A 168,953-nucleotide genomic window follows, 5' to 3' on the forward strand; every position below is an offset into this window, starting at 1 on the left:
GCTGCCGCCGCGCTGCTGCCGCCGCGCTGCTGCCGCCGCGCTGCTGCCGCCGCGCTGCTGCCGCCGCGCTGCTGCCGCCGCGCTGCTGCCGCCGCGCTGCTGCCGCCGCGCTGCTGCCGCCGCGCCGCCACCGCCGCGCTGCTGCCGCCGCGCTGCTGCCGCCGCGCCGCTGCTGCCGCGCCGCTGCTGCCAGCGAGTCGCCGCGGGAGCCTCCGCCGCTGAACCGCCACCGCCGGGCCGCCGCTGAACCGCTGGCGCTGGCCAACTCGCCCGCAGCCGAACCGCCGCCGGGCCGTTGACGCCAGCCCTGCCGCGGCCGCCGGGCCGCTGCCGGGCCGCTGAATGTCGTACCCGCGTGGGAAAATGGTGTCGGGGGCCGGAGGCCGCACCCGCTACAAACGTCCGCCGCGCCGGACCTGTCGCCGCTGCCGTCGCGCCACTGCCGCTGGGCCGCCGCCGGGCCGTTGGCGCTGGCCCGCTCACGCTGTTGCCGCTGAGTTTCCGCCGCTGAGTTTCCGCCGCTGAGTTGCTGTCGCTGAGTTGCTGTCGAGATGGCCGATGCTGCGGGGTCGCCGCCGGCCCGTTGGCGCTGGCCCGCTCACGGTGTCGCCGCCGGGTTTCCGCCGCTGAGTTGCCGGCGCTGAGCTGCTGTCGAGATGGCCGATGCTGCAGGGTTGCCGCTGCCAGGCCGCTGCCGTAGGGCCGCTGCCGCGACGTCGCTGCTGGCGGGCTGCTGGTGGCGGGCTGTTGGCGCGAGGTCGCTGCCGTAGGGCTGGTGCTGGGGGCTGCTGCCGTGGGGACGCTGGCCCGAAGTCGGTGCTGCGGGGGCGCTGCCGCTGACCTGGCGTCGACATCGCCTCAGGGGGCGTAGCGGTCCACTGATTCCGGGTCGGATTCGACGCCCGCGAGGACCGAGTCGAGCAGGCCCGGGAAGCGTTGTTCCAAGTCCTCCCGGCGCAGGGACAGCAGGTGTTCGCGGCCCGACGGGCGCTGTCGGATCACGCCGCTGTCGCGCAGGACACGCCAGTGGTGGGTCAGGGTCGACTTCGCGATCTCCTTGCTCAGCACCGTCCCGCACGCCCGCTCGCCACCCCCGGCGAGTTCGCGCACGATCGCCAGCCGCATCGGGTGGCCCAGTGCGGTGAGGACGTTCTCCAGCTTGATCTGGTCCGGTTCCGGGTGGTGGCCGATCACCCTGCCCAGTGTACGTCAGTACGACTTCTGTCGTACGATCCGATCGTACGTAAATTGTCGTACTGTCGAACGAAACCAAAAGGCGAAGCCAAGAACCTAAGGATGGGTATGAGCACGTCCACCACAGCACGGCCGGGGCTGAGCCTCGCCCTGCTCGCCCTGGCGCAGTTGATCTTCGCGCTGGACCTCAACATCGTCTTCGTCGCGCTGCCCGAGATCGGCGCGGACCTCGGCTTCACCGGGCAGACCCAGCAGTGGGTGGTCAGCGCCTACGTCGTGATCGCGGGCGGGTTCCTGCTGCTCGGTGGGCGGGCGGCGGATCTGCTCGGGCGGCGGCGGGTGTTCGTGTTGGCGTTGGTCTTGTACGCGGTGTCGTCGTTGGCGGGTGGGTTGGCCACCTCGCCTGGGGTGATCGTCGTGGCGCGCGCGGTGCAGGGGTTGGGGGGTGCGTTGCTGTTGCCCTCGACGTTGTCGTTGCTGAACAACCTGTTCGAGGAAGGACCCAAGCGCAACCGGGCGTTGGCGGTGTGGGGTGGTGCGGGGGCCAGTGGGTTGACCGTCGGGGCGTTGCTCGGCGGGGTGTTGACGGAGAGCTTTGGCTGGCCCGCTGTGTTCTTCGTCAACGTGCCGCTGGCGGGGGCGGTGGCACTCGCCGCGTTGCTGGTCATCCCGGCCGACCCGCGTGGGCACGAGCGGCGGCGGTTCGATCTGCCGGGGGCGTTGAGCGTGACCGGTGGGGCGACGTTGCTCGTGTTCGTCCTGGTGCAGGGACCTGAGGTGGGGTGGCTGTCGGCGGAGATCCTCGTTGCCGCAGTGGTGGCGGTGGTGTTGTTGTGGGCCTTTGTGTTGATCGAGCGGCGGAGTGCGGATCCGTTGATGCCGTTCCGCTTGCTGCACAACCGGAGTCTCCTGGTCGGCGTCACGGTGACCGCGCTGTTCATGGGCACCTTTGGCGCTCTGCCGTACTTCCTGACCGTCCTGCTGCACACCGTCCACGGGTTCTCGCCGCTGGCCGCCGGCCTGGCGTTCCTGGTGCCGTCACTGGCGATCGCGGTCGGCACCCAGGTCGGTGAGCGGATGTCGACTCGATTTGGCACGCGGACGACCCTGCTCGCCGGGTTCGGCGTCGGGGTCGTCGGCACGGTGGTGCTGGCGTTCGGGTTCGACGCGGGCAGCACGTTCGTCGGGGCCGTGCCGGGGCTGGTCGTCTCCGGTGTCGGGCAGGGTGTGGTGTGGACGGCGATGTGGATCGCCGCCGCGTCGGGAGTCGCCCCGCACGAGCAGGGTGTGGCGTCGGGGCTGGCGTCCACGACCTTGAACCTGGGCAATGCCGTTGGTTTGGCGGTGCTCATCGCCGTGGCGAACTCCAGTGGTGGTCCGGAGAACGGCGGGTTCGTGGCGGTGTTGCTGACGGCACTGGGCATGGTGGCCGGTCTGGTCGTGGCGTTGGCGTTGCCGCGCAAGGCTTCCACCGTGGAGCGCCAGCCCGAACCGGTGTGAGTCGGGTCCTCCGAAAGTGCGACCCCCTGTGAATCCTCCGGCCGACTCGCCGACGCCGTCGCGCGGCCTACCTTCAGAGGCGATCTTCACTGGAGGGGGAACATGGGCGGTCGGATCACGGCCCTGGACGTGTTGCGGGGCGTGGCCATCCTGGGGACGCTCGGCACGAACATCTGGATCTTCACCCACCCGGACGGCCCGGGCGGCTTCCTCACCGGCGCCGACGACTGGGGCGAGGCGCTGCTGCGGATGGTCAGCAACGGCAAGTTCCTGGGACTGCTGTCGATCCTGTTCGGCATCGGGCTGGCGTTGCAGCACGCCTCCGCCGTCAAGCGCGGGCAGAAGTGGCCCGGCTGGTACCTGTGGCGGTCGGCGTTGCTGCTGTTCGAGGGGCTCCTGCACTACGTGCTCATCTTCGAGTTCGACGTGCTGATGTTCTACGCCATCGTGTCCGTGCTGGTGGCGTTCCTGGTGGGGCGCAGCGACCGGGTCGTGCGGGCGTGGCTGGGCGGCGCGCTCGTGCTGCACCTGGCGTTCGTCGGCCTGGTGACGTGGGCGATGCACCTGGGGGACGGGTCGTTGGGCGGGTCGTTGGGCGGGTCGCTGCCGGTCGACAACACGAGCTGGCTGGGGCAGGTGCAGTCGCGGATCGAGTTCCTCGACGTGTTCCGGGCCGAGATCGTGTTCGTGCTGCCGTTGAGCACGGTGCTGTTCCTGGCCGGGGTGCGGCTGGTGCGGGCCGGTGCGCTGGAGGACTCCGAACGCGGCCTGCGCATCCAGCGCCGGCTCGCGGGCTGGGGACTCGGCCTGGGTCTGCCGCTGAACGTGGTGACCACGCTGGCCGGCGGCGAGTGGTTCGCCGTGGACCGGTACGTGTCCGCGCCGATCGTGTCGTTCGGCCTGCTCGGCGCGATCACCATGCTGGTGCACCGGATGCGGTCGCCCGAGGGTTTCCTGCGGCGGGGCGTCACGTCGGTGGGGCGGTCGGCGTTGAGCTGCTACATCGCGCAGAACGTCATCGCGTCCGTGCTGTGCTACCAGTGGGGGCTCAACCTCACGGGCCGCCTCGGTCACCTGGGCGTCTGGTACACGATCGGCGCGTGGGTCGTGGTGTCGGCGCTGTTGGTGCTCGGCGCGAGCTGGTGGATGAAGCGGTTCTCCCGCGGCCCGGTCGAGGCGGCGTGGAACTGGGCGTACCGGGCGCCGCAGCGACGCCCGGTCTCCGCGTAGGTCAGGCGAGGCGGTCCGGCACGGGGGCGAGCGGGTACTTCTGCCAGAAGTACGCGTCGGCCGCGTGCTGGTCCGCCGCGAAGTTGACCGCCTCGGCGATCTTGCCGTCCTGGATGCGGAAGGCCAGCGCCCACATGATGTCCAGGCCCTCGGGGTCGGTGCTCCACCCGCGGTGCAGGTCGACCACCCAGTCGCCGTCGGTGGCGAGGAACACCGGGTCGGCCTTGAAGCCCGCCTTGGCCAGTTCGCCGAAGAAGGCGAGCACCTCGGTGGCGCCGACCTTCGTGCCGGACAGCGGGTGGTGGCCGGGGATGATCCAGCGGATGTCGTCGGCGAAGAACTCCGCGAGCGCTTGCGGGTCGTCGCCGCCGTAGGCCTGGTAGAAGCGGCGGATCAGCTCGACGTTGGGGTGCGCGGTGGTCACGCCGGCCAGCCAACCAGCGGCCTCGGGGATGGTCCAATGCCTGTGGCGATGCCCGGCGGGCATCGACGGCACTTCGTCAAGTCCGGGCGGCTACTTCGTGGCGTCCGGGCGCAGCAGGCGGCGCAGGGCGGTGGGGGTGTGGCCGACCAGGCCGCGGACCGTGCGGGTGAGGTGGGCCTGGTCGGCGAAGCCCAGTTCGGCGGCGAGCCCGGCCAGGTCGGTCTCGCCGTCCTGGATGCGGGCCATGGCGCGGCCGACGCGGACCCGGTTGCGGAAGCGGGTGAGCGAGACGCCGACGTCCTGGCTGAACGCGCGGCTCAGGCGGTAGGGGGAGACGCCGAGCAGCCGGGCCAGCGGGACCAGCCCGCGCGACTCGGGGTGGTCGGCGAGGATCGCGGCCCGCGCGGCCGACACCGTGGCGCGGTCCTCGACGCCCGGCAACGGCCGATCGCGCGTGCTCGCCACGAGCCGCACGAGCGCTTCCGCCATCCCGAACGCGATGTCCGCCACCGCCCCGCCGCTCGATAGCGCGCCGCCGCCTGACGGCGCGCCGCCGCCCGTGACCGCCCTGCGGCCCGCGACCGCACGGCCGCCTGAAACCGCACCGCCGCCTGAAACCGCACCGCCGGCCGCCAGCAGCTGTCGGTGCGCCAGCTCGACCGTCGCGTCCACGTGCAGCACCGACCGCGTCGGCCACTCCTCACCGACCACGGACCGCCACAGCGAAGGCGCGACCCACACCGCCGTGCACACGTCACCACCCGCCGGGTGCGCGAACTGCTCCTCCTCACCGGGCACGCTCACGTACCCCGCCGTCCCGTCCAACTCCGCCACCCCGTCCCGCGCCCGCCGCCGGAACGACCCGCGCCGCACCAGCACGACCCGGTGGCCGCCCGCCGCCTCGGGCGCCGACCAGGACGCGTGGTGGTCCGTGCACGTCACCGAGCTGACCGCGAAGTCGGCCGTGACGGCGAGGTCCACAGCGGTGCGCATGTCCGAGACCCTACGCGTGGGGTACGACAAGAATGTTCAATACGCCGTTCGCCCGGACAGGTGAAGCTGTGCCCCGACCACGAAGAGAGGGCACCAAGCGATGAAACTCGCCACCGTCATGCTCGACAGCGCGGACCCCGGCAAGCTCGCCGAGTTCTACCGCGTCGCGACCCGCTGGGAGGTCACCTACAGCGACGACGACTTCGTCATGCTGGGCGACGGCGGACCGATCCAGCTCGGCTTCCAGCGCGTCGAGGGCTACGAGGGCCCGGGCTGGCCGGACGACCGCAAGCACGTGCACCTGGACTTCACCGTCCAGGACGTCGCCAAGGCAGTCGAGAACCTGCTCGGCATCGGCGCGACCAAGCCGGACTTCCAGCCCGGCGACGGCAACTGGACCGTCCTGGCCGACCCGGAAGGCCACCTGTTCTGCATCTCGGCCGAGAGCTGACCGGCGAGGAGGGTGCCGCCCGCACGGACGGCACCCTCCCGGCAACTCACGGGTAGTCGACCAGGTACCGGACCTGGTTGGCGGTGTTGGCGACCCCGCCCACGCCGTTGATCACGTTGTTGATCGTCCCGACCCCGCCCAGCGACACCGTCACCAGGTCGTGGAACCGCACACCGGGCGTCTGCGGGACCTCGAACCCGTTCCGCCGTCACCACGCTGGGGTCGGCGTTGTTGAAGCAGTAGACGCCCACACCCCAGGCCTCGTGCGTGGTGACCGAGGGTGCGACCTTGTACGCCGCCCAGCCCGGGGACGAGCCGTTCATCCACGCGGCCTGGTCCGGCGGGTCGTAGGGCAGTTCGTTCTGGAAGAAGTAGGTCCGGCCGCCGTTGCCGTTCCACACCACGTTGTGCTGCTGGTAGTGCTCGACGAACAACCCGTACGCGGTGACGTCGTTGCCGTTGACCACCACGCCGTTCTGCGCCGTGTTGACCGTCCAGCCGACACCCGCGCCGTGGTCGGCCCGCCACACCCACGTGTGGTCGACGATCGTGTGGTTGCTGTTGATCTGCAACGACACCGTCGCCTTGCCCGCCTGCGACCCGCCCACGCGCAAGTACACGTCGTGCAACGAGATCGGGTTGGCCGCATGGCTGACGGACGAGCCCGGCGTCCCGATCTGGAGCAGGACGGGCGAGTTCACCACACCCGCGTCCACCAGGAACCCGGCCAGCTTGACACCGTCCACATCGGACACCGCCATCGCCGCCTTGCCCGTCTCAGGTGACAAGGTGGCCAAACCCAGACCCAGTACGACCGTGTTCGGCCGCGTCACGTTGATCGTGTCCGAGATCCGGTGCACACCGGGCGTCAACAGCAGGTGCTTGCCCGCCGCCAGGGCCGCGTTCGTCAGCGACACCGGCGTGCCCGGCTTGACGATGAAGAAGTCCGCCAACGAGATCGACGTCCCCGCCGGCGCGCCGGCCTCCCAGCTGGTGCCCCGCGCGTTCTGCCGCAGCGCGGGCACGAACACCCGGTACTCACCGTTGGCCAGGTACAGGAACGGTTTCTCCCGCACGACCGGCGTGGTGTCGACAGTCGTGTGCGACGGGTTGGGGAAGTGCTGCGGCGGCGCACCTTGCGCGCCGACGAACACCATGTTCCACACCGAACCGCCCCAGCCGCCGGCCAGGTTGCTGTTGCGCGTCAGGAACTGCTGCTGCGACCCGGATTCGGTGTACCCGTCGATCCTGCTGTCGACGATGAGCCCACCGGAAGCCCAGCCGTCACCACCGTTCCACAGCTGGACCTGCCCGCGCAGGTGCATGCGCCGGTAGGCGGCCGCCTGCGACACCGCCCACCGCTCGATCTGCCCGGCGGGCACGGTGACGGACATGTTCTCCGCGCCACGCCAGAAGTTCTGCGTCGCGTTGCCGAGGTTGTCGGGGTTGTCCCCTTGCTGGAGCCAGTCCGCCTCGACCCGCACGTGCCCGTTGAGGTTCACGTCGTCGGGCCGCAACCCGAGGCCCATGACCTGCGTGTAGAAGCGCAGGTTCACGTCGGCGTTGTACGAGCCGGGCTTGAACAGCACCGCGTAGCGCTCGGGGCCGAACTGGTTGGTCTTCATCTGGGTGGAGATGGCGTTGAGCCGGTTCTGCATCTCCACCTGGGCGGATTCGGGGCCGTAGACCAGGACGTTGGGCCCGAAGTCGGGGTTGCGCGGGTCGGTCGGCGGGATGGCAGGTGCATCCGTCACCGCGTTGATGCCGAACTCCCAGAGCGAGTGACCCCACTGCGTGCCACGGGCGGTCCCGAGCACCCGGACGTACCGCCCGGTGCCGGTCACGTCGAGGTTCTGCACGCCGCCGGTCGCCGTGGTGGTCGAGTGGACGGTGGTCCAGGTGGCGGCGTTGTCCGAGACCTGGACCTGGAAGGCGCGGCTGTAGGCGGTCTCCCAGTCGAGGTGGACGCGGCAGACCTGGTGGGACGAACCGAGGTCCACCTGGATCCACTGCGGATCGCCGAACGCGCTGGACCACCGGGTGCCGGTGTTGCCGTCCACGGCGGCGGTGGCCGGGGTGCCGGCGTTCTCGGTGGAGGAGGCGGAAACGGGCCGGTTGAGCGCGGTGTTGGTGGTGCCGCACTCGGTGGCCTGGGCGGATTGCGGGAGGACGGGTCCCAAGACGGCGACCACGCCCAGTGCCGTTGCGGAGGCGAGCAGCCGGGAACGTGTCAAGCGCATGGTCCTACCTGACGAGGTAAGGGGCAGGGAGCAGCCCGAAGAGGGGAGGAGACCCCGTGGCACCGGGGCTCAGGAGAGCGCTCTCCCGGAGGTTAACGCCGCCTCGCGCACGCCGTCAACGACACCCGACCCGTCCGGAAGTCCCGGTCCGACCGGGAAAAACGCACCCGCACCGAGTTCCCGCCACGTGCAACCACGGGCTGAGCAGCCCCTGGGATCAAGCGATGTCGGCGTGGGAAGAAGGCTTGCGAGGATCGGCGGCCCGGTCCAGCAGAGCCGCCACCGGGAGCGTCGCCGCCCCCACCGCCACCGCGTCCGGCCCCAACTGCCCCAACGCGATGGAAGTCTGCTCGTACGGATGCCGCAACGAGTGGACTCGCGTGGCCGCCACGATCTCCTCGAAGTACCGCTCTCCCAACGCCAACCCGGCCCACCCACCCAGCACTATCCGCTCCGGGTTGAACAGGTTCACCAGGTTCGCGATCCCCGCCCCCAGGTACCCCGCCGTCTCCTCCAACACCCGAGCCGCCGCCTCCGACGACCCGGCCGCCCGGATCAAAGCGTCCACACCGGACTGCTCATCCCCTCCACCGAACGCAGCACCAACCTCCTGGTACCGCGCCAAAATTCCGTCCGCCCCCACATAAGCCTCCAGACACCCCGAAGACCCGCACCGACAAGCCCGCCCCCCGTAAACGATCGTCGTGTGCCCCCACTCACCCGCCGACGACGTCGCGCCCCGGTACACCGACCCCTCGGTCACCACCGCCGCCCCAACCCCCGACCCCACCAACGCGACGACCACGTGCCGCGCCCCCCTCCCCGCCCCGAACCACATCTCCGCCTGTCCCTGCGTCTTCGCCCCGTTCTCCACGTGCAACGGCACCCCGAAGACCCCGGCCGCCCGGACCATCTCCTCCAGCGGCACCCCGTCCCACCCCAACGTCCGCGCGTGGACGATCGCCGAAGCCCCCTGCTCCACCGTCCCCGGCACCCCAACCCCCACCCCCAGCACCGATGACACCGGCACCCCGGCCGCCACCTCCGCCACCCCGGCAGCGATCAACCGCGCCACCGCACCCGGATCAGCCGGCGACATCGCGTGTTCCACCGCCGCCACCTGCGTCATCCCCAGGTCGAAGAGTTCGACCTTGATCCCGGTCTCGCCCACATCAACCCCGATGACGTGCCCGAACCCCGGATTCACCCGCAGCAGCACGCGCGGCCGACCGCCGTCCGAGCCCACCGACCCGGCCTCGACGACCAACCCGTCCTCGACCAACTCCCCGGTCACGTTCGACACCGTCGCGGCCGACAACCCGGTCCGCGCCCCCAACTCGTGGCGGCTCAACGGCCCTTCGAAGAACAACATCGACAACAGCGTCGAACGGTTCTGTCGGCGCAGGTCGCGGACGGTGGTGCGCTTGGGCGGCATGGTTCACAAGTTAGTTCGCGACTTAAAATTAGACTAATTTCGTTACTTGTTCGTTATTGACGTGACCTGGCTCACCGGGGTTGAGTCTGCTGGCGACACCAGGACACCGTCCACCCGCGATGGCACGCGCGGCCCACCACCACAGGCCCACAGCACCCGCTCCACCAGCGCTCGCCTCACCCCTGCGCTCGCCTCACCCCGGTCCCGACAAGGAGAATCCATGCGACTCAGGCGAACGTCCGCCCTCGCCGTCGCGGCAGCGCTGCTGTTCTCGGCCGCCTGCTCGGCGAGCAACGAAGGCGCCAAGAGCGGCGGCAACGGTGTGCTCAACGTGGGCATGCCGAACGGTCCCCAGACCGAGAACAACAACCCGTTCCTCAACTCGTCGGCGGCCAGCTCGCTGGGCTACCGCAGGCTCATCTTCGAGCCGCTGGCGATGGTCAACGAGGTCGAGGTGACCGAGCCGTTCAAGCCGTGGCTCGCCACCAAGTGGGAGTGGTCGGACAACTACAGCAAGTTGAAGCTGACCATCCGCGACGGCGCGACCTGGTCCGACGGCAAGCCGCTGACCGCCGAGGACGTCGCCTTCACCTTCGAGCTGCTCAAGAACAACCCCGGCCTCAACATCGAGGGCGTGCAGTACGGCGACATCTCCTTCGCCGGCAACGAGGTCACCCTGGGCTTCGCCCGCTCGCAGTTCGTCAACCAGAAGAAGATCTTCGAGCAGTTCGTCGTCCCCAAGCACATCTGGTCGACGATCTCGAACCCCTCCACCGAGACGCTGAAGAACCCGGTCGGCTCCGGCCCGTACGTGCTCAAGTCCTTCACCCCGCAGACCGTCACGCTGACCGTCCGCGACCGGTACTGGCAGGACCTGCCGCAGGTCAAGGAGGTCCGCTACACCTCCTACAGCGACAACAACGCGCAGACCACCGCCCTGGCCACCGGCGCCAGCGAGTGGAGCTTCGTGTTCATCCCGAACTACCAGGCCGTCTACACCAGCAAGGACCCGCAGCACTACAAGCTCTGGTTCCCGCCCGTGCTGGGCGTGCACGGCCTGTGGTTCAACACCAAGAGCAAGCCGTGGGACAACCCGGTCCTGCGCCGAGCCGTCAACCAGGTCGTCAACCGCGACGACATCTTCCTGCAGGGCGAGGCCGGGTACTTCTACCCCAAGGTCGACAACATCACCGGCATCCCGACCCCGGCCGGCGACTCGTTCATCGCGCCCGAGTTCAAGGACAAGATCGTCGAGGTCGACGTGGACGCGGCCAAGAAGCTGTTGACCGAGAACGGGTTCAAGTTCGACGGCGACAAGCTCAAGACGCCCGAGGGCGAGCAGGTCACGCTGGAGATGACCGTGCCGTCCGGCTGGTCGGACTACGTCACCGACCTGGAGATCATCAAGGACAACGTGGCCGAGATCGGCATCGAGGCCACCGTCGACCTCCAGAACGCCGACTCGTGGACCAAGGCGCTGGACGTCGGCGACTTCCAGGCGGCCATGCACTGGACCAACAACGGCCCGACGCTGTACGACATCTACCAGTCCATCATGGACGGTGCGCTGTACAAGCCGATCGGCACCGGCGGCATCAACGGCAACTACGGCCGTTACGAGAGCGCCGAGGCGACCAAGGCGTTGCAGGACTACGCCAACGCGCCCGACGAGAAGACCCGCACCGAGGCGCTGTACGCGCTCCAGCGGCTGCACGTCAGGGACATGCCCGTGGTGATCACGTCCGCGGCCAACGGCGGCGGCCAGTACAGCACGAAGAACTGGGTCGGCTGGCCGGAGGAGTCCAACCCCTACGGCCCCGCCCAGCCCACGCTGGAGAACGCGCTCGACGTCGTGATGCACCTGAAGCCGGCCGCATGACGACGAGCACACCGCCGACGGCCTCCGGGACCACCGACGTGGTCCTGGAGGCCGAAGGCCTGACCAAGCACTTCCCCGTCCGCAAACGGGGACGCGAACTGCTCTCGCGCACCGCCCGCTCCGTGCGCGCGGTCGAGGACGTGTCGCTGCGCCTGCGTCGCGGCCGGGTCACCGCGCTGGTCGGCGAGTCCGGCTCGGGCAAGTCCAGCGTCGCCCGGCTGCTCGCCCAGCTGCACCTCCAGACCTCCGGCACGATCAAGCTGCACGGTGAGGAGGTGAACGCCAAGGGCGGCCGGAAGTTCCGCGCGTACGGCAAGCGCGTCCAGATGATCTTCCAGGACCCGTTCGCGTCGCTGAACCCCGTGCACACCGTGCGCTACCACCTCACCCGCGCCCTGAAGATCCACGGCCGCGCCGGCAAAACCCCGCAGGACCTGGAAGAAGCCCTGCACGACCTGCTCACCCGGGTCCAGCTCACGCCCGCCGAGCGGTACGTCGACAAGTTCCCGCACGAACTGTCCGGCGGCCAACGCCAGCGCGTGGCCATCGCCCGAGCCCTGGGCGCGGACCCCGAGGCGCTGCTCGCGGACGAACCCGTTTCGATGCTCGACGTCTCCATCCGCCTGGGCGTCCTCAACCTCCTCCGCGACCTGAAAGACCGCCTCCGCCTGGCAATTCTGTACATCACCCACGACATCGCCTCGGCGCGCTACTTCGCCGACGAGACCTACGTGATGTACGCGGGACGGGTCGTCGAGGGCGGGGACAGCGAGTCCGTCACCCAGCGCCCCGCCCACCCCTACACCCAACTCCTCATCGACTCCGCCCCGGACCCCGACCGCCCGGCCGCCGAGGAGAAGGACGGCGGCGCCGGCGAACCCCCGTCGCTGATCGACCCGCCCGCCGGGTGCCGGTTCAACCCGCGCTGCCCGCACGCGATGCCGATCTGCACGGAACAGGTCCCGCCGCGCTTCGACGTCGGAGAGGGTCACTTCGCGGCCTGCTGGCTCTACAAGGAGGACGGGGCGTGAGCTACCTCCTCAAGCGGATCGCGTTCTACCTGTTCACCGCGTGGGCGGCGATCACGATCAACTTCTTCGTGCCGCGCCTGATCCCCGGCGACCCGGTCCAGGCCCTGATCACCAAGTCGCGCGGCCAGATGACCACCGAGGCCGTCCAGTCCCTCTACGTGCTGTTCGGCCTGGACAAGGACGAGAGCGTCATCGAGCAGTACTTCCGGTACTGGGGCCAGCTCCTCCGGGGCGACCTCGGCCTGTCCTTCACGTTCTTCCCCTCTCCGGTGGCGGACGTGATCGGCGACGGCCTGCCGTGGACCGTGGGCCTGGTCGGCATCACCACCGTGGTCGGCTTCCTGATCGGCACCGCCGCGGGCACGGTCGTCGGGTGGCGGCGCGGGTCGTGGGCGGACCTGTTGATCCCGGTGACCACGTTCGTCTCGTCCATCCCGTACTTCTGGCTGGGCCTGATCGCGATCACCCTGCTCACCGGGCGGGGCAGCTTCTTCCCCGCGTCGGGCGCCTACGACACCGGCCTGGTGCCGGGCTGGGACTGGGAGTTCATCGGCAGCACTCTGCGCTACGGATTGCTGCCCGCCGCCACCATCCTGATCTCGTCCATGAGCGGCTGGATCTTGAGCATGCGCAACATGATGGTGACGGTCGCCTCGGAGGACTACGTGACGGTCGCACACGCCAAGGGGTTGAGCGAACGGCGGGTCATGGTGGGCTACGCCGCGCGGAACGCGTTGCTGCCCAACGTGTCCGGGTTCGCGCTGTCGCTCGGCTTCATCGTCGGCGGCACGCTGCTGGTGGAGATCGTGTTCTCCTACCCCGGGCTGGGCCTCCAGTTGTTCCAGGCGGTAGGGGCGAAGGACTACCCGTTGATGCAGGGGATCTTCCTGATCATCACGCTGTCCGTGCTGCTGGCCAACTTCCTGGCCGACGTCGCCTACCTCGTGCTGGACCCGCGGACCCGGAGGGAGGGCTGATGGCCGTCGTACCCACCACCGCCGCCGTGACCCCGGTGAAGCGGCGCAAGCCAAGGTTCGTGGCCAACCCCAAGGCGACCACGGGCCTGGCGCTCATGGGTTTCTTCGTGCTGATGGCGGTCATCGGGCCGTGGATCGCGCCGTACGACCCGTCCGAGCGCAGCTCCGACCTGCTGCAACCGCCCTCGGGCAAGCACTGGTTCGGCACCACCCACCTCGGTCAGGACATCTTCAGCCAGGTCCTCGTCGGCACGCGAAGCGTCATGCTGGTCGGGCTGATCGCGGGTGTGGTCGCGACCGTGCTGGCGGTGCTGGTCGGCGTCACGTCCGGTTACCTCAGCGGTGCCGGCGCGGAAGGGCTTTCCGCGCTGTCCAACGTGTTCCTGGTGATCCCGGCGCTGCCGCTGATCATCATCATCACCTCGACCCTGCCCGACACCGGCAACATCACCATCGCCCTGGTCATCGGCTTCACCTCGTGGGCCTGGGGCGCCCGGGTGCTGCGCGCGCAGACGTTGTCGTTGCGGCGCAGGGACTACGTGGAGGCGGCGCGGGCGACCGGCGAGTCGACGTGGCGGATCATCCTGTTCGAGATCATGCCCAACCTGACCGCGGTCATCGCGTCCGGGTTCGTCGGCACGGTGATCTTCGCGGTGATCTCGGAGATCACGCTGGCGTTCATCGGGGTGTCCGACGCGGGCGGCTGGAACTGGGGCACCGTGCTGTTCTGGGCGCAGAGCCAGCAGGCGCTCGCGCAGGGCGCGTGGTGGTGGTTCGTGCCCGCCGGCCTCGCGATCGCGTTGCTGGGCACCGCGTTGTCGCTGGTCAACTTCGGCATCGACGAGTTCGTCAGCCCGCGCCTGCGCGGCGGCGGGAAGACCCGCGTGAAGACCGCGGACGGGCGCACGGTCCGGATGCGCGTCGGGTTCACCCCGGTGCTGGGCGAGGAGGCCAAGTGAGCGACGCCGTGTTGGAGGTCCGCGACCTCAACGTGGACTACGGGCTCGGCGATGACGCCGTGCGCGCTCTGCGGGACGTGAACCTCACGCTGCACCGGGGCGAGGTCCTGGGCCTGGCGGGGGAGAGCGGCAGCGGCAAGTCGACCCTGGCCTACGGCCTGACCCGGCTGCTGCCGCCGCCCGGCGTGGTGCGGTCCGGCGAGGTGTTCTACCACCGCGACGGCGGCGACCCGGTCGACGTGCTGCGGATGAGTCACGCCGAGCTGCGCCGGTTCCGGTGGGCGGAGACCGCGATCGTGTTCCAGGGCGCGATGAACTCGCTCAACCCGGTGCACCGGATCGCCACCCAGCTCACCGATGTGATCAAGGCGCACGACGCGCGCAGCACGCGCGCCTCCCGGCTGGACCGCGCGCGGGAACTGCTGAGCCTGGTGGGCATCTCCGCCGACCGGCTGGACAGCTACCCGCACCAGCTCTCCGGCGGGATGCGGCAGCGGGTGATGATCGGCATGGCGCTCGCGCTGGAGCCCAAGGTCGTCATCATGGACGAGCCGACCACCGCGCTGGACGTGGTGGTGCAGCGGCAGATCCTGCGCCGGCTCGTCGACCTGCGCGAACGGCTCGGGTTCTCCGTCGTGTTCATCACCCACGACCTGTCGCTGCTGATCGAGTTCTCCGACCGGATCGCGATCATGTACGGCGGGCGGATCGTCGAGGAGGCCGCGTCGGCGCGGCTGTACCGCGACCCCTTGCACCCCTACAGCCAGGGCCTGCTCAACTCGTTCCCCGCCCTGCGCGGGCCGAAGCGCGAGCTGACCGGCATCCCCGGCTCACCGCCCGACCTGCGCGCGATGCCCTCCGGCTGCGCGTTCCACCCACGCTGCCCGCGCGCAACGGAGCGCTGCGGTGTGGAGGTCCCGGTGCTCGGCGTCCCCGAAGGCCGTGTTCAACACAGCGACCACCGGGGCCGCACCGTGGCCTGCTTGCTGCATCCCGTTCACGACAACGGGTTCTGACCTCCAGAGGAGATCCATGGACACCACGGCGCCGACCGTCGGGAGCAACCCCGCGATCGACACCTTGCCCGCCACCTTCCGGTGGGGTGTGGCGACCTCCGCGTACCAGATCGAGGGGGCGGTGCACGAGGACGGTCGCGGACCGTCCATTTGGGACACCTACTGCCGGACGCCCGGCATGGTCCACGAGGGCGACAACGGGGACGTCGCGTGCGACCACTACCACCGGATGCCCGAGGACGTGGCCCTCATCGGCTCGCTGGGCGTGGACACCTACCGGTTTTCCGTGGCGTGGCCGCGGGTCCAGCCCGGCGGCAAGGGGCCGGCCAACCCGGCGGGCCTGGCGTTCTACGACCGCCTGGTGGACGAACTGCTGGGCAAGGGCGTCGACCCGTGGGTCACGCTCTACCACTGGGACCTGCCGCAGGAACTGGAGGACGCGGGTGGCTGGCCCGAGCGCGACACCGCCTACCGGTTCGCCGACTACTCGATGCTGGTGTTCGACGCCCTGTCCGACCGCGTCCGCACGTGGACCACGTTGAACGAGCCGTGGTGCTCGGCGATGCTCGGCTACTACGAGGGCCGTCAGGCCCCGGGGCGCCGGGACTTCGAGGCCGCCATCCACGCCGTGCACCACCTGCTGCTCGGCCACGGCCTTGCGACGCAACGGATGCGCGCCGCCGCGACCGCGCCCACGGAGTTCGGCATCACCCTGAACATGGCCCACGCCTCACCCGCCACCGACAGCGATGCCGACCGCGAGGCCGCCCGCCGCGCCGACGGCCTGTCCCGCCGGCTGTACCTGGACCCGTTGCTGCGCGGGCACTACCCGGCGGACGTGGTGGAGGACCTGGCGGCGCGCAGCGTGAAACTCCCGGTGAACGACGGCGATCTGGAGATCATCAACCAGCCGATCGACGTGCTGGGCGTGAATTACTACTCCAGCCACCGCTTTTCCGGCGTGGACGAGCAGGGTCGGACGACGGACGCCGAGGGCCACCCGGTCGACCGCGCGGTCCCGTTCGGCCGCCCGGTCACCGCGATGGACTGGGAGATCGTGCCCGAGGGGTTCACCGACCTGCTGGTGCAGATCAGCGAGGAGTACCCCGGCGTGCCCATGGTGATCACCGAGAACGGGGCGGCGTTCGACGACGCCCTGGCCGGCGGCGTGGTCCAGGACGACGACCGCATCGAGTACCTGGCCTCGCACATCGCGGCGGTGGCGGAGGCCCGGTCGCGGGGCGCGGACGTGCGGGGCTACTTCGCGTGGTCGCTGATGGACAACTTCGAGTGGTCCTACGGGTACGCGAAGCGCTTCGGGCTCGTGCACGTCGACTACGACACGCAGGTGCGGACCCTGAAGAGCAGCGCTTTGTGGTACCGCGACACCATCCGCCGGGTGCGCGGCCGGTGACCGCGCTGCTGGTGCTCGGGCGGCCGGTGATCGGCGGTCGGTGATCGCCCGGCCGTGATCGCCCGGCCGTGATCGCCCGGCCGTGATCGCCCGGCCGTGATCGCGTGGCCGTGATCGCGTGGACGCCCCCGTTGTGCTCGCGGCGGGGGCGTCCGCTTCCGGCGTAGCTTCGGTGTCATGAGCGAACGAGGGCGGGTGCGGGTCGAGCAGGGGCAGAAGCGGGTCAGGGCTTACCTGGCGGGTTCGCTGGTGGTGGACACCGTGCGGCCGTACCTGGTGTGGGAGAAGCCGTACTACCCGACGTACTACCTGCCGGCCGAGGACGTGCGGGCGGACCTGGTGGAGACCGGCGAGGTGAAGCAGTCACCGAGCCGGGGCGAGGGCAAGGTCTACGACGTGAAGGTGGGCACGGCCGTCGCCGAGGGGGCCGCTCTCCGGTACGAGGAGTCACCTTTCAAGGAGTTGCGTCCCCTTGTGCGTCTTGAATGGGACGCGATGGACGAATGGTTCGAGGAGGACGAACCGGTCTACACGCACCCCCGCGACCCGTACACCCGGGTGGACGCGCTGCCCAGCTCGCGGCACATCCGGGTCGAGGTGGGCGGTGTGACGGTGGCCGAGTCGTCCCGTTCGGTGATCTTGTTCGAGACCGGGTTGCCGGCGCGGTACTACCTGCCGATGACCGACGTCCGGATGGACCTGCTGCGGTCGACCGACTTGCGCACCAGCTGCCCGTACAAGGGCACTGCCGAGTACTGGTCCGTGGTCATCGGTGACGAGGTGCACGAGAACATCGTGTGGGGCTACCGGACGCCGCTGCCGGAGAGCCGGAACGTGGCCGGGCTGGTCGCGTTCTACAACGAGAAGGTCGACATCTTCATCGACGGCGTCCGCGAGGAACGCACGCGCTCGCGGTTCAGCTGAGGCCACCGGGAGCGGACCGTTGCGCTGACCGCATTTTTCGGTAGTCGGCCGGGGGTGTGGGCAGCCCCCGGTCGGCGGATGGTCGGCGGGCGGCGGTCCGTTGGACAGTCGCCTGGTGCCCACCAACGTCTTCCCCGCGGCGCCCAAGGGCCACCGCGACCCACGGCTCGTCGTGCGCAAGATGGCGCTGCTCAACGCGCCGCACATGAAGCCGCTGACCGAGTTCGCGCGCAAGATCGCCGAGGAGCGCAAGGCCGAGGTGCCGCTGTTCGACCCGGCCAGCGGCGGGATCAACGCGAAGGTTCTCCTGCTGCTGGAGTCACCCGGGCCGAAGTCCGTCGCGGGGAACGGGTCCGGGCTCATCTCGCTGGACAACGACGACCAGACCGCCGTCAACGGCTTCACCGCGATGGCCGAGGCGGGCCTGTCCCGGCAGGTGTCCCTGAACTGGAACGTCGTCCCCTGGTACCTCAGCGGCCACGCCCCGACCCCCGCCGACCTGCGCGCGGCCATCCCGTACCTGGTCGAGCTGCTGCGGATGCTCAAGAGCCTCAAGGCGGTGGTCGTCCTCGGCACCCCGGCCGGCACCGGCTGGAACCTGTCCGGCAAGGGCCACGGCCTGAAGGTCTTCAACGCGCCGCACCCGTCGCCCCAGTCCATCAACCGGGACCGGGCGACCCGGTGGCCCCAGTTGGTGGAGGCGTTCCGCCAGGCGGCGGCGGCCATCGCGTAGGCCGATCAAGCAGGCGTTTTCACAAGCGGTTCCACCGAGGTGCGAGCGGGAGTTCACGGAGTCGGAATCGGTACACCCGAAAATTCCTTCAGGCATGTCGAATCCCGGCAGGCTGCTTCGTCGAACGGGTAGAGACACCGAACCCGGCCCCGCGCCCCGGAAGGAGCACCGCCATGAACGTCACCATCACCCACCGCGACCGATCCGTCCTCCGCGCCGTCGCGGCCGGCCGCTGCGTCTACACCGCCGGAACGCTGCTGGTCGACGGCCTGGCCTGCTGCGACCAGTTCCTCGGCCCCCGCCTGGTCCGGGCCGGCCTCATCGCGCCCCAACCCGGTGGCCCGGCCCACCTGACCCGAGCGGGCCTCGCCGCCCTGGCCCCCGCCGTCCCCACCGCCGCCTGAAAGCCCGGCCCCGGCCTGAAACTCGGCCGAGCCCGGACGCGGCCCGAAGCGCGGTTACGTCAGGGCGTGACCTCGCGCCCACTGCTCGAACCCGACCGCCGGCCGGCCGAGGACCCGTGACACGTCGTCGGTGACCCGCGCACCATGCCCCGCGCGCGCCCACATCACCCCGCTCCGCCACGCCGGGTCGACCACCGCCGGATCGACCTCCACCACCTCGACCGCCGCACCCCGCACCTCGCCCAGCACCGCCGCCTGCTCGGGAACGCTCATCGCCACCGGCCCGGTCAACTCGTAGACCCGGCCCGCGTGCCCGCCGACCAGCGCCTCCACCGCCACCGCGGCGATGTCCGCAGGGTCGATCACCCCGTGCTTGGCATCCCCGGTCATGTTGAACACCGGCGTGCGCAGCATGTTCGTGGCGAACATCGACGGCCGCAGCACGGTCCACTCCACGCCGCTGTCCATCACCGCTTCGTCGGCCGCCAGGTGGTGCGGCGCCAACACCTCGTTCTCGAAGGACTCCCCGCTGCCGATCGCTGAAAGCCGCACGATCCGCTGGACCCCGGCCTGCCGGGCTGCCGCGACGAACGCGAGGTCGTGGTCGGGGACCGGTGACTCCGGCGCGGTGACCAGGTAGGCCGCCGTCACGCCGTTCAGCGCGTTGCTCAGGGACTCGGGATCGGCGAAGTCGCCGAACACGTCGTCGGCGCGGGACGGGTTGCGGGTCATGCCGCGCACGGGCACGCCCCGGTCGACGAGGAGCTGTCGGACGAGACTGCCAGTGGTGCCGGTGACCCCGGTGATCAGGAACATGCCACCAGGATCGCCGGCAGACCCTGGTTCGGGATTGGAAAAACCGGCACAAACGAGCCGCTACTTCCTGGCCCGGCTGGGCGCGACCCGTGGCGGCTCGTTGGGCATCTTCGGGTACACGGGTGGCCAAGGCGCGTCCATCAGCCCGTTCGCCATGTCCAGCCGGGACATCTCCAGCAACGGCTCGATCGACTGCGGCTTCGCGGGCATCGCCTCCCACGGGTCCGGCCGCCCCGGAACGGTCGCGATGGTCAGCTGGTCCGGCTCGACGGTCCCCAGTTCCTCCCACGCGATCGGCGTCGACACCTGCGCCCCCACGCGGGGCCGGACGCACCACGCGCCGAAGACCGTCTTGTGCGGGGCGTTCTGGTTGAAATCGACGAAGACGCGGGAGCCGCGCTCCTCCTTCCACCACTGCGCGGTGATCTGCTCGGGGTGCCGGCGTTCCAGCTCGCGTGCCAACGCCACCGCCGCCGCCCGCACCTGGTAGCCGTCCCACCTGGGTTGCAACGCCACGTAGAGGTGCAGCCCGCGTGACCCGGTCGTCTTGACGTACGCCTCGATGCCCAGTTCGGCCAGCAACGACCGGGTCAGCCGCGCGGCCTCGCGGAGCTGCGGGAAGTCGACGCCGGGGGAGGGGTCGAGGTCGACGCGGAGTTCGTCGGTCACCTCGGGGTCCTCGGCGCGGATGGGCCACACGTGGAAGCCGAGGCAGCCGAGGTTCACCGCCCACAGGACGTGCCGGATGTCGGCGGCGACCAGGGCCTCGCTGGTGGTGCCGTTGGGCGTGGACACGGTGGTCGTCTGGAGCCAGTCGGGCGGCGACTTCGGCACCCGCTTCTGGAAGAACGACTTCCCGCCCGCGCCCTCCGGGTACCGCTCCATCAGCAGCGGACGGCCGCGCATGGTGCGCATGAGCGGTTCGGCGACGGACACGTAGTAATGGACCAGGTCGAGCTTGGTCTCCCCGCGCTGGGGGAAGAACACCTTGTCCGGGCTGGTGATGACGACGCCCTCGACCTCGGTCACAGCCCGAACACCTCCGCCGGCTCGGCCCTGGTCACAGCCCGAACACCTCCGCCAGTTCGGCCGGGGGCGCCTCATCGAGCTGGTCGTAGGTGCACGACTCGGGCGTCCGGTCGGGTCGGAAGCGGTTCAGCCGGGCGGTGTGCCGGAACCGGCGACCCTCCACGTGCTCGTACCGCACCTCCGCCACCAGCTCCGGCCGCAGCGGTTCCCACGCCATGTCCTTGGTCGGCGCCCACCGGCTGGCCGCGCCCGGCGTCCGCGCGTCGATGTGCGCCCACTCGCCCCACGGGTGGCCGTCGAGGGCGTTCTCGCGGTAGGGGGCCAGCTCGTCGACCAGCTCACGGCGGCGCGCGGCGGTGAAGCTGCTGGCCACGCCCACGCTCTGCAACCGGTCCCCGTCGTAGAGGCCCAGCATGAGCGACCCGACGCCCTCGCCGTCCTTGTGCCACCGGAACCCGGCGACCACGCAGTCCGCCGTGCGTTCGTGCTTGACCTTCCACATGACCCGTTTGTCCTGCTCGTACGGCAGGTCGGTGCGCTTGGCGACGACTCCGTCGAACCCGGCGCCCTCGAAGCGGGTGAACCAGTCCTGGGCCACGTCCGGGTCGTCGGTCGCGGGGGTGAGGTGGAGTCCCTTGGCCGGTCGCAGCGCCTGTTCGAGGAGCTTGCGGCGCTCGCCGAACGGGGTGGTGGTGAGGTCGCGGTCGCCCAGTGCGAGCAGGTCGAACGCCACGAACTCGGCCGGTGTTTCGGCGGCGAGCTTCCGGACGCGGGAGGCCGCCGGGTGCAGGCGGAACTGGAGCAGACCGAAGCTCAGGCCCTCGGGCGTGACGATGACGATCTCGCCATCCATCACGCAGCGCTCGGGCAGCCCTTCGCGGAGAAGTTCGACGACCTCGGGGAAGTACCTGGTCAACGGCCGGTCGTTGCGCGACCCGAGTTCGATCTCGTCCCCGTCCCGGAACACCACGCACCGGAACCCGTCCCACTTGGGCTCGTACACCAGCCCCGGCTCGCGCGGCACCTCGCGCACGGCCTTGGCCAGCATCGGGCGGACGGGCGGCATCACGGGCAGGTCCACGTCGGCGAGCCTAAGCCGAGAACGAGATTTCCACTCGACTTCGCCTTCGAGGGGTCATTGAGGACTGATCCTGACCGCAATGGGTCGTAGCGTCGGTGCCAACGACGAGGACGAAGGACGTGCACGATGACCGCCATGACGCTCTCCGCCGAGAAGACCGACCTGCTCAGCACCCTGGCCAAGCACCGCGGCTTCCTGAAGTACACGGTCCAGGGGATCACGGACGAGCAGGCGCGCTTGACGCCGACGGCGAGCGCGTTGTCACTGGGTGGGTTGATCAAGCACGTCCGGGATGTGGAGGAGAGCTGGATCCGGTTCGCGGTCGGTGGCGCGGAGCTGATGGAGAGCGTTCAGGGGGATTGGGAGAACGGATTCCGCTTGCTGCCGGAGGAGTCGCTGGCTGATGTGTTGGCGGCTTACGAGGAGACGGCCCGGAAGACGGATGAGCTGGTTGCTTCGTTGGACCTGAACGTTGCTCATGCGTTGCCGGAGGCGCCCTGGTTCGCGAAGGAGTCGTGGACGGTTCGGCGGGTGCTGCTCCACCTGATCGCCGAGACGTCGCAGCACGCGGGCCACGCGGACATCATCCGCGAGACCCTCGACGGCCAGAAGACCATGGGCTGACGCCCGCTCCTGCTCTCAGACCGACGCGCTTCGCGCTTTCAAGATCAACGCGCTTCGCGCTCTCAAGCGGACGCGCTTCGCGCTCTCAAGCGGACGCGCTTCGCGCTCTCAAGCGGACGCGCTTCGCGCTCTCAAGATCAAAAGCTTGAAAGATCACAAGCTACAAGCGGCGCTCGCCGCGCGGCAGGCCCCCGGGGGTAAAAGGGCGTCGGTTCGTCCCCCGTACGGCCTGCCGGAGGCAACCACCCTTCGCCCTTCTTGGCAACCGGTGAAGCGTGGTTGCCAAGAAGGGCGCAGCGCGGTTGGGCTGCGCCCAGGCCGTACGGGGGACGAACCGAGGCCCTTCCTGTGGCTGATAGCCCATAGGGGCGCCTGCGGCGTAAAGCAGCCGCTGCGCGGCGAGGGGTGGGGTGGGGGGTTGGCCCCGGGCCGGTACTGCTTGGTCTCGTTAGAGTGCGACTGAGTGGTCGGGTACGGGGAGTGGAGTGGGTATGGGGTTGAAGGTCGGGTACAAGGCGTCTGCCGAGCAGTTCGGGCCTCGGGAGTTGGTCGAGTACGCGGTTCGGGCCGAGGAGGTGGGGCTGGACAGCGTCAGCGTGTCCGACCACTTCCTGCCCTGGCGGCACGAAGGCGGGCACGCGCCGTTCGCGTTGTCCTGGCTTTCGGCCGTGGGGGAGCGGACCTCGCGGGTGGTGCTCGGGACCAGTGTGTTGACGCCGACCTTCCGCTACAACCCGGCCGTGGTGGCGCAGGCGTTCGCCACGCTGGGCCTGCTCTACCCGGGGCGGGTGTTCCTGGGCGTCGGGTCCGGGGAAGCGCTCAACGAGATCGCGGTGTCCGGGCGGGAGTGGCCGGAGTTCAAGGAGCGGTTCGCGCGGTTGCGGGAAGCGGTCCGGCTCATCCGGGAGTTGTGGACGCGGGACAACGTGAACTTCGACGGCGAGTTCTACAAGCTCGTCAACGCGAACATCTACGACCGGCCCGAGCAGCCCGTGCCCATCTATGTTGCGGCCGGTGGTCCGACCGTGGCCAAGTACGCGGGGCGTGCGGGGGATGGGTTCATCTGCACGTCCGGCAAGGGGATGGAGCTGTACACCGAGCAGTTGATGCCGGCGGTCGTGGCGGGGGCGGAGGCGGCCGGGCGCGATGTCGGCGAGATCGACCGGATGATCGAGGTCAAGCTGTCCTACGACCGCGACCCCGCTAAGGCGTTGGAGAACACCCGGTTCTGGGCTCCGCTGTCGTTGACGCCGGAGCAGAAGCACAGCGTGGACAGCGCCGAGGAGATGGAGCGGCTGGCCGACGAGCTGCCCATCGAGCAGGTCGCCAAGCGCTGGATCGTGGCCTCCGACCCGGAGGACGCGGTCGCGCAGATCAAGCCGTACGTGGACGCCGGGCTCAACCACCTGGTGTTCCACGGTCCCGGGCACGACCAGGAGCGGTTCCTGACGCAGTTCGCCGAGGACGTGTTGCCCTTGCTGCGGAAGTTGGGCTGACCTGCGAGAGCGCCACCGGCGGGGAGCCGGTGGCGCTCTCGCGGGGGTCAGGACAGGAATTCGGCGGCGAAGCGGCGTAGCGGTTCGTCGTCTCGGGCGACGAAACCGATCACCAACTCCTGCACGCCGGCCTCCTCGTACCGGGCGATGCGCTCGCGGATGGTGTCGAGCGTCCCGATCAGGCCGTAGGACGCCAGGTCGCCCGGGAACGCGAAGTCCGTGCCGGGCGGCAGCATGGCGCGGGCCTCGTCGTCGGTGTCGGCGATGATGCACAGGGTCGTCGTGGTGCGCTTGATCTGCTCGTAGTCGGTGCCGAGGTCGGCGCAGTGCTTGCGCAGCACGTCGTACTTGTGGGTCAACTGCTCGGGCGACTCGATGACGTTGCACGCGTCGCCGTGCTGCGCCACGATCCGCAGCGTCACCCGCTCGCCGCCGCCGGCGATCATCAGCGGGATGCGCGGCTGGACGCCCTTGGGCTGGTTCACCGCCCCGCGCACGGAGTAGAAGCGGCCCTCGAAGGTGGCCTCGTCCTCGGTCCACATCGCGCGCACGACCTTGACGGCTTCCTCCAGCCGCCGCAGCCGTTCGCCCGCCGATCCGAACTCGTAGCCGTAGCCGGTGTAGTCCGGCTCGTACCAGCCCGCGCCGATGCCGAACGTGAACCGGCCGTGGGAGATCACGTCCACGGTCGACGCCATCTTCGCCTGGAGGGCGGGGTTGCGGTAGCTGTTGCCGGTCACCAGGTGGCCCAGGCGGATCCGGGACGTCTCGCGGGCCATCGCGGTGAGCGTGGTCCACGCCTCGAAGAGGTAGTCCTGCGACGACGTGACGGTGTGCAGGTGGTCGGGTGCCCACAGGGTGTGGTAGCCGCTTTCGTCGGCGGTCTTCGCCAGGCGGACCAGGGAGTCGAAGGCCGCGACCGGGTCGGTGGCGCCGGCGAAGTCGAGGGCGAAGCCGGTGGGTAAGAAGACGGAGTACTCCATGAAGTGCAGACCTCGCCCGCACCGGAAAGGAGTCGGTTCAGAAGCGGCAGAAGCGGCGGACCCGCTCGGCGTGCGAGGGGTACTGCTCCGCGACCTCGTCCGCCTTGGCGAAGCTGACCACTTCGTCGGTGTACGGCGGCACCACGACCGTTCCCACGAGGGACCACTCGCCCGCCGGTTCGCTGGCCTGCCACACCCCGGCGGGGACGATCACCTGGGGCCGCTGGCCCGCCGCCAGGTCCGGACCGAGCACCGGTTCCTCGACGCGCCCGCCCGGGTGCAGCAGCAGCATCCGCAGCGGTGAGCCGGCGTGGTAGGCGTAGACCTCCAAGTGGGTCAGGACGTGCAGGCCGGAGAACTCGGGCGCGCGCAGCAGGTAGTAGATCGCCGACGCCTCCGCCGACCGCCAGGACTGGCCGAAGTGCCCGCCCTCCACCGGCAGCTCTTCCAGCCCCAGCAGGGAGATCGCCTCGTCGGGGGTCATGTCAGCCCCGCCTCCACCGATCCGTGCACCACGACCATGCCCTTCCCCAGTCGTTTCGCCGTGTACATGGCCGCGTCCGCGCTGCCCAGCAGGTCGTCCGCGGTGAGCGCCGGGTCGTGGGTGTCCCGGTGCGAGATGCCGATGCTGGCCCGGATCAGGTGCTCACCGCCCGCGGTGCGGTGCGGTGACGCCATCGCGGCCAGCACCCGGTTGCCGATCTCCTCCGGCTGGGCCGGGTAGCCGTCGACCAGGATGCCGAACTCGTCGCCGCCCAGCCGCGCCACCGTGTCCTGCGGGCGCACGCAGTGCTGGAGGCGTTCGGCGACGATCCGCAGGACGGCGTCACCCTCGGCGTGGCCGTAGTTGTCGTTGACGTCCTTGAACCCGTCCACGTCGATGAACAGCACCACCAGCGGGTCGGGCCGGTCCAGCGCCGCGTTCAGGCGTTCGCGGAACAGCACGCGGTTGGCCACCCCGGTCAACGGGTCGTGGTAGGCCTGGTGGCGCAGGCGTTCGCGGCTGTCCCGGAGCTGTTCGAGCAGCTTGACGTTGTCGATCAGGGTGAACAGCTGCCGCGCGATCACCAGCAGCACCACGCCGAGGCCCACGTAGATCTCGAACGGGTTGAGCCGGACGCCCGTCGCCGTCCCCACGACGATGAACAGGCCGGTGACCAGCATCGGCAGGTACGGCACGAGGATGTGCAGCATCTCGCCCGCGCGGAGCCGCCCGGTCCCGGACCGCTCCCGGCGCGGGCTGCTCGGCGCGATGGAGGACAGGAAGAACATCGCCGGGCAGATCATGAACCCGATGTCCGCGGCCGTGGGGATCGCCGTCGCGCCCTTGCTCACGAGGAACGCGAACACCCACCCCGACGACGACTGCGCCAGCCCGGCGATCGCGACGAACATCATCGGGAGTTGGCGCACGGAGCGGTGGGACCAGGAGGACACCAGCAGGACCACGAGCATCACCAGGTAGGCGGCCGGGTGCGCCACGACGGTCGCGAAACCCGGGCCGGAGGTGGCCCAGGCCCGGACCATCGACTCCAGCAGCGAGACCCAGGTCAGGACGAACAGCGAGCCGACGACGATCAGGCCGTCGAGGACGATGACGACCTTGCTGCGGTGGTTGGGCAGCGAGCCTGGGCCGCCGTGTCCCAGGACGAGTACGGCGAAGAGGACCAGGACCGGGACGAGGATGAAACCCAGTGGGGCCACGGTGGTCGAGGGGAGTGAAACGCCGAGGAACACCTGTCCCCAGATCCACGCGCACAGGCCGACCGAAAGGCTCGCCATCGCCGCGGCCATCCAGAGCCGCCACCGCCGTGCGGTGCCCTGCCTGCGCAAACCGGCGCGCCAGTAGCAGACCATCGCGGCGATCGCGCCCACGAGCTGCACGAACTTGTCGATGGCGACGGAGGTTTGCCGGTCCAGGACCCCCGAGACGCTGAGAGAGACGACCGCGACCAGAAGAAGGCAGACGGCAGCCGTGATGAGGCCGAACCGTCTCAGGGTCATGGCACCCCGCCTATGCCGCGACTGGAGTCGATCAGGTGACCGAGCCACTGTAGTGACACCGTAACGCTCCGTGGACGCCGGGGTGTCCGGTTGTGACCGAACGCGTGTCGAACAGGGGTGGGCACCACCCAACCGGTACGGTTCGAACTGGTGTTCGTGGCGGCGTTTCTGAGAGGACCAGCGTGCGCGTGTTCGGTGTCGACCCAGGCCTGACCCGATGTGGTTTCGGCGTGGTCGACGGAGGTCCCGGGCGTACGGTTCGGCCCGTTGCGGTGGATGTCCTCCGCACGCCCGTGGACGCCGATTTGGCGATGCGGCTGCTCGAATTGTCGAATGCCGTCGAACACTGGCTGGACGAGTACAAGCCCGATGTGGTCGCCGTGGAACGGGTCTTCAGCCAGTACAACGTCCGCACCGCGATGGGCACCGCCCAGGCCGGTGGCGTGGTCGCGCTGGCCGCCGCCCGCCGGAACCTGCCGGTCACCTTCCACACCCCCAGCGAGGTCAAGGCCGCCGTCACCGGCTCCGGTCGCGCGGACAAGAAGCAGGTCACCGCGATGGTGACGAAACTGCTCGGCCTCAAGGCCGCGCCCAAGCCCGCCGACGCCGCCGACGCGCTCGCCCTCGCCATCTGCCACCTGTGGCGCGCACCCATGCGGTCGCGCCTGGAGGAAGCCCAAGCCAGGGCGGCTGAACTCGCCCGGACGCACCGCGCGAGACTTGCCCAGGCCGCCGCCCGCACGACCGGAGGGAAGACCCAGTGATTTCGTCGCTTCGTGGACAGGTGCTGTCCATCGGACTCGATCACGCGGTCGTCGAGGTGGGGGGCGTCGGGTTCGCCGTGCAGGCCACGCCCGCCACGCTGGCGACGCTGCGCCGCGGCGAGGAGACCGCCCTGGCCACCGCCCTGGTCGTGCGCGAGGACTCGCTGACCCTGTTCGGGTTCGCCGACGCCGAGGCGCGCGAGCTGTTCGGCCTGCTCCAGACCGTGTCGGGCATCGGGCCGCGGCTCGCCCTGGCCACGCTGGCCGTGCTGGAGCCGGACAAGCTGCGGGCCGCGCTCGCCGAGGGCAACATCACCGTGCTCACCCAGGTCCCCGGCATCGGCCGCAAGGGCGCGGAGCGGCTGTGCATCGAGCTGCGGGACAAGGTCGGCCAGCTTCCCTCGGCGACCCCGGCCGCCTCGAACACCGGCCAGGTGCGCACCCAGGTCGCCGAAGCCCTCCTGGGCCTGGGCTTCCCGGCCAAGCAGGCCGAGCAGGCCGTGGACACCGTGCTGGCCGACGACAGCGCGCAGACCACCTCCGAGGTCCTCCGCAAGGCGCTGGCGATGCTGGGCCGCAAGCGATGAGCTTCGAAGAAGACGACACGCTCAACCCCCTGCCCGACCCGGCGGAGCGGGACGTCGAGTCCACCCTGCGTCCCCGCGACCTGCACGAGTTCGTCGGCCAGCCCAAGGTGCGCGAGCAGCTCGAACTGGTCCTGCGCGGGGCCATGCGGCGCGGCGCGCCACCGGACCACGTGCTGCTGTCCGGGCCGCCCGGCCTGGGCAAGACATCGCTGGCCATGATCATCGCGGCCGAGCTCGGCGCGTCGCTGCGGATCACCTCCGGCCCGGCCCTGGAACGCGCCGGCGACCTCGCCGCGATGCTGTCCAACCTGGTCGAGGGCGACGTGCTGTTCATCGACGAGATCCACCGGATGGCCCGCCCCGCCGAGGAGATGCTGTACCTGGCGATGGAGGACTTCCGGGTCGACGTGGTGGTCGGCAAGGGGCCGGGCGCGACCAGCATTCCGCTGGACATCGCGCCGTTCACGCTGGTCGGGGCCACCACGCGGTCCGGTGCGCTGACCGGTCCGCTGCGCGACCGGTTCGGCTTCACCGGGCACATGGAGTTCTACAGCCCGGACGAGCTGGAGCTGATCATCCGTCGGTCGGCCAAGATCCTCGGCGTCGACCTGCGCGAGGACGGCGCCCGGGAGATCGCGGGCCGCTCCCGGGGCACGCCCCGCATCGCCAACCGGCTGCTGCGCCGGGTCCGGGACTTCGCCGAGGTGCGCGCGGACGGCGCGGTGACCCGCGAGGTGGCCCGGGACGCGCTGGCCGTCTACGACGTGGACGAACTGGGCCTTGACCGGCTGGACCGGGCCGTCCTGGGCGCGCTGGTGCGCTCGTTCGGCGGTGGTCCGGTGGGCGTGTCCACGTTGGCCGTCGCGGTGGGGGAGGAGCCGACGACGGTGGAGGAGGTGTGCGAGCCTTATCTGGTGCGCGCGGGCATGCTGGCCCGCACGCCCCGCGGCCGGGTCGCGACCGCCGCCGCCTGGCTGCACCTGGGCCTCCAGCCCCCCGCGAAGGCCCCCGGCGACGCCGGTCGAACCCTGTTCGACGACGCCGGCGACTGAGCGGGTTCGCTCACCTGGCACAATCGGCGGCGGCACCCCAGGAAATCCGGACGTTCCGGGCAGACCAGTCCCGCCGCGCCCGGTTGAACGGAGAATGATGGGCAACCTGTCTTCCTTGATGTTCCCGCTGCTGCTCGTGCTGCTGGCCGTGCCGCTGTTCCTCAGCGCGCGCAAGCAGAAGAAGGCGGCGGCCGAGCAGCAGGCGCTCCTCAAGTCCCTCGAGCCCGGTGACCGCGTGATGACGACCTCGGGTCTCTACGCCACGGTCGCCGACGCGAGCGACGACGAGACGATCGAGCTCGAGATCGCCCCCGGCGTGGTCACCACGTGGCTGCGGCCCGCGATCCGCGAGAAGGTCAACCCCGTCACCGACGTGGACGAGACCGACGCGGTCGTGGACGACGTCGAGGACGCGCCCGTCGCGGAGACCGAGACCGCGCAGCAGGACTCCAAGAAGTGAGTCGCACGGCGAAAGGGGTTGTGCCGCACCCGCGGCGCAACCCCTTTCGCCGCCGCGCACCCATTGCCTTCACACCCGGTGAAACCGGGTCAAGTGTGAACGCCGTCCGGCCGATGTGATTGGTCCGGTTAACGCATTATGGCCGGTCGGGATAGCCGGCCGGTTGTTGCGGAACCGGTTCGGAACCGGTGACAGACAACTCACACGGTGCGGGGTACGCTGCGCAATCACCCGGCAGGGCAGTGCCGGGTGGGCAAGCGCTGCCCTGGTCCGTATCGCACGGTCGCGGCGGCGTTCGACATCTCAACGACAGTTGCAGGAGACGGACGGACCGTGGCACCCCCGGCCGGGCAAATCCGCCCCGCGAAGTACCTGGGCGCGTTTGTCCTCATCGTGGTCGCGCTGTACTCCTTGGTGTTCTTCACCGGGGACGGCAAAGCGACCCCCAAGCTCGGCATCGATCTCCAGGGCGGCACGCGGGTCACGCTGACCGCGCGCGCCCCTGACGGCCAAACGCCGACCGACCAGGCCCTCAACCAGGCCAGGGAGTTGATCGAGACCCGGGTGAACGGTCTCGGTGTCTCCGGCGCGGAGGTCGTCCGCGACGGCACCAACCTGGTGATCACGGTGCCCGGCACGGACAGCGAGGGCGCCAAGCGCCTGGGCCAGACCGCGAAGCTGAACTTCCGCAAGGTCATCGGCTCGCCGCAGCCCAACGCGCCGGAGCCCGCGCCCACGACCGCCCCGACCACGTCCGGTTCGGCCGCGCCCACCACGACGACGGCCCCGCCGGCGGGTTCGGAGACGGCGTCCGCGCCGACCACCACCGCCCAGGGCCGCCCGGCCCCGGCGCTGGAGCAGCAGCCGACCGACACGGCCACGCCGCCCGCGACGACCACCCCGTCGGCGCCGACCGAGCCGCAGGTGGACTGCCGGAAGGTGTTCAACGGCGAGTACTCGGCCAAGACCGAGGACGCCATCAAGGAGTCCCGGACCTGCCGCCAGGACCCCGCGCTGACCACGCTGGACGCGCAGACGGTGTCCCAGGCGCTCGCGGCCTTCACCTGCCCGAAGAAGGACCCGCTGCTGGGCAACGACGACCCGGCGCTGCCGCTGCTGACCTGCGACCAGAAGAACGAGTTCAAGTACGTGCTCGCGCCGGTGTTCCCGGCCAAGGACGCGCAGGTCAAGGACGACGACTTCAGCCTGTACTCGCGGCTGACCGGTGAGGACGTCGCCAACGCGATCTCCGGCACCGACCCGCAGGGCGCGGGCTTCGTCGTGGACCTCACCTTCAAGGGCGAGGGCGGCGAGAAGTGGGGCAAGTTCACCTCGGCGAACGTGTCCCAGCAGGTCGCGGTGGTCCTGGACACCCAGGTCGTGTCCGCGCCGAACATCAACGAGCCCATCCTGGGCGGCAACACCCAGATCTCCGGCCAGTTCTCGCAGAAGGACGCCGAGGGCCTGGCCAACGTGCTGAAGTACGGCTCGCTGCCGCTGTCCTTCGAGGCCTCCGAGGCCGAGACGGTGTCCGCGACGCTGGGCCTGGCCTCGCTGAAGGCCGGTCTGATCGCGGGCGGCATCGGCCTGGCGCTGGTGTTCGTGTACTGCCTGTTCTACTACCGGCTGCTGGGCGTGCTGACGATCCTGTCGCTGGCGCTGTCCGGCGTGGTGGTCTACGCGGTGCTGGTGCTGCTGGGCCGCTGGATCGGGTTCACCCTGGACCTGGCCGGCATCGCCGGTTTCATCGTGGCGATCGGTATCACCGCGGACTCGTTCGTGGTGTTCTTCGAACGCTTGAAGGACGAGATGCGCGAGGGCCGGTCGTTCCGGTCGGCGACCCCGCGCGCCTGGGTCCGGTCCCGTCGTACGATCCTGTCGGCGGACGCGGTCAGCTTCCTCGCCTCGGCCATCCTGTACGTGATCGCCGTGGGCCAGGTGAAGGGCTTCGCGTTCACCCTCGGCATGTCGACCGTGCTCGACCTGGTCGTGGTCTTCCTGGTCACGCACCCGCTGGTCGCGATGGTCTCCAAGTCGAAGTCCCTGTCCAACCCGAAGCTGTCCGGCCTGGGCGGTGCGGCTGCGGCCGGCGCCGGTTCGCGGACCGCCGTTCCGGCGGGCAAGACCGCCGCGAAGGAGGTCTGAGCCCCATGTCCAAGGGGAACGTCTTCCAGCGCCTGTACGTCGGCAACGGTGCCTTCGACATCGTCGGCAAGCGCCGGCGCTGGTACGTGCTGTTCGGCGTGATCCTGCTGGTGTGCCTGGCGTCGATCATCTTCCGCGGCTTCAACCTCGGCATCGACTTCACCGGCGGCACCCGGATCCAGATGCCGGCGCAGAGCGCGTCCGGCGCGATCAGCGTCGAGGCGGCCAAGGAGAGCTTCGCCAAGGCCGTCGGCAAGGACCCGGCCGCGGTGCAGACCGTCGGCACCGGCGACGCCACGACCATCCAGATCCGGTCCGAGACGCTGGACGCGGCCACGGTCGCCACGCTGAAGGAGGGCCTGAACAACGACCTCAAGCCCAACGGCGGGGTCCAGGCCATCAGCGACAGCGCGGTGTCGGCGTCGTGGGGCGGTGAGATCACCACCAAGGCGCTGATCGCGCTCGGCGTGTTCTTCCTCGCCGTGGCGATCTTCCTGGCGCTGTACTTCGAGTGGCAGATGGCCGTGGCCGCGCTGGTCGCGGTGGTGCACGACGTGCTGATCACGGCCGGCGTGTACTCGCTGGTCGGCTTCGAGGTCTCGCCCGCGACGGTGATCGGTCTGCTCACCATCCTCGGCTTCTCGCTGTACGACACGGTGGTCGTGTTCGACAAGGTCAAGGAGAACACCCGCGGCCTGCTCGGCCTGACCCGCCGGACCTACGGCGAGGCGGCCAACCTGGCGGTCAACCAGACCCTGATGCGGTCGATCAACACCTCGCTCATCGCGCTGCTGCCCGTGCTGGGCCTGCTCGCGATCGGCGTGGGCCTGCTCGGCGTCGGCACGCTCAAGGACCTGGCGCTGGTGCAGTTGACCGGTATGGCGATCGGCGCGCTGTCGTCGATCTTCATCGCCACCCCGGTCGCGGTCGACCTGAAGATGCGCGACCCGAAGTACCAGGCCCAGGCGGCCCGGGTGCGGGCGCGCCGGGACAACCTGGCCCGCAAGGCGTCGGGCGAGGTGCTGACCGGCGGCGACGTGGTCGAGTCGACCGACGACGAGGCCCTGAAGGCGGAACTGCGGCACGAGAAGGCCCTGGCCGCCGCGGCCGGCACCCCGTCCCGCACCGCGAAGGCGGGCGACGCCCGCCGCCGCCCGACCGGCAAGAAGCACCGTTGAAGCTGGACAAGGCCCTAGGGCTGCTGCGTGAGGTCCCGGACTTCCCCCAACCGGGGGTCGTCTTCCGGGACCTCACGCCCGTCCTGGCCGACCCCGACGCGCTGCGGGCGGTGGTCGACGCGCTGCAGGACAAGATCCACCCTGACACCCAGGTGGTCGCGGCCATCGAGTCGCGCGGGTTCCTGCTGGGCGCGGCCCTGGGCTACGGCTGGCGGTACGGGGTGGTGCCGCTGCGCAAGCCCGGCAAACTGCCGGCGGTGGCGCACCGGATCTCCTACGACCTGGAGTACGGGACGGCGACCCTGGAACTCCCGGCCGAGTCGATCACGCCTGGTCAGCAGGTCGTCGTGGTCGATGACGTGCTGGCCACGGGTGGCACGGCGGCGGCTGCCTGCGCGTTGGTGGAGCGGGCGGGCGGTGTGGTGACGGGTGTGTCGGTGGTCTTGGAGATCCCCGGCTTGGGTGGCCGGGACCGGTTGGCCGGTCGTTCGGTCAATGCCCTGCTGGCGGTCTGAACCGGCTTTACCCAGCACGCGGCCCGAATTCCGTTTGCGTGCCCGCAAGAGTGCGGTGAATTCCGTCGGACTTTGTCCGGATGCTCGGACAGGTCCGCCTGAACAGGCAAAACCCCGGCGGACTGTCCGGGACAGTCCCAACCCCTTGGCGGGCCTGCGCCACTTTGCCAAGCTGAACCGGCGTGAATCGGTCCGGGCCGGAGGGGTCCACCACGCACGACCGGGAATTCGAATTCGTCGATTCTCATGCCGGTCCACCGGTGTGGTGGCGCACCGCGGGGTTGCGCCACCACACCGGTGCCGGGTCGCCCCACCCCGCGCGACCGGTCGGGCCTAACACCGGGTGCAGCTCGTCGTGTGAACTTCGCCGCTCATCGGCTCGCCGCCGGAGCGCGGTGGCGTGCGGAGTTATCCTCGGTTCCTAGACCCGAGGAGCGTGGTTGAGCCAGGACATCGAGCCCGCCCAGACGACGCAGTCCGTGCCCGCACGGCCGCCGTCGGCCACCAGGCGCGTTCGCGCGCGCCTCGCCCGCCGCATCACCGCGCAGCGGGCCGCGCCGGTCAAGCAGGTGCTGGAGCCGCTCGCGGCCGTGCACCGGGACCTGCACCCCAAGGCGGACCTCGCCCTGCTCCAGCACGCCTACGACGTGGCCGAGGAGAAGCACCGGCCGCAGCGGCGCAAGTCCGGCGACCCCTACATCACCCACCCGCTCGCCGTGGCCACGATCCTGGCCGAGCTGGGCATGGACACGACGACCCTGGTCGCCGCGCTCCTGCACGACACGGTCGAGGACACCGACTACTCGCTGGACGCCCTGCGCGACGACTTCGGCAACGAGGTCGCCCTGCTGGTCGACGGCGTGACCAAGCTGGACAAGGTCAAGCTGGGCGCGGCGGCCGAGGCGGAGACCATCCGCAAGATGGTCATCGCGATGGCGAAGGACCCGCGCGTCCTGGTCATCAAGCTGGCCGACCGGCTGCACAACATGCGCACCATGCGGTTCCTGCCGCCGGAGAAGCAGGCCCGCAAGGCCCGCGAGACCTTGGAAGTGCTCGCCCCGCTCGCGCACCGGCTGGGCATGGCCACGGTGAAGTGGGAGCTGGAGGACCTGGCGTTCGCCATCCTCCAGCCGAAGAAGTACGACGAGATCGTGCGCCTGGTGGCCAACCGGGCGCCCTCGCGGGACACCTACCTCAGCGGCGTGATCAACGAGCTGGCCACGCAGCTGGAGTCGGCGCGGATCACGGCCAAGGTCGAGGGCCGGCCCAAGCACTACTACTCGATCCACCAGAAGATGATCGTCCGGGGCCGGGACTTCGACGACATCCACGACCTGGTGGGCGTGCGCATCCAGGTCGACGAGGTCCGCGACTGCTACGCCGCGATGGGCGTGGTGCACGCGCTGTGGCAGCCCATGCCCGGTCGGTTCAAGGACTACATCGCCCAGCCCCGGTTCGGCGTGTACCAGTCGCTGCACACCACGGTGATCGGCCCGGACGGCAAGCCGCTGGAAGTGCAGATCCGGACCTACGACATGCACCGCACCGCCGAGTACGGCATCGCGGCGCACTGGCGGTACAAGGAGACCCGGGGCACGCACAGCGGCAAGGGCGTCGAGGTCGACGAGATGGCGTGGATGCGCCAGCTGCTCGACTGGCAGCGCGAGGCGGCGGACCCGGGCGAGTTCCTGGAGTCGCTGCGCTTCGACCTGGCCGCGCGGGAGATCTTCGTCTTCACGCCCAAGGGCGACGTGGTGACCCTGCCTACCGGCTCGACCCCGGTCGACTTCGCCTACGCCGTGCACACCGAGGTCGGCCACCGCTGCATCGGCGCCCGCGTGAACGGCCGGCTCGTCGCCCTGGAGCGCAAGCTGGAGAACGGTGAGGTCGTCGAGATCTTCACCTCCAAGGCGGAGGGGGCGGGTCCTTCGCGGGACTGGCTGTCCTTCGCCGCCTCCCCGCGCGCCAAGGCCAAGATCAAGCAGTGGTTCGCGAAGGAGCGCAAGGAAGAGGCCATCGAGGTCGGCAAGGACGCCATCGCGAAGGAGGTCCGGCGGGTCGGCCTGCCGCTCCAGCGCCTGGTGTCGGCGGACTCGATGGGCGCGCTGTCCAAGGAACTGCACTACCCGGACGTGTCCGCCCTGTACGCGGCGGTCGGCGAGGGCCACACCTCGGCCCGGCACGTCGTCCAGCGGCTGGTGGCGCAGCTCGGCGGCGTCGAGCACGCCGAGGACGAGCTGGCGGAGCGCTCGACCCCGTCCACGGTGGCCCGGCGGCGGGTGACCGGTGACGCGGGCGTGATCGTCAAGGACGCGGCCGACGTGTGGGTCAAGCTCGCCCGCTGCTGCACTCCCGTGCCGGGTGACGACATCCTGGGCTTCGTGACCCGCGGCGGCGGCGTCTCGGTGCACCGGACGGACTGCACCAACGCCGATGAACTGCTCAAGACGCCGGAGCGCCTGCTGGACGTCGAGTGGGCCCCGTCGTCCTCGTCGGTGTTCCTGGTCGCGATCCAGGTGGAGGCGCTGGACCGGCACCGGCTGCTGTCGGACGTGACGAAGGTGCTGGCCGACGAGAAGGTGAACATCCTGTCCGCGTCGGTGACGACGTCCCGGGACCGGGTGGCGGTGAGCCGCTTCTCCTTCGAGATGGGCGACCCGAAGCACTTGGGGCACGTGCTCAAGGCAGTGCGGAGCGTGGAGGGCGTGTACGACGTGTACCGGGTGACGTCGGCGTCCTGATCAGGCGCGCCAGACCCGTTTGAGGACCGCCGCGGTGAGCAGGTACAGCACCGCGGCGACCATCAGCCCGAGCACGTAGGAGGGTCCCGTCCCCGCCTGCGTGGCCGGCACCACCGCCCCGGTCGCCAGCGACAGCCCGCCGGCGGCCAGCCGCCCCCGCCGCCGCTTGGTCTTCAGCGCGATGCGCCGCGCCGCCGGTGGCGGGAGGGGCTTCGAGCGGGTCCTGCGGCCCTCCCGGTCCCACACCCACACGTCCTTGCCCGCCCACCCGCCGTCGTGGGTGGTGCCGGCGAGGAACCGGCCGTCCGGGCTGAACGCCGCCGCCGCCAGGTCGGTCGGGATGCGCTGCATCACCTGCCCGAGCGCCAGGTCCCACACCTCGATGCCCTCGTCGGTGCGGTAGACCACGTCGCGCAGGTCGTCGCTGAACGCCAGCGGCTCGCTGACGTGCGGTGATCCGGAGACGCGGAAGGTGACCCGGAGGTCGACCAGCGGAGTCCAGTCCGAGGTGCGCCAGAGGACGACGTTCGTCCGGCTCGCGGCGGCGACCAGCGTGCCTTCCTCGCTCACGGCGACCAGTTCGACACCGTCCAGGTGCTCCCCACCCAGCCGCTGCCACGTCGTGGTGTCCCACAGCGAGACCTCGTTGGTGGTGGCGGCGCTGACCGCGCGCGGGCTGCCGGCGCTGAACCGGAAGCCCTTCGTGGTCTCGTGCGGGAGGGCGTTGAGCCACTGCACCCAGCCGCCGGTCCGCTTCTCGCAGATCGCGATGCGCCGTGCCCAGGTGGCGGCGAGGTGGGTTCCGTCGTGGTTGAAGCTCAGCGACCGGATGTCCTCGGTGCCGGTGAACTTGACCATGCCGACGCGGACCCAGGACGCCGTTTCGTAGACGGTGACCCTGGCCCCGGTGGCGACGGCGAACAGGCGGCCGTCGGGGCTGAAGGCCCGCGCCCCGAAGCTCCGCACGCGGCCGACCTGCTGCCAGGTCCGCGTGCTGCGGACGATCGACCCGGCGGCGAGCAGGGCCGAGTTCGGGTGGAAGGCGAGGGGCACATCGGCGCGGCCGACCGGGACGGCATACGCGAACGGCGGCCGGGCAACCGGCTCCCCGCCCGCCAACCAGGGCGGCAACACCTCGACGGTCCCTGTGGCATCCGGTTCGGCGGTCTCGGCGCCGGCGGTCTCGGCGCCGGCGGACTCGGGGGCGGAGGGGTCGGCGGCAGCTGTGGGTTCGGCGGTGGTTCCGTGTGCTGCGGGCTCGGAGCGTTGCTCGGTCGAGGTGGGCGCGGTGGCGGGTTTCGGCGCGAGGGCTCGGGCCGCCGCCGCGGCGAGGTCGGAGTTCGGGCCGGCGGCCAGGACTTCCAGGGCGGTCCGGGCGACCGCGTTGCCCTCGTCGGCGCGCGAGCCGAGGAGTCGCACGCCGATCAGCCGCAGGGCCGGGTCGGAGCTGCGGAGCAGGCGGCGCAGTTCGTCGGGCAGGTCGCGGGGCAGCGGGGTGCCGGCGTAGGCGATGCGGAGGTCGCCGTTGAGGACACCGCTGTGCGTGGGCGTCTGGTCGGGGTTCTCACGGCGCACGCGCTCGTACACGTACCCGTACAGGTCGCGGTCGGTGATCTCGCCATCCGCATCCAGGTCGGCTTCGCCGGTGCGCAGGCCTTCGATGATCGCCTTGGTGAACACCGAGGGCTCGACCTCGCCCTCGACCCGGTCCTGGCCGCTCTCGTAGGCGTACTGGATGTGCGTGGACGCCGTGATGACCACGCAGCCGCGCGCCTCGTGGAACTGCTGGACGACGTCCACCGTCCCGGTCGCCCGCGGCAGCATCCCGCTCGGGAACGCGCCGCCGTAGCAGCAGTCCAGCAGCACCACGACCTGCGCGGCGAGGCTGTGGTCGATGCTCTCGCGGACGAACTGCGCCGACACGGCGGTCGACCGGAGCCGGTTGTTGACGGTGTCGGTGGTGGCGAAGACCAGCTTCCCGGAGCGGTCCTTCACGCCGTGCCCCGACACGTACAGCAGGACCATGTCGTCCCGCCCGGCCTCGGCGAACACGCTGTCCACGCGTTCCCGCAGCAGTTGCGCGGACGGGTTGACCAGCACCTCGGTGTCGAACGCGCCGATCGACTCGTCCCGCAGCACCGCGTCCAGTTCCTCGGCGTCCCGCCGCGGCGCGCGCAACGCGCTGAACGTGGAGTCGCCGTAGGTGTCGGTGGCGATCAGCAGAGCCCGGCGCATGGACCGACAGACTACGGAAAGCACCGACCGCCGTGGATCACGTCAGCGAAACGTCAGGTGCCGCTGCGATCATCGCGACTGCCGGTCTCCTCACGGCCGGCGGGGAAGACGAAGGGGCCGGCCGCAGCACTCCTCTCCCGAGTGCGCGGCCGGCCCCTTCGGAATTCAGAACTACTCGACCGTGACGGTCTCGAACTTCACTTCCTTGTTCGGCTTGCCGCCGCCGGGGGACGGGTCGAAGGAGCCGTCGTGGCCTGCCCGCGCCACCTCGTCGACCAGCTTCAGGCCGGCCTCGTCGACGCTGCCGAAGACCGTGTAGTCCGGGGACAGCTGCGCGTCGCCGTAGACGATGAAGAACTGGCTGCCGTTCGTGCCCTTCTGGGTCTCCTGGTCGATGCCCGCGTTGGCCATCGCCAGGTAGCCGCGGCCGTAGGTCAGCTCCGGCCAGGTCTCGTTGTCGAACGCGTAGCCGGGGCCGCCGCGGCCGGTGCCGGTCGGGTCGCCGCACTGGAGCATCTGCAGGCCCTCGGTGCCGATGCGGTGGCAGGTGCTGCCGTTGAAGTAGCCCTGCTTGGCCAGGCTGATGAAGCTGTTCACCGCGCACGGCGCGAGCGCCTTGTCCAGGGTCAGCTTCAGGTCGCCGATGTTGGCCTTGATGGTGGCCGTCGCGGTGCCGGTGGCGGAGACGCCCGTCGCCTCGGGGGCCTTCGTGCCCTCCTTGGACGACGGCTCCTTCGACTGCCGGTACTCGCAGGTCGCCGGGTCCGCGATCGGGGTCGGGCGCTTGGGCAGGGCCTTGACCTCGGTCGGGATCTGGATCGGCTTGGGGGTGGTGGAGCTTGCCGCCGCGTCGTCCGACGAGCTGCCGAAGTCGGCCGTGGAGAGGAAGTAGACACCGCCCGCGACGACGACGACCGCGATGACGGTCACCACCACCGAGACGATCCGGCGCCGCTTCGCGCGCTCCGCCCGGCGGGCGAGCTGTCGTTCCAGCTTCCGCTTGGCCTGCTCGCGGCGCTGCACGTTGGTCGGCACCTGCAACCTCCCTGTTCTCGCGTCGACCGGCGACGATCGGTGTGCAGTCTAGGGGGCTCGTATATGGCTGGTGTGTGCCGGATAGGCTGGTAGCGCGGTCCACAGCGATCCGTTGCCGTTCTGTTGCCGTCGATAGCCCGTCGAGGAGTGTCCGCGTGCTGGTGATCGGGTTCCCCACCGGCGCCCTCCTGGCCAACTGCTTCGTGCTGGCCGCGGAGGCCGGCGGACCGTGCGTCGTGGTCGACCCCGGCCAGGACGCCGAGGAGCGGCTCGCCCGGGCGCTGCGCGAACACCGCCTCACGCCGGTCGCCGCCCTGCTCACGCACGGCCACTTCGACCACTGCTTCTCCGTCGCCCCCGTGTGCGACGGCAACGACATCCCGGCGTGGGTGCACCCCGACGACCGGGTTCTGCTGTCCGACCCGCTCAAGGGCATCAGCGCCGAGTCGCGCGCGGCCTTCGGCGGGAAGCTGGAGATGCGCGAACCGCGCGAGGTGCGCGAGCTGTCCGACGGGGCCGAGCTGGACCTGGCGGGCCTGCGGCTGACCGTCGACCACACACCGGGCCATACCGGCGGGTCGGTGATGTTCCGCTCCGGCACCGAGGAGGGCGGACGGCTCGTGCTGTCCGGCGACACCCTCTTCGCCGGCTCCATCGGACGCACCGACCTGCCGGGCGGCGACCACCGCGCCATGCTGGCGTCACTGCGCACGAAGGTGCTGACGCTGCACGACGACACGGTGGTCCTGCCCGGCCACGGCCCGACGACCACCATCGGCCGTGAGCGCGGGAGCAACCCGTTCCTGCTGGAACTGGGCGACGACGCGCCGGCCGCACCGCACCGAGGACTGTGAACCCCGTGACGACGTTCTCCGCCCCCAAGGGCGTGCCCGACTACTTCCCGCCGGTCTCCGCGACCTTCGCCGCGGTCCGCGACATCCTGCTGGACGCCGCCCGCCTGGCCGGCTACGGCTACATCGAGCTGCCCGTCTTCGAGGACACGGCGCTGTTCGCGCGCGGCGTCGGCGAGTCGACCGACGTGGTGACCAAGGAGATGTACACGTTCACCGACCGCGGCGGCCGGTCCATCACGCTGCGCCCCGAGGGCACCGCGGGCGTGATGCGGGCGGTCATCGAGCACGGCCTGGACAAGGGCCAGCTGCCGGTCAAGCTCGCCTACGCGGGCCAGTTCTTCCGGGCCGAGCAGCCGCAGGCCGGCCGGTACCGGCAGTTCCACCAGGTCGGCGTCGAGGCGATCGGCGTGGACGACCCGGCGCTGGACGCCGAGGTCATCGCCATCGCCGACGAGGCGTTCCGGCGGATGGGCCTGACCGGCTACCGGCTGGAGCTGACCTCGCTGGGCGACGCGTCCGACCGGCCCGCCTACCGCGAACTGCTCCAGGCGTTCCTGGCGAAGCTGCCACTGGACGAGGAGACCCGCAGGCGCGCGACCATCAACCCGCTGCGGGTGCTGGACGACAAGCGCCCCGAGGTGCGGGCGTTGGTCGAGGACGCGCCACTGATGCGCGACCACCTGTCCGACGCTTCGCGCGCGCACTACGAGCAGGTCAAGGACTACCTCAACGACCTGGGCGTGAAGTTCGTGGAGAACCCGCGGATGGTGCGCGGCCTGGACTACTACACCAAGACGTGCTTCGAGTTCGTGCACGACGGGCTGGGCGCGCAGTCCGCGATCGGCGGCGGTGGCCGCTACGACGGGCTGATGGAGCAGTTGGGCGGGCAGCCGCTGTCCGGGGTCGGTTTCGGCCTGGGTGTGGACCGGTCGCTGCTGGCGTGCCAGGTTGAAGGTGTGCAGCCGGGTGACGTGGCGCGGTGCGACGTGTACGGCGTGGCGCTGGGCGAGGCGGCGAAGTCGCGGCTGGTGGCGTTGTCGGCGGCGCTGCGCGGTGCCGGGGTGCGCTTCGACCTGGCGTACGGCGGCAAGGGCCTGAAGGGCGCCATGAAGGGCGCCGACCGGTCCGGTGCGAAGTTCGCGCTGGTGCTGGGTGAGCGGGACATCGAGGCGGGTGTCGTGCAGCTCAAGGAGCTGGCGTCCGGCGACCAGCGCGAGGTGCCGCTGGTGGACGTGGTGATCGCGGTGCGGGAGGCGTTGGGCCGGTGAGCGACGACGAGCGGATCCCGCTGGACCTGTTGGACCCGGCCGCGGTGCGCAAGCGCGCCCGGACGGTGGCGATCGGCGCCCTGATGGTCGCCGCCGCGTTCGGCGGTCTGCTGGGTCTGCTCGCCGGTCGCACGGCCGGGTTGGTGACGGCGGCGGTGTTCGCGCTGCCGCTGCTGCTGTTGGCGTGGTCGGAAGCGCGTCGGCGGGTGTGGCTGTCGGGTCACGTCCTGTCCGTGCGCGCCTTCGGTACCCGTTCCGTGGACCTGCACACCGCTGACCAGCTGGATCTGCTGGTGACGGACATGCGCGGCAGCCGCACCGTGGGGTTGTTCGTGCGGGGCGGCGGCAAGGCGATCAACCTGGCGCTGGCGATTTACGCCGGCACGGGCGGCCGGGAGCAGGGCGTGCTGGCGCTGCGCAAGCTGGCCGACGTGCTGGCGGGTCGGGGCGACGCGCCGGGATTGGTGTTCTCGGAGTTGTTGGTGGCGCAGCTGCGGGCGGAGGCCCGTGGGTTGGCCGCCGCGGACCGTCCGCTGTACCAGTTGGGCTCGCTGGCACCATCGGGCCGGCTGGCGCAGAAGCTGAACCCGGACGCGATCTCCCGCTTCGTGTCGACCCTGGACTGACCGAACAGCTCATTCGGTGGGCAGGCCCCACGTGCCCTTCGGCGGGGGTGGGGACTGGGTGGCGGTTTCGTCTGTGGTCACCGGTGTGCCGCCGATGAACCTGACCAAGGACTCATCGTGCTCCACCCGCCCCGGGAACGGGTCGCTGGCTGTGCGGCGGACCAGGTCGGACACCGGCAGTTCCACGTGCGAGCCCAGGATGACGAAGTTGCCGAAACGCCTGCCCCGGAACACCGCCGGCTCGGCCAGCACGCACACGTGCCGGAACACCGCCCGCACGGTCGCCGCCTGGGCCTTCGCGAACGCCAGCTTGCCGCCGTCGCCGATGTTCGCCGCGTACACGCCCCCGCCGCGCAGCGTCCGCTCGGCCAGCTCCACGAACTCCACCGACGTCAGGTGCGCGGGCGTGCGGGCGCCGGCGAAGACGTCCGTCACGACCAGGTCGAACGTGTCGGCGGGGGCCTTGGTCAGCACCTCGCGCGCGTCGCCGTTGCGGATCTTGATGCGCCACGCCCGGTCCAGTGGCAGCAGGCCGCGGACGAGTTCGATCAGCGCCGCGTCGACCTCCACGACCTGCTGGGTCGAGCGCGGTCGGGTCGCGGCGATGTAGCGGGGGAGGGTCAGGGCGCCGCCGCCCAGGTGCAGGGCGCGGACGGGTTCGGCGGTGGGGGCGAGCAGGTCGGCGACGTGGCCGAGCCGCCGGATGTACTCGAATTCCAGGTGGCACGGGTCGTCCAGGTCGACGTGGGACTGCGGGGTGCCGTTGAGGCGCAGCGTCCACGCGCCGCTCACGTCGTGGTCGGGGACGAGTTCCGCGATGCCCGAGTCGACCTCCCTGGTGATCGTCTCGTCGGCCTTCCGGGTTCGTCCCACGCCGGTGATTATCCCGGCAGCGCCTGGTTGCGCCGCCGCCGGTCGGGCAGTCGGTCGACCAGCCGGCCGAGGCGTTCGGTGGTGCCCTGCAACGGGCCGAGCGCGGCGGCCAGGACGCGGATCGACTCGTCCAGTTCGCCGGTGTTGCCCGCCAGCGCGGTGATCTTCGGGGCCAGCTCGACCAGTTGGGCGTGCACGGCCTCCATCTGGTGCAGCGCCTCGGGCAGTTCGTTGGCCAGGAAGGCGGCCAGCTGCTCCAGCCGTTCGAGCGTCCCGCGCAGCTCGGTGACCTGCGGCAACGCCTCGGCGAGCGGGGTCAGCCGTTCCAACGCCTCGGCGATGCGCGGCAGCGCCGGCACACCGGCCACGAGTCCGCCCGCGACACGGGTGGTCATGCTCAGCACGGTCCGCAGCATGTCGGTACGGTACCCGCCGTGCAGATCGTCGCGAACGTGCTCACCGCGCTGGTCGCGGCCATCCACGTCTACATCCTGGTGCTGGAGATGTTCCTGTGGACCACCCCCCGGGCGCGGGCCGCGTTCGGGACGACGGCCGAGTTCGCCGCCGAGACGAAGGTGCTCGCCGCCAACCAGGGGCTCTACAACGGGTTCCTCGCCGCCGGGTTGATCTTCGGCCTGGTTCGGGGCGGTGAGATCGGGTACGCGTTCGTCGTGTTCTTCCTGCTGTGCGTGTTCGTGGCCGGGCTGTACGGGGCGGCGACGGCGAGTCGGCGCATCCTGCTCGTGCAGTCGGTGCCGGCGGCGATCGCCCTGCTGTTCGCGTTCCTCGCCGGCTGAGCCTGTTCCAACCACTCGATCGTGTGACAAACGGTGGGGTGAAGGCGTCCTAGCATCGGTCCCGACCCCGGGAGCGAAGCCATGGAACCAGCCTTACGCCGCCTGCTCGTCACCGCGTCCCTGCTCGCCACGTCCCTGGTGCCGCTGTCCGCGACGGCGGCGGGTCCGATCACCGAGTACGGCCCGGTGCCGTCGTCCCTCCCGATCGGCGGTGTGTGCGAGGTCGAGTTCGACCACCACGGCAAGCTGTGGGTGGAGCAGTACCTGAGCAGCCAGGTCGCCCGCTTCGACCCGGCCACCGGGCGGTTCGAGAACTTCTCCACCCCGATGCCGCTGTCCGTGCCCGGCGGCATGGACCTCGACCTGGCGGGCGACCTGTGGATGCCGCAGGTCACCGGCAACAGCCTGCTCCGCGTGGACACCGACGACGGCAGCATGACCGAATTCCCGTTGCCGTGGGCGAACGCGTTCAGCACCGAAGCGCTGGGCATCCCCCTGCACAGCGGCCTCGGGCTGGCCAACGACCTCGCGCGGGGCGCGGACGGTGCCCTGTGGTTCACGCTGGGCGGGCTGGACTCGATCGGCCGCTACGACCCGGTGACCGGGGCGTGGGCCAAGTTCCGGGTGCCGGGGGAGATCCTGGGCCAGGTGGGTGCGCTGTTCGGGATCATCAAGCCGGGTCCGGGGCGGACGGTGGTGTTCGACCTGCCGCAGTTGAACAAGGTGGCCACGCTGGACGTGGACACGCACGTCTTCACCCAGTACACGATGCCGACGCCGAACTCCTTCCCGGTGGGCGTGCGCACGGCGGCCGACGGCACGATCTGGGTGGGCGAGTCGCTGGGCATGAAGATCGCGCGGATCAACCCGGTGACCGGCGTGATCACCGAGTACCCGCTGCTGGGCGTGAACGGCCTGCTGACGAGTGTCCTGGGTGGCCTGGCGGTGGGCAGCGTCGGCAACCCGTTGCCGATGGCCGGGCCGATCGCGGAGGCCGGTGACGGCAACATCTACTTCTCGGTCAGCTTCCCGGCGGTGTTCGGCCTGGGCAATCAGGTGGCGCGCTTCAACCCGGTCACGCACGAGGTGCGGATGTGGAGCACGCCGTCCTCGGCTTCCTACCCGTGCGACATCAACGTGCACGAGCCGGGCGCGGTGTGGTTCGGGCTGTTGACCGCGAACAAGATCGGGCGGCTGGACATCGGGTGAGCCTCAGACGCGGCGCCATGGCCCCTTGGCGGGGTCGTACCCGGTCCGCAGATCGCCCGTGACCCGCTCGAACCGCGAGGGCGGCTCTTCCTCTTCCTCTTCCTCTTCGGGCTCCTCTTCAGGCTCCTCTTCGACGGGTACGTCTTCGCGTCCGGCGACGAACGCGGCGAGGGCGGTGGTGATCGGGACCGCCGCCACCAGGCCGATGCTGCCGACCAGGGTCCGCACGACCTCTTGGGCGACCTGCTGGGCGGTGAGGATCTCGCCGAGGTTCCGGCCGGAGAGGGAGAAGGCGAGCAGGAGGGGGAGTGCGGCGCCAGCGTAGGCCATGACCAGCGTGTTCACCACGGACGAGAGGTGGTCGCGGCCGATCCGCGAGCCTGCCGCGTACAGGTCGCGGAACCCGAGCGAGGGGTTGGCGCGGCGCAGTTCCCAGACGGCGCTGGTCTGGGTTACGGTCACGTCGTCCAGCACGCCCAGCGCGCCGATGATGGTGCCCGCGAGCAGCAGGCCGCGCGTGTCGATGGCGTGGCCGAGGAGGGACACCAGGTTGGCGGTGTCCTGGTCGAGGCCGGTGAGCTTGCCGAAGGCGGTGAACGCGACGCCGAGCAGGCCGATCAGGGCGAGGCTGACGAGCGTGCCGAGGACGGCGGTGGACGTGCGCGCCGAGACGCCGTGGGTGAGGTAGAGGACGATGAACATGATCAGCCCGGCCCCGACGACCGCGACCGTCACCGGGTTCTCGCCGGCCAGCAGCGCGGGCAGCACGAACAGCACGAGCACCACGAAGCTCAACGCCAACGCACCCAACGCGGCCAACCCTTGCCACCGCCCGAGCAGCAGGACGGCCGCCGCGAACAGGACCGCCAGCAGCACCATCGGCGTGCCCCGCTGGAAGTCCGCGAGCTGGTAGGACGTGTTGGCGGTCGGGTCACCACCGCCGAACGCCAGCACCACCTCGTCGCCGACCTCGAACGTGGGCGAGGACGGCTGCTCCGGAACGGGGATTCGGACCTCCCGCCCGGCGGCGGCCCCGTCGGACATCTTGACGGCGACCAACACGCACCCGCTCGCGCCGGGCTGGTCCCCCTCCGGCCCACAGCCACCCTTGGTGACCGCCGTGACTTCGCCACGGACCGGCGTCTGCGTGATGCCGACCTCGGGGCCCGTGGGTTGCTCGCGGCCGAACGGGTAGAGCAGCAGCGCTCCGACGACGGTGGCCAGCACCAACGGGACCAGGAGGACCAGCAGCAGTCTGCGGACGGGCGCGGAGGCGGGTTCGACGTGACGGCCGTGCCCGTGGCCGTGAGCTGCGAGGAGATCCTTGACGTGCACCCGCACATACTGCCCGACGCGAGGTGCCGGTACCGCCCGAGATGATCGAACCCCCCGCCACCGGCTACCCATCCGCCACCGTCAACGCTGCTTTGGCACGCCGCGCCACCGCCGCTGCCGGCCGCCGCCGCTGCCGCCGCGCCGCTGGTGCTACCTCGCCGTTGCTGCGCCGCGACCGCAGCCGTGCCGCCGCGAGGCCGCCAGGCCGCTGTCGTGATCGCGTGATCGCCGAGCACAACGTCCGAATAACGGACACTTCGCACCGAATTTCGGGCCAACCCCTTCAACCCGCCCGACCCCGGTGCCACAGTCGAGCGCGTGACGAACTGGACCCCGATCCACGGTCGACCGTTCGAACCCGTCCCCTACCGCCCCGCCCGGATGCCGGTCGAGCAGTCCCTCAAAACCGCCGCCGACCTGCGCCGCCGGATGGACGAGCGCCGCACCGTGCGCATGTTCTCCACCGACCCCGTCCCGACCCAGGTGGTCCTCGACGCGATCGCGGTCGCCTCCACCGCCCCCAGCGGCGCGCACCAGCAGCCCTGGACGTTCGTGCGGGTGGTGGACCTCGATGTGCGCAAGGCGATCCGCGAGGCCGCCGAGAACGAGGAGCGCATCTCCTACGCCGGACGCTTGGGCGAAGAATGGCTGGACGCCCTGCGCCCCCTGGGCACCGACGACGTCAAGCCGCACCTCACCGACGCCCCCGAACTGATCGTCGTCTTCCAACAGCGCTACTACCTCGACGAGACCGGCGAGCGCCGCAAGCACTACTACGTCGACGAGTCGGTGGGCATCGCGGTCGGCATGCTGCTGACCGCGCTGCACCTGGCCGGCCTGGCCGCGCTCACGCACACGCCCTCGCCCATGAAGTTCCTCGGCGAAGTACTCAACCGGCCCCGCAACGAGAGGGCGTTCGCGGTGATCCCGGTCGGCTACCCGGCGGACGACTGCGTGGTGCCGAACCTGGTCCGCAAGTCGCTGGACCAGGTCCTGGTCACCATCTGAGCCGTTTAGCCCAACGGGTCGGCAAAGGGGAAGTGGTCCGCCAGAACGGGAGCGCATGCCGCCAGCGCCTGGCGCAACCGCGCCTCCGGCGACCCGGTCACCTTCACCCACGGCACGCCCCGCGCCGCCAACCCCTCCTCGAACAGCCCGGTCATCCACGTCCGGAGGTGCTCGCCGTCCCGCCACCCGTCCTGCTCGAACGGCACCCCCTCGTGGTCGGTCAGGACGTAAAAAGCAGGACGGCGGGCTTCCACCACAACCGGGTGCCCGAGATACCGGTGACCCCACACCGAAGCGGCCCAAGAGTCGTTGTCGCACACCAATACCGGGCGCGACACGGCCGCAGCGTCAGCCATCTCCTGCTGCCGCCGCGCCACGTCGACGAAGTCGCCGACTGTCCACACAAGACTCCCCAAAGAAGCTGAACCAGAAAAGGCCCGCGCGGCGGCCAACTTGTGCTCGGTGTGCTCGCGTCCGTACTCGGGAATCCACCCCGCGTCCAACGCCGAGGCCAACGCCCGGGACAACGTCGTGGTGCCGGTGCCCTCCGCCCCCACCACCACGACCCGCGCGCACAACCCCGCCCGCACCGCCGGAGCCAGCATGTCCCAGTTCTCCGCGACCGACGCCCGCACGGCCGTCCCGGACACCGGGAACGCCACCCGGCCCGGGTCGACGGCCACGTGCCGCGCCCCCAACCGCTTGGCCATCTCCTCGCCGTACGCCTCGCTGGAGAACACCGCGTCCACGACCGCCGACGCCGGCGACCCGTCCATGATCGCCCGCCGCGCCAGCACCGCCCGCGCCACACCCATGTGCAGCTCCCACACCGCATCGCTCTCGAAGTCGATCGGGTGGTCGTCGAGATCACCCAGGACCACGACGCCCGGCGAGTCGGTGTGCTCGGCCCGCAACCACGCCACCCGCGACTCCACCGGGATCGACTCGACGCTCGACGCCAGCACCGCCACCGTGACCCGGTCACTGCGCGCGGCGGCGGTCCGGATCAGGTGGTGGTGGCCGCGGTGCGGTGGGTAGAACTTGCCCAGGACCAGGGCGTGGTCGAACTCGCTCATGCCGGCACCGCGTCCGCGCGCAGCGCCCGCGACCAGTTGCGCAACCCCAGCACGCACAGCGCCATGAACCCCACGTACAGGATCGCCGTGAGCCACAGGTCCTTGTAGGCGTACAACGGAACGTAGATCACGTCGGCGGCGATCCACAGCCACCAGCACTCGACCTTCTTGCGGGTCTGGCCCCAGGTGGCGAGCAGGGACAGCACCGTCGTGACCGAGTCCGCCCACGGCACGGTCGAGGTGGTGAACGTCACGAGCACCCAGGCGATCAGCAGCGTCCCCGCCACACCGGCGGCCAGCAGCGACCACCACTGGCCGGCGGTGGTGCGGCTGACCGGCAGCGGTGTGTGCTCGGTGCCGCCGCGCAGCCACGCCCACCACCCGTACAGGGCAAGTGCGATGTAGACGACCTGCAACCCCGAGTCCGCGTACAGGCCGCCGGTCGCGAACAGCACGAGGAAGGCGAGGTTGTTGAGGATGCCGATGGGCCAGTTGAGCGGGTTCTGCCGGGCGACGAGCCACACGCACAGCGCGCCCGTGACGAAACCCGCCACCTCCCCCCAGCTCGTGGAAACCCCGCCGACGGTGACCGCCGGGGTGTTGAAGGGCACGAGGATGACGTCCAGTAGCGACACCAGTACTCCGTTTGACGCTCGTTCGAACACGTGTTCGAATGTGGGTATGCGATGGGACGGGCAGAAGGACGGGGCGGACCGGCAGCAGGCCCTGCCGGGGTTGCCGGGACTGGTTCGCAGCGTACGAACCCCGGACTTCGCCGACGTCGTGTTCCACGAGGTCCGCGCCAAGTCGGTGCTCAACAAGGTGCCCGGCGGGCGGCTCCCGTTCTCCTGGACGGTCAACCCCTACCGCGGCTGCACCCACGGCTGCACGTACTGCCTGGCCGGTGACACCCCGGTCCTCCTGGCCGACGGCCGCACCAAGCCGATCGCGGAGCTGTCGCCGGGGGAGGAGGTCTTCGGCACGCACGCGGGTCGTTTCGTCACGACCCGTGTCCAGGCGCACTGGACGACGGTGAAACCGGCCTACCGCGTGACCCTGGAGGACGGCACCCGGGTCGTCACCAGCGGCGACCACCGGTTCCTGTCCGAGGACGGCTGGAAGCACGTCACCCCGGGCCGGTGCGCGGACTTCGAGGAGCGGCCGTTCCTGACCAAGGGCACCCGGCTGGTCGGCACCGGCCGGTTCGCCGCGCCGCCCGCGCGCACCGACGAGTACAAGCGCGGCTACCTGTGGGGCGTGGTGCGCGGCGGGCTGCCCGCCGACCCGGACGTGCTGGCGCGGGCGCAGGAGTACTCCGGCGGTCGGGTCCCGCGCGACGGCGAGCTGATCGAGTGGCCGACCACGCCGGACGACGAGTGGTCCAAGGGGTTCCTCGCCGGGCTGTTCGACGCGCGCGGTACGGCGGCCGGCGGCGAGCTGGTGCTGTCCTCTTCGGACAGTTCGGTGTTCGAGGCGGCCGTGCTGGCGTTGACCCGCTTGAGGATCGGGCACGTGGTGGAGGTGCGCGGGGTCCGCATCACCGGCGGGCTGGCCGAGCGGCTGCGGTTCCTGCACATGGTGGGACCGGCGGTGGCGCGCGGCAAGGCCGTCGAGGGGGTGCCGGTGCCGACGTCCGCGCGGCTGCGCGTGGTGTCGGTGGAGGCGCTGGGCGTGACCCGGACGCTGTACGACATCAGCACCGGCACCGGCGACTTCGTGGCCAACGGCCTGGTCAGCCACAACTGCTTCGCCCGCAACACGCACACCTACCTGGACCTCGACGCCGGGCACGACTTCGACTCCCAGGTGGTGGTGAAGGTCAACGCGGTCGAGGTGCTGACCGCGCAACTGCGGTCCAAGCGGTGGACGCGCGAGCACGTGGCGATGGGCACGAACACCGACCCGTACCAGCGGGCCGAGGGCCGGTACGCGTTGATGCCCGGGATCATCAAGGCTTTGGCCGACTCCGGGACGCCGTTCTCCGTGCTGACCAAGGGGACCGTGCTGTCCCGCGACATCCCGTTGCTGGCCTCCGTGTCCTCGTCGGTGCCGGTGGGGTTGGGCGTGTCGATCGCGTTGCTGGACCGGGAGTTGCAGTCGGGGCTGGAGCCGGGCACGCCCAGCCCGCAGGCCCGGCTGGAGCTGGTGCGCAAGGTGCGGGAGGCCGGGCTGCCGTGCGGGGTGTTCGTCGCGCCCGTGCTGCCGGGTCTCACGGACTCCGAGGAGCAGCTGGACGGGTTGCTGGCGGAGATCGCCGCGGCGGGGGCGACCGGGGTGACCGTGCTGCCGCTGCACCTGCGGCCCGGCGCGCGCGAGTGGTTCGCGCGGTGGTTGGTCGCGAGCCGTCCCGACCTGGCCGACACCTACCGGCGGCTCTACGCGCGCGGGTCCTATGTGGACATCCGTTACCGGAAGTGGCTCGCCGACCGCATCCAGCGGCTGCTGCGCCGGCACGGGCTGGACGTGAAAGGCGGTCGCGACGCGGTCGGGGTGCCCGGCGACGACGACGGCGTGTGGCCGGAGGGCAGCCTGCCCGGCACCGTCCCGACGCCGCGCGGGGTGGACCAGGAGCAACTGGCCCTGCTCTGACTCGATGGTTGGAAAGTCCTCACCGGTTAGGGTGGTTGTCCCGCTTTGTGCGTCGCTGATCCGCGCGGGCTGTGGCCAAGCTTTCTGGTCCGCGTACTTCGGTTGTCGCCGTCCCCACCGGCAGCCCGCCGCGCTCTCGTGCGCGCGGGCCGGAGCCGACTTTGGAGGACGACGTGCGCACGACCATCACCCGGGCCTTCCAGTTGACGGCCTGCCTCCTCGCCGCCGGTGTGGTGTGGTTCGGCACCGCCACCGCCCAACCGCCGGGCCAGGACCCACCGGTGTCCGGCGACCCCCGCGCCACGGCCTACGCCGGCAACGCCACCACGTGTGCGGAGGGCATGTTGCCCGGCGAGATCATCCAGGTCACGTCGAACGACGACGGCACCTACCTGGACGTGACGGCGGTCCCGGAGGGCTACAAGCTGACCGGTGTGGTGGTGAAGGGCAGCAACGCCTTCAACACTTACGGCGACCTGGGTCCTGTGCCGTGGCTGGACCTGCACGCCCCGCTGGCCAGTTCCGGCCAACCGGCGGAGATCAGCCACTGGTTCGCCTGCGGCATCAAGTCCGTGGGCACCACCACGACCACCACGACCACCATGACCTACGACATGACGACCACCACCACGACGACCACCACGACCTACCCGACCACGACCACGACGACGTCCGACACCACCACGACGACCTCGGACACGACCACCACGACCACGACGCCGACGACGACCACCACGTCCGATACGACGTCGACCACCACGACCACCACCACGTCACCGGCGACGACGACCACGACGCCCGTGACGACCACGACGTCACCGGCTCAGACCACGACGACCAGTGCACCGGCCCAGACCACGACCACGACCGCGCCGCTGGCGGTCGACCGCCAAAAGCCGTTGGCCTCCACGGGCTCGCGGACGGCGTGGATGGTGCCGATCGGCACCCTGCTGGTCCTGCTCGGCGGCATGGGCGTCGCACTGGCGAGGCGCCGGCGCTTCCAGCGGTGAGGCGGTTTCAGCGGTGTGGCCGGCCTCCAGCGGAGAGGCCGGTTGGAGCGGTGAGTCAGCGCTGATCGGCGGCGGAGCGCCTAGGCCAGTGGCAGGAGGTCTGGGCGCTTCGCCGTTCGGCCGTCCCCCGACGACCGGCCGCGCAAGCGGCGGAGCAACCACGGAGCCAGGAAACCGGCCAGCCACCGGGCCTCGGTGAGAGCGGTGGCCCGGGCCGCCGCATCGGGGAAGGGACGGTGCCAGTTGTCGTCGGTGTCGGGTAGGCCCAGGGCGTGGGCGACGGCGTCGGCGATCAGGGCGTGGCCCAAGGCGTTGGCGTGCAGCCGGTCCGGGCTCCACAGGCGGGCGTCGCAGACCGCCGGGTACGGGTGGGTGTCGACCACGGTCACGCCGTGCCGTGCCGCCGCCGCGCGGATCTCGGCGTTGAGGGCCAGCACGCGGGGCCGCAGCGGGCGGGCCAGCGGGGTCACCGCGCCGATGTCCGGGAAGGTCACGGTGACGACGTGCGCGCCGGCTTCCGTCAGCGCCCGGAACATCGCCTCCAGGTGGCCGACCACCTCGGGAGCGGAGAACTTCGGGCGCAGGATGTCGTTCATCCCCGCCACCACACTGGCCAGGTCCGGGCGTAGCGCCACAGCGGGGGCCAACTGCTCCCCGTGCACGTCGGAGGCGAGCTTGCCGCGCACGGCGAGGTTGGCGTAGGTCAGGCCGGGGTTCAGAGTGGCCAGGCGTTCGGCCAGGCGGTCCGCCCAACCCCGGTGACCGGTCACGTCGTCGCCGTCGCCGATGCCCTCGGTCTGGCTGTCGCCCAGGGCGACGAAGCGGGAGTACGCCATGCGCCGAACCGTAATGTGCGACCAGTTGCAGTGCAACTAGTTGCATAGGACTTGAACATGTTCAAAAACCAGGCGTACGCTCGGCGACGACAAGAGTTGAACACGTTCAAAAAGGGGGAAGAGTGGACGCCCTGGTCCTCACCTACGTCCTGTACCTGCTGATCAGCATCGGCCTGACCGTCTGGGTCGGGCACACCCTCAGCCGCAACGGCAAGGTCTTCCTGGTCGACGTCTTCGGCGGCAACGACGAGCTGGCCCGGACCGTCAACCACCTGCTGGTGGTCGGCTTCTACCTGGTCAACTTCGGCTTCGTCACCTGGTACCTGCGCACCGCCGACACCGTCGGCGAGACCCGCCAGGTGTTCGAGACGCTCTCGGTCAAGGTCGGCACGGTCCTGATCGTGCTGGGCGTCCTGCACCTGGGCAACGTCTTCGTGCTCGGCCGGATGCGCCGGCGCAGCCTGCACCAGGCCGAGGACCTGCCGCCGGTCGGCCCCGACGCCTACACGAGGCCGGCATGACCGCCCTGACCGTCCTCTACGACGCGGACTGCCCGTTCTGCCGCCGGGCCAAGGGCTGGCTGGCCCGGCAGGAGCAGTTGGTGCGGCTGGAGTTCGTCCCGGCGGGCTCCGAACCGGCCCGCCGGCGGTTCCCCGACCTCGACCACGCCCACACGCTGAAGGTGATCACGGTCATCGGCGATCGGGGGGAGGTGTACCGCGGCGAACGGGCGTGGCTGGTATGTCTGTGGGCGTTGCGGGCGTGGCGGCCGACGGCCAACCGGATGACCCGGTCCGGGCACCGGGTGTTCCTGCGCGCGGCGACGGAACTGGCCGACCGGCTGCGGGCGATGACCAAGGACGAGGACTGTGGAGAAACCTGCCAAGAGTGAGCAGACGCGGGCCCTCATCGTGGACACGGCGCTGCGGCTGTTCCGCGAGCACGGCTACGACCGCACCACGATGCGGGCCATCGCGAAGGAAGCGGGGGTGTCCGTCGGCAACGCCTACTACTACTTCCCGTCCAAGGAACACCTGGTCCAGGGGTTCTACGACCAGATGGCGGAGGCCCACGCCCGGGCCTCCGCCGAGGCGTTCGACGCCGACGCCGACTTCACCTCGCGACTGACGGCGGTGCTGCTGGCGTGGCTGGAGGTCTCCGCGCCCTACCACGAGTTCGCGGTGCAGTTCTTCAAGAACGCGATCGACCCGAACAGCCCGCTCAGCCCGTTCTCCACCGAGTCCGGCAACGCCCGCGAGGCCGCGATCGCGATCCACCGGCGGCTGCTGGACGGGGTGAAGGTGGACCGGCAGTTGCGCGAGGACCTGCCGGAACTGCTGTGGCTGTTCCAGATGGGCGTGGTGCTGTACTGGGTGCACGACAAGTCCGAGGGGCAGCGCAACACGCGGACGTTGATCCGGCGCAGCGCGCCCCTGATCGGCAAGCTGCTCTCGATGTCGCGCGTGCCCGGCCTGCGTTCGGTGACCCGGGAGGCCGTGCAGTTGTTCCGCGACATCGGTTTGAGCCGGCTGGGTTGACGATCTGGCGGGTTCTCGCCATCCTGGAAGCGCGGCCGAGAGGCGCTGCGACGGACCGGGAAGGTCCGCCACGCTCGGTCCGCGATCACTCGACCCAAGGGCGCCTCCTGACCACAGGAGGTTCCGCTTCGGGCAACTCCCCGAACTGACGGCTCGTCCCGTCACACCCACCACCCGCGCCCGTTCGCGGGTGGCGTTCGGCGCGCCCGGGTGGACCCTCCACATTGGACTGAGGGACACATGAGTGACAAGCTGAGGACGGTCAACGGCATCGAGTTCGCGGTGGCGGACCTCGCCCTGGCCGAGGCGGGCCGGCACCAGATCCGGCTCGCCGAGCACGAGATGCCCGGCCTGATGGCGTTGCGCAAGGAGTACGCGGAAGCCCAGCCGCTGCGCGGGGCGCGCATCGCGGGTTCCCTGCACATGACCGTGCAGACCGCCGTGCTGATCGAGACCCTGGTGGCGCTGGGCGCGGAGGTGCGCTGGGCGTCCTGCAACATCTTCTCCACCCAGGACGAGGCCGCGGCGGCGGTCGTCGTCGGCCCGGACGGCACGGTCGACGAGCCGAAGGGCACGCCGGTGTTCGCCTGGAAGGGCGAGACGCTGGAGGAGTACTGGTGGTGCTCGGAGAAGATCTTCGGGTTCCCCGAGGGGCCGAACCTCATGGTGGACGACGGCGGCGACGCCACCTTGTTGGTGCACAAGGGAGTCGAGTTCGAGACCGCCGGCGCGGTGCCGCGCGCCACGGAAGAGGACGGCGAGGAGTACCGGATCATCCTGGCCACGCTGGCCGACAGCCTGGCCGACGACCCGACGCGGTTCACCCGGATCGCCGCCGGCATCCGGGGCGTGTCCGAGGAGACCACCAACGGGGTGAACCGGCTCTACAAGCTGGCCGAGGCCGGTGAGCTGCTGTTCCCAGGGTTCAACGTGAACGACTCGGTGACCAAGTCGAAGTTCGACAACCGCTACGGCATCCGGCACTCGCTTGCCGACGGCCTCAACCGGGCCACCGACGTGATGCTGGGCGGCAAGCTCGCCGTGGTGTGCGGGTACGGCGACGTCGGCAAGGGCGCGGCGGACTCGCTGCGCGGCCAGGGCGCGCGGGTCGTGGTGACCGAGATCGACCCGATCTGCGCGTTGCAGGCGTCGATGGACGGGCTGGAGGTGCGGCGGCTGGACGAGGTGGTGGAGCGCGGCGACATCTTCATCACCACGACCGGCAACGTCGACGTGATCGGCGTCGAGCACATGGCCCGGATGAAGCACAACGCGATCGTCGGCAACGTGGGCCACTTCGACCACGAGATCGACATGGCGGGCCTGGCGAAGGTGCCGGGCATCCGGCGGATCGAGATCAAGCCGCAGGTGCACGAGTGGGTGTTCCCGGACGGGCACTCGATCCTGGTGCTCTCCGAGGGCCGGCTGATGAACCTGGGCAACGCGACCGGGCACCCGAGCTTCGTCATGTCCAACTCGTTCACCAACCAGGTGCTGGCGCAGGTCGAGCTGTTCACCAAGCCGGGAGACTACGGGAAGTCGGTGTACCGGCTGCCGAAGCTGCTGGACGAGAAGGTGGCGCGGCTGCACCTCGACGCGCTGGACGTGCACCTGACCGAGCTGACCAAGAAGCAGGCGGAGTACGTCGGCGTGGCCGTCGAGGGGCCGTACAAGCCCGAGCACTACCGCTACTGAAAGTAGTCGTGCGATTGTCGTACACCGTACCGTACTGTGTACGGCATGAGTGCTGTGCCGGGTGGTGGTGCTGGTTTCGTGGCGTCGGACGAGGACGTGAAGGGCGTCCTCGACTGGTTCGAGCGGTGGGACGCGTTGGCCGTGGCCAAGGACGTCGAAGCGATGGCGGAGATGTCGATGTTCCCGGTCAACGCGGTCACCGACGGGTCGGCCGGGCAGTGGGACCGCGAGCGGTTCCTCCGTGACATGGCCGCCAACCTGGGGGAGGGGGACGTGCAGATGGAATCCGTGCGGACCCCCGTGTTCATCAACGCCAACCTGGTCTTCGTGATCACGGACGCGACGATCACCCTGGGTGGGCACTCGCGGGCCGTGCGGTACGGCGACCTGCTGGTGAAGACCGACGGGAAGTGGCTGTTCCAAACCATGGCCCAGGGCGGCTGGTGACTGTGTTGGATTGCGCCGCCTCCGGCGTCGCGGGCGAGGCCGCCTGAAAGTCGGCTCATCGCGTCGTCTTCCGCTCCGATCGAAGAGCGTGATCGGAGCGGAAGGCGACGCGACAAGCCGACGCGGCCTCGCTTCCGCGCCACTAACAATCAGTCTTGACTGTTTGTTAGTGGCGCGGAACACTCCGCTGCATGGTTACCGAGACCAGGCAGCGGCAGGCCGACCGCAGCCGCGAGACCCGGCGCAAGCTGATGGTGGCGACCGTCGAGTGCCTGGTCGAGCTGGGTTGGTCGGGCACGACGACGACGGTGGTCGCCGAGCGCGCGGGCGTGTCCCGGGGCGCGCAGTTGCACCACTTCAGGACCCGCGGCGAGCTGGTGGCCGCCGCGGTGGAGCACCTGGGCGCGGAGAGCGTGCAGGTGTTGAAGGAGCGCGCGGCCGGGCTGGACGGGGTCGCGCCGGGGGAGCGCATCCCGGCGGTCGTGGAGCTGATCGCCGACTTCTACGCCAGCGACCTGTTCACCGCGGCGCTGGAGCTGTGGGTCGCGTCGCGGACCGACCCCGAGCTGAAGACGGTCGTGGTCCCGCTGGAAGTCCGGTTGGGGCGGGAGACCCACCGCCTCGCCGTGGAGCTGTTGGGCGCCGACGAGACGAAGCCGGGCGTCCGCGAAGCCGTGCAGATCACCCTGGACCTGGTGCGCGGCTTGGCGTTGGCCAACCAGCTCACCGACGACCGGAAGCGGCGTGCGCGGATCGTCCGGCATTGGGCGACGATGCTGGAGGGATGCCTGGGTGGGCGGGCGGAGAAGTGACACTGTGATTTCTGAGGTCTTGGACGATCTGCGGGCCGAGAGCCAGGTTCTGGACGACCTTGTCGGGCCGTTGGACGACTGGACGATCCCCACGCCCGCGCCGGGCTGGACGATCGCGCACCAGATCAGCCACCTGCGCTGGACCGACCGCATCGCGGCACTGGCGGCGACCGACCCCGAGGCGTTCGCGGAGGCGTTGAAGACCGCCACGCCGGACATGGTGGACAAGGGCGCCGAGGAGCCGGTGACCTTGGACGAGTGGCGGGCCGGTCGGGCGGAGCTGGAGCGGGCGCTGCCGGCGGTGCCTGCGGGGGTGAAGGTGCCGTGGTTCGGCCCGCCGATGAGCCCGGCGTCGATGGCGACCGCGCGGCTGATGGAGACGTGGGCGCACGGCCAGGACGTGGCCGACGCGCTGGGCGTGACCCGCGAGCCGACCGCGCGGCTGCGGCACGTGGCGCACATCGCGGTGCGGGCCATGGGGTACGCGTTCATGGTCAACGGCCTGCCGGTGCCGGCGGAGCCGGTGCGCGTCGAACTGGTCGGGCCGAACGGCGAGCAGTGGACGTGGGGGCCGGAGGACGCGCCCGATCGCATTTCGGGACCGGCTCTGGACTTCTGCCTGCTGGCGACGCGGCGGCGGCACCGGGACGACCTGGACGTGAAGGCGGAAGGGGAAGTGGCGTCGGCCTGGTTGCCGATCGCGCAAGCGTTCGCGGGACCACCGGGACCGGGTCGTGAGAAGAGGTCGTCGTGATCCGGATCGGCAACGCGTCGGGGTTCTACGGGGACCGGTTCGCCGCCGTCCGGGAGATGCTGGAGGGCGGTGACCTCCACGTCCTCACCGGCGACTACCTGGCCGAACTGACCATGCTCATCCTCGGCCGCGACCGCATGAAGGACGCCAACCTCGGTTACGCCCGCACGTTCCTGCGCCAGCTCGAAGACGCCCTCGGCCTCGCCCTCGAACGCGGTGTCAAGATCGTCTCCAACGCCGGCGGCCTCAACCCCGCCGGACTCGCGCAAGCGATCGACAAGCTCGGGCTCCAAGCCAAAATCGCGTACGTGACCGGGGACGACCTGCGGCCCCGCTTCCCGGAGGCGCTGACCGCCAACGCCTACCTCGGCGCCTGGGGGATCGCGGAGTGCCTGAAGGCCGGTGCGGACGTCGTGGTCACCGGGAGGGTCACGGACGCGTCCCTGGTCGTCGGCCCGGCCGCCGCGCACTTCGGGTGGGATCGGGACGAGTGGGACAAGCTCGCGGGCGCGACCGTCGCCGGGCACGTCCTGGAGTGCGGCACCCAGGCCACGGGCGGCAACTACGCGTTCTTCACCGAGATCGACGCGACCCGCCCCGGCTTCCCGATCGCGGAGGTCGAGGCGGACGGCTCGGCCCTGATCACCAAGCACGACGGCACGGGCGGCGCGGTCACCGTCGACACGGTCACCGCCCAACTCCTGTACGAGATCGGCGCACCGGCCTACCTCGGCCCGGACGTCACCAGCCACTTCGACACCATCCAGCTGGAGGACCACCCCAGGGGCGTCCGGATCTCCGGCACGAAGGGCTCGCCGCCGCCGGAAACGCTCAAAGTGTGCCTCAACCACCTCGGCGGCTTCCGCAACTCCACCACCTTCGTCCTCTGTGGACTCGACGTCGACCGCAAAGCGGAGTTGGTGCGCCGCCAACTCGAAGACGCGATCGGAGCTGACGGGCTCACCTGGACGTTGGCGCGCACGGACCACGACGACGCCGACACCGAGGAGACCGCCTCCGCCCTCCTGCACGCCACGATCAAGACCGCCGACCCCAAGCGGGCCAAGGCGTTCTCGCGGGCGGGTATCGAGTTGGCGCTGGCGTCCTACCCGGGGTTCCACGTAACCGCGCCGCCGGGCGACGGGACGCCGTACGGCGTCTACAAGGCCGCGTACGTCGGCCGTCACGAGGTGCGGCACCAGGCCGTGCTGCCTGACGGGGAGGTGGTCGAGGTATGAGGGTTCCGTTGGGCGCGATCGCGGGCGCGCGGTCCGGGGACAAGGGCGGTGACGCGAACCTCGGGGTGTGGGTGCGCACCGACGCCCAGTACGCGTGGCTGGTCGGAGAGTTGACCGTCGCGCGGCTCAAGGAACTCCTGCCCGAGGCGGGCGAGGTGGACCGGCACGAGTTGCCGAACCTCCGGGCGCTGAACTTCGTGCTGCACGGCCTGCTGGGCGAGGGCGTGGCGTCCTCGACCCGGTTCGACCCGCAGGCCAAGGCGCTGGGCGAGTGGCTGCGGTCCCGGCACGTCGACCTCCCGGAGGACCTGCTGTGAACACCACCTCGGACCTGTTCGAGACACCGGAGCGCCGGGACCTGCGGGCCACCGTGCGGCGGTTCACCGAACAAGAGATCGTGCCGCACATCAACGACTGGGAGCGCGCGGGCGAAGTTCCCCGGGCGCTGCACCGGACGGCGGCGAAGATCGGTCTGCTGGGCATCGGGTTCCCCGAGCACGTGGGCGGCGCGGGTGACCTGCTCGACACCGTCGTGGTCACCGAGGAACTGATCCAGGCGGGCGGGTCGTCCGGGCTCATCGCGGCACTGCTCACGCACGGCATCGCGATCCCGCACATCGTGGACGCGGGCGGCCCCGACCTCGTCGACCGGTTCGTCCGGCCGACGTTGGAGGGCGAGCTGATCGGTGCGCTCGCGGTCACCGAGCCCGGTGGCGGGTCGGACGTGGCGGCGTTGCGCACCAGGGCGGTCCGGGACGGCGACCACTACGTCGTCAACGGGTCCAAGACGTTCATCACCTCCGGCGACCGCGCCGACTTCGTGACCACGGCCGTGCGCACCGGGGGAGAGGGCTACCAGGGCATCAGCCTGCTGGTGATCGAGAAGGGCACACCCGGCTTCACGGTCGACCGGCGGCTGGACAAGATGGGTTGGCACTGCTCGGACACCGCCGAGTTGTCCTTTGTGGACGCGCGCGTGCCGGCGGCCAACCTGGTGGGCCCGGAGAACGGTGGGTTCGGGCTGATCATGCGCCAGTTCCAGGTCGAACGGATCTCACTGGCCGTGCAGGCGTACGCGACGGCCCTGCGCTGCCTGGACCTGGCGATCGCCTACACCCGCCGGCGCGAGACGTTCGGCCGTCCGCTGATGGGCCGCCAAGTGGTGCGGCACAAGCTGGTGGAGATGGCGCAGCGCGTCGACCTCGCCCGCACCTACACCCGCGAGGTGGCGGTGAAGGTGGCGCGCGGGGAAGAGGCGGTGGCGCAGGTGTGCTTCGCCAAGAACGCGGCCGTGGAGGCGTGCTCGTTCGTCGTGGACGCGGCCGTCCAACTGCACGGCGGCGCGGGCTGCATGCGTGACAGCGAGGTCGAGCGGCACTACCGGGACGCGCGCATCCTCGGCATCGGCGGCGGGGCCACCGAGGTCATGGTGGAGCTGGCCGCGAAGCGATTGGGGTTCACGGCATGACGACGTTGGGCACGAGGCTGGACACGCGGGCGGTGGAGTACCACGAGAACCGCGAGGCGCTGCTGGCCAAGCTCGCCGACCTGGACGCCGAGCACGCCAAGGCGCTCGCGGGCGGCGGGCCGAAGTACACCGAACGGCACCACAAGCGCGGCAAGCTGCTGGCGCGCGAGCGGATCGAGCTGCTGGTGGACCAGGACAGCCCGTTCCTGGAGCTGTCCCCGTTGGCCGCGTGGGGCACCGACTACCCGGTGGGCGCGAGCGTGGTCACGGGCATCGGCGTGGTCGAGGGCGTCGAGTGCGTGATCGTCGCCAACGACCCGACCGTTCGGGGTGGCGCGAGCAACCCCTACACACTGCGCAAGACGTTCCGGGCCGACGACATCGCGTTGCAGAACCGGTTGCCGCTGATCGGCCTGGTCGAGTCGGGCGGGGCGGACCTGCCCAGCCAGAGCGAGATCTTCATCCCCGGCGGCCGGGCGTTCCGCGACCTGACCCGGTTGTCCGCCGCCGGCATCCCGACCATCAGCACGGTGTTCGGCAACGCCACCGCCGGCGGCGCGTACGTGCCGGGCATGTCCGACTACGTGGTCATGATCGACCAGCGCTCGAAGGTGTTCCTCGGCGGCCCGCCGCTGGTGAAGATGGCCACCGGCGAGGAGTCCGACGACGAGTCCCTGGGCGGCGCGCGGATGCACGGCACCACCTCGGGCCTGGCGGACTTCGTGGCGACCGACGAGGTGGACGCGATCCGCCTGACCCGCCGCGTCGTCGCCCGCCTGAACTGGCGCAAGCTCGGACCGCAGCCCAAACCCTCCGAACCACCGCTCTACGACGAGGAAGAACTGCTCGGCCTGGTCCCCACCGACCTGCGCGTCCCGTTCGACCCGCGCGAGGTCATCGCCCGGATCGTGGACGGCTCGCGGTTCGACGAGTTCAAGCCCGACTACGGCACCAGCCTGGTCACCGGCTGGGCGGACCTGCACGGCTACCCGATCGGCATCCTCGCCAACGCCCGGGGCGTGCTGTTCAGCGAAGAGGCCCAGAAGGCCACCCAGTTCATCCAACTGGCCAACAAGACCGACACCCCGCTGCTGTTCCTGCAGAACACCACCGGCTACATGGTCGGCGCCCAGTACGAGCAGGGCGGCATCATCAAGCACGGCGCGATGATGATCAACGCGGTGTCCAACAGCCGGGTGCCGCACCTGACCGTCGTCATGGGCGCGTCCTACGGCGCGGGCAACTACGGGATGTGCGGCCGGGCCTACGAGCCGCGCTTCCTGTTCACCTGGCCCAACGCCAAGTCCGCCGTGATGGGGCCGGTGCAGCTCGCGGGCGTGCTGTCGATCGTGGCGCGGCAGGCCGCCGCCGCGAAGGGCCAGGAGTACGACGAGGAGCACGACGCGGCCATGCGGCAGGTGGTCGAGGGCCAGATCGAGCAGCAGTCCCTGGCCGCGTTCCTGTCCGGCCGGCTCTACGACGACGGCGTGATCGACCCGCGCGACACCCGCACGGTGCTCGGTCTGTGCCTGTCGGCGATCCACAGTGGACAGATCAAGGGCGCCGACGGCTACGGCGTCTTCCGGATGTGAGGTCACCCGTGATCAGCAAGCTCCTGATCGCCAACCGGGGCGAGATCGCCCGCCGCGTGGCGCGCACCTGCCGCGAGGTGGGGGTGAGCCCGGTGGCGGTGTTCTCCGACCCGGACGCCGACGCGCCGCACGTCCGGGAGGCCGACGCGGCGGTGCGCCTGCCCGGCGCCGCGCCCGCCGAGACCTACCTGCGGATCGACGCGCTGGTGGCGGCGGCGAAGGCGGCCGGCGCGGACGCCGTGCACCCCGGTTACGGCTTCCTGTCCGAGAACGCCGAGTTCGCGCGGGCCGTGCGGCGGGCCGGGCTGATCTGGGTCGGTCCGGACGCGGACGTCATCGAGGCGATGGGCTCGAAGGTCGCCGCGAAGAAGCGGATGGCCGAGGCCGGCGTCCCGGTGCTGCCCGAGCTGGACCCCGAGGCCGCGACGGAGTTCCCGTTGCTGGTCAAGGCGTCCGCAGGCGGTGGCGGCCGGGGTATGCGGGTCGTGCGGACCCGGGACGAGCTAGCCGACGCGGTGGCCGCCGCCCGCCGCGAGGCAGAGTCCGCGTTCGGCGACGGCACGGTGTTCTGCGAACCGCTGCTGGAGAACGCCCGGCACGTCGAGGTGCAGATCCTGGCCGACACGCACGGCACGGTGTGGGCGTTGGGGGAGCGGGAGTGCTCCATCCAGCGGCGGCACCAGAAGATCATCGAGGAGACCCCGAGCCCGGCGGTGGGACCCGAGGCGCGCCAACGACTCTTCGACGCCGCCACAAAAGCCGCGCGCGCCATCGGGTACGTGGGCGCGGGGACGGTGGAGTTCCTCTTCACCGACGACCAGCGGTTCCACTTCCTGGAGGTCAACACCCGCCTCCAGGTGGAGCACCCGGTCACCGAGGAGGTCTTCGGCCTGGACCTGGTGGCCTGGCAACTCGCCATCGCCGAGGGCGCGCGGCTGCCCGCCGAACCGCCCAGCCCCAACGGCCACGCGATCGAGGCCCGCCTCTACGCCGAAGACCCGGCGCACGACTGGCGGCCCGCTTCCGGCACGCTGCACCGGTTCCGGGTGCCGGACGGCGTCCGGGTGGACAGCGGCGTCGAGGACGGCAGCGTCGTCGGGGTGCATTACGACCCGATGCTGGCGAAGGTCGTGGCGTGGGGGCCGACGCGGGCAGCGGCGGTGCGCAAGCTGGCCAACGCGTTGGACCGCGCGGAGGTGCACGGCCTGGTCACCAACCGCGACCTGCTGGTGCGGACGCTGCGCCATCCGGCCTTCACCGCGGGCGATACCCATACCGGGTTCCTCGACCAGCACGGCCTGACAAAGCGGCCTGACGTGGACGTTCGCCCCGCCGCCCTGGCCGCCGCCCTCGCTCTGGCCGAGATTCGCCGGACGAACCTGCCGCTGGGCTGGCGCAATGTGCCGGCACAGCCGCGGAAAGCGGACTTCGAATTCAACGGTGAAACGGTGTCGGTGACCTATCGGCACACCCGCGATGGAGTCATATGCAGTCCTGAACTCGAAGTGGTGCGCGCCGCTGAAGATTTCGTGACGCTGGAAAGTGACGGCGTGCAGGTCACATACCCCGTTGCCGTATACGGGGACCGGGTGGAGGTCGGCGGGTGGTCACTGCGCGTGTTGCCCCGCTTCCCCGAACCCGCCACCAGGGTCGCCGAGGGCGCGACCGTGGCGCCCATGCCGGGCACGGTGGTGCGCGTGTCCGTCGAAGCCGGCCAGGTGGTCGAGGCGGGCGCGGAGCTGCTGGTGCTGGAGGCCATGAAGATGGAGCACCGCGTGCTCGCCGCGACCGGTGGCACGGTCACCGAAGTCCTTGTCCAACCGGGCGACCAGGTCGATGCGGGCGACGTGCTCGCGGTTGTGGAGGCGTTGTCATGACGAACTTCGTGGAGAGCGAGGAGCGGCGGGCGCTGCGCAAGGCCGTCGCGGACCTGGCCGCCAAGTACGGGCCGGAGTACTTCGTCGCCAAGGCGCGGGCCGGGGAGAAGACCGACGAGCTGTGGGCCGAGGCCGGCAAGCTCGGCTACCTCGGGGTGGCCGTCCCGACCGAGTACGGCGGCGGTGGCGGCGGCATCGGCGACCTCGCGGCGGTGTGCGAGGAACTGGCCGCCGCGGGCTGCCCGCTGCTGCTGATGGTGGTGTCGCCGGCCATCTGCGCCACCGTCATCGCCCGCTTCGGCACCGAGGAGCAGAAGCGGCGGTGGCTGCCCGGGTTCGCCGACGGCACCACCAAGATGGCCTTCGCCATCACCGAGCCCGACGCCGGCTCCAACTCCCACAAGCTGGCCACGGCCGTGCGCCGGGACGGCGACGACTGGGTGCTGTCCGGCGGCAAGTACTACATCTCCGGCGTCGACGAGGTGGACGCGGTGCTGGTGGTCGCCAGGCACGTAGCCCCGGGTGCGGGTGCCCCGCAGGACACCGCCACCGGTCCTCAGTTGCTGTTGCCCTCTCTCATGATCGTGCCGACGGACGCGGAAGGGTTCACCTTCCAGCACATCCCGATGGAGATCGTGTCGCCGGAGAAGCAGTTCACCTGCTTCTTCGACGACGTCCGGCTGCCCGCCGACGCCCTCGTGGGCGCCGAGGACGCCGGGTTGGCCCAGCTGTTCGCCGGGCTCAACCCGGAACGCGTCATGGCGGCCTCCCTGGCCACCGGCATGGCCCGCCGCGCGCTCGACCAGGCGTCGGAGTACGCCCGCACCCGCACGGTCTGGGACAAGCCGATCGGCGCGCACCAGGGCGTCGCGCACCCGTTGGCGCAGTGCGCGATCCAGGTCGAGCTGGCTCGGCTGATGACCCAGAAGGCCGCGGCTCTCTACGACGCTGGAGAAGACCGGGCTGCGGGTGAGGCGGCCAACATGGCCAAGTACGCGGCGGGGGAGGCGGTGGCGGCGGCGGTGGACCAGGCCATCCAGGTGCACGGCGGGAACGGGTTGGCCTCCGAGTACGGCCTCGGGGCCCTGCTCGCCGCGTCCAGGCTGTCCCGGATCGCGCCGGTCAGCCGTGAGATGATCCTGAACTTCGTCGCGCAGCACACCCTGCGGCTGCCGCGCTCTTACTAGATCACGTCTCGGATCACGTCCAGTCCCAGCGCAGTCCCACGACACCCGGACCGAAGTCCAGGGCCACGGCGTACGCGTAACCCCAGGTGTCCACCGGGGTTTCGCGGACGTCGGCGGGTTCGCCGCCGGACAGGTCGGTCGTGAACTGCTCGCACCGCGCAGGCCTGCACCGGGAGTCGTACCTGACCTCCAGGACGTACTCCCGGACCGGGTGGCGGAACCGGCGCGAGTAGGTGTTGTCGTGCGTGGGGTGGTGCGGAGCCATGTGGATCAGCTCGTACTCCACCGCGGTCCGCTCACCGCGGCGCAACGGTCGTTCGAACAACAACTCGGCGATCATCAGGCCGTTGCGCGGGTCGGCGGAGACCCGCCCCAGTCTGCACGAGCGCAGCGTGCCGATCACCGGCAGCGGGTCGCCCGGCAGCCGGGTGTCGTAGCCGAGTAGGACGCGGTCCACGCCCGCCCGTTCGGCCCGCAGCACCTGCCGGGAGCGCACCCGCCGGGTGCTGCCGTCCATCGCCAGCTCCACCTGGTCCCGCAGGCTGAGCCGGGTGAGGTCCTGGTCGTTGCTCGTGTCGACGTCGGCGAGCAGCTCGGCCATGGTCTGGTAGTCGCTCCGGTGGACCCACCCCTCCGGACCGCTCAGCCGCGACCGCGGCCGTGCCTTCCCGCGCGGACGCGGCGGCCCCAGCAGCGTGCTCAGGCCACCTTCGCCGACCTCGAGGATCTCCTCCAGGTGCCCGACCGCGGCCAGCGAGTCGGGCCGCTCCGGGCGGCGCCGCCCGGACTGCCAGTAGCTCAGCGCGGCGATGCTGACCGCCACGCCGCGTGACCGCAGCTTGTGCTGGATGCGCTCCAGGCTCAGCCCCTTCGCCCGGATCGCCGATCGTAGTGCGTCCGCGAAGGGGTCTGCTCCTCCGTCGATCCGTCGGGGATCGCGAACCCGCGAATCCGGCCCGACGACTGGCGTTGGCATCTCCACTCCGTTCTCCCGAGGACAAGGCGAGCGACGTTATCGTGCGAAATCACTCGGCGGTACAGCCGATCGGGTTTCCCGCCGTGAATTTAACCGAATCGGCGGGCAAAATCCCCTGCGGCCGTGAATGCTTGAAATCTCATTAACAGCGGTGGTGTGAAGGCCCCTCCTCCGGGCGATCGTCGCACCGCTACTGGGACAACTGGTCGCTTCCCGGTACGCGAACCGCCCCATAGCCTCGGGTACGTGGGGTGATGCAGCCCACACCACGCGGTTCGCGGCCCCGCTCCTGCCGCACCACGGGCGCCGCGCACCGTTCCCTGCGAAGAACGGACAAGGTATGCGCAAGCTCAGTTGGATCGCCACGGTCGGCGTGAGCGCCGCTGTGGCGGCCGTCACCGCGACCCCCGTCCAAGCGGCCGAAGGGACCATCCTGTCGGCGGGCAGCCCGGACGCCATCCCGAACAGCTACATCGTCACGCTGAAGGATTTCTCCACGGCGGATGCCAACTCGCTCGCCGCTCGCTTCGGCGGCCGGGTCGACCGTATTTTCTCCACAGCGTTGAATGGCTTCTCGGCCACGATGTCCGAGCGCGCGGCCCGCAGGCTGGCCGCCGACCCGGCCGTCGAGCGGGTCGAGCAGGACCAGGTGGTCCGGCTAGCGGCTACGCAGAGCAACCCCCCGTCGTGGGGCCTGGACCGCGTCGACCAGCGCAACCTGCCGCTGGACCGCAGTTACACCTACAACACCACCGGGTCGGGCGTGAACGTCTACGTCATCGACACCGGCGTGCGGATCAGCCACTCGACCTTCGGCGGCCGGGCCCGCAACGGCTACGACGCCGTCGACAACGACAACGTCGCCCAGGACGGCAACGGCCACGGCACCCACGTCGCCGGGACCATCGCGGGCAGCCAGTACGGCATCGCCAAGGGCGCGACGGTCTACGCGGTCCGCGTGCTGAACAACTCGGGCAGCGGCACCACCGCCGGCGTCGTCGCGGGCATCGACTGGGTGACCCGCAACCACGTCAAGCCCGCCACGGCCAACATGAGCCTGGGCGGCGGCGCGTCCACCACGCTCGACAGCGCCGTGCGCCGGTCCATCGCGGCCGGCGTCACCTACGGCGTGGCGGCGGGCAACAGCAACGCCAACGCGTCGAACTACTCGCCGGCCCGCGTCGGCGAGGCGCTCACGGTCGGCTCCACCACCAGCAGCGACGCCCGGTCCAGCTTCTCCAACTACGGCTCGCTGGTGGACGTGTTCGCGCCCGGCTCGTCCATCACGTCGGCCTGGCACACCAGCGACACCGCGACCAACACCATCTCCGGCACCTCGATGGCGACCCCGCACGTGGTCGGCGTCGTGGCCCGCTACCTCCAGGCCAACCGGGCGGCCACGCCCGCGCAGGCGCACGCGGCGATCGTGAACGCGGCGACCACCGGCAAGGTCACCAACCCCGGCTCGGGCTCCCCGAACCGGCTCCTCTACTGGGCCCCCACGGCCTGATCCCCGCCACTGGCGGACCCCGGCGCGCGGACCCGCGCCGGGGTCCCACCCCTGCGAAGGACGACATCCATGCGCACTCTCTTACCCGGCTTGGCCGCCGCGGTGCTCACCGCCGCCGCCGTGGCCACGCCGGCCGCCGCCGAGGGCACGGTCCTGCACGCCGGTTCCCCTTCGGCCGTGCCCGGCAGTTACATAGTCAAACTGAAGGACGGCCGGTCCCTGCCCGGCATCCAGACCGACCGCACCTTCGCCGGCGGGTTCACCACCCGGCTGAGCGCCCGTGAGGCCCGTCGACTGGCCGCGCACCCGGCGGTCGCGTACGTGGAGCAGGACCAGTACGTGCACGCCAACGCGACCCAGCTCAACGCGCCCTGGGGCCTGGACCGCATCGACCAGCGCGCCCTGCCGTTGAGCACCACCTACAGCTACACCTCCACCGGCGCGTCGACCTCGGTGTACGTGGTCGACACCGGCATCCGGACCACCCACGAGGAGTTCGGCGGACGCGCCTTCCACGGCTACGACGCGGTGGACCGGGACAACATCGCCCAGGACGACAACGGGCACGGCACCCACGTGGCGGCCATCATCGCCGGCAAGACATATGGAACGGGCAAGGCCGTGGACGTCTACGGCGTCCGCGTGCTCAACGGGTCGGGCAGCGGCACGATCGCCGGCGTGATCACCGGCGTCGACTGGGTGGCCGCACACGCCCGCAAGCCCGCCGTCGCGAACTTCAGCCTGGGCGGCGGGGCGTCCACCGCCCTCGACGACGCCGTCCGCCGCTTGATCGCCTCCGGTGTCACGGTCGCGGTGTCGGCGGGCAGCAGCGGCAGCGGCACCGTGAACACCTCGCCCGCCCGGGTGGCGGAGGCGATCACGGTCGGCGCGACCACGCAGACCGACGCACGGGCCTCCTCCTCCAACTACGGCCCCGGCGTGGACCTGTTCGCGCCCGGCGTGGGCATCAAGTCCGCCTGGCACACCAGTGACACGGCGACCAACACGCTGAGCGGCACGTCGATGGCGACCGGTTTCGTCAGCGGGGTGGCCGCGCGGTACCTCCAGTTCAACCCGACCGCCACGCCCGCCCAGGCGCACGCCGAACTCGTGCGCGAGGCGACCCCGCTCCCGTGGGGCGGGAAGTTGCTCTACTGGAACCCCGCCCGCTGACCCCTTGCCCTGCAAAGGAAACCCCATGCGCAAGCTCATCCCCGGCGCAGCGGTCGCAGCCCTGGCCGCCACCGTCCTGGCCACCCCCGCACACGCGGAGGGGGCCATCCTCCACGCCGGCTCCCCGTCAGCCGTACCCGGCAGCTACATCGTAAAACTCAAGGACAACGCCACTCTGGCCACGATGGACAGACTGACCCCGGACCGCGTCTACAGTGGACCGTTCCGGGGTTTCTCGATCCACTTGAGCGCTTCGCAAGCCCGCAGGCTGGCCGCCGACCCAGCGGTCGAGTACGTAGAGCAGGACCAAGTGGTGCGGGCCAACGCCACCCAGTACAACCCACCGTGGGGCCTGGACCGCATCGACCAGCGCAACCTCCCGCTCGACGGCGAGTACAGCTACACGTCCACCGGCCTGGGCACGACGGCGTACGTGATCGACACCGGCGTCCGGGTCACGCACACGGAGTTCGGCGGTCGGGCCTGCAACGGCTGGGACGCGGTCGACAACGACGCCATCGCGCAGGACGACAACGGCCACGGCACGCACATCGCCTCGCTGATCGCCGGTCGCACCTACGGCGTGGCCAAGCAGGCACGGGTGTGCGGTGTGCGGGTGTTGAACGAATCGGGCAGCGGCACCACGGCAGGCGTCGTCGCGGGCATCGACTGGGTGGCGCGCAACGCGGTCAAGCCCGCGGTGGCGAACCTCTCGCTGGGCGGCGGGCCGTCCACGGTGCTCGACGACGCGGTGCGGCGGCTGATCGCCTCGGGCGTCAGCGCGTCGGTGACCGCGGGCGGCAGCAACGCCAACGCCGCGAACTACTCGCCGGCGCGGGTGGTGGAGGCGATCACGTCGGGTGCGTCCACCACCTCGGACACCAAGTCGACGTTCTCCAACTACGGCACCGTGGTCGACCTCTACGCGCCCGGCGTCTCCATCATGGGCGCATGGCACACCAGTGACTCGGCGACCAACACCATCTCCGGCACGTCGATGTCCACCGGGTACGTGACCGGTGTGGCGCTGCGGTACCTGCACTTCAACCGGACCGCGACGCCGGCGCAGGTGCAGGCCGAGCTGGTCCGCGAGGCGACCCCGCTGCCGTGGGGCAAGCTCCTGTACTGGTCACCCCTGCGGTGAGTGGTGCCGGGCGGGGGTGAGGTCGTGGCGCATCACGATCTCACCCTCGTCCACCTCGCCGGTCTCCTTGAACCCGAAGGCCGCGTAGAGTCCGTGCGCCACCGCGTTGCCCGGGACCAGGCTCAGCGAGAGCTGGGTGCGCCCCTCGCCGCGCGCGACGTCGGCGATGGCGGCCAGCCCCTTGCGCCCGAGCCCGCGCCCTTGCGCCCTTCGGTCGATCATGAACCGGACTATGTGGAGGTCGTGGGGCTGGTCCCGGTAGAGCAGCGTGAAGCCGACCAGCTCGTCGCCGGAGTACATGGCCAGCGGCTGCATCTTCGGGCGGTAGACCCAGGCGTCGGCGATCGACTTCAGGTTCGTGGCCACGAAGCCGCGCTGCTCCTCGTGGACCTCCAGGGCGATGACCGCGCGGTAGTTGTCCTCGGTGACGGGTTCCAGGCGCATGAGGTGGAAGGTAGCGCCGAGGCCCCTACCAGGTCTCCCGGAATTCGGGAAAGCCCACCTCGGGGGTTTTCTTCACGGAGTGTGATAACTGGCAATCTTTCACACTTCCGGCAGTACGGACGTCTTGGTTAGCGTTGGTGACTGTCAGCGAGGGCAAGGTGGCCCAGCGTCACGCCCGAGCCCCTGCGTTCGTGTCCCGCTCGGGGTGACCGGCCGGCCGCCGTCAGCGAGAAGGAAGCACTTGATGCGACAGTCACGACAGGTCCGGTTCCTGGCCGGTGTCGGCGCGACGGCGATCGTCGCGGCGGCGAGTTCCCTGTTGGCGTCCCCCGCCCAGGCGGCGGAGGGCGAGATCCTCGCGGCCGACGCGGCCGAGAAGGTGCACGGCAGCTTCATCGTCAAGCTCAAGGACGGCTCCGCCGCGACCGCCGACAAGCTGGCGGGCCAGTACGGCGGCAAGGTCGACCGCGTGTTCCGCAACGCGCTCAACGGCTTCACCGTCAGCCTGCCCGAGTCCGCCGCCAAGCGCCTGGCCGCCAACCCGGCGGTCGAGTATGTCGAGCAGGACCAGGTGCTCCACCTCCAGGCGACCCAGACCAACCCGCCGTCGTGGGGCCTGGACCGGATCGACCAGCGCAACCTGCCGCTCGACTCGTCCTACAGCTACACCTCGACCGGGTCGGGCGTGAACGTCTACGTCATCGACACCGGCGTGCGGATCAGCCACTCCACGTTCGGCGGCCGGGCGCGCAACGGCTACGACGCGGTGGACAACGACAGCGTGGCCCAGGACGGCAACGGCCACGGCACCCACGTGGCGGGCACCATCGCGGGCAGCCAGTACGGCGTGGCGAAGGGCGCCACGATCTACGGCGTCCGCGTGCTGAACAACTCCGGCAGCGGCACCACCGCCGGCGTCGTCGCGGGCATCGACTGGGTGACCGCGAACCACGTCAAGCCGGCCGTGGCCAACATGAGCCTCGGCGGCGGCGCGTCCACCACCCTCGACAACGCGGTCCGCCGTTCGATCGCGGCCGGCGTCACCTACGCCATCGCGGCCGGCAACAGCAACGCCAACGCGTCGAACTACTCCCCGGCCCGCGTGGGCGAAGCCATCACGGTCGGCGCGACCACCAGCAGCGACGCCCGTGCCAGCTACTCGAACTACGGCTCGATCCTGGACATCTTCGCCCCGGGCTCGTCCATCACGTCCGCCTGGCACACCGGTGACACCGCGACCAACACCATCTCCGGCACGTCCATGGCGACCCCGCACGTGGCCGGCGCGGCGGCGCGCTACCTCCAGAACAACCGCGCGGCGACCCCGGCCCAGGTGGCTTCCTACCTGGTCGGCCAGTCGACGCCGAGCAAGGTGACCAACCCGGGCACCGGCTCCCCGAACCGCCTCCTGTACTTGGCTCCCTCTGCCTGATCACGCTTCCCACTGGGGCCGCCTCCACTCCGGGGGCGGCCCCTGCCGCACGTTGAAGCCAAAACAAGACCCAACGCAACCGCCCGCGCCGGTGGTGTGAGGGCTGTGCTCGGGTGTGCGGGTTACTTCTCCTTGAGTGACACGAACTTGAGCGGCAGCACTGGCCGGCCGTCGGTCTCCGAGTACCCGGTGCCGGGTACGACACCGCCGGCCGCCACCTTGTCGATCACGTCCATCCCCTTGGACACCCGCCCCAGCACCGGGAAATCCGGGTCGAAGTCGCTGTCCTTGTGCACGATGAAGAACTGGCTCCCGTTGGTCCCGGCCTCCTGCCGGTTGGCCATCGCGACGATCCCCCGGTCGTACCCACCGGTCTTCGCATCCGGGTCGTCGAACTGGTACCCGGCAGTGCCGCGCCCCGTGTCCGTGGCATCTCCGCACTGCAGCACCCACAAACCATCCACCGTCAGCCGGTGGCAGGAGGTGCCCTCGAAGAACTTCTCCTTCACCAGGTGCCGGAAGTTGTGGACCGAGCAGGGCGCGCTCGCCGCGTCGAACTCGAACTCCAGCTCGCCCTGACTGGTCTCGACCTCGATCACGACCGTGCCTTCGGTCTCCGCACGGGCCGACGGCGGGTCGACGTCCTTGGCGGGGCCGTCAGCGGGCTGGTCGTAGTCGCAGGTCACGGTCGGCACCACGGGGAGTGGCCCGGCCACCGGTTTGCCCGCCACCGCCGTCGTGCAACCGGCGATCAGCACCAGGGGGACCAACGGGAGCAGCAGGCGTCTGGCCACAGCCCGGATCCTAGGCCGACCAGTTGCCCGAGATGAACATCGCGTACAGGAACCCGAAGACGAGCGTGTGCGTGAACAGCAAGCCGTACACCACCGGCCGGGCCGCGCGGCGGCGGTCGAACAGCACGGTCAACCCGACGTACACCACCACCAGCGGCAGGACGTAGCGGTGGACCGAGACCAGGTTGCTGTTCAGGCTCAGCATCACCACCGCCGCCAAGCCGAACAGCGCCAACGGCACGCCCTCGCCCCTCAGCTCGACCACCACGTACACCGACACCGCCAGCACCACGGTCAGCGCGATCAGCGGCAGGACGTGGTCCACGAGGTGCACCGCGTGTATCGGGCCGTAGCGGACCGCGCGCGTGGCGGCGGCGATCTCCCGGCCCCACGTGGCGAAGATGTTCGGGTCGAACACCTGGTACGGCCACATCCGGTGGCCGGCGAAGTTCGCGAACGGGTTGCCCGCCGTCCGCCACAGGAACAGCCAGTACCCGCCCAGGCCGGTGAACGCCGCCGGGAACCACAGCAGGTGCCACGACCACACCCGCCGCCAGTCCCGCGACCGGAGGAACTCCAGCAGGCACAGCCCGACGAACAACGCCGCGGTGATGCGGCTCGCGGTCAGCGGCATCAGCAGGAGGCCCATCGGGACCCACTGCCGGCGCAACGCGAACAGGTAGGCCCAGAAAGCGATCGCGCAGAAGAGCGCCTCGCTGTACATGACGTGCAGGAAATACGCGGACGGTGCGCTCAGCAGCAGGGCGGGCGCGAGCCAGTGGAGGGCTTTGTCGGCGACGAAATGTCGAGTGATCCTCAGCAATGCGACCACGGCCGGCCACGAGGCGAGGACGTTGACCACGAGGCCCGCGCCGAGGATGCCGAGCTGGGCGAACGTTATCTTGTGGACCACCCAGGTGGCCATCGGGAACATCGGGTAGAACGCCGCCAGCCAGGGCTTGTTCCGCAGGTCGTAGCCGTTGGCGACGATGTCGACGTAGTACAGGCCGTCGAAGCGGTACATGTGCGACAACGGCGTGGGGTCCGGGCTGATGTCCGGCGGGTACGCGTAGTTGAGGTGTTGGGAGCCCTGGAAGAGGTAGGCGATCACGCTCAGGACGACGTGCCACGCCACGACGGCGGTGAGCGCTTTGGTCCAGTCGTTCCACGGGATCGTTCTGCGCCTCGACCGGGTGAACGGTCTTCGTAATCGGGTGGAATAAGAGGGTTGCTCCAATATCGGGGTTTGCGACATGGTCAGGAGAATAGGCCGTCGCGATATTCCCGCCGAGGTGTGCGCGAGTGCATTCCCGGGTGATCGTCCGGGTGCCGGTCGGTCGGGCGGCCGGGCTGGGGAAACCTGGTGGCGTGCGGCGGGGGGCCGTTGGCTAGCCTTGACGACCAGTCGCCGTTCAGCTAGCACGAGGAGAGCAGTACCCGTGATGCGCACGCACGAGGCCGGGACGCTCCGGGCCGAGCACGCCGGGCAGTCCGTCACCCTGACCGGGTGGGTCGCCCGCCGGCGCGATCACGGGGGCGTGATCTTCATCGACTTCCGCGACGCTTCCGGGGTCGCCCAGGTGGTGTTCCGCGAGGGCGAGATGGCCGAGCGTGCCCACAAACTGCGCTCGGAGTTCGTCATCAAGGTCGTCGGCGACGTCACCCGCCGCCCCGAGGGCAGCGAGAACCCCGACCTGCCCACCGGTGACATCGAGGTCTACGCCACCGAGCTGGAGGTCCTCAACGAGGCCGCCCCGCTGCCGTTCCAGCTCGACGAGCACCTGGAGGTCGGCGAGGAGGCCCGGCTCAAGCACCGCTACCTCGACCTGCGCCGCTCCGGCCCGGCCAAGGCGATGCGGCTGCGCAGCGAGGCCAACCGGATCGCCCGCGAGGTGCTGCACGCGGAGAAGTTCGTCGAGGTCGAGACGCCGACGCTGACCCGCTCCACGCCCGAGGGCGCGCGCGACTTCCTGGTGCCCGCCCGGCTGCGGCCCGGCTCCTGGTACGCGCTGCCGCAGTCGCCGCAGCTGTTCAAGCAGCTGCTGATGGTCGGCGGCCTGGAGCGGTACTACCAGATCGCCCGCTGCTACCGCGACGAGGACTTCCGCGCCGACCGGCAGCCGGAGTTCACCCAGCTCGACATCGAGATGAGCTTCGTCGAGCAGGACGACGTCATCGAGCTGGGCGAGAAGATCATCACCGCGCTGTGGAAGGGCATCGCGGGCCAGGACATCCCGCGCCCGTTCCGCCGCATCTCCTACGCCGAGGCGATGGCCAAGTACGGCTCGGACAAGCCGGACCTGCGCTTCGACCTCGAACTGACCGAGCTGACCGAGTACTTCAAGGACACCCCGTTCCGCGTCTTCCAGGCGCCGTACGTGGGCGCGGTCGTCATGCCCGGCGGCGCCTCCCAGCCGCGCCGGACGCTGGACGCCTGGCAGGAGTGGGCCAAGCAGCGCGGCGCGAAGGGACTGGCCTACGTGCTGGTCCAGGAGGACGGCACGCTGGGCGGCCCGGTCGCCAAGAACCTGTCCGACGCCGAGCGCGACGGGCTGGCCAAGGCGGTCGGCGCGAACCCCGGCGACTGCGTGTTCTTCGGCGCGGGCGACCCGGACGGCGCGCGGGCCCTGCTCGGCGCGGCCCGGGTGGAGATCGCGCACCGGATCGGCGCGATCGAGGAGGGCTCCTGGTCCTTCGTGTGGGTCGTGGACTTCCCGATGTTCGAGGCGACCGACAAGCTGGCCGAGGGCGACGTGGCGGTGGGCGGCGGCAAGTGGACCGCGCTGCACCACGCGTTCACCTCGCCCACCCCGGAGTGGATCGACCGCTTCGAGGAGGACCCGGGCAACGCCAAGGCCTACGCCTACGACATCGTCTGCAACGGCAACGAGATCGGCGGCGGCTCGATCCGCATCCACCGCGCGGACGTGCAGCAGCGGGCGTTCAACGTGATGGGCATCGGGCCGGAGGAGGCGCAGGAGAAGTTCGGCTTCCTGCTCGACGCCTTCAAGTACGGCGCCCCGCCGCACGGCGGCATCGCGTTCGGCTGGGACCGCATCGCCATGCTGCTCGCGGGCGCGGACTCCATCCGCGAGGTCATCGCGTTCCCGAAGAGCGGCGGCGGCTACGACCCGCTGACCGCGGCCCCGGCGCCGATCACCGCGCAGCAGCGCAAGGAAGCCGGCGTCGACGCGAAGCCCCAGCAGAAGCAGTAGCCCGGCAGGGGCAGTAGGCCCAGCAGAAGCGGAAGCAGTAGCGGAACGGATCGGGCACAGTAGTGGCCATGTTGCACCTGCGTGCCGTGTGCCCGGTCGAGCACACCGACCAGGTCCTGGCCGCGCTCAAGGAACACCCCGGCGTCACGCACGTCGTGCTGTTCCGGGGCGCGGCCATCGACCCGGCCGGTGACGTCGTCGAGGCGGACGTCGCCCGGGAGGCCACCGACGAGGTGGTCGCCGCGCTGTGCGGGCTGGGCATCGACCACACCGGCGGCGTGACGCTGGAGCAGATCGACACCGCCCTGTCCGACGCGGCGGACCGGGCCGAGGAGGCCGCGCCCGGCGAGGCGGCGGACGCGGTGGTGTGGGAGGAACTGCTCTCCCGCACCGGCGAGGAGTCCCGGCTCAACGCCACCTTCCAGTCGTTCCTGACCATCGCGTGCCTGCTCGCGGCGGTCGGCGTGGTGACGAACTCGCCGGTCACCATCGTCGGGGCGATGGTCGTCGGACCCGAGTTCGGGCCGCTCGCCGCGATCGCGGTCGGGCTGGTGCTGCGGCGCTGGGACCTGGTGCGCCGGGCGTCGGCGGCGCTGGCGATCGGCTTCCCGCTGGCGATGGTGGCGACCTTCGCGGCGGCCGTCGTCGGCTCCTACGGCGGGCTGTTCGACCGGGACATGGTGCTGGCCGCCCACCAGGTGGACTTCGTGTTCCAGGTCGGCCCGTTCTCGCTGATCGTGGCCCTGCTGGCGGGCGCGGCGGGGATGCTGTCCATGACGTCGGCGAAGTCGGCCGCGCTGGTCGGGGTGTTCATCTCGGTGACCACCGTGCCCGCCGCCGGGTACGCGGCGATCGCCGCCGTGCTGGGCGAGTGGGCGATCTGCGGGTACTCGGTGCTGCAACTGGCGGTCAACCTGGTGGGCATCGTGGCCGCCGCGTCGGTGGTCCTGGCGTTGCGCAGGCGGCGCGACCGGACGGTCGCCCCCGGCCGGCCGCTGTCCAACGGGTAGGCGGTCGTTCCACCAGTTGGTCGGTTCCGTTATCGACAAGTGGTGGCTCAACCATGCATATGAGCACTACCGTCACGGTGCCCGGACGGGTTCTGTCAGGTCGGTGGCCACCGGGGTAGGGTCGGAGGGGATGAGCGTGGAGATCACCGCCGGCCCAGCGGACATCGACGACGCCGACCACTCCGACCTGCTCGCGGCGGTGGCCGCCGCCGAGTCCGTGCTCAGCGGGCGGTTCGGAGCGCAGGTCAGACTGGCCGACCCCGAACGCCTCGGGGGCGCGGGCCGGTCCGTCGTCGTGCGGGTCCGGGTCGCGTCGACCCCGTTCTCCCTGCCGCGCACGCTCGTGGTCAAGCGCTACCCGTCGGCGGTGGCCGACCGGGACCCGTTCGCGCACGAGGCCGTCAGCCACAAGCTGTTGACGGCGCTGCCCGGCGAGGACCGGTTGACGCCGGAACTGGTCGCCCAGGACTCCGCCGAGCGGCTGGTGGTCCTGGAGGACCTGGGCAAGGCGCCCCGGCTGGCCGAGAAGCTGCTGGGCTCCGACGCGCGGGCGGCGGAGCGGGGCCTGCTGTCGTGGGCGCACGCGATGGGCCGCCTGCACGCCACGACGGCGGGTCGGGACGCGGACTTCGACGCCCTGATGCGGCGGCAGGGCAGCCAGTGCTGCGCCGACCCCATCGCGGTGGACGTGCACGCGGCGCTGGCCGGGTTACCGACGTTGCTCGCGGAGGCCTGGCAGGTCGACACGCCCGGCCCCGTGCTCGAGTTCGCCGAGCAGGCGGTGCGCGCATTCGTGACGTCCCGGCGGCGGGCGTTCTCGCCGTCGACGTCCTGTCCGGACAACCACCTGGTGACCAGCAAGGGCGTGCGGTTCCTCGACTTCGAGGGCGGGTGCGTCCGGGACATCGTGTTCGACGCGGCGTGCCTGCGGGTGCCGTTCCCGTCGTGCTGGTGCCCGTACGGGCTGCCGGCGGGGATGTCGGAGGCGATGGTCGCGGCGTGGCGGGCCGAGGTCAGCGGCGTGTGGCCGGACCTGGACGACGACGCGGTGTTCCTGCCGAAGCTGCTGGAAGCGCAATTGCTGTGGGTGTGGCTGGCGACGTGGCGCGGGTTGCCGCGGTTGGACCTGGCCCTGCCTTCCGGGCACCGGCCGTTGGATTCGCCGCCGCGCAGCACGGTGCTGGCTTCGCGGTGGGTGCGGTTGCGGGCGGACGCGCTGGCGGCGGGGGCGAAGCCGGTGGCGGCCCATGCCGAGGCAGTCGTCGACGCTCTCGTTTCCCGTTATGGTTCCGAGTCGGTCGAGCTTCCCCTTTATCCCGCTTTTCGGTAGGCGTTTCGCTGAAACGCTCAAATAGCGCGGAAAGTGCGGCTCGCTGTGCGCTACCGGGGCTTCTGGAAGCGTTCTGCCCGCTGTTCCTCGGTGGACACGTCGCTGCGGGATGGTCGTCCGGTGGCCGATGTGGTGCGAAGCCTGGTGGTCCTGGGTGACTCGACTACCGTCGGGGTCGGCGACCCCGTTCGGGGTGGGTGGCGGGGTGTGGGTCCGCTGCTCGCGGCGTCCTTCCCGGAGGCGCGGTACCTCAACCCCTCGTTCCAGGGGGCGCGGGTGGCGTCGGTCCGGTTCGAGCAGTTGCCGCAGGCGCTCCGGGCGCGGCCGGACGCGGCGGTCGTGCTGGTCGGGATGAACGACACGCTCCGGTCGGACTTCAACCCCGTGCAGCTGCACGAGGACCTCGACGCGATCGTGGGGGAGCTGACGCGGGCCGGGGCGCGGGTGGTGACGGCCCGGTTCCACGACCACAGCCGGGTGTTCCGGCTGCCGGGGCCGTTGCGGCGGGCGTTGTCGGCGCGGGTCGCGGAGTTGAACGAGGTGATCGACGCCGTGGTGCGCCGGCACGGGGCCGGGTGCGTGGACCTGAACCTCGTGGAGGGCGCGTACTCGGTGGAGACCTGGGCGGTCGACCGGCTGCACCCCTCGGAGCTGGGGCACCGGAAGCTGGCCAGGGCGTTCGCGGAGCGGCTGGCGGAGCAGGGGTGCGAGGTGGTCCGGCCGGTGAGCCTGGTGTGCACGGGCGGGTTGAAGATCACGCCGTTGCACCACGCCGCCTGGTTGGTGTTCAAGGGGATCCCGTGGCTGTGGCGGCGGGGCAGGGACTTCCTGCCGTTCGCGGCCCAGATCGTCTACCGGTCCTGGGTGGGCACGGACCAGGCGGTGGCCGAGGCGCACCGCCCGGTCGAGGCCTACCGGCGGCCTAGCTGAGCTTGTAGACGGTGGTCCCGTCCACGGTGGTCGCCTCGAAGTTCGCCGCGACCCAGCTGGTGATCTCGTTGTCGCCGCGATCGCCCATCCCGCCGCCGGAGACGAAGTAGCCGATCCGGCCGTCCGCCACGTACTGCTTGAACTCCTCCAACGTGGGCGCCGGGTCGCCGCCGCTCCAGCCGCCGATGCCGATGACGGCCTTGCCGCTGGCCAAGGACAGGCTGGCGGCGGACTGCGCGCTCACCGTGGCCGCCGCCCACGTGCCGGTGGTGTTGCGCAACAGGTCGATGATCTGCTCGGACGTGCCCGGGCCGCCGCGCATCCCGCCGCCCATGTCGGAGGCGTACTCCGCGGGGCCGGACATCGGGATCGAGCCGCCGTGCGGGGTGGCGGCCGTGGCCACGCTGAACGCGGCCGACGACAGGAGTGCGGTGGCGGCGGTCAGGGCGGCGATCCGCTTGACGCCCATGACGATCGCGGTGGTGACGAGGATGGTCAGGACGAGCACGGTCCAGCGGATGGCGGGCTGCCACTCGCCGAACCGGGCGAGCAGGATGAACCCCCAGAAACCGGACGCGGCGACCATGACCGCGAGGGCGATCCGCACCGGCTGGTGGCTGCGGCCCCGCCACATCTCGCGGCCCGCGATGGCGACGATGGCGGCGACGCCCGGAGCGGCGGCGACCGTGTAGTACGGGTGCGTGATGCCGCTCATGTAGCTGAACACGACTCCGTTGCCGATGACCCACAGGCCCCACATCACCAGCGCGGCCCGGGTGCGGTCGGTGAGAGGTGCCTTGCGGGTGAACCAGAGGCCGGCGATGAGGCCGACGAGCGCGGCCGGCAGGAGCCACGAGATCTCCCCGCCCATGCTCGCGCCGAACAGCCGGCCGATGCCGGTCTCGCCGCCGAAGCCGAGGTTGGCGTTGGGCGCCCCGGCGAGCATGCCGCGTCCGGGGCCGCCGAAGATGCGGCCCAGGCCGTTGTAGCCCATGGCCAACTGCCACAGCGAGTCGTTGGTCGACCCGCCGATGTAGGGGCGCGACGCCGTGGGCCACCACTCGACGAGCGCGATGAACCAGCCTGCCGATACCGCTACTGCCACGGCCGCGCCGAGGAGGTGGAGGAAGCGCTTTCCGAGGCTGGTGGGGGCGGCGAGGAGGTAGGCGGCGGCGAAGGCGGGCAGGACAAGGAATGCCTGTCCCATCTTGGCGAGGAAAGCGAAGCCCACGGCGACGCCGGCGAGGGCGAGCCAGAGCGGGGAGGCCTTTTCCAGGGCGCGGACGGTGCAGTAGGCGCCGGCGACCATGAGGAGCACCAGCAGGGCGTCCGGGAGGTTGAACCGGAACATCAGGACGGCGACCGGGGTGATGGCGAGCGCGGTGCCGGCGAGCAGGCCGGCGACGGGGCCGGACGTGCGCTTGACCGTGGCGTACAGCAGCCAGACGGTGAGCACGCCTTCGATCGCCTGGGGTGCGAGGACCGTCCAGCTGGAGAACCCGAAGATCCGGGCGAAGAGCCCGCTGACCCAGAGAGACGCGGGTGGTTTGTCGACGGTGATGACGCCGCCCGCGTCGAGGCCGCCGAACAGCCACGCCGTCCAGCTCTGGCTGCCGGCCTGGGTGGCGGCGGCGTAGTACTGGTTGCCCCAGCCGGAGTCGGTGAGGTTCCACAGGTAGAGCACCGCCGTGCCGGCGAGCAGGACGACCAGCGCCGGGGTGGTCCACTTCGCGCCGGGACGGGCCGGCGCGGGCGTGGGGGAGGGGGCGGTGAGGGTGGCGGTCATGAGGTGGACTCCTGGGGACGGTTGCGGAAGACCCAGTTGCGCAGCAGCAGGAAGCGCAGGACGGTGGCGAGCAGGTTCGCGCCGACGACGGCGGCCAGCTCGGCCCCGCCGCCGGGGTCGGTGAGGTGGTGCAGGAGGGCCAGCGCGCCGCTGGTCAGGGCCAGGCACAGGCCGAAGACGATCAGTCCTTCGAACTGGTGGCGGCCCGCGCCGTGCCGGCCGCGCACGCCGAAGGTGAAGCGGCGGTTGGCGGCCGTGTTGGCGATGGCGGTGGCGAGGAGTGCCACCAGGTTCGCGCCCTGTGCGCCGAGACCGCCGCGCAGCAGCACGAAGAGCAGGAGGTACGCCAGGGTGCTGGCCACGCCGACCGCGGCGAAGCGGACCAGTTGGCGGAACAGGCCTTCGGGGACGCCCGGGGTGCTGGGTTCGAGCGGTTCGCGGCCGAGTTGGGCGCGGAGTTCGCCGATCGGGATGCGGCCGGTGAGCAGGCCACGCCCGACCCGGGCGATGCCCTTGAGGTCGGCGATGGCGGTGGAGACGATGTCGACCCGGCTGTCCGGGTCGTCCACCCAGTCCACCGGCACCTCGTGGATGCGCGCGCCGGCGCGTTCGGCCAGCACGAGCAGTTCGGTGTCGAAGAACCAGCCGGTGTCCTCGACGTGCGGCAGCAGCCGCCGGGCCACGTCCGCCCGGATCGCCTTGAAGCCGCACTGGGCGTCGGAGAACCGGGTCGCCAGCGCGCCGCGGAGGATGAGGTTGTAGCAGCGGGAGATGAACTCGCGCTTGGGGCCGCGCACGACCCGCGCGCCGCGCGCGAGCCGGCTGCCGATCGCGATGTCGGAGTGCCCGGAGATCAGCGGCGCGACCAGCGGGGCGAGGGCGGCGAGGTCCGTCGACAGGTCGACGTCCATGTACGCCAGCACTTTCGCGTCCGACGCCGACCACACGGCGTTGAGCGCGCGGCCCCGGCCCTTCTGCTCCAGGTGGACGGCCTCGACCTGCTCGATCTCCGCGGCCAGCGCGTCGGCGACCGCGCGGGTGCCGTCGGTGCTGGCGTTGTTGGCGATGGTGATGCGGAACCGGTAGGGGAAGGTCTGGGTCAGGTCCGCGTGCAGCTTGCGCACGCACGGCGCGAGGTCGCGTTCCTCGTTGTACACGGGGACCACCACGTCGAGCACGGGGGTCGTCGTGAGCGTCGCGAGTGTCATGGGATCACCTTCGGGCGCGGGGCTGGGTGGCCGGTGTGTCATCCCTGTGCCCCGGCTGTGAGGTCGTAGACGGTGACGTCGTCGACGGTGGTGGCGGGGAAGGTGTCCGCGACCCATTCGGCGATGTGCTCGGAGGCGTCGCTGCCGGTCTCGGCGGGCATTCCCGCGCCGCCGAGGAAGTAGTGGATCTGTCCACTGTGGACCAGTCGTTGGAACTCTTCGAGGGTGGGCGCGGGGTCGGTGCCGTTGAAACCGCCGACCGCCATGACCGGCACGCCGCTGCCGAGTTGGTAGCCGGCCGCGTTGTTCGACCCGACCGCGGCGGCGGCCCACGTGTACTTGCCGCTGTTGCCGCGCAGGAGTTCGACCAGTTGCGGGCCGGGCGTGGGCGCGTGGAGCAGCCCGCCGATCCCGCCCCCGGTGCGGGTGCCGCCGTTGAGGACGATCATCCCGCCGCTGGGGGAGATCGCCGGTCCGGCCATGGGGATCGCGCCGGAGTGCGGGGTGGCGGCGGTGGCGACCGAGTACGCGCCGGGGCCGAGCAGGGCGGCCACCACGGCGACCGGCACGACGAGGGCGGGTGGGGCGGCGGCGGAGAGGAACAGTCCCACTGCTCCCAGGAGGCCGAGGACGAGGACGGCGGTGGCGAGGGCTGGTGACCAGCCGAGCAGCAGCAGGTAGCACTGGAGCGCCGTCACCGCGAGCGCACCCGAAAGCGCTGCCGCCGCACCGGGTTCGTGCCGTCTGCGCCAGAGCACGACCGCGCCGGTGCCGATGATCGCGCCGATCGCCGGGGCGAGGGCCACGGTGTAGTACGCGTGGATGATCCCGTTCATGAAGCTGAAGACGGCGGCCGTGATCACGAGCCAGCCGCCCCACAGCCCCAGACCCACGCGTTCTCGCCGCTTTCCGGCCCAGATGCCGGCGATCAGCAGCACCAGTGCGGTCGGCAGCAACCAGGCGATCTGGCTGCCCATCTCCGCGCCCAGCAGGCGGCTCCAGCCCGTGGAGCCCCAGCCCCGACCCCCGCCGACACTGCCGATCTCCTCGCCGGTGAGGCGGCCGAGGCCGTTGTAGCCGAGGGTGAGTTCGAGGACGCTGTTGTGCTGCGACCCGCCGATGTAGGGCCGGTTGGGGACGAGTTCGACGACCAGCACCCACCAGCCGCCGGCGACCACCATGCTTGTCAGGGCGCTCAGAAGGTGGACTGCCTTGCGTTTCCAGGTCGTGGGCGCGGCCAGCAGGTACACCGCCCCGAAGGCGGGCAGGACCAGGAACGCCTGCAACATCTTCGTCAGGAACCCGAACCCGACCGCGACCCCGGCCAACGCCAGCCACCGCCAGGACGCCACTTCGGTCGCCCGGACGGTGCAGTACGCGCCCGCGATGAGCAGTAGGACCAGCAGGGCATCCGGGTTGTTGAACCGGAACATCAACACCGCGACCGGCGTGAGCGCCAGCACCGCTCCCGCGATCAACCCGGCCGCTTCGCCCGCTGTCCTTTTGACCGTCGCGTACAGCAGGCCGACGCTCGCGACGCCCATCAGGGCTTGTGGCACCAGGATGCTCCAGGCGTTCACACCGAAGAGCCGCGCGGACAGCCCCATGACCCAGACCGAGGCCGGTGTCTTGTCGACCGTGATCGACCCCGCCGGATCAGTGGCCGCGAAGAACCAGGCCCGCCAACTCTCAGCGCCCGCTTGGGCGGCGGCCGAGTAGTAGGCGTTGGCCCAACCGGAGTCACCGAGTCTCCAGAGGTACAAGACGGCCGTTCCGGCCAGCAACAACAACAGGGGAGGTCGCGCTCGCATGCCCCCACCCTGTCCACCAACCCTGGGCCGCCCTTGTGCCCACCCTGTGAACCCGCTGTGTGGGGCGAGGTCAGTCGGGGAGGGTGACGGTGAAGCGGGTTTGGCCTGGGCGGGAGTTCACCGTGACAGAGCCGGAGTGGGCGGCCACCACGGCGGCGACGATGGAGAGGCCCAGGCCGGTGCTGCCGGCGGCGCGCGAGCGGGAGGTGTCGCCGCGGGAGAAGCGTTCGAAGACTTCGGGTTGCAGTTCGCGGGGGATGCCGGGGCCGTCGTCGGTGACGGTGAGGGTGGCGCCGGTCTTGGTCGCGGCCAGGGCTGTGGTGACGGTGGTGCCGGGTGGGGTGTGGGTCCGGGCGTTGGAGAGGAGGTTGACCAGGACCTGCTGGAGCTTGTGGGGATCGCCGGTGACGACGACCGGGGACGCGGGCAGGGTGAGGCGCCAGTCGTGGTCGGGGCCGGCGATCCGGGCGTCGCTGACGGCGTCCACCACCAGGCGGGACAGGTCCACCTGTTCGCGGGCCAAGGGACGGCCGGCGTCCAAGCGGGCCAACAAAAGCAGGTCTTCCACCAACGACGTCATGCGGACGGCCTCGGATTCGACGCGGCGCATGGCGTGGGCGATCTGGTCGGGGACCTCGTCCCGGGTTCGGCGGGTGAGTTCCGCATAACCCCGGATCGCGGCCAGCGGGGTGCGGAGTTCGTGGCTGGCGTCGGCGACGAACTGGCGGACCCGGGTTTCGCTCTCGTGGCGGGCTTCCAGGGCGTTGCCGACGTGGCCGAGCATCTTGTTCAACGCCAAGCCCACCTGGCCGACTTCGGTGTCCGGGTTGGCGTCCTCGGCGGGCACGCGTTCGGCCAGCGCCACTTTTCCTTCGTGCAAAGGGAGTTCGGCGACTCGGGAGGCAGTGGCGGCTACTCGTTCCAACGGGCGCAAGGTCTTGCGGATGATCAAAGCACCGGCGATGCTCACCGCCACCAGGCCGGCCAGGGCCACGCCGCCGAGGATCAGGGCCATGCGGAAGACGATGTCGTCCACTTGGGCCATGGGCAGTGCGGTCACGATCCGGGCGCCGTCGCGGGTGCGGAACGACAGGACGCGGTAGTCGCCGGACTCGCCGAGGGTGGTGGTGTGCGGCTGGGCGTCGGCGGGGACGTTGAGCAGGGTGGCCTGTTCGTCGGTCGGGACGGCGCTGGTTTCCCGGCCCTGCAACCGGTCCGCGTCCTGGACCATGTCGCCGTACGTGATCAGCACGACGGTGCCCTGCGAGAAACCCGGTCCCTCCAAAGGGTTCTTCGGCGGACCGGGCAAGGGCGCGGGGACGGGGAAGGCGTGCACGCGTTCGACGCGGCCGGCGGCGTCGCGCAGGTCGTCGTCCAGCTTGCCGATCAGGAAGTCGCGCAACGCGAAACCGGTCACCAGGCCGATGCCTGCGCACACGATGGCGATCAGCACCACCTGCTCGACGATGAGCCGGGTGCGCAGCGGCCACCGCCTAGGGTGCAGGCTTGAGGACATACCCGGCACCCCGCATCGTGTGGATCATCGGCGTGCGCCCCGCGTCGATCTTCTTGCGCAGGTACGAGATGTACAGCTCGACGATGTTCGCCTGCCCGCCGAAGTCGTAGCTCCACACCCGGTCCAGGATCTGCGCCTTGCTCAGCACCCGCTTCGGGTTGCGCATCAGGAACCGCAGCAGCTCGAACTCGGTCGCGGTCAGCTCCACGGCCTGCCCGCCGCGCCGCACCTCGCGGGTCTCCTCGTCCAGCACCAGGTCGCCCACGACCAGTTCCGACCCGGCCGACGCCTCCGCCACCCCGGTCCGCCGCAGCAGCCCGCGCAGCCGCAGCACGACCTCCTCCAGGCTGAACGGCTTGGTCACGTAGTCGTCGCCGCCCGCGGTCAGGCCCGCGATCCGGTCCTCGACGGCGTCCTTCGCGGTCAGGAACAGCACGGGCAGCGCGGGCGCGTCGGCGCGCATCCGGCGCAGCACCTCCAGGCCGTCGAAGTCGGGCAGCATGACGTCCAGCACGACCACGTCCGGCCGGAACTCGCGCGCGGTCCGCACCGCGGTGGTCCCGTCCAGCGCGGTGCGCACCTCCCACTTCTCCATGCGCAGGGCCATCGACATCAGCTCGGCCAGCGTCGACTCGTCGTCGACCACCAGCACCCGCACCGGACTGCCGTCGGGCCGACGGATCTCGGGGGAAGTCACCGCACGCATGCTCTTCATCGTCCGCCGGCTGGTTGAGCCCACCCTGTGCCGATCCTGTGTACCACCTGTGAACCCGCGCCGCACAAGCCACAGCCGCCACCCAACGCGCGCACAGCCCACGCACAGACTCCGCCGACACGGTGGTCGCCATGACTACCGAAACCGAGAACCCCACCTGGGGCGAGGACCCGCCGCCCCGGGCCGATGCTCCCGGACCGCGCTGGTCCGGCCGCAAGACCCTGGTCGCGGTCGCGATCGCGGTCGGCATCGCGGCCGTGGGCGGCGGGGTCATCTACGCGGCGAGCAACTCCGAGGCGGCCCAGATGATGGGCGGACCGCGCTACGGCGGCCCCGGCGGCGGGCTGCGGATCGCGGGTCCGGGCCCGTTCGGCGACGCCGCGCACGGCGAGTTCCAGAACGGCGAGGTCACCGCGGTCTCCGGCGACTCCGTCACGGTCAAGAGCAGCGACGGGTTCAGCCAGACCTACAAGATCGACGACAACACCGAGGTCAACGGGGCCAAGGGCGGTGCGGGCAGCCTGGCCACCGGCGACAAGGTGATGGTGATCGCCCAGGACGACGTGGCCAAGACGGTCATCGAGGGCGACTTCCAGCGCGGCGGCGGCAAACCCGGTGACGGGCAGGGGCAACCGGGTCAGCGCCCGGGCGACGGGCAGCAGGCGCCGCCGACCCGGTAGAACTAGCGGGCATGAAGCGACTGGCGCTCTCGGCACTCGTGGCACTGGGTCTGCTCGCCGCGGCACCCTCGGCCTGGGCCCACACCGAACTGATCGGCAGCGACCCGGCCGAAGGGGCGACCCTGGCCCAGCCACCGTCCCGGCTGACGTTGACGTTCAGCCAACCGGTGCCCGCCGAGAGCGCCACCGTCACCGTGACCGCACCCGACGGCACCGGGTGGACGGTGGGGGAGCTGTCCGTGTCCGGTGCGACGCTGACCGCGCCGGTGACGCCCGGCGCGTCACCGGCCGGTCAGTACGTGGTGAGCTGGCAGGTGGAGAGCCTCGACGGCGACTTCGTCAGCGGCAAGACCACCTTCTCGCTGGCCACCGCGGCCCCGCCGGCCGTTGGCACCACCACTGCACCCTCCGTGACTTCCGAGCCGCCGGCCATCACCTCCTCGGTCACCCCGACCGAGACGATCACGCTGGTGGCCACCGCGCCGCCGACGATCCAGTCCGGGCAGCCCGCCGAGGGGGACGGGTTCCCGGTCTGGGGGTGGGTCGTGGGCGCGCTGGTGGTGGTCGCGGCCGGGGTGGCGGTGGCGCTGCGGTTGCGCGGCCGGTCGGGGTGAACCTGCCGGACCTCGTGCGGCCCGGGCTGGACGTGCTGTTCTGCGGGATCAACCCGGGCCTGCTGTCGGCGGCCACCGGCCACCACTTCGCCCGTCCCGGCAACCGCTTCTGGCCCGCGCTGCACCTGTCCGGGTTCACGCCGCGCCGGTTGTCGCCCGCGGAGCAGGGGGAGCTGCTGGAGTTCGGGCTGGGCATCACGAACCTGTCCGACCGGGCGACGGCGAAGGCGGAGGAGTTGACCGCCGACGAGTTGCGGGCGGGTGCGGTGCGGCTGACGTCGTTGGCGGCGGAGTTCGAGCCGCGGGTGGTGGCGGTCGTCGGGATCACGGCGTACCGGACGGCGTTCGGTCGACCGCGGGCGGTGGTGGGGCCGCAGCCTTTCGCGATCGCGTCGTCGCGGTTGTGGGTGTTGCCGAACCCGTCGGGGTTGAACGCGCACTACCAGTTGGACGACTTGGTCGAGGTGTTCCGGCGGTTGCGGTCAGAGGTTGCGGAGGCCTTGTAGGACGCGTTCCATCAGCCTGAGGTCGGGACCGCCGGGGGCGGCGGTGCTGATGGCGACGACGCCCATGTCGATCAGGTCGCCGAGCAGGACGCGGACGACGCCCAGGGGGAGGGCGAGCAGGGCGGACACCTCGGCCACCGAGCGGGTGTTGGCGCACAGTTCGACGATGGCGCGTTGCTCCGGGGTGGTGTCGCGCATGGCTATGGCGATGCCGTGCTCTTCGAGGGAGACCAGGGTTTCGATGCGCAGGTCGTGCTGGGAGGCGGTGCGGCCGCGGGTCCAGGCGTAGGGGCGGACGAGGGGGCCGCTCCACTCCAGCGCCGGGTCTTCCGGCTCTTCCTTGAGGTCGGTGTCCTCGAAGTGGCCGCTGAAGGGCGCGGTGTCCTCTATGTCCGTTTCCGTGGGGGCCGGTTCCGGTTCCGCGGCGTCGAGGCTCTTGCGGAGGGCGGCCGACCCGAACCGCGCCCCGGTGGCCCCGACCTCTCCGCGCAGCGACCGGCGTTTCCTGGGTGGTTTGGGCGGTTCGGCCGGTTGCTCCTCTTCGAGGCTCTTGCGGAGGGCGGGGGATCCGAACCGCGCTCCGGTCATGCCGACTTCGCCACGCAGGGACCGGCGGCGCTTGGGGGCCGCGTCCGGGTACTCAGAGCCGGCGGTGCTCACACCTCGGGAACCGTAGACCTCACGGCGGCCGGCTCGTGTCGTTCGTGTTTCAACCTTGTGCAATCCTGGTTACCGGATGCACGTGCAGCCGCTCTGCGCGGGTTGGGCGATGATGGCACGATGCGCATCCGCGAGGTGGAGATCTCCGACGACATGATCAGGCTGGGCCAGTTCCTCAAGCTCGCGGGCCTGGCGGAGAACGGCGCCCACGCGCGTGAGCTGGTGGAGGACGGCGAGGTGACCGTCAACGGGCGGGTCGAGGTGCAGCGGGGGAAGCAGCTGCGCGGCGGCGACGTGGTGGCGGTGGGGGCGGAGAAGGTCCGGCTGGTCGCGAACGCGTGATCGCGGCTGTGCCGACGACGGCTGTGCATCGCGGCTGTGCATCGCGGCTGTGCCGGCGACGGTTGCGGGCGGGCCGCGGGGCGGTGGCCGCGAGCGCGCTGGGCGGCGGCTTCGGTTGCTGGTTGGCTCGGCCTTGCGTTGCGGCCGTTGGCGGCGTGACCGTGGCGGCGGCCTCCGGCCCCCGTCTCCATTGTCCCACGGGGGTACGACAATCCCGGCTGAAGCGCCCCGGGGCTCATTGTCCCACCGGGGTACGACAAAACGGGCGATCCGAAGAGGCCGCTCAGGCCGGCGGGGTGCCTTGCACGCGGTAGGCCCATTCCTCGTGCCAGCAGTGGGGGTAGACGCCGCGTTGGAAGTACGCGGCCACGCTGTCGATCGGGGCGCGACGCCGGTCGTGGTACAGGAGCCAGTACGGCAGGACCGTCGCCACCACCCAGTTCGCGACCACCAGCGGCAGGTACAACGGCCCCAGCAGCCTGGCCTGGAGGACGTGTACGGCCTCGTGGTCGTCCACGCCCAGGGCCACGCCCGCCTGAACCGGACCGACCGTCGTCGCGAAACCCTTGATGACGCCGTCCCGCAAGCCCAGGACACCGCGGTGGCGGCTGAACTCGCGGTCGACCGCGTTGCCCCGGCCCAGGGCGTAGGCCAAGAACAGCACGCCCGCCACGGTGTTCGGCAGGCTCCACGTGAAGTCGATCACGGCCACGATCAACCCGCGCGCCGACCGCGGGTACAGCCGGACGCGCCACGCCCAGCCGCCGTGCGGCGCAGCCAACGCCGCGGCGGCCACCAACGCGACCTCCACGTCCCACATTGTGACGCCACCGGTGAACTGCGTCACTCCCGATCGGCCGGCCGGGCGTTGAATTCCGCCTCCGGTGACGGGAAGTGGCCGGATCGTTGCGCCGAATAGCTGCTTCCGCTCTGTGAATGGGTGACCGCGCGCCGCCACCGGAGGGGTCGGGCGGGTAGGGTCTTTCGGCCCTTTTTGGACTCTCCGCCGTCCGCTTCGACCGAAGTCGAAAACGTGCTGTAACGCCGACCGCCCCCACATCGATGGATCTGCCCGCGAGCCCGCTACCAGGCCAGATGCCGGGAGTGGTCCTGCTCGACCGGCCACAGTGGACGCATTTTCGGGAGCGCTCCGAGGGTTTCCACAAGAGACGGCGGTGACCGCACGTCACCCGGTGGACCCGGCCCGTGCCCGGTCCGGTCAGTGCCAACCGGAAACGGGCCGAAAGTCCCTCACCGTCCGTGTAACGCGCCGCCCCGGCCGGACGAATGACGGTTTGGCGAGGCGTGGAAAGCGCCGGAGCCACATTTGCGAACACACCACACGCGGGTTCGTCGGGGATGCCCAGCGATGTTGCACGTGTCGAACCGGACCGACCGGGGAGCGAGAGCGATGAGCGAGCAGGCCCGATCCACGCGCCGCAGACCGGCGGCGGGGTTGGCCGCGAGGGATCAGGCGACCAACCGCACCACCCACCCCACCGTCGGCAGCTGGGAGCCCGCCTACCGGTACGGCGTGATCGCCGCCGACACCGTCTGCACCGTCCTGGTCGTGGTGCTGGCGGGTGTGCTGCTCTCCCCCAAAGCGTTCGGACCCCTCCCGCTGGTCGCCCTGGAAGCGGTGACGGTCGCCGTCGTCCTGGGCTCGCTCTACGTCAACCGCGTCTGGAACGCGTCGGTGCTCGGCCAGGGCGCCGAGGAGTTCCGCCGGCTGGGCCGCGGCCTGTTCGCCTCGGTCGTCGCCCTGGGCCTGGGGGCGCTGGCCGCCGGGTTGCCGGGGGCGCGGCTGTGGGTGTTCGTGGTGGGGCCGGCGATCGCGCTGGTCGCCTTCCCCGCCCGCTACCTGCTGCGCCGCCCGCTGCACCGGGCCCGCGGCGAGGGCAAGTGCCTGCTGCCGGTGCTCGCCGCCGGCAACGTCGACACCGTCAAAGACCTGATCAGCCGCACCCGCCGCGCGCCGCACCTCGGGTGGCGGGTGGACGCGGTGTGCACTGTGGACGGTCGCGCGGACCTCGGCGGCGAGTTGGACGGCATCGCCGTCGTCGGCCGGTTCGCCGAGGTCGCCGAGCAGGTGCGGCGCGGGGGCTACCGGATCGTCGCGGTCACCCCGGACGCCTACTGGACCCCGCGCAGGCTCCAGCAACTGGCCTGGGACCTGGAGGGCACCGGCACCGAGATGGTCGTCGCGCCCGCCCTGATGGACTTCGCCGGACCCCGGCTGCACGTCACCGGCGTGCTGGGGATGCCGCTGCTGCGGGTCAGCGAACCGTCGTTCACCGGCATCCGCCGCGTGGTCAAGGCGACCGTGGACCGGGTCGGGTCGCTCGTCCTGATCGGGCTGTTCGCGCCGGTCCTGCTGGCCTGCGCGGTCGCCGTCATGATCGACACCCGCGGCCCGGTGCTCTACAAGCAGCGCCGCGTCGGCAAGGACGGCGCGCACTTCACGATCATCAAGTTCCGCACCATGGTCACCAACGCCGACGCGCTGCGCGACCAGCTCCAGCAGGTCAACGAGGGCGCGGGCGTGCTGTTCAAGATGCGCCGCGACCCGCGGGTGACCACCGTGGGCCGGTTCCTGCGCCGCTACTCCCTGGACGAACTGCCCCAGCTGTTCAACGTGCTCGCGGGCTCGATGTCGCTGGTCGGGCCGCGCCCGCCGCTGCCGGAGGAAAGCGCGAAGTACGGGCCCGCGATGCGGCGGCGCCTGCTGGTCAAGCCGGGCCTGACCGGCCTGTGGCAGGTGTCCGGCCGCAGCGACCTGAGCTGGGAGGAGTCGGTCCGGCTCGACCTGCGCTACGTCGAGGACTGGTCGCTCGCCCTCGACGCGCTGATCTTGTGGAAGACCTTCCGGGCCGTCTTCGGCGGCCACGGGGCCTACTGATGAGGAGCGAGATGGACCAGCCGATCGGCATCGCCGTCATCGGCGCCGGGTACTGGGGGCCGAACCTCGTGCGCAACGCACAGGCGACCCCCGGGCTGAAGCTGCGGTACCTGTGCGACTTGGACACCGAGAAAGCCCGCCGAGTGCTCGGCGACTACTCGACGGTGCGGGTGTCCGGCTCCCTGGACGACGTGCTGTCCGACCCGGCGGTGGACGCCGTCGCGATCGCCACCCCGGCCGCCACGCACCTCCCGGTCGCGCTGGCCGCGCTGCGGGCGGGCAAGCACGTGCTGGTGGAGAAGCCCCTCGCGGCCGGGTACGCGGCCGGGCTGGAGCTGGTCGAGGAGGCCGAGGCCCGCGGCCTCACCCTCATGCTCGACCACACCTTCGTCTACACGCCGACCGTGCAGCACCTGCGCCACCTGGTGCGCACCGGCGAGATCGGCACCGTCCAGTACCTGGACTCCGTGCGGGTCAACCTGGGCCTCGTGCAGCCGGACGTGGACGTGTTCTGGGACCTCGCCCCGCACGACCTCTCGATCTTCGACGCGATCCTGCCCGACGGGGTCGTCGTCCGCCGCGTCTCGGCGCACGGCTCCGACCCGATCGGCGCCGGCCGCGCGTGCGTCGGCCACCTCACCCTGGAGCTGTCGGACGGCGTGCTGGCCCACGTCCACGTGAACTGGCTGTCCCCGACCAAGATCCGCACCATGATCGTCGGCGGCTCGCGGCGCACGGTCGTCTGGGACGACCTGAACGTGGTGCAGCGGATCTCGGTGCACGACCGGGGCGCGGACGTCATCGACGGTGACGAGGAGCGCACCCAGGCCATCATCTCCTACCGGCGCGGCGACACCGTCGCGCCCGCCCTGCCCGAGCGGGAGGCGCTGCGCGGCGTGATGTCCGAGTTCGTCTCGGCGATCACCGAGAAGCGCGCGCCGCTCACCGACGGCTGGTCGGGCCTGCGGGTGCTGGCGATCCTGGAGGCGACGTCGGCGAGCCTGGCGGCCGGCGGCGAGTTCGTGACCGTGCGGGACGTGGGTCGTCCCGCCGAACTGGAAGAGGCGGTGGCATGACTGGGGTAGCGGCCCCGAAGCAGGGCATGGACATGACGGTGACCCCCACCGAGCTAGAGGGCGTCTTCGTCATCCAGCCCGAGTGGTTCGAGGACGAGCGGGGCTTCTTCTTCGAGTCCTACAGCAAGCGCCGCTGGGAGCAGCACGGCCTGTCGCTGGACTTCGTGCAGGACAACCACTCCCGTTCCACCAAGGGCGTGCTGCGCGGCTTCCACTTCCAGAACGCGCTCGCCCCGCAGCACCGCCTGGTCCGCTGCACGGTCGGCGCGATCTTCGACGTCGTGGTGGACCTGCGGGTCGGCTCGCCGACGTTCGGCCAGTGGTACGGCATCGAGCTGACCGCGCAGAACCGCACCCAGTTGCTCATCGGCCCGGAGTTCGCGCACGCCTTCGCGGTGCTGTCGGACGTGGCCGAGGTGCAGTACAAGACCACCGGTTTCCACAACCCGCTGGCCGAGGGCCTGCTGGCGTGGGACGACCCGGACGTGGGCGTGGCCTGGCCGGTGGACGACCCGATCCTGTCGGCCAAGGACAGCAACAACCCCTCGCTCGCCGAGTACCTGGAACACCCGGCCTTCACCATGGGAGCCCACGCGTGAACCTGCGTGACGCACGTGTCCTGATCACCGGCGGGGCGGGCCTGATCGGCTCGACCATCGCCGACCACCTGCTCGACGAGGGCGTCGCCGAGATCGTCGTGCTGGACAACCTGGTGCGCGGCCGGCTGGAGAACCTCGCCGGCCCGCTGCAGGCCGGCGCGGTGAAGTTCGTGGAGGGCGACCTCCGCGACACCGACACCGTCCGGTCCACAATGGACGGTGTCGACCTGGTGTTCCACCAAGCGGCCATCCGCATCACGCAGTGCGCTGAGGAGCCCCGGCTGGCGCACGACGTGCTGGCCACCGGCACGTTCAACGTGCTGGAGGCGGCGGTGCAGGCGAACGTCACCAAGGTCGTCGCCGCGTCCTCGGCGTCGGTCTACGGCCTGGCGGAGCTGTTCCCCACGCGGGAGAACCACCACGCCTACGGCAACCGCACCCTCTACGGCGCGGCGAAGGTCTACAACGAGGGCCTGCTGCGCAGCTTCAACGAGATGTACGGCCTGGACTACGTGGCCCTGCGCTACTTCAACGTCTACGGGCCGCGCATGGACGTCTTCGGCGTCTACACCGAGGTCCTGGTGCGCTGGATGGAGCGCATCGCCGCGGGCACCCCGCCGCTGATCCTCGGCGACGGCAGCCAGACCATGGACTTCGTCTACAGCACCGACATCGCGCGCGCCAACGTGCTGGCGGCCAAGAGCGACGTCTCCGACGAGGTGTTCAACGTGGCCTCCGGCGTGGAGACCAGCCTCGCCCAGCTCGCCGACGCGCTGCTGGAGGTCATGGGACGCACCGACCTGCGCCCCGAGCACGGCCCCGAGCGCAAGGTCAACGCGGTGCCGCGCCGGCTCGCGAGCACCGAGGCCGCCCGCGAGAAGCTCGGCTTCGAGGCGAGCGTGTCCCTCCACGAAGGACTGACCAAGCTGGTGTCGTGGTGGCAGAGCGAACTCCAGGGAGCGAAGGCATGATCCCCATCACCCGCCTGTACGTCGGCCAGGAAGAGGCCGACGCCGCCGCGGAAGCGGTGCTGTCCGGGTGGCTGTCGGTCGGCCCGCGCGCGGCGAAGTTCGAGGAGCTGGTGGCCGAGCAGGTCGGCGCGAAGCACGCGGTGGCCGTCAACAGCGCCACGACCGGTCTGCACCTGGCGCTGGCGGCGCTGGGCATCGGGCCGGGCGACGAGGTGATCTGCCCGTCGTTCACGTTCATCGCGACGCCGAACTCCATCCGCTACACCGGCGCCACGCCGGTGTTCGCCGACATCGACGAGCGCACCTACAACATCGACCCCGCGCACGTCGAAACCCTGATCACGCCGCGGACCAGGGCGATCATGCCCGCGAGCCAGATCGGCCTGCCCGCGGACCTGCACGCGCTCAAGGAGATCGCGCGCAAGCACGGTCTCCACCTGGTCGAGGACGCCGCGCCGGCCTACGGCGCGACCATCGACGGTGTCCGCCTGGGCACCATCAGCGACATCACCGTGTTCTCCTTCGACGCCCGCAAGATCCTCACCACCGGTGAGGGCGGCGTGGTCACCACGGACGACGCCGAGGTGGCGGCGAAGCTCAAGGCGCTGCGCGCGCACGCGGCTTCGATCTCCACGCTGGCCCGGCACACGTCGACCGCGGTGATCGCGGAGAGCTACGACGAGGTCGGCTTCAACTACAAGATGACCGACATCCAGGCCGCGGTGGGCGTGGTGCAGCTGGGCAAGCTGGACCACGTGGTGAAGGTGCGCCGCGCCCTGGCGGCCCGCTACGACGAGTTGTTGGCGGGCAACGGGTCCCTGGTCCTGCCGCACGAACCGGCGGGCTTCGGGCACGTCTACCAGTCGTACCTGGTCCGGCTGAAGAACCACACCCGCATCGACGTCATGAACTCGATGGCCCAACGCGGTGTCGCGACCAGGCGCATCACCGCGTGCCACCTGGAACCCGTCTACCACGCGGGCGACGCCACGCCGTCCCTCCCGGTGACGGAAAGGGTTGCGGCGGACCACATCCTGTTGCCGCACTTCGTCGGGCTGACCGACGAGGAGCAGGACGAGGTCGTCGCCGCGCTGAACGCCGCCACCGCCTAGCGCGCCGGCGGTCGTTCGCGCCAACCCGGCGGCCGGGGGCAGGGCCCGGCCGCCGGGTCCCGCCGTGCCCGAGGCGACTACGCAGCGTTACTACGGGATCCGGCTTCGAGTTGTTTTCCAAATGAGATCTCCACCCTAGTAACGGATCTGTGGAATAGGGCGACCTTTGGAGCAACAAGGTTGCACTACGGGGAGTAGTGACTGCCGCGCTACGGAGTGCGTTCGAGGAGATGAGTGGTCGATGGCGTCGCCGGTGAGACGTCTTGCAAGGACCCTGTGCGCTGTGCTCATGGTGACCGGATGTGTCACGCCCCTTGTCCTCCTCAACGCCACGGTCGCGAACGCCGCGCCCTGTGACGTGCCGGTGGTCAACAAAGTCGCGTGCGAGAACACCAAACCGGGTACGCCCGACTGGCAGGTGACCTCGCGGGACGACTCGATCCTGGGTTACACCACCGACATCAGCACCACGCCGGGTGGCCAGGTCGCGTTCAAGATGCTGACCAACGCCTCGTCGTACACCATCGACATCTTCCGGCTGGGCTGGTACGGCGGCGTCGGCGCGCGCCAGGTCGACTCGGTCTCGCGCAACACCCCGCAGAACCAGCCGCCGTGCCTGCGCGACACCCCCAGCGCGCTCATCGACTGCGGCAACTGGGCCGTGTCGGTCACCTGGAACGTCCCCGTCGACGCGGTGTCGGGCATCTACTACGCCCGCGTCACCCGCAACGACAACCAGCTCAAGAACGAGATCGTGTTCGTCGTCCGCGACGACACCAGCACGTCCAAGATCCTGTTCCAGACCTCGGACTCCACCTGGGTGGCCTACAACCGCTACGGCGGCAACTCGCTGTACTTCGGCGACGGCCCCGGCCAGGGCGGCCAGGCCTACAAGGTCAGCTACAACCGCCCGTACACGGGCGGCGACGGCGACGAGAACTTCATCTTCAACGCCGAGTACCCGATGCTGCGGTTCCTGGAGCGCAACGGCTACGACCTGAGCTACACCACCGACGTCGACAGCGCGCGCCGCGGCCACCTCATCAAGAACCACAAGGTGTTCATGGCCGTCGGCCACGACGAGTACTGGTCCAACGAGCAGCGCGCCAACGTCGAGGCGGCCCGGGACGCGGGCGTGCACCTGGCGTTCCTCACCGGCAACGAGATCTTCTGGAAGACCCGCTGGGAGAAGAGCATCGACTCCTCCCAGACCGACTGGCGCACCATCGCGTGCTACAAGGAGACCAAGGGCACCCAGAACGACGGCCTCAACGACTGGACCGGCACGTGGCGCGACCCGCGCTACAGCCCGCCGCAGGACGGCGGCCGGCCGGAGAACGCCCTGCTGGGCAACATCTTCACCGTCAACGGCCGGCGCGACGACTCGCTGCAGGTCCCGGCCGAGTACGGCCGGATGCGGCTGTGGCGGCACACCTCGCTGCAGAACATGAGCAGCGGCAGCACCTACACGTTCCAGCCCGGCACGCTGGGCTACGAGTGGAACACCGTGGAGGACAACGGCTACCAGCCGCCGGGCGTCGGCCAGTTCTCCCGCACCACGGTCGCCATGCTCGACGGCCCGTACGTGCTGCAGAACCACGGCGACTACTACACGCCGGACACCAAGACCCACGCCATCACCTACTACAAGCACTCCTCCGGCGCGTTGGTGTTCGGCGCGGGCACGGTGCAGTGGGCGTGGGGCGTGGACGACGAGCACGCGTTCCTCACCAACACGCCGACCTCCGACATCCGGATGCAGCAGGCGACGGTGAACTTCCTGGCCGACATGGGCGTGCAGGCCACGACCCTGATGCCGGGCCTGGTGCAGGCCACCGCGTCCACCGACACGGCGCCGCCGGTCGTCGCCTACACCACCGTCCCGCCGACCTCCACGGTCGGCCAGCCGTACACGTTCGCCGGCACCGTCGTCGACGTCGCGGGCCAGGTGACCGGCGTCGAGGTGTCCACCGACGGCGGCGTGCGTTGGCACCCGGCGGTGTGGCAGGCCGGGCAGAGCGCCTGGACCTACACCTACACGCCGTCCGCGTCCGGCCCCGCCCAGCTGCGGGTCCGCGCGGTGGACGACTCGCTGAACCTGTCCTCGCCCGCCACGGCCTCGCCCGGCGTCAACGCCCGGACCTGCCCGTGCGGCCTGTGGACGAACAACGACACCCCGAAGACGCCCGACATCCTCGACGGCTCCGCCCTCGAACTGGGTGTGAAGTGGCGCGCCAACACCGACGGGTACGTCCGCGGCGTCCGTTTCTACAAGGGGCCGAACAACACCGGCACGCACACCGGCACCCTGTGGACCGCCGGCGGCCAGCAGCTCGCGACCGGCACGTTCACCAACGAGACCGCGTCGGGCTGGCAGACCATGCTGTTCCCGGTGCCCGTCGCGGTCACCGGCAACACCACCTACATCGTGTCGTACCTGTCGCCGACCGGGCACTTCTCGGTCGACACGGAGTACTTCAGCCGCTCCAGCCGCTACCTGGAGCCGCTGACCGCGCCGCAGACCGGCGTGGACGGCCCGAACGGCGTGTTCCGCTCCGGCCCGGGCTTCCCGGACCGGAGCGCGCAGGACAGCAACTACTGGGTCGACGTGGTGTGGGCGCCGGACCCCGGCCCCGACACCCGCGCGCCCGAGCTGGTCGGCACCAACCCGTTGGCCAACGCGAACAGCGTCAGCCTCAACCCGACGCTGACCGCGACGTACGACGAGGCGGTCAACCCGAGCACGCTCCAGTTCACCCTGACCGGCCCCGGCGGCGCGATCGCCGGCACGTCCTCGGTCACCGGCAACGGCAAGACCGCCCAGTTCACCCCGGACGCGGCCCTGGCCGCCGGCACCACCTACACCGCCTCGGTGAAGGTCAAGGACGCCGCCGGCAACGAGACCGTGCAGCACAACTGGTCCTTCACCACCGGCTACAACCGCCCCGCCACGTGCCCGTGCACGGTGTGGGACGACTTCGCCACGCCCGCGATCAACAGCGCCGACGACAGCAACCCGGTCGAGCTGGGCGTGAAGGTCCGGTTCGACGGCAAGGGCGAGGTGCTGGGCGTCCGCTTCTACAAGGGCGCGGGCAACACCGGAACCCACAAGGGTTCCCTGTGGTCCTCCACGGGACTCCTGCTGGCCACCGGCACGTTCAGCAACGAGACTTCCTCGGGCTGGCAGACGCTCAACTTCACCACTCCGGTGGTCGTGCAGGCCAACACCACCTACATCGTGTCGTACTACGCGCCCAACGGCCGGTACTCCGTGACGCCCGGCTACTTCAACGGGCAAAGCGCGAGCTACGGCGCGATGCGGGCGCTGTCCAACGGCACCGATGGCCCCAACGGCGTCTACAAGTACGGCACCGGCGGCGGGTTCCCGACCTCGTCGTACAACGCGGCCAACTACTGGGTCGACGTCATCTACAAGAACGGCCTCAACGGCGACACCACGCCTCCGACGCTCGACACCCGCACGCCGGGACCGGACGCGACCGGCGTGGGCCTGAACTCGTCGCTCACGCTCGGCTTCTCCGAGGCGATGGACCCGGCCTCGACCCAGATCTGGCTGTCCGACCCGGGCGGCGCGAAGCTCTACGGCTCGGTCGCGCTCTCGGGTGACCAGAAGACCGTGACCTGGACGCCGAACGGCGCCCTGAAGCCCAACACCCGTTACACGGCAAGCGTTCTGCTCGCCGACGTCAACGGCAACGCGATGACGTCCACGGCGGTGTGGTCGTTCACCACGTCCACCACCGCGACCTGCCCGTGCTCGCTGTTCAGCACGGCGACCGTGCCGACCACCACGTCGGCCGACGACAGCGGGTCCTACGAGCTGGGCGTGCGGTTCAGCCCGACGCAGAGCGGCCAGATCACCGGGGTCCGCTTCTACAAGGGCGAGGGCAACACCGGCACCCACACCGGTTCCCTGTGGTCCTCCGCGGGCGTCCGGTTGGCGACCGGCACGTTCAGCGGCGAAAGCGCCTCCGGTTGGCAGACCCTGACCTTCTCCACACCGGTCACGGTCGCGCCGGGCCTGGTCTACACGGCGTCGTACTACGCGCCGAACGGCCACTACTCGATCGACCAGGGCTACTTCCAGGCGACCGGGGTCAACGCGCCGCCGCTGACCGCGCCGCAGACCGGCGACGGCAACCCCAACGGCGTGTTCATGCCGGGCGGCGGGTTCCCGACGATGTCCTACCAGGGCAACAACTACTGGGTCGACGTCGTCTACACGCCCAACAGCGACACCACCCCGCCCGCGCACTCCGGCCACACGCCGTTGACCGACGCGGTGGACGTCTCCCGGACCAGCCAGGTGACCGCGTCCTTCGACGAGCCGGTCGACACGACCAACTCGCAGTTCACGGTCAGCGACCCGGGCGGCGCCAAGCTGGACGGCACGGTGACCCTTTCGGGCGACCAGCGGACGCTCCTGTGGACCCCCGCCGCGCCCATGGCGGCCGGCACCCGGTACACCGCGAGCGTCCGGGCGGCCGACACCGGCGGCAACATCATGGCCACGCCGGTCACCTGGTCGTTCACCGTCACCACGACGCAGACGTGCCCGTGCTCGCTGTTCAGCTCGGCGACCGTGCCGACCACCACGTCGGCCGACGACACCGGGGCCTACGAGATGGGCGTCCGGTTCACACCTTCGGTCAACGGCCAGATCACCGGCGTGAAGTTCTACAAGGGCGCCGGCAACACCGGCACCCACACCGGCACCATCTGGTCGGCGGACGGCGTGGCGCTCAAGACCGGCACGTTCACCAACGAGACCGCGACCGGTTGGCAGACGCTGACGTTCGACACCCCGCTGGCCGTCACGGCGGGCACCACGTACGTGGCCTCCTACACCGTGCCCAACGGCCGCTACTCGGTGAACCACGGCTACTTCGCGGGCTACACCGCGACCTCGCCACCGCTGTCCGCTCCGGCCACCGCCGAGGGCGCGCCCAACGGCCTGTACCGCGTGGGCAGCGGGTTCCCGACGAACAGCTACCAGGGCAACCACTACTGGGTCGACGTCGTCTTCACGACGAGCTGAGACCGCCGGCCGGGTCCACACCGGACCCGGCCGGCTCTGCACCGAGGGGGACGAGATGACGCCACGGCCACTGCTACTGGTCGGCGGGGGAGGACTGGCCCGCGAGGTGCTGGCCACGGTCCGCCTCTTCCCCGACGAGTGGAAACCCGTAGGCGCACTGGACGACGACCCAACCCGCCACGGCGCCGACCTGGACGGCCTCCCCGTGCTGGGCGGGTCGGAAATCGTGCACGACGTGCCCGACGCGGCCGTCCTGGTGTGCATCGCCAGCGCCCGCCGCCCGTTGGGCCGGATGAATGTCGTCCGACGCATGGACTTGCCACAAGACCGCTACGCCACCATCGTGCACCCGGCCGCGTCCGTACCCGAGGGCGCGGCGCTCGGCCCCGGCACCGTGCTCCTAGCCGGAACAGTCGTGACGACTCCGCTGCGCTTGGGGGCGCATGTCGTCGCGATGCCGCACGTGCTGGTCACCCACGACGACGAGGTGGCGGACGGCGTGACGTTCGCCGGTCGGGCGGCCCTGGGCGGTGCCGTGCGGGTCGGTGAGAGCGCCTACCTGGGGCAGGGCTCCTGCGTGCGGGAGGGCGTGACGATCGGCGCGGGCGCGGTCGTGGGCATGGGCTCGGTGGTGCTCACGGACGTGCCCGCGGGTGAGGTCTGGGTGGGGAACCCCGCCCGGAGACTGCGAGAGGGGAACGGTTCGTGATCGACATCCCGCTGGTGGACCTGCGTGCCCAGCACGAGCAGGTCGCCGACGAGGTCGCCGAGGGCTGGGCGCGGGTGCTGAAGAACACCGCGTTCATCGGCGGTCCACAGGTCGCCGAGTTCGAGGCGGAATTCGCCGCCTACCAGGAGGTCCCGCACTGCGTGGGCGTCGGCAACGGCACCGACGCCATCGAGCTGGCACTGCGCGCGCTGGAGATCGGCCCGGGCGACGAGGTGGTCCTACCCGCGAACACCTTCATCGCCACCGCCGAGGCCGTAGTCCGCGCCGGCGCAACCCCCGCCCTCGTGGACTGCGTAGCCGCCACCGGCCTGATCGACCCAACCCTGATCGCCGACGCCCTGACCCCACGCACCAAGGCGATCATCCCCGTACACCTCTACGGCCAGGCGGCGCCCGTAGAGCAACTGCACACCTTCGGCCTCCCCATCATCGAAGACGCCGCCCAGGCCCAGGGCGCACGCCGCTTCGACAAGCCCGTAGGCGGCCTCGGCGACATCGCCGCGACGAGCTTCTACCCCGGCAAGAACCTGGGCGCATACGGCGACGGCGGCGCAGTCCTGACAACCTCGGACACCCTCGCCACCACAGTCCGCCTGCTCCGCGAACACGGCTCCCCTCGCAAGTACGAACACACCGTCCTGGGCTTCAACAGCCGCTTGGACACCCTCCAGGCCGTCGTCCTGTCCGCAAAACTCCGCCACCTGGAGGCCTGGAACACCCAACGCCGCGCAGCAGCCGACCGCTACTCGAGCCTGCTGTCTGACGTACCCGGCGTCGTCCTCCCAGAGGTCCTGGAGGGCAACCTCCCGGTCTGGCACCTGTACGTCGTGCGGGTAGCCGACCGCGATCGCGTCCTGAAGTCTTTGCAGGAGGCCGGCATCGGCGCAGGCATCCACTACCCCACGCCCGTCCACCTGACCGGCGCGTTCGACTGCCTGGGCCACACCGTCGGCGACTTCCCGGTCAGCGAGGCCATCGCAGGCGAAATCCTGTCCCTCCCGCTGTTCCCCGAGATCACCCCGGCGCAACAGGAGCGGGTCGTCGAGGCGCTGGCGGAGGCGGTCCGATGAGCGTCTACGTCCACCCCAAGGGCTTGTGCGAGAGCGACCAGGTCGGCGAGGGCACCCGGGTGTGGGCTTTCGCGCACGTCCTCCCAGGCGCCCGAATCGGTCGTGACTGCAACATCTGCGACGGCGCTTTCGTCGAGGGCCGGGCAGTCCTGGGCGACCGCGTGACCGTCAAGAACGGGACCCTGGTCTTCGACGGCGTGATCTGCGAGGACGAGGTCTTCCTGGGCCCGAACGTCCTGTTCACCAACGACCTCCGCCCCCGCGCCGCAATCCGCAAAACCGGCGACGAATTGCTCTCCACCGCCGTCCGTCGCGGCGCTTCCCTCGGCGCCGGCACGGTCGTCGTGTGCGGTGTGGAAATCGGCGAATACGCCTTCGCCGCCGCAGGCGCAGTAGTGACCCGAGACGTCCCCGCACACTCCTTCGTAGCCGGCAACCCCGCCACCCACAAGGGCTGGGTCTGCGCCTGCGGCCACCGCTTGGACAACTCGCTGACCTGCCCGGACTGCGGCAACCACTACACCGAGGGCGACAAGGGCCTGGTCCGAACCTGACCAACCCGGTCGCAGTCGCCGAGCGGGCAGTCGCCGAGCGGGCAGTCGCCGAGCGGGCAGTCCGCCCGAGCGGACACACCTCAACTTGGGCTTCTTGCTTGTGTCATCCCCGTATGGCCCGCCCGAAGGGCTACCACAGATTTCCCGGGTGCAGCCGAAATTTTTTGTGAGGAGCGAGCAAAAAATTTTAGCGGCACCCGGGAAATCTGCGGTTGGCTTTGCCGGGTCATGTGGGGATGGCACAAGCAAGAAGCCCTCGCAGTTGTAGTTGTGTCATCCTTGGCGGCTCGCCCGCCGGCGAGGCTCTTTTGATCTTTAAGAGTCACGCTGTCGCTCTCAAGCCCACGCTTCGCGTGTGTGGACGCAACGCGCTCCGCTTCCGCAAGCTCGAACGCGCTTCGCGCTCTTGAACGCGCTGACGCGCTCTCAAGCTCCAACGCGCTGCGCGCTCTCAAGATCAAAAGCGGCGCTCGCCGCGCGGCAGGCCCCCCGGGGGGTGGAAGGGCGTCGGTTCGTCCCCCGTACGGCCTGCCGGAGGCAACCACCCTTCGCCCTTCTTGGCAACCGGTGAAGCGTGGTTGCCAAGAAGGGCGAAGCGCGGTTGGGCTGCGCCCAGGCCGTACGGGGGACGAACCGAGGCCCTTCCTGTGGCTTGGCAAGCCCGGGCAAAAGCAGCGCCTGCGGCGCAAAAGCAGCCGCTACGGGGCAAAAGCGCGGGTCGGTGTGCGGCCGAAGCGGCTAGGCCGCTGGACCCGGCTCTGCCGACGACCTCTCCTCCCGGGCGATCCGCAGCATCGCTCCCGCCAACCCGATGTACGCGAACACCAGCCCGGTCGCCACCCCGAACCCCAGCAAGTCGAACGTGATCGACGCGATCCCACCCGCCAGCACGGCCGACAGCACGCACGCCGCCAACCCCCGCAGGTGCTCGTCCTTGCTGATCATCCGCACCCGCACCACCGCGTACGCCGCCGCCAGGAACATCCCGATCAGCGCGAACAGCCCCAGGTACCCGTTCTCGATCAGCGTCAACAGGAACTGGTTGTCCAGGATCGTGTACTTCGTCGGCAGGAAGGTGCCGAAACCCCGGCCCAGCCACGGGTTCAGGTCGATCTGCTCGGCCGCCGCCGCGTAGTCCGCCGTCCTCGCTTTCACGCTCGGGTCGTCCTCGATGTTGGAGAACATGCCGCGCAGCGTGCCGAACAGGCCCGGCACCGCGACCGCCGCGCCGAGGAAGAAACCGCCGCCCACGACCGCCGCCGTGATGCGCTGCCGGCGCGGCAGGGTGATCACCATGATGACCCCGGCGACCGTCATGCCGAGGATCGCGGTCCGGGACAGGGCGGTCATCGCGCCCAACCCCACCAAGGCCAAGCACAGCAGCCAACGCACGTACGGCGTGCCCTCGTCCCGCGCTCGGAACACGTAATGCGCGCCCAACGGCACGGCCATCGCGCAGATCAGGCCGTACTCGATGGGGTGGTTGGTGGTGCCGGTCGGCCGGCGGAAGATCGAGCGCGACTCCATGACCGCGTAGCCGTTCTCCTGCGTCCGCAGGCCGGGGACGCTCACGTAGCTCGCCAGGTCCACGCCCAGCCCGAACTGGACCAGCCCGACGAACGCGATCAGCGCCGCGCAGCCGAGGATGAGCTTGAGCACCTTGTCCAGGCGTTCCTTGGTGCGGACGGCGTCGCAGATGAAGACCGCGAGCGCGATGGTGGCGGTGATGCGGACGATGCTGGAGTCCGCCACGGTCAGCTCGTCGGTCGGCAACCACCGCCGCGTCGCCACGGCGTAGGTCGCCAGGTGGGCGGCCAGGTAGAGCCCGATCGCGAACCGGACGACGTTGCGGCCCTTGCCCATGCCGAGGGTGTCCACCATCTGCGCGGACAGCCACAGCACGCCCAGCATCAGCGCCACGACGAGCGCGGGCGGCAGGGTCATCGGGACGAACGACAGGACCAGCCGGGCGGGGATGATCAGCAGGGCGAGGAGGTAGACGCAGACGAGCGTGGCCCCGTCCGCACGCTGCCGGACGTGCGCGCGCTGCGTGGTCAAGAGCCGTCGTCGTTGGTCGGCCATGCCGGTGTGGGCGGCGGCACGGCGATCTTCACCGTCTTCTCGCTGGCGGTGGGCTGCGCCTTGGGCGCTTGGACCTTCACCGTCTGCTCACTGGCCGTGGGGCGGCGCGCGGGCGGTCCCGGAGGACGGCGCTGGGCAGCGTTCGGCACGGGCTGACCGGCGGTGGGCGCGCCCTGCTGTTGCCCGTTCACAGACCGTTGCTGCCCGCCGGTCGGCGCGGGACCCGGAGCTGCCGGCCCGGTCGCCCCGGGAGCCGGGACCGGACCTGCCTGCCCGGCCGAACCAGCCGGGGCTGGTTGTGCGGGCGGGGCTGCCGGGCCTGCCGGGGCCACCGGCGCGGGCACGCCACCCGACTGGCCGCCCTTGCCGCCTGAGGAGTCGGCAGGCGGGGCGTCGTCCCCATCGTCCCCACCCGCGGCCCTGGCTGCGGCCTCACGCCGCCGGCGGAGGTGGTTCAGGACGCTGTCCGAGCCGAAGGTCGCCGCCGTGGTCAACAGCATCAGCAACACGAACGCCGCGCCGCCGTACCGGACCTTCCCGCCGATCTGCGCCTCCGCCTCGGTCGGGTTCACGATCACCTGCGAGGTGATGAACGTCGACTCCGGCGCCTTCAGCTTCCGCTGCTGGTCCTCCAGCTCCTTGGTCGCGAACTCCAACACCGTGCTGACCATCTTCTCGGCCGCCTCGGGCGTGTCGCTGTCCGCCGTGACGAACAGGAACGGCCCGTTCTGGCCGCCTCCCGTCGCCGTGTAGTTCAGCGGCGAGCCCTTGACGATGCCGAGCTTCTCGCGGGTCTTCGGGTCGGCCAGGATCTGGGACAGGATCTGCGAGGTGGTGGCGAGGCTGCCGTCGAACGCCAGCAGCGGGTTGATCTTGACCGCTTCCTCGGGCGTGACCTTCTGCGAGAACGTGCCGCCGGCGGCCGGCGTGGTCAGCACCATCACGCCGGAGGACTGGTACCGGGTCGGGATCGAGACGAAGATGCCCGCGGCGACCGCGACCGCGACCAACGCCGACGGCACGGCGATGTACCACCGCCTCCGCAGCGTCCGCACGGCGCCCCAGAAGTCCATCCGCTCCCCGATCCGCGTTCACCCCGAGTCACGTGCCCGCGGGGACTTGTTACTGTGGAAATCGGCCGACTCCGGCCCAGTCGTTACAGGTGGTGATGGACTTTGGGCTCGCGTCGCGTGGTGCTCGCCGTCCTCGCCATCGTACTGGTCGTCGGGGCCGGGGTGGTGTACGTGACCAGGGTCGTCAAGGACCAGCCCGCAGCGCCCACGGCCTCGGTGAACGCCGACTTGATGTTCGTCGAACTGGCCGACGGCCGCAGCCGCGTGGAACAGGTCGCCCTGTCCGCTCCGGACACCCGCAACGGCACCGACATGTCCTGCCAACGCGTCTACCGGGCGGGCGGAACCACCGTCTGCCTGCGCCTGGCCGGCCCCGGACCGACCTACGCCGCCGAGATCTCCCGCGACGGTGCCGTAATCCGCACCGTGCCACTACCCGGAGCGCCCAGCCGCGCGAAGGTCTCGGCATCGGGCCGGGTCGTGTCGTGGACGTCCTTCGTGACCGGTGACTCCTACCTCGTCCCCGGCGGCTTCTCCACCCGTACCGGCTACTTCGACTTGAGGACCGGCGAGGTCGTCGAGTCGCTGGAGACCTTCAGCGCCGAGGTCGAAGGCAAGCCCCACACCGCCCAGGACGTGAACTACTGGGGCCTGACCGTCGCCGCCGACGACCGCACTTTCTACGCCACCCTGGCCTCCGGCGGCCTCACCCACCTCGTGAAAGGTGACCTGGCGGACCGTCGCGTGACGTCACTGCGCCGTGACGCGGAGTGCCCCTCCCTCTCCCCGGACGGCACGAAGGTGGCCTACAAGAAGCGCATCGGCCGGCTCGGCCCCTGGGACCTGGCAGTGCTGGACCTCGCGACGGGCGCGGAGCGCCGGCTCCCGGGCACAGCGGGCATCGACGACCAGGCAACCTGGCTGGACAACGGCCGCCTGGCCTTCTCGGCCGTGCCGAAGGACGAAAAGCTGGCGTCCATCCACACGGTCCCCGCAGACGGCTCAACGCCGGCAACCCTGGTCATCAAGCACGCAACCTCGCCGTCCCCCATCTAAGTCAGCAGGCGCAACCTAGGCGAGCAGTTCTCGGCGCAGGACCTTCTCCAGCTCGTGTCCAGCGGCGTCCCACGACCTGCCCGACACGCTCGCCGACGCCGCACGGGCCAAAGCCGCGAAGTCCGGCGTAGTGACCACATCAGACAGTGCCCTGGCCAGATCATGCGGCGTGGCCTGGGCATACCGGACATGGTCGTTCTCCAACACCACCCGGTTGTGCGCGGCCTCGTTCACCACCGGGATGCACCCCGCCGCCAGCATCTCGTGCGGCACCAACGAAACATTCGTCATCGACAACGTCAACCCGGCGTAGCACCGGTTGTAGATCGCGTTCAGCTCGTCCGGCGTGATCAGGCCGTGGTCGACGTGCCGCGGCCCCAGGGAACCGATCTTCTCGCCATACGTGTGGATCACCACATCAGGGTGCTGCTCGGCGAACACCTCCAGCGCCAGCAAGCCGACCTCGATGGCCCGCCTCGGCGCGAGTCTCCGGGCATAGAACACCACACCGTCGCGCGCCCCGTTGTCCCGCAAGTGGTACCGGTCGGTGTCGCACCCGAAGTCGAACCAGTCCGCCGCCATCCCCACGTCGGTCCTCAGCTTCTCGGCCAGGAAACGCCCGGCGGTGAAGCCGTGGAAGCCCATCCGGTACGTGTTCTCGGCCAGCGCGGACAGGCCGCCGACCGGGAAGAACCAGGGCTCGTAGTCCTGCACCAGGTAGAAGCGCTTGCCGGCGCACGGGTCGTTGAAAGCCGGATACGCGGTCATCCAGGCCGTGGCGAAGACGGCGTGGGCGTCGGCCATGCCCTCGGTGGCGTCGAAGATGCCGCCGCGGAAGCCGGGGTACGCCGACCGGATCACCGGCTCGTGGTCGACGGCCCGACTGCCGTACACGTCGTACAGGTACAGCCGGCACGTGTGGCCCAACGACTCCAAGTGCTGGATCAACCGGAACATCGTGGTGTGGCCACCGGACCCGGGCGCCGGAGGCGTGCTGATCCAGTTGACCGTCAGCGACCCGTCAGCCGGAATCGGCGGCACCACAACGGGTTTGTGCGCGGAGACGTCCGCCGCGCGCACGTCCTCCCACCGCACGGGGAAGACCTCGGCCTCCGCGCCCAACCGCTTGGCGGCCGTGCGCAGCGCTCGGGCGCTCAGCGAGCGGACGCCCTGTTCCCGCACGATCCGCGACACCTGGTGCGCTCGACGTCGGAACACCTGGACGGGCTTCACGACCCACCCCTTCGCAGCAAGCCGAGCGCCTCGTGGCGCAACGGGAAGACGACGGCCGTGTAGGCCAACAGCGACAGCACGCCACCGATGATCAAGCGCCACAACGCATCCGCCACGAACCACTGCACGGACAGCGCCACGGCCACCATCACGACACCGCCCAGCACGGGCCGTGCCACCGCCGTGCCCAACGCCCGCGCACGCACCCCGTAAGGCCGGAACGCGATGAGGTAAGCGGGCACGATGAACACCAGCACCACAACGCTTTGCGCCAACGCGACACCGCGAATGCCGTCCAAGTGCGCACCCAACGCCAGCAACGGCACCAAAGTGGCCAGCCACACCACATGGATGACGAGGATCGCCCGCGACCGCCCGGCACTGGCCAGGTAGTCGTACCCCAGCTCCAACGCCACCCGCATCGCGCCCAGCAAGACCAAAGCCGCCAAAGCCGCCGCCGCGGGAGCCCACCGCTCGCCGTACACCGTGCGCACCAAAGGATCGGCCAACGAAGCCAACAGCACGCACGCCGGCACGGTGAACAACGCCAGCAACCCCAAAGCCCGCCCGAAAGCCCGCTGGAACGCCTCAGGGTCGTCCCGCAGCTTGGAGAACGCCGCCAGCGACACGCTCCGCACCGGCTGCGAGAACGCACCCACCGGCCAGTTCGCCAGGTTCGTCGCCAGCAGGTAGAACCCCAGCGGCACGGTCCCCAGCACGCTGCCCACGATGATGCTGTCGACGTTCAGCACGCCGAAGATGAGCAGCGAAGCCCCGGCCAGCGGCAGCCCGAACCCCAGCACCTCACGTGCCCGCCGCGGGTCGAACCCCGGTCGATAGCGCTCCTTGGTGAACGCGAACATCACCACCGCGGCGGTCACGTTGGTCGCGATGCGCGACCACGCCAGGCTCCACGCCCCGAACCCGAGCACCGCCAGCACGACCACGACCGCCGTGCCGACGACGAACGCCGACGTGTCGGCCGCGAACTTGTGGTCCTGCCGCAACTCCCGTTGCAGCAACGCCCCCGGCACGGCCGAAGCGCCCGCGATCACCAGCGCCACCGACATGAGCTGGATGACGCCCGTGGCCTGCGGCGTCCCCATCGCTGCGGCGAAGAATGGGGCGCCCACCACGCACAGCCCGCACAACACGCACCCGGACAGGATCGACAGCGTGGTCACGGTCGGCGCGATGTCCTCGACCGGCTCGTCCGTGCGGACCAGCGCCACGCTCACGCCCATCTCGCTGACGCTCAGCACGATGTTGAGCACCACCAGCGCGACCGCGAACACGCCGAACTGCTCGGGCGCGATCAGCCGCGCCAGCAGGACCCCGACACCGACCTGCGAGACGCGTTGGAGCAGGCTGTTGATCGCGCTCCAGCGGATGGCCGAGGTGACCTTGCCCTCCAGGGTGGTCACTGCCCCCGCCACTTCCAGACCTGCTTCCCGACCAGGCCCCGCCCGCGCTTGACCAGGTGCGCGCCGACGAAGATCTGGGTTCGGCTGCACAGCTTCGCGCCCAGCGCCTTGCGCCGCCGCAACGCCCGGTACTCGGGCAGTCGCTCGGTGTGCGGGTAGACCGACCGGGCGAACTCCACCAGTTCCTCTACCGGGATCTCGTCGAGCTTGTCCCGGTCGTAGGCGCGCACCGCCCGCCACAAGGCGTCCTTCGCGATGGACCGGTTGGCCAGGTTCTTGAGCCGCGGCGGCAGGTCGGGGTGCTCGGAGAAGAACCGGTCGAACACGGCCTGTCGCTGCTCCAGGTCGGCGAACACCGACGAGAACTGCGTGCGGAACATGCTCTGCTGGTGCACCCGGTAGTACGCCGCGGGCTTGCCCCGCACGTACCCGATGTCCGAGACCGCGGCGATGCGCATCCACATCTCCAGGTCGCCGGCGTGCGGCAGGTCCGGCCGGTAGCCGCCGACCTGCTGCTGCACCGACGTGCGCACCACGGCCTCGGGCGAGGACAGCACGTTCTGCCCGGTGCGGCAACGGTTCTCGATCCAGTCCACACCGGACCACACCGTCGTGCCCGCCGGCGGAGTGACGATGGATGGCAAATCGTCGTGGTCGGAGTAGTAGACCACCCGCCCGTACACCATGCCGACGTTCGGGTTCGCCTCGAAGACCGCGGCGGCGCGGGCGAGCGCGCCCGGCGCCAGCAGGTCGTCAGCGGACAGCAGCACGGTGTAGTCGGCCTTGGCCCACTCCAGCAGGCCCTCGTTGTAGGTGGCGATGTGGCCCTGGTTGACCTCGTGGCGGCGGCCCTCGACGCGCGGGTCCTCCACCAGCTCCGCCATGACCTCGGGCGTCTCGTCGGTGGACGTGTCGTCGATGACCAGCACCCGCACGTCCACGCCGGGCTGGTCGAGCACGCTGCGCACGCAGGCTCGCAGGAACCTGGCGTAGTTGTAGCAGGGGATGACGACGTCGACCGTGGGTCGTGTCGGGGCTTCAGTCACGTCCTACACATCGCCCCCGGGCACGGATCGTTAACTCGGTGGCGATAACGGCGGGCCGCGGATCCCGATGTACCGGTCGACGGGAAGGGGTCTTCGATGGACCACGTTGTGCTGACGCGCTTCAACCTGCCCTCGGTCGGCGCGGAGAGCGTCGTCCGGGCGCGGGAGGGGTGGTTGACCGAGCGCGTCGGGCTGTTCGAGCGGTACTGCCTGCCGTCGGTGCGCGCGCAGACGTCCGCGAACTTCCGGTGGATCATCTACTTCGACCCGCAGAGCCCCGAATGGCTCAAGGACCGCATCCGCGAGCACGGCGAGGTCTACACGCCGGTGTTCCGGGAGCAGGTCAGCCGCGAAGACCTCCTGGAAGACATCTCGAAGCTGTTCCCGACCAGGGGTGACACCCTGCTGACCACCAACCTCGACAACGACGACGGCCTGGCCGCGGACTTCGTCGCCCGCCTCCAGGCCGTCCGCACGACCGCGCCGCGCACCGCGCTGTACCTGGCGAACGGCCTGGTCAAGAGCCCGACCGGGCTGTACGCCCACCACGACCCGGACAACGCGTTCGCTTCGATGCTGGAGTCCTGGGACGCCCCGGTCACCTGCTGGGCCGACTGGCACAACCGGTTGCACCGGCACGCCGAGGTGGTGTCGGTGGGCGGCGCGCCGGGCTGGCTCCAGGTCGTGCACGGCGGGAACGTGAGCAACCGCACCCGCGGCCGGCTCGTGTCCCCGACCCCCCACCGGCCGCTGTTCGGCGATGCGCTGGACGACGTGCCGGAGCCCGACCGCCGGGTCCTGGCCCGTGACCGGTTCGTGGGACATCCCTTGCGGGTGGCCCGGGACGGGGCCAGATACTTGGCCAAGACGACGGCCATGCGGGTGCTCGGACCGGGTGGTTTCGAAAGGGCCAAACAGGTGCTGGCCGCTCGTGGCCGCGCCACGTCGTCGAGCTGAACAGGCTCGCTGAACAAGGACAACCGCCATGGCTCGTGCCCGACACCTCGCGCTGGCCGCCCTGCTCACCGCCGCCACCGCGTGCAAGGCCGAAGCCGAACCACCGCCGCCGCAGGGCGTCCCGCCCGCCCCCGCGCGGGACGCCCAGCCCGCCCCGGTGGTCGACTACTACAAGAAGTGGGCCAACGGCCCCAACCCGACCGGCGACCCGAACGTCTTCCCGATCACCGTGTGGATGCAGGACCCGTCCGGCATCGAGAACGGCGTGAAGCTCGGCAAGGCGTACCCGGAGATCGGGATCGACGTCGGGCTCGGGCTGTGGGAGGACGAGTGGTGGTACCTGCGCCGCGAGGGCCTCATCGAGACCGACTGGCGGGTCTACGTCGACCCCAAGCGCCTGGACACCGTGCTCGGGGACAAGGGCCACGAGCGCAACTACGTGGGCTACCTGGTCGCCGACGAGCCGGACATGAACAAGGTCTACGGGGACGTGTTCCACCCGGAGATGCAGCCGTCCGCGATCCTGGCCAAGTCCAACGACACCCGCGCCAAGGACCCGTCCCGGCCGACCTACATCAACTTCGGCGTGTGGATGGGCACCCCGGGCGGCAGCGTCGGCTACGGGTACGTCGAGAAGTCCTACGAAGAGGACATGAAGACCTACTGCTCGGCGGCGGACATCGCCTCGGCGGACTACTACGGCTGGACCCACCCCGATCGCGGTGACCGGGTGGGGGCGTTCAGCTACGGCGAGGTCATCGACACCATGCGCAAGTGGTGCGGCCCGGACAAGCCGCTGTACGGGTTCGTCGAGACCGGCCACCCGCACACGCACGGCGAGACCATCACGCCGGACCAACTGGAGTCCGCCGTGTGGAACACGATCCTGCACGGCGCCACCGGCATCAACTACTTCGCGCACAGCTTCTACACCGACGGCAAGGGCGAGTACTCCAGCGTCCTGACCCGTCCGGAGATCACCGCGAAGGTCAAGGAGGTCAACGCGAAGCTCAAGGCGCTGGCGCCCGTGCTCAACGCGCCGAGCCTGCCGGGCGTGACGGCCAAGAGCGACAACGACATCCCGGTGTCCGTGCTGCACAAGGAAGCTCAGGGCGCCAAGTGGGTGCTCGCCCAGACCGATGGCAACACGAAGGTCCCGCGCAGTGGTGCCGCCCGCGTGGAGATCACCGTGCCGGTGCAGTCGGGGACGGCGACGGTGGTGGGCGAGGATCGGACTGTATCCATTGAGAACGGAAAGATCGTGGACGACTTCGGGCCGTACCAGGTGCACGTGTACCGCTTCTAGGCGCCGTCCTGCTTTGCGCCGCGCAGCGGCGCTTCGCCGCGCAGCGGCGCTTCGCCGCGCAGCGGCGCTTCGCCGCGCTCCGCGCGGCTGGCTGGCTCCAGTCACAGGCGGGCCTCGGTTCCCCCACCGTATGGCCTGCCCGAAGGTTGGCTCCGCCAGGCCGTGCGGTGGGGGAACCGACGCCCTTCCTCCCCCACTGGTGGTCTGTCCGCCGGCGAGGCTCTTTTGATCTTCAGACTCGCACATCCCTACACAATCTCGGACGGGCTCCGCGCTCTCACGTTCAGACGCGCTCCGGGCTCTCAAGCTCGGACGCGCTCAACCCTCTCAAGATCAAAGCGCCTGGCCGGCCGGCCGGCCGATGACTTCCAGCACAAGCCCTGGCTAACGGACGGGGCCGCTACGGCGATTGGGGCAATGCGGGATCCCAGTCGACTTGGAGGCCGAAAGTGCCCACTACCGAACGGCTCAGACCGATCCGCAAGATGCCCGCGCTGTGCGGTGTCGCAGCGCTGGGCGCTGCCCTGCTCGTGCCGTCCGCGTCGGCTGTGGCCGCACCGACCCGGGTCCTCGGCTACATCGCCAACAACGGCGGAGGCGTGTCGGTCCTGGACACCTCCACCGACACCCTGACCAGCACCCTGTCCGACGCGGGCGGCGACTCGCCCTACGGTGTCGGCGTCGCCTTCGACGGTGCGCGCGGCTATGTGACGAACGTTCGCAACAACACCCTCACCGTCATCGACACGCCCACCAACACGATCGACGCCGCGGTGCCGGTCGGCGACGGGCCGGCGGGTGTGGTCGTGTCGCCCAGCGGCGGTCACGTGTACGTGTCGAACTACCGCGCCGGCACGGTGTCCGTGGTGGACGCCGCGACCCTCACCACGACCGCGACCGTCGACGTCGGCCCCAACGCCGACGGCGTCGCGATCACCCCGGACGGCAAGAAGCTGTTCGTGGCGCACGACGTGGTCGGCGCGGGCACGGTGTCCGTCGTGGACACCTTCACCATGACCGAGGTCGAGGAGATCCCGACCGGCAACACCCCGACCGCGGTGGCGGTGACGCCCGACGGCAGCCGGCTGTTGGTGGTCAACAAGTTCTCCAACAACGTGGCCGTGGTGGACGTGGCCTCCCACGCGGTGGTCGGGACGATCCCGGTCAGCTTCATCCCGCACGGCGTGGCCATCTCGCCGGACGGGACGCGGGCGTTCGTGACCAACAGCGAGGCCGACTCGCTGTCGGTGCTGGACATCCCGGCGATGGCGCCGCTCCTGGCGGTCCCGGTCGGCGACCGGCCCATCAGCGTGGCGCTCACCCCGGACGGCTCCCGTGCGTACGTGACGAACTTCAACAGCAACTCGGTGTCCGTTGTGGACACCGCCACCCTGTCGGTGGTCAACACGATCGCGGTGGGCGTCAACCCGGTCGGCATCGCCATCCACGGCGTGCCGCCCGCGCCCACGAAGCTCGTCGCCGAGCACGCCACGCTCCAGGTGCGGCTGCTCGGGTTCACCGTGCGCGGCATGGACGCCACGTTGACCGAGTCGCACACCGGGCGTCCGGTGGCCGGCAAGACCATCGAGTTCCGCACGGTGAAGGGACAGGCGCTGTGCAACGCCCTCACCAACGCGTCCGGCAAGGCCTCGTGCGACGCCAACGTGCCGTTGCTGGTGGGCCTGGCGACGTTGTTGCAGGGCTACACGGCGGCGTACCCGGGTGACATCACCCACGGCCCGTCGGTCGCCCACGGTTCGATCGGCTTGTTGTGATCCGCGACCGGCTCGACCCGTGCCTCAGGTGCACGGGTCGAGCCGGTACGGGTCGGGTTTGTAGCCCTCGGCGTTGAGGTCGCCGAAGTTGGCGCGGAAGAACTGGTCCCACGCGCCGTTGGTGATGAACCCCTTCAGGCCGTCGGTGATCCGCTCGCACAGGGCTTTGTCGTTCTTGGGCAGGCCGACGCCGTAGCGTTCCTGCGCGCCGAAGGTCAGGTCCAGCACCTTCAGGCCCGGGGTCTGGCGGGCGAAGCCGTGCAGGATGATCTGATCGGTCGAGGCGACGTCGACCTCCTTGCGCTGGAGCCGTTCGACGCACTGCCGGGTGCCGATCTCGGTGGTCGTGGTGACCCGGTCCCTCAGCGCGCCGGCGGTGAGCTGGTCGTAGGAGGTGCTGCCGGACTGGGTGCACACCGTCAGGCCGGCCAGGTCGTCCAGGGTGCGGATCGGCCGGTCGAAGTCCGCGCGGACCAGGAAACCCTGCTTGGACAGCAGGTAGGGGCCGGCGAACCCGATCTTGCCGCGCCGTTCGTCGGTGATGGAGAAGGTGTGCACCACCATCTGCACCCGGCCCTGGGCGAGCGCGTTGACCCGCTGGGCGATGATCACGTCGACCTCGACCGGGGTGAACTGCGGGGTCGTGTTGCGGCCCAGCCACCGGTACAGGTCGACGTCGAAGCCCCGGCGTTCGTGGGTGTCCGGGTTCAGGACGGCCAGGCCGGGGATGTCCGTGCCGACGCCGACGTTCATCGGGCGGTCGGCGGCCACGGACGGCGGGGACGGCGACGCGGGCGGCAGGGAGCACGCCGTGAGGACTGCCAGGGCGCTGGAGAGCGCGGCGACCCGTGTCCACATGCTGGTGGACCCCTCTCAGTTGTAGAGCACCGCTTCGGTGACACCGAGGTCGACGCGGCAGGTCTCGTCGGGCATGGACAGCTCGATCAGCACGCGCGCCTCGCGGGTGGTGCCGCGCAGGTCGAGCCGGACCTCGTGGCCGGACAGGCGGTCCGCGATCGGCTCGTCCTCGCGGCCGTCGCGCACGAGGGTCACGGTCATCCGCGCCGAACCCACGCAGTCGCCGACCTTCGCGTGGTTGACCAGGGTGGGCGTGACGAACAGGTACCGCCGCTCCGGCGGGCTGCCGGGGACGCGGAAGCCGGCGTGCTCACCGTCGGCCATCTCCTCGGCGTTGGACAGCTCGACCAGGTCGGTGACCGGCACGTCCGGCTTCACCACGACCAGCCAGAACCCCAGGCCGCCCAGCACCCCGAGCACGGCCGGGACGGCGGCGAACACCCAGCGCGGCAAGGGCCTCCGGGCCGGCTTGACCGCGGTCGTGCGGGCCGCGCCGGAGTGCTGGAAGCCCAGCACGGTCACGACCAGGGACGCCGTGCCGACCAGCAGGGACACCGCGTCGGCGATCCCCTCGCCCTTGTTGCCCAGCAGCAGCAACCAAATCACGAAACACGACACGCCGACCAGCAGCGGCGCGGCCCAGAAGAGCTGGACGACCCACCACGGTCGCTTCACGGCGGCTCCTGCGGTTCCTCCCCGAACCAGATGAGCGACCACGATATCGGTTCAGAGGGGCGGACCTCAGGCGATCCGCCAAGCAACCACCAATGCGATGACGAGCGCGCCGATCGCGCTGTAGACGGCGGTGCCGAAAGCCGCGAACTGGAGCAGAAAGCCGAACGCGACGGAAGACACCAGGCGGGTGAGCGCCTGCCCCGTCTGGATGACGGACAGGCCGGAAGCCCGCAAAGATTCGGGTACGAGGGTGCTGATGCGGGCGGAGAGGACACCGTCGGTGGCCGCGTAGAAAAGTCCGTGCAGGAGCAGGGCGATCCCCATGCCGAGGTAGCCCGAACCGGTGGTGAGCAGCAGCAGGTACACGGCGAGCAGCAGCACGTGCCCGCCGAGGAACACCCGCCACCGGCCGACCCGGTCGGCCAGCAGCCCCAGCGGGGTGGCGGCGACCAGGAAGACGAGCGCGGTGCCGAGGGGGAGCAGCGGGAGCAGGCCGGGGCGGATGTCCGTGGACTTCTGGATCAGGATGAACACGAACGCGTCGGACAGGGTTGCCAGGCCCAGGACGCCCGCGACGATCGCGACCTTGCGGTAGCCGGCGTCCTTGAGCAGCGCGAGCCCGGCTTTGATCGACGGCCGCGGGCCGGGGCGGGTTTCGCGGCGGTTCTCCCGGACGAACGCGATGAGGACGATCAGGCCGATCGCGGCGAAGCACGCGCTGACGACGAACACCGGGCCGGCGATCATGCCGATCTGGGCGAGCAGGAGGAAGGTGACCAGGGGGCCGAGCAGCGCGCCGATGGTGTCCATGGTGCGGTGCACGCCGAACGCGGCGCCGAGGCGTTCGGGCGGGGTGGCGAGGGAGATCAACGCGTCGCGCGGGGCGGTGCGGAGGCCTTTGCCGGCGCGGTCGGCGGCCATCGTCGCCCCGATGCCGAACGCGTTGGCGCCGACGAGCGGGAAGACGAGCTTGGTGGCTGCGGACAGTCCGTAACCGACCGCCGCGACGGCCTTGTGCCGGTGGGTCTTGTCGGAGACGTGCCCGCCGACGAGGCGGAGGACGGCGGTGGCGCCCGTGTACAGACCGTCGAGGATGCCGAACTGCGCGTAGCCCATCTGCAGCGTGAACAGCAGGTAGACGGGCATGAACGCGGTCACCATCTCGGCCGAGACGTCGGTCAGCAGGCTGACCGTGCCCAGGGCCACCACGGTGCCGGGGACCTTGCCCCGGGCGCGCTGGGACGGCCGGACGGATGCGACGTACATGCCCCCTTATCGGTCACGGTTGGTAGTCGTTACCTGGTGTGGGCTTGATCGCGGGCACCGCCTTGCTTGGACGGCTGGACAAGAAGGCTTCAACCGCCCGTTGCGAATCGCGCGATGTCTTTTCGCCCGGTGCTGTGCGTCGAAGGCAACCCGCGCCACATCCGGGTCCGGCCAGGTAACGAGGGGGGTTGTCCGCTCGATGTCGCGGGTATGTCGCAGTTGCCTCACGAGCGGGTTCGGGTGGGCGTCGTCGATGTCTGGGCGGTTCGGGAGCCTGACGTCGTGGCCCACGTCGTCGAGGGTTGGCGGCACGGGGAGGGCGGGGCGATCGTGACGGCGAACGTGGACATCGTTCGGGCCGCCACCCGCGATCCCGCCCTGGGTGCGCTGGTGGCGGAGTCGGAGGTGGTGGTCGCCGACGGGATGCCGGTGGTCTGGGCCGGGCGGTTGGCCGGGGTCCCGGTGCCGGAGCGGGTCACGGGGGCCTCACTGGTGTTCACGCTGTGTGAGGCGGCTGCTCGGGAAGGGCGATCGGTGTACCTGCTCGGCGGGAACCCGGGGATTCCGGAGAAGGCCGCGGGCGTGCTGTGCGAGCGGTACCCGAAATTGCGGGTGGCGGGGACCGACTCGCCGCCGTTCGGCTTCCACGCCGATCCCGTGCTGGCGGCCGAGGCCGTGGCGAAGGTCGTTGAGGCCAAGCCCGACCTGGTGTTGGTCGGGCTGGGATTCCCCAAGCAGGAACGGGTGATCCGGATGTTGCGGGCCGAACTGCCGCAGGCCTGGTACCTGGGCTGCGGGGCCGGCATCCCGATGGCGGCGGGGGAGTTCAAGAGAGCTTCCGGCGTGGTGCAGAAGATGGGGGCCGAGTGGGTGCACCGGCTCGCCCTCGAACCGCGTCGGCTGGCCAAGCGGTACCTGCGTGACGACCTGCCCTTCGCCGTCCGCCTGCTGGCGGCTGCGGTGAAGACCCGGCTCGGCAAGGGGAAGTGAACAGCGTGCCGCTCGCCGTGGTCATCGTGACCTATTGCAGCGCCGCCGTGATCGAGGACTGCCTCCGGTCCGTCACGGTCGCGTTGGAGTCCATTCCGGACAGTCGGATCGTGGTGGTGGACAACGCTTCCGGTGACGACACCCTCGACGTGGTCGCACGGGTCGCGCCTGACGCCCAGGTGGTGGCGAGGGACACGAACGACGGGTTCGCCGCCGGGGTGAACGCGGGATTCGCGGCCGCCCCCGACTGCGATGTGCTGGTGCTGAACCCCGACATCCGGCTCGACGCCGATGCGGTGGAGTTGTTGCTGGCGACGCTTGCCTTGCCGGGCACGGGAATCGTGTCGCCTCGGCTGGTGGGGTCGGACGGGCGCCAGCAGTTCTCCCTGCGGCGCGCGCCCACCGTGTTGCGGGCCTTGGGGGAGGCGGTGCTGGGCGGCAACCGGGCCGGGCGGGTCGACGCGCTGGGCGAAGTGGTGGTCGATCAGCGCCGGTACGACACCGCCGGGCAAGCCGACTGGGTCACCGGGGCCGCCTGGCTGATCTCGCGGGAGTGCCGGGAGGCGACCGGGTGGTTGGAGGAGCGGTACTTCCTGTACTCCGAAGAGACCGAGTACATGCTGCGGGCCGGCGATCGCGGGTTCGCGGTGCGGTACGAGCCCCGGGCGAAGGCGGTGCACCTCGGGGGTGAGCAGTCGACGTCGCCGTGGTTGTGGTCGATGGCCACGACCAACCGGGTCCGGATGGTGCGCGAGCGACGAGGCCGGCCGGCCGCGTTCGCGATGTGGTGGGCCGTTCTGCTGAACGAAATCCTGCGAGCGCCTCGGAGCGCGAAGCACCGGCGGGCGGTTCGGGACCTGGTGCGGTGGCGCCAGTGGCCGGCCACGAGCAGAGACGACGACGGCACGGGCTGGATCTGCTTCTCCGCCCAGGACTGGTGGTACCACAACCGGGCGCACTCGGACTTCCAGCTCATGCGGTCGGTGGCGCAGCGGCGGCGGGTGCTGGTGGTGAACAGCATCGGGATGCGGATGCCGACCCGGGGCAACAGCACGCACGTGGCCCGCCGCATCCTGCGCAAGCTCAAGAGCGTCGCCAAGTTCATCCGCAAACCGCTGCCGAACTTCTACGTGATGTCCCCGCTGCCCCTGCCGTTCTACGGCTCGCCGTTCCTGCGCCGGGTCAACGCTGTGCTCGTGCGCGCCCAAGTACGGCTCGTGGCCACGTTTCTGCGGCTGAAGACGCCCGTGATCATGGTCACCATCCCGACCGCCTGGGACGTGGTCGCCCCGATGCGCCGCCGCGGCCTGGTGTTCAACCGGTCCGACCGGCACTCCGACTTCCCCGAAGCCGACCGCGAGGCCATCCAGGCCCTCGAACGCCAACTGCTGACCAACGCCGACCACGTCGTCTACGTCAGCCACGTCCTGATGGACGACGAACGCACGCTGACCGGCGACCGCGCCCACTTCCTCGACCACGGCGTGGACGTCGACCACTTCACCGCGCGCCCGGAGTTCGAGTGGCCCGACGACATCCGGTCGATCGACGGCCCGCGCATCGGGTTCTTCGGCGCGCTGGACGACTTCCTGGTCGACTTCGACCTGCTGGAACGCCTCGCGGCCGAACTGCCGGACGCCTCCCTGGTGCTCATCGGCGACGCGACCCACCCGATGGAGCGCTACGACAAGTACCCGAACGTCCACTGGCTCGGCTTCCGCCCCTACGACAGCATCCCGGCCTACGGGTCGGCGTTCGACGTGGCGATCATGCCGTGGCTGGACAACGACTGGATCCGGCACTCCAACCCGATCAAGCTCAAGGAGTACCTGGCCCTGGGCCTGCCGGTGGTGAGCACGGACTTCGCCGAGCTGGACGCCTACCGCGACCGGGTCCGCGGGGTGCGCACGCACACCGAGTTCGTCGAGGCCGTCCGCCGCACCCTCACCGAGGGCGGGCTGAAACCGGCGAACGCGCTGCGCCAGTCGGTGCTGACCTACTCGTGGCACTCGCGGGCGCAGGAGTTGCTCGACCTCGCCGAACGGTGACGGGGATAACGATGACGCGGTGAACCGGGCCGACTCCGACCGCCCCGGTCCCGGACTTCTCTAATGTGGGTGGTGTGCAGCCACTGCCCCCGGACGCCCCGCAGCGGATCGGCGACTACACGCTGCTCGCCGCCCTGGGTCGCGGGGCGATGGGTTCCGTGTACCTCGCCCGGTCCCGCGGCGGGCGGCCGGTCGCGGTCAAGGTCGCCAAGGCCGAGCTCGCCGACAGCCCCCAGTTCCGGGAGCGGTTCCGGCGCGAGGTGGAGATGGCGCGTTCGGTGGGCGGGTTCTGGACGGCCACCGTCGTGGGCGCGGACCCGGACGCCGAGCGGCCCTGGATGGCCACCGAGTACGTGCCCGGACCGACCCTCCAGCAGGCCGTCCACGACTTCGGGCCGCTGCCCGAGCGCGCCGTCCGCAGACTGGCCGGCGGCCTGGCCGAGGCGCTGGTCGCGATCCACGGCGCGGGCCTGGTGCACCGCGACCTCAAGCCGTCCAACGTGCTGCTCGCGACCGACGGGCCGCGGGTCATCGACTTCGGCATCGCCCGCGCGCTGGAGAGCTCCGGCCTGACCGAGGCCGGGATCGTGTTCGGCACGCCCGGCTACCTCTCGCCCGAGCAGGTCGTGGGCTCGAAGATCACCCCGCAGAGCGACGTGTTCGCGCTGGGCTCGGTGCTGGTCTACGCGGCGACCGGCGCGGGTCCGTTCGGCGAGGGCGCCACGTCGGCGCTGGTGTACCGGGTGGTGCACCAGGAGCCGGACCTGTCCCGGGTGCCGCCCGGCCTGGTGCCGCTGATCGTGCCGTGCCTGGTCCGCGACCCCGCGCACCGGCCGACGCCCGCCCGCCTGCTGGAGCTGATCGGGCCGCCGTCCAACGACCCGTCGTGGCTGCCGGCGGAGGTCCGGACGCTGGTCGAGCAGCGGCACACCCAGCTGCGGGAACTGCCCGCCAAGCCGCCCACCCGGGTCATGGGCCAGGAGGCCAAGCCGCCGACCCGGCTGCTGGTGGAGGAACCGCCGCAGCCGGTGAGCCCGCCGCAGCCGGTGGCTCCGGCGAAGGTGGTGGGGGCGGCGAAGGTGGTGGGGCCGGTCAAGCCGTACACGCCGCCGGCGAAGAAGAGCGGGGCGAAGTTCAAGACCTCGCGCGCGGTCGGCCTGGGCTGGATGTCCGCGCACGCGTTCGCCGCGCTGGTGTCGGCGGGCATCGCCAGTGAGACCTCCGGCGCGCCGAACGGGGTGCGGGCGGCGGCGCTGGTCGCGTTCCTGGTGTTCGCGCTGGCCGCGGTGCGGCTGCTGGTGGGTGTGTTGCGCTCGCCGCTGACCATCGACATCGGGCCGGACGGGATCGTGCTGTCCAACGGCACCGAAAGTCGTCGCCTGCCCTGGTACGCGATCTCCCGCGTCCGGGTCGACGCCCACCACTCGCGGCCCTGGGTGATGGTGTGGCTGGTGGGGGCGGCCAAGGCGCCGGAGTCGTTGGGGCGCGGCAGCTTCCACACCCACAAGGGCGGCCTGCGGGTCTACCCGATCTCGCACGAGCGGTACCGCAAGCGGCGGGAGCGGGACGTGGCGGAGATCAGGTCGGCTTTGGCCTGGTACGGCTCGTCGGTCTACGACCCCCGTTAGGGTGCGGGCGTGGATGGGGATCAGCCGGTCAGAGCCGGCCTCACGCCGTCGGAACTCGCGCAGGACCTGCTCGGGCGCATCACCAAGGCGACCGAGTACGGCCGGTCGCGCAAGGACCGGTTCCGCCGCCGGTCGGCCGCGCTGAAGATCTCGCTGCTGGGCCTGTCCGCCACCGCCACCATCATCCTGGGCTGGCAGGACTTGGACTTCTGGACCGGTCTGGCGTTCTCGCTGGTCGCCCTGACCACGGTGGTCAGCGCGCTGGAGCCGTTCTTCGCGTGGCGGTCGCTGTGGGTGCTGATGGAGGAGTCCCAGTACCGCTTCTACCGGCTGCGCGACGACCTGGCGCACTACATCGCCGCCACCAAGCCCGAGGACGTCGACCGGGCCCACGTGGAGGAGATGTTCGCGCAGTACCAGGCCATCTGGGCGCAGGTCAGCGACCGGTGGCTGGAGTACCGGCGGATCAGCGACCGCTGAACACGGCCTTGCCCGGCCCGTCGGCCAGGAACGACGCCACCCCGTTGCGCAGGTCCTCGGTGTCGAACAGGTCGGCCGCGATGGCCGTGACGTGCTCGTTCGCCTCGGCGACGCCGCCGCGTTCGTAGTAGGCCAGCACCTGCTTGGTGGCCGCGTGCGCCATGGTCGGACCGGCGGCCAGGGACGTGGCGAACGCCAGCGCGGCGTCGTCGAAGCCCTCGTGCGGCAGCACCCGGTTGACCACGTTCCACCGCTCCAGCGTGGCCGCGTCGTACCGGTCGCCGGTCATCACGAATTCCTTGGCCCGCCCCACGCCCGCCCGTGCGGCCAGCCGCTGCGTGCCGCCCATCGTCGGGGTCAGCCCGATGACCTTCTCCACCAGCCCGAACGACGCCCGTTCGGAGGCCAGCAGGATGTCGCACGCCACCGCGACCTCGAACGCCCACGTCAGGCACAGGCCGTGCGCGGCGAAGACGGTCGGGAAGGGCAGGGCGGCGACCCGGTCGGGCAGGTCGAGCATCTGGTCGAACAGGGCCTTGGCGCGCGCCCTGGTCTCCTGCGCGGCGAACAGCCGCACGTCCACCCCGCCGCTGACCACCTTGCCCTCGAAGCGCACCAGGAGCGCCCGCGCGGGCCGGTCCTCCAGGTCGCCGACGGCGGCGTCCAGCAGGTCCTGCAGTTCGGCGGTGTAGAGGTTCAACGGGGGAGCGTCGACGGTGAGCACGGCGACACCCGCCGCGTCCCGCTCGACGCGGACCTGTTGCGCTGCCACGGGCGAGGACTTTACACGCGTCCGGAATGGCGAAAACCGGGTGTCCGAATGGCCCAGCCGGTGCGCAGAATAGCCGCGTGACGACTTGGACCGTTCAGCCCGTTGCGCCGGACAGCCCCGCTGCGGTACGCCTGATCCGTACCTACCTGGCCGACATCATCGGCCGCTACTACGGCCGCCCGGCCACCGACACCGAGGTCGACCGGGCGATCGCGGACGACCCGACCGACGATCTTTCGATGTTCTTCGTGGCTTCCCGGGGCGGGCGGGACCTGGGTTGCGCCGGCTTCCGGATGGTCGACCCGAAAACTGCGGAACTGAAGCGGCTCTTCATCCGTTCGGACGCACGCGGGCTCGGTGGCGGGGCAGCACTCCTGGTAACCGTGGAAGCCGCCGCCGTCTCGTTTGGCGCATCCTCCATTCGCCTCGACACCCGCGCTGACCTGGTCGAAGCCCGGAAGCTGTACGCCCGGCACGGTTACGCTGAGGTGCCGGCCTTCAATGACGACCGCTATGCGGAGCACTGGTTCGAAAAGCGGCTATAGGTCCCATAGGGTTCCGGAATCCCCCGTGTGAGGTGTCTCACTTGACACTGAATTAGGGGGACAGTTGAGTGTGTCACGAAAGTCGGCCGCGGAATGAAATGGGGATCAGTCCAGTGGCTTTCGCCGTTGAGTTGACATTTCGTGATGCGCGCCAGGTGCGGAGATCCATTCATCTCGCACATCGCGAATACTGGCGACCGCTCGCCGAGCAGGGCGTCCTGGTGGGCACGGGACCGTGGGCCGACGGCTCCGGTGTCCTGCTGATCTGCCAGGTGCCCGACGAGTCCGCCGCGCGAGACCTGGTGCGCGGTGACCCGTACGTGCGCTCGCAGTCGATCGCGGAGGTGCGGATCCGCCAGTGGCACGTGCTGATGGGCGTGCCCGAGGGCGAGCGGGTCCCCGGCATGGTGCGCCCGAGAGACGGGCAGAGCGCCGAGTCCCGGACGCGCGAGCAGCTGACGCCGCACGAGCACCGGATCGCGCTGATGATGCTGGAGGGCATGACCAACCGGCAGATCGCGGAGCACTTCTCGGTGTCCACCCGCGCGGTCGAACTGCACATCACCAGGATCTACCGCAAGCTCGACATCGGACGCCGCGCGCAACTCGCCGCGGCGATGCCGTGGGGGCAGCGCTCTTACCTGTGACCTGATCGGCCGACTGGACACAGCGGAGGGCCTGCGGCGTGGACCCGCGGGCCCTCTTCGGCTTTCTCCGGCCACCGGCTCGGCTCTCAGGTCGCCAGCGCGCCGCGCGAGGTGACGCCGAGCTTGCGCAGCACCCGCGCCACGTGCTGCTCGACCGTGCGCGGTGACAGGAACAGCACCTCGGCGATCTCCCGGTTGGTGCGACCCTGGGCCGGCAGCCGCGCCACGTCCCGCCCGCGCGGGGACGGCGCGTTGCCGTAGCCGCGCCGACCGCGGCGGGACGGCGTCGCCACGCCCGCACCGCGCACCAGGTGCCGGCACCGGGCCGCGTCCCGGCTCGCGCCCAGGCGTGATCGAGTTCTCCACCGACCGGACCCCGCTCTCCGCCAGGTGCCGCCCGGCCTCGTCCCAGTCGCCGCGCGCGACCGCCAAGCAGCCCAGCACCAGGGAGATCTCGCTCGCGACCGGCAGCAGCTCGCGGTACTCCTCCAGCAGCCGCCCGGCGCGCGGCACCAGCGAACCCCAGTTGCCGGAGTACCAGTCGAGGTGGATCTGGGTGGACTGCCCGGTGCTCGCGGTGAACGGCACGCCCGCGCCCACGGTGAGCCGCAGGCCCTGTCCAGGAAGTCCCGCGCCAGGTCGAAGTGCCCGACCAGCATGCACGCGTCGGCCACGTTGCAGTTGGCGCGGGCCAGGTGCCGGCGGGTCTCCACGTCGTCGGCGCTCGCCGGCAGCCGGTCCAGCTCGCCGAGCACGCTCTGGTCGCCGATCGACAGCCGCGAGCCCAACTCGTTGGCCAGCCACGAGTACCGCACCGCCGGGTCGTCGCACCCCTCGATGAACGAGTCGACCACCCGCATCCAGCGCAGGTGCTCGGCCAATGGGGTCGCGCCGATGAACGGCTGGCCCAGCACGGCCCTGCTCCGTTCGGCCCAAAACCCGCTGAAAATCCTGTCGGAATCAATTCCGAACGCCCGGCCCGCGCGTGTTACGGATCTCGTGGCGAGAAGTTCACGAACGTGGGACTGATCACAAGATTAGGTGATCTCGCTGGTCGCACCGAATACTCCTACTGGTCGGTAGCGGATATGTGGGAGTCATTCGTGCGCAACCTCGTGATCGGTCTGGCCGCCGCGCTGGTCCTCGGCGGCTGTGTGACCGGCGATGAGGACACCCAGGTCAAGGCTGGTCCGGGGGTCACGGCGGACACCATCGCGCTGGGCGTGCTCACCGACATGACCGGCCCGTTCTCGCAGTCCGCGCTGATCCGGATCAAGGGCTACGAGCTGTTCCTCAGCGAGCTGAACGAACGCGGCGGCGTGTGCGGCCGCAAGGTGGAATTGAAGCAGAAGGACCACGGCTACAACGTGGACCGGGCGCTGGAGGGCTATTTCGAGCTGGAGCCGCAGGTGCTCGGCTTCATCGACGTCGCGGGCGCCCAGATGACCGCCGCGATCGCCCCGGACCTGATGCAGACGCGAGCCATCGTCGCACCCGCGTCGTGGTCGGCGTCCCTGCTCGGCAACCCGCACATGATGATCGTCGGCACCACCTACGACCTCGACGTCATCAACGGCCTGGAGCACCTCAAGCGCGAGGGCGTGATCAAGCCCGGTGACACGATCGGGCACATCCACGTCGACAGCGATTACGGCCGCAACGGCCTGGAGGGCAGCCAGTTCGCCACCCAGCAGTGGGGCCTGGACCTGCTGACCCGCTCGGTGCCCGAAGCGGTGACCGACGTGATCACCCCCGTGCAGGAGCTGAAGGCGGCGGGCGCGAAGGCGGTCTTCCTCAGCACGTCCCCGCCGCAGACCGCGTCCGCCGTGGGCACCGCCGACAAGCTCGGCTGGGACGCCCCGTTCCTGGTCAACGCCGTGGGCTACGACCCGCTGATCCTGGACTCCCCGGTGGCCGGGGCGGTCGTGGAACGGGTGCGGGTCGTCTCGCCGATCGCCCCGTACGCCGCCGACCTGCCCGGCCCGCGCGCGGTGGCGGAGAAGTTCGAGCGCAAGTACCCCGGCCTGCAGCCCACCGGTTCGGTCGACCACGGCTACGCCATCGGCATCGCGTTCGCGGCCGTGCTGCAGAAGGCGTGCGACGCCCGCGACCTCAGCCGGGACGGCGTGCTGCGGGCGTTCCAGGACACCAACTCGGTCGACACGGACAGCCTGACCGGTCCGCTGCGGTTCTCCCTCGTGGGACGCCCGTCGAGCACCCAGTCCTACATCGCCAAGCCCGACCCGAAGGCCCCCGGTGGGCTGGCCGTGCTCGCCAACCTGTTCGAATCCGAGCTGGTGAAGCTCAAGGGCACGCGCGCCAAGTAGTTTCCGGCCGGCCGGGCGGGGAACCCGCACGGCATGGTCGAGGTGAGCCTGCGGGTGCCCGCACCGGCGGACCGCGTGTTCGCGGTGCTGTCGGACGGTTGGTCCTACGCGAGCTGGGTGGTGGGCGCGGCCCACATCCGTGAGGTGGACACCGGCTGGCCCGCCCCCGGGACCCGCATCCACCACAGCATCGGCTCCTGGCCCGCGCTGGTGTCGGACGTGACCCGGGTGGCCGCCTGCGAGCCGCCGGCGGTGCTGGAACTGGAGGCGGGGATGTGGCCGTTCGGCGCGGCCCGCATCCGCTTCGAGCTGTCCGAGGAGGACGGCGGAACGCTCGTGCGCATGCGGGAGATCGTGGAGCGGGGACCGTTGTCCGTCCTCCCGTCGGCCGTACAAGGCGTGGTTTTGAAGCCGCGCAACAAGGAGACCTTGCACCGGCTCGCGGACCTGGCCGTGCGGCGGGAAAGCCAGCGCTGACCCGGTCGCGCCGACTCAGTACAGGAGTTTGTTCAGGCCGCGCATGACGAGCCGGTACCCGTCGCCCGCCAAGCCGTTGCGGGCCAACGCCGCCCGCGCCGCGTTCGCCCCCGCCGCCCCGTGCACCCCACCGCCCGGATGCGCCGAGGCACCGGCCAGGAAGAGCCGGTCCACCGGCGTGTCCGACCTCCCCATCCCCGGCACCGGCCGGAACACCAGCTGCTGGTGGATCGCCGCCGTCCCCGCGTTGACCGACCCCCCGACCAGGCTCGGGTTCCGCGCCTCCAGGTCACCCGGCCCCTGCACGCACCGGTTGACGACCAGCTCCCGGAACCCGGGCGCGTGCTGCTCGATCAGCTGCTCCACCCGGTCCGCCCGCCGCCGCAGCCGGTCGGGCGACCAGCTCTCGCCCCGGGGCACGTGGGTGTAGGCCCACGCGGCTTCGGTGCCGGCGGGGGAGCGGGTCGGGTCGGCGGTCGTCATCTGGCCGAGGATCACGAACGGGGTCCGGGGCAGCCGGCCTACGGCGATCTCCGTGCTTCCAATGGCAAGACCGTTGAAATCCCCGCCCAGGTGAACGGTGCCGGCGCTCTTCGGTTCGGCGGCCGTCCACGGGATCGGTCCGGACAGGGCCCAGTCGACCTTCACCGTGGCGTCGTCCCACTCGAAGTGCTCGAGGTCATCCAGAAGACGGGCCGGAAGGTGGTCCGTGCCCACCAACTCCAGATACAGCACGGGTGCCGGAACGTCGGCCAGCACCGCTTTCCGAGCGCGCACATAACCACCCTCGGCGTCCCGGACGCCCAGCGCCTTTCCTTGCGCGACAACGACCTTCTCCACCCGCCGCCCGCATTCCACGACACCGCCGAGCCGCTTGACCATCGCCTCGGTGAGCCGGCCCGCGCCGCCCTCGGGGACGGGGTAGCCGACGTCCTGGCCGAGCATGCACAGCAGCCAGCCGAACGCCGTGCTGCCCGCCTGGTCCGGACCCAGGTCGGTGTGCATGGCGTTGCCGGCCAACAGCAACGGCCCGCCCTCGCCGGTGAAGCGCTCGTTGCCGAAGGCGCGCACCGGCTGGACGAACATCCGGGCCAGCCGGAGCGCCTCCGCCGGACCCAGCGCGCCCAGCAGCCCGGCCGACGCCCGGACCGGCGGGAACGGTCGCATCAGGGCCTCGATCAGGGCGTCCCGGACCCGTTGCCACTGCCGGAACTCGGCGTGCCACCGGTCGCCGTCGCCCGCGCCGAACCCCTCGACCGACGCCGCCGTCCGGTCCACGTCACGCGACAGCAGGACCGCCCGGTCGTCGGGCAGCACGTGGGCGAGGACCTCGGGGGCGTGCCGCCAGCGCAGGCCGTGCCGGTCCAGGCCCAGGCCCGCGATGACCGGCGAGGCCACGCCGAGCGGGTAGAACGCGCTGAACAGGTCGTTGCGGAAGCCCGGCGCGGTCAGTTCGGCGGTGCGCACCGCGCCGCCCGGTTCGTCTGCGGCCTCCAGCACCGCGACCTCCCAGCCGGCGTCGGCCAGCAGGTTCGCCGCGACCAGCCCGTTCGGTCCGGACCCGATCACCACGGCATCCACGTCGTCGGCCACTCAGCCTCCTTGGCTCTGGTGCACGGGACGTCCCCAGCCCAGTCTGCCCAACCGGGGACCGTCGTGTGGCGCGAGCGGCCCCCACGAGCCGCGGCCCTCGGCCATGGCGGCGACGAACTCCGCCAGCGCCGCGCGGGCGTCGTGGCGGGGTTCCCAGCCGAGCGCGCGCAGCCGGGTGGTGTCCACAATGGACACTTGGTCGGCCAGGCGGAGCCAGCCGGGGTGCATGGGTTGGAGCCCGAGCCGCCACGTGGGCAAGGCCAGAGCGGTGAGGGCCTTGAGCGGGACCGGTAGCCGGAACCCGCCGAAGATGCGCGCGATGTCGTCCGCGCGGAGCACCGGCTCGGCGGCGACGTTGAACGCGCCCTCGGCCCGGTGCAGCAGTAGGACGACGATGGCCCGGGCGACGTCGTCGGCGTGCACCACCTGCATACGCAGCCCCGACCACAACGGCACCGGGAGCCAGCGCTTTCCCAGCAACGCGGGCGGGATGAGCGGGCTCAACGCCCACCGGTCGAGCTGGCCGCCGGCCTCGGGCTGGACGACCGCGCACGGCCGGATGCGGGCGACCGGCGCTCGGTCGTACTCGTCCAGCATGTGCTCCAGCCGGGCCTTCTGCAGACTGTATGCACTACCCGGAACCCCGTCGCACGGCCAGGTCTCGTCGACGACGTGCGCGGCGGGCGTGTAGGCCGCGACGGACGAGGCGACCACGACGTGCGGCACCCCGGCCGCCGCGGCGAGCACGTGGGCGGTGCCGTCGAGGTTGGTGCGCCGCATTGGCGGTTCGTCGGCCCTGGGCTGGACCGCCCACGCGAGGTGAACGACGGCGTCCGCCCCGGCGAAGACGGCACGCAGCACGACGTCCGCCGCCGGGGCGCCGACGTCGCAGCTCACCCAGGTCTCGGGCGCCGAGTCGGGCACGCGCCGGGCGACGCACACCACGTCCGCGCCCAGCGCCGCCAAGGCCCGGCGCAGGGCCGTCCCCACGTTGCCGCTCGCACCCGTGACGACGACCCTCATGCCCAGCCGGGTACCCCTACTTCGACCCGCCAAGCCCCGCCCGGCGCAGGGCTTCGGCCATCGCACCGTTCGCCGGCGGCCGCTCCTGCCGCTGCGGCTTGTTCTGCCGACCGCCGTTGCCGTTGCGCTGGCCGCCGCGCTGGTCGCGCTGCTGCGGACCCTTGCGCCCCGGTTCGTCCTCCAGCCGCAGGGTCAACCCGATCCGCTTGCGCGCGATGTCCACTTCGAGCACCTTCACGCGCACCACGTCACCGGACTTCACCACGTCCCGCGGGTCCTTGACGTAGGTGTTGGACAGCGCCGAGATGTGCACCAGACCGTCCTGGTGGACGCCGATGTCGACGAACGCCCCGAACGCCGCCACGTTGGTGACCACGCCCTCCAGCACCATGCCGGGCTTGAGGTCGGCGATCTTCTCCACCCCGTCCGCGAACGTGGCGGTCTTGAACGCCGGACGCGGGTCGCGGCCCGGCTTCTCCAGCTCGCGCAGGATGTCGGTGACGGTCGGCAGACCGAACTGCTCGTCCACGAACTGCTCGGGCCGCAGCGACTTGAGCACCTTGGTGTTGCCGATCAGCTCGACGCCCGCGTGCTCCTGGATGCGCCGCACCACCGGGTACGCCTCGGGGTGCACGGCGGACGCGTCGAGCGGGTCGTCGCCGTTGGGGATGCGCAGGAAGCCCGCGCACTGCTCGAACGCCTTCGGGCCCAGGCGCGGCACGTCCTTCAGCGCGCGGCGCGACCGGAACGGGCCGTTGGCGTCGCGGTGCTGCACGATGTTCTCCGCCAGGCCCGCGGTGATGCCCGAGACCCGGGTCAGCAGCGGCACGGACGCGGTGTTCAGGTCCACGCCGACCGCGTTCACGCAGTCCTCGACCACGGCGTCCAGCGAGCGGGACAGCTTGGTCTCGGTGATGTCGTGCTGGTACTGCCCGACGCCGATGGACTTCGGGTCGATCTTGACCAGCTCGGCCAGGGGGTCCTGCAACCGGCGCGCGATGGACACCGCGCCGCGCAGCGACACGTCGAGGCCCGGCAGTTCGGCGGACGCGAACGCCGACGCGGAGTAGACCGAAGCGCCCGCCTCGGACACCACGGCCTTGGTCAGCTTCAGCTCGGGGTGGCGCTTGAGCAGGTCGGCGGCCAGCTTGTCGGTCTCGCGCGAGGCGGTGCCGTTGCCGATCGCGATCAGGTCCACGGAGTGCTTGCGCGCCAACGCCGCCAGCTTGGCGATCGACTCGTCCCACCTGTTCGCGGGCACGTGCGGGTAGATGGTGTCGGTGGCCACGACCTTGCCGGTGGCGTCGACCACGGCGACCTTCACACCGGTGCGGAAACCGGGGTCGAGGCCCATGGTGGCGCGGGTGCCGGCGGGCGCGGCGAGCAGCAGGTCGCGCAGGTTGGACGCGAACACCTTCACGGCCTCGTCCTCGGCGAACTGGCGCAGCCGGGAGCGCAGGTCGATGCCCAGGTGGACGAGGATGCGCGTGCGCCACGCCCAGCGGACGGTGTCGGCCAGCCACTTGTCGGCGGGTCGCCCCTGGTTGTCGACCCCGAACCGGGCCGCGATGGCGACCTCGTAGCCCGAGGGCTCCTCGTCGTCGTCACCCGGGTCGAGGTGGAGGTCGAGGACCTCCTCCTTCTCGCCGCGGAACAGGGCGAGGATGCGGTGCGAGGGCAGCTTGCCGAACGGCTCGGAGAAGTCGAAGTAGTCGGAGAACTTGGCCCCGTCCTCCTCCTTGCCCTCCCGCACCTTGGACGCCACCCGCCCGCGCGACCACATGCGTTCCCGCAGCTCACCGATGAGGTCACCGTCCTCACCGAACCGCTCGACCAGGATCGCGCGAGCGCCCTGCAGCGCGGCGGCCACGTCCGGCACCTCTTCGGTGACGTAGTCCTTGGCCACGACCTGCGGGTCCTGGGTGGGGTCGGCGAGCAGCCCGTCGGCCAGCGGCTCCAGCCCCTGCTCCCGGGCGATCTGCGCCTTGGTCCGCCGCTTGGGCTTGTAGGGCAGGTAGAGGTCCTCCAGCCGCGCCTTGGAGTCCGCGGCCAGGATCGCCGCTTCGAGCGCGTCGTCGAGCTTGCCCTGCGCCCGGATGGACTCGATGACGGCAGCCCGCCGCTCCTCCAGCTCCCGCAGGTAGCCCAGCCGCTCTTCCAGCGTGCGCAGCTGGGCGTCGTCCAGTGCGCCGGTCGCCTCCTTGCGGTAGCGGGCGATGAACGGCACGGTCGAGCCCCCGTCGAGCAGTTCGACGGCGGCACTGACCTGTCCGGCACGCACGCCCAGCTCGTCGGCGATCCTCTGGTGGATGGCTGTGGTCACGACAGGCATTCTGCCCGGCCGCCCGCCGTGCGGGGGCGCAGGGGGCGAACTGGGCGGGTCGTGGCGCTCTGCACCCGTTCGGGTGAACGCTGTAGTCCGTTCGTAACAGCGCGTCGTGCCTCGCGACATACCCAGCACCCGGATGGTCGGGAGGTGTTGTGCGATGTCGGATGGACCTACCACCGCGGAGTTCAAGCTGCTGGGCGTGATCAAGTCCGGCCGGTCGGTGGACCACTCGGCGGCCGGCGCGACGGTCCGGGCCTCGACGCTCCAGCGGGTCCTGCTCGGCCATGCCGGGAGCCCGCGCACGCTGATCCTCCGCGACATGCGCGTGGCGGGCACCCTCGACCTGGAAGCGGGCTCGGTGGCGTTCCCGGTCGAGTTCGTGCGCTGCACCTTCGTCGATGTGCCCATCATGGAGCAGGCGACACTTTTCGGACTCTACTTCACCCGGTGCGAGCTTCCCGGCTTCCGCGGCGCACAGGTGAAGGTCCGGTACAACCTGGAGTTCAAGCACTGCCCGCGGGTGGGCGGGATCGACCTGATCGGAGCCCGGATCGACGGCCAACTGCTGGTCGTGGCGACCAAGCTCGTCAACCCCGGTGGCGAGGCGATGAAGGCGGATGGTCTCGTCGTCAAGCAGGACGTCAAGTTCACCGAGACGTCTCGCGCCGAAGGGCTGGTCAAGATGGTCGGCGCGCGGATCGGCGGCGAACTGGACTGCGATGGCGCCACCTTCGGCAACCCGGGCCAGGTCGCGCTCAACCTCGGTGAGGTCGTGATCAAGGAGCGCACCTACTGGCGCAACGGCTTCCGCGTCGACGGAGGGGTGTGCCTCGACGGTGCCCACCTGTCCGGCCGGTTCGACTGCACGGGTGCGGTGCTCCACCAGCCCGCGGGCAAGGCCTTGTTCGCCGAGGGACTGGTCGTGGAGAGCGACGTCAAGTTCGACGGGGCGACGGTGCACGGTGAGGTGGACTTCACCGGGTGCGACTTCCGGGGCACGCTGGACCTCACCGGTGGCCGGTTCCACAACCCCGGACGCGCGGCGCTCGACCTGGCGAGGGTGCGCGTGGGGCAGAACCTGATCTGCCGCAGCGGTTTCGTCGCGCAGGGCGAGGTGCTGCTCGCCGGGGCCGACATCGGTGGCGGGCTCTGGTGCGAGGGCGGCCGGTTCGAGAACGGCACCGGGAACGCCGTGCAGGCGGCGGGCCTCAGGGTGCACCGCGACCTGCGCCTCGGGAAGCGCCGACCGGCCGACGGCGCGGCCGGCGACGGTTTCCGGGCCGAAGGTCCGGTCGTGCTCACCGGCTGCACGGTGGGCGGCGACTTCGATTGCAGCGGCGGGCAGTTCGTCGACGCCGCGCGGACCGCGATCGACGCCGTCGGCATGTCGGTGAAGGGCGACCTGCTGCTGCTGGAGGACTTCACCGCCGAGGGCCTGGTGCAGCTTTCCGGCACCGAAGTGGACGGGAGCATGAACTGCACCGGCGGGCACTTCCGGAACACCGAGCAGGCTCTGCGGGCGGACCGGGCCGAAGTCGGTCACTCCGCCTACTTCCACCACATCGCGGCCGGGGGCCCGTTGCACCTGCGGGGTATGCGGATCAAGGGCAACCTCAGCATCGTCGATGCGCGCATCTCCGGTGACGAATGGGCACTGGTGCTCCAGGGGACGCAGGTCGAGGACCGGATGGAGCTGAAGTTCGGGTCCAAGCCGGTCGGTGGCGTCGATCTGCGGTACGTGTCGGTGTCCCAGCTCGACGACGGCGGGTCGATCTGGCCGGATCGGTTGTGGCTGAACGACTTCACCTACAAGGCGCTGTCCTCCGACGCCATCGGCCACAAGGCCCGCATCGAGTGCCTGAAGCGCAACCACAAGTACGCGCCGCAGGTCTACCTCCACCTCGCCAAGGTCTACGAGAGGACGGGCCAGTACGACGAAGCCAAGCACGTCCTGATCGCCGGCGAGGACGCGAAACGGGGTGCGGGCCACGGTTTCCGCAAGGCGCTCGACCAGTTCTTCGGCTTCCTGCTGAAGTGGACCGTGTGGTACGGGTACCGGCCGCTGCGGGTGGTGTACTGGATCATCGCCCTCGCCGTCGTGGGGTCCGTCGGTGCGACGATCGGGCGGCCGAACTTCGTGAAGGCGAGAGGGGATGCGCCGGGCGAGTTCCAACCGGTCCTCTACACGCTGGACCTGCTGATCCCCGTGGTGAACCTGAGGCAGCGCGACCACTGGGTGCCCCTCGGCTGGACCGTGTGGGGCTCGGCGGCGTTCACCGCCCTGGGCTGGATCTTGGCGATCTGCCTGGTGACCGGGCTCGGCAAGGCGTTCAGGCGCGAGCTGTGAGCCGCCTCTCCACCCGGTGGGCGGGCACGCGGCGGGTCTCCACAGGTGTCTCTCCCGTACCGGGGTCCACAGTGGACTTGTCAGGCGCGGGTGTCGCACAGCGCGCTCGCCTGCCGGCAGTCGACGTGGCGGCGTGTGCACAGCACCTGGGACGTGGTCCGATACCGGCACCCCGGCCCGTTGCTGGCCAAGGGGGTTCGAACCGTGGCAAGGTGTGGTCATGCGCTGTGGAATCGTGCTGCCGTTCTTCGACGCGCCCGATGTTGCGGCGTGCGCCGTCGAGGCGGAGGCAGCTGGGTGGGACGGGATCTTCCTCGCCGAGTCGGTGTGGGGTGTGGACGCGTGGATCGCGTTGACCGCCGCGGCGATGCGGACGTCGGAGTTGGTGCTGGGCACCATGTTGACGCCGCTGCCCCGGTTCAAGCCGTGGGACGTGGCGTCCAAGGTCGGGACGCTGGACCGGTTGTCCGGCGGTCGGGTGCGGCTGGCGGTGGGGTTGGGCGCGTTGCACCCGGGGTGGACGGCGTTCGAGCCGGACCAGGGGCGGGTGGAGCGGGCGTTGCTGCTGGACGAAGGTCTTGCGGTGTACGACGGGTTGATGCGCGGGCAGCCGTTTTCGTTCTCCGGGCAGCGTTATCGGGTGAGCCCGACCGACTTCTACCTGCCGCCGCCGACCGTGCAGCAGCCTCGGGTGCCGGTGTGGGTCGTGGGCGCCTTTCCGAAGCGGGTGTCGTTGCGGCGGGCGGCGCGGTGGGACGGGTTGTTGCCCAACATCGTGTCGCCGGACGCGGAGGCCCGTGGTCCTGAGGGGCCGGAGGAGTTGGCGGAGGTGGTCGCGGTGGTGCGGGAGTTGCGCGAGGCCGAGGGGCTGCCGTGGGAGGGGTACGACGTGGTGGCCGAGGGGGTGAGCCCGATCGACGTGGTGGCGTGGGCGCAGGCCGGGGCCACGTGGTGGATCGAGTCGGATTGGGAAGCGACCCCGAACGCCATCCGCGACCGCATCGCCCAGGGGCCGCCCAGCTGAAGTCGCTCGCCGCGCGGCCCCGGATGGACGCCGCCGAGCAGGTCCTGGATTTCGTGCGACGATGCCGGACGTGATCGAACTACCCGGTCCGGTCGGGTTCGTGCTGGGCGGCGGCGGCAGTCTGGGCGCGGGCCAGGTCGGCATGCTGCGCGCCCTCGCCGAGCACGACGTGATGCCCGAGTTGGTCGTCGGCACGTCCGTCGGCTCGGTGAACGGTGCGTTGCTCGCCCTGGACCCTTCGCACGCCACTTCGAGACTGGCGGAGATCTGGCACCACATGACCCGGGCTCGGGTGTTTCCGGGCGGGTTGCTGGCGCAGGCGCGGACGTTGCGGCAGCACAAGACGCACCTGTTCCCGAACACGGGGTTGGCGGAGGTGCTGGAGTTCGGACTGGGCGGGGTGGCGGACTTCGCGGAGTTGACGCTGCCGTTCGGGGCGGTCGCGGTGGACTGCGTGACCGGTACGGCGCTGACCTTGAGCGAGGGTGACCTGGTGTCGGCGGTGCTCGCCAGTGCGGCGATCCCGGGCATCTACCCGGCGGTGCACCGGGAGGGGCGGGTGCTGTACGACGGCGGGGTGCTGGCCAACGTCCCGATCAGGCAGGCGTTGGGGATGGGCGCGAAGTCGTTGGTGGTGCTGGATTGTGCGTTCCCCGGTCACTTGCCGACGGTGCCGGGGACGCTTGCGGAGACGTTGTTGTTCTGGGCGACTTTGGGGATGCGGAACCAGGCGGTGTTGGAGGTGGAGCTGGCTTCGAGGGAGGTTCCGGTGCTGTACCTGCCGGGGCCTCCCGTGCAGCCGGTGACGCCGTTGGACTTCGGGCACACGGCGGAGTTGGTGGAGGCGTCGTACGTGGCGTCGTCGCGGTTCTTGGACGGGGTGCGGGTGGAGGGGCCTGGGTTGTACGGCCATCCGTCGGGCTGAGTGGGGCCGCGGTGGGCTTTGCTCGCTGTAGGGTCCACCCGCCCGCCCCCTCCCAGGCCACCCCGCAAATGCCCCAACTGCACCCGCCTTCGGCGGAGCCGCCTGCCGCGGCCGGCACGGCCCGGCGAAGCCGGCCGTGCGCCCCGAGCGCGCAGCGCTCGTGGCTTGCGCGCGAAGCGCGCTTGGCGCGCCCCGCGCGCCTGGCTTGTGCCAGGTGGCCTGGGAGGGGGTGGGCGGGTGGATGCCCAAAGCGAGCAAAGCCAACCGCAACCCTCGCACCCCGGCCCAACCCACCGCACCCGCCGCACCCGGTGCAATCCCCCGCACCCGGCGCAACCCACCGCACCCGGCGCAACCCACCGCATCCGCCGCCGGCCCAACCCACTGCAACCCGGCCCAAGCCGCCGCAACCCACCGCAACTCGCCGCAACCCTGCCAGAGCCGCCGCCCTCGCTGCACGACTAGCGGGCGGGGACCACATACGACCTGTTGGACGCTCGCGTATTTTCCAGCCGCAGAACCGCGCGAGCGTCCAACAGGTTCATACCGGTCCTCCGGCAGTGCCCCACTCGACTCGCCCAACCCAGCTAAGCCGTCGCCGCCACCAACTCGTCGAACCCCTCCCGAATCCCCTCCGCCAACACCCCCACGTCCGGCACCCCGTCAACATCCGCCGTGATCCCGAACACCACCTCCCCCAAGTACGAAAACACCCCCACACTCACCCGCACGTTCCCCGCCACCGGCACATACGGCCAAACCTCCGCCAACCGCCGCCCCAGCATCCACATCGGCACCCCAGGCCCCGGCACGTTCGTCACCACCGTCTGCACCACCCGCTGCGGCACCCTCATCACCGCCCGCGAAGCCCAGGCCAGCACCGCCCCCGATGCCAGATCCCCCAACCCCGACACCACATCGGACGCCACCACCGCCTGCCCGCTCCGCTTGAGCCCGTCCATCTGCCCCCGCACGTCCGCCAAGCGCCGCAACGGGTCCGGCTCGCTCACCGGCAGGTTCACCAGCACCGCACCCACCCGGTTCGTCAACACCCCCCGCTCCTCCGACGACCGCGTCGACACCGGCACCAAAGTCCGCACCACCAAACCCGGCCGCAACTCATCCCGCTTGGCCAACAACGCCCGAAACCCGGATGCCACCGCCGCGAGGATCACGTCGTTGACCGTCCCCCCGGCAACCCCCCGAATCCTTTTGATCTCCGCCAACCCCGCCTTAGCCCACACCCACCGCCGACCAAGCCCCACAGGGCCGTTCAAGGACCCGGGCGTCCGAACCGCCAACCTCCGCGCGGTCCCGGGCAAGCTGCGCAACACCGACAGCCCGTCCACCCCCGCACCGACACGCAGCATCCGCCCCAGCGAACCCAAAGGCGCCAGCACACCCTCCACCACCGACCCCACCACCGAAGGCGCCGGCTGAGGCGTCCACGGAGTCGGAACGGGCACCGGGGCATCGGCCCGCCAGTCCAGCAGCGCCTGCAGCAGGCCCATCCCGGCGACCCCGTCGACCAGGCAGTGGTGGACCTTGCACACCACCGCCCACCGCCCGCCCTCCAACCCCTCGACGAACCACGCCTCCCACAACGGCCGCCGCATGTCCAGCCCCTGCGAGAACAGCCGCCCGGCCAACTCGCGCAACTGGTCGTCCGCCCCCGGCGCCGCCACCGCCACCCGCCGCACGTGGTGCGACAGTCGGAAGTGCTCGTCGTCCACCCATACCGGTCGCCCAAGGTTGAAAGGCAACTCCCGCACCCGCCGCCGGTACCCGGGGACCAGCTTGCCCGCGAACAGCCGCAGCACGTCACCGTACGACGGCGCCGGCCCCTCGAACACCAGGACCGACCCGACGTGCATCGGTGCGGCAGGGTCCTCCGAGAAGTAGAACCCGGCGTCCACCGCGCTCATGCGGTCCATGGACCGACGGTAGAACCGCGTCGACACCCCGTCGAGACGTATCTGAGACTGGTGCGAGCGGTTCTTGAGAAACATCATGGAAACTCGGGGAACGCTCAACGCCGAGCGCGGGGGGAGGGGCCATGTCGGCACTACCGGAGATCCCACCCGAGGTCCCGAGCACCGCACCCAGGCTGCTCTGGTACCTCACCGAACCGACCCGCGCGGTCGTGGACATCGGGCAGTTCGCGGCCACGCGCTCGCTGCTGCGCGCCGCGCCCAGGGGTGACGGGCACACCGTCCTCGTCCTGCCCGGCCTGGGCGCCTCGGACGGGTCCACCGGGATGCTGCGCAAGTTCCTCACCGGATTGGGCTACGACGTCCACGGCTGGGGCCTGGGCCGCAACTTCGGGCCGTCCGTCCCCGTGGTCACCGGTATGAGGGCACTGCTGGCCGAACTCGCCGACAACGGGCCGGTCAGCCTGGTCGGCTGGAGCCTCGGCGGCATCTTCGCCCGCGAACTGGCCCGCGAAACACCCGATCGGGTGCGCCAGGTCGTCACCCTGGGCAGCCCTTACGCGATGACCGACCTGCGGCAGACCCGCGTCAACCCCGTCTACCAACTGCTGGCCCGCTTCTACGTGGCGGGTGCGGACCGGCCGCCGCCAGAGCACACCCGGCCGCCGATCCCGGTGCCCGCCACCTCGGTCTACTCCAAGGCCGACGGCATCGTGGCGTGGCGGACGTGCATCGAGGAGCCCGGGCCGCGCCGCGAGAACGTCGCGGTGACCGGCAGCCACCTCGGTTACGGCTACAACTCGACCGTCTGGTGGGTCGTCGCCGACCGGTTGGCGCAGCCGGTGGCCGACTGGCGGCCGTTCACCCCGCCGCCGGGCATGGCGAAGATGTTCCCGGCCCCCTGAAGACCCGGCGAACCCCCGGGGGAGCCCGCGGAAAACCCGGACAAAACACCCTCTCACCAGGGAAGATGGCACCCTCCAGAACCCATCCCTGAGGGGGGACATGAGATCGTCCGGAAGACCCGGGCACGTCGCGCGCGCCGGATTGACGACCGCCGCCCTGATCGGCGGACTCGTGGCGGTTCCGGGCACCGCCACCGCGGCCCAGAACCCGAACTGGACCACGCTGCGCCCCACCCAATGGCTGAGCACGGACGCCCGCACCCCGTTCCACGCCATCACCACGGGTGACGCCCGGGTCGGCGCGTGGCGCGACGACGACGGGAAGCACCACCTCGGCAAGTCGTACTTCACCTTCGACCTGTCCCGGCTCAAGGGCACCACGGTGTTCACAGCCCGGCTCAGCGCCTACGAGAAGTCGGTGAACGACTGCGCCACCCCACGCGCCCTCGAACTGTGGACCACCAAGCCGCAGCGCACGATCAGCTGGGCGTTCCAGCCGCGCGAGCTGGTCAAGGCCCCGGACCCGGCGAGCGGCACGCCGTGCGCGTTCCCGTGGCTGAGTTGGGACCTGGGTGAGATCGTCAAGAACGCCGTGGCCGAGGGCAGCACGTCGCTGACCCTCGTCGCCCGCATCAACCGCGACCACCAGGGCGACCTCGCTTACGGCCGGTCCCTCTCGACCAGCCCGAGCCTGGAGGTCACCTTCAACACCCCGCCGGGCACGCCCACCGACCTCACGCTGAACAACCGCCCGTGCGGGGAGCCGATCATCACCGCGTCCCGGCAGCCGTTCGCCAGCGCGCGGGTGTCCGACCCCGACCCCGGCGGGATCGACGGCAGGCTGGCGTTCTGGCCGGTCGACGCCCCGGACCAGCGCGTCGAGCACGCCACCTCCGCCGTCGGCGGCTCGCTCTTCGGCTACTTCCCGGCCGGCATGGTGCAGGACGGCCGGCAGTTCGCGTTCGCCGCGCGCGCCGAGGACGGTCACGCGAACTCCGAGTGGTCCGCCCCGTGCGTGTTCACCGCGGACTTCACCGCGCCCGCGAACGCCCCGTCCGTCACCTCCACGGTGTACCGGGAGAACAACGGCCCGCCCGGTGACGGCGGCGAGGGCGTCCCCGGCGACTTCACCTTCGACGCCGGCGGCGACGAGGACGTAATCGCCTTCGAGTACTCCGGCCACGCGGTCGGGTACGGCCGGGTGACCGCCGACCGGCCCGGCGGGTCGGCCACCATCACCACCACCCCGACCACCGACGGACCGGTGTCCATCGAGGTCTCCGGCGTCGACCGGGCGGGCAACCGCTCCCCGGCCCGCTCCTACCGGTACTGGATCCGCACCACCGCCCCGTACCTAAAGCTGCCGATCTTCGAGCTGGGCGTGCCGGCGGACGTCGTGTTCACCGCGACCCAGGCGGGCGCGACGACGTTCGTCTACACCCTGGACGACGGCCCGGAGCAGACCGTGCCGGTCGGCCCGGACGGCACCGGCAAGGCGACCTTCACCTTCTACGCCGGGCAGCGCACGCACCCGTTCAAGGTGTGGACCGTCGACGCGTCGGGCTTCAAGTCCGGCATCACCGACTTCGACATCGACGTCCAGCAGTACGAACCGCTGGTGTACGTCGACAGGTGGAACCCCGTCGTCGGCGACCGGGTCGTGGTCACGGCCTCGCCGTGGCTGGACCGGCCCGGCGTCGTCGCCTACGTCTTCCAGGTGGGCGACGGGGAGGAGGTGACCCTGCCGGTCGACGCGAACGGCGAAGCCCGCTACGAGTACACGGTGACCGCCCCCGGCTACCACCGCGCCCGCGCGGCGAGCGTGACGGAGGCGGGCATCCGGTCGGGCTGGGGCGAAGACCGCTTCGACGCCACCGCCCCCGCGCCGACCGTCACCAGTGCCGAGTACCCCGGCGGCGCGGAGACCGGCGGTCCGGGCGTGGAGGGCTCCTTCACGTTCTCCTCGCCGAGGGTCCCGGTGGCCGCCTTCCGCTACCGGTTCAGCGGCGGCGAGGAGCAGACCGCGGCGGCCGGGCCGGACGGCACGGCGACCGTCCGGTGGGCGCCGAAGTCGCCGGGTGGCCACGGGGTCTACGTGGTCGGCGTGTCGTCGAGCGGTTGGACCACCGAGGGCACGTACCACTCGTTCGCGGTCAAGGCGTTGCCGCCGACGCTGATTAGCCCGCAGTACCCCGAGGGCGGCCCGTCGACCGGCAAGGCGGGGCAGCCCATCGAGTTCGTCGCGACGCCGAACGTGGCCGGGTCGCACGAGGTGGTCTGGCGGGACATCAGCAGCTCCGCGGAGCAGGTCGTGCCGGTCGGTGCGGACGGCACGGCGAGGTTCACCCACACGCCGCAGTTCCAGGGCGACCTCGTCATCGTGGTGTTCAGCCGGACCCCGGACGGCACCGTGTCGGGCACTGCGTACAAGAGTTTCTACGTGTCCCCGTAACGCTCATCTGATCAACGCCTTGCGTTGGTCACCGCTTCACCGCAGGGTTCCGCGTGGCCCGTTGGCTCAGCCGACGGGCCACGTCCCTGTCTACGGAAGGTGGAGCACCTTGTCCCCTGCGCGCAAAGCGGCCGCGGCACTGCTCGCGGCCGTCTCGCTCTCGCTGCTGCTCACGTCCCCCGCGTCGGCCGCGACCGACGCCGAACTGGCGTTCCACTGGGCGCCGGTCCACTACCAGGACACCGACTCGTCCGACCACGACGCCGACTACGTGTCCACTGTGGACTTCGACGGCGAGTGGAACACCTTGAACAACTGGGAGTCCCAGGACGACACCCTGTCCCGGTTGACCGGCGCCGCCTACTACTCCGTGGTGGAGACCTCGACGCACTGGTTCATCGTCTACAGCTTCTACCACCCGCGGGACTGGGAGGACTTCCCGGACCCGTTCGGCCAGTACACGCACGAGAACGACATGGAAGGCATGCTCGCGACCGTGCGCAAGGACGGCACGGTGTTCGGCAAGCTCGAAGCCGTGGTGACGGTGGCGCACAGCGACTTCTACTCGTACGTGCCCGCCGGCAGCACGTTCACCAGCGGCCGGGAGAACGTCGACGGCACGCTCCTGCTCCAGAACGGCCGGCCCACCACGCGCCAGGAAGCCAAGGGGCACGGGCTCTACGCGTGGAACGGCGCGGAGTTCCCCGGCGGTGACGGTGTCGTGTACCTGCCGTCGTCCCTTGGTGAAGTGCCCTCGGGCGGCAACGACCGGTCCGTCGGCTACCGCCTGGTCGACACGTTCGCGGCGGGCGGCCTGTGGGCCCGGCGCAACGACTCCACCACCTACGCGGGCTGGGGCACGTTCCGCGGCGACAACGGCAAGGACAACGCCGCGAACACGGCATGGGGATGGGACGACGGCAACGACGGCAGCGACCTCCAGCGCGGGATGCTCGCCAACGACCCCGCCTACCTGGTTTCGGTGTACTTCGCCAACCGGGGGAACTTCAGCCTGACCTACACCCGCAACGCGTACCGCTCGTAATCACACGGCTCGGTGGTCGTGGGCGATCTTGCCGTCGCCCGCGGCCACCGCGCCCTACGCTGCGCTGCATGGCCGTTTCCACGCCTCCGCTGCTCGCCAGGGTGGTCACGGAGGTGCTCGCGCCGTGGGTGCTGGTGCTGAGCCTGCCGCTGCTGGTGGCGTGGCACGCGACCGGCGACCCGGTGGCGACGGTGGTGTGGGGGACGGTCGTGGGCGTGTGCGGGTCGGTGGTCCCGATGGCGGTGGTGGTGCGGGGCGCGCGGCGAGGGCGGTGGCAGGGCCACCACGTGACCGACCGCGAGGGCCGGCTGGTGCCGCTGTTCACGTGCGTGCTGTCGCTGGGCGTGGCGATCGTGGTGCTGGTGCTGGGCGGCGCGCCGCACCGGATGCTGGCGCTGGCGGTGTCGATGTTCCTGAGCCTGCTGGTCAGCATCGCGGTGACGTTCCTGTGGCCGGTGCCCGGCGGGCGGGGGTGGAAGATCTCGGTGCACGCGGCCGTGGCGTCCGGGGCGCTGGCCGTGCTGGTGGTGACGTTCGGGTGGTGGACGCTGGTGTTCTCGCCCGCGGTGGCGTTGGTGGCGTGGTCGCGGGTGGCGCTGCGGGACCACACGGTGGCGCAGGTCGTCGGCGGGGTGGCGATGGGCCTGGTGGTGGGCGGGCTGACGTTCTGGTGGCTGGCGTGAGGGCGGTCACTGCGCTCGGTGCGCGTTCTCGTCCTACTCTCCGGTAATGACGCTGAGGTTGGACACGTCCGGGCCGGTCGCCACGCTCACCATCGACCGCCCCGCCAAGCGCAACGCCATGAGCTACGAGATGTGGTCGGCCCTGCCCGGCTTGATGGCGGATGTGGCGGCGGCGCCCGAGGTGCGGGTGTTGGTCGTGCGCGGCGGCGAGCACTTCTCGGCCGGGGCGGACATCAGCGAGTTCTCCACCCTGCGGGCGGGCGCTTCCGGTGCGGCGCGGTACAGCGAGGCCGTGCACAACGGCGAGCGGGCCATCGCTCGCCTGGGCAAGCCGACGATCGCGGCGGTGAACGGGTTCTGCGTGGGTGGCGGGTGCGAGATCGCGCTGGCGTGCGACCTGCGGATCGCGTCGTCCGGCGCCCGGTTCGGCATCACGCCCGCGAAACTGGGGATCGTCTACAACTTCACGTCCACCAAGCAGTTGGTCGACGTGGTGGGGCCGGCGTGGGCGAAGCAGATCCTGTTCAGCGGCGAGCTGATCGACGCGGCGACGGCGCTGCGGATCGGGCTGGTGAACGAGGTCCACGACGACCTGGACGCGCGGGTGAAGGAGCTGTCGGAGGTGGTCGCGTCGCGGGCGCAGGTGAGCGTGCGGGGCGCGAAGCAGATCGTCAACCGGGTCACCGACGGGCAGGTCGAGGAGGACGAGGCGGTGCGGGCGTTGTACGACGAGGCCGTGCACAGCGCCGAGTACGCGGAGGGCGTGGCGGCGTTCCTGGAGAAGCGCGCGCCCCGGTTCTGAGCGCGATGGCGGCGTTCGGCTCGGATTGGGCCGCGGTCGCGGTGCCGCGGTCGAGCGGGTGCTCACGCCACAGCACCGATCACCGGGCCAACCCTCCGAGACGCAGACGACCGGTCCAAGGGGTTCGTGGACGTGGAACAGGCCGCGCTGCCGGACATGTCGTCGTCCGCGCAGCGCGGCCTGTTGGCGTTCCTGGACCTCGCGCAGGCGTGCGCGCCCCGGTCGGGGAGCGGAACTCGTGCGCGCCCTCGACCGGTTGCTCGCGATCAGCGCGCCGCTGTGAGCTACTTGTCCACGTCCTCCGTGTCGCCGGGCCACTCGCCGGTCAGCTTGTCGTAGCCGGTCGCGCCGCCCCGGTCGATCGCGGCCTTGACCAGGCCGAAGATCGCGCCCTGGACGGTGGCCGCGAGCAGCACCTCGCCCCACCCGCGGTCCTTCTGGGTGGCGGTCGGCGCGACCTTGTCGCCGCTGATCAGCTTCCACACCTGGGCGAACAGCCGCGAGGCGGCGAGTCCACCCAGGACGCTGAACAGCATGCCCAGCGGTCGGTACAGCAGTTTGTTCATGACCTGCCCCTCACCAGCCGCCACAGCACCAGCAACGCCGCCGCCGCACCGAGGGCCACGGCGGCCGGGTGCCGGCGGACCTGTTCGGCGACCGGCTGCGGCAGCGCCTGCACGGCCCGGTCGGTCGCGTGGGACGCCTGCGCGGTCACCTTCGAGGCCTGAGCGGTCACCTTCGACGCCGCCTCCTGCGCCTTCTCCGCTGCCACGGCGGCGGCGGTGTTGACGCGCTCGGCGACCGTGGCGGCCTGTTCCTTCACCTGCACGGCACCGTCCTTGACCTGCTCCGCGCCGAGGCGGGCGGTGTCCTTGACGCGGTCCGCGCCGTGCTGTGCGGTGTCCTTCACCTGTTCGACCTTCCCGTGCGCGGCTTCCTTGACCCGTGCGGGCACGTCGGCCTTGTGCACCAACGCCTCCACGGTGTCGCCGAGATCGCTGCGCGTCCGCTCGATGTCGGCGCGCAGCTCGGTGGGGTTCTGCGGGTTGTCCTTGCTCATCGGTGCGCCCTCGCCTTCACCTGGGAGATGTCCCGCTTGACGCTCTCGGCGGCCTGCTCGGGGATCGGCGGCGTGCCCCGGTCGATCTGCCGGCGACCGACCAGCGCGAGCACCCCGGCCACCGCGAACACCAGGGCCGCGACGACGAACGCCGCGCCCCACGCGGGCATGACCAGGGCCAGCACCAGGATCAGCCCGGCGATCAGCGCCATCACCCCGAACCAGGCCAGCACGCCGGCCCCGCCGAGGAGCCCCGCGCCGACACCGACGTGCTTCCCCTTGTCCTTGACCTCCGCGACGGCGAGCCTGATCTCATCCCGGGCCAGCCTGCTGACCTGCTCGGACAGCCGGCTGACCAACTCGGCGGTGGACGGGTCGCGGTCGCTGGCGACGTGGTTCATGGGCCGTCTCCTCTCATCGGCCCAGGACTACCCACATCACAGCGCGTGTACGCACGGGTCGGGTGCAGGCGGTCAGAGCAGCGGGCGCAGGCGCTCCACGAACGGCGCCGGGTCCTCGGCGAACGCGATGTGCCCGCCGGGGAACATGGTCGGCTCGATCCCCAGGGCGGCGGCCAGCGCCCGCGAGGTCCGGTCGCACAGCTGTCCCGCCGACTCCTCCCCGAGCCCGACCAGGACCCGGGTCGACGAGGTCCGCAGCACGTCGAGGTCGGGCTCCCACAGCGTGGTCGGCAGCAGCATCCGGGCGTGCTGGTACCAGGCGTCGGCGGCGGCCTGCGGGTCCTGCTGCTCGGCGGCCATGTGCTCGACGACCTCGTCCGGCAGGTGGATGTTGGCCACCGCGAGGAACTTCTTCCACGCGCCCAGGACGTCGCCGGCGAGGTGCGTGGCGACGATGTCCTCGGTCTTGACCCGCAGTTCCTCGCGGTCGTCGAGGAGCTGGTCCAGCGGCGGCTCGTGCGCGATGACCGTGTGCGCGACCTCCGGGTGGTGCTGCGCGAGCGCCAACGCGCTGACCGCGCCCCCGCTGGACCCGAACACCGCCGCGGGCCCGCCGCCGACGTGCTCGACCAGCCGGCGCAGGTCGTCGGCGCGCAGTTCGGGCGTGGAGTCGCGGTCGCGGTCGTCGACCGGGCTGCGCAGGATGCCGCGCGGGTCGGTGGTGAGCACGGTGCGGTCGACGGCGAGCAGGTCCGCCATGGCTTCGAACGCCCGCGCGTCCATCGGCGCGCCGACCAGCACGACCAGCGGTCCCGTGCCGCGCAGTTCGTAGTGGAGGGTGGCGTCGTCGACGCGGAGGGTGTCGGCGGTGACGGTGTGGTTCATCGGGAGGTCCTCCGATCAGGGAATGTTCCGTTCAGAGGTGGGTGACTCCCGGCGCGAGGCAGAATCGTCGCTCGTGAGCGAAGTTTCTCCGCGCGTGTTCGACGACCCGGACGTGGACCGCGCCCGCACTGGCGACCATGAGGCGTTCACCCGCCTGGTGGAGCCGCTGAAGCGGGAGGTGCACGCCCACTGCTACCGCATGCTCGGGTCCGTCCACGACGCCGACGACGCGCTCCAGGAGGCGTTGCTGCGGGCGTGGCGGGGGTTCGGCCGGTTCGAGGGGCGGTCGTCCGTGCGGAGTTGGCTGTATGCGATATCCACCAACGCGTGCCTGGACGCGGTCGAACGGCGGGGCCGGCGGGCGTTGCCGGTGGACCTGGGGCCGGCGAGCACGGAGGTCGAGGAGGGCGCGCCGCGTACGGACGTGGCGTGGCTGGGCACGTATCCCGATGCCCGGTACGAGCAGCGCGAGGCCGTGGAGCTGGCGTTCGTCGCGGCGTTGCAGCACCTGCCCGGCAACCAGCGTGCGGCGTTGCTGCTGTTCGAGGTGCTGGGGTTCAGCGTGGCGGAGATCGCCGAGGTGATGAAGACGTCCACGACCAGCGTGAACTCGGCCCTGGCCCGGGCGCGGCGGGTGCTGGCGTCGAAGGTCGGCGCGTTGGCGGGGCGACCCGCACTGAGCAAGGTCGACGACGCCCGGGTCCGCGAGGTCGTGGCGGACTACGCGGCGGCTTTGGAACGCGGGGACGCCGACGCCCTGGTGGCACTGCTGACCGAGGACGTCACGTGGGCCATGCCCCCGATGGCGCAGTGGTACCGGGGTCGGGACGCGGTGATGGCGTTCGCCCGGGCGACCCCGTTGACCAGGTGCGGGGCGTGGCGGCACGTCGCCACCAGCGCCAACACCCAGCCCGCCGTGGCCTGCTACCTGCGGCGCCCGGGGGAGGAGGTCCACTCGGCGTGGTCGATCACGGTGTTCACGCTGCGCGACGGCCTGATCGCCGGCCTGACGTCGTTCATCGGCCCGGACCACTTCGCGGTGTTCGACCTGCCCCCAACCCTTCCCTCGACGCCCTGACGAGCCCAAACGCGTCCCCCGTCCGCCTCGTGAACGGTCCCCCGACACGACAAACGGCCTCCGGCACCCGGTTTTGTCGGTCCCTCGTGGGACCATGGAACCGGGGGCCGGAGGCCGCGCCAAGACGTGATCAGGCCCGCATGATCAGCCTGCGTTATCAAGCCCGCGTGATCAATCCTTCGTGATCAAGCCCGCGTGATTCAGGCCTGCTGCTCGGCGACCTGCTTGCGAACCTCGTCCATGTCGACCTTGCGCGCCTGGTCGATCAGGTCCTCCAGCGCCGCCTCGGGCAGGGCGCCCGGCTGCGCGTAGAGCACGACGCCGTCGCGCACGATCATCAGGGTCGGGATCGAGCGGATCTGGAAGGCCGCCGCCAGTTGCTGCTGGTCCTCGGTGTCCACCTTGCCGAACACGATGTCCTGGTGCTTCTCGGCCGACCGCTCGAACACCGGCGCGAACTGCTTGCACGGACCGCACCAGTCCGCCCAGAAGTCCACGAGGACCAGGTCGGAACCGCCGACCACCTCGTCGAAGTTGTCCGTGGTCAGCTCCACCGTCGCCATGGGTACTCCTCGCCTCGACTGGGGTTTCGCCCCCGGTTACCCGGGTCAACGCGCGCGCGAACCCTCCGATTCCCTTCAACCATGTTGTAGGCGTCTCCACTCACTCCGTGCACCGGATCGACTACGCACAGTGTGCACGTTGGCGGCGCGTGTCGGAGCGATGGTCGTCCGGGCCGCAGGGCAGGTGCTGGACAATCCGCGTGACGGGTGGACCCGGCAGTTCGTCGCGAAGGTGCTCTGATCATGCGCATCCCGGCCGCGTACTCGGTGCAGTTCCAGGAGCCGGAGGGGTATCTGGACTTCACCCGGTTCGGGCCGCCTTCGCGTGCGGTGGTGGAGGAGTCGACGCGGTTGCTGGAGCGATCGACGCCGGCCGGTCCGTCCACTGTGGACGATTTGATGCGGGAGGAGGCGCGGGCGGAGGCGGCGGTGGCGAGGTTGTGCGGGGTGGGCGCGGAGCACGTGGTGCTGCTCCCCAACACCAGCACCGGCCTTTTCCAGACGGCCCTGGCCCTGTCCGAACGTGTCCGGCCAAACCCGCCTCAGCCGCAGGTGTGCAGACGGCACGCGGCCCGGCTCAAGCTCCCTCGGCCGCTGCCACCCCAGCCCTTGCCGCGCCCGTAGAACCGGCCCAGCCGCCACCACACCACTGTGCCCGGCGTCACCCCCCCACCCCCTCCACAACCACCGCACCCACCACCCCAACCGGAATAGTGGCCCCCGACACGGCGTTGCCAGCGATCACACGACCACTGGAGCGATCAATGAGCCTGTTGCCCGACCCGTCGACCCCACTGGGCGCGCGGGTGGCCCGTGACCTGTCCGAGCGCATGATCGGCTGGATCACCTCGGTCGACCGCACCGGCACCCCGCAGCCGGCCCCGGTGTGGTTCCTGTGGCACGAGGACCGCGTGCTGTTCTACTCCCAGCCCAGCGCCAAGCGGCTCGAGCGGATCAAGGCGAACCCGCGCGCCTCCTTCCACCTCAACGACGAAGGCCTCGCCCACCAGCTCACCCTCTTCACCGGAACGCTGGCCCAGGCCGACGACATCCCGCCCGCCCTGGAGCACCCGGAGTTCCTGAAGAAGTACGACCAGCTGGCCACGCAGAGCTTCGGCTCGACGAAGCGGTTCTCGGACCTCTACTCCGTCCCCTTCCTCTTCACGCCGGAGAAGGCGCGGCTGCACTGACCCGACCCTCGTGGACCGCGGCGTGCACGGCGTCGCGGGCCGCGTTGGCCTCCTCGTCGGTGAGCGTCCTCGTCAGGTGCCGCAACACCAAGCGCAGCAACACGTTCTTCTGCCCGGGCACCGCACCCAACCGCGCGACGGCCACCGGCGGCAGAGCGGACACCGGCGTCTCGCTCAGCACCGCGACCTCCTCCACCAGGTCACCCAGCACCGACCGCACCACGTCCCCGATGGTCTCCACGTCCTGCTCCGCCGACACCGCAACGGACACGTCCCGCGTGATCGGCGGGTGCTTGGACACCGGCCGGTACGGGTCAAGGGAAAGCATCTGGGACGCCACGCGCGGCTCGGTCGCGGACAGCAGGCGGATGTCCGGAACACCCTTGTGCAGCATCAACAACCGGTCCAACCCGAGCCCCATCGCCAAGCCGTGCGCGTCCGGCGGCAGCCACGCCCGGCGCAGCACGTGCCCCGCGGCCAGGCCGCACTCGCCGACCTCCAGCCACGAACCGTCGACCAGCACGTCGATCTGCCGGCCGGACGTGGTGTACGGGTGCTCGGCGGGCACGGTCCGGTATCGCATCCCTGGCAGGGCGGCCGTGATCACAGCCTCGATCAGCTCGTCCAACGAAGCCCTGTGCCGGGAAATCCGCCACAGGTCGAGCTGGTGCGGCGTCCCCGAGTGGACGCGGTCGACGGTGTCGCGCCGGTACACCATCCCGACGCACGCCAGCAGCACGTCGTCCCACTCCTCGGTGCCCAGCACGCGCAGGGCGGGCGGGATCATCGCGGACGTGTGGCTGCGCAGCATCCGGCCGGGTGTGGTGTAGCGGGTGTAACGGGCGTCACGCGTGATGGCGTCGGGCGGGTAGCCGAGGTTCTCGTAGTTGTCCTCGACCGCCACCTCCGGGCTCTCCCGGATCAGGCGCACCTCGGGTCCGTCCAGCGCGGCGAGGATGCGGTCGAGCAGCAGTTGCATGGCGTGCGGCCCCTGGGCGGGGTCGGTGAGGTCGCGAGGCATCGCGGAGGTCCTTTGCGAAGTGGGCCGGCTGACGAGGGACACACCCCCTGGGCCGGTCCGCCACCTCGGGACCGCGTCAGCGCACGCCCCGGATGGCCGGGTCTCCCGGCCGGGGGCGGCTAAATCGACGCGTCACGTTTTCGACCATAGCGCGCTCGTGCCGCATGATGCACGCATGTTGTCGAGCAAGGGCGAGGACTTCCGCGCGTTCTGGACCGAACGCCACCTGAGCACGTTGACCACCGTGCGACCCGACGGGACGCCGCACGTGGTGCCGGTCGGCGTCACGCTCGATGTGGAATCGGCGACAGCACGGGTGATCGCCTCGCGCGGCTCGCATAAGGTGCGCCAGGTGCTCGCGGCGGGACCGGAAGGCGCGTTCGTCGCGGTGTGCCAAGTGGACGGTGCGCGGTGGTCGACGCTGGAGGGACGTGCGGTGGTCCGGCAGTCGCCCGAGGAGGTCGCGGACGCCGTGCAGCGCTACGCCCGCCGCTACCGGCAGCCCCGGCCCAACCCGGAGCGGGTCGTGATCGAGATCGCCGTCACCCGCGTCCTGGGCAACGTGTGATGGTCACCGTCGTGGGCATCGGCGCCGACGGCTGGGACGGCCTGGCCCCGGCCGCGCGGGACGAGATCGCCGCCGCCGACGTCGTCATGGGCAGCACCCGCCAGCTCGACCTCGTCCCGGGCGCGTTCGAGCGGGTGGCCTGGCCGTCGCCGCTGGTGCCCGCGCTGCCCGGGTTGCTCGACGCCCACGCCGGCCGTCGGATCTGCGTGCTGGCCAGTGGCGACCCGATGTTCCACGGCATCGGCACCACCCTGGTCCGACTGCTCGGACGGGAGGCGGTGCGGGTGGTGCCGCACCCGTCGTCGGTGTCGCTGGCGTGCGCGCGGCTGGGGTGGGCGCTGGACGCGGTGGACGTGGTGAGCCTGGTCGGCAAGCCGGTGTCGCTGCTGGTGCCGTTCCTGCACCCCGGGCGGCGGGTGCTGGTGCTGGGCGGGTCGCCGCCGGAAGTCGCCGCGCTGGCCGGTGACGCGCGGCTGACCGTGCTGGAGCAGTTGGGCGGACCGGGGGAGCGCATCCACCACGATTTGGCTGCGGCCGACCCGTTGCACGTCCTGGCCATCGAGTGCGGGCCGGGCGGGTATTCGCTGGTCCCGGGCCTGCCGGACGACGCCTACGAGCACGACGGCCAGTTGACCAAGCGCGAGGTGCGGGCGGTGACGCTGGCCCTGCTCGGACCGCGTCCCGGTGAGCTGCTGTGGGACGTGGGCGCGGGGTCGGGCAGCATCGCCGTCGAGTGGTGCCGCACCCACCCGTCGTGCCGCGCGATCGCGGTGGAGCGCTCGCCCGAACGGGCCGCCCGGATCACCCGCAACGCGCTGACCCTGGGCGTTCCCGCTGTTCAGGTGGTGGAAGGGACGAGCCCGGCGGCGTTGGACCTGCCCGCGCCGGACGCCGTGTTCATCGGCGGCGGACTGACCGCTCCCGGTGTCGTGGAACGGTGTTGGGACGCCCTGAAGCCCGGCGGGCGGCTGGTCGCGAACGCCGTCACGCTGGAGTCCGAGGCCGTGCTCGCCCGGTGGCACGGCGAGTTGGGCGGTTCGCTCACCCGGCTGTCGGTCAGCCGGGACACCCGCGTCGGCGGCTTCACCGGCTGGCGCCCGCACATGCCCGTGACCACGTGGGCCGTGACGAAGGAGAACGCGTGACCGTCCACTTCATCGGCGCCGGACCGGGCGCGGCGGACCTGCTGACGCTGCGGGCGGTGCGGCTGCTGGAGTCGTCCCCGGTGTGCCTGTACGCGGGCGCTCTGGTGCCGGTCGAGGTGCTGGCCCACTGCCCGCCGGGCGCACGTCTGGTGGACACCGCGAACCTCGACCTGGACCGGATCACCGCCGAACTGTCCGCCGCGCACGCCGCCGGGCACGACGTGGCGCGCCTGCACTCGGGCGACCCGTCGGTGTACTCGGCGATGGCCGAGCAGATGCGCCGTCTGGACGCCCTGGGCATCCCCTACGACGTCACCCCCGGCGTGCCGGCTTTCGCGGCGGCGGCGGCCACCCTGAAGCGCGAACTCACCGTCCCCGGCGTCGGCCAGACCGTGATCCTCACCCGAACCGCCGCCCGCGCCACCCCCATGCCACCGGGCGAGGACCTGACCACCCTCGGCCAGTCCCGCGCCACTCTCGTGCTCCACCTGGCCGTGCAACGGATCGACGAGGTGGTGGCCGAGCTGCTCCCGTCCTACGGCCCCGAGTGTCCGGCTGCTGTGGTCGCGTACGCCAGCCGCTCGGACGAGGTCGTCCTGCGCGGCACGCTGTCCACGATCGGTGAGTTGGTCCACGAGGCGGGGATCAAGCGGACCGCCGTGATCATCGTGGGTGACGTCCTGGGTGCGCGGGATTTCGTGGACAGTCACCTGTATTCAGTCGACCGATGCCGCGGCTAGGCGCGGCCCACGATGGTGCCCGCCCGGTCGATGACGATGACGTCGACCGCGACCGGCGCGCCTTTGAGGACGTTGTCGGCGGTGTGCTTGGCTTTGGCCGCGATCAGGTCGCCGAACGGGACGCCGGCCTCTTGGCACAGGTGCAGCGCGCCGAGGGCGGTGTTGGCGGTGCGGACCTGTTCGGCGAGGGTGGGGTCGTCCACCAGGGAGGCCAGGAAGTCGTGGTTGACCTGCGAACGGCCCGAGTGCAGGTCGAGGTGGCCGTCCGCGAGCTTGGACAACTTCCCGATCCCGCCCGCGATCGTCAGCCGCGGCACGGGGTGGCGCTTGAGGTACTTCAACACCGCGCCGGCGAAGTCGCCCATGTCGAGCAGGGCGTCCTCGGGGAGGCCGTGGACGGCGGCGGCGACCTTCTCGGAGGTGCTGCCGGTGCACCCGGCGACGTGCGTGTAGCCGGCGGCGCGGGCCACGTCGATGCCGCGGCGGATGCTGTCGATCCAGGCCGAGCACGAGTACGGGACGACGATGCCGGTGGTGCCCAGGATGGACAGTCCGCCGAGGATGCCCAGGCGGGGGTTCCAGGTCTTCTTGGCGAGTTCTTCGCCGTTCTCGACGGAGATTTCGACCTCGACGTCCCCGGTGCCGCCGTGCGCGCGGGCGACGCGTTCGACGTGTTCGCGCATCATCTGGCGGGGGACGGGGTTGATGGCGGGTTCGCCGACGGCCAGGGGGAGGCCGGGTTTGGTGATCGTGCCGACACCGGGTCCGGCCTTGAAGGTGACGCCCGTGCCGGGGACGCCGTGGCGGACGGTGGAGCGGATGAGCGCGCCGTGGGTGACGTCGGGGTCGTCGCCCGCGTCCTTGACGACGGCGGCGGTCGCGTGGTCGGCGGCGAGTTCTTCCTGGGCGAGGGCGAAGGCCGGGGTCTGGCCCTTGGGCAGCAGGATTTCCACCGGGTCGGGGAACTCGCCGGTGAGCAGCGCCGTGTAGGCGGCGGTGGTGGCCGCCGTGGCGCAGGCCCCGGTCGTCCACCCGTAGCGCAGGTTCACGTGGTCAGGATGCAACAGGCATGAAAACGGTGTTGGTCCTGGGTGGCACCAGCGAAGGCCGAGCCCTCGCCGAAGCACTGGTCGGGCAGCTCCCGGCCTCCGGTTCGGCTGCGGCGGGGCGGCGTGCAGCGTCTGGTTCGGGTGCGGAGGGGCGGCCTCCGGCCCCCGATTCCATTGTCCCACGGGGGTACGACATTGGCGGCGAAGCGCCCCCGGGGGTCATTCTGCCGGCTGGGTACGACGAATCCGGGCCGCTGCGGGTGGTGTCGTCGCTGGCTGGGCGGGTGAGTGAGCCTCGGTTGCCCGCCGGCGAGGTGCGGATCGGGGGCTTTGGCGGGGTCGAAGGGCTGGTCGAGTACCTGCATCGCGAGCGGGTGTCGGCGGTTGTGGATGCCACCCATCCGTTCGCCGAGGGGATCACGGCCAACGCCGCCGAAGCCTGTCGGGTGGCCGGGGTGCCGTTGGTGGTGTTGCGGCGGCCCGGGTGGGAAGCCGTCGAGGGGGACGACTGGACCTGGGTGGACTCGCTGGCGGAGGCCGCCGACGCGGTGGGGGAGCGGCGGGCGTTCATCACCACTGGGCGGCAAGGGTTGAAAGCGTTTCGGAGTGGGGTGGCGCGGACGGTGGATCCGCCCGAGCCACCAGTCCCCGGCGTCAAGATCCTTCTTGGTCGCGGACCGTATACAGTGGACAGTGAGCTGGCCCTGATGCGTGAACACCGCATACGAGTGCTGGTCACCAAGGACAGCGGCGGACCGATGACGGCTGCGAAGCTCACCGCGGCCCGCCAACTGGGCATCCCGGTGATCGTTGTCCGGCGACCGGCCCTGCCCGACGGGGTCGAGGTGGTCGGGACGGTCGCCGAAGCCGTCGACTGGGTCAGCCGGGGTAGCGGCGCGGGGTGAAAACCGTGCCCCGAGAAGACACCTGGGTCTGCGACGAACCGATCAGCAGCAGGCACCGCATGTCCACCGTGGACGGGTCGAGGTCGGCCAAGCGCACCACCCGGACCTCCTCCTCCGGGCCACCGACATCCCGGCCGACCACAACCGGGGTGTCCGGGGAACGGTGTTCCAGCAACAAGTCCCGGGCCCGTTCCACCTGCCACGTCCGGCTCCGCGAAGCCGGGTTGTAGATCGCCAGCACCAGATCGGCGGCGGCCGCGGCGGACAGCCGGGAAGCGATGACGTCCCAGGGCTTGAGCCGGTCGGACAGCGAGATCACCGCGTAGTCGTGGCCCAGAGGCGCGCCCGCACGGCTGGCCACGGCGTGCGCGGCGGTCATGCCGGGCAGGACCCGGACGGGCACGTCGGCGAACTGCTCCTCGGCCGCCACCTCCAGCACCGCACTGGCCATCGCGAACACCCCGGGGTCGCCGGAGGACACCACGGCCACCCGCCGCCCCCGCTTGGCCAGGTCCAGCGCGAACGCCGCCCGCTCGGACTCCACCTTGTTGTCCGACGCGTGCTTGCGCTGCCGCGGCGACGCCGTCACCCGGTTGAGGTAAGTGATGTACCCGACCAGGTCATCCGCCGACGCCAAGGCGTGCCGCGCTTCAGGGGTCAGCCACTCCGGACCGGCCGGACCCAGGCCGACCACCACGACCTCGCCACGTCGGCTACCCGCACCGGCTTCGATCGGCGAAGAGGCCTTGCTGGGCAGCAGGGCCAGTGAGAAGTAAGGCACACCGTCAGCGTCCACTTCAGACAGTGGCGCGGTGCGCTGCTTGCCGGTGGTGGCGCGCTCGACGTACCAGGCCTCGTCCAGCCGCCCCGACCGCTCCAGCGCCTCCCGCACGTGCGGGAACGTCCGCCCCAGCTTCATGATCGCCACCGGGTCCCCGGTCGCCAGGTGCGCCGCCAACGCGTCCGCGGGCAGCGTCCCCGGCAGCACGGTCAGCACCTCGTCCCGCTCCACCAACGGCTTCCCGATCACCGCCGCCCCGGCCGACACCGACGTCACCCCGGGCACGACCTCAGCCGGGTACCGGTGCGCCAACCGCTTGTGCAGGTGCATGTACGACCCGTAGAAGAACGGGTCGCCCGCCGCCAGCACCACCACGGTCCGCCCCGCGTCCAGGTGCGCTGCCAGCCGGGCCGCGCACTCCTCGTAGAACGCGTCGATCTCGCCCTGGTAGTCGTCGGTGTCCTCGGTCGTCACCGGGTACACCAACTGCTCCTCGATCTGACCCTCGCGCATGTAGCAGGCAGCGATGTTGCGCGCCACGCTCCGCCCGTGGCGAGCGCTGTGGAACACCACCACGTCGGCCTCGCCGATCAGCCGCGCCGCCTTGACGGTCACCAGCTCCGGGTCGCCCGGCCCCACTCCGACCCCGTACAGCCTGCCCGTCATTCTTCCTCGCTCGCGATCGCGTTGACGGCCGCCGCGGTCATGGCGCTGCCGCCCCGACGCCCGCGCACGACCAGGTACTCCAAGCCGAGGTCGTTGTCCGCCAACGCGTCCTTCGACTCGGCCGCGCCGATGAACCCCACCGGCACGCCCAGCACGGCGGCGGGCTTCGGCGCGCCCGCGGCCACCATGTCCAGCAAGTGGAACAACGCTGTCGGCGCGTTGCCGATGGCCACCACCGCGCCCGCCAGCCGGTCACCCCACAGCTCCAGGGCCGCCGCACTCCGCGTGTTGCCCATCTCCTGGGCCAAACCCGGCACCCGCGGGTCGGACAACGTGCACAGCACCTCGTTGTCCGCGGGCAACCGCCTGCGCGTCACGCCCGCCGCGACCATCTGCGCGTCGCACAGGATCGGCGCGCCCGCCAGCAGCGCCGCGCGAGCGGAAGCCACCACACCGGGGGAGTAGGCGATGTCCGGGACCAGGTCGACCATGCCGCAGGCGTGGATCATCCGCACCGCGACCCGCGCGACGTCCGCCGGCAGCCCGGCCAGGTCCGCCTCGGCGCGGATGGTCGCGAACGACTGGCGGTAGATCTCCGCGCCGTCCTTGATGTAGCTGGTCACCTGATCTCCTCGTACCCGTCGCCGGTCGCGACGTACTCCACCACGTCCCCCGCCGGTCGCCCGCACCGCCGCGCGCAGCCCGACCAGTGCACCCGGCCCGCGTGCGGCGTGCCGATCCAGGCCGTGACGTCCGCCCGCACGTCGGACAGCGACTTCGCGCAGCCCGGCCGGCCGGTGCACGCGCTCACCCCGTGCCACGGCGAGTCCGGCGAGGTGAACAGGCCCGACGTGTCCGTGCCGAGCGGCACCACGACGCTGCGCCACGGCGTGATCCGCACCGGCACCCCGGCCAGCAGCCGCGCGTCCAACCGACCCAGCGGCACACCCGCCACGACAGCGTCGCCGTGGACGCCGGGTGCGACCGGAGTCACAGTCGGGACGAGCCTTTCGGACCCCGGCACACCCAACGCGTCCGTGATCTTCCGCACACCTGAGTCCACTTCGGACAGCCGCCAGGCGCTGCCCCGGATCTCCTGGAACAGCCGGGAAGCCGCCACGACGGCCGCCACTGGATCGGTCACGCGCAGCCCGGAATCGGTTCCGGCCAGGAACAACGCGTCACCCACCAGGCCGATGTCCCCGCCCAGCCCGCTCACGCCGGCACCGACCGTGACCAGGAACCGCCCCGGCAGGTCGGCCAGCTCATCGACGGCGCACAACGCGCGGTCGATCTCGTCGACCAGCGCCTGGTTGTCCTCCAGCGGCGCGGCGATGATGTTGCGCATCCGCTCGTGCGTCCGCGAGGGCAGCAGGCCGACATCGGCCAGGAGCGCTCCCAGAACGTGCTCGTCACCCGGCCGCAAGCCCCTGATCTGCACGTTCGCCCGCGAGGTCAGTTCCAGCGAGCCGTCGCCCAACTCCAGCGCGGCACCGCGCAGGGCGTCGAACTGGACCGCGGACAGGGTCCCGCCGGGCACCCGCACGCGCGCCAGACCGCCGTCCGCCGCCTGGTGCACGTCGACGGCACCGGGGCACGCGTCGGGTCGTTCACGCTCCTGGGGCATGGGCTGGATGCTAACGCCCGTTAGGGTTGACCCCGAACGGCGAAGCAACAGGAGGAAGCCGGTGCGAGTCCGGCGCGGTCCCGCCACTGTGACCGGGTGCGAGCCCGGGAGTCAGGAACTCCGCCCGCCGTCCCCTACGACCTGGGGCGAGGACCCCCGAGGGATGGAGCCCGCACGTGATCCTGCTGCTGTCGACCTCCGACACCGACCTGCTGTCCGCTCGTTCGAGCGGCGCGGACTACCGGCTGGGCAACCCCGCCCGGCTCACCGCGGACGACCTGCCCGCCCTGGTCGAGGGCGTGGACCTGGTGGTCGTGCGCATCCTCGGCGGTCGCCGGATGTGGGAGGAGGGCCTCGACTGGCTGCTCGCCGGCCCGCGCCCGGTGGTGGTGCTGGGTGGTGAGCAGAACCCCGACGCGCCGCTGATGGAGCTGTCGACCGTGCCCGGCGGGGTGTGCGCGGAGGCGCACGCGTACCTCGCGCACGGCGGGCCGGCGAACCTCGCCGAGCTTCACAACTTCCTGTCCGACACGGTCCTGCTGACCGGTTTCGGCTTCAACCCGCCCGCCGCCGCGCCCACTTGGGGCGTGCTGGAGCGGCCTCCGGCCCCCGCTTCCATTGTCCCACCGGGGTCTGACATTTCGGCGGTTCCGTCGGGGTCCGACGATTCGGCTGTGCCGGCGGAGACCGCGGAGCGGGGGGCCGGCGATGCGGACCGGCGTCCCGTCGTGGCGGTGTTGTACTACCGGGCGCATCACGTGGCTGGGAACACCGCGTTCGTGCACGCCCTGTGCGACGCGATCGAGGCCAAGGGCGGCCGGCCGCTGCCCGTCTACTGCGCGTCCCTGCGCACCGCCGAACCCGAGCTGCTCGCCGAACTGGCCAAGGCCGACGCCCTGGTGGTGACCGTGCTCGCCGCCGGCGGCACCAAGCCCGCCGCCGCGTCTGCCGGCGGTGAGGACGACGCCTGGGACGTCGGCGCACTGGCTGCCCTCGACATCCCGATCCTCCAAGGCCTCTGCCTCACCTCCAGCCGCGCCGCGTGGGACGAGAACGACGACGGTCTGTCCCCTTTGGACACCGCCACCCAGGTCGCCATCCCGGAGTTCGACGGCCGGATCATCACCGTCCCCTTCTCCTTCAAGGAGATCGACGAGGACGGCCTGACCGTCTACGTGGCCGACCCCGAGCGCGCCCTCCGGGTCGCCGGCATCGCCGTCCGGCACGGCAAGCTCCGGCACATCCCCAACGCGGACAAGAAGATCGTCGTCATGCTGTCCGCGTACCCGACCAAGCACTCCCGCATCGGCAACGCGGTCGGCCTGGACACCCCGGCCAGCGTCGTCCGACTGCTCAAAGCCTTGCGGGACAACGGCTACGACATCGGTGACGACCTGCCCGGCGTCGACGACCTCGACGGTGACGCCCTGATCCACGCGCTCATCGCCGCCGGCGGCCAGGACGTCGACTGGCTCACCGAGGAGCAGGTCCAGGGCAACCCGGTCCGGATCAAGGCATCGGCCTACCGCGAGTGGTTCGCCACCCTGCCCGACGAGACCCGCGAGGAGATCGAGCGGCACTGGGGACCGGCCCCCGGCGAGCTGTTCGTGGACCGCTCCCGGGACGAGGACGGCGAGATCGTGCTGGCCGCGCTGCGGTCGGGCAACGTCGTGGTCATGGTGCAGCCGCCGCGCGGGTTCGGCGAGAACCCGATCGCCATCTACCACGACCCGGACCTCCCGCCCAGCCACCACTACCTCGGCGCGTACCGGTGGCTGGAGGCCGAGTTCGGCGCGGACGCCGTCGTGCACGTCGGCAAGCACGGCAACCTGGAGTGGCTGCCCGGCAAGGCGGTCGGCCTGTCCGCCGGCTGCGGCCCGGACGCCGCCCTGGGCGACCTGCCGCTGGTCTACCCGTTCCTGGTCAACGACCCGGGTGAGGGCACCCAGGCCAAGCGCCGCGTCCACGCCACCCTGGTCGACCACCTGGTGCCGCCGATGGCCCGCGCCGACAGCTACGGCGACATCGCCCGGCTGGAGCAACTGCTCGACGAGCACGGCAACATCGCCGCGATGGACCCGGCGAAGCTGCCCGCGATCCGCGCCCAGATCTGGACCCTGATCCAGGCCGCGAAGCTCGACCACGACCTCGGCATCGAGGACCGGCCGCACGACGCCGAGTTCGACGAGCTGATCCTGCACGTGGACGGCTGGCTGTGCGAGGTCAAGGACGTCCAGATCCGCGACGGCCTGCACGTCCTCGGCGAGCCGCCCACCGGTGAGACCCGGGTCAACCTGGTGCTGGCGATCCTCCAGGCCAAGCAGATGTGGGCCGGTCAGGTCGCCGCGCTGCCCGGTCTGCGGGAAGCGTTGGGGCTCAAGGACTCCACCCGCACCTCCGTCGACGCCGTCGAGGCCGAGGCACGCGCCCTCGTGCAGGCCATGGAAGACGCCGACTGGGACGCCTCGGTCGCTCGGACGTTGACCGACAACGAGGACGTGGCGCGAATCCTGGAGTTCGGCGCCACCGAGGTCGTTCCGCGCCTCGCCCGCACCACCGACGAGCTGGCCAACACGCTGCACGCGTTGAACGGCGGGTACGTGCCGGCCGGGCCGAGCGGGTCGCCGTTGCGCGGCCTGGTCAACGTGCTGCCGACCGGCCGCAACTTCTACTCCGTCGACCCCAAGGCGGTGCCGTCGAAGCTGGCCTGGGAAACCGGCCAGGCCATGGCGGACTCCCTGCTGGACCGCTACCGCGCCGACCACGACGGCCAGTGGCCGCCGTCCGTGGGCCTGTCGGTGTGGGGCACCAGCGCCATGCGCACGGCCGGTGACGACATCGCCGAAGTGCTGGCACTGCTGGGCGTCCGGCCGGTGTGGGACGACCAGTCCCGGCGCGTCACCGGTCTGGAACCGATCCCGCCGGCGGAGTTGGGCCGCCCGCGCATCGACGTGACGGTCCGCATCTCCGGCTTCTTCCGCGACGCGTTCCCGCACGTCGTGGCCCTGCTGGACGACGCCGTCCAGCTCGTCGCCGCACTGGACGAGCCCGCCGAGGACAACTACGTCCGGGCGCACGCCGAAGCCGCCGAGTCCGAGCACGGCGACCGCCGCCGCGCCACGCTGCGCATCTTCGGCTCCAAGCCGGGCGCGTACGGCGCCGGCCTGCTGCCGCTGATCGACAGCCGCAACTGGCGCGACGACGCCGACCTCGCCGAGGTGTACGCGGTGTGGGGCGGGTACGCCTACGGCCGGGAGCTGGACGGCGTCGAGGCGCGCACGGACATGGAGAGCGCGTACAAGCGGATCGCGGTGGCGGCCAAGAACATCGACACCCGCGAGCACGACATCGCCGACTCCGACGACTACTTCCAGTACCACGGCGGCATGGTCGCCACCGTCCGCGCCCTGACCGGCAAGGCCCCCGCCGCCTACGTCGGCGACAGCACCCGCCCGGACGCCGTCCGCACCCGCACCCTGCACGAGGAGACCAACCGGATCTTCCGCGCCCGCGTGGTCAACCCGCGCTGGCTGGCCGCCATGCGCAAGCACGGCTACAAGGGCGCGTTCGAGCTGGCCGCGACCGTGGACTACCTGTTCGGCTACGACGCGACCACCGGCGTGGTGGCGGACTGGATGTACGAGCAGCTGGCCGCGAGCTACGTGCTGGACCCGGAGAACCGGCGGTTCATGGCCGAGTCCAACCCGTGGGCCCTGCACGGCATCTCCGAGCGCCTGCTGGAGGCGGCCGACCGGGGCATGTGGGAGCACCCGGAGCAGGAGACGCTCGACGCGCTCAAGGCCGTCTACCTGGAGACCGAGGGCGACCTGGAAGACGGCCGCTGATCCAGCCGGGTTCACGGTGCAGGCGGGGGCCCGGCGCGCTTCGACGCGTTCCAGGGCCTCTGCCAACCGCTCCACCCCGAGCCTCCGCCAACCGCTCCACCTGATCGGTGGCGCGGCGATCTCGGAAGTGGGTCGTGGCGGACCAGGGTTGGCCGCCGGTTGGAGCACGAGTGCTGAGGCCGTCTGGGAGCGCTCCACGGCGTGGCGTTGCGTACCGAGTCCGTCTCTGTGCGGATTCGTCCGAATAGTCCGGTCATCCCTGGTCGCCACGTAGGTAACAGCGCGGACACGAGTGCTTGACACGTGTGCGTGGGGAGAACCACACTCGCCAAAACCTGGGAGCGCTCCCAGAACGTCACCGCCGATCAACTGAGGAGTTCTCGTGCGCAACCGTCGAGCGGGCTTGGCCAAGGTCGTGGCCTGCACCGCAGTGCTCGCCGCAGTCACCGCGGCATGTGGTTCGGGGGGATCCGGCGCGTCGTCGGACGGCAAGGTCGAGCTGACCGTGGCCACGTTCAACGAGTTCGGGTACGAGGAGCTGTTCAAGGAGTACGAGGCCGCGAACTCGAACGTCAAGATCACCCACCGCAAGACCGGCCAGGGCAACCCGCACCACCAGAACCTGTTCACCAAGCTGGGCGCGGGTTCGGGGCTCGCCGACATCGAAGCGGTTGAAGAGGGCTACCTCAGCCAGGTCATGGCCAAGTCCGGCCAGTTCAACGACCTCAAGGAGATCGGCCCGGCGGACGTGCGCGCCGACCGCTGGCTGCAGTGGAAGACCGACGCCGTCACCACCAAGGACGGCAAGCTCATCGGCTACGGCACCGACATCGGCCCGCTGGCCATGTGCTACCGCAAGGACCTCTTCGAGGCCGCCGGCCTGCCCAGCGACCCCGAGGGCGTGAAGGCCCTGTTCGCCACCTGGGACGCCTACTTCGAGGCGGGCGACCGGTACGTCAAGGCCACCGGCAAGCCGTGGTTCGACTCGGCCGCGCAGATCTTCAACCCGATGCACAACCAGGCCAAGGTCGGCTACTTCGACCGCGACGACAAGCTGGTCATCGAGACCAACGACGACAAGAAGATCTGGGAGCAGGTCACCGGCGCGGTCGCGCGCGGCCAGTCGGCCAAGCTCGTCGCGTGGAGCCCGGAGTGGCAGAACGGCTTCAAGCAGTCCGCCTTCGCCACCAAGACCTGCCCGTCGTGGATGCTCGGCGTGATCGAGGGCAACGCCGGCCCCGAGCACAAGGGCCACTGGGCCGTCACGGCCGCGTTCCCCGGCGGCGGCGGCAACTGGGGCGGCTCGTACCTGACCGTGCCCAAGCAGAGCAAGAACGCCAAGGAGGCCGCGAAGCTCGCCGCGTGGCTGACCGCGCCCGAGCAGCAGATCAAGGCGTTCGTCGCCAAGGGCACCTTCCCCAGCCAGACCCAGGCCCTGATCTCGCCGGAGCTGCTGAACAAGACCAACGACTACTTCGGCGGTGAGAAGGTCGGCCTGCTGTTCGCCGAGCAGGCGAACAAGGTCGCCGGCGCCCAGTACAAGGGCCCGAAGGACGGCGAGATCCAGGACAACGTGATCGCGCCCGCGCTCCAGGCCGTCGAGCAGGGCAAGTCCGCCGACGAGGGCTGGCAGCAGGTCGTCGAGGGAGCCAAGAAGGCTGCCAAGTGACCACCGAACTCACGGTCGCGCGCGGGCGGGGCGTCGAGCCCCGCCCGCCGCGGCGCGCGGACGAGGACGCCAAGGTCCCGTGGCGGCACCGCCTCACCCGCCTCGACGTCAAGTACTCGCCCTACCTGTTCATCGCCCCGTTCTTCGTCCTGTTCGCCATCACGGGCCTGTTCCCGCTGCTCTACACGGCCTACGTGTCGCTGTTCGACTGGGAGCTGGGCGCCGACGAGACGCCGTTCATCGGCGTCGAGAACTACGTCACCCTGGCCACCGACGACCAGTTCTGGAACGCGCTGGTCAACACGCTGAGCATCTTCGTGCTCTCCAGCGGCCCGCAGGTGGTGGTCGCGGTGCTGCTGGCGGTGCTGCTCAACACCGCGCTGCGCGCGCGGACCGCGTGGCGGATGGGCGTCCTGCTGCCCTACGTGGCCAGCCTGGTCGCGCTGACGATCATCTTCGGCGACCTGTTCGGCCCGCAGTACGGCATGATCAACAACCTGCTGGAGTTCTTCGGGTTCGACCGGATCGACTGGCAGGCCGAGCGGTGGTGGAGCCACGTCGCCATCGCCACCATGGTCAACTGGCGCTGGACCGGCTACAACGCGCTGATCGTGCTCGCCGCGATGCAGGCCATCCCGCGGGACGTCTACGAAGCCGCCATCGTGGACGGCGCGAGCCGGGTGCGCCAGTTCTTCAGCATCACCCTGCCGCTGCTGCGCCCGACGCTGATCTTCGTCATCGTCACCTCGACCATCGGCGGGTTGCAGATCTTCACCGAGCCCAAGCTGTTCGCGCCCGCCGGGAGCAGCAACGGCGGTGCGACCAACCAGTACCAGACGGTCGTGCTCTACATGTACCAGTCCGGTTTCCAGTCGCAGGACCTCGGTTACGCCTCGGCCATGGCCTGGGTGCTGTTCCTGATCATCATCGCCATCGCGGGGATCAACTTCCTGCTCACCCGCCGCCTCGCCGGCACCGGGGAGGGCTGACGTGCTCCAGAAGTCAGACACCGCGGCGCGCACCCGCCGGGGCGGGTCGTCGTCACTGGTCAAGCGGCCCGGGTTCGCCGTCTACGGACCGCTGATCGCGTTCATCCTCGGGTCCGCCTTCCCGTTCTACTGGTCGTTCGTCGTGGCCAGCAACGACGACGCCGCCGACGCACCCCTGCTGCCCGGCGGCAAGTTCTTCACCAACGCGGCACGCGTGTTCGACACCATCCCGTTCTGGAAGGCGCTGGGCAACAGCATCATCGTCTCCGGCACGGTGACCCTGTCGGTCGTGCTGCTGTCGACGCTCGCCGGCTTCGCGTTCGCCAAGCTGCGCTTCAAGGGCCGCGGCCCGCTGCTGGTGTTCGTCGTCGCCACCCTGGCCGTGCCGACCCAGCTCGGGATCATCCCGCTGTACATGGCGATGGCGGAGTTCGGCTGGTCCGGCACGCTCGGCGCGGTCATCGTGCCCAACCTGATCACCGCCTTCGGCGTGTTCTGGATGCGCCAGTACATCGTGGACGCCGTCCCCGACGAGCTGATCGAAGCCGCCCGCATGGACGGGTGCAGCATGCTGCGGACCTTCTGGCACGTGTGCCTGCCCGCCGTGCGCCCGGCCGCCGCGATGCTCGGCGTCTTCACGTTCATGATGTCCTGGAACGACTTCCTCTGGCCCCTGGTCGCGCTCAACGCGGAGAACCCGACCATGCAGGTGGCCCTGGAGAAGCTCCAGAGCGGCTACTACGTCGACAACTCGCTCGTGCTCGCCGGGACCACGCTGGCCACGGTCCCGATTCTGCTCGTGTTCCTCGTCCTCGGGCGGCAGATCGTCGCCGGGATCATGCAGGGTGCTGTGAAGGGGTAGCTGTGGAGTCGATTTCCTTTCCCGAGGGCTTCGTCTGGGGCGCCGCGACCGCGGCGTTCCAGGTCGAGGGCGCGACCACTGCGGACGGTCGCACCAAGTCCATCTGGGACACGTTCTGCGAGGTGCCGGGCGCCGTCGTCGGCGGCGACACCGGTGAGCCCGCGGCCGACCACTACTACCGCGTGGACGCCGACGTCCAACTGATGGCCGACCTGGGTCTGCACGCCTACCGGTTCTCCACCGCCTGGCCGCGGGTGCGGCCCGACGGCGGCCCGGTGAACCAGGCGGGGCTCGACTTCTACTCCCGGCTGGTCGACGCGCTGCTGGCGAAGGGGATCACCCCCTGGCTCACGCTCTACCACTGGGACCTGCCGCAGGCCCTGGAGGACAAGGGCGGCTGGACCAACCGGGACACCGCGTACCGGTTCGCCGAGTACGCCGAGTCGGTCGTGGGCGCGCTGGGCGACCGGGTGGTCAACTGGACCACGTTGAACGAGCCGTGGTGCTCGTCGTTCCTGAGCTACGCGGCCGGCGTCCACGCGCCCGGCCGCCAGGAGCCGGAGGCGGCGGTCGCCGCGGTCCACCACCTGCTGCTCGGGCACGGTCTTGCCGTCGAAGCGATTCGCTCGCAGTCGGCGGAGGCCAAGGTCGGCATCACGCTGAACATGTACCCGATCATCCCGGCCGACCCCGACGACCCGGCCGACCTGGACGCGGCCCGGCGGCTGGACGGCCTGCAGAACCGGATCTTCCTGGACCCGCTGTTCAAGGGCGAGTACCCGGAGGACGTCGTGCAGGACCTGACGCCGTACGGGTTCACCAAGCACATCCGGGAGAACGACCTGGAGATCATCTCCACCCCGCTGGACCAGCTGGGCGTGAACTACTACGCCGAGCACTTCGTCAGCGCCACGCCCGAGCCGCCCGCCCCGGTCGCCGAGGGTCGGCGGGCCACCGGTTCGCCGTGGGTGGGCGCCGAGCACGTGTCCTTCCCCAGCCGCGGCCTGCCGCGCACGGACATGGACTGGGAGGTCGAGCCGGACGGGTTGAAGAAGGTGCTGGTCCGAGTCGCCCGCGAGTACACCGACATCCCGCTGTACGTGACCGAGAACGGTGCGGCCTACCCGGACTCGATCTCCTCCGACGGCTCGATCGAGGACGTCGACCGGTTGAACTACATCGACTCGCACCTGCGGGCGGCGTGGGAGGCCATCCAGGAGGGCGTCGACCTGCGCGGGTACTTCGCGTGGTCGCTGATGGACAACTTCGAATGGGCCGAGGGTTACGCCAAGCGGTTCGGGATCGTGCATGTCGACTACGAGACGCAGGTGCGGACACCTAAGATGAGCGCCATGTGGTACTCGAAGGTTGCCCGGGGCAACGCGCTCGCAGCGACGGCCGCCTCGTGACCGATGCCGTTGACCCGCCCAAGGCGCGCCGACCCAACACCCGGCTCGAAGAGGTGGCCCGGGCCGCCGGGGTGTCCAAGTCCACCGTGTCACGGGTGATCAACGGCGAACCGTACGTCAGCTTGAAGGCGCGTGAAGCGGTCCACCAGGCCATCACGCGCCTCGGCTACAGCCCCAACCAGGCGGCGCGCACGCTCGCCGGCAGCCGCGCGAACTGCATCGCGCTGGTCGTGTCGGAGCAGGGCAGCCGGGTGCTCGCGGACCCGTTCTTCGCGGGCGTCCTGCGCGGTGTGCACGCCGAACTGGCGGGCAAGCGGGTCCAGCTCGTCCTCATGATGAGCAAGGAGGGCGACGAGCAGGACCTGGTGAACTACCTGTGCGGCGGCCACGTCGACGGGGTGCTGGTGATCAGCCTCCACGGCCAGGACCCGCTGCCCAGGACGCTCGCCGACGCGGGCCTGCCGACCGTCGTGGGCGGCAGGCCGCTGGGCGCCGGCGGCGTGCCTTATGTGGACTCGGACAACTTCAACGGGGCCATGGAGGCGGCGCGGTACCTGTCGTCGCTGGGGCGTCGGCGGGTGGCGACCATCGCGGGGCCGCGGGACATGGCGGTGGGCATGGACCGGTTGTCCGGGTGGAAGCGCGGGATGTCGCAGGCCCGGTTGCCGGTCGATCTGGTTGCTTATGGGGACTTCACTCCGGAGAGCGGCGCGGCGGCCATGGAGGAGCTGCTGGGGCGCGAGCCGGAGTTGGATGCTGTTTTTGTCGCGGCGGACATCATGGCGTTGGGGGCTTTGCAGACGCTTCATGCGCATGGGAAGCGGGTGCCTGAGGATGTCGCGGTGGTCGGTTTCGACGACTTGATGATCGCTTCGACCGCGGTGCCGCCGTTGACCACTATTCGGCAGGATGTCGAGCAGTTGGGGCGGACCATGACGTGGCGGTTGATGGCGGAGCTGGCGGGGGAGGAGAACCTGCCGCCGTTCTTGCTCCTGCCCACGTCGATGGTGAAGCGAACCAGCGCCTGATCGCCTGACGATCCCCAAAGCTGCTGCTCTTGCCGCGCAGCGGCTGCTTGCTTTTGGCCGCGCAGCGGCTGCTTTGGGGTTTTCGTAGCGCAGCGGCTGCTTTGGGCTTTTCGCCGCGCAGCGGCTGCTTTTCGCGCCGCAGGCGCTGCTTTTGGTCGGGCTTGCGAAGCCACAGGAAGGGCCTCGGTTCGTCCCCCGTACGGCCTGGGCGCAGCCCAACCACGCTTCGGTCCTTTCCGCAACC

Annotated in this window: 148 protein-coding genes, 3 pseudogenes and 2 riboswitches; of the genes and pseudogenes, 97 read left to right on the forward strand and 54 right to left on the reverse strand. The window is 70.7% G+C overall.

The annotated features are described in order from the left end of the window. Window positions 1–299: hypothetical protein (locus RIN75_RS19265; protein WP_309113350.1), on the forward strand; the 299-nt coding region annotated here is incomplete at its 5' end. 559 nt (window positions 300–858) lie between these two features. Here the strand turns inward: RIN75_RS19265 and RIN75_RS19270 are convergent. Then, a complete protein-coding gene (locus tag RIN75_RS19270) occupies window positions 859–1,194 on the reverse strand; it encodes a helix-turn-helix domain-containing protein (RefSeq protein WP_309113351.1) in 336 nt (111 codons plus the stop codon). A 108-nt stretch (window positions 1,195–1,302) separates the two neighbouring features. Between RIN75_RS19270 and RIN75_RS19275 the strand changes: the two genes are divergently transcribed. Both RIN75_RS19275 and RIN75_RS19280 read left to right on the forward strand, forming a co-directional pair. Next, on the forward strand, window positions 1,303–2,694 hold the full coding sequence (locus RIN75_RS19275) for an MFS transporter (protein WP_309113352.1): 1,392 nt from the start codon (window positions 1,303–1,305) through the stop codon (window positions 2,692–2,694). Window positions 2,695–2,796: 102 nt separating this feature from the next. Further along, entirely contained in the window at window positions 2,797–3,924 is a 1,128-nt protein-coding gene (locus RIN75_RS19280; protein WP_309113353.1) for a DUF418 domain-containing protein, read from the forward strand. 1 nt (window position 3,925) lies between these two features. Here the strand turns inward: RIN75_RS19280 and RIN75_RS19285 are convergent, their stop codons facing one another. Then, entirely contained in the window at window positions 3,926–4,348 is a 423-nt protein-coding gene (locus RIN75_RS19285; RefSeq protein ID WP_309113354.1) for a nuclear transport factor 2 family protein, read from the reverse strand. A 90-nt stretch (window positions 4,349–4,438) separates the two neighbouring features. After that, on the reverse strand, window positions 4,439–5,341 hold the full coding sequence (locus RIN75_RS19290; protein WP_309113355.1) for an AraC family transcriptional regulator: 903 nt from the start codon (window positions 5,339–5,341) through the stop codon (window positions 4,439–4,441). A 100-nt stretch (window positions 5,342–5,441) separates the two neighbouring features. On the opposite strand from RIN75_RS19290, the gene RIN75_RS19295 reads away from it, so the two are divergent. Further along, a complete protein-coding gene (locus RIN75_RS19295) occupies window positions 5,442–5,792 on the forward strand; it encodes a VOC family protein (RefSeq protein ID WP_309113356.1) in 351 nt (116 codons plus the stop codon). A gap of 1,829 nt (window positions 5,793–7,621) precedes the next feature. Here the strand turns inward: RIN75_RS19295 and RIN75_RS19300 are convergent. Further along, window positions 7,622–8,032 (reverse strand): annotated as a pseudogene (locus RIN75_RS19300) (discoidin domain-containing protein); the annotation flags it as partial. Between the two features lie 217 nt (window positions 8,033–8,249). Then, window positions 8,250–9,467, reverse strand: a complete 1,218-nt coding sequence (locus tag RIN75_RS19305) for an ROK family transcriptional regulator (protein ID WP_309113357.1) — start codon at window positions 9,465–9,467, stop codon at window positions 8,250–8,252. Window positions 9,468–9,687: 220 nt separating this feature from the next. On the opposite strand from RIN75_RS19305, the gene RIN75_RS19310 reads away from it, so the two are divergent. From RIN75_RS19310 to RIN75_RS19350, 9 genes are all read left to right on the forward strand, one after another. After that, on the forward strand, window positions 9,688–11,346 hold the full coding sequence (locus RIN75_RS19310) for an ABC transporter substrate-binding protein (protein ID WP_309113358.1): 1,659 nt from the start codon (window positions 9,688–9,690) through the stop codon (window positions 11,344–11,346). Further along, entirely contained in the window at window positions 11,343–12,377 is a 1,035-nt protein-coding gene (locus tag RIN75_RS19315; protein ID WP_309113359.1) for an ABC transporter ATP-binding protein, read from the forward strand. The genes RIN75_RS19310 and RIN75_RS19315 overlap by 4 nt, the downstream gene beginning before the upstream one ends. After that, window positions 12,374–13,354: an ABC transporter permease gene (locus RIN75_RS19320; RefSeq protein WP_309113360.1), complete on the forward strand. Its 981-nt coding sequence runs from the start codon at window positions 12,374–12,376 to the stop codon at window positions 13,352–13,354. The genes RIN75_RS19315 and RIN75_RS19320 overlap by 4 nt, the downstream gene beginning before the upstream one ends. Continuing rightward, window positions 13,354–14,313, forward strand: coding sequence for an ABC transporter permease (locus RIN75_RS19325; RefSeq protein ID WP_309113361.1), 960 nt, complete (start codon window positions 13,354–13,356; stop codon window positions 14,311–14,313). Before RIN75_RS19320 ends, RIN75_RS19325 begins: the two co-directional genes overlap by 1 nt. Then, window positions 14,310–15,329: an ABC transporter ATP-binding protein gene (locus RIN75_RS19330; protein WP_309113362.1), complete on the forward strand. Its 1,020-nt coding sequence runs from the start codon at window positions 14,310–14,312 to the stop codon at window positions 15,327–15,329. The genes RIN75_RS19325 and RIN75_RS19330 overlap by 4 nt, the downstream gene beginning before the upstream one ends. 16 nt (window positions 15,330–15,345) lie before the next feature. Then, window positions 15,346–16,743 (forward strand): GH1 family beta-glucosidase, encoded by a 1,398-nt coding sequence (locus RIN75_RS19335; RefSeq protein ID WP_309113363.1) that lies wholly within the window; start codon window positions 15,346–15,348, stop codon window positions 16,741–16,743. Between the two features lie 177 nt (window positions 16,744–16,920). After that, a complete protein-coding gene (locus RIN75_RS19340; RefSeq protein WP_309113364.1) occupies window positions 16,921–17,667 on the forward strand; it encodes a DUF427 domain-containing protein in 747 nt (248 codons plus the stop codon). A 115-nt stretch (window positions 17,668–17,782) separates the two neighbouring features. Then, window positions 17,783–18,400, forward strand: a complete 618-nt coding sequence (locus RIN75_RS19345; protein WP_309113365.1) for a uracil-DNA glycosylase — start codon at window positions 17,783–17,785, stop codon at window positions 18,398–18,400. A gap of 173 nt (window positions 18,401–18,573) precedes the next feature. Beyond that, window positions 18,574–18,804, forward strand: coding sequence for a hypothetical protein (locus tag RIN75_RS19350; protein WP_309113366.1), 231 nt, complete (start codon window positions 18,574–18,576; stop codon window positions 18,802–18,804). Window positions 18,805–18,858: 54 nt separating this feature from the next. Here the strand turns inward: RIN75_RS19350 and RIN75_RS19355 are convergent, their stop codons facing one another. The 3 genes from RIN75_RS19355 to RIN75_RS19365 are packed head-to-tail and all read right to left on the reverse strand — an operon-like array spanning window position 18,859 to window position 21,730. Continuing rightward, window positions 18,859–19,620: an NAD(P)H-binding protein gene (locus RIN75_RS19355; RefSeq protein ID WP_309113367.1), complete on the reverse strand. Its 762-nt coding sequence runs from the start codon at window positions 19,618–19,620 to the stop codon at window positions 18,859–18,861. 60 nt (window positions 19,621–19,680) lie between these two features. Then, complete coding sequence (gene ligD, locus RIN75_RS19360; protein WP_375295981.1) at window positions 19,681–20,724, reverse strand: non-homologous end-joining DNA ligase; 1,044 nt, start codon at window positions 20,722–20,724, stop codon at window positions 19,681–19,683. Continuing rightward, entirely contained in the window at window positions 20,681–21,730 is a 1,050-nt protein-coding gene (locus RIN75_RS19365) for an ATP-dependent DNA ligase (protein WP_309113369.1), read from the reverse strand. Before RIN75_RS19365 ends, ligD begins: the two co-directional genes overlap by 44 nt. A gap of 126 nt (window positions 21,731–21,856) precedes the next feature. Here RIN75_RS19365 and RIN75_RS19370 point away from each other — a divergent pair, with 126 nt between their 5' ends. Then, a complete protein-coding gene (locus tag RIN75_RS19370) occupies window positions 21,857–22,354 on the forward strand; it encodes a DinB family protein (RefSeq protein ID WP_309113370.1) in 498 nt (165 codons plus the stop codon). Between the two features lie 491 nt (window positions 22,355–22,845). Further along, on the forward strand, window positions 22,846–23,850 hold the full coding sequence (gene fgd, locus RIN75_RS19375; protein ID WP_309113371.1) for a glucose-6-phosphate dehydrogenase (coenzyme-F420): 1,005 nt from the start codon (window positions 22,846–22,848) through the stop codon (window positions 23,848–23,850). A 47-nt stretch (window positions 23,851–23,897) separates the two neighbouring features. Here the strand turns inward: fgd and RIN75_RS19380 are convergent, their stop codons facing one another. Genes RIN75_RS19380 through RIN75_RS19390 form a run of 3 tightly spaced genes read right to left on the reverse strand, consistent with a single transcriptional unit; the run spans window position 23,898 to window position 26,837 of the window. Further along, window positions 23,898–24,833: an LLM class F420-dependent oxidoreductase gene (locus tag RIN75_RS19380; RefSeq protein ID WP_309113372.1), complete on the reverse strand. Its 936-nt coding sequence runs from the start codon at window positions 24,831–24,833 to the stop codon at window positions 23,898–23,900. Window positions 24,834–24,870: 37 nt separating this feature from the next. Next, window positions 24,871–25,317, reverse strand: coding sequence for a cupin domain-containing protein (locus RIN75_RS19385; RefSeq protein WP_309113373.1), 447 nt, complete (start codon window positions 25,315–25,317; stop codon window positions 24,871–24,873). Continuing rightward, entirely contained in the window at window positions 25,314–26,837 is a 1,524-nt protein-coding gene (locus RIN75_RS19390) for a GGDEF domain-containing protein (RefSeq protein WP_309113374.1), read from the reverse strand. The genes RIN75_RS19385 and RIN75_RS19390 overlap by 4 nt, the downstream gene beginning before the upstream one ends. 182 nt (window positions 26,838–27,019) lie before the next feature. Between RIN75_RS19390 and ruvC the strand changes: the two genes are divergently transcribed. The 8 genes from ruvC (at window position 27,020) to RIN75_RS19430 (ending at window position 36,279) form a co-directional block, all read left to right on the forward strand. Further along, window positions 27,020–27,601, forward strand: coding sequence for a crossover junction endodeoxyribonuclease RuvC (gene ruvC, locus RIN75_RS19395; protein ID WP_309113375.1), 582 nt, complete (start codon window positions 27,020–27,022; stop codon window positions 27,599–27,601). Next, window positions 27,598–28,188: a Holliday junction branch migration protein RuvA gene (gene ruvA / locus RIN75_RS19400; RefSeq protein ID WP_309113376.1), complete on the forward strand. Its 591-nt coding sequence runs from the start codon at window positions 27,598–27,600 to the stop codon at window positions 28,186–28,188. Before ruvC ends, ruvA begins: the two co-directional genes overlap by 4 nt. Continuing rightward, complete coding sequence (gene ruvB / locus RIN75_RS19405; RefSeq protein ID WP_309113377.1) at window positions 28,185–29,240, forward strand: Holliday junction branch migration DNA helicase RuvB; 1,056 nt, start codon at window positions 28,185–28,187, stop codon at window positions 29,238–29,240. Before ruvA ends, ruvB begins: the two co-directional genes overlap by 4 nt. A 97-nt stretch (window positions 29,241–29,337) precedes the next feature. Continuing rightward, the gene (yajC, locus tag RIN75_RS19410; protein WP_375295982.1) at window positions 29,338–29,700 is read left to right on the forward strand and encodes a preprotein translocase subunit YajC; all 363 of its coding nucleotides are present in this window, start codon (window positions 29,338–29,340) and stop codon (window positions 29,698–29,700) included. 333 nt (window positions 29,701–30,033) lie between these two features. Continuing rightward, the gene (gene secD / locus RIN75_RS19415; protein ID WP_309113378.1) at window positions 30,034–31,845 is read left to right on the forward strand and encodes a protein translocase subunit SecD; all 1,812 of its coding nucleotides are present in this window, start codon (window positions 30,034–30,036) and stop codon (window positions 31,843–31,845) included. 5 nt (window positions 31,846–31,850) lie between these two features. Then, window positions 31,851–33,023: a protein translocase subunit SecF gene (gene secF, locus RIN75_RS19420; RefSeq protein ID WP_309113379.1), complete on the forward strand. Its 1,173-nt coding sequence runs from the start codon at window positions 31,851–31,853 to the stop codon at window positions 33,021–33,023. Beyond that, on the forward strand, window positions 33,020–33,538 hold the full coding sequence (locus RIN75_RS19425; protein WP_309113380.1) for an adenine phosphoribosyltransferase: 519 nt from the start codon (window positions 33,020–33,022) through the stop codon (window positions 33,536–33,538). The genes secF and RIN75_RS19425 overlap by 4 nt, the downstream gene beginning before the upstream one ends. A gap of 440 nt (window positions 33,539–33,978) precedes the next feature. Next, window positions 33,979–36,279, forward strand: a complete 2,301-nt coding sequence (locus RIN75_RS19430) for a bifunctional (p)ppGpp synthetase/guanosine-3',5'-bis(diphosphate) 3'-pyrophosphohydrolase (RefSeq protein ID WP_309113381.1) — start codon at window positions 33,979–33,981, stop codon at window positions 36,277–36,279. On the opposite strand, the gene RIN75_RS19435 is transcribed toward RIN75_RS19430, so the two are convergent. Continuing rightward, window positions 36,280–38,514 (reverse strand): caspase family protein, encoded by a 2,235-nt coding sequence (locus RIN75_RS19435; protein ID WP_309113382.1) that lies wholly within the window; start codon window positions 38,512–38,514, stop codon window positions 36,280–36,282. It lies immediately after the preceding gene. Window positions 38,515–38,685: 171 nt separating this feature from the next. After that, window positions 38,686–39,549, reverse strand: coding sequence for a peptidylprolyl isomerase (locus tag RIN75_RS19440; protein ID WP_309113383.1), 864 nt, complete (start codon window positions 39,547–39,549; stop codon window positions 38,686–38,688). Between the two features lie 155 nt (window positions 39,550–39,704). On the opposite strand from RIN75_RS19440, the gene RIN75_RS19445 reads away from it, so the two are divergent. Genes RIN75_RS19445 through RIN75_RS19455 form a run of 3 tightly spaced genes read left to right on the forward strand, consistent with a single transcriptional unit; the run spans window position 39,705 to window position 42,297 of the window. Next, entirely contained in the window at window positions 39,705–40,403 is a 699-nt protein-coding gene (locus tag RIN75_RS19445) for an MBL fold metallo-hydrolase (protein ID WP_309113384.1), read from the forward strand. Window positions 40,404–40,408: 5 nt separating this feature from the next. Continuing rightward, window positions 40,409–41,671, forward strand: coding sequence for a histidine--tRNA ligase (gene hisS / locus RIN75_RS19450; RefSeq protein ID WP_309113385.1), 1,263 nt, complete (start codon window positions 40,409–40,411; stop codon window positions 41,669–41,671). Next, entirely contained in the window at window positions 41,668–42,297 is a 630-nt protein-coding gene (locus RIN75_RS19455; RefSeq protein ID WP_309113386.1) for a hypothetical protein, read from the forward strand. The genes hisS and RIN75_RS19455 overlap by 4 nt, the downstream gene beginning before the upstream one ends. A 9-nt stretch (window positions 42,298–42,306) precedes the next feature. On the opposite strand, the gene RIN75_RS19460 is transcribed toward RIN75_RS19455, so the two are convergent. Both RIN75_RS19460 and RIN75_RS19465 read right to left on the reverse strand, forming a co-directional pair. Continuing rightward, window positions 42,307–43,170 carry a fused MFS/spermidine synthase gene (locus tag RIN75_RS19460; protein ID WP_309113387.1) on the reverse strand — a complete coding sequence of 288 codons (864 nt, stop codon included), beginning with the start codon at window positions 43,168–43,170 and terminating at the stop codon, window positions 42,307–42,309. A gap of 8 nt (window positions 43,171–43,178) precedes the next feature. Next, window positions 43,179–43,586 (reverse strand): hypothetical protein, encoded by a 408-nt coding sequence (locus tag RIN75_RS19465; protein ID WP_309113388.1) that lies wholly within the window; start codon window positions 43,584–43,586, stop codon window positions 43,179–43,181. A gap of 18 nt (window positions 43,587–43,604) precedes the next feature. Here RIN75_RS19465 and RIN75_RS19470 point away from each other — a divergent pair, with 18 nt between their 5' ends. After that, window positions 43,605–43,967: a DUF1304 domain-containing protein gene (locus RIN75_RS19470; protein WP_309113389.1), complete on the forward strand. Its 363-nt coding sequence runs from the start codon at window positions 43,605–43,607 to the stop codon at window positions 43,965–43,967. An 81-nt stretch (window positions 43,968–44,048) separates the two neighbouring features. Further along, window positions 44,049–45,176, forward strand: a complete 1,128-nt coding sequence (locus tag RIN75_RS19475) for a hypothetical protein (protein ID WP_309113390.1) — start codon at window positions 44,049–44,051, stop codon at window positions 45,174–45,176. Window positions 45,177–45,179: 3 nt separating this feature from the next. Here RIN75_RS19475 and RIN75_RS19480 read toward each other — a convergent pair whose 3' ends face one another. Then, entirely contained in the window at window positions 45,180–46,511 is a 1,332-nt protein-coding gene (locus RIN75_RS19480; protein WP_309113391.1) for a YibE/F family protein, read from the reverse strand. 381 nt (window positions 46,512–46,892) lie between these two features. Between RIN75_RS19480 and RIN75_RS19485 the strand changes: the two genes are divergently transcribed. Next, the gene (locus RIN75_RS19485) at window positions 46,893–47,519 is read left to right on the forward strand and encodes a nitroreductase family protein (protein ID WP_309113491.1); all 627 of its coding nucleotides are present in this window, start codon (window positions 46,893–46,895) and stop codon (window positions 47,517–47,519) included. 5 nt (window positions 47,520–47,524) lie between these two features. Here the strand turns inward: RIN75_RS19485 and RIN75_RS19490 are convergent, their stop codons facing one another. Continuing rightward, window positions 47,525–48,595 carry an AAA family ATPase gene (locus RIN75_RS19490; RefSeq protein WP_309113392.1) on the reverse strand — a complete coding sequence of 357 codons (1,071 nt, stop codon included), beginning with the start codon at window positions 48,593–48,595 and terminating at the stop codon, window positions 47,525–47,527. Beyond that, entirely contained in the window at window positions 48,592–49,230 is a 639-nt protein-coding gene (gene pnuC / locus RIN75_RS19495; protein ID WP_309113393.1) for a nicotinamide riboside transporter PnuC, read from the reverse strand. Before pnuC ends, RIN75_RS19490 begins: the two co-directional genes overlap by 4 nt. 46 nt (window positions 49,231–49,276) lie before the next feature. On the opposite strand from pnuC, the gene RIN75_RS19500 reads away from it, so the two are divergent. Next, window positions 49,277–51,184, forward strand: coding sequence for an intein-containing Rv2578c family radical SAM protein (locus RIN75_RS19500; protein ID WP_309113394.1), 1,908 nt, complete (start codon window positions 49,277–49,279; stop codon window positions 51,182–51,184). Between the two features lie 173 nt (window positions 51,185–51,357). Further along, on the forward strand, window positions 51,358–52,194 hold the full coding sequence (locus RIN75_RS19505) for a hypothetical protein (protein WP_309113395.1): 837 nt from the start codon (window positions 51,358–51,360) through the stop codon (window positions 52,192–52,194). Between the two features lie 80 nt (window positions 52,195–52,274). Here RIN75_RS19505 and RIN75_RS19510 read toward each other — a convergent pair whose 3' ends face one another. After that, a complete protein-coding gene (locus tag RIN75_RS19510; protein ID WP_309113396.1) occupies window positions 52,275–53,030 on the reverse strand; it encodes an SGNH/GDSL hydrolase family protein in 756 nt (251 codons plus the stop codon). A 122-nt stretch (window positions 53,031–53,152) separates the two neighbouring features. On the opposite strand from RIN75_RS19510, the gene RIN75_RS19515 reads away from it, so the two are divergent. The 12 genes and pseudogenes from RIN75_RS19515 (at window position 53,153) to RIN75_RS19570 (ending at window position 65,638) form a co-directional block, all read left to right on the forward strand. Next, window positions 53,153–53,551, forward strand: a complete 399-nt coding sequence (locus tag RIN75_RS19515; RefSeq protein ID WP_309113397.1) for a hypothetical protein — start codon at window positions 53,153–53,155, stop codon at window positions 53,549–53,551. Beyond that, window positions 53,548–53,922: a DUF393 domain-containing protein gene (locus RIN75_RS19520; protein ID WP_309113398.1), complete on the forward strand. Its 375-nt coding sequence runs from the start codon at window positions 53,548–53,550 to the stop codon at window positions 53,920–53,922. Before RIN75_RS19515 ends, RIN75_RS19520 begins: the two co-directional genes overlap by 4 nt. Then, window positions 53,900–54,568, forward strand: coding sequence for a TetR family transcriptional regulator (locus RIN75_RS19525; protein ID WP_309113399.1), 669 nt, complete (start codon window positions 53,900–53,902; stop codon window positions 54,566–54,568). The genes RIN75_RS19520 and RIN75_RS19525 overlap by 23 nt, the downstream gene beginning before the upstream one ends. A 31-nt stretch (window positions 54,569–54,599) precedes the next feature. Next, a riboswitch (S-adenosyl-L-homocysteine riboswitch) is annotated at window positions 54,600–54,681 on the forward strand. A 127-nt stretch (window positions 54,682–54,808) separates the two neighbouring features. After that, window positions 54,809–56,263, forward strand: a complete 1,455-nt coding sequence (gene ahcY, locus RIN75_RS19530) for an adenosylhomocysteinase (protein ID WP_309113400.1) — start codon at window positions 54,809–54,811, stop codon at window positions 56,261–56,263. 45 nt (window positions 56,264–56,308) lie between these two features. Continuing rightward, window positions 56,309–56,710 carry a nuclear transport factor 2 family protein gene (locus RIN75_RS19535; protein WP_309113401.1) on the forward strand — a complete coding sequence of 134 codons (402 nt, stop codon included), beginning with the start codon at window positions 56,309–56,311 and terminating at the stop codon, window positions 56,708–56,710. Between the two features lie 191 nt (window positions 56,711–56,901). Next, window positions 56,902–57,522 carry a TetR/AcrR family transcriptional regulator gene (locus RIN75_RS19540; RefSeq protein WP_309113402.1) on the forward strand — a complete coding sequence of 207 codons (621 nt, stop codon included), beginning with the start codon at window positions 56,902–56,904 and terminating at the stop codon, window positions 57,520–57,522. Between the two features lie 4 nt (window positions 57,523–57,526). Next, complete coding sequence (locus RIN75_RS19545; protein WP_309113403.1) at window positions 57,527–58,276, forward strand: TIGR03084 family metal-binding protein; 750 nt, start codon at window positions 57,527–57,529, stop codon at window positions 58,274–58,276. 56 nt (window positions 58,277–58,332) lie between these two features. After that, window positions 58,333–59,831 (forward strand): annotated as a pseudogene (locus RIN75_RS19550) (acyclic terpene utilization AtuA family protein). After that, complete coding sequence (locus RIN75_RS19555; RefSeq protein ID WP_309113404.1) at window positions 59,828–60,982, forward strand: acyl-CoA dehydrogenase family protein; 1,155 nt, start codon at window positions 59,828–59,830, stop codon at window positions 60,980–60,982. Before RIN75_RS19550 ends, RIN75_RS19555 begins: the two are co-directional and overlap by 4 nt. Then, complete coding sequence (locus tag RIN75_RS19560; protein ID WP_309113405.1) at window positions 60,979–62,574, forward strand: carboxyl transferase domain-containing protein; 1,596 nt, start codon at window positions 60,979–60,981, stop codon at window positions 62,572–62,574. Before RIN75_RS19555 ends, RIN75_RS19560 begins: the two co-directional genes overlap by 4 nt. A gap of 8 nt (window positions 62,575–62,582) precedes the next feature. Further along, on the forward strand, window positions 62,583–64,451 hold the full coding sequence (locus RIN75_RS19565; RefSeq protein ID WP_309113406.1) for a biotin carboxylase N-terminal domain-containing protein: 1,869 nt from the start codon (window positions 62,583–62,585) through the stop codon (window positions 64,449–64,451). Then, window positions 64,448–65,638 (forward strand): acyl-CoA dehydrogenase, encoded by a 1,191-nt coding sequence (locus RIN75_RS19570; RefSeq protein WP_309113407.1) that lies wholly within the window; start codon window positions 64,448–64,450, stop codon window positions 65,636–65,638. The genes RIN75_RS19565 and RIN75_RS19570 overlap by 4 nt, the downstream gene beginning before the upstream one ends. A gap of 13 nt (window positions 65,639–65,651) precedes the next feature. On the opposite strand, the gene RIN75_RS19575 is transcribed toward RIN75_RS19570, so the two are convergent. Beyond that, on the reverse strand, window positions 65,652–66,614 hold the full coding sequence (locus RIN75_RS19575; RefSeq protein WP_309113408.1) for a hypothetical protein: 963 nt from the start codon (window positions 66,612–66,614) through the stop codon (window positions 65,652–65,654). Between the two features lie 340 nt (window positions 66,615–66,954). On the opposite strand from RIN75_RS19575, the gene RIN75_RS19580 reads away from it, so the two are divergent. The 3 genes from RIN75_RS19580 (at window position 66,955) to RIN75_RS19590 (ending at window position 70,441) form a co-directional block, all read left to right on the forward strand. Further along, window positions 66,955–68,124 carry a S8 family peptidase gene (locus tag RIN75_RS19580; RefSeq protein WP_309113409.1) on the forward strand — a complete coding sequence of 390 codons (1,170 nt, stop codon included), beginning with the start codon at window positions 66,955–66,957 and terminating at the stop codon, window positions 68,122–68,124. 69 nt (window positions 68,125–68,193) lie between these two features. Then, complete coding sequence (locus RIN75_RS19585) at window positions 68,194–69,297, forward strand: S8 family serine peptidase (RefSeq protein ID WP_309113410.1); 1,104 nt, start codon at window positions 68,194–68,196, stop codon at window positions 69,295–69,297. Between the two features lie 25 nt (window positions 69,298–69,322). Next, window positions 69,323–70,441, forward strand: a complete 1,119-nt coding sequence (locus RIN75_RS19590) for a S8 family peptidase (protein ID WP_309113411.1) — start codon at window positions 69,323–69,325, stop codon at window positions 70,439–70,441. Here the strand turns inward: RIN75_RS19590 and RIN75_RS19595 are convergent. After that, on the reverse strand, window positions 70,427–70,885 hold the full coding sequence (locus RIN75_RS19595) for a GNAT family N-acetyltransferase (RefSeq protein WP_309113412.1): 459 nt from the start codon (window positions 70,883–70,885) through the stop codon (window positions 70,427–70,429). The two genes, RIN75_RS19590 and RIN75_RS19595, sit on opposite strands and share 15 nt — an antisense overlap. 244 nt (window positions 70,886–71,129) lie before the next feature. On the opposite strand from RIN75_RS19595, the gene RIN75_RS19600 reads away from it, so the two are divergent. Further along, on the forward strand, window positions 71,130–72,317 hold the full coding sequence (locus RIN75_RS19600; RefSeq protein WP_309113413.1) for a S8 family peptidase: 1,188 nt from the start codon (window positions 71,130–71,132) through the stop codon (window positions 72,315–72,317). A gap of 122 nt (window positions 72,318–72,439) precedes the next feature. On the opposite strand, the gene RIN75_RS19605 is transcribed toward RIN75_RS19600, so the two are convergent. Together RIN75_RS19605 and RIN75_RS19610 are read right to left on the reverse strand one after the other, a co-directional pair. Next, window positions 72,440–73,111: a peptidylprolyl isomerase gene (locus RIN75_RS19605; protein WP_309113414.1), complete on the reverse strand. Its 672-nt coding sequence runs from the start codon at window positions 73,109–73,111 to the stop codon at window positions 72,440–72,442. A gap of 10 nt (window positions 73,112–73,121) precedes the next feature. Beyond that, entirely contained in the window at window positions 73,122–74,366 is a 1,245-nt protein-coding gene (locus RIN75_RS19610) for a hypothetical protein (protein ID WP_309113415.1), read from the reverse strand. A 184-nt stretch (window positions 74,367–74,550) separates the two neighbouring features. Here RIN75_RS19610 and aspS point away from each other — a divergent pair, with 184 nt between their 5' ends. From aspS to RIN75_RS19630, 4 genes are all read left to right on the forward strand, one after another. After that, a complete protein-coding gene (gene aspS, locus RIN75_RS19615) occupies window positions 74,551–76,326 on the forward strand; it encodes an aspartate--tRNA ligase (RefSeq protein ID WP_309113416.1) in 1,776 nt (591 codons plus the stop codon). 68 nt (window positions 76,327–76,394) lie between these two features. Next, on the forward strand, window positions 76,395–77,336 hold the full coding sequence (locus tag RIN75_RS19620; protein ID WP_309113417.1) for a DUF389 domain-containing protein: 942 nt from the start codon (window positions 76,395–76,397) through the stop codon (window positions 77,334–77,336). Window positions 77,337–77,466: 130 nt separating this feature from the next. Then, window positions 77,467–78,666, forward strand: a complete 1,200-nt coding sequence (locus RIN75_RS19625) for a hypothetical protein (RefSeq protein WP_309113418.1) — start codon at window positions 77,467–77,469, stop codon at window positions 78,664–78,666. Between the two features lie 120 nt (window positions 78,667–78,786). Then, complete coding sequence (locus tag RIN75_RS19630) at window positions 78,787–79,596, forward strand: SGNH/GDSL hydrolase family protein (RefSeq protein WP_309113419.1); 810 nt, start codon at window positions 78,787–78,789, stop codon at window positions 79,594–79,596. On the opposite strand, the gene RIN75_RS19635 is transcribed toward RIN75_RS19630, so the two are convergent. The 5 genes from RIN75_RS19635 to RIN75_RS19655 all read right to left on the reverse strand — a co-directional run bounded on the left by RIN75_RS19635 (window position 79,589) and on the right by RIN75_RS19655 (window position 86,632). After that, complete coding sequence (locus tag RIN75_RS19635) at window positions 79,589–81,382, reverse strand: glycosyltransferase family 39 protein (RefSeq protein WP_309113420.1); 1,794 nt, start codon at window positions 81,380–81,382, stop codon at window positions 79,589–79,591. The two genes, RIN75_RS19630 and RIN75_RS19635, sit on opposite strands and share 8 nt — an antisense overlap. Next, window positions 81,379–82,590, reverse strand: coding sequence for a glycosyltransferase (locus RIN75_RS19640; RefSeq protein ID WP_309113421.1), 1,212 nt, complete (start codon window positions 82,588–82,590; stop codon window positions 81,379–81,381). Before RIN75_RS19640 ends, RIN75_RS19635 begins: the two co-directional genes overlap by 4 nt. 38 nt (window positions 82,591–82,628) lie before the next feature. Continuing rightward, window positions 82,629–84,401: a glycosyltransferase family 39 protein gene (locus RIN75_RS19645; RefSeq protein ID WP_309113422.1), complete on the reverse strand. Its 1,773-nt coding sequence runs from the start codon at window positions 84,399–84,401 to the stop codon at window positions 82,629–82,631. 70 nt (window positions 84,402–84,471) lie between these two features. Further along, window positions 84,472–85,917, reverse strand: a complete 1,446-nt coding sequence (locus tag RIN75_RS19650) for a HAMP domain-containing sensor histidine kinase (RefSeq protein WP_309113423.1) — start codon at window positions 85,915–85,917, stop codon at window positions 84,472–84,474. Further along, the gene (locus RIN75_RS19655; protein ID WP_309113424.1) at window positions 85,895–86,632 is read right to left on the reverse strand and encodes a response regulator transcription factor; all 738 of its coding nucleotides are present in this window, start codon (window positions 86,630–86,632) and stop codon (window positions 85,895–85,897) included. The genes RIN75_RS19650 and RIN75_RS19655 overlap by 23 nt, the downstream gene beginning before the upstream one ends. 131 nt (window positions 86,633–86,763) lie before the next feature. On the opposite strand from RIN75_RS19655, the gene RIN75_RS19660 reads away from it, so the two are divergent. The 3 genes from RIN75_RS19660 to mug are packed head-to-tail and all read left to right on the forward strand — an operon-like array spanning window position 86,764 to window position 88,432. Next, window positions 86,764–87,312, forward strand: coding sequence for a hypothetical protein (locus RIN75_RS19660; protein WP_309113425.1), 549 nt, complete (start codon window positions 86,764–86,766; stop codon window positions 87,310–87,312). 11 nt (window positions 87,313–87,323) lie between these two features. Beyond that, entirely contained in the window at window positions 87,324–87,926 is a 603-nt protein-coding gene (locus RIN75_RS19665; protein ID WP_309113426.1) for a copper resistance protein CopC, read from the forward strand. Further along, complete coding sequence (gene mug, locus RIN75_RS19670) at window positions 87,923–88,432, forward strand: G/U mismatch-specific DNA glycosylase (protein ID WP_309113427.1); 510 nt, start codon at window positions 87,923–87,925, stop codon at window positions 88,430–88,432. Before RIN75_RS19665 ends, mug begins: the two co-directional genes overlap by 4 nt. Here mug and RIN75_RS19675 read toward each other — a convergent pair. Continuing rightward, on the reverse strand, window positions 88,409–89,092 hold the full coding sequence (locus RIN75_RS19675) for a DUF742 domain-containing protein (RefSeq protein ID WP_309113428.1): 684 nt from the start codon (window positions 89,090–89,092) through the stop codon (window positions 88,409–88,411). The two genes, mug and RIN75_RS19675, sit on opposite strands and share 24 nt — an antisense overlap. A gap of 120 nt (window positions 89,093–89,212) precedes the next feature. Here RIN75_RS19675 and RIN75_RS19680 point away from each other — a divergent pair, with 120 nt between their 5' ends. Continuing rightward, entirely contained in the window at window positions 89,213–89,434 is a 222-nt protein-coding gene (locus RIN75_RS19680) for an RNA-binding S4 domain-containing protein (protein WP_309113429.1), read from the forward strand. A gap of 283 nt (window positions 89,435–89,717) precedes the next feature. Here RIN75_RS19680 and RIN75_RS19685 read toward each other — a convergent pair whose 3' ends face one another. Then, entirely contained in the window at window positions 89,718–90,245 is a 528-nt protein-coding gene (locus RIN75_RS19685) for a hypothetical protein (protein ID WP_309113430.1), read from the reverse strand. A 600-nt stretch (window positions 90,246–90,845) separates the two neighbouring features. On the opposite strand from RIN75_RS19685, the gene RIN75_RS19690 reads away from it, so the two are divergent. The 9 genes from RIN75_RS19690 to RIN75_RS19730 all read left to right on the forward strand — a co-directional run bounded on the left by RIN75_RS19690 (window position 90,846) and on the right by RIN75_RS19730 (window position 103,504). Beyond that, on the forward strand, window positions 90,846–92,333 hold the full coding sequence (locus RIN75_RS19690) for a sugar transferase (protein WP_309113431.1): 1,488 nt from the start codon (window positions 90,846–90,848) through the stop codon (window positions 92,331–92,333). 11 nt (window positions 92,334–92,344) lie between these two features. Next, window positions 92,345–93,409, forward strand: a complete 1,065-nt coding sequence (locus tag RIN75_RS19695) for a Gfo/Idh/MocA family oxidoreductase (RefSeq protein WP_309113432.1) — start codon at window positions 92,345–92,347, stop codon at window positions 93,407–93,409. Next, complete coding sequence (rfbC, locus tag RIN75_RS19700) at window positions 93,406–94,008, forward strand: dTDP-4-dehydrorhamnose 3,5-epimerase (protein ID WP_309113433.1); 603 nt, start codon at window positions 93,406–93,408, stop codon at window positions 94,006–94,008. The genes RIN75_RS19695 and rfbC overlap by 4 nt, the downstream gene beginning before the upstream one ends. Then, window positions 94,005–94,979, forward strand: coding sequence for an NAD-dependent epimerase/dehydratase family protein (locus RIN75_RS19705; protein ID WP_309113434.1), 975 nt, complete (start codon window positions 94,005–94,007; stop codon window positions 94,977–94,979). Before rfbC ends, RIN75_RS19705 begins: the two co-directional genes overlap by 4 nt. Then, window positions 94,976–96,091 carry a DegT/DnrJ/EryC1/StrS family aminotransferase gene (locus RIN75_RS19710; protein ID WP_309113435.1) on the forward strand — a complete coding sequence of 372 codons (1,116 nt, stop codon included), beginning with the start codon at window positions 94,976–94,978 and terminating at the stop codon, window positions 96,089–96,091. Before RIN75_RS19705 ends, RIN75_RS19710 begins: the two co-directional genes overlap by 4 nt. Window positions 96,092–96,380: 289 nt before the next feature. Beyond that, window positions 96,381–101,150, forward strand: a complete 4,770-nt coding sequence (locus tag RIN75_RS19715; RefSeq protein ID WP_309113492.1) for a DUF4082 domain-containing protein — start codon at window positions 96,381–96,383, stop codon at window positions 101,148–101,150. 55 nt (window positions 101,151–101,205) lie between these two features. Next, window positions 101,206–101,859: a NeuD/PglB/VioB family sugar acetyltransferase gene (locus tag RIN75_RS19720; RefSeq protein WP_309113436.1), complete on the forward strand. Its 654-nt coding sequence runs from the start codon at window positions 101,206–101,208 to the stop codon at window positions 101,857–101,859. Then, entirely contained in the window at window positions 101,856–102,950 is a 1,095-nt protein-coding gene (locus RIN75_RS19725) for a DegT/DnrJ/EryC1/StrS family aminotransferase (RefSeq protein WP_375295983.1), read from the forward strand. The genes RIN75_RS19720 and RIN75_RS19725 overlap by 4 nt, the downstream gene beginning before the upstream one ends. Then, window positions 102,947–103,504 carry an acyltransferase gene (locus RIN75_RS19730; protein WP_309113437.1) on the forward strand — a complete coding sequence of 186 codons (558 nt, stop codon included), beginning with the start codon at window positions 102,947–102,949 and terminating at the stop codon, window positions 103,502–103,504. Before RIN75_RS19725 ends, RIN75_RS19730 begins: the two co-directional genes overlap by 4 nt. A gap of 738 nt (window positions 103,505–104,242) precedes the next feature. On the opposite strand, the gene RIN75_RS19735 is transcribed toward RIN75_RS19730, so the two are convergent. Further along, window positions 104,243–105,562 (reverse strand): O-antigen ligase family protein, encoded by a 1,320-nt coding sequence (locus tag RIN75_RS19735; protein ID WP_309113438.1) that lies wholly within the window; start codon window positions 105,560–105,562, stop codon window positions 104,243–104,245. Then, complete coding sequence (locus RIN75_RS19740) at window positions 105,559–106,659, reverse strand: hypothetical protein (protein WP_309113439.1); 1,101 nt, start codon at window positions 106,657–106,659, stop codon at window positions 105,559–105,561. Before RIN75_RS19740 ends, RIN75_RS19735 begins: the two co-directional genes overlap by 4 nt. A 102-nt stretch (window positions 106,660–106,761) precedes the next feature. Between RIN75_RS19740 and RIN75_RS19745 the strand changes: the two genes are divergently transcribed. Further along, window positions 106,762–107,715, forward strand: a complete 954-nt coding sequence (locus RIN75_RS19745) for a hypothetical protein (protein WP_309113440.1) — start codon at window positions 106,762–106,764, stop codon at window positions 107,713–107,715. Between the two features lie 15 nt (window positions 107,716–107,730). Here the strand turns inward: RIN75_RS19745 and RIN75_RS19750 are convergent, their stop codons facing one another. The 3 genes from RIN75_RS19750 to RIN75_RS19760 are packed head-to-tail and all read right to left on the reverse strand — an operon-like array spanning window position 107,731 to window position 111,418. Further along, entirely contained in the window at window positions 107,731–108,948 is a 1,218-nt protein-coding gene (locus RIN75_RS19750; RefSeq protein WP_309113441.1) for a glycosyltransferase family 1 protein, read from the reverse strand. Then, window positions 108,945–110,384, reverse strand: a complete 1,440-nt coding sequence (locus RIN75_RS19755; RefSeq protein WP_309113442.1) for a lipopolysaccharide biosynthesis protein — start codon at window positions 110,382–110,384, stop codon at window positions 108,945–108,947. The genes RIN75_RS19750 and RIN75_RS19755 overlap by 4 nt, the downstream gene beginning before the upstream one ends. Further along, window positions 110,369–111,418, reverse strand: a complete 1,050-nt coding sequence (locus tag RIN75_RS19760) for a glycosyltransferase (RefSeq protein ID WP_309113443.1) — start codon at window positions 111,416–111,418, stop codon at window positions 110,369–110,371. Before RIN75_RS19760 ends, RIN75_RS19755 begins: the two co-directional genes overlap by 16 nt. Before the next feature lie 96 nt (window positions 111,419–111,514). Here RIN75_RS19760 and RIN75_RS19765 point away from each other — a divergent pair, with 96 nt between their 5' ends. The 3 genes from RIN75_RS19765 to RIN75_RS19775 all read left to right on the forward strand — a co-directional run bounded on the left by RIN75_RS19765 (window position 111,515) and on the right by RIN75_RS19775 (window position 115,456). After that, window positions 111,515–112,375, forward strand: a complete 861-nt coding sequence (locus tag RIN75_RS19765; protein ID WP_309113444.1) for a glycosyltransferase — start codon at window positions 111,515–111,517, stop codon at window positions 112,373–112,375. 28 nt (window positions 112,376–112,403) lie between these two features. After that, complete coding sequence (locus RIN75_RS19770) at window positions 112,404–113,681, forward strand: hypothetical protein (RefSeq protein WP_309113445.1); 1,278 nt, start codon at window positions 112,404–112,406, stop codon at window positions 113,679–113,681. A gap of 449 nt (window positions 113,682–114,130) precedes the next feature. Beyond that, window positions 114,131–115,456, forward strand: coding sequence for a beta-propeller fold lactonase family protein (locus tag RIN75_RS19775; RefSeq protein WP_309113446.1), 1,326 nt, complete (start codon window positions 114,131–114,133; stop codon window positions 115,454–115,456). 24 nt (window positions 115,457–115,480) lie between these two features. Here RIN75_RS19775 and RIN75_RS19780 read toward each other — a convergent pair whose 3' ends face one another. The 3 genes from RIN75_RS19780 to RIN75_RS19790 all read right to left on the reverse strand — a co-directional run bounded on the left by RIN75_RS19780 (window position 115,481) and on the right by RIN75_RS19790 (window position 118,255). Beyond that, window positions 115,481–116,314: a transporter substrate-binding domain-containing protein gene (locus RIN75_RS19780; RefSeq protein ID WP_309113447.1), complete on the reverse strand. Its 834-nt coding sequence runs from the start codon at window positions 116,312–116,314 to the stop codon at window positions 115,481–115,483. Window positions 116,315–116,329: 15 nt separating this feature from the next. Continuing rightward, the gene (locus tag RIN75_RS19785; protein ID WP_309113448.1) at window positions 116,330–116,989 is read right to left on the reverse strand and encodes a hypothetical protein; all 660 of its coding nucleotides are present in this window, start codon (window positions 116,987–116,989) and stop codon (window positions 116,330–116,332) included. Window positions 116,990–117,055: 66 nt separating this feature from the next. Then, window positions 117,056–118,255 carry an MFS transporter gene (locus RIN75_RS19790; protein WP_309113449.1) on the reverse strand — a complete coding sequence of 400 codons (1,200 nt, stop codon included), beginning with the start codon at window positions 118,253–118,255 and terminating at the stop codon, window positions 117,056–117,058. Between the two features lie 210 nt (window positions 118,256–118,465). Between RIN75_RS19790 and RIN75_RS19795 the strand changes: the two genes are divergently transcribed. The 4 genes from RIN75_RS19795 (at window position 118,466) to RIN75_RS19810 (ending at window position 123,401) form a co-directional block, all read left to right on the forward strand. Beyond that, window positions 118,466–119,245: a WecB/TagA/CpsF family glycosyltransferase gene (locus tag RIN75_RS19795; RefSeq protein ID WP_309113450.1), complete on the forward strand. Its 780-nt coding sequence runs from the start codon at window positions 118,466–118,468 to the stop codon at window positions 119,243–119,245. Beyond that, the gene (locus RIN75_RS19800; RefSeq protein ID WP_309113451.1) at window positions 119,242–121,293 is read left to right on the forward strand and encodes a glycosyltransferase; all 2,052 of its coding nucleotides are present in this window, start codon (window positions 119,242–119,244) and stop codon (window positions 121,291–121,293) included. Before RIN75_RS19795 ends, RIN75_RS19800 begins: the two co-directional genes overlap by 4 nt. A 74-nt stretch (window positions 121,294–121,367) precedes the next feature. Beyond that, complete coding sequence (locus RIN75_RS19805) at window positions 121,368–122,921, forward strand: serine/threonine-protein kinase (protein WP_309113452.1); 1,554 nt, start codon at window positions 121,368–121,370, stop codon at window positions 122,919–122,921. Between the two features lie 9 nt (window positions 122,922–122,930). Next, window positions 122,931–123,401, forward strand: a complete 471-nt coding sequence (locus RIN75_RS19810; RefSeq protein WP_309113453.1) for an SLATT domain-containing protein — start codon at window positions 122,931–122,933, stop codon at window positions 123,399–123,401. Here the strand turns inward: RIN75_RS19810 and RIN75_RS19815 are convergent. Further along, window positions 123,388–124,173 carry an enoyl-CoA hydratase/isomerase family protein gene (locus RIN75_RS19815; RefSeq protein WP_309113454.1) on the reverse strand — a complete coding sequence of 262 codons (786 nt, stop codon included), beginning with the start codon at window positions 124,171–124,173 and terminating at the stop codon, window positions 123,388–123,390. The genes RIN75_RS19810 and RIN75_RS19815 overlap by 14 nt on opposite strands. 77 nt (window positions 124,174–124,250) lie before the next feature. On the opposite strand from RIN75_RS19815, the gene RIN75_RS19820 reads away from it, so the two are divergent. Together RIN75_RS19820 and RIN75_RS19825 are read left to right on the forward strand one after the other, a co-directional pair. Beyond that, the gene (locus tag RIN75_RS19820) at window positions 124,251–124,718 is read left to right on the forward strand and encodes a GNAT family N-acetyltransferase (protein ID WP_309113455.1); all 468 of its coding nucleotides are present in this window, start codon (window positions 124,251–124,253) and stop codon (window positions 124,716–124,718) included. A gap of 98 nt (window positions 124,719–124,816) precedes the next feature. Beyond that, window positions 124,817–125,365: a LuxR C-terminal-related transcriptional regulator gene (locus RIN75_RS19825; protein WP_309113456.1), complete on the forward strand. Its 549-nt coding sequence runs from the start codon at window positions 124,817–124,819 to the stop codon at window positions 125,363–125,365. Window positions 125,366–125,451: 86 nt separating this feature from the next. Here RIN75_RS19825 and RIN75_RS19830 read toward each other — a convergent pair whose 3' ends face one another. Beyond that, window positions 125,452–126,279, reverse strand: coding sequence for a helix-turn-helix transcriptional regulator (locus RIN75_RS19830; protein WP_309113457.1), 828 nt, complete (start codon window positions 126,277–126,279; stop codon window positions 125,452–125,454). A gap of 189 nt (window positions 126,280–126,468) precedes the next feature. Here RIN75_RS19830 and RIN75_RS19835 point away from each other — a divergent pair, with 189 nt between their 5' ends. Then, window positions 126,469–127,692 (forward strand): ABC transporter substrate-binding protein, encoded by a 1,224-nt coding sequence (locus tag RIN75_RS19835; RefSeq protein ID WP_309113458.1) that lies wholly within the window; start codon window positions 126,469–126,471, stop codon window positions 127,690–127,692. 33 nt (window positions 127,693–127,725) lie between these two features. Beyond that, window positions 127,726–128,169, forward strand: coding sequence for an SRPBCC family protein (locus tag RIN75_RS19840; RefSeq protein ID WP_309113459.1), 444 nt, complete (start codon window positions 127,726–127,728; stop codon window positions 128,167–128,169). A gap of 15 nt (window positions 128,170–128,184) precedes the next feature. On the opposite strand, the gene RIN75_RS19845 is transcribed toward RIN75_RS19840, so the two are convergent. The 3 genes from RIN75_RS19845 to RIN75_RS19855 are packed head-to-tail and all read right to left on the reverse strand — an operon-like array spanning window position 128,185 to window position 133,117. After that, window positions 128,185–129,762, reverse strand: a complete 1,578-nt coding sequence (locus RIN75_RS19845) for an NAD(P)/FAD-dependent oxidoreductase (RefSeq protein ID WP_309113460.1) — start codon at window positions 129,760–129,762, stop codon at window positions 128,185–128,187. Next, the gene (locus tag RIN75_RS19850) at window positions 129,763–130,785 is read right to left on the reverse strand and encodes an NAD-dependent epimerase/dehydratase family protein (RefSeq protein ID WP_309113461.1); all 1,023 of its coding nucleotides are present in this window, start codon (window positions 130,783–130,785) and stop codon (window positions 129,763–129,765) included. A 16-nt stretch (window positions 130,786–130,801) separates the two neighbouring features. Beyond that, window positions 130,802–133,117: a Tex family protein gene (locus tag RIN75_RS19855; protein ID WP_309113462.1), complete on the reverse strand. Its 2,316-nt coding sequence runs from the start codon at window positions 133,115–133,117 to the stop codon at window positions 130,802–130,804. Between the two features lie 154 nt (window positions 133,118–133,271). Between RIN75_RS19855 and RIN75_RS19860 the strand changes: the two genes are divergently transcribed. From RIN75_RS19860 to RIN75_RS19870, 3 genes are all read left to right on the forward strand, one after another. Beyond that, window positions 133,272–135,461, forward strand: coding sequence for a hypothetical protein (locus RIN75_RS19860; RefSeq protein WP_309113463.1), 2,190 nt, complete (start codon window positions 133,272–133,274; stop codon window positions 135,459–135,461). Window positions 135,462–135,681: 220 nt separating this feature from the next. After that, entirely contained in the window at window positions 135,682–136,485 is an 804-nt protein-coding gene (locus RIN75_RS19865; RefSeq protein WP_309113464.1) for an LLM class flavin-dependent oxidoreductase, read from the forward strand. Between the two features lie 61 nt (window positions 136,486–136,546). Continuing rightward, window positions 136,547–137,410, forward strand: coding sequence for a patatin-like phospholipase family protein (locus RIN75_RS19870; protein WP_309113465.1), 864 nt, complete (start codon window positions 136,547–136,549; stop codon window positions 137,408–137,410). A 587-nt stretch (window positions 137,411–137,997) separates the two neighbouring features. On the opposite strand, the gene RIN75_RS19875 is transcribed toward RIN75_RS19870, so the two are convergent. Beyond that, entirely contained in the window at window positions 137,998–139,344 is a 1,347-nt protein-coding gene (locus RIN75_RS19875) for a wax ester/triacylglycerol synthase family O-acyltransferase (RefSeq protein ID WP_309113466.1), read from the reverse strand. A 122-nt stretch (window positions 139,345–139,466) separates the two neighbouring features. Between RIN75_RS19875 and RIN75_RS19880 the strand changes: the two genes are divergently transcribed. The 5 genes from RIN75_RS19880 to RIN75_RS19900 all read left to right on the forward strand — a co-directional run bounded on the left by RIN75_RS19880 (window position 139,467) and on the right by RIN75_RS19900 (window position 145,228). Continuing rightward, complete coding sequence (locus RIN75_RS19880; protein WP_309113467.1) at window positions 139,467–140,246, forward strand: alpha/beta fold hydrolase; 780 nt, start codon at window positions 139,467–139,469, stop codon at window positions 140,244–140,246. Between the two features lie 100 nt (window positions 140,247–140,346). Next, on the forward strand, window positions 140,347–142,698 hold the full coding sequence (locus RIN75_RS19885; protein WP_309113468.1) for a hypothetical protein: 2,352 nt from the start codon (window positions 140,347–140,349) through the stop codon (window positions 142,696–142,698). A 109-nt stretch (window positions 142,699–142,807) separates the two neighbouring features. Continuing rightward, window positions 142,808–143,743 (forward strand): hypothetical protein, encoded by a 936-nt coding sequence (locus tag RIN75_RS19890; RefSeq protein ID WP_309113469.1) that lies wholly within the window; start codon window positions 142,808–142,810, stop codon window positions 143,741–143,743. Window positions 143,744–143,811: 68 nt separating this feature from the next. Beyond that, window positions 143,812–144,426 carry a hypothetical protein gene (locus RIN75_RS19895; RefSeq protein ID WP_309113470.1) on the forward strand — a complete coding sequence of 205 codons (615 nt, stop codon included), beginning with the start codon at window positions 143,812–143,814 and terminating at the stop codon, window positions 144,424–144,426. A gap of 46 nt (window positions 144,427–144,472) precedes the next feature. Next, window positions 144,473–145,228, forward strand: a complete 756-nt coding sequence (locus tag RIN75_RS19900) for an enoyl-CoA hydratase-related protein (RefSeq protein WP_309113471.1) — start codon at window positions 144,473–144,475, stop codon at window positions 145,226–145,228. Window positions 145,229–145,512: 284 nt separating this feature from the next. On the opposite strand, the gene RIN75_RS19905 is transcribed toward RIN75_RS19900, so the two are convergent. The 4 genes from RIN75_RS19905 to RIN75_RS19920 form a co-directional block, all read right to left on the reverse strand. After that, window positions 145,513–145,794, reverse strand: coding sequence for a DUF4235 domain-containing protein (locus RIN75_RS19905; RefSeq protein ID WP_309113472.1), 282 nt, complete (start codon window positions 145,792–145,794; stop codon window positions 145,513–145,515). Next, on the reverse strand, window positions 145,791–146,288 hold the full coding sequence (locus tag RIN75_RS19910) for a DUF3618 domain-containing protein (RefSeq protein WP_309113473.1): 498 nt from the start codon (window positions 146,286–146,288) through the stop codon (window positions 145,791–145,793). Before RIN75_RS19910 ends, RIN75_RS19905 begins: the two co-directional genes overlap by 4 nt. After that, window positions 146,285–146,689 (reverse strand): phage holin family protein, encoded by a 405-nt coding sequence (locus RIN75_RS19915; protein ID WP_309113474.1) that lies wholly within the window; start codon window positions 146,687–146,689, stop codon window positions 146,285–146,287. Before RIN75_RS19915 ends, RIN75_RS19910 begins: the two co-directional genes overlap by 4 nt. Window positions 146,690–146,761: 72 nt before the next feature. After that, window positions 146,762–147,574, reverse strand: a complete 813-nt coding sequence (locus RIN75_RS19920) for an alpha/beta hydrolase (RefSeq protein WP_309113475.1) — start codon at window positions 147,572–147,574, stop codon at window positions 146,762–146,764. 73 nt (window positions 147,575–147,647) lie between these two features. Between RIN75_RS19920 and RIN75_RS19925 the strand changes: the two genes are divergently transcribed. Next, window positions 147,648–148,652: a sigma-70 family RNA polymerase sigma factor gene (locus RIN75_RS19925; RefSeq protein ID WP_309113476.1), complete on the forward strand. Its 1,005-nt coding sequence runs from the start codon at window positions 147,648–147,650 to the stop codon at window positions 148,650–148,652. A gap of 200 nt (window positions 148,653–148,852) precedes the next feature. Here the strand turns inward: RIN75_RS19925 and trxA are convergent, their stop codons facing one another. After that, complete coding sequence (gene trxA / locus RIN75_RS19930) at window positions 148,853–149,215, reverse strand: thioredoxin (RefSeq protein ID WP_309113477.1); 363 nt, start codon at window positions 149,213–149,215, stop codon at window positions 148,853–148,855. A gap of 243 nt (window positions 149,216–149,458) precedes the next feature. Here trxA and RIN75_RS19935 point away from each other — a divergent pair. Both RIN75_RS19935 and RIN75_RS19940 read left to right on the forward strand, forming a co-directional pair. Next, window positions 149,459–149,722, forward strand: a pseudogene (locus RIN75_RS19935) (aminotransferase class V); the annotation flags it as partial. A gap of 257 nt (window positions 149,723–149,979) precedes the next feature. After that, on the forward strand, window positions 149,980–150,405 hold the full coding sequence (locus tag RIN75_RS19940) for a TIGR03667 family PPOX class F420-dependent oxidoreductase (RefSeq protein WP_309113478.1): 426 nt from the start codon (window positions 149,980–149,982) through the stop codon (window positions 150,403–150,405). Here RIN75_RS19940 and RIN75_RS19945 read toward each other — a convergent pair. Further along, entirely contained in the window at window positions 150,377–151,426 is a 1,050-nt protein-coding gene (locus RIN75_RS19945; protein WP_309113479.1) for a hypothetical protein, read from the reverse strand. The two genes, RIN75_RS19940 and RIN75_RS19945, sit on opposite strands and share 29 nt — an antisense overlap. Window positions 151,427–151,601: 175 nt before the next feature. On the opposite strand from RIN75_RS19945, the gene RIN75_RS19950 reads away from it, so the two are divergent. From RIN75_RS19950 to cobM, 3 genes are read left to right on the forward strand one after another with little or no spacing between them, the layout of a single operon-like run. Further along, window positions 151,602–151,994, forward strand: coding sequence for a TIGR03618 family F420-dependent PPOX class oxidoreductase (locus RIN75_RS19950; RefSeq protein ID WP_309113480.1), 393 nt, complete (start codon window positions 151,602–151,604; stop codon window positions 151,992–151,994). After that, a complete protein-coding gene (gene cbiE / locus RIN75_RS19955; protein WP_309113481.1) occupies window positions 151,994–153,139 on the forward strand; it encodes a precorrin-6y C5,15-methyltransferase (decarboxylating) subunit CbiE in 1,146 nt (381 codons plus the stop codon). Before RIN75_RS19950 ends, cbiE begins: the two co-directional genes overlap by 1 nt. Then, entirely contained in the window at window positions 153,136–153,879 is a 744-nt protein-coding gene (cobM, locus tag RIN75_RS19960; protein ID WP_309113482.1) for a precorrin-4 C(11)-methyltransferase, read from the forward strand. Before cbiE ends, cobM begins: the two co-directional genes overlap by 4 nt. On the opposite strand, the gene RIN75_RS19965 is transcribed toward cobM, so the two are convergent. Beyond that, the gene (locus RIN75_RS19965; protein WP_309113494.1) at window positions 153,876–154,922 is read right to left on the reverse strand and encodes a cobalt-precorrin-5B (C(1))-methyltransferase; all 1,047 of its coding nucleotides are present in this window, start codon (window positions 154,920–154,922) and stop codon (window positions 153,876–153,878) included. The two genes, cobM and RIN75_RS19965, sit on opposite strands and share 4 nt — an antisense overlap. 227 nt (window positions 154,923–155,149) lie before the next feature. Here RIN75_RS19965 and RIN75_RS19970 point away from each other — a divergent pair, with 227 nt between their 5' ends. After that, a complete protein-coding gene (locus RIN75_RS19970) occupies window positions 155,150–155,833 on the forward strand; it encodes a cobalt-precorrin-6A reductase (RefSeq protein ID WP_309113495.1) in 684 nt (227 codons plus the stop codon). Here RIN75_RS19970 and RIN75_RS19975 read toward each other — a convergent pair. Genes RIN75_RS19975 through RIN75_RS19985 form a run of 3 tightly spaced genes read right to left on the reverse strand, consistent with a single transcriptional unit; the run spans window position 155,808 to window position 158,907 of the window. Continuing rightward, a complete protein-coding gene (locus tag RIN75_RS19975) occupies window positions 155,808–157,280 on the reverse strand; it encodes a precorrin-2 C(20)-methyltransferase (RefSeq protein ID WP_309113483.1) in 1,473 nt (490 codons plus the stop codon). The genes RIN75_RS19970 and RIN75_RS19975 overlap by 26 nt on opposite strands. Next, the gene (locus RIN75_RS19980) at window positions 157,277–157,903 is read right to left on the reverse strand and encodes a precorrin-8X methylmutase (protein ID WP_309113484.1); all 627 of its coding nucleotides are present in this window, start codon (window positions 157,901–157,903) and stop codon (window positions 157,277–157,279) included. Before RIN75_RS19980 ends, RIN75_RS19975 begins: the two co-directional genes overlap by 4 nt. Further along, on the reverse strand, window positions 157,900–158,907 hold the full coding sequence (locus RIN75_RS19985; protein WP_309113485.1) for a hypothetical protein: 1,008 nt from the start codon (window positions 158,905–158,907) through the stop codon (window positions 157,900–157,902). The genes RIN75_RS19980 and RIN75_RS19985 overlap by 4 nt, the downstream gene beginning before the upstream one ends. A 6-nt stretch (window positions 158,908–158,913) precedes the next feature. Beyond that, window positions 158,914–159,050: riboswitch (cobalamin riboswitch) on the forward strand. 33 nt (window positions 159,051–159,083) lie between these two features. Between RIN75_RS19985 and cobN the strand changes: the two genes are divergently transcribed. From cobN to RIN75_RS20015, 6 genes are all read left to right on the forward strand, one after another. Next, window positions 159,084–162,752 carry a cobaltochelatase subunit CobN gene (gene cobN, locus RIN75_RS19990; protein ID WP_309113486.1) on the forward strand — a complete coding sequence of 1,223 codons (3,669 nt, stop codon included), beginning with the start codon at window positions 159,084–159,086 and terminating at the stop codon, window positions 162,750–162,752. Between the two features lie 382 nt (window positions 162,753–163,134). Then, window positions 163,135–164,421 (forward strand): extracellular solute-binding protein, encoded by a 1,287-nt coding sequence (locus tag RIN75_RS19995; protein ID WP_309113487.1) that lies wholly within the window; start codon window positions 163,135–163,137, stop codon window positions 164,419–164,421. Next, window positions 164,418–165,410: a sugar ABC transporter permease gene (locus tag RIN75_RS20000; RefSeq protein WP_309113488.1), complete on the forward strand. Its 993-nt coding sequence runs from the start codon at window positions 164,418–164,420 to the stop codon at window positions 165,408–165,410. The genes RIN75_RS19995 and RIN75_RS20000 overlap by 4 nt, the downstream gene beginning before the upstream one ends. 55 nt (window positions 165,411–165,465) lie before the next feature. Beyond that, window positions 165,466–166,272 (forward strand): carbohydrate ABC transporter permease, encoded by an 807-nt coding sequence (locus RIN75_RS20005; RefSeq protein WP_309113496.1) that lies wholly within the window; start codon window positions 165,466–165,468, stop codon window positions 166,270–166,272. A gap of 11 nt (window positions 166,273–166,283) precedes the next feature. After that, a complete protein-coding gene (locus RIN75_RS20010) occupies window positions 166,284–167,681 on the forward strand; it encodes a GH1 family beta-glucosidase (RefSeq protein ID WP_309113497.1) in 1,398 nt (465 codons plus the stop codon). Next, window positions 167,678–168,709: a LacI family DNA-binding transcriptional regulator gene (locus tag RIN75_RS20015; RefSeq protein WP_309113489.1), complete on the forward strand. Its 1,032-nt coding sequence runs from the start codon at window positions 167,678–167,680 to the stop codon at window positions 168,707–168,709. Before RIN75_RS20010 ends, RIN75_RS20015 begins: the two co-directional genes overlap by 4 nt. The last annotated feature ends 244 nt before the right edge of the window (window positions 168,710–168,953 follow it).

This window comes from Saccharothrix sp. (assembly GCF_031180885.1).
Classification (GTDB): domain Bacteria; phylum Actinomycetota; class Actinomycetes; order Mycobacteriales; family Pseudonocardiaceae; genus Actinosynnema.

Coding starts and splice junctions, on each gene's coding strand:
- RIN75_RS19275 (WP_309113352.1), top strand. CDS start 1,303: ATGAGCACGTCCACCACAGCACGGCCGGGGCTGAGCCTCGCCCTGCTC.
- RIN75_RS19280 (WP_309113353.1), top strand. CDS start 2,797: ATGGGCGGTCGGATCACGGCCCTGGACGTGTTGCGGGGCGTGGCCATC.
- RIN75_RS19290 (WP_309113355.1), bottom strand. CDS start 5,341: ATGCGCACCGCTGTGGACCTCGCCGTCACGGCCGACTTCGCGGTCAGC.
- RIN75_RS19295 (WP_309113356.1), top strand. CDS start 5,442: ATGAAACTCGCCACCGTCATGCTCGACAGCGCGGACCCCGGCAAGCTC.
- RIN75_RS19305 (WP_309113357.1), bottom strand. CDS start 9,467: ATGCCGCCCAAGCGCACCACCGTCCGCGACCTGCGCCGACAGAACCGT.
- RIN75_RS19310 (WP_309113358.1), top strand. CDS start 9,688: ATGCGACTCAGGCGAACGTCCGCCCTCGCCGTCGCGGCAGCGCTGCTG.
- RIN75_RS19315 (WP_309113359.1), top strand. CDS start 11,343: ATGACGACGAGCACACCGCCGACGGCCTCCGGGACCACCGACGTGGTC.
- RIN75_RS19325 (WP_309113361.1), top strand. CDS start 13,354: ATGGCCGTCGTACCCACCACCGCCGCCGTGACCCCGGTGAAGCGGCGC.
- RIN75_RS19335 (WP_309113363.1), top strand. CDS start 15,346: ATGGACACCACGGCGCCGACCGTCGGGAGCAACCCCGCGATCGACACC.
- RIN75_RS19340 (WP_309113364.1), top strand. CDS start 16,921: ATGAGCGAACGAGGGCGGGTGCGGGTCGAGCAGGGGCAGAAGCGGGTC.
- RIN75_RS19350 (WP_309113366.1), top strand. CDS start 18,574: ATGAACGTCACCATCACCCACCGCGACCGATCCGTCCTCCGCGCCGTC.
- RIN75_RS19355 (WP_309113367.1), bottom strand. CDS start 19,620: ATGTTCCTGATCACCGGGGTCACCGGCACCACTGGCAGTCTCGTCCGA.
- ligD (WP_375295981.1), bottom strand. CDS start 20,724: ATGAGGCGCCCCCGGCCGAACTGGCGGAGGTGTTCGGGCTGTGACCAG.
- RIN75_RS19370 (WP_309113370.1), top strand. CDS start 21,857: ATGACCGCCATGACGCTCTCCGCCGAGAAGACCGACCTGCTCAGCACC.
- fgd (WP_309113371.1), top strand. CDS start 22,846: ATGGGGTTGAAGGTCGGGTACAAGGCGTCTGCCGAGCAGTTCGGGCCT.
- RIN75_RS19380 (WP_309113372.1), bottom strand. CDS start 24,833: ATGGAGTACTCCGTCTTCTTACCCACCGGCTTCGCCCTCGACTTCGCC.
- RIN75_RS19385 (WP_309113373.1), bottom strand. CDS start 25,317: ATGACCCCCGACGAGGCGATCTCCCTGCTGGGGCTGGAAGAGCTGCCG.
- RIN75_RS19390 (WP_309113374.1), bottom strand. CDS start 26,837: ATGACCCTGAGACGGTTCGGCCTCATCACGGCTGCCGTCTGCCTTCTT.
- ruvB (WP_309113377.1), top strand. CDS start 28,185: ATGAGCTTCGAAGAAGACGACACGCTCAACCCCCTGCCCGACCCGGCG.
- yajC (WP_375295982.1), top strand. CDS start 29,338: ATGGGCAACCTGTCTTCCTTGATGTTCCCGCTGCTGCTCGTGCTGCTG.
- secF (WP_309113379.1), top strand. CDS start 31,851: ATGTCCAAGGGGAACGTCTTCCAGCGCCTGTACGTCGGCAACGGTGCC.
- RIN75_RS19435 (WP_309113382.1), bottom strand. CDS start 38,514: ATGCGCCGGGCTCTGCTGATCGCCACCGACACCTACGGCGACTCCACG.
- RIN75_RS19465 (WP_309113388.1), bottom strand. CDS start 43,586: ATGCTGCGGACCGTGCTGAGCATGACCACCCGTGTCGCGGGCGGACTC.
- RIN75_RS19475 (WP_309113390.1), top strand. CDS start 44,049: ATGGAACCAGCCTTACGCCGCCTGCTCGTCACCGCGTCCCTGCTCGCC.
- RIN75_RS19485 (WP_309113491.1), top strand. CDS start 46,893: ATGCCGGTCGAGCAGTCCCTCAAAACCGCCGCCGACCTGCGCCGCCGG.
- RIN75_RS19490 (WP_309113392.1), bottom strand. CDS start 48,595: ATGAGCGAGTTCGACCACGCCCTGGTCCTGGGCAAGTTCTACCCACCG.
- RIN75_RS19500 (WP_309113394.1), top strand. CDS start 49,277: ATGCGATGGGACGGGCAGAAGGACGGGGCGGACCGGCAGCAGGCCCTG.
- RIN75_RS19510 (WP_309113396.1), bottom strand. CDS start 53,030: ATGGCGTACTCCCGCTTCGTCGCCCTGGGCGACAGCCAGACCGAGGGC.
- RIN75_RS19520 (WP_309113398.1), top strand. CDS start 53,548: ATGACCGCCCTGACCGTCCTCTACGACGCGGACTGCCCGTTCTGCCGC.
- ahcY (WP_309113400.1), top strand. CDS start 54,809: ATGAGTGACAAGCTGAGGACGGTCAACGGCATCGAGTTCGCGGTGGCG.
- RIN75_RS19535 (WP_309113401.1), top strand. CDS start 56,309: ATGAGTGCTGTGCCGGGTGGTGGTGCTGGTTTCGTGGCGTCGGACGAG.
- RIN75_RS19540 (WP_309113402.1), top strand. CDS start 56,902: ATGGTTACCGAGACCAGGCAGCGGCAGGCCGACCGCAGCCGCGAGACC.
- RIN75_RS19560 (WP_309113405.1), top strand. CDS start 60,979: ATGACGACGTTGGGCACGAGGCTGGACACGCGGGCGGTGGAGTACCAC.
- RIN75_RS19570 (WP_309113407.1), top strand. CDS start 64,448: ATGACGAACTTCGTGGAGAGCGAGGAGCGGCGGGCGCTGCGCAAGGCC.
- RIN75_RS19575 (WP_309113408.1), bottom strand. CDS start 66,614: ATGCCAACGCCAGTCGTCGGGCCGGATTCGCGGGTTCGCGATCCCCGA.
- RIN75_RS19580 (WP_309113409.1), top strand. CDS start 66,955: ATGCGCAAGCTCAGTTGGATCGCCACGGTCGGCGTGAGCGCCGCTGTG.
- RIN75_RS19585 (WP_309113410.1), top strand. CDS start 68,194: ATGCGCACTCTCTTACCCGGCTTGGCCGCCGCGGTGCTCACCGCCGCC.
- RIN75_RS19590 (WP_309113411.1), top strand. CDS start 69,323: ATGCGCAAGCTCATCCCCGGCGCAGCGGTCGCAGCCCTGGCCGCCACC.
- RIN75_RS19595 (WP_309113412.1), bottom strand. CDS start 70,885: ATGCGCCTGGAACCCGTCACCGAGGACAACTACCGCGCGGTCATCGCC.
- RIN75_RS19600 (WP_309113413.1), top strand. CDS start 71,130: ATGCGACAGTCACGACAGGTCCGGTTCCTGGCCGGTGTCGGCGCGACG.
- RIN75_RS19610 (WP_309113415.1), bottom strand. CDS start 74,366: ATGTCGCAAACCCCGATATTGGAGCAACCCTCTTATTCCACCCGATTA.
- RIN75_RS19620 (WP_309113417.1), top strand. CDS start 76,395: ATGTTGCACCTGCGTGCCGTGTGCCCGGTCGAGCACACCGACCAGGTC.
- RIN75_RS19625 (WP_309113418.1), top strand. CDS start 77,467: ATGAGCGTGGAGATCACCGCCGGCCCAGCGGACATCGACGACGCCGAC.
- RIN75_RS19635 (WP_309113420.1), bottom strand. CDS start 81,382: ATGACCGCCACCCTCACCGCCCCCTCCCCCACGCCCGCGCCGGCCCGT.
- RIN75_RS19640 (WP_309113421.1), bottom strand. CDS start 82,590: ATGACACTCGCGACGCTCACGACGACCCCCGTGCTCGACGTGGTGGTC.
- RIN75_RS19645 (WP_309113422.1), bottom strand. CDS start 84,401: ATGCGAGCGCGACCTCCCCTGTTGTTGTTGCTGGCCGGAACGGCCGTC.
- RIN75_RS19650 (WP_309113423.1), bottom strand. CDS start 85,917: ATGTCCTCAAGCCTGCACCCTAGGCGGTGGCCGCTGCGCACCCGGCTC.
- RIN75_RS19655 (WP_309113424.1), bottom strand. CDS start 86,632: ATGAAGAGCATGCGTGCGGTGACTTCCCCCGAGATCCGTCGGCCCGAC.
- RIN75_RS19660 (WP_309113425.1), top strand. CDS start 86,764: ATGACTACCGAAACCGAGAACCCCACCTGGGGCGAGGACCCGCCGCCC.
- RIN75_RS19665 (WP_309113426.1), top strand. CDS start 87,324: ATGAAGCGACTGGCGCTCTCGGCACTCGTGGCACTGGGTCTGCTCGCC.
- RIN75_RS19680 (WP_309113429.1), top strand. CDS start 89,213: ATGCGCATCCGCGAGGTGGAGATCTCCGACGACATGATCAGGCTGGGC.
- RIN75_RS19690 (WP_309113431.1), top strand. CDS start 90,846: ATGAGCGAGCAGGCCCGATCCACGCGCCGCAGACCGGCGGCGGGGTTG.
- RIN75_RS19695 (WP_309113432.1), top strand. CDS start 92,345: ATGGACCAGCCGATCGGCATCGCCGTCATCGGCGCCGGGTACTGGGGG.
- rfbC (WP_309113433.1), top strand. CDS start 93,406: ATGACTGGGGTAGCGGCCCCGAAGCAGGGCATGGACATGACGGTGACC.
- RIN75_RS19710 (WP_309113435.1), top strand. CDS start 94,976: ATGATCCCCATCACCCGCCTGTACGTCGGCCAGGAAGAGGCCGACGCC.
- RIN75_RS19715 (WP_309113492.1), top strand. CDS start 96,381: ATGGTGACCGGATGTGTCACGCCCCTTGTCCTCCTCAACGCCACGGTC.
- RIN75_RS19720 (WP_309113436.1), top strand. CDS start 101,206: ATGACGCCACGGCCACTGCTACTGGTCGGCGGGGGAGGACTGGCCCGC.
- RIN75_RS19730 (WP_309113437.1), top strand. CDS start 102,947: ATGAGCGTCTACGTCCACCCCAAGGGCTTGTGCGAGAGCGACCAGGTC.
- RIN75_RS19740 (WP_309113439.1), bottom strand. CDS start 106,659: ATGGACTTCTGGGGCGCCGTGCGGACGCTGCGGAGGCGGTGGTACATC.
- RIN75_RS19765 (WP_309113444.1), top strand. CDS start 111,515: ATGGACCACGTTGTGCTGACGCGCTTCAACCTGCCCTCGGTCGGCGCG.
- RIN75_RS19770 (WP_309113445.1), top strand. CDS start 112,404: ATGGCTCGTGCCCGACACCTCGCGCTGGCCGCCCTGCTCACCGCCGCC.
- RIN75_RS19780 (WP_309113447.1), bottom strand. CDS start 116,314: ATGTGGACACGGGTCGCCGCGCTCTCCAGCGCCCTGGCAGTCCTCACG.
- RIN75_RS19790 (WP_309113449.1), bottom strand. CDS start 118,255: ATGTACGTCGCATCCGTCCGGCCGTCCCAGCGCGCCCGGGGCAAGGTC.
- RIN75_RS19795 (WP_309113450.1), top strand. CDS start 118,466: ATGTCGCAGTTGCCTCACGAGCGGGTTCGGGTGGGCGTCGTCGATGTC.
- RIN75_RS19825 (WP_309113456.1), top strand. CDS start 124,817: ATGGGGATCAGTCCAGTGGCTTTCGCCGTTGAGTTGACATTTCGTGAT.
- RIN75_RS19840 (WP_309113459.1), top strand. CDS start 127,726: ATGGTCGAGGTGAGCCTGCGGGTGCCCGCACCGGCGGACCGCGTGTTC.
- RIN75_RS19850 (WP_309113461.1), bottom strand. CDS start 130,785: ATGAGGGTCGTCGTCACGGGTGCGAGCGGCAACGTGGGGACGGCCCTG.
- RIN75_RS19855 (WP_309113462.1), bottom strand. CDS start 133,117: ATGCCTGTCGTGACCACAGCCATCCACCAGAGGATCGCCGACGAGCTG.
- RIN75_RS19860 (WP_309113463.1), top strand. CDS start 133,272: ATGTCGGATGGACCTACCACCGCGGAGTTCAAGCTGCTGGGCGTGATC.
- RIN75_RS19865 (WP_309113464.1), top strand. CDS start 135,682: ATGCGCTGTGGAATCGTGCTGCCGTTCTTCGACGCGCCCGATGTTGCG.
- RIN75_RS19870 (WP_309113465.1), top strand. CDS start 136,547: ATGCCGGACGTGATCGAACTACCCGGTCCGGTCGGGTTCGTGCTGGGC.
- RIN75_RS19875 (WP_309113466.1), bottom strand. CDS start 139,344: ATGGACCGCATGAGCGCGGTGGACGCCGGGTTCTACTTCTCGGAGGAC.
- RIN75_RS19880 (WP_309113467.1), top strand. CDS start 139,467: ATGTCGGCACTACCGGAGATCCCACCCGAGGTCCCGAGCACCGCACCC.
- RIN75_RS19885 (WP_309113468.1), top strand. CDS start 140,347: ATGAGATCGTCCGGAAGACCCGGGCACGTCGCGCGCGCCGGATTGACG.
- RIN75_RS19895 (WP_309113470.1), top strand. CDS start 143,812: ATGGCCGTTTCCACGCCTCCGCTGCTCGCCAGGGTGGTCACGGAGGTG.
- RIN75_RS19900 (WP_309113471.1), top strand. CDS start 144,473: ATGACGCTGAGGTTGGACACGTCCGGGCCGGTCGCCACGCTCACCATC.
- RIN75_RS19905 (WP_309113472.1), bottom strand. CDS start 145,794: ATGAACAAACTGCTGTACCGACCGCTGGGCATGCTGTTCAGCGTCCTG.
- RIN75_RS19910 (WP_309113473.1), bottom strand. CDS start 146,288: ATGAGCAAGGACAACCCGCAGAACCCCACCGAGCTGCGCGCCGACATC.
- RIN75_RS19915 (WP_309113474.1), bottom strand. CDS start 146,689: ATGAACCACGTCGCCAGCGACCGCGACCCGTCCACCGCCGAGTTGGTC.
- RIN75_RS19920 (WP_309113475.1), bottom strand. CDS start 147,574: ATGAACCACACCGTCACCGCCGACACCCTCCGCGTCGACGACGCCACC.
- trxA (WP_309113477.1), bottom strand. CDS start 149,215: ATGGCGACGGTGGAGCTGACCACGGACAACTTCGACGAGGTGGTCGGC.
- RIN75_RS19940 (WP_309113478.1), top strand. CDS start 149,980: ATGAGCCTGTTGCCCGACCCGTCGACCCCACTGGGCGCGCGGGTGGCC.
- RIN75_RS19945 (WP_309113479.1), bottom strand. CDS start 151,426: ATGCCTCGCGACCTCACCGACCCCGCCCAGGGGCCGCACGCCATGCAA.
- RIN75_RS19950 (WP_309113480.1), top strand. CDS start 151,602: ATGTTGTCGAGCAAGGGCGAGGACTTCCGCGCGTTCTGGACCGAACGC.
- cbiE (WP_309113481.1), top strand. CDS start 151,994: ATGGTCACCGTCGTGGGCATCGGCGCCGACGGCTGGGACGGCCTGGCC.
- RIN75_RS19975 (WP_309113483.1), bottom strand. CDS start 157,280: ATGACGGGCAGGCTGTACGGGGTCGGAGTGGGGCCGGGCGACCCGGAG.
- RIN75_RS19985 (WP_309113485.1), bottom strand. CDS start 158,907: ATGCCCCAGGAGCGTGAACGACCCGACGCGTGCCCCGGTGCCGTCGAC.